This is a genomic window from Paenibacillus sp. FSL L8-0436, assembly GCF_038593025.1.
GTDB lineage: Bacteria > Bacillota > Bacilli > Paenibacillales > Paenibacillaceae > Paenibacillus_AQ.
The window spans coordinates 7,198,287-7,403,249 of sequence record NZ_CP151955.1; the positions used below are offsets into that span (position 1 = coordinate 7,198,287).

The 204,963-nt window shown below is 47.5% G+C and carries 199 protein-coding genes, 1 tRNA gene, 4 pseudogenes and 1 riboswitch (1 of these 205 cut by a window edge); of the genes and pseudogenes, 51 read left to right on the top strand and 153 right to left on the bottom strand.

Features of this window, described 5'->3' with window-relative positions; all coding sequences use genetic code 11:
• On the top strand, positions 1 to 1,221 hold the 3' portion of the coding sequence (locus NSS79_RS33250) for a copper amine oxidase N-terminal domain-containing protein (RefSeq protein WP_342437695.1). Its footprint begins 384 nt before the window's first position; 1,221 of the gene's 1,605 nt are visible here — the last part of the coding sequence; its start codon lies beyond the left edge, outside the window; the stop codon is at positions 1,219 to 1,221.
• A 95-nt stretch (positions 1,222 to 1,316) separates the two neighbouring features.
• Here the strand turns inward: NSS79_RS33250 and NSS79_RS33255 are convergent, their stop codons facing one another.
• Complete coding sequence (locus NSS79_RS33255; protein WP_342437696.1) at positions 1,317 to 2,147, bottom strand: sugar phosphate isomerase/epimerase; 831 nt, start codon at positions 2,145 to 2,147, stop codon at positions 1,317 to 1,319.
• A gap of 193 nt (positions 2,148 to 2,340) precedes the next feature.
• Here NSS79_RS33255 and NSS79_RS33260 point away from each other — a divergent pair, with 193 nt between their 5' ends.
• Together NSS79_RS33260 and NSS79_RS33265 are read left to right on the top strand one after the other, a co-directional pair.
• Positions 2,341 to 2,556, top strand: a complete 216-nt coding sequence (locus NSS79_RS33260) for a hypothetical protein (RefSeq protein ID WP_342437697.1) — start codon at positions 2,341 to 2,343, stop codon at positions 2,554 to 2,556.
• A gap of 74 nt (positions 2,557 to 2,630) precedes the next feature.
• Positions 2,631 to 3,098, top strand: coding sequence for an HAD-IA family hydrolase (locus tag NSS79_RS33265; RefSeq protein WP_342440489.1), 468 nt, complete (start codon positions 2,631 to 2,633; stop codon positions 3,096 to 3,098).
• A 60-nt stretch (positions 3,099 to 3,158) separates the two neighbouring features.
• Here the strand turns inward: NSS79_RS33265 and NSS79_RS33270 are convergent, their stop codons facing one another.
• The 3 genes from NSS79_RS33270 to NSS79_RS33280 all read right to left on the bottom strand — a co-directional run bounded on the left by NSS79_RS33270 (position 3,159) and on the right by NSS79_RS33280 (position 6,038).
• Positions 3,159 to 3,500 carry a zinc ribbon domain-containing protein YjdM gene (locus tag NSS79_RS33270; protein ID WP_038601154.1) on the bottom strand — a complete coding sequence of 114 codons (342 nt, stop codon included), beginning with the start codon at positions 3,498 to 3,500 and terminating at the stop codon, positions 3,159 to 3,161.
• 138 nt (positions 3,501 to 3,638) lie between these two features.
• On the bottom strand, positions 3,639 to 4,874 hold the full coding sequence (locus NSS79_RS33275; protein WP_342437698.1) for a glycosyltransferase family 8 protein: 1,236 nt from the start codon (positions 4,872 to 4,874) through the stop codon (positions 3,639 to 3,641).
• A 120-nt stretch (positions 4,875 to 4,994) separates the two neighbouring features.
• Complete coding sequence (locus tag NSS79_RS33280; protein ID WP_342437699.1) at positions 4,995 to 6,038, bottom strand: sugar phosphate nucleotidyltransferase; 1,044 nt, start codon at positions 6,036 to 6,038, stop codon at positions 4,995 to 4,997.
• Positions 6,039 to 6,344: 306 nt separating this feature from the next.
• On the opposite strand from NSS79_RS33280, the gene NSS79_RS33285 reads away from it, so the two are divergent.
• Entirely contained in the window at positions 6,345 to 6,884 is a 540-nt protein-coding gene (locus NSS79_RS33285) for a MerR family transcriptional regulator (RefSeq protein ID WP_342437700.1), read from the top strand.
• A 449-nt stretch (positions 6,885 to 7,333) separates the two neighbouring features.
• On the opposite strand, the gene NSS79_RS33290 is transcribed toward NSS79_RS33285, so the two are convergent.
• Positions 7,334 to 7,618, bottom strand: coding sequence for an alpha/beta-type small acid-soluble spore protein (locus NSS79_RS33290; RefSeq protein WP_342437701.1), 285 nt, complete (start codon positions 7,616 to 7,618; stop codon positions 7,334 to 7,336).
• A gap of 360 nt (positions 7,619 to 7,978) precedes the next feature.
• Positions 7,979 to 8,896 carry an HPr(Ser) kinase/phosphatase gene (gene hprK / locus NSS79_RS33295; protein WP_342437702.1) on the bottom strand — a complete coding sequence of 306 codons (918 nt, stop codon included), beginning with the start codon at positions 8,894 to 8,896 and terminating at the stop codon, positions 7,979 to 7,981.
• 212 nt (positions 8,897 to 9,108) lie between these two features.
• Between hprK and NSS79_RS33300 the strand changes: the two genes are divergently transcribed.
• Entirely contained in the window at positions 9,109 to 10,767 is a 1,659-nt protein-coding gene (locus tag NSS79_RS33300; RefSeq protein ID WP_342437703.1) for a diguanylate cyclase, read from the top strand.
• Positions 10,768 to 10,848: 81 nt separating this feature from the next.
• Here the strand turns inward: NSS79_RS33300 and NSS79_RS33305 are convergent, their stop codons facing one another.
• A complete protein-coding gene (locus tag NSS79_RS33305; RefSeq protein ID WP_342437704.1) occupies positions 10,849 to 12,351 on the bottom strand; it encodes a malate:quinone oxidoreductase in 1,503 nt (500 codons plus the stop codon).
• A gap of 308 nt (positions 12,352 to 12,659) precedes the next feature.
• Between NSS79_RS33305 and NSS79_RS33310 the strand changes: the two genes are divergently transcribed.
• Together NSS79_RS33310 and NSS79_RS33315 are read left to right on the top strand one after the other, a co-directional pair.
• Positions 12,660 to 13,037 (top strand): BlaI/MecI/CopY family transcriptional regulator, encoded by a 378-nt coding sequence (locus tag NSS79_RS33310; protein WP_038598023.1) that lies wholly within the window; start codon positions 12,660 to 12,662, stop codon positions 13,035 to 13,037.
• Positions 13,034 to 15,277 (top strand): M56 family metallopeptidase, encoded by a 2,244-nt coding sequence (locus NSS79_RS33315; RefSeq protein WP_342437705.1) that lies wholly within the window; start codon positions 13,034 to 13,036, stop codon positions 15,275 to 15,277. The genes NSS79_RS33310 and NSS79_RS33315 overlap by 4 nt, the downstream gene beginning before the upstream one ends.
• Before the next feature lie 178 nt (positions 15,278 to 15,455).
• Here the strand turns inward: NSS79_RS33315 and NSS79_RS33320 are convergent, their stop codons facing one another.
• The 10 genes from NSS79_RS33320 to helD form a co-directional block, all read right to left on the bottom strand.
• Positions 15,456 to 16,970: a hypothetical protein gene (locus tag NSS79_RS33320; protein ID WP_342437706.1), complete on the bottom strand. Its 1,515-nt coding sequence runs from the start codon at positions 16,968 to 16,970 to the stop codon at positions 15,456 to 15,458.
• A 411-nt stretch (positions 16,971 to 17,381) separates the two neighbouring features.
• The gene (locus NSS79_RS33325; RefSeq protein ID WP_342437707.1) at positions 17,382 to 18,971 is read right to left on the bottom strand and encodes an ABC transporter substrate-binding protein; all 1,590 of its coding nucleotides are present in this window, start codon (positions 18,969 to 18,971) and stop codon (positions 17,382 to 17,384) included.
• Between the two features lie 54 nt (positions 18,972 to 19,025).
• Entirely contained in the window at positions 19,026 to 19,907 is an 882-nt protein-coding gene (locus tag NSS79_RS33330; RefSeq protein WP_342437708.1) for a carbohydrate ABC transporter permease, read from the bottom strand.
• A 40-nt stretch (positions 19,908 to 19,947) separates the two neighbouring features.
• Positions 19,948 to 20,868: an ABC transporter permease subunit gene (locus NSS79_RS33335; RefSeq protein WP_038598029.1), complete on the bottom strand. Its 921-nt coding sequence runs from the start codon at positions 20,866 to 20,868 to the stop codon at positions 19,948 to 19,950.
• A 149-nt stretch (positions 20,869 to 21,017) separates the two neighbouring features.
• Positions 21,018 to 22,592, bottom strand: a complete 1,575-nt coding sequence (locus tag NSS79_RS33340; RefSeq protein ID WP_342437709.1) for a response regulator — start codon at positions 22,590 to 22,592, stop codon at positions 21,018 to 21,020.
• Between the two features lie 12 nt (positions 22,593 to 22,604).
• Positions 22,605 to 24,338, bottom strand: a complete 1,734-nt coding sequence (locus NSS79_RS33345; RefSeq protein ID WP_342437710.1) for a histidine kinase — start codon at positions 24,336 to 24,338, stop codon at positions 22,605 to 22,607.
• A 282-nt stretch (positions 24,339 to 24,620) separates the two neighbouring features.
• On the bottom strand, positions 24,621 to 25,166 hold the full coding sequence (locus NSS79_RS33350; protein ID WP_342440490.1) for a DinB family protein: 546 nt from the start codon (positions 25,164 to 25,166) through the stop codon (positions 24,621 to 24,623).
• 65 nt (positions 25,167 to 25,231) lie between these two features.
• Positions 25,232 to 26,179, bottom strand: a complete 948-nt coding sequence (locus NSS79_RS33355) for a YafY family protein (RefSeq protein WP_342437711.1) — start codon at positions 26,177 to 26,179, stop codon at positions 25,232 to 25,234.
• Positions 26,180 to 27,151: 972 nt separating this feature from the next.
• Positions 27,152 to 27,634, bottom strand: a complete 483-nt coding sequence (locus NSS79_RS33360) for a GyrI-like domain-containing protein (protein WP_342437712.1) — start codon at positions 27,632 to 27,634, stop codon at positions 27,152 to 27,154.
• A 91-nt stretch (positions 27,635 to 27,725) separates the two neighbouring features.
• On the bottom strand, positions 27,726 to 30,149 hold the full coding sequence (helD, locus tag NSS79_RS33365) for an RNA polymerase recycling motor HelD (RefSeq protein ID WP_342437713.1): 2,424 nt from the start codon (positions 30,147 to 30,149) through the stop codon (positions 27,726 to 27,728).
• A 374-nt stretch (positions 30,150 to 30,523) separates the two neighbouring features.
• Here helD and NSS79_RS33370 point away from each other — a divergent pair, with 374 nt between their 5' ends.
• The gene (locus NSS79_RS33370; protein WP_342437714.1) at positions 30,524 to 31,627 is read left to right on the top strand and encodes a glycerol dehydrogenase; all 1,104 of its coding nucleotides are present in this window, start codon (positions 30,524 to 30,526) and stop codon (positions 31,625 to 31,627) included.
• A 63-nt stretch (positions 31,628 to 31,690) separates the two neighbouring features.
• On the opposite strand, the gene NSS79_RS33375 is transcribed toward NSS79_RS33370, so the two are convergent.
• From NSS79_RS33375 to NSS79_RS33385, 3 genes are all read right to left on the bottom strand, one after another.
• Positions 31,691 to 33,289, bottom strand: a complete 1,599-nt coding sequence (locus NSS79_RS33375) for a hypothetical protein (protein WP_342437715.1) — start codon at positions 33,287 to 33,289, stop codon at positions 31,691 to 31,693.
• The gene (locus NSS79_RS33380; protein ID WP_038601180.1) at positions 33,282 to 33,995 is read right to left on the bottom strand and encodes an ABC transporter ATP-binding protein; all 714 of its coding nucleotides are present in this window, start codon (positions 33,993 to 33,995) and stop codon (positions 33,282 to 33,284) included. Before NSS79_RS33380 ends, NSS79_RS33375 begins: the two co-directional genes overlap by 8 nt.
• 168 nt (positions 33,996 to 34,163) lie before the next feature.
• Positions 34,164 to 35,450, bottom strand: coding sequence for an amidohydrolase family protein (locus NSS79_RS33385; RefSeq protein WP_342437716.1), 1,287 nt, complete (start codon positions 35,448 to 35,450; stop codon positions 34,164 to 34,166).
• A 180-nt stretch (positions 35,451 to 35,630) separates the two neighbouring features.
• Here NSS79_RS33385 and NSS79_RS33390 point away from each other — a divergent pair, with 180 nt between their 5' ends.
• On the top strand, positions 35,631 to 36,062 hold the full coding sequence (locus tag NSS79_RS33390; RefSeq protein WP_076113772.1) for a MarR family transcriptional regulator: 432 nt from the start codon (positions 35,631 to 35,633) through the stop codon (positions 36,060 to 36,062).
• Between the two features lie 31 nt (positions 36,063 to 36,093).
• On the opposite strand, the gene NSS79_RS33395 is transcribed toward NSS79_RS33390, so the two are convergent.
• The 4 genes from NSS79_RS33395 to NSS79_RS33410 form a co-directional block, all read right to left on the bottom strand.
• Entirely contained in the window at positions 36,094 to 36,321 is a 228-nt protein-coding gene (locus NSS79_RS33395) for a TetR-like C-terminal domain-containing protein (protein WP_342437717.1), read from the bottom strand.
• A gap of 227 nt (positions 36,322 to 36,548) precedes the next feature.
• Positions 36,549 to 37,220 (bottom strand): YdeI/OmpD-associated family protein, encoded by a 672-nt coding sequence (locus NSS79_RS33400; protein WP_342437718.1) that lies wholly within the window; start codon positions 37,218 to 37,220, stop codon positions 36,549 to 36,551.
• Between the two features lie 129 nt (positions 37,221 to 37,349).
• The gene (locus NSS79_RS33405; protein WP_342437719.1) at positions 37,350 to 38,753 is read right to left on the bottom strand and encodes a phytase; all 1,404 of its coding nucleotides are present in this window, start codon (positions 38,751 to 38,753) and stop codon (positions 37,350 to 37,352) included.
• A gap of 114 nt (positions 38,754 to 38,867) precedes the next feature.
• Positions 38,868 to 39,524 carry a DNA-binding protein gene (locus NSS79_RS33410; RefSeq protein WP_342437720.1) on the bottom strand — a complete coding sequence of 219 codons (657 nt, stop codon included), beginning with the start codon at positions 39,522 to 39,524 and terminating at the stop codon, positions 38,868 to 38,870.
• Between the two features lie 180 nt (positions 39,525 to 39,704).
• On the opposite strand from NSS79_RS33410, the gene NSS79_RS33415 reads away from it, so the two are divergent.
• From NSS79_RS33415 to NSS79_RS33430, 4 genes and pseudogenes are all read left to right on the top strand, one after another.
• Positions 39,705 to 40,049: a helix-turn-helix transcriptional regulator gene (locus NSS79_RS33415; RefSeq protein WP_342437721.1), complete on the top strand. Its 345-nt coding sequence runs from the start codon at positions 39,705 to 39,707 to the stop codon at positions 40,047 to 40,049.
• Positions 40,050 to 40,567: 518 nt separating this feature from the next.
• Positions 40,568 to 40,975 (top strand): annotated as a pseudogene (locus tag NSS79_RS33420) (sigma-70 family RNA polymerase sigma factor); the annotation flags it as partial.
• On the top strand, positions 40,968 to 42,125 hold the full coding sequence (locus NSS79_RS33425; RefSeq protein WP_342437722.1) for a DUF4179 domain-containing protein: 1,158 nt from the start codon (positions 40,968 to 40,970) through the stop codon (positions 42,123 to 42,125). The pseudogene NSS79_RS33420 and the gene NSS79_RS33425, both read left to right, overlap by 8 nt.
• A gap of 21 nt (positions 42,126 to 42,146) precedes the next feature.
• Positions 42,147 to 43,058 (top strand): DUF5643 domain-containing protein, encoded by a 912-nt coding sequence (locus NSS79_RS33430; protein WP_342437723.1) that lies wholly within the window; start codon positions 42,147 to 42,149, stop codon positions 43,056 to 43,058.
• 99 nt (positions 43,059 to 43,157) lie between these two features.
• On the opposite strand, the gene NSS79_RS33435 is transcribed toward NSS79_RS33430, so the two are convergent.
• From NSS79_RS33435 to pnuC, 3 genes are all read right to left on the bottom strand, one after another.
• Entirely contained in the window at positions 43,158 to 44,549 is a 1,392-nt protein-coding gene (locus tag NSS79_RS33435; RefSeq protein ID WP_342437724.1) for an amino acid permease, read from the bottom strand.
• Between the two features lie 163 nt (positions 44,550 to 44,712).
• Positions 44,713 to 44,793: riboswitch (glycine riboswitch) on the bottom strand.
• A 117-nt stretch (positions 44,794 to 44,910) separates the two neighbouring features.
• Positions 44,911 to 45,921 carry an AAA family ATPase gene (locus NSS79_RS33440; RefSeq protein ID WP_342437725.1) on the bottom strand — a complete coding sequence of 337 codons (1,011 nt, stop codon included), beginning with the start codon at positions 45,919 to 45,921 and terminating at the stop codon, positions 44,911 to 44,913.
• Positions 45,918 to 46,595, bottom strand: a complete 678-nt coding sequence (gene pnuC, locus NSS79_RS33445; RefSeq protein ID WP_256718247.1) for a nicotinamide riboside transporter PnuC — start codon at positions 46,593 to 46,595, stop codon at positions 45,918 to 45,920. The genes NSS79_RS33440 and pnuC overlap by 4 nt, the downstream gene beginning before the upstream one ends.
• Positions 46,596 to 46,863: 268 nt before the next feature.
• On the opposite strand from pnuC, the gene NSS79_RS33450 reads away from it, so the two are divergent.
• Positions 46,864 to 47,892: a tetratricopeptide repeat protein gene (locus NSS79_RS33450; RefSeq protein ID WP_076113777.1), complete on the top strand. Its 1,029-nt coding sequence runs from the start codon at positions 46,864 to 46,866 to the stop codon at positions 47,890 to 47,892.
• Positions 47,893 to 48,027: 135 nt separating this feature from the next.
• Here NSS79_RS33450 and NSS79_RS33455 read toward each other — a convergent pair whose 3' ends face one another.
• The 8 genes from NSS79_RS33455 to NSS79_RS33490 all read right to left on the bottom strand — a co-directional run bounded on the left by NSS79_RS33455 (position 48,028) and on the right by NSS79_RS33490 (position 54,721).
• Positions 48,028 to 48,924 (bottom strand): HAMP domain-containing sensor histidine kinase, encoded by an 897-nt coding sequence (locus NSS79_RS33455; protein ID WP_342437726.1) that lies wholly within the window; start codon positions 48,922 to 48,924, stop codon positions 48,028 to 48,030.
• A gap of 22 nt (positions 48,925 to 48,946) precedes the next feature.
• Positions 48,947 to 49,708: an ABC transporter permease gene (locus NSS79_RS33460; RefSeq protein WP_342437727.1), complete on the bottom strand. Its 762-nt coding sequence runs from the start codon at positions 49,706 to 49,708 to the stop codon at positions 48,947 to 48,949.
• The gene (locus NSS79_RS33465; RefSeq protein WP_342437728.1) at positions 49,701 to 50,624 is read right to left on the bottom strand and encodes an ATP-binding cassette domain-containing protein; all 924 of its coding nucleotides are present in this window, start codon (positions 50,622 to 50,624) and stop codon (positions 49,701 to 49,703) included. Before NSS79_RS33465 ends, NSS79_RS33460 begins: the two co-directional genes overlap by 8 nt.
• Positions 50,625 to 50,707: 83 nt before the next feature.
• Positions 50,708 to 51,400, bottom strand: coding sequence for a response regulator transcription factor (locus NSS79_RS33470; RefSeq protein ID WP_342437729.1), 693 nt, complete (start codon positions 51,398 to 51,400; stop codon positions 50,708 to 50,710).
• Between the two features lie 247 nt (positions 51,401 to 51,647).
• Positions 51,648 to 52,379 carry an SMI1/KNR4 family protein gene (locus NSS79_RS33475; protein ID WP_342437730.1) on the bottom strand — a complete coding sequence of 244 codons (732 nt, stop codon included), beginning with the start codon at positions 52,377 to 52,379 and terminating at the stop codon, positions 51,648 to 51,650.
• Between the two features lie 84 nt (positions 52,380 to 52,463).
• Positions 52,464 to 53,441 carry a phosphotransferase gene (locus NSS79_RS33480; protein ID WP_342437731.1) on the bottom strand — a complete coding sequence of 326 codons (978 nt, stop codon included), beginning with the start codon at positions 53,439 to 53,441 and terminating at the stop codon, positions 52,464 to 52,466.
• Positions 53,442 to 53,492: 51 nt separating this feature from the next.
• The gene (locus NSS79_RS33485; protein ID WP_342437732.1) at positions 53,493 to 54,170 is read right to left on the bottom strand and encodes a hypothetical protein; all 678 of its coding nucleotides are present in this window, start codon (positions 54,168 to 54,170) and stop codon (positions 53,493 to 53,495) included.
• 218 nt (positions 54,171 to 54,388) lie between these two features.
• Positions 54,389 to 54,721 carry a helix-turn-helix transcriptional regulator gene (locus NSS79_RS33490; RefSeq protein WP_076111852.1) on the bottom strand — a complete coding sequence of 111 codons (333 nt, stop codon included), beginning with the start codon at positions 54,719 to 54,721 and terminating at the stop codon, positions 54,389 to 54,391.
• Between the two features lie 136 nt (positions 54,722 to 54,857).
• Here NSS79_RS33490 and NSS79_RS33495 point away from each other — a divergent pair, with 136 nt between their 5' ends.
• The 5 genes from NSS79_RS33495 to NSS79_RS33515 are packed head-to-tail and all read left to right on the top strand — an operon-like array spanning position 54,858 to position 59,132.
• A complete protein-coding gene (locus tag NSS79_RS33495) occupies positions 54,858 to 55,565 on the top strand; it encodes a lantibiotic protection ABC transporter ATP-binding protein (protein WP_342437733.1) in 708 nt (235 codons plus the stop codon).
• Between the two features lies 1 nt (position 55,566).
• Positions 55,567 to 56,295: a lantibiotic immunity ABC transporter MutE/EpiE family permease subunit gene (locus NSS79_RS33500; protein WP_342437734.1), complete on the top strand. Its 729-nt coding sequence runs from the start codon at positions 55,567 to 55,569 to the stop codon at positions 56,293 to 56,295.
• Between the two features lies 1 nt (position 56,296).
• Positions 56,297 to 57,055, top strand: coding sequence for a lantibiotic immunity ABC transporter MutG family permease subunit (locus tag NSS79_RS33505; RefSeq protein WP_342437735.1), 759 nt, complete (start codon positions 56,297 to 56,299; stop codon positions 57,053 to 57,055).
• A 29-nt stretch (positions 57,056 to 57,084) separates the two neighbouring features.
• Positions 57,085 to 57,747: a response regulator transcription factor gene (locus NSS79_RS33510; RefSeq protein ID WP_038598089.1), complete on the top strand. Its 663-nt coding sequence runs from the start codon at positions 57,085 to 57,087 to the stop codon at positions 57,745 to 57,747.
• Complete coding sequence (locus NSS79_RS33515) at positions 57,735 to 59,132, top strand: HAMP domain-containing sensor histidine kinase (protein WP_342437736.1); 1,398 nt, start codon at positions 57,735 to 57,737, stop codon at positions 59,130 to 59,132. The genes NSS79_RS33510 and NSS79_RS33515 overlap by 13 nt, the downstream gene beginning before the upstream one ends.
• Positions 59,133 to 59,158: 26 nt before the next feature.
• On the opposite strand, the gene NSS79_RS33520 is transcribed toward NSS79_RS33515, so the two are convergent.
• The 6 genes from NSS79_RS33520 to NSS79_RS33545 all read right to left on the bottom strand — a co-directional run bounded on the left by NSS79_RS33520 (position 59,159) and on the right by NSS79_RS33545 (position 63,630).
• Positions 59,159 to 59,998 carry a MerR family transcriptional regulator gene (locus NSS79_RS33520; protein ID WP_342437737.1) on the bottom strand — a complete coding sequence of 280 codons (840 nt, stop codon included), beginning with the start codon at positions 59,996 to 59,998 and terminating at the stop codon, positions 59,159 to 59,161.
• Positions 59,989 to 60,276: a hypothetical protein gene (locus tag NSS79_RS33525; RefSeq protein WP_342437738.1), complete on the bottom strand. Its 288-nt coding sequence runs from the start codon at positions 60,274 to 60,276 to the stop codon at positions 59,989 to 59,991. The genes NSS79_RS33520 and NSS79_RS33525 overlap by 10 nt, the downstream gene beginning before the upstream one ends.
• Positions 60,277 to 60,430: 154 nt before the next feature.
• Positions 60,431 to 61,402, bottom strand: a complete 972-nt coding sequence (locus tag NSS79_RS33530) for a YafY family protein (protein WP_342437739.1) — start codon at positions 61,400 to 61,402, stop codon at positions 60,431 to 60,433.
• 53 nt (positions 61,403 to 61,455) lie between these two features.
• Positions 61,456 to 61,947 carry a hypothetical protein gene (locus tag NSS79_RS33535; protein WP_342437740.1) on the bottom strand — a complete coding sequence of 164 codons (492 nt, stop codon included), beginning with the start codon at positions 61,945 to 61,947 and terminating at the stop codon, positions 61,456 to 61,458.
• Between the two features lie 172 nt (positions 61,948 to 62,119).
• Positions 62,120 to 62,881: a leucine-rich repeat domain-containing protein gene (locus NSS79_RS33540; protein ID WP_342437741.1), complete on the bottom strand. Its 762-nt coding sequence runs from the start codon at positions 62,879 to 62,881 to the stop codon at positions 62,120 to 62,122.
• A gap of 200 nt (positions 62,882 to 63,081) precedes the next feature.
• Complete coding sequence (locus tag NSS79_RS33545; RefSeq protein ID WP_342437742.1) at positions 63,082 to 63,630, bottom strand: pyridoxamine 5'-phosphate oxidase family protein; 549 nt, start codon at positions 63,628 to 63,630, stop codon at positions 63,082 to 63,084.
• A 223-nt stretch (positions 63,631 to 63,853) separates the two neighbouring features.
• Between NSS79_RS33545 and NSS79_RS33550 the strand changes: the two genes are divergently transcribed.
• Complete coding sequence (locus tag NSS79_RS33550; protein ID WP_342437743.1) at positions 63,854 to 65,284, top strand: PLP-dependent aminotransferase family protein; 1,431 nt, start codon at positions 63,854 to 63,856, stop codon at positions 65,282 to 65,284.
• On the opposite strand, the gene NSS79_RS33555 is transcribed toward NSS79_RS33550, so the two are convergent.
• Positions 65,279 to 66,124: a hypothetical protein gene (locus NSS79_RS33555; RefSeq protein ID WP_342437744.1), complete on the bottom strand. Its 846-nt coding sequence runs from the start codon at positions 66,122 to 66,124 to the stop codon at positions 65,279 to 65,281. The two genes, NSS79_RS33550 and NSS79_RS33555, sit on opposite strands and share 6 nt — an antisense overlap.
• A 298-nt stretch (positions 66,125 to 66,422) precedes the next feature.
• Between NSS79_RS33555 and NSS79_RS33560 the strand changes: the two genes are divergently transcribed.
• Together NSS79_RS33560 and NSS79_RS33565 are read left to right on the top strand one after the other, a co-directional pair.
• Entirely contained in the window at positions 66,423 to 66,662 is a 240-nt protein-coding gene (locus tag NSS79_RS33560) for a hypothetical protein (RefSeq protein ID WP_038598107.1), read from the top strand.
• A gap of 64 nt (positions 66,663 to 66,726) precedes the next feature.
• Positions 66,727 to 68,148 (top strand): MDR family MFS transporter, encoded by a 1,422-nt coding sequence (locus tag NSS79_RS33565; protein WP_038598109.1) that lies wholly within the window; start codon positions 66,727 to 66,729, stop codon positions 68,146 to 68,148.
• A gap of 153 nt (positions 68,149 to 68,301) precedes the next feature.
• Here the strand turns inward: NSS79_RS33565 and NSS79_RS33570 are convergent, their stop codons facing one another.
• The gene (locus NSS79_RS33570; RefSeq protein ID WP_342437745.1) at positions 68,302 to 69,045 is read right to left on the bottom strand and encodes a glycoside hydrolase family 16 protein; all 744 of its coding nucleotides are present in this window, start codon (positions 69,043 to 69,045) and stop codon (positions 68,302 to 68,304) included.
• A 195-nt stretch (positions 69,046 to 69,240) separates the two neighbouring features.
• Between NSS79_RS33570 and NSS79_RS33575 the strand changes: the two genes are divergently transcribed.
• From NSS79_RS33575 to NSS79_RS33600, 6 genes are all read left to right on the top strand, one after another.
• Positions 69,241 to 70,116: an ABC transporter permease subunit gene (locus tag NSS79_RS33575; RefSeq protein ID WP_342437746.1), complete on the top strand. Its 876-nt coding sequence runs from the start codon at positions 69,241 to 69,243 to the stop codon at positions 70,114 to 70,116.
• 15 nt (positions 70,117 to 70,131) lie between these two features.
• Complete coding sequence (locus NSS79_RS33580) at positions 70,132 to 71,016, top strand: carbohydrate ABC transporter permease (protein WP_342437747.1); 885 nt, start codon at positions 70,132 to 70,134, stop codon at positions 71,014 to 71,016.
• Between the two features lie 50 nt (positions 71,017 to 71,066).
• Entirely contained in the window at positions 71,067 to 72,734 is a 1,668-nt protein-coding gene (locus tag NSS79_RS33585) for an extracellular solute-binding protein (protein ID WP_038598115.1), read from the top strand.
• Between the two features lie 136 nt (positions 72,735 to 72,870).
• A complete protein-coding gene (locus tag NSS79_RS33590) occupies positions 72,871 to 74,706 on the top strand; it encodes a histidine kinase (RefSeq protein ID WP_342437748.1) in 1,836 nt (611 codons plus the stop codon).
• Positions 74,707 to 74,718: 12 nt separating this feature from the next.
• Complete coding sequence (locus NSS79_RS33595) at positions 74,719 to 76,245, top strand: response regulator (protein WP_342440491.1); 1,527 nt, start codon at positions 74,719 to 74,721, stop codon at positions 76,243 to 76,245.
• A gap of 176 nt (positions 76,246 to 76,421) precedes the next feature.
• On the top strand, positions 76,422 to 79,046 hold the full coding sequence (locus NSS79_RS33600; protein ID WP_342437749.1) for a family 16 glycosylhydrolase: 2,625 nt from the start codon (positions 76,422 to 76,424) through the stop codon (positions 79,044 to 79,046).
• A gap of 723 nt (positions 79,047 to 79,769) precedes the next feature.
• Here the strand turns inward: NSS79_RS33600 and NSS79_RS33605 are convergent.
• Positions 79,770 to 80,642, bottom strand: a complete 873-nt coding sequence (locus NSS79_RS33605) for a DNA-binding protein (protein WP_342437750.1) — start codon at positions 80,640 to 80,642, stop codon at positions 79,770 to 79,772.
• Positions 80,643 to 80,938: 296 nt separating this feature from the next.
• Between NSS79_RS33605 and NSS79_RS33610 the strand changes: the two genes are divergently transcribed.
• Positions 80,939 to 81,265 carry a helix-turn-helix transcriptional regulator gene (locus tag NSS79_RS33610; protein WP_076111801.1) on the top strand — a complete coding sequence of 109 codons (327 nt, stop codon included), beginning with the start codon at positions 80,939 to 80,941 and terminating at the stop codon, positions 81,263 to 81,265.
• 363 nt (positions 81,266 to 81,628) lie between these two features.
• Here the strand turns inward: NSS79_RS33610 and NSS79_RS33615 are convergent, their stop codons facing one another.
• The 8 genes from NSS79_RS33615 to NSS79_RS33650 form a co-directional block, all read right to left on the bottom strand.
• A complete protein-coding gene (locus NSS79_RS33615; RefSeq protein WP_342437751.1) occupies positions 81,629 to 82,843 on the bottom strand; it encodes a macrolide family glycosyltransferase in 1,215 nt (404 codons plus the stop codon).
• Between the two features lie 76 nt (positions 82,844 to 82,919).
• On the bottom strand, positions 82,920 to 83,453 hold the full coding sequence (locus tag NSS79_RS33620; protein WP_342437752.1) for a YceI family protein: 534 nt from the start codon (positions 83,451 to 83,453) through the stop codon (positions 82,920 to 82,922).
• A 250-nt stretch (positions 83,454 to 83,703) separates the two neighbouring features.
• Entirely contained in the window at positions 83,704 to 84,819 is a 1,116-nt protein-coding gene (locus NSS79_RS33625) for a HAMP domain-containing sensor histidine kinase (protein ID WP_342437753.1), read from the bottom strand.
• On the bottom strand, positions 84,809 to 85,492 hold the full coding sequence (locus NSS79_RS33630; protein ID WP_039832860.1) for a response regulator transcription factor: 684 nt from the start codon (positions 85,490 to 85,492) through the stop codon (positions 84,809 to 84,811). Before NSS79_RS33630 ends, NSS79_RS33625 begins: the two co-directional genes overlap by 11 nt.
• Before the next feature lie 38 nt (positions 85,493 to 85,530).
• On the bottom strand, positions 85,531 to 86,088 hold the full coding sequence (locus NSS79_RS33635; protein WP_076111793.1) for a VanZ family protein: 558 nt from the start codon (positions 86,086 to 86,088) through the stop codon (positions 85,531 to 85,533).
• A 93-nt stretch (positions 86,089 to 86,181) separates the two neighbouring features.
• Positions 86,182 to 87,048: a hypothetical protein gene (locus NSS79_RS33640; protein ID WP_342437754.1), complete on the bottom strand. Its 867-nt coding sequence runs from the start codon at positions 87,046 to 87,048 to the stop codon at positions 86,182 to 86,184.
• A gap of 284 nt (positions 87,049 to 87,332) precedes the next feature.
• Positions 87,333 to 88,340 (bottom strand): phosphotransferase, encoded by a 1,008-nt coding sequence (locus tag NSS79_RS33645; protein WP_342437755.1) that lies wholly within the window; start codon positions 88,338 to 88,340, stop codon positions 87,333 to 87,335.
• A gap of 429 nt (positions 88,341 to 88,769) precedes the next feature.
• Entirely contained in the window at positions 88,770 to 90,509 is a 1,740-nt protein-coding gene (locus tag NSS79_RS33650) for a methyl-accepting chemotaxis protein (protein ID WP_342437756.1), read from the bottom strand.
• A 344-nt stretch (positions 90,510 to 90,853) separates the two neighbouring features.
• Between NSS79_RS33650 and NSS79_RS33655 the strand changes: the two genes are divergently transcribed.
• The gene (locus NSS79_RS33655; RefSeq protein WP_342437757.1) at positions 90,854 to 91,438 is read left to right on the top strand and encodes a TetR/AcrR family transcriptional regulator C-terminal domain-containing protein; all 585 of its coding nucleotides are present in this window, start codon (positions 90,854 to 90,856) and stop codon (positions 91,436 to 91,438) included.
• Between the two features lie 291 nt (positions 91,439 to 91,729).
• Here the strand turns inward: NSS79_RS33655 and NSS79_RS33660 are convergent, their stop codons facing one another.
• On the bottom strand, positions 91,730 to 91,876 hold the full coding sequence (locus tag NSS79_RS33660; protein WP_342437758.1) for a sigma factor: 147 nt from the start codon (positions 91,874 to 91,876) through the stop codon (positions 91,730 to 91,732).
• Position 91,877: 1 nt separating this feature from the next.
• Complete coding sequence (locus NSS79_RS33665; RefSeq protein WP_038598134.1) at positions 91,878 to 92,561, bottom strand: TetR/AcrR family transcriptional regulator C-terminal domain-containing protein; 684 nt, start codon at positions 92,559 to 92,561, stop codon at positions 91,878 to 91,880.
• 131 nt (positions 92,562 to 92,692) lie between these two features.
• Here NSS79_RS33665 and NSS79_RS33670 point away from each other — a divergent pair, with 131 nt between their 5' ends.
• Entirely contained in the window at positions 92,693 to 94,045 is a 1,353-nt protein-coding gene (locus NSS79_RS33670; protein WP_342437759.1) for an MATE family efflux transporter, read from the top strand.
• 113 nt (positions 94,046 to 94,158) lie between these two features.
• On the opposite strand, the gene NSS79_RS33675 is transcribed toward NSS79_RS33670, so the two are convergent.
• Positions 94,159 to 94,539 (bottom strand): hypothetical protein, encoded by a 381-nt coding sequence (locus NSS79_RS33675; RefSeq protein ID WP_342437760.1) that lies wholly within the window; start codon positions 94,537 to 94,539, stop codon positions 94,159 to 94,161.
• 244 nt (positions 94,540 to 94,783) lie between these two features.
• Entirely contained in the window at positions 94,784 to 95,110 is a 327-nt protein-coding gene (locus tag NSS79_RS33680; RefSeq protein ID WP_342437761.1) for a CPBP family intramembrane glutamic endopeptidase, read from the bottom strand.
• A 184-nt stretch (positions 95,111 to 95,294) separates the two neighbouring features.
• Here NSS79_RS33680 and NSS79_RS33685 point away from each other — a divergent pair.
• From NSS79_RS33685 to NSS79_RS33700, 4 genes and pseudogenes are all read left to right on the top strand, one after another.
• Positions 95,295 to 95,554: pseudogene (locus NSS79_RS33685) on the top strand (spore coat protein).
• 187 nt (positions 95,555 to 95,741) lie between these two features.
• On the top strand, positions 95,742 to 97,196 hold the full coding sequence (locus NSS79_RS33690) for a spore germination protein (protein WP_342437762.1): 1,455 nt from the start codon (positions 95,742 to 95,744) through the stop codon (positions 97,194 to 97,196).
• On the top strand, positions 97,193 to 98,308 hold the full coding sequence (locus NSS79_RS33695) for a GerAB/ArcD/ProY family transporter (protein ID WP_342437763.1): 1,116 nt from the start codon (positions 97,193 to 97,195) through the stop codon (positions 98,306 to 98,308). Before NSS79_RS33690 ends, NSS79_RS33695 begins: the two co-directional genes overlap by 4 nt.
• A 2-nt stretch (positions 98,309 to 98,310) precedes the next feature.
• The gene (locus tag NSS79_RS33700) at positions 98,311 to 99,408 is read left to right on the top strand and encodes a Ger(x)C family spore germination C-terminal domain-containing protein (protein ID WP_342437764.1); all 1,098 of its coding nucleotides are present in this window, start codon (positions 98,311 to 98,313) and stop codon (positions 99,406 to 99,408) included.
• 301 nt (positions 99,409 to 99,709) lie between these two features.
• On the opposite strand, the gene NSS79_RS33705 is transcribed toward NSS79_RS33700, so the two are convergent.
• From NSS79_RS33705 to NSS79_RS33760, 12 genes and pseudogenes are all read right to left on the bottom strand, one after another.
• Positions 99,710 to 100,120: a VOC family protein gene (locus NSS79_RS33705; protein ID WP_342440492.1), complete on the bottom strand. Its 411-nt coding sequence runs from the start codon at positions 100,118 to 100,120 to the stop codon at positions 99,710 to 99,712.
• 456 nt (positions 100,121 to 100,576) lie between these two features.
• Positions 100,577 to 100,909: a chaperone CsaA gene (gene csaA, locus NSS79_RS33710; protein WP_063211748.1), complete on the bottom strand. Its 333-nt coding sequence runs from the start codon at positions 100,907 to 100,909 to the stop codon at positions 100,577 to 100,579.
• Between the two features lie 94 nt (positions 100,910 to 101,003).
• On the bottom strand, positions 101,004 to 101,327 hold the full coding sequence (locus NSS79_RS33715) for a putative quinol monooxygenase (RefSeq protein WP_342437765.1): 324 nt from the start codon (positions 101,325 to 101,327) through the stop codon (positions 101,004 to 101,006).
• A gap of 68 nt (positions 101,328 to 101,395) precedes the next feature.
• Positions 101,396 to 102,487 carry an FAD-dependent monooxygenase gene (locus NSS79_RS33720; protein WP_342437766.1) on the bottom strand — a complete coding sequence of 364 codons (1,092 nt, stop codon included), beginning with the start codon at positions 102,485 to 102,487 and terminating at the stop codon, positions 101,396 to 101,398.
• Positions 102,488 to 102,540: 53 nt separating this feature from the next.
• Complete coding sequence (locus tag NSS79_RS33725) at positions 102,541 to 103,392, bottom strand: SDR family oxidoreductase (RefSeq protein WP_342437767.1); 852 nt, start codon at positions 103,390 to 103,392, stop codon at positions 102,541 to 102,543.
• Between the two features lie 339 nt (positions 103,393 to 103,731).
• Positions 103,732 to 104,307 (bottom strand): TetR/AcrR family transcriptional regulator, encoded by a 576-nt coding sequence (locus NSS79_RS33730; RefSeq protein WP_342437768.1) that lies wholly within the window; start codon positions 104,305 to 104,307, stop codon positions 103,732 to 103,734.
• Between the two features lie 366 nt (positions 104,308 to 104,673).
• Entirely contained in the window at positions 104,674 to 104,967 is a 294-nt protein-coding gene (locus NSS79_RS33735; RefSeq protein WP_342437769.1) for a hypothetical protein, read from the bottom strand.
• 82 nt (positions 104,968 to 105,049) lie between these two features.
• A complete protein-coding gene (locus NSS79_RS33740; protein ID WP_342437770.1) occupies positions 105,050 to 105,574 on the bottom strand; it encodes a GNAT family N-acetyltransferase in 525 nt (174 codons plus the stop codon).
• Between the two features lie 66 nt (positions 105,575 to 105,640).
• Positions 105,641 to 106,171, bottom strand: coding sequence for a hypothetical protein (locus tag NSS79_RS33745; RefSeq protein ID WP_342437771.1), 531 nt, complete (start codon positions 106,169 to 106,171; stop codon positions 105,641 to 105,643).
• 396 nt (positions 106,172 to 106,567) lie between these two features.
• Complete coding sequence (locus NSS79_RS33750; protein ID WP_342437772.1) at positions 106,568 to 107,626, bottom strand: acyltransferase family protein; 1,059 nt, start codon at positions 107,624 to 107,626, stop codon at positions 106,568 to 106,570.
• A pseudogene (locus NSS79_RS33755) lies at positions 107,623 to 108,074 on the bottom strand (M15 family metallopeptidase); the annotation flags it as partial. The pseudogene NSS79_RS33755 and the gene NSS79_RS33750, both read right to left, overlap by 4 nt.
• 401 nt (positions 108,075 to 108,475) lie before the next feature.
• Positions 108,476 to 109,489, bottom strand: coding sequence for a transposase (locus NSS79_RS33760; RefSeq protein ID WP_342437773.1), 1,014 nt, complete (start codon positions 109,487 to 109,489; stop codon positions 108,476 to 108,478).
• Between the two features lie 262 nt (positions 109,490 to 109,751).
• Here NSS79_RS33760 and NSS79_RS33765 point away from each other — a divergent pair, with 262 nt between their 5' ends.
• On the top strand, positions 109,752 to 110,063 hold the full coding sequence (locus NSS79_RS33765) for a hypothetical protein (RefSeq protein ID WP_342437774.1): 312 nt from the start codon (positions 109,752 to 109,754) through the stop codon (positions 110,061 to 110,063).
• Between the two features lie 443 nt (positions 110,064 to 110,506).
• Here the strand turns inward: NSS79_RS33765 and NSS79_RS33770 are convergent, their stop codons facing one another.
• Positions 110,507 to 111,451 (bottom strand): MBL fold metallo-hydrolase, encoded by a 945-nt coding sequence (locus NSS79_RS33770; RefSeq protein ID WP_342437775.1) that lies wholly within the window; start codon positions 111,449 to 111,451, stop codon positions 110,507 to 110,509.
• Positions 111,452 to 111,622: 171 nt separating this feature from the next.
• Here NSS79_RS33770 and NSS79_RS33775 point away from each other — a divergent pair, with 171 nt between their 5' ends.
• Positions 111,623 to 112,036 (top strand): MerR family transcriptional regulator, encoded by a 414-nt coding sequence (locus NSS79_RS33775; RefSeq protein ID WP_342437776.1) that lies wholly within the window; start codon positions 111,623 to 111,625, stop codon positions 112,034 to 112,036.
• A 269-nt stretch (positions 112,037 to 112,305) separates the two neighbouring features.
• Here NSS79_RS33775 and NSS79_RS33780 read toward each other — a convergent pair whose 3' ends face one another.
• The 3 genes and pseudogenes from NSS79_RS33780 to NSS79_RS33790 all read right to left on the bottom strand — a co-directional run bounded on the left by NSS79_RS33780 (position 112,306) and on the right by NSS79_RS33790 (position 113,863).
• Entirely contained in the window at positions 112,306 to 112,710 is a 405-nt protein-coding gene (locus NSS79_RS33780) for a VOC family protein (RefSeq protein ID WP_076283207.1), read from the bottom strand.
• Positions 112,711 to 112,783: 73 nt separating this feature from the next.
• Positions 112,784 to 113,287 (bottom strand): annotated as a pseudogene (locus NSS79_RS33785) (WYL domain-containing protein).
• Between the two features lie 201 nt (positions 113,288 to 113,488).
• On the bottom strand, positions 113,489 to 113,863 hold the full coding sequence (locus NSS79_RS33790; protein ID WP_342437777.1) for a VOC family protein: 375 nt from the start codon (positions 113,861 to 113,863) through the stop codon (positions 113,489 to 113,491).
• Between the two features lie 450 nt (positions 113,864 to 114,313).
• Here NSS79_RS33790 and NSS79_RS33795 point away from each other — a divergent pair, with 450 nt between their 5' ends.
• Positions 114,314 to 114,805, top strand: a complete 492-nt coding sequence (locus NSS79_RS33795; RefSeq protein WP_342437778.1) for a pyridoxamine 5'-phosphate oxidase family protein — start codon at positions 114,314 to 114,316, stop codon at positions 114,803 to 114,805.
• A gap of 163 nt (positions 114,806 to 114,968) precedes the next feature.
• On the opposite strand, the gene yidC is transcribed toward NSS79_RS33795, so the two are convergent.
• The gene (yidC, locus tag NSS79_RS33800; protein WP_342437779.1) at positions 114,969 to 115,814 is read right to left on the bottom strand and encodes a membrane protein insertase YidC; all 846 of its coding nucleotides are present in this window, start codon (positions 115,812 to 115,814) and stop codon (positions 114,969 to 114,971) included.
• Between the two features lie 545 nt (positions 115,815 to 116,359).
• Positions 116,360 to 117,280 carry a chlorophyllase gene (locus NSS79_RS33805; RefSeq protein ID WP_342437780.1) on the bottom strand — a complete coding sequence of 307 codons (921 nt, stop codon included), beginning with the start codon at positions 117,278 to 117,280 and terminating at the stop codon, positions 116,360 to 116,362.
• Between the two features lie 78 nt (positions 117,281 to 117,358).
• On the opposite strand from NSS79_RS33805, the gene NSS79_RS33810 reads away from it, so the two are divergent.
• Together NSS79_RS33810 and NSS79_RS33815 are read left to right on the top strand one after the other, a co-directional pair.
• Positions 117,359 to 117,859, top strand: coding sequence for a MarR family transcriptional regulator (locus NSS79_RS33810; RefSeq protein WP_342437781.1), 501 nt, complete (start codon positions 117,359 to 117,361; stop codon positions 117,857 to 117,859).
• A gap of 49 nt (positions 117,860 to 117,908) precedes the next feature.
• A complete protein-coding gene (locus tag NSS79_RS33815; RefSeq protein ID WP_342437782.1) occupies positions 117,909 to 118,520 on the top strand; it encodes a hypothetical protein in 612 nt (203 codons plus the stop codon).
• Positions 118,521 to 118,682: 162 nt separating this feature from the next.
• Here the strand turns inward: NSS79_RS33815 and NSS79_RS33820 are convergent, their stop codons facing one another.
• The 4 genes from NSS79_RS33820 to NSS79_RS33835 form a co-directional block, all read right to left on the bottom strand.
• Positions 118,683 to 119,600, bottom strand: a complete 918-nt coding sequence (locus NSS79_RS33820; RefSeq protein ID WP_342437783.1) for an NAD(P)-dependent alcohol dehydrogenase — start codon at positions 119,598 to 119,600, stop codon at positions 118,683 to 118,685.
• Positions 119,601 to 119,623: 23 nt separating this feature from the next.
• A complete protein-coding gene (locus NSS79_RS33825; protein WP_342437784.1) occupies positions 119,624 to 119,851 on the bottom strand; it encodes a helix-turn-helix transcriptional regulator in 228 nt (75 codons plus the stop codon).
• 1 nt (position 119,852) lies between these two features.
• Positions 119,853 to 120,299, bottom strand: coding sequence for a hypothetical protein (locus tag NSS79_RS33830; protein WP_342437785.1), 447 nt, complete (start codon positions 120,297 to 120,299; stop codon positions 119,853 to 119,855).
• 366 nt (positions 120,300 to 120,665) lie between these two features.
• A complete protein-coding gene (locus tag NSS79_RS33835) occupies positions 120,666 to 121,043 on the bottom strand; it encodes a helix-turn-helix domain-containing protein (protein WP_054942570.1) in 378 nt (125 codons plus the stop codon).
• A 125-nt stretch (positions 121,044 to 121,168) separates the two neighbouring features.
• On the opposite strand from NSS79_RS33835, the gene NSS79_RS33840 reads away from it, so the two are divergent.
• Positions 121,169 to 122,212, top strand: coding sequence for a zinc-binding alcohol dehydrogenase family protein (locus NSS79_RS33840; RefSeq protein ID WP_342437786.1), 1,044 nt, complete (start codon positions 121,169 to 121,171; stop codon positions 122,210 to 122,212).
• A gap of 172 nt (positions 122,213 to 122,384) precedes the next feature.
• Here NSS79_RS33840 and NSS79_RS33845 read toward each other — a convergent pair whose 3' ends face one another.
• The 5 genes from NSS79_RS33845 to NSS79_RS33865 all read right to left on the bottom strand — a co-directional run bounded on the left by NSS79_RS33845 (position 122,385) and on the right by NSS79_RS33865 (position 127,651).
• Entirely contained in the window at positions 122,385 to 123,101 is a 717-nt protein-coding gene (locus NSS79_RS33845) for an ABC transporter ATP-binding protein (RefSeq protein ID WP_342437787.1), read from the bottom strand.
• Positions 123,101 to 124,222 (bottom strand): FtsX-like permease family protein, encoded by a 1,122-nt coding sequence (locus NSS79_RS33850; protein WP_342440493.1) that lies wholly within the window; start codon positions 124,220 to 124,222, stop codon positions 123,101 to 123,103. The genes NSS79_RS33845 and NSS79_RS33850 overlap by 1 nt, the downstream gene beginning before the upstream one ends.
• 126 nt (positions 124,223 to 124,348) lie before the next feature.
• A complete protein-coding gene (locus NSS79_RS33855; protein WP_342437788.1) occupies positions 124,349 to 124,915 on the bottom strand; it encodes a TetR/AcrR family transcriptional regulator in 567 nt (188 codons plus the stop codon).
• A 369-nt stretch (positions 124,916 to 125,284) separates the two neighbouring features.
• Positions 125,285 to 125,764 carry a 23S rRNA (pseudouridine(1915)-N(3))-methyltransferase RlmH gene (gene rlmH, locus NSS79_RS33860; protein WP_076111861.1) on the bottom strand — a complete coding sequence of 160 codons (480 nt, stop codon included), beginning with the start codon at positions 125,762 to 125,764 and terminating at the stop codon, positions 125,285 to 125,287.
• Between the two features lie 93 nt (positions 125,765 to 125,857).
• Positions 125,858 to 127,651 carry a hybrid sensor histidine kinase/response regulator transcription factor gene (locus NSS79_RS33865; protein WP_342437789.1) on the bottom strand — a complete coding sequence of 598 codons (1,794 nt, stop codon included), beginning with the start codon at positions 127,649 to 127,651 and terminating at the stop codon, positions 125,858 to 125,860.
• A gap of 167 nt (positions 127,652 to 127,818) precedes the next feature.
• Between NSS79_RS33865 and NSS79_RS33870 the strand changes: the two genes are divergently transcribed.
• Genes NSS79_RS33870 through NSS79_RS33880 form a run of 3 tightly spaced genes read left to right on the top strand, consistent with a single transcriptional unit; the run spans position 127,819 to position 130,408 of the window.
• Complete coding sequence (locus NSS79_RS33870) at positions 127,819 to 128,730, top strand: ABC transporter ATP-binding protein (RefSeq protein WP_342437790.1); 912 nt, start codon at positions 127,819 to 127,821, stop codon at positions 128,728 to 128,730.
• Positions 128,727 to 129,668, top strand: a complete 942-nt coding sequence (locus tag NSS79_RS33875) for an ABC transporter permease subunit (protein WP_342437791.1) — start codon at positions 128,727 to 128,729, stop codon at positions 129,666 to 129,668. Before NSS79_RS33870 ends, NSS79_RS33875 begins: the two co-directional genes overlap by 4 nt.
• Positions 129,669 to 129,715: 47 nt before the next feature.
• Positions 129,716 to 130,408 carry a DUF4097 family beta strand repeat-containing protein gene (locus tag NSS79_RS33880; protein ID WP_342437792.1) on the top strand — a complete coding sequence of 231 codons (693 nt, stop codon included), beginning with the start codon at positions 129,716 to 129,718 and terminating at the stop codon, positions 130,406 to 130,408.
• On the opposite strand, the gene NSS79_RS33885 is transcribed toward NSS79_RS33880, so the two are convergent.
• Together NSS79_RS33885 and NSS79_RS33890 are read right to left on the bottom strand one after the other, a co-directional pair.
• Positions 130,395 to 132,167, bottom strand: a complete 1,773-nt coding sequence (locus NSS79_RS33885) for a HAMP domain-containing sensor histidine kinase (protein WP_342437793.1) — start codon at positions 132,165 to 132,167, stop codon at positions 130,395 to 130,397. The genes NSS79_RS33880 and NSS79_RS33885 overlap by 14 nt on opposite strands.
• The gene (locus NSS79_RS33890) at positions 132,164 to 132,961 is read right to left on the bottom strand and encodes a response regulator transcription factor (RefSeq protein WP_342437794.1); all 798 of its coding nucleotides are present in this window, start codon (positions 132,959 to 132,961) and stop codon (positions 132,164 to 132,166) included. Before NSS79_RS33890 ends, NSS79_RS33885 begins: the two co-directional genes overlap by 4 nt.
• 211 nt (positions 132,962 to 133,172) lie before the next feature.
• Between NSS79_RS33890 and NSS79_RS33895 the strand changes: the two genes are divergently transcribed.
• On the top strand, positions 133,173 to 134,222 hold the full coding sequence (locus tag NSS79_RS33895) for a peptidoglycan DD-metalloendopeptidase family protein (protein ID WP_342437795.1): 1,050 nt from the start codon (positions 133,173 to 133,175) through the stop codon (positions 134,220 to 134,222).
• Between the two features lie 192 nt (positions 134,223 to 134,414).
• Here NSS79_RS33895 and NSS79_RS33900 read toward each other — a convergent pair whose 3' ends face one another.
• Complete coding sequence (locus NSS79_RS33900; RefSeq protein WP_342437796.1) at positions 134,415 to 134,765, bottom strand: helix-turn-helix transcriptional regulator; 351 nt, start codon at positions 134,763 to 134,765, stop codon at positions 134,415 to 134,417.
• Positions 134,766 to 134,901: 136 nt separating this feature from the next.
• On the opposite strand from NSS79_RS33900, the gene NSS79_RS33905 reads away from it, so the two are divergent.
• Positions 134,902 to 136,296, top strand: a complete 1,395-nt coding sequence (locus NSS79_RS33905; protein ID WP_342437797.1) for an MFS transporter — start codon at positions 134,902 to 134,904, stop codon at positions 136,294 to 136,296.
• Positions 136,297 to 136,387: 91 nt separating this feature from the next.
• Here NSS79_RS33905 and NSS79_RS33910 read toward each other — a convergent pair whose 3' ends face one another.
• Both NSS79_RS33910 and NSS79_RS33915 read right to left on the bottom strand, forming a co-directional pair.
• The gene (locus NSS79_RS33910) at positions 136,388 to 136,555 is read right to left on the bottom strand and encodes a CxxH/CxxC protein (RefSeq protein WP_063829780.1); all 168 of its coding nucleotides are present in this window, start codon (positions 136,553 to 136,555) and stop codon (positions 136,388 to 136,390) included.
• Between the two features lie 44 nt (positions 136,556 to 136,599).
• A complete protein-coding gene (locus NSS79_RS33915) occupies positions 136,600 to 138,408 on the bottom strand; it encodes a M3 family oligoendopeptidase (RefSeq protein WP_342437798.1) in 1,809 nt (602 codons plus the stop codon).
• A 345-nt stretch (positions 138,409 to 138,753) separates the two neighbouring features.
• Between NSS79_RS33915 and NSS79_RS33920 the strand changes: the two genes are divergently transcribed.
• Positions 138,754 to 140,115: a DUF2252 family protein gene (locus tag NSS79_RS33920; RefSeq protein ID WP_342437799.1), complete on the top strand. Its 1,362-nt coding sequence runs from the start codon at positions 138,754 to 138,756 to the stop codon at positions 140,113 to 140,115.
• A 115-nt stretch (positions 140,116 to 140,230) separates the two neighbouring features.
• On the opposite strand, the gene cydC is transcribed toward NSS79_RS33920, so the two are convergent.
• The 7 genes from cydC to NSS79_RS33955 form a co-directional block, all read right to left on the bottom strand.
• A complete protein-coding gene (gene cydC / locus NSS79_RS33925; RefSeq protein WP_342437800.1) occupies positions 140,231 to 142,030 on the bottom strand; it encodes a thiol reductant ABC exporter subunit CydC in 1,800 nt (599 codons plus the stop codon).
• Entirely contained in the window at positions 142,027 to 143,790 is a 1,764-nt protein-coding gene (gene cydD / locus NSS79_RS33930; RefSeq protein ID WP_342437801.1) for a thiol reductant ABC exporter subunit CydD, read from the bottom strand. Before cydD ends, cydC begins: the two co-directional genes overlap by 4 nt.
• Entirely contained in the window at positions 143,790 to 144,806 is a 1,017-nt protein-coding gene (gene cydB / locus NSS79_RS33935; protein WP_038598208.1) for a cytochrome d ubiquinol oxidase subunit II, read from the bottom strand. The genes cydD and cydB overlap by 1 nt, the downstream gene beginning before the upstream one ends.
• Positions 144,793 to 146,196, bottom strand: a complete 1,404-nt coding sequence (locus tag NSS79_RS33940; protein WP_342437802.1) for a cytochrome ubiquinol oxidase subunit I — start codon at positions 146,194 to 146,196, stop codon at positions 144,793 to 144,795. The genes cydB and NSS79_RS33940 overlap by 14 nt, the downstream gene beginning before the upstream one ends.
• 224 nt (positions 146,197 to 146,420) lie before the next feature.
• The gene (locus NSS79_RS33945; RefSeq protein ID WP_038598212.1) at positions 146,421 to 146,651 is read right to left on the bottom strand and encodes a cold-shock protein; all 231 of its coding nucleotides are present in this window, start codon (positions 146,649 to 146,651) and stop codon (positions 146,421 to 146,423) included.
• Positions 146,652 to 146,853: 202 nt separating this feature from the next.
• Positions 146,854 to 147,054, bottom strand: a complete 201-nt coding sequence (locus NSS79_RS33950) for a cold-shock protein (protein ID WP_019914582.1) — start codon at positions 147,052 to 147,054, stop codon at positions 146,854 to 146,856.
• Positions 147,055 to 147,441: 387 nt separating this feature from the next.
• On the bottom strand, positions 147,442 to 148,689 hold the full coding sequence (locus tag NSS79_RS33955; protein ID WP_342437803.1) for a trypsin-like peptidase domain-containing protein: 1,248 nt from the start codon (positions 148,687 to 148,689) through the stop codon (positions 147,442 to 147,444).
• Positions 148,690 to 149,065: 376 nt separating this feature from the next.
• Between NSS79_RS33955 and NSS79_RS33960 the strand changes: the two genes are divergently transcribed.
• Complete coding sequence (locus tag NSS79_RS33960; RefSeq protein ID WP_342437804.1) at positions 149,066 to 149,272, top strand: hypothetical protein; 207 nt, start codon at positions 149,066 to 149,068, stop codon at positions 149,270 to 149,272.
• On the opposite strand, the gene NSS79_RS33965 is transcribed toward NSS79_RS33960, so the two are convergent.
• From NSS79_RS33965 to rpsF, 21 genes are all read right to left on the bottom strand, one after another.
• Complete coding sequence (locus NSS79_RS33965; RefSeq protein WP_038598218.1) at positions 149,241 to 150,047, bottom strand: MBL fold metallo-hydrolase; 807 nt, start codon at positions 150,045 to 150,047, stop codon at positions 149,241 to 149,243. The genes NSS79_RS33960 and NSS79_RS33965 overlap by 32 nt on opposite strands.
• Before the next feature lie 18 nt (positions 150,048 to 150,065).
• The gene (gene yycI, locus NSS79_RS33970) at positions 150,066 to 150,809 is read right to left on the bottom strand and encodes a two-component system regulatory protein YycI (protein WP_341380298.1); all 744 of its coding nucleotides are present in this window, start codon (positions 150,807 to 150,809) and stop codon (positions 150,066 to 150,068) included.
• Between the two features lie 143 nt (positions 150,810 to 150,952).
• Positions 150,953 to 152,230 carry a two-component system activity regulator YycH gene (gene yycH, locus NSS79_RS33975; RefSeq protein WP_342437805.1) on the bottom strand — a complete coding sequence of 426 codons (1,278 nt, stop codon included), beginning with the start codon at positions 152,228 to 152,230 and terminating at the stop codon, positions 150,953 to 150,955.
• A complete protein-coding gene (gene walK, locus NSS79_RS33980; protein WP_038598224.1) occupies positions 152,227 to 154,059 on the bottom strand; it encodes a cell wall metabolism sensor histidine kinase WalK in 1,833 nt (610 codons plus the stop codon). Before walK ends, yycH begins: the two co-directional genes overlap by 4 nt.
• Positions 154,059 to 154,790: a response regulator YycF gene (gene yycF, locus NSS79_RS33985; RefSeq protein WP_342437806.1), complete on the bottom strand. Its 732-nt coding sequence runs from the start codon at positions 154,788 to 154,790 to the stop codon at positions 154,059 to 154,061. The genes walK and yycF overlap by 1 nt, the downstream gene beginning before the upstream one ends.
• A gap of 182 nt (positions 154,791 to 154,972) precedes the next feature.
• Positions 154,973 to 156,526 (bottom strand): M23 family metallopeptidase, encoded by a 1,554-nt coding sequence (locus NSS79_RS33990; protein ID WP_342437807.1) that lies wholly within the window; start codon positions 156,524 to 156,526, stop codon positions 154,973 to 154,975.
• Between the two features lie 330 nt (positions 156,527 to 156,856).
• Complete coding sequence (locus NSS79_RS33995) at positions 156,857 to 157,501, bottom strand: hypothetical protein (protein ID WP_342437808.1); 645 nt, start codon at positions 157,499 to 157,501, stop codon at positions 156,857 to 156,859.
• Positions 157,502 to 157,677: 176 nt separating this feature from the next.
• Positions 157,678 to 158,964, bottom strand: a complete 1,287-nt coding sequence (locus tag NSS79_RS34000) for an adenylosuccinate synthase (RefSeq protein ID WP_038598232.1) — start codon at positions 158,962 to 158,964, stop codon at positions 157,678 to 157,680.
• Between the two features lie 213 nt (positions 158,965 to 159,177).
• Complete coding sequence (gene dnaB / locus NSS79_RS34005; RefSeq protein WP_038598234.1) at positions 159,178 to 160,539, bottom strand: replicative DNA helicase; 1,362 nt, start codon at positions 160,537 to 160,539, stop codon at positions 159,178 to 159,180.
• A gap of 1 nt (position 160,540) precedes the next feature.
• The gene (rplI, locus tag NSS79_RS34010) at positions 160,541 to 160,987 is read right to left on the bottom strand and encodes a 50S ribosomal protein L9 (protein WP_038598236.1); all 447 of its coding nucleotides are present in this window, start codon (positions 160,985 to 160,987) and stop codon (positions 160,541 to 160,543) included.
• Positions 160,984 to 162,990, bottom strand: a complete 2,007-nt coding sequence (locus NSS79_RS34015) for a DHH family phosphoesterase (RefSeq protein ID WP_342437809.1) — start codon at positions 162,988 to 162,990, stop codon at positions 160,984 to 160,986. Before NSS79_RS34015 ends, rplI begins: the two co-directional genes overlap by 4 nt.
• Positions 162,991 to 163,001: 11 nt before the next feature.
• Positions 163,002 to 163,919 carry a DUF2232 domain-containing protein gene (locus NSS79_RS34020; protein ID WP_038598241.1) on the bottom strand — a complete coding sequence of 306 codons (918 nt, stop codon included), beginning with the start codon at positions 163,917 to 163,919 and terminating at the stop codon, positions 163,002 to 163,004.
• A gap of 6 nt (positions 163,920 to 163,925) precedes the next feature.
• Positions 163,926 to 164,237, bottom strand: a complete 312-nt coding sequence (locus tag NSS79_RS34025) for a MazG-like family protein (RefSeq protein WP_036706324.1) — start codon at positions 164,235 to 164,237, stop codon at positions 163,926 to 163,928.
• A gap of 219 nt (positions 164,238 to 164,456) precedes the next feature.
• Positions 164,457 to 164,882 (bottom strand): CBS domain-containing protein, encoded by a 426-nt coding sequence (locus tag NSS79_RS34030; protein ID WP_342437810.1) that lies wholly within the window; start codon positions 164,880 to 164,882, stop codon positions 164,457 to 164,459.
• A 190-nt stretch (positions 164,883 to 165,072) separates the two neighbouring features.
• Positions 165,073 to 166,101, bottom strand: coding sequence for an LCP family protein (locus NSS79_RS34035; RefSeq protein ID WP_342440494.1), 1,029 nt, complete (start codon positions 166,099 to 166,101; stop codon positions 165,073 to 165,075).
• Positions 166,102 to 166,537: 436 nt separating this feature from the next.
• Positions 166,538 to 168,253, bottom strand: coding sequence for an oligopeptide ABC transporter substrate-binding protein (opp4A, locus tag NSS79_RS34040; RefSeq protein WP_342437811.1), 1,716 nt, complete (start codon positions 168,251 to 168,253; stop codon positions 166,538 to 166,540).
• A 272-nt stretch (positions 168,254 to 168,525) separates the two neighbouring features.
• A complete protein-coding gene (locus NSS79_RS34045; RefSeq protein ID WP_342437812.1) occupies positions 168,526 to 170,508 on the bottom strand; it encodes a DNA mismatch repair protein MutS in 1,983 nt (660 codons plus the stop codon).
• Between the two features lie 405 nt (positions 170,509 to 170,913).
• Positions 170,914 to 171,288 (bottom strand): VOC family protein, encoded by a 375-nt coding sequence (locus tag NSS79_RS34050; protein ID WP_340895758.1) that lies wholly within the window; start codon positions 171,286 to 171,288, stop codon positions 170,914 to 170,916.
• 233 nt (positions 171,289 to 171,521) lie between these two features.
• A complete protein-coding gene (rpsR, locus tag NSS79_RS34055) occupies positions 171,522 to 171,794 on the bottom strand; it encodes a 30S ribosomal protein S18 (protein ID WP_019914552.1) in 273 nt (90 codons plus the stop codon).
• A gap of 21 nt (positions 171,795 to 171,815) precedes the next feature.
• The gene (gene ssb / locus NSS79_RS34060; protein WP_342437813.1) at positions 171,816 to 172,322 is read right to left on the bottom strand and encodes a single-stranded DNA-binding protein; all 507 of its coding nucleotides are present in this window, start codon (positions 172,320 to 172,322) and stop codon (positions 171,816 to 171,818) included.
• Positions 172,323 to 172,369: 47 nt separating this feature from the next.
• Positions 172,370 to 172,654 carry a 30S ribosomal protein S6 gene (rpsF, locus tag NSS79_RS34065; protein WP_038598251.1) on the bottom strand — a complete coding sequence of 95 codons (285 nt, stop codon included), beginning with the start codon at positions 172,652 to 172,654 and terminating at the stop codon, positions 172,370 to 172,372.
• A 215-nt stretch (positions 172,655 to 172,869) separates the two neighbouring features.
• Between rpsF and NSS79_RS34070 the strand changes: the two genes are divergently transcribed.
• Positions 172,870 to 173,067, top strand: a complete 198-nt coding sequence (locus NSS79_RS34070; RefSeq protein ID WP_038598253.1) for a YjzC family protein — start codon at positions 172,870 to 172,872, stop codon at positions 173,065 to 173,067.
• Between the two features lie 935 nt (positions 173,068 to 174,002).
• Here NSS79_RS34070 and NSS79_RS34075 read toward each other — a convergent pair.
• The 18 genes from NSS79_RS34075 to NSS79_RS34160 form a co-directional block, all read right to left on the bottom strand.
• Positions 174,003 to 174,491, bottom strand: coding sequence for a phBC6A51 family helix-turn-helix protein (locus NSS79_RS34075; RefSeq protein ID WP_342437814.1), 489 nt, complete (start codon positions 174,489 to 174,491; stop codon positions 174,003 to 174,005).
• Positions 174,484 to 175,089 (bottom strand): hypothetical protein, encoded by a 606-nt coding sequence (locus NSS79_RS34080; protein WP_342437815.1) that lies wholly within the window; start codon positions 175,087 to 175,089, stop codon positions 174,484 to 174,486. Before NSS79_RS34080 ends, NSS79_RS34075 begins: the two co-directional genes overlap by 8 nt.
• Positions 175,076 to 175,264, bottom strand: coding sequence for a hypothetical protein (locus NSS79_RS34085; protein ID WP_342437816.1), 189 nt, complete (start codon positions 175,262 to 175,264; stop codon positions 175,076 to 175,078). Before NSS79_RS34085 ends, NSS79_RS34080 begins: the two co-directional genes overlap by 14 nt.
• Positions 175,265 to 175,333: 69 nt before the next feature.
• The gene (locus NSS79_RS34090) at positions 175,334 to 175,843 is read right to left on the bottom strand and encodes a hypothetical protein (RefSeq protein WP_342437817.1); all 510 of its coding nucleotides are present in this window, start codon (positions 175,841 to 175,843) and stop codon (positions 175,334 to 175,336) included.
• 65 nt (positions 175,844 to 175,908) lie between these two features.
• Entirely contained in the window at positions 175,909 to 176,967 is a 1,059-nt protein-coding gene (locus NSS79_RS34095) for a hypothetical protein (protein ID WP_342437818.1), read from the bottom strand.
• A gap of 328 nt (positions 176,968 to 177,295) precedes the next feature.
• Positions 177,296 to 177,559 carry a hypothetical protein gene (locus tag NSS79_RS34100; protein ID WP_342437819.1) on the bottom strand — a complete coding sequence of 88 codons (264 nt, stop codon included), beginning with the start codon at positions 177,557 to 177,559 and terminating at the stop codon, positions 177,296 to 177,298.
• Positions 177,559 to 178,401, bottom strand: a complete 843-nt coding sequence (locus tag NSS79_RS34105; protein ID WP_342437820.1) for a hypothetical protein — start codon at positions 178,399 to 178,401, stop codon at positions 177,559 to 177,561. Before NSS79_RS34105 ends, NSS79_RS34100 begins: the two co-directional genes overlap by 1 nt.
• Positions 178,402 to 178,414: 13 nt before the next feature.
• Positions 178,415 to 178,744 carry a cold shock domain-containing protein gene (locus NSS79_RS34110; protein WP_342437821.1) on the bottom strand — a complete coding sequence of 110 codons (330 nt, stop codon included), beginning with the start codon at positions 178,742 to 178,744 and terminating at the stop codon, positions 178,415 to 178,417.
• Positions 178,745 to 178,880: 136 nt separating this feature from the next.
• Positions 178,881 to 179,234 (bottom strand): hypothetical protein, encoded by a 354-nt coding sequence (locus tag NSS79_RS34115; protein ID WP_342437822.1) that lies wholly within the window; start codon positions 179,232 to 179,234, stop codon positions 178,881 to 178,883.
• 484 nt (positions 179,235 to 179,718) lie between these two features.
• Positions 179,719 to 179,943, bottom strand: coding sequence for a helix-turn-helix transcriptional regulator (locus tag NSS79_RS34120; RefSeq protein ID WP_342437823.1), 225 nt, complete (start codon positions 179,941 to 179,943; stop codon positions 179,719 to 179,721).
• A 78-nt stretch (positions 179,944 to 180,021) separates the two neighbouring features.
• Positions 180,022 to 181,050: a hypothetical protein gene (locus NSS79_RS34125; protein ID WP_342437824.1), complete on the bottom strand. Its 1,029-nt coding sequence runs from the start codon at positions 181,048 to 181,050 to the stop codon at positions 180,022 to 180,024.
• A gap of 52 nt (positions 181,051 to 181,102) precedes the next feature.
• Complete coding sequence (locus tag NSS79_RS34130) at positions 181,103 to 182,971, bottom strand: DEAD/DEAH box helicase family protein (RefSeq protein ID WP_342437825.1); 1,869 nt, start codon at positions 182,969 to 182,971, stop codon at positions 181,103 to 181,105.
• A gap of 527 nt (positions 182,972 to 183,498) precedes the next feature.
• Positions 183,499 to 183,909 carry a hypothetical protein gene (locus NSS79_RS34135; protein ID WP_342437826.1) on the bottom strand — a complete coding sequence of 137 codons (411 nt, stop codon included), beginning with the start codon at positions 183,907 to 183,909 and terminating at the stop codon, positions 183,499 to 183,501.
• A gap of 63 nt (positions 183,910 to 183,972) precedes the next feature.
• Positions 183,973 to 184,461, bottom strand: coding sequence for a hypothetical protein (locus tag NSS79_RS34140; protein WP_342437827.1), 489 nt, complete (start codon positions 184,459 to 184,461; stop codon positions 183,973 to 183,975).
• Between the two features lie 70 nt (positions 184,462 to 184,531).
• Positions 184,532 to 184,981, bottom strand: a complete 450-nt coding sequence (locus tag NSS79_RS34145) for a helix-turn-helix domain-containing protein (protein WP_342437828.1) — start codon at positions 184,979 to 184,981, stop codon at positions 184,532 to 184,534.
• A 1,269-nt stretch (positions 184,982 to 186,250) separates the two neighbouring features.
• Positions 186,251 to 186,517: a hypothetical protein gene (locus NSS79_RS34150; RefSeq protein WP_342437829.1), complete on the bottom strand. Its 267-nt coding sequence runs from the start codon at positions 186,515 to 186,517 to the stop codon at positions 186,251 to 186,253.
• Positions 186,518 to 186,643: 126 nt separating this feature from the next.
• Positions 186,644 to 186,976 (bottom strand): hypothetical protein, encoded by a 333-nt coding sequence (locus tag NSS79_RS34155; protein WP_342437830.1) that lies wholly within the window; start codon positions 186,974 to 186,976, stop codon positions 186,644 to 186,646.
• A 5-nt stretch (positions 186,977 to 186,981) separates the two neighbouring features.
• Entirely contained in the window at positions 186,982 to 187,281 is a 300-nt protein-coding gene (locus tag NSS79_RS34160) for a hypothetical protein (protein WP_342437831.1), read from the bottom strand.
• A 311-nt stretch (positions 187,282 to 187,592) separates the two neighbouring features.
• Here NSS79_RS34160 and NSS79_RS34165 point away from each other — a divergent pair, with 311 nt between their 5' ends.
• The gene (locus tag NSS79_RS34165) at positions 187,593 to 187,802 is read left to right on the top strand and encodes a helix-turn-helix transcriptional regulator (RefSeq protein WP_342437832.1); all 210 of its coding nucleotides are present in this window, start codon (positions 187,593 to 187,595) and stop codon (positions 187,800 to 187,802) included.
• 433 nt (positions 187,803 to 188,235) lie between these two features.
• Here NSS79_RS34165 and NSS79_RS34170 read toward each other — a convergent pair whose 3' ends face one another.
• The 7 genes from NSS79_RS34170 to NSS79_RS34200 form a co-directional block, all read right to left on the bottom strand.
• Positions 188,236 to 188,343: a putative holin-like toxin gene (locus tag NSS79_RS34170; RefSeq protein WP_342437833.1), complete on the bottom strand. Its 108-nt coding sequence runs from the start codon at positions 188,341 to 188,343 to the stop codon at positions 188,236 to 188,238.
• A 96-nt stretch (positions 188,344 to 188,439) separates the two neighbouring features.
• Positions 188,440 to 189,240 (bottom strand): helix-turn-helix domain-containing protein, encoded by an 801-nt coding sequence (locus tag NSS79_RS34175; RefSeq protein WP_342437834.1) that lies wholly within the window; start codon positions 189,238 to 189,240, stop codon positions 188,440 to 188,442.
• The gene (locus NSS79_RS34180; protein ID WP_342437835.1) at positions 189,240 to 190,283 is read right to left on the bottom strand and encodes a tyrosine-type recombinase/integrase; all 1,044 of its coding nucleotides are present in this window, start codon (positions 190,281 to 190,283) and stop codon (positions 189,240 to 189,242) included. Before NSS79_RS34180 ends, NSS79_RS34175 begins: the two co-directional genes overlap by 1 nt.
• Before the next feature lie 143 nt (positions 190,284 to 190,426).
• A tRNA-Ser gene (locus NSS79_RS34185) sits at positions 190,427 to 190,514 on the bottom strand.
• Positions 190,515 to 190,561: 47 nt separating this feature from the next.
• Positions 190,562 to 190,768 carry a DUF951 domain-containing protein gene (locus NSS79_RS34190; protein WP_038598254.1) on the bottom strand — a complete coding sequence of 69 codons (207 nt, stop codon included), beginning with the start codon at positions 190,766 to 190,768 and terminating at the stop codon, positions 190,562 to 190,564.
• On the bottom strand, positions 190,768 to 191,787 hold the full coding sequence (locus NSS79_RS34195) for a mechanosensitive ion channel family protein (RefSeq protein ID WP_342440495.1): 1,020 nt from the start codon (positions 191,785 to 191,787) through the stop codon (positions 190,768 to 190,770). The genes NSS79_RS34190 and NSS79_RS34195 overlap by 1 nt, the downstream gene beginning before the upstream one ends.
• A 4-nt stretch (positions 191,788 to 191,791) precedes the next feature.
• The gene (locus tag NSS79_RS34200; RefSeq protein ID WP_342437836.1) at positions 191,792 to 192,067 is read right to left on the bottom strand and encodes a DUF3343 domain-containing protein; all 276 of its coding nucleotides are present in this window, start codon (positions 192,065 to 192,067) and stop codon (positions 191,792 to 191,794) included.
• A gap of 152 nt (positions 192,068 to 192,219) precedes the next feature.
• Here NSS79_RS34200 and yyaC point away from each other — a divergent pair, with 152 nt between their 5' ends.
• Positions 192,220 to 192,828: a spore protease YyaC gene (gene yyaC, locus NSS79_RS34205; RefSeq protein ID WP_342437837.1), complete on the top strand. Its 609-nt coding sequence runs from the start codon at positions 192,220 to 192,222 to the stop codon at positions 192,826 to 192,828.
• On the opposite strand, the gene NSS79_RS34210 is transcribed toward yyaC, so the two are convergent.
• The 12 genes from NSS79_RS34210 to rpmH all read right to left on the bottom strand — a co-directional run bounded on the left by NSS79_RS34210 (position 192,800) and on the right by rpmH (position 204,289).
• Entirely contained in the window at positions 192,800 to 193,300 is a 501-nt protein-coding gene (locus tag NSS79_RS34210; RefSeq protein WP_342437838.1) for a DUF4446 family protein, read from the bottom strand. The two genes, yyaC and NSS79_RS34210, sit on opposite strands and share 29 nt — an antisense overlap.
• 20 nt (positions 193,301 to 193,320) lie before the next feature.
• Positions 193,321 to 194,484 (bottom strand): aminotransferase class V-fold PLP-dependent enzyme, encoded by a 1,164-nt coding sequence (locus tag NSS79_RS34215; RefSeq protein ID WP_342440496.1) that lies wholly within the window; start codon positions 194,482 to 194,484, stop codon positions 193,321 to 193,323.
• A 94-nt stretch (positions 194,485 to 194,578) separates the two neighbouring features.
• Complete coding sequence (locus NSS79_RS34220; protein ID WP_340895750.1) at positions 194,579 to 195,421, bottom strand: ParB/RepB/Spo0J family partition protein; 843 nt, start codon at positions 195,419 to 195,421, stop codon at positions 194,579 to 194,581.
• Complete coding sequence (locus tag NSS79_RS34225; protein ID WP_038598260.1) at positions 195,414 to 196,175, bottom strand: AAA family ATPase; 762 nt, start codon at positions 196,173 to 196,175, stop codon at positions 195,414 to 195,416. The genes NSS79_RS34220 and NSS79_RS34225 overlap by 8 nt, the downstream gene beginning before the upstream one ends.
• 212 nt (positions 196,176 to 196,387) lie before the next feature.
• On the bottom strand, positions 196,388 to 197,203 hold the full coding sequence (noc, locus tag NSS79_RS34230; protein ID WP_340899678.1) for a nucleoid occlusion protein: 816 nt from the start codon (positions 197,201 to 197,203) through the stop codon (positions 196,388 to 196,390).
• A 387-nt stretch (positions 197,204 to 197,590) separates the two neighbouring features.
• Positions 197,591 to 198,313 carry a 16S rRNA (guanine(527)-N(7))-methyltransferase RsmG gene (gene rsmG / locus NSS79_RS34235; protein WP_340895747.1) on the bottom strand — a complete coding sequence of 241 codons (723 nt, stop codon included), beginning with the start codon at positions 198,311 to 198,313 and terminating at the stop codon, positions 197,591 to 197,593.
• 3 nt (positions 198,314 to 198,316) lie between these two features.
• On the bottom strand, positions 198,317 to 200,203 hold the full coding sequence (mnmG, locus tag NSS79_RS34240) for a tRNA uridine-5-carboxymethylaminomethyl(34) synthesis enzyme MnmG (protein WP_340895745.1): 1,887 nt from the start codon (positions 200,201 to 200,203) through the stop codon (positions 198,317 to 198,319).
• Between the two features lie 94 nt (positions 200,204 to 200,297).
• Positions 200,298 to 201,674 carry a tRNA uridine-5-carboxymethylaminomethyl(34) synthesis GTPase MnmE gene (mnmE, locus tag NSS79_RS34245; protein ID WP_076114396.1) on the bottom strand — a complete coding sequence of 459 codons (1,377 nt, stop codon included), beginning with the start codon at positions 201,672 to 201,674 and terminating at the stop codon, positions 200,298 to 200,300.
• A 98-nt stretch (positions 201,675 to 201,772) separates the two neighbouring features.
• A complete protein-coding gene (jag, locus tag NSS79_RS34250) occupies positions 201,773 to 202,507 on the bottom strand; it encodes an RNA-binding cell elongation regulator Jag/EloR (RefSeq protein WP_038598268.1) in 735 nt (244 codons plus the stop codon).
• A complete protein-coding gene (locus tag NSS79_RS34255; protein ID WP_342437839.1) occupies positions 202,504 to 203,382 on the bottom strand; it encodes a YidC/Oxa1 family membrane protein insertase in 879 nt (292 codons plus the stop codon). Before NSS79_RS34255 ends, jag begins: the two co-directional genes overlap by 4 nt.
• Positions 203,383 to 203,468: 86 nt before the next feature.
• A complete protein-coding gene (gene rnpA, locus NSS79_RS34260; protein ID WP_038598273.1) occupies positions 203,469 to 203,819 on the bottom strand; it encodes a ribonuclease P protein component in 351 nt (116 codons plus the stop codon).
• 335 nt (positions 203,820 to 204,154) lie between these two features.
• Positions 204,155 to 204,289, bottom strand: a complete 135-nt coding sequence (gene rpmH, locus NSS79_RS34265) for a 50S ribosomal protein L34 (protein WP_019914530.1) — start codon at positions 204,287 to 204,289, stop codon at positions 204,155 to 204,157.
• Positions 204,290 to 204,963: the final 674 nt, after the last annotated feature.

Here is a 204,963-nt window from a genome sequence, read left to right on the forward strand (position 1 = left end):
CTGGAAGATTACCGCATGAAGCAAGCCGAGTTCTTTAACATGGCCAATCCGAAATATTTTGGCAAAACGGCGATTGCCGACGGATTGAAGCTGCACATCAATCACCTGCTGGAAGCGTTCGACAGCTATGTGAGTAAGGACTATGCCACCGCTTACTCCGACCTGCGCACCGCCTATGCCCATATGTACATGACAGCCGATACACTGGCGGGTGGCATTGAGGCACAGTTCCCAGCTAAATTCCCTGTCGGCACCGTTGACTCTCCGGGGATTGATCTGCGTGCAGGTCTTGGACAATTGCTTGGTGAGCATGCAAGCCTGGCCGTACTCGCGATGCAAAAAGGCATTGACGGAGCCCCCGATTTCGCCGCAGCAGCAGGAGCTCTGAACGGCAATACGGATGACCTGTCCGCTGCAATTGCATCGGTCTATGGCAAACCTGCCGGTGAAGCATTCCATACCGTGTGGTCTTCGCATATTGGCTATTTTGTAGATTATGTGAAGGCTACAGGCGCCAAAGATGAAGCCGGACGCCAGAAGGCAGTTGCGGAACTGGAAGACTACCGTATGAAGCAGGCGATGTTCTTTAACAGCGCGAATCCGCAATACTTCCAGACGGCTGCTATTGCAGACGGCCTGAAAATGCACATCGATCACCTGCTGAGCGCCTTCGATAGCTATGTCAGCAAGGATTTTAAGAACACCTATGCGTTCGAGCGTACAGCTTATGCCCATATGTTTGCTACTGCAAGTGAATTGACCGGAGGCATCGTGGCGCAATTCCCGGATAAATTCCACGGTAAAGCTCCCATGTCTCCAGTAACCACAATCGGGATGAAAACCGGAAGCACCACGTTAACCATTAATGGAAAAACCGCCAAAATGGATGTAGCCCCATTCGTAAAAAGGGGCAGCGTAGTAATCCCGCTTCGTTATCTCGGAGAAGCTGTCGGAGTCAAAGTCATCTGGGATAACGCCAAACAGACGGTTTGGGTCAAGGATGGCGAGAACACCGCCGTATTCTCGGTCGGTAAATCGTATATGGAGCTTAATGGACAACACAAAGAGATCGGCGTTCCGGTCTTCCTGCACGGCGGCCGGGTGCAAGTTCCACTGCGCTTCATTGCCGAACTGCTCAGCTGGAATGTGAATTGGAACAGTGCGAACGGAGCCATTACGCTGACCAAAGCCATGATGATGGAAATGGAACATTCCCATTAATCAATATAGTAGGCCAAATATTATACTCAAGCCACAACACCCTGTTGCCTTTAAAGGCTGCAGGGTGTTGTTCTGTGTCCATTCCCGTGCTTCCTTTAGACCGGCCTCTTAGCCCAGCTGGAACGAAGCCACTCCGCCGATTGTTCCATGTAGCCCAACTGGTCCACTGCATCAAAATGCTCAATAGCCAGCGTATCATCGTAACCGCCTGCCTTCAGCCGGGTCAGAATCGCTTCAATCGGGATGAAGCCGGACCCGGCGGGCGATGGGAACAGCCGGGCTCCACTCATGGCCAGCTTCGGCATGCCCCCATTCTGTTCATCCAGTGAGCGGTCTTTGCAGTGGACATGGACGATTCTGCGCTTAAGCTTCTCATAGGCCTCCAGTTCATCCTCGCCACGGTAAATGAAATTCCCTGTATCAAAAGTGATGTGCAGCTTGGGCACCTGCTCCAGGAACCAGAGCAGTTCATCCGAGCCGGAGAACGGCGCGCGAATGTCATCGAAGTCCTCCATCGTCACAAGAATGCGCTTACGTCCGGCATAATCGCAAATAATGTTCAAGGTCCCGGCCATCTTCTGCAGCGCCGTATTGCGCTCCTCGGCACTTGCTGTTTCATCCACGAATCCGGGGATAATGAGCACTTTCCCCGCTCCCAAATATTCCGCCGTATCGATAAATTCAAACCCTGGCTTGGTATTGGGGTCATTTCCAAAATCAAAAAAGCCATACATCGACGCGACCGAAATACCCGCTTTTTCCAGCCGCTTCTTCATGACCTCCTTGCCGCAGCCTAAGGCCTCTTCAAGATCCAGCTCTACCGCACTGATGCCAAACTCATGTACTCTATTCAGTACTTCCTCCAATGTCAGCCCGGTTTGCTCGCTTGCCCTCACAATATGATTGTAAAACACAGATAGGTGCACAAGAAATCTCCTTTCATGTCATTCGGCTAGAAGCTGGCACTATTATATCACTTTAAATCACCCTAAATCACATGGGCCGAGGAACAGGGTAAAGCGGTTCGCGCCCACCCAAAATATTGAATAATGATTTAAATTATGTTAATATGCGAACACAAGTTCCTATTCAATAGCTCAACCAGAGGGGAAATTCACTATGGAAAACAAAGATGATGCAGAAATGATCACAGACCGCCAGATCCTGGAATTAATGCAGGCTGTCAGGCAAAAGGACCCGGAAGCGATGCTGCAGCTTATTCAGCTCTATAAAGAAGATATAGTAAACATAAGCAAATTCATTCACATGCCCAAAGAAGATGCTGTTTCTGAAATCATCCTTGAATTTCTGGAGTTTATCCAACGGAGCGATTGATTCTGATATAATGTATTTTATTTCCTATACTAATTGGCGGCAACTTCAAAGATAAAGCCTCCGTTCTGCAAGGCATTCAAGATTATTATTCGTTATATGAGAAGGGGCATTTTGAAGAAGATTTCCAACCCGATCAGGGAATTATGGATCTGCTTCATTTATTGAAGGGACAAGGTGTGAAGCTTGCTGTAATCACGGGGAAAAGCAGACGCGCGTTTGAGATATCAACCGGAGCTTTGAACATGACGGACTTTTTTGATATCACGATTACAGGGGATGACGTGGATAGACCCAAGCCAGACCCCGAAGGTATACATAAAGCTTTGAACATACTGGGCCTTGATCCGGCAGATGCTGTATTCGTAGGTGACAGCAATGCAGACATCCTCGCAGGCAAGGCTGCCGGACTGCGCACTTACGGTGTCCGCTGGTTATCCACTTTCCAGAGCCTGGTCTACGATGTTTCGCCGGATGGTATTTTCAGCAATGTGGACGAATTCCGTGAACTTCTTGCTAAAGAGATCCGCTTTCAAGATAATTAAGGGTTGGAAAATGCACAAAAGCGGCCAGCGAATGTTATCGCTGAAGCCGCTTTTGTCTTTTTATACCTTTTTCACAAACTCCGATTTTAATTTCATGGCACCGAACCCGTCAATTTTGCAGTCAATATCATGATCTCCGTCAATCAGACGAATATTTTTTACTTTTGTGCCTATTTTCACGACCAAAGACGTCCCTTTAACTTTCAGGTCTTTAATCACTGTTATCGTGTCGCCATCGTTCAGGACATTTCCATTGGAGTCTTTAACAATCTTTTGATCCTCGCTGTCCCCGGTCTCTGCTTCCAGACTCCATTCATGGGCACATTCCGGGCATACGAGCAAGCTGCCATCCTCGTAAGTGTATTCCGAATTACATTTTGGACATTTTGGTAAATACGACATAGTATTGTTGTTCCCCATTTGCTGTTTTTCTATATAGTCCCATATTCCTTCCCTATTGGCAATCCTTAAAGAAACCACTCCTGAGCGGAGTGGTTTCTTTAGATACCGGATGACTGGACAGATCCTTGGCACAGGTCCTTATGAGGTACGCTTTAACGCACGTTTTCTTCTTATCACATGAATTCTCTTTTTTCTGGCCAAACGTTGCCTTCTCATTGCCAATTTGCGTGCTTTTCTCTTCTTTGCACGATGTCCCTTAATCAGCCTTACCCGTTTGAGAGAGCGGAATTTGAGACGGATCAATCTTTTTCTTCTCAGTCTTAATTTTAACCGCAACACTCTGCGGCGTTTCAGTCTGTGCCGCTTTACGGGAGGCTTCGCCGGAGCCGGTGGGGCCACCACAGGGACTATGGGTGGCGGTGGTGGCGGTGGCGGCGGTGGCGGTGGCGGCGGAAGCAGTATTTGTGCAGGCTGATGCACCTCTTCCACATGCTGTACCTCTTCTACATGATGGATTTCTTCTACATGATGGATTTCCTGAACGGGTGGCTCAGGGGCGATGTAGACCGGCTCCGGTTCATAAACTGGCTTTGGTGTGAATTCTTTAGACCATGGAGTCATGGAAAGGAACCTATTGTACACCGGTGATGCGGGAGACTCCGGCTCCCACCATTTGGTGTCTCCGGCGAAATGCACAATTTTATTATCTAAATCCAGTTCATCATGGGCGAACGTATTAAACCGCAGATCCATTTGCAAAAAGTTGGAGCTGTACACGGCATTCAGAACATCCTGGTCAGGCATGGTCATCGTTGGATAATAGCGCAAGAAATGAAGCATTTCTCCATACCAGTTCGGATGCTTGCGGATATTATCCAGTTGGAACAGAATGACTCCGGAGTTGAAATATACCTCCGCATTTAATCCAAGTGAAATAAAGTACTCCAGCATATTTTGGCCCTGATCCAGTACTGCGCCCAAATAGCGGTGTCCCAGATCGACACTCCACAATTCGTTAATATCCATATTGACCAAAATGTCGCAGTCCAGATAAATAACCCTGTCAACCTGAAGAATTAGCGGTAACAACAAACGGTACATACTGGCTATCGTCCAATAGTCAATTTTTTGTACACCGGACGCAACCTCTTTCAAGTCCTCAGGAACAGTAACATGATAAAAATAAATGTTGTGATAGAATGTTTCCACCAGCTGGGTAAGCTTCCACTTGTTTTCTTCGCTTAAGGTATCATCGTGCACAATGTGCACATTGATCGGTTGCTGGGTATTGGAAAAGATTGATGCAAGTACAACACCAGCATGTTCGGTATAGCTCCCATCTTTGTCATTGATCGTCAAAACCAGCTCAATCATTCTCAAGGATCACCTGCCCTTAAAAGTATACTTCTGCACATTTGTCTGATGCATTAGACTACTTTAAGTGTATGTTTATCCCTGTGTCTGGATTGGACTATTCCCCAGTACGTATCTAATTTATTTTGAATCGTCGTTTTGCGGGTCAGAATGGAGTCTTGTGACCGTTGAACGATCACCCAGAATATGACGCGCCGGCTGCTCCTGAATTTCCTGTTCGGTCAGATGAACATGTGATCCAAACACACTTCCCGCCGCATGGACATGGGACAACCGCACCTCATCCGTCAAAATACTATTGGTCAGAATGCAATCTTCGACGACACAATTCGGCCCAATATACACATGGGGTCCAATCACACTGTTCATTACGAGGGCGGTTGGATCAACAATGACGGGAGGAATCCACTGAACCTTACTGTCCGGATCAGAGCGGACTGAAAAGTTCTTTGAATCATGATCCATCTTGTAGCGATTCGCCTCAAGCCAGCGTTCATGGGTACCGATATCAAAAAATGGTGCTTCCGTCACACTGTACGCCACATGTCCGCCTTGTGAGATGATCATTTGAATGGCATCGGTCAACTCATACTCTCCGCGGGGAGAAGGTGTAAGTCTCTCAATGACCGGCCAGATTGCCGCAGTTAAGGCATAGACGCCGACAATAGCCAAGTTGGATTTCGGAGATTTCGGCTTCTCCTCCAGACTGACAATTTGCTGATCCTCAATCACGGCTACCCCAAATTGACTGGGGTCCTCGACCCGCTGAAGCAATATCGAAGCCTCAGAATGATCCGCGTCCAGTAAGCGGATCAAGGGCTCTATATCCCCCTCATATAAATTATCGCCAAGCATCAATACAAAAGGAGAATCCGCCATAAAAGACTTTGCACTTTTGACCGCATCCGCCAGACCCTTAGCTTCATCTTGCAGCAGAAAGGTTAAAGAGGCGTTCCACCGCTCCCCATCCCCGATCGTTTCCCGGATCTCCCCTTGTGTAGCGTTCACTACGATTCCAATATCGGTAATACCGGCCGCAACAAGCTTCTTAATGATGGAGACAAGAATATACTCCCCGTTAACAGGCAACAAGCATTTGGGTTTGGTATAAGTCGAAGGCCGAAGTCTCGTTCCCTTGCCGGCGCATAAGATTAATCCTTTCATAACCATCCTCCTCACTCTTAAAATCTGCAATCTTTGAAACCCGGTGAAATGGAGTCTCTTTATATTTTATGCACAAGCTGTGAAGGGGCTTGGGTATATAATAAGCAGCAATAACCTATTAATCTATCATCTGGCTTGACTGCACGAAATGGCCTTTTTTGTAGAACAGTATCCTTCATCTAACCGTAGGTTTGCTCGTAATAGCACTTTGTTTAGCGAATAGACACCTCCTTTGTCACCCTTGCAGGGAGTCGCTTAAAGACAACGAATTGGTTATAGCAAACACCCCGAAGCGGAGGAATCGAAATGGAAATGTTAAAAACAAAGGAAGCCGCAGAACTGCTGTCCGTTAGCCAGACGACAATCAAACGTTGGGCCGCCATGTTCCCTAATTTCTTTCCAAAGGACCGATTTGGGCACTACATCTTCACCGGGCAGGAAATCGGCCTGCTAAAATCTATTAAAGAGCGAATCGAGCATGGGGAGACCTTGGATAGTATTGATCTGGGGGGTAACAAACAACCTGCGCCGGCAGAGCCGCTGCAAGATATGCGCCCCCTGCACACACCGGATAAGCCTATGGAAGAGCTGTTATCCCGCATCGTTCATATTGAACACTCCCTTGACCAGAAAGCCGACGAAGTGGTCTCGGTTCAACTGCTCCGGCAGCGTGAAGAACTTGAGGACCTGCGCCAGATGATCCAGCAATTGGCTGTATCCATAGAAACGATCCAGAAACCAAACAGCAAGGCATCGTCCTCTGAAGAAATGCGTCCTATTGCCACCGCCAAGCTTCAGGCTCCACCCAGAAAGCGCGGCCTTTTGCGCACTTTATTCTCACTGTAAGGGTAAGGTACATGCAGCCTGAGTCCTGATGAATACAGCACTCGGGCTGCTGCTATATAAGTTGAACTTTAGACTTACCGAGCCGGCATAGAACGCAACTGCGGTGAATGTTTGGACTTCCGGCCGCTGTTGTCTACAGATTTCTTGATTTATACCGCTATTTGCGATTGAAATCCGTAGACTGCTTATGCTTTCGAAGCGAGCTTTCCTACGGAAAGCTTTCAGGCGGTCGCTATCGCTCCTACAGTTCCAAACTTCCCCTCCGCTGCTTCTGCCTCTAGGTAGTTCTTTTGTTCAACTGATATTAAATCGTTACCCGTAAAATTTGGGCAACGCAAAAAACCGTCCCCAGAGGGACGGAGTTAGCTATATTAAGAATGATGTCTTGATTTCAACTCTTTTCACGGCAAACCCGCAAGCCTGTATAGCTGCTGCCGCAGCTTCATGGCTTAGGGTTGGTCTTTGTTCGCAAGCTGCTCCTGGGCAAGACGGACCATTTCCCGGACCATCGCGCCGCCGATTTTTCCGCCAATATGCCCGGCTGATTCCGTAGTCAGACCGCCATTATTACCTGGCTGCAGAGGGATACCCAGCTCCTTGGCCACTTCGTATTTTACGTCGTCCGGGTGGTTGGGATCAACGGCATAACCTTCGTTCTTCATCACATCTGCTTTGAACGTCTGCATCCCCTGTGCAGCCCCGGGCACGGCATATCTTCTATTTCTTCTGGCCATCCTCATGCACTCCCTTGATGTCTTTCCCCTAACATTCCCTGAAGGCTTGAGAGTTATCCCTGTTCATCCTCAACATCCAATGAAAAGACTTCCTTGAAGCCCCTTTTGCCCTCAGAAGTAATCTTTATGGCTCGTGTGTTAGGCAGACGCTGCACATTAATATTGCTGCACGAAGTCCTATTTCTTCATCATGGGCATTGGGAGATTGTATTGTACTAGGGGTTGGACTGGAGGGGAAAGCACTTGAAAATGTAGAGCGGCTTCCTGAGTGTGTAATTAATGCGCAGACATTCCATAAAAAAGAAGACAGACTGCTAAGGGTATCCTTCGCAGTCTGTCTTTCTACCCTATTCCCTACGCTCACGGCTGCATCCCATCTTCGATCCGCTTCATGAAATCTTCAACGGCGCTGTAACCGAGCTGCTTCAGGTACCAATTGTTGGCGGCTGCCTCGATCAGACCGGCGACATCACGACCCGGCTGAAGCTGGACCTCGATATGCGGAATTTGGACACCAAGATATTCGGTGAACTGAGGAACCAGCTCCAGCTCATTATTCAGAGAATTCTCCCGCCATGGGGACAGCTCAATGTCGAGCACGATTCGCGTCTCGTCCTGAAAAGCCCTGCGCCCGTATTGGCGTACGACATTAATCAGCCCGATACTCCGCAGCGCCAGGAACTCGCGTGTTGTCTCATTATGCGTCCCGAGCAGCGTAGCCGGCCCCAGCTTCTTAAGCACCACTATATCGTCCGCCACGAACCGGTGGCCTCTTCTAATAAGCGTGTGTGCGGTTTCGCTTTTGCCGATCCCGGACTTGCCCCTGAGCAGAATGCCTATGCCCGAAACGTTGACGCATACGCCATGGATCGACAGCTCGGGCGCCAGTGTCTTCACCAGATAGCTGTCAAGCTTGGCTATGAACTCGGTTGTCGTCTCTGCTGTCCGCAGCAGGGGAATGCCCTCCTGGTCGCAGAACAGGGTCAGATAAGGGATTTCCTGCTGGCCTGTCGTCACAATGAAACACGGCGGATGATATTTGACGATATTCCCGATATGCAGCCTGCGTTCTTCTACGCTTAGCGTCAATAAATAATTAATTTCCTTGCGCCCGAGCACTTGCACCCGCTCCATGGGAAAGAAATCAAAATACCCCACAAACTCAAGCCCCGGTCTATGCGTCCGCGGACGGGTAATTAAACGGTCCATACGGCTGGAACCCGCAAGCACCTCCAAATGTAACTTTTCCGTAAGGCTTTGAACGGTGATCGACTTCATATTGTTCTCCTCCTGCGGCTAGGGCGTATCTGGATACGCCTACTATTCAATAGTGCGGTTTCGGATATATTCAACAGCCGAATGGTACTTTCCTGTATTAATCCCCTTAATATCTTGTAATCTTTCCATGCTGATTATATATTAAAATCAATATATAAGACTCTAGACCCACATAGATTCAAATTACTAATAATAGCAAGAGGGTGCACCTATTGGCTTTGGAGTCGTGGATTGATTTGATACTTTGCTTCATTTTATTTCTTTTGTTCGTATACATATTTGCTTCGGTCACAATTACAAATCTGCATAAAGTATATTTGGCATTTCATTTTTCCATGATGATATGGCCTTACTGCCAGTTTGCCATCAGATCCGCCCAGGACCCCATTTACCAATTGTTTTATGTGAAGCTTGCCTTTGTGGATGCTTCTCTGCTGACTGCCGGCTGGATCTTCTTCACCATTCTTCTCTCGGGCCAATCGCAATTTCTCAAGCGGAAAATATTAATGCTCCTGTTCATCCCGGCAATTATCTCATCGCTCGGTGTGGTTCTGAATCCCAATGGCTGGTTTGTTCTCCCGGTAAACGGCGGATATGTCGAAAGAATCTATGGTCCTATTTTTTGGATCAATATTTCGATTCTCGTTATCCATGCCATCGTATCCTTATATATCATTTATGTAGCCCTGGTCTCCGATCAGGCGCCCCGGATTAAAAACCAGGTCATGTACATGCTGAAAGGGATACTGGCAGTGACCGTATTTCTTATACTCGATATCTTCCTGAATGTTGTACTAGATGATTATTTGCCCGTCATCCCGGGGTTCACCTCTTTGGGTATTGTGATCTCAGCTATTTTCTTTGTGATTACAATCCATCAGGATAAAGTGTTTGATATTGTGACCATCGCCCACCAGGATATTATAGATACGTTGGAGTATGGGATTCTAGTGCTTGATGATCATGAAAAGGTGGTGAAAATCAATCAGGCTCTGCAACCCCTCCTGCTAATGGAAGCCGGTGACCTGTTCGACATGTCCGGCATCTTGCCCGGCAGCACCGTAGAGAACGCAAACTTCCTGCTTCGTTACCGGGAATGTCCCGATGAGGTAGCTGAGATTGAGCTCTGGCAGCCTGACGTCCAGCTATACATCCACATTCATGCCGCGCCCATTATGGTTAATGCTGTCAGGGTGGGGCGGATCATCACGTTCCAGGATATGAGCGAACTTCGCCGTCTCATTGAGGAGACTAATCATCAGAACAGCATTCTGCAGGAAAGAAACGAATCTTTAATCAAGATCCAGGAGGAGTTGTTTCAGACCAACCGCAAGCTTACGAAGATGGCGATCACCGACAGCATGACAGGATGCTATAATCGTCACTATTTGACCCAACAGCTGGAGAGTGAAGTGACCAAGAACCGGGAATATCGAACCCCTTCGACCCTTATCCTGATAGATATTGATTTCTTTAAAGCGGTCAATGATCGTTACGGTCATTTGGCCGGAGATGCAGTGATTTGCGGTACGGTAGAGATCCTGCAGCAAACGCTTCGGCAAGATGACATCTTAGCCCGTTATGGCGGAGAGGAATTCATTATTTATTTACCGGATACGGACGAGTCAAAGGCACTGCTCCTGGCCGAACAGCTCAAAGCGAACATAGAATTCAATAAGATCAGTATCGAAAATGTGGACCAGCCTGTGTCGGTCACCATTAGTATGGGTCTTCTAAGTATCAGTGATTTCACGGCCCGGCAGCCAAGGGACGCGGCTGCCTACTTAAGTGATTTGTTCAAATCGGTGGACGAAGCCTTATACGAAGCTAAAGATCAAGGCCGTAACCGGATTGTTTCCATTCGAGGATAAGGACTTATATCCGGGATAGAGCCTTTATCCTACTGTATACAAAAAGTTGAACCGTACGAAACGGTTCAACTCAAGGATAGTTTATGGGGTCGTTTGCGGTTCTTTTTCACTAAGACCAAGTGTCTGCGTTAGGGAAGCCAGAATCTCCTGGAGCAATTCCGGGTTGTCCTCCAGTGAAATGCCGTAAGATGGAATCATTTCTTTTATTTTCGTCTCCCATTGCTTGATATGCTGCGGGAAGCATTTCTCCAGTACTTCCAGCATCACGTGAACGGCAGTAGAAGCACCTGGAGAAGCGCCCAGCAGCGCAGCTACCGACCCGTCGGCGGCACTCACTACTTCGGTACCAAATTGGAGCGTTCCTTTACCACCCTCCGTATCTTTGATCACCTGCACACGTTGGCCTGCTGCCACCATACTCCAGTCTGCACTTTTGGCATTAGGAATAAACTCGCGTATTTCATCCATGCGTTGTTCATTCGATAACATTAGCTGCTGGATCAGATATTTGGTCAAGGACATTTCTTTTACGCCTGCCGCCAGCATGGTGAGGAGATTATTCGGTTTTACGGAACCGATCAAATCCAAATTCGAACCCGTCTTCAGGAACTTTGGCGAGAAGCCGGCAAACGGTCCGAACAGCAGTGCTTTTTTGTTGCCGATATAACGGGTATCCAGATGCGGGACAGACATTGGCGGAGCCCCAAGCTTGGCTTTACCGTATACTTTTGCATGGTGCTGTGCGACCACTTCCGGATTGTGGCAGACCATAAATAAACCGCTTACCGGAAATCCGCCAATATGTTTGGACTCTGGAATGCCGGTTTTTTGCAGTAAGGATAAGCTGCCGCCTCCAGCCCCGATAAAGACGAATTTGGCGGTATGGTACTCAATTTTACCGTTATCCAGATTATGCACTTTAACCTTCCACATGCCGTCGCTGGTCCGTTTAATATCCTTGATCCCATGCTTATAGTTGATTTCAACGTTTTGGCTTTTTAGATGATCAAACAATAGGCGCGTCAAAGCGCCAAAGTTGACATCTGTTCCCGAGTCGATCTTGGTTGCAGCTACCGGTTCATCCGATGTACGGCCTTCCATCATCAGCGGAATCCATTCCTTCAGCTTCGCAGGGTCATCGGAATACTCCATCCCTTGAAACAGAGGATTTTTTGATAGCGCTTTAAATCGCCTGTTCAAATAAGAGACATCCTTTTCCCCTTGCACCCAACTCATGTGCGGAAGCGGCATAATGAAGTCCTGCGGATGACGAATCAAGTTGCGTTCCACCAGATAAGACCAGAACTGTCTGGAAAGCTGGAACTGTTCATTGATTTTTACAGCTTTGCTGATATCTATGGATCCGTCGTACTTCTCGGAAGTATAGTTGAGCTCACACAGCGCCGCATGGCCCGTACCTGCATTGTTCCATTCGTTAGAGCTTTCTTCTCCCGCGCCTGTAAGCTTCTCAAACACTTTAATTTCCCATTCCGGTGCTAACTCTTTCAGCAAAGCTCCCAAAGTCGCGCTCATGACTCCGGCACCAATTAAGATAATGTCTGTTTTTTTCTGTTCGCTGCTCATAAAAAACCTTCCTTATCTCTTTTATATTTGCAAAAAAGAGCCAGACCGACTGCTTAGGGGCTGTAAGAGGCAAGGCTCCACTCAGGAATACTATTAAAAACGTTATCGGCTGTTATCAGATAATTATATACAATTTGAAGCAAATAAAAAATCAAAAGTTTACACAAACCGTATGACATTTATATGCAGTTGTTTGATATGGGAATACCGGATTATTCGCTTTCGGCTTGACTCGTTACGTTTACACTTGTAAACTATAACTATCGTTTACAGACGTAAACAAAAATCATTGAAAAAAGGTGAAGACAATGCAGGAGTCCCCACGCATTACCGAGGCCGAAAGCGAAGTGATGAAGCTCCTCTGGCAGAAGGAGCCTTTGTCCGCTAACGAGATTATTTCCAAGCTGACGCAGCAGATGCAGTGGTCGGATCAGACGATTAAAACCTTTCTGAACCGGCTGCATAAGAAAAAGGCGATTGCATTCGAGAAGTCCGGCCGGAACTATCTCTACTACCCGCTGGTTTCACACGATGAATACTTAAAAACTGAAAATCGTTCTTTCCTGGACAGGGTTTATAAAGGGGCCGTCGGTATGTTATGCGCGAAATTCCTCGAAGAAGAGAACCTCTCGGAGAAAGAAATTGAGGAGCTTCAACAACTTTTGGAGAAAAAGAAGAACTCATGAAAGCTATCGACGCCCTTTTCCTCCTCTTCCTGGCCGCGTCCCTGGCTTCAACAGTCATCCTGCTATTGTTGCTCTTGGCCCGGAAGCTGTTCCTCAAACGCCTTAGCCCTAGAATCCTGCATGCATTGTGGTTTATCGTTTTGATTAAGCTGCTGGTTCCCTTCGCTCCGCAAAGCCCTGTCAGCCTATTCAATCTAATACCGCAAGCGTTGCCTGTGGAATGGAGTCTGGATCAACAGAATACCCTACCGATGCTTTCCTCCGAATCCGACTCCAGTACGAAGGTGACAGTAACGGATAGTGGAGAAAAAACCTTGCGTCCAGACACTGTCCCGATCCGTTCGGGAGAACAAGGTTCGTCTATTACACAGCCGCCCCCTCAAGAGAACATCTCTGAGAAAGTTCGCGATGGGCTGAGCGGGTTAGCAGTAAGCACGCTTGTTTGGCTTGGAGGACTTCTTTTTTTCGGTTCATACTCTCTGTTCTTCACGCTCAAATTCAGAAGCAGGGCCGGAACCTCCCGCAAGTCAGACAACCCGGAGGTGCTCTCCGTTCTCGCGGCGTGCCTAGACAAATTAGGCATTCGCCAAACCATTCCCGTCTATGAAACGAGCAGTCTTCGCAGCCCGTGTCTTTATGGCCTAATGAAGCCGAGAATTTATTTGCCCGAAGATATCGTCGCAATTGCCGATACAAGGCAGCTCACACATATTCTGCTGCATGAGCTGACCCACTATCAACGAAAAGACTTATGGTTCAACTCCCTGTGGACGTTAGCGGTCTGGCTCCATTGGTACAATCCGCTGGTTTGGCTGGCCATGAAAAAAATGAATGCCGATCGGGAGGTCGCCTGCGACGCAGGCGTGCTCGAGGTGCTGGGTGAAAAGGAAGCTGCGTCGTACGGTATGACACTTCTTATGCTGTCGCGCTTATTTTCCAGAGCCTCTGCCCCGCGGGTCAATCTTTCGCATTTCTTTGAGCACCAGAATGAAACGAAACGGAGAGTGACGATGATCGCCAAGTTCAAAAAAGGTTCGTACAAGCTATCCGCCGCCGCTATTCTCTTGGTTCTTGCCTTGAGCATCGTCTTGCTCACCAATGGAGCACAAGATGCAAATGGCACCCAGCCGGATGTGAATACCCATGCAACAGACTCCCAGAAGCAAACTGTTTCTTCATTCAGGATCGTCAGACCGATTAACTCGTTCAAATGGTTTAACCGTCTAGACCGGGCGATCGTTTTTTCCAAATTCGACTTTAAAGTACCTGACTATCTGCCCGAAGGTTACCAGCTTGAGAATGTGACATTGAGTGAGCAATTCTCCAAAGCGAACCAAGTTGACCTCATTGATACAGTAACCATTACTTATGTATCCCATTTCGGACAAGAAGACGAGAAGCAGTTCGAGATGCTCGCCTCCAAAGGCAAGGGTAATATGCTGGAACACAATTTATTGTGGGGTGCCCCATATTCCCAAGAGGCTACAACCTCTCCTTATTACCGGCGGGACATGGTTGCGATGGGCAATATCCAAGGCACTCTATTCACGGCAACACAAGTCAACGGGCGTAAGCCGGGGAAGGGCATAAGCTTCATCTGGCAAGACAAGGATATAACATATGCGGTCAATTCCTACAGCCAGTTCACACAAGAGGAGCTATCGAAAGTCGTGCAATCCTTTGTTTCCCCGCAGCAGGTTAAGCATGTCAGCTACGATGGGGAGGGAAATTCTTTTCCTCTATACGACGAAAAAGATTTGCTCGAAGCGAAGAATATTCTCGGCTTTCACGTGAAGTTCCCGTTCGGTTTGCCCGACACCCAGCTTACGCTGGCCAACTCGGTATTGCTGAAAGCCGGAGACCAGAACACCGGGTTCTCGTTCAGCCAGACCTCGGATGCCTTGTGGAATGACTATCGGGCACCTTACGATTCCAAAATCTATGATATGAATGATGTACTTTCGCTTTATCAGAGCAAAGCTCCACTGTTCAATACGTCCAAGCTCTCGTTTATTCGGAAGCTGGAGATTAACGGCATCGAAATTTCAGCTTATGCCGATAACGCTCATGTATACTCTGGCCCTTTCTATGCTGGCAGCGGCTCAGACAAAACAAAGATAAAAACTCAAACTTATTACTTCTGGGAGCAGAACGGTCTGTACTATGCTGCCAACTTCCTGGGTATGGATAAAGACCAGGAACTAAACCTGAAGGCTTTAGTTCTCGCTCCTGTTCAATAGGTCTGAGTAGCTTCTCCTTGTTGTTATATCGGATTGGCGGAAAGCAAGAACATCAGAAAAAGACGACATTCATTCGCGGCTTGGCGAATGAATGTCGTCTTTTAGAAGGTACCACTGCTCTGGGGGAGCTTTAGAAGCCCATGAGCTTCAAAAGCCGTTAGCGATATATGATAATAAGTTACTCTATTAATTCAATATGTGATTTCAAGTCTAATTGCAACGAATTTACAGAATACCAATTCCTGAATCCAATTCCAATCGCACTTAAATCGGAAAGCATATTTGTTCTGTAAACTTCTACAATGGATGCATCTTGATCAGCAACAGAAAATACATAATCTCCATTATTCTCAAGTCTCACTTGTAATATCTCAACATTCCGAGCTACATTATAACTAAATATCGGATCAATAGATTTGGATAAAACAACTTTTTCATTGTTAAAAATACCCCAAATATATGTCTCACCAAGTTTTGTTCTAAAGATAATACCCGCTTGATACGCAGACACTTTAGGTTCTTGTGCAATAGAAATCTGTACATTATATATAAAATTTTGATTTGGCTTTATATGATACATAAATTTAGGAGAATTATTGTAATCATATTCTTTATCAGTTTGAATACAAAACTTAATAATATCTTCGTCAGACTGTATAATACCTTCTTCATTATTTTCTGCGTTCCATTTCATTTCAGGCATTTCTTTCTGTTGTATTCCCCGTAATGAATAAAGCATAATTAAAACTTCTTTTAAATAAGTTTTTAAGGAATTCTCGAGTATTATTGCTTTTTCTGAGTTCACTTGTACACTAAATGATCGGTTTTCTGTAATTAAGCTTTTTAAATAAACCGAAATAACTGTTTTCCATTCTTTAATAAGTTGCGCGGATGTCTCCTCTATTTTTTCTATTAAGGTACTATTTACTGAAAAACGCTTAAATTGTATCACTAATTCTGCGTTAAGGACTTCCTTTGATTTAACCATGCCTAATAACTGGGTGCCAATGTATTCAGTAGTTATTCCGCTGTTGTTCTCTTGGTGCTGTTCCATTGCTATAATCTCATTATTTATCGGCGCATTTAGGATCTCGTTTATACAGGTAATAAGTAATTCTGACTCTAGTGGTTCTATATGTAAGCTTTCAATTGAAAAAAAGTATTCTGTATTATAAGTTTCATGAGAGGATGTCGCCAAACTATCTAACATTTCCGTAGTGATAACAAATTCATCATACTTATAACCTTCATTTTTCTTTTGTGCACTGTCCATAATATAATAAACCCCTGTTGCGGCATTGTACCCTTTAATTAAAAATAAATGCATCCAATCAGATACATTATAATGATGACTGTAATAGAGCGTTTTCAAGTTGCCGAAGACTAGAACTGGTCTTTGGAGATTTATTTGTTCCCTAATAATCGTATGTATATCTTTGCACAGGGGGAAATAATGTACCTTTAGACCTAAAAGACTCATAACTTCTTCAGTGTTCTTACAAAACTGGTTAAAATCAATTTTTAAATTCGAACGATGATATAACTCAAAACACTTCTGAAGAATTAGATAATAGTTTGAAAAGTAACTCCTTTTCCCCTCTGCAACAATTAATAACGTTTTTTCTAGACAATTCACCTGATCAAGTAAATAATTATCTTTGTTTGGATGAATAAAAGGTAAAATTAAAGTCATACTCATAATCTCCAATCTGATTAGAATAATGAGCCACTTCTGTTAATTAAAAACACAGTTACACAGATCTTCAACGGTTTCAAAGATTATAATATCTAACCATTCAGTTCCTCCTACTCCATTTAGGAAATCGTTTGCACAACTTTACAATAGCATACCATTTATATGACCTTATGGGAATATAATACTAGTAAAAAGCTGCTGCGAATGAAGGGATTAAGTGAACGCGCTATTTTAATGATCAGGCTGCTTAGAGAGCACGGAGACCACCAGCCTTTGGTTTGATACTTTAATTCTACCGAAAAAAAAAGACATTCTTCTCAGAAAAATGAGGAGAATGTCTTTTTGAGATCTTAATGGACTTTTTCAGCTGCCTCCCTTTTGGGCGGAGGTTTTGCTCATTAGAGCAGTTTACTTGTTTGCCAAGAAAGCATCAATTTGAGCTTGCAGTTCAGCTTGGATTTTATCAATGCCAGCCGATTTCAGTTGCTTGTTCAGCTCTGCAAGGCCTTTGTCGATATCATCAATTACGCCGTACTCAAGCGGAACCGCATAGCGGAGCATCACATTGCCTATGTTGGCGATTTGCGTTTTCACTTTGCTGTTGTCGAATACAAACGTCTCAAGCGGATAATGGTAGACTTCTTTTGCTTCCCAGCCATTCACCAGATCGGAAATTTCTTGCGGGAAAGCTTCATTGTCACGGTTGAGCGGCGAGTTGAAGCTCCAGTTCGAGAAGCCGGTAAAGTTCGCATTTTTAGCGGTTGCTTTATATTTGTCGTCACCCACCGCTTCATAGTGTACACCGCTTACGCCGTACATCATCAGATCATGCAGTTCTTTATCATTTTGCATCAGATCGATTAACATCAGGGAACGTTCCGGATTCTCGGAAGTTGCATGGACCGACGTACCGTTTTGTGTAGAAATAGCTACCGATTTTTTCTTGCCTTGGTTGATGTCGGCCAGTGCTACTTCATAAGGAGAATTTTCCTGGCGCATTAAAGCCATGAGGGCTCCAAGCGTTCCGTTGTTGTGCGTAATCGATGCCGTTTTGCCTGCTTTAAAATCTGCCTGATGATCGTTTTTGCTGTTCAGAACGTTCTTCGACCATGCATTATTATCGGCAAGATCCTTATAATACACGAGCAGATCTTTGAACTCTTGCGTTTCATATACGTTAAAGATTTGCCCTTTTTCATCCGTCAATTTAAAGGCAAACGGAAGGTCGAGATCAAACATATTCCATTCATTTTGCTGCTTCAGCAAGACGCGGTCCAAATTATGAAATTTCCAGTCCCCTGTTTCCGGAGTGAAAGGCGATACGCCCTTCTCGTTTTGTGCTATTGCTTTCAAATAAGTAGCATAGGTTTCCGGGCTGTTGATTTCTGGCAGATTGTGTTTCTTACGCAAATCTTCACGATACAAAATCAGCTTTTCAACGGACTCCCCTCTGTTTTGCGGAACCATGTACAGTTTTCCGTTTACTTTCGCCTGATCCCAGCCCACATCAGACATCGCAGCCATCGTTTGCGGCATATATTTGGTAAGCAGCTCATCGGTCAATTCCAGGAAGCCGCCTTTCAGCGCCTGATCATTGTAGCCGGCCCAGTTTGCTGAATAGATGAGGTCAAAATCTTCATCCGCCGCCAGCTTCAGTGGATATTTTTGCGCCCAGTCAGACCAGTCCAGGAATTCGCCTTCGACCGTGGCATTGATTTTTTCTTTCAGCTTTTTATTAATTTCAGCAAACACGATATCATAGTCTACAGGTTTGGGACCCACAAAAATCATTTTCAGCTTTACTTCTTTGGAGGTATCAATGGCGCCTGAGGTGTCTGAGCCGCCTGTCGTATCGCTGCCTGGCTCTGCTGACTCTGATGCATTGTTAGTAGCCTGAGCAGGTGCATTGGTATTGTTCTTTCCGCCGCCGCATGCACTCAAAATCATTACGAAGGTTAAAACGAGCGCCAACATGATCAATCTATTTTTCTTCAGCATTTCAAACCTTCCCCCTTATGTTTAAATATATTGATTAACCGGGTTTCCCCGGGTTCACCCTTTCACAGCGCCAATCGTCAAGCCTTGGACGAAGTACTTCTGTACGAATGGATAAGCTAGCAGAATTGGACCGGTTGCTACAACCGTCATCGCCATCTTCAAGCTTTCGGTCGGAATCGAAGTAGTTACGACGGCTCCCGCACCCATCATAGCTTTTCGCATGCCATCCATATTTCCAAGCATTTTATATAAATAATATTGGAGCGGCATCAGGTTTTCATTGGATATAAATAGCAGCGCGTTGTACCAGTCATTCCAATAGGCAAGTGCAAGGAACAATCCGATTGTAGCAAGCGCAGGTTTAGAGAGCGGCAGGATTAGACGAGCATAGATCTTGAAGTCGCCTGCGCCGTCAATTTTGGCCGATTCTACAATTGCTTCCGGAATGCTGCCCATAAAAGACTTCATGACAATGATATAGAAGACGTTGAGCATCATTGGAATCACTAAGGCCGCCAGAGTATCCTTCATATCCAGGTAGTTGACCATAAGCAGATACCACGGGACCAGCCCGCCACTAAACAAAGTCGTAAAGAAGAAGAAGAAGGAAAACTTGTTGCGCCACTTAAAATCTTTTCTGGACAGCGCGTAAGCGGTCATCGAGGTCAGAAATAAGCCCACCAGCGTGCCAATTATCGTAACAGCTATTGTCACCAAGTAGGCCTGAATCATTTGCTCGGGATACTTAAACAAAATGCTGTAGGCTTCCGTAGAAAATGCAGTCGGTATAAATTGATAGCCTTCCGTTATGATTTTATTTTCTTCCGTAAAGGATGACGATACGACAAGCACAAAAGGAAAAATACATAAAATCGCGAGAAAAATCAGGGATACATAACCAATACCTGAAAATATTTTACGATCGAGCTGCTTCATATCGTTACCTCCATTTTGAAAAACTAAACTCCTAATGCGCTTAGAACAAGGCGCGGTCTTTGTCGTATTTACGGACAGCAAAGTTCACAGTCATGATCGTCACGAATCCAAGAACGGATTGGAAAACGCCAGCCGCAGCCGACATGCCGATGTCATTCGAAGTAATCAGCGATCTGAAAACGAAAGTGTCGATAACATCTGTCGAAGAGAACAACAAACCGTTGTTGCCGATCATGTTATAGAACATCCCGAAGTCACCGCGGAAGATATTCCCGACCGCCAGCAGCACCAGAATAATAATCGTCGGATAAAGATTGGGAATCGTCACTTTCATGATCCGCTGAAAAATATTGGCACCATCAATTTCAGCCGCTTCGTACATCTCGGTATCTATGCCCGTAATCGCGGCCAGGTACATCACCGTTCCGTATCCAAGACCTTTCCAGGCGGAAACAAGAACCAGGATATACGGCCAATAGGAAGGTGTATTGTAAATATCGACAGGCTCCAGTCCTAAGCCTCTAAGCAGAGCATTCACAGTGCCGATATCATAGTTGAGCAGGTTATAGGCAATCGCCCCGACAACGACCCATGAGATAAAGTAAGGAAGAAACAGCGCCGATTGTGTAATTTTCCGGAACCATTTGCCGCCGACCTCAAACAACATGATTGCTGCAAATATTTGCAACGAGTTGTTCACGATAATAAACGCAATGTTGTACAATGCTGTATTTCGTGTGACCCGCCAGGCATCTCCCGATTCAAAGAAAAAGCGGAAGTTGTCGAGTCCGTTCCAGGCACTCCCAAAAATACCTCCGGCGTAATCATAATGCTTGAAGGCAATAATGATGCCTGCCATCGGGATATAGGCAAACAGGAGGAAAAATGCAACCGCTGGTGCCAGCATCAATAAGAGAACCCTATAGTTTTTCAAATCGCTCCAAAATGTATGCCCTTTCATCTTTGCACCCCTCTCTTCTCTATATCTCTGATTATAATAGGGCGGGTGCGGTGACATAATTCAGCGAAACAACTAAACTTAATACTAATTCAACGATTCGACAAAAAATAAGCCCTGTCCCGTCCGGAACAAGAGCCTCACGAATAGATTCAAATTTTGTTTCTCTTCCGGTACTCGCCGGGGGACATGCCCATGTACTGCTTGAACTGCCTATTGAAATAAATAATATTTTTATATCCGGCCTGTTCTGCAATTTCATATATTTTCTTCGTCGGATCTCCGAGCAGCTCGCATACCCGCTTCATTCGCAATTCACCCAGGAAATCGCTGAATAGACTGTTGGTTTCGACTTTAAACAGATGACCCAGATAGTTGGGCGTAAAATCGAAATGAGCGGCAACTTCGTTCAGCGTTACTTTTTGCTCCAATCTTCCTTTCACATATTCCGTAATTTCATCAATTAGCTTCCGCTTTTGTCTTTGCCGCTTCAAATACAGCAGCTCCGACAGTTCAAAGAACCTTCTTCTCAGCCACGAAAGGATATCATGCACCGTTTCGAATTGAAACAGCACAAAAGGATGATGGGAATCCCAATTCAAAATTTCGTACAAATGCTCATTCATTTGCCGCAGATCGGCATGAAGCTTGGAGGTAATCCGAATAATGATGTCGTAAATGTCGTTTTTCTGAGAGATCGGGCTGTCTCCGGCAAACAGCTGCAGCAAGCAATCGTCAATGGTTGTAAGGTCGTAGTCGAGCATAGCCTTAAGCATCCGGTCAACAATAACCTCTACATCCGCAGCGATCTTTTCCTTTGGATGCCACTCGGAGGCGTCTTGGATGAGCCTGTTTTTCCCGACAATCCATTTGATGCTTAAAGCGGCCTGAGCCTGCCGGTAGGACTTATGCAGCTTGTCGAGTTCGGTTGTGTACATCCCCCGGCCGATGGTAATGGAGAAGGAAAATTCCTGATAGAACGCCCGAATCAGCTCTTCCATCAAAGCTGTGAAATGTTGTTCCTGAACTGCAGCCAATATCACAAAGTGATAGTCATAGGTGGTGATAACCATGCCTAAATTTTGATCGTGAGCGAACTTCCGGATGAAATGATTGGCGCTGCTGCTCCATACACTCCGTTTCTCTTCCGTCCATGACTGGATTTTCCATGCCATGTCGTCGATCTCAACGATGGCTACCGCGGACGCATCTTGTAAATAGGGCACAAGAAAACTCTGAATATGTGTCTCGACCTGACCCGGAGTAGCCTCGTTAAACCAGCGCAGCAGCAGCTCCTGATTGACAAGCGTCAGCGTCTCCGACAAGGAGATATGCTGCTTCCGGGCTTTCTCAATTTTGGCGCAGAGTCCGCTCAGCATATCGTTTAGCTCATCGTCATCGACGGGCTTAAGCAAATAACCGGATGCGCTCAATTGAATCGCTTCTTTGGCATAGCTGAAATCCTGATGTCCGCTAATAAAAACAATATGGACCTCGGGGTTGATCTCCTTCGCTTTCCGCGCAAATTCCACTCCTGACATAATAGGCATACGTATATCGGAGAGAATGATGTCAACAGGATACTGCTCCATCACTTTGAGAGCGGCAAACCCGCTCGCGGCCGTTCTAACGTTATGCAAAGGCAAATGCTCACTGCCCGCCACCCGACGTCTGAGCCACTCCAAATCGACCACTTCGTCATCCACCAGCAGAACGTTAATCTCCATCGCCATAACCCCCTACTCCCCCATAACTTCCCGGATTTCTGCATTATCGACCGGTAAAATAATTTGAACTGTCGTTCCCGCCCCAAAATGGCTGCCAATCTGAATGCCGAAATCATTGCCGTATCTCAGTTTGATTCGTTCTTCCACGTTTCTCAGACCATAGCTGTCAGAATGAAGCGGGTTCGACCGCATTGTTCTGAGGGTATCCGGCCGCATACCGATCCCGTTATCAATGACCTTAAGTTCAATCCGGTCGCCAAGCCGCTTTCCGGTAATACGGATCGCAATCGTCTCACCGAACCAGGCGTGCTTGAATATATTCTCGACAAACGGCTGTAAAATCAGCTTAATAATGGGAATCTGTAAAATTTCCGGATCGATATCATAATATACCTTGAAGGCATCCGCATACTTTACTCTCTGGATTTCAAGATAGGTCCTTACCTGCTCCAACTCTTTTTCCAGAGAGATATACACATGCCCTTCGTTTAAGGTGAGCCGATAAAATTTGGAAAGGCCTTGTACCATCCCCGTAACCTTCTCAACTTCCCCCAAATTGGCCAGACTGCCAATCGTCGACAGCGTGTTGTACAAGAAATGCGGACTGATTTGGGCTTGCAGCACATCCAGCTCAGCTTGTTTTTTCTGGATGCCCTGCTCGTAGACGTCGCGGATCAGTTCCTGGATGCTCGTGGCCATTTGATTAAAACTATTGGCAATGTAGACAAATTCATCGTTTCCTGAAAACCCGATTCTTTTGTAAAAATTCCCTTCCTGAAACGACTGGACCAAATATACGATCCGTTTAATTTTTTTGCCGGAGATTCGGGCAACCAGGAAGCCGATAACAGCCATAACCAAAAAGCTGATGGAACAGACGGCGCCTATCACCTTCTGCATTCTGCTCGCGTCTTTGTTTAAATAAGTGTGCGGTACCCTTGCCTCGATGGCATATCCCGGTATCGGAACATCTTCGCTAATAATCAAATAAGAATCTTGCTTCGCATGTTCATCTACAATACCCTGTTCATATATAGTCGATCCTTGCATCCTGTCAATCAAACGAAGGTCAAGCCCCTGTTCAATCGGAAAGGTATCGAAATTGCCAAAAAGCTCGTCAATTCTCGCCGTGACACGAATATAACCGATAATGGCCGGGCCATTTGATGAAACGAGCTTACGGACATACGAAATGTTGCCCAGCTCGCGATCGGTGTCTGCCTGAAGCCACTGGCTGTCTTTGCTATCCGTGACGATCGACTGAAACCACTCCGCATTTTGGATCGTCCGGTAAGGAAGAACATAATAATCGCTTCTACCGATCGGCATCGACATATCGTCACCAGTTATTTCAAGCATCGTCTCATTCACGGTATAGAGCGCAAGTCTCAGCTTGTTCCCGTACAATTGCAGAGGGGCCTTCATATAAGGAACAATGTCGTCTCTCATCTTAAGCATGTTATCCAAAGGCTCCCCCCTAAACTGAAGGGCATTCTGAAAGTTCGAATTGAGAAACAGCGAATTACTCATTCGTTTGATTTCATCCGTCTGGTATTCAATGTTGTTCCTTGTCTGCTTCAAAGCGGTCCTGATATTCGTTTCCGCCATCTCTGTCCTGGATTGAATGAGCATCGTATATGCGATATAGCCAACCAGCACATCTGTCAGCAATACAAGAATGAGATACGGAATCATCATCTTGTAGGTGAACGGAATATACTTTTTCCTGAACCAGAACCTCTCCATGGGCATGCTCCCTTGTAACAGTGTCAATGGTATACCTTTGTTTTTATCCATTCTACAATGAAGTGAAAACGGTTACTAGAGAATGCATTTGGAAATTCGACTTTTAATGACAAAAAGAGCTGCATTTAAGACCCCCCCGAACCATAAAAGCTCGCAGCAGCTGTAATCAGCACCCTCTCCATGGTGTGTGTTTCTACCATGGCCGGAATGATGATAAAACAGGCTGTGCGAGCTTCAACTCCATACCTTTCTACCTATTCAGAAGAGGCAACGTTGGCTTGTTCATTCATGAACATCAACCAAACCTTGTTTTAAGCGGTCCAGCTGCAGAAGATGATGACGGTAATGCATTTCAACTAGCAGAAACCATTCCTCTGCGCACAGTCCACCGAATCGCGGATGGGGCACTGTATTTTGTTTGGACGCTTCCTCAAGGGTAGGTTCAATCTCCTTCATTCTCTGGATGACCGCGTGCAGCCCTTGAATTAGCTGCTCTTTGCTTTCCGGCTGCTGCGGCGTATATTGGGGGGAAGGCGGAACCTGAACACGAATGGGCGGGAAACTTCCTTCAGCGAATATAGCCGCACCTGCTTCGGTTTTTCCTGCTTGAGATACCAGGGAATCTTCGCTTGGCACCAGGCATTGATCTACATTGCGAAGCTGCATATACAGCGCCGAGTTAATGAGATGTTGAACCATCTGTCCAATAGACCAATCGTTGTCGCTTGGCTTTTGCTTCAGCTGCTCCATACTGAATAGATCCAGTTCATGAATATAATGTGCCACAGTTTCCTCAAAACGTTGTAAGACTTCCTTGGTTGTAACCATCATGTATTAGCTCCTTTAATCATCTTTTGTTCTAAGTATACAAAAACGTTACTGACACCCTTATGTCAGTAACGTTTCAACATCTTCTCCAGTTCGTCTCTTACCCGATATCGGAAGGATTCCGGCTCCAGTACAACCACTCCGGCTCCCCAGCCGAGCACGGATTGCAGCAATTCCTCCGCCTGCCTAACACGAAAGGTTACCAGCAAACCTTCCGGTTGATCCTCTATCGTATCTATATAGAAGTTGTTCGACTCCCTTACCTTATCGGCAATGTCAGGCTGGACCCGGATGCGCACACGGATGTTGCGGTCATCTGGAGGCCGGTATGCCTCCAAATTAAAATCTGCTGGAAGCTTGAATCCAGCTTCCAGTTCAATAAGCTCCGTCATCCGGGACAACCGGAAATGACGGATGTCTTGACGCAATTCACACCATGCGATGAGTACCCATGCCCCATGAAGGAGCACAAGCCCATAAGGAGAAACCGTACGAACGCTTTGACGGTTTCCATCAGCTTCGGCAATTTTTTTGGAATAGTGAAAGCTTATTTTCCTTTCCTCCAGGATCGCCTGACGAATCGCTTCCAGGTATGCCTTCTCTTGTATTCGTGATACATCTTCAGCGGACGTACGCAACCGAATGCTCTTACGTATCCGGGCAGCCTCACTGCGGACCGGTTCCGGGAGGATGGCTTCAATCTTTCCTCTGGAAGTACGAGACTTACGGCCATAGTGGACATCAAACCACTGCTCGATAAAATCCGTCCCGATGAGTAACGTCACAGCTTCTTCCACCGTAAAGCTGACTGGCGGCAGGAAATACCCCTCCATTAAGGAGTATCCCTGTCCTGGCGCCCCTATCACAGATACACCAGCTTCACTCAAAGCCTGAATATCCCTATAAATCGTTCTCACGCTTGTTTCAAAGGTAGCGGCCAAATCCTCGGCCCGCAGCACCTTATTACGCTGCAGCTCAAGCACTATAGCTAACAAACGATCCGTTTTGTTCATGCGGCTGCACCCTCCCCTAAGATTTCTCCATTTGGGCGAGGAGTAACTACGGTGAATATTTGGACTTCCGGCCGCTGTTGTCCCCAGATTTCTTGATTTGACCCGCTGTATGCGGTGGAAATCCGGTAACAAAGGCGGACGCTATCGTTCCTACAGTTCCAAAATCCCCCTCCGCTACTTTTGCCCTTTTGTGTAGTTATTAAATTCATTCTATATAGCCTACCCTCCGGGCTTTGATCGCGAACATTTTCATATAACGCTTAATGCAGACATATTGGAATTTCTATACACCCATCATAATAGGGAGATGTGATTGTTCTTCAATATAGGCGATCGCTTTGGTTACCGATGCAATGTAATTCATTCAACCCTCCCGAAAGATACTACAATTGTATATCAGTTCGTCACTAAAGCATATTCACTTTGAATCATGAACTTTATAATCTAAAATTGTTATAACAGTTGAATATGATAATAGGTCTAATGAAAGGGGATTCTGTGGCAGATGTCATTAATAAATACGATCAGATATTACAAGGTCTCAAAGACAGATGATGCCGACGCGTTATTTATCCGTTTAAGAAGTCATAGCCATTATCTTGCAATGATCCAACGCTATAGTCCAGGTGAACACATTGGTGTAAAAGACCAGGGTGGTTCTTGAATCCGCAGTCCTACGCCCGTAATCTTCAGCTTTTGGATTTTTCTGATACTCCATATGGAGCCGAACCATGGCTACTTCAGTCCTGTCATTTTTATCGCTTTGGCCAAAATAACCATCGCTTTCCCATTTTGGCGAGGAAGTAACTACGGTGAATATTTGGACTTCAAGGCCGCTGTTTCGCTCCTACAGTTCCAAATCTCCCCTCCGTTACTTTTGCCCTTTTGTGTAGTTATTAAATTCATTCTATATAAGTATACAAAAACGCTACTGACAGCCTTATGTCAGTAGCGTTTTAACATGCTATCCAGCTATTTAATGGCTATATAAATCTGCACTTCTGTGTTTGCTGGATCCGAATTCCTGGAATCATAAAGCTCAAAATCGCCCGTATAGGTTCTGACTTCCGGCGATTGCTTGAAATAGGTCCATATCTCCCGCCACGCCTCAGGCACCACTTCATACATAGGTCCCTTCTTTGCCGTGAATACGATGTACTTACTTTTGGGTATTTCCACAATCGCATGATTATTATCATCCTGGACGAATTCATTATCTGTTTCATGTCCAATTACAACGGTATAGGCTCCGTTCACGTCGCTTTCATAATCCGTATACAACGAGTATAGGAATTGAGGATTTCTGACCCCCGCGGCAGAAACAAGATTGCTCTGAAAGTAGGTGTCCCAAAGTTGTGGCAATCGTCCGTCCGGTCCCGTTTCTTCAGCGTTTGTTGTACGTACAGTCACTCCAGTAATGATCAGCTTGGGCTTGTGGGTCGTATAAGTGTTCATGGTTGAATCCTCTCCTTTCTCCAAAGTATACATGGAGAAACTCGACATCTGACTGTCATGTTTATGAAGAGAGATCCTTGGTTAGTATTCATCACTGAATTTGCTCTACCTCATACAAGGACTTATCCGATGCCGGAAGGAATGGGGTCCACTCTCCCGTTGTGTAGAGCAAAAGCCGGTGCATAGCACGCGTGCATGCGGTATAGAATAACTTGCGCTCGCTCTCCAGATGATACGTCTGCGAAGATGCATCATAGATTAGAACGGCATCGAATTCAACGCCTTTCGCGAGATATACGGGAAGGATCAAGGTTCCCTTCTCAAAGTTGGGTGTGTTCTTCGTCACAAGCTTCAGCCCCTGGTACCCCTGAGACGTCAAAAGATCATACGCAGCTTTGCTTTCCGCTGCCGTCTTGGTGATGATCCCGATGGAGACCAGGCCTTCCGCCTGAAGCGCCGCAAGATGCTCAGCTATTCTTACTGCCCGCTGCCCGTCGCTGCCCAGCATAGATAAGAGCGGTTTCCTGCCACCGCGTTCAAAGGCTACGATCTCCTTGGCGTTAGGCAATAAAGACTTCGTGAATTCCACAATCTCACGGGTTGAGCGGTAACTGCGAACCAGATGGAATAAGCTCGTTTCAGATTCGCCATACAATCCGGTGAGCGGTGAATCTTCACCATACAGTTCCGTGGCCTGAGCAAAGATAGCCTGACTGAAATCGCCAAGCACCGTCATGCGGGCACGGGGAAACATTTTTTTGAGGAACTCATACTGAAACATCGAATAATCCTGACCCTCATCGACGAATACATGCCGGATCTCCGTATTCACCCGAACGCCCTCGATGAGCTCTTTCAGGTACAGGTACGGTGTCGCATCTTCATAAAAGAGTTCGGAGCGGCTAAGCTTCTCCTTGGTTTGCTGACAGATTTCCGGCCAGAGCAGGGAAACTCCGGCTTCACTCGTCATCTTCGCCAAAGCATTTTCTTCTTCAAAGAACTGGATGTACAGCCCAATCATGTCTATGAACAACATCCGCTTCACACTTCGCTTCAGCGGTTTAAATTGCTCCTTCACGACCATCCGGCGCAGCAGTGCTTCCTCCCGCTCAGCATAATCGAAATCGCCCTCGTCCAGCCTGCGCTTGCCGCGCTGCATTTCACGGGCTTCTTCATATTGTTCGGCAAAGTCAAACACACCTCTGTCTTTATGCAGTTCATTAAATACTTCGACGTACTGATCCTTGTCGAGATAATCCAGCTCATCCTGCACCCATTGCGCCTCACGTTCCTTGTCTTCCAGCAGAGACAGTTCACGCCGCAGCCACTCCTGCAGCAAAGTGATGCGGTTGGACAAGCGAATGGAAGGATCATAGCTGTAAAATTTGGATTCCATTTGCTTGGCTGTGATCAAATCGCGATCCCGGAAGCGTATGCTTATGAATCGCATGCCCTTCCCCTCCAACCCCTGCGCATAACTCTGGAGAGATTGAAGAAAGTCCACAGATGCCTTGTACTGGATGCCTTTCAGCCGGGCCTCATACCCTTGGCCAGATTGTTCTTCCAGCACATATTCGATCTGGTCGAAGGGATCTTCTAAACGAAACGTCCTGCCAAGCCAGTAATCAAGATATTCATGGAAGGTCGTCTGCTGCATGTTCTCTTCACCGAGTTCAGGAAGTACGGTAGATACATAACTGTTAAACATCGGATTAGGCGAGAACAGCACAATTTGGTCAGCCCTCAGCCGTTCGCGGTGTTTATACAGCAGGTACGCCACCCGCTGCAGTGCCGCCGAGGTCTTCCCGCTGCCAGCCGCTCCCTGCACGATGAGCATCCGGCTGTTGTCATCGCGGATAATGGCATTCTGTTCCTTCTGGATCGTCGCGACGATGCTCTTCATCTGATTGTCCGCACCCTTGCCAAGCACCTGCTGCAGCAATTCGTCCCCAATCGTTAAGCTCGTGTCGAACACATTCTGCAGCTGATCTCCGCGAATCTGATACTGCCGCTTCAGCTGCATCGTTCCAGCGATAGCTCCACCCGGCGTATCATATCCGGCCGCGCCCGGTGAATAATCGTAATACATACTAGCGATCGGAGTACGCCAGTCGTACACCAGAAAACTCATGCCATCTGAGTCAATGAAGGATGACACACCGATGTAGACTTGCTCTGCAGTGTTCAAGCCATCCTCATGAAAATCGATGCGTCCGAAGTAGGGAGAGGATAGCAGCCGTTTCATGTTTTTCCATTGCTGCGCGCGCAACCGCTGGCTTCGCTCCCGTTCGGACAATAAAGCTTCTTGCTGCCTGATACTGTAGAAGGTCTCTTCAAAATCTTCGCTAGTGCTTGTGTTTACAGTCACTTCTTCCCAAAATAGCTTGCGGATGTCCACCACTTGGTCATGCAGCCCGGCCACCTCCGGCTCCAGTTCGGTGATCCTCGCTTGCAGCTTTTCCATAACCTGCTTTAGCCGTTCCTGTTCTTGCTTCCAATCCTCTGCACTTATCATCTTCCTGCATACACTCCTTCATTCGAATTTGTAAAATGAAAGTTTGACAACCCGTATTACTGTGTGGTAAGATTAAGTTGTAAATAAGATAGGATTATTAGGCGATTCGAAAAATAATGTTTAGTAATTCTCCAATCATATCATAGTACTTCTGTGTGCACAACATCCATTTATACATAATTAGCCCCGGCAGATTTGCCGGGGTTTTTAATTGCCAGGGTCCTTGAAATTCCCGCAACTTAACCTAACAGGATTCTTATGGAGGCTCCTCAATCTGAGGGGCTGTTTTCTTTTTCAGGGAACAAACCCAATCATTGAATGCATAATCAGCTTACCTGCAGTAGATAATTTCTAAAACAAGGAGAGTGGTTAAATTGAAACAACCGGTAAAATCAGTCACGTCCCCCAAGAAATTTATAGTAGGTCACCACTTATTAAACGAACTATCTACGTATACCACTACTTATGGTGACCATGCTTATGTAATTTGTGATGAATTCATCCTGGATCGTGCAGCGAAAGAAGCGGGGCAATCCTTTAAAGAAGCTGGACAGCAGAGTGAGTTCGTGAAATTTAATCTGCAAATTACTCAGGAGGAAATCGATAGGCATTGTGAAGCGGTTAAAAAATCAGGCGCTAATGTGATCGTGGGTATTGGCGGCGGGAAAACCTTAGATACCGCTAAAGCCACCGCATATTATGTACATTTGCCAGTGATTATCTTCCCAACCATCGCTTCAACCGATGCGCCCTGCACCGCACTTTCTGTCATCTACAAAACTGACGGCTCGTTTGACCGCTATCTGTTTCTGCCAACCAATCCGGATGTGGTCTTGGCAGATACAAATATTTTAGCAAGTGCTCCAACCCGTTTTTTTGTCGCTGGAATTGGAGATGCGCTCGCCACCTATTTCGAAGCACGCGCCTGCTATCAGAAAAATGGTGATAATCTGGTCAATTTGAAACCCTCGCTTGCCGGATTAGGTATCGCCAAGATGTGCTATGACACTGTTCTGGAATATGGCCTTCAAGCGAAGATAGCCGTTGATCATAAAGTTTCCACTCCTGCCGTTGAAAAAACAATTGAAGCCACCATCTATTTAAGTGGTGTAGGGGCTGAATCCGGCGGTTTAGCCGCTGCTCATGCCATTCATAACGGAATGACCGCTGTCCCATCGCTGCATCATGCACAACATGGCGAAAAAGTAGTATTTGGTTTATTAACACAGCTTGTTTTAGAAAGTGCACCCAAAGAAGAAGTGGAAACGGTCATTAACTTCATCAAAGAAGTGGGCTTACCCTTAACATTAAAAGATCTCGGTCTGGATCAGTTTAGAGAGGAAGAATGGCGGAAAGTGGCGGAAGATGCATGTGCCGAAGGAGACACGATGGGCAATATGCCACATCCCGTAACTCCTGATGACGTATACCAGGCCATCATTGCGGCAAATGCATTGGCAGAATATTACCATAATTAAAATCTAGAGACCTATTGAAACGCTAAGCAGCCAGTTGCCGGGATGGAACCGACAGCTGGCCGATTAAAGCCGCTGAAATAACTGCTCCCCTTTTGTCTGCATATATCTATACATTGCCAGGCATGCCGCTATCATAATCATGCCAACCCCTAACAAGAGGAGATTTGCATTTACCTGCGTCAGAAGAAGGGATAGTCCCAAGGGAACTAATAAACTGATGAACCCTATGAGCATAGATACAAGAACTGCTGCACTCTGTTTGATTACCGTAACTTCGCTTTTCCACTCCAGGTTAGGTAATTTCAGGTTAACAATAATGCCCATCAGCGCGGAATAACAAGCATAGATCAAAGGGATAACAAGCAATAATAAGCTTTCCATCCATCCCGTGCGCAACGATATCATAAGCATTATACTACTAATACTCAGGACGGGTAATGTGATGGTCAGATTCACGGCAACTTTGCTAAGCCATATCGCTTGTTTCGATACGGGTGAGCTTTTTAGTATCCATAAATTGTTGCCTTCAAGCGAAATGGAACTTGACGTTGTGCAGCTTAAAACTACAAATAAGGATAGAAGGATGGGAGCCAGCGTACTCAGATAATGGGATAATTGTGGAATTTCAATCATTTCCCCCAGCTTCTCCGAACTGACAAACAATAAGGCAACCGACATCACCAGTAATAGAATCATGCCTATACTTGTGTTCAGCACATAAACAGAAGAGCCAAAATATCGGCGCAACTCCTTCTTATACAGTGCACGAAATGGAGAGGAGGCTTCTAACGGCTTCATGGTATATTTGCTGCCTGCATGACTGGTCATTAGACCTGTATGAATCGCTTTATATCTTGTACTTAACACAGTGGCAAATAGTATAAATGAAAGTACGGATAACGCAATAAATAATAACAATGAGCCTACCTGATACGAGCAGACCGCATCTACATACATTTCTGCAAGAGGATACAGCTTAAATATCATATCGGCCAGCTCAGTCCCCATATCAGCAAGTGCCTGCTCGTTTCCATTCAGCGTAAATGAACCGACCATAAGTGCAATCACAATGGCAAAAGTTAATACAAGACTGATCATCCGGCTCGCTTTAAACCGTGAAGAGATCCAGCTAATGCATGAACCAATAATCGTTGCCGCAATAATCGGCAGTAATGGGATAAATAAAAGGGTCATTAGAAAAAACAGATAAAATAACGTCCCCGGATTCACTTTTATAGCATATACCACACCTGCTGGCAGCATGACCATCAAAGAAAAGAACAAATTCAGCACATAGAGCTGAAGAACACGGCTTGCCACAACATGACTCGTCTTGATCGGCAGCGACATCACCAAATCGTAGTCCTTATAGCCGAATAATACACCGCTTGCCTTATAGACCGTGGTGAAGAACCCTACAATAGAAGTAACAGCCATCATAATCGCCAGTAATAGATCCATTCGCCCCATTTGTTCAAAAGTCACTGCCAACATGAAGCTGTATCCAAATGAAACTACTGCTATCATAAGCACTCCCACAAGAATGCCAAAGGCGAGTAAAAACGATTTGCGTCTTTCTTTAACATCTTTTGTATGTAAAGCTTTATTCAACCCAAATGAAGAAAACAACTGCAGCTTCGTTAATCTCCAGATATTAATCATTGTCGATCAGCTCCATGAATAATGCTTCCAGGCTATTTTCGCCCTTTACTTCTTCTGTCTTGCCATGGGCTATTAATTGGCCCCCCTTTATGATCGCTATCTTATTGCAGAGCTTCTCTGCCACATCCAGCACATGCGTGGAGAAGAAGATGGCACTGCCGTTGCTGCACAGCTCTACCATAATTGTCTTTAGCATGTGAGCGGCTTTTGGATCAAGGCCAACAAAGGGTTCGTCTAACACCAACAACTTTGGTTTATGAATAAGTGCAGAGATAATCGCAAGCTTCTGCTTCATCCCATGGGAATACGATGAGATCATATCACCCAAATGGACCGTAATTTGAAAAGCATCGCTGTATTTTTTAATAAGCTGCTCACGATCCGCTTTGGATACACTAAAGAGATCACCGATAAAATTCAAGTACTGGATGCCGGTAAGATGATCATACAGATCCGGGTTATCCGGAATATACGCAATCCTCGCCTTGCACGCTACCGGATCTTTTTTAATGGAGATACCGTCAATTTCAATATCCCCTTCTTCAAAATCAAGCACGCCCACTACTGCCCGAATGGTTGTTGTTTTACCTGCTCCGTTATGTCCGATAAAGCCGTAGATATCGCCTTGCTCCACCACCAAATTCAAGTCATTTACTGCCTTTTTACCACCCTTATAGCTCTTGGTAAAATGTTTGATTGTAAGCATGCCCTTCACCCTTTCAATGCGTTTTTTTCCCATACGCTCTTCCCGTAGAATAACTATAGTACGAATAGCACCGCCCGAACGTTCATTTGTCTGCAGGGATATTAAAAAAAGCCCATCCCCCTTAGGATGGACTTCCTCATTATTAATAAATCAAGCGCCAGCGTGGTTTCACACTTCTTCTACTTTCTGAATGCCGCGCAGCCATATTTCACAGATGGATAACGTATCGGAAATAGTCGTGGTTGGGTCGCCGTCGACCAAAACCAAGTCTGCCCTTGCCCCCTGAATGATACGCCCGCGGTCGTTCAGGCCGAACCGGCGGGCTGTTTTTGAAGTAGCGGACTGAAGAGCTTCTACGGGCGTGAATCCCGCTTCCACCAATAGTTGCATTTCATGGTGTACACTGGCGCCATGGGCAAGCCCGCCAAGCGATGGAACCGGCACGGAGACATCCGTACCCACCAGGATGTCTACACCTGCATGATGAAGGTCCATCACATTCCGGTAGTTGTCTTCCATGCTGCCTTGCGGGTAGGTATGGAAGCTGGCATTCAGCGTATCCAACCATTCCGGACTAAGCCTGGAACTCACACGGTGATCCTTGGCCAATTCTGCTGCGGAGTTACCAATAATGGAGGAGTTCAAGACCAGACACGGTGTAACGAAAGCACCGGCCTCTGCGATCATTCTCACCAGATCCGAAGTATTGTCCGGGCGGTCGATGAATAAATGGGCCAAACCATCGACCCCGACTTCGATGGCTTGCCGGGAGGAGTCCGCAGTCAACACATGGGCAATCGCAATCTTGCCGTACCGGTGCGCTTCCCCTACGGCTGCACTTAGAATATCTTGGCTTAAGACAGGCAATCCGGGGGCGGCCAGTACCGTCCCTTCCTCAATCATAATCTTAATATAATCGGCTCCCTCCCTGACTTGTTGGCCCACAAATACCAGCGCCTCATCCCTGTTCGATACCGCAGCCGTTTCTCCGTGATCGTGATCATGGGCATGAGCAACCAGCATAGCGTTGCGATCTTCCTCGCTCATTTTCTCCAATTCCTTCAGTACAAAATCCGGGATTTCCCCATCCCCAGGCATAAGTTCATCGGGATGCCCTCCAGGAGGTGTGACCCCCATTCCGGCAGAGCGCACGTCGGCAATATCCTCAATCCCCTGGAGCTGTGCCTCGCGGCCGTTTTTCGTAAACCCGCCCATCATTTCCAGTTCAGTCGTCACACCGAATTTCAGTGCGTCGCGCAGGCCCTCTACGGAAGTGTGAACGTGGGCATCGATCAGACCCGGCAATAAAGTCCCTCCTTTCGCATCAATGGTGATTGCATGTGCCGGTATTTCCCCGCCTACCGATAGGATCTGTTCGCCTTCAATCAGGACCGTCGTGGCTCTGATCACGTTCTCGCCGTCAAATATGCGCGCATTGGTGATTGCTGTAATCATTGTGATACCTCCTATAATGGGATAGTGTTTGTTATTGATTGAAATATAACAGTTAGACTTCTAATTGTCAATCTTAAAATTAAATGAAGTCTAACAATTTCAATTTGACAATTTAGGGACCGAAAATTAAGATGTTCTTATAATTAGAATTCAAACTATAGCAAGGGAGTCCGGCACAGGATGACGAAGCAAGCTTTGCTTACCCCCTACTCCGATTTAATCCGGGAGATTGGATTGAAAATCAGAGGTATGGCCAATGTCAGATTATCGGAACTGGGACTGAATGCGCAGCAAGGGCAGATGATGGGCTATATTTTTGAGCATCAGGACAAAGGTGTGATCCAGAAGGATTTGGCCGAGCGTTTCAACCGTAAGGGAGCCACCATCACCAGCATGCTTCAGGGGTTGGAGAAAAAAGGTTATATCAAGCGGGTGATTCCGGAAGATAATGAACGGCAGAAAAAAATATATTTATTGCAAAAAGGGGCCGACCTCGTCGAGGAATTCCACGATATATTCATGGAAGTAGAACGATGTGTTACCCAGGGCCTTACCGAAGAAGAAAGCGCCGCCTTCTTGAAGTTATTAATCAAAGTGAAAGAGACTTTATAGCAAGACACAGCCACTCCAGTGAGTGGTTTTTTTATTGAGATGAAACCCTCTTAATCCACCACATAATAATGCCCAGTAATGATGCTGTAACAATATCAACTGAAACTACCTCCTTCGTAGAATCTATTCCTCTTGCGTTTCTTCGTGTTTCTATCGTATTTTTCAGCAGGTTGGACAAGTGATTTTTGAAGCCTTTGTGCTCAACCAATACAGCAAAGATCTTCCGGTATTCATAAAAATAGTTTAAAAATGTAACCAACTGCTCCTGTTCGTTATGATGATTTTATCCAGTGCCGCACTTGTTATTACATTATTTATGCCCGTGAAAACCAAGCTCATGATTGAGAAAAAAGCAAACGTAGTCAGCAAGGAAGAACCCTTGTTGTAACATGCATAAGCTGGCAATATCAGTATATGAAGAATCAAAGCCACTCCTTATGCGGAGTGGCTTTGATTCTGTTATGTCCGCAAGGATGTCAGCTCTATTTACGGCTTTTCTCTCCGGTAAATATCGATGCTTTTATACCCTTCACCCAGAATTTTCTTCATTTCTGCCCGCCGTTTCTCTCTAGTCTCCTCTTGTACAGCGCTGTATACATAACGGGCCCAATCCTTTCGGTAGCCGGGCGTAAGGGATTGGTAAAAAGCCAGCGTCTCCGCACTATCCGTCAGATCTTGCTCCACAGCAGGGATCATAGAGGTGTAATCGTCCACACGTTGACTTGGCTTTGAAGATGCATTTTTGTTCTTCCGCGCCTCCTCTTTGAATCCGATAACGGTAAACACATCATTTAAGCCCACCATACGTGCAAACTTCAGGTTGCTCGTTCCAATATAACCGTCCTCATCGGCTCCTACCCCTTCAAAAAGACTGTCTCTGTGAATGTAGGCCGGATAAACCTTATTCCCTTTTTTGGGATAAGCGGCGAACAAATAGCCACCTTTATTTAAATAGTTGTGATCAATCACTTTCTGGACTAGATCCTGTAGCGATTCCATATTGAGCACATAAGCAAAAATCAGATCATAACTGCCGGGTGTTAGTTCAGTGTCATGCTCCGCTAGCCCCGCTAAACTGTCGTCACCCTCTGGTCTGTACAATACAGCAACCTTTTTGAATTTGTGCATATTTAGCTTCTCTACAATTGTTTTAGCCATGTACGGACCCCCGTTAAATGTTGTCTTTATCATAAAGCAGCCCCCAAGACCCTGAAATGTGGGGTTGGAGGCTGCCAGTGAGAACATACTCTTTACTTTAACACTTGAACGTTAGCTCTTAAAACAATATCACTTTGCGCTGCGGTCCACAAGGTTACGAGGATCCACTTTGTTGTCCATCAATAACGGTGTCTTTGCACCTTTTGCAATTTGATCCCAGGCTACTACTTTAAAGTTTTGGTTAAGCTCTTTGCCATCGTTGATGTTGGAATCATCCTGGGCAATAAAAATACCATAAGGGAACTGTTCACCCAGCCCGAACCCGAGTACATCAATTCCATCGGTTACCGAGGTGCCATCGGTCAATGAGCCATCGGCGATATTGAAGCTAGTAAGGTAGGCGTTATTGCCTTCACGGTCATAAATCGCGTAACTGTCGCTGCCTTGGCTGGAGGCAATTAAGTAACCCTTGCCATCGGCACCATAATAGAGAGTCAGCCCTTCAATATCATCCTGCAGCCGGCGTCCATCCGCAATATCGACAGTGGACAAAGGTTTGGTCCCGCTATCAGGCTCCGCATTATATTTGTATATCGCGTAATCCTCTTCTGCTATATACAGCATGCCATACTCATCATCGGCTACCATTCCTTCTGATTGCGTAGCCAGCTTAAACTCGCGGACGAGCTTGCCTGAAACCTTGCCTTTTCCATTCTCTATCAGCTCATATTGTTCAAATTCGCCTTCTTTACCCAGCACCAGTGCGTAATATTTGCCCGATTTCAAACTGTGGTAAAGACTGAATCCATATACCTCTTCCATCTTCGCTTTAATGGGCTCTGCTACGATGTCAGTCAACTTCCCGGTAGCCCCATCCATGGCAAAAATATCGATCGTGTTCGTAGAACGGTTGGTCGCGCCAACAATATCTACTTTTTTACCGCCAAGCTGAAAATCATAACGAATATCGATATTGTTCATTTTTCCTACTTTATAATTTTGAAGCTCTTTGCCGTTCAAATCATAGACAAGGACGCCTCCGCCTTTGTTCGTGGCAATGATTTTGGAATTCGCCGGGTTCGCAGAATCGAGCCAGATGGCCGGGTCATCGGCTGCATCCTCGCCATCTTCAACGGCTGCCGTCTCCACCTGGGCGGTTACAGAATAAGGGGTGATGATATCGGCGGAATTGATGAACTTTGCATTTTCAGCCAGAATCGCTTGAAGCAGCTTAGAAGGAATGTACATCTTGCCATCGGCTAATTTGACCTCCGCCGGAAGCTCGCCGGCTTTACCCGCCAGACGATATTCCTTCTCGCCTGCCGTGAACGTGCCCGCGAATCCGTTCTTCAGCTTGACCAGTGCCGACTTATCGTCGCTATCCCAAGTGATAGTTGCTCCAATCCTATCCATGTGCTTACGCAGAGGTTCATAACCTTTTAGGTCTGAGGCAGATGCTGCGTTAGTTGTTGCGGCAGGAAGTAGAGCGCCTGCAAGGAGCAGCGTAGATAATACAGTTTCCCATGTTTTCATTGATGTTCAATGTTCCCCTCTATTTTTAGTAATTGCTTAACTATAGAAGATGAGTGTAAAAGAAGTATTAACGGACAACTAGGCCTTTGTAAAATTAACAATGTAAATTCAAGTTTATGGGATGGGAGTGTATTGAGCCTTCCTCTTATTATATAAATCCACGAGATCACAACATTTCCTGTACTTCGACCGTACCTCTCCATCCTGTTCAGACTCGATTCCTGTTATTTCATCAGTTAAGAGGCGCAGTTGCTCATCCACATTTAATTCATAACACAGCGCAGCTTGCATAATAACAGCCAGTCCATCCAATGTTCCCTTCGGATACGTCTGAAGAAAGCGCACATAGTCACTGAGGAGTTCTGTCTTTCCTGATAAAATCTCTACGGCGTATAAATTCACCTTTGCCAAGAACCGAAATTCACGAGCAATCTCTTGGCCGTCCCTCCCCAAATCCTCTAACCAGCCAAGTTCTGCGTATCTGTAGATACTATCCTTGGCGTGCTCGTAATCCCCCAGCATTTGATATGCATCTCCCTGCATCTGTTGACTGAACCCAAAATAATAAACAAGCGGATGTTTCATCTCAATTATAGGTATATTCAATCCCATTGCTTTGCAGTACTGCCGCTCTTCATAAATACGTTGGGCATAGTTAAGCAGGATATCTGCGGTATAAATCAGCTTGTTCCATTGTTCAAACAAATATGCGGCCTCCAGGATTTCGACAAGAATATCCGGGTTGAAGGCTTTGAGGATGGAGTGGTGCATAGGTGAAACCTCCTTATAAAGAGTATTGTTCAGAAAAAAGTTTCTTTATCTATTCAGTTAGAAGTAGTAGAATAAACAAAATATACTCCTTATACGTAGTTTATTCAATATATTTTACCGCCTATACATCCCTGCTATTTATACCAAGACTCTCCTAACCTTTAGGAGAGGTGATTAGTAATGATAAAATTACGCAACATGGTTGGAGACCGAATCAGGGATATTCGAAAAGCAAAAGGTTTAACCCAGCAGCAATTAGCAGAGTTGTCCACCCTAGATGATGCCTACATAGGATCAGTAGAGCGAGGAGAACGGAATTTTTCTATAGATTCACTTGAGAAAATTGTAACCGCCTTAAAAGTTAAGCCAAGCGAACTTTTGCAAAGTTATGATAAACAAAACGAGATCGAAGCAGCACAACGCGAAGCAATTGATGAGTATGCAATAGTTGTGAGCGAGCTTAATGTAGAGGAGATTGAGAGAATAAGAAGGATTGTCAAAGAGGTTAGAGGTGCGTTCAAATAAAAAGTCATAACAATACCATTTTATACGCAAGAAATCATTCCGGAGCATGTCAAGATTCCCAGTAAAGTAAACTTGAATCATGAGGAATAGTGAATAAAGAGCATGGCAAAACCCTTCCAATTTGAGGTAAGTTGGAAGGGTTGGCTCTACTATGGGGGAATCGCTAAATCATTTATTTTCATACTATCATTAAATTTCAGTCATATACTATGATTAGATGCGGCCCCTTTTTTAAGGGGTCTTTTTCATTTATAAGAATAACTGCCAGAGTTGCTTCTTGGAAGGTGATATTGAAGAATTTTAATTTTTTTTGCCTAAAAGATAACTTTTTGTATGTCTCATCCATCTAATTATACAGAGGGCCCTCGAGGAGGAAGAATCATTTGCTGGAAAACGAACTGGATATCAAAAAGGCACAGAAAGGCGACCATGAGGCATTTACCCGTCTTTTCAGGCAACTGGAATCACAGCTGTACAGAGTAGCTAAAACCATTCTGATTTAAGATGAAGATTGCGCGGACGCTCTTCAGGAAACGACACTGAAGGTGTACAAAGGGTTGGCCAACCTTAAGCAGCCCAAATTTTTTAAAACCTGGGTTATACGCATCCTGATTAATGAATGCAATCAGTTGCTCCGTATGCGGGAACGAACTGTGGTTATGGCGGAGATTCCCGAAGAAACGAATGTTTCCTATTTGCCTTTTGAAGCCTCAGGGAATGTGGACCTGCAAAGCTCCATTAACCGGCTGGACGAGCCCCTGCGGCTTGCTATCGTGCTTTTCTACTATGAGGATTTATCCATTAAGCAGATTGCGGATGTACTTAGCATCACCGAAGGGGCGGTCAGGGCACGGCTTCACCGCGCACGGCGATTGTTATCCAAACAGATACATCCTGTACGGGGGGAAGGTCTTGCTAATGAATAATAAAAACTTAGAAAAGCAGCTCAGGGAGCTAAGACAAGCTAATACACAGGAGCTTCCTCCTTTACTGCGATCACGGCAGGATTCGACTTATGCATCTCTCTCCACAATTGTTCAGGATTCTGCGGACAAGAAAAAGAAAAGCAAGGTATATCCAAAAATTGCGGCTATTACTGCGGCAATATTGCTCAGTGTTATGCTAACGGCAATCTATCCGCCAGCACTGGCCAATGCGCTAAAGCAGCTTCCATGGGTAGGCGGCATTTTTGAACAGGCCGGTGATCTGGGGTTGCAGGCCGCGCAGCGTTTGGGTCTGATTTCCCGCCCGAACAGCAGTGATACTCATGAAGGAATCACCTTATCTGCCGAAGAGGCCGTATTTGACGGCAGCCGTTTAGCATTCTCCGTGAAGCGTGAGGGAGAAGGGCTGGGCAGTACGCTGACCGAAGTGACGATGGGGACAGACGGGAAGCCTTTTCTGGAGAAAGGCACAATAGATTATGCAGACGTATTGATCGACGGAGTCTCACTGGAGGACTTTGCAGATAGGCAATGGGCGACTATTCCGTTTCTAACCTGGATGGGAGGCAAGGAGAGCAATACAGCTATTTTTAGGCTGGTGGATTCTTCGAATTTGGGTGTCTCCACCAAAGCTTTTCCTGATCAATTTGTACTGACCCTAACAGTTCGCTTACAAGGTATTAATGAACCGTTTATTCTCCAGATTCCTGCACGTAAGGTTACAGAGAATACTATTACCACACCCAATATACACGCACAAGCAGAAGGCTTCAGTTTGTCGCTGCAAAAGCTGGAATACAGCCCATTAACGACCCGTCTGTCGCTTATGCTCGAACAAGAGACAGATGTAGATAATCCAGATTTGCATTTAATAAGCTTTGAAGTAAAGGATGAACAAGGACTAGTGTTAGAAAATATATCAAAAGAAGCCCTCTATTCTTCCAATGGGTCACTTCATGTGGATTTGCTTACAGAGCCGTTCGACAAGCATCCTAATAAGCTCACAATCCGTGCCTATCTTAATGAGTTCAAGGACCCGGAAAGAAAGAGCGGGCTATTCAAAACAGACCGTTTCGGAAACACGGTGAAGCATTATATCGACGGTCTGGAAATAAGCGTGTTAATTCAATAAAAAACTTAGGAGATGGATATTATGAGAAAAAAGACAATGAAATTATCTGTAATTTTAAGCGCTGCAGTATGCCTTGGAGGGCTGGGAATGCCGGCTGCAACCCATGCATCTGTTGTTCAACCGGCTGCTGAAGCTTCCCTGAATACACCAAAAGCCTCGGATTCACACGATAAGCTTACTGTAAAAGGAAGTGCACAATTTGACGGCAATTATATTAAGATCAATCTGAGCTGTGAGGGAACCTTATATTCAGGAAATTTCGCAGGAATAACCTTAGATGCTAAAGGCAAACCCTATCTTGCAGAAGGGACAATAGTGGGTATAGATGCAAAGATAGCTCAACCTGGAGGCATTGAGTTGAAGTCACCGCGCTGGAGCAAGGACGGTGATAGCAACAAGGCGGTTGTTGTACTGCCAATCGGATGGTTAAATGAAGAACAAAAGGCAGGTCTAGCCGCTGGCTCTGAAATCAGCGTGAATGTGGAGCTCCAAGGTATACAAGAGCCGTACGTACTGAAGTTTTCTCTTAAGCAAGAAGGAGTGGTGCGTAACATTCAGCCGCCTGCTCCAAAGGCAGACAGCCAATTTGAAATTGAAACCACCCGAGTCGCTGTAGGAGAGGCTTCTGTGCGCATTGCACTGGCGGTAAAAGGAGTACCCAACATTCAAGCCTATGATATAGGATATGATATTTATGATAATCTCGGAAATGAGTTAAACTCGATCGCGAGGGACACTGTTGCAATTACCCGGGATACTACTTCTGAAGATTTATTGTTCGGAAAGATTAACCCAGCCGCAGAATATCTGATTATCCGGCCTTATAAAGCAGTTTTTGAAAAGGGCAACACCGGGGCATATAAATTGGATTCTAAAGGAAAGGTAGTTAAAATTTACAACGAGCAACTGGAAATGAAAATTCCTCTGAAATAGCGTTGTCGCAGCAAGCCTACCCATATTGATTTGGAACAGGGGATTGCCTATCCGGCCGAAAGGCCTGAGGCAATCCCCTTTTTCATAAAAAAGTGAGCGTTAGGCATCCATGGGATGTGATTCTGTACTAATTATTTTGCTGCTTCTTTCCCGCTTTCTCCGATTCACCGAATACAAAACAAATAATAGAATAAACCATAACGGCGTCAACAATAAGGCCGGACGTGTTTCTTCAGCAAACAGCATAATAATGAGTATGATTGCAAACAGCGCTAGGACTACATAATTAATAAATGGGGTGAACGGTGCTTTGAATTTTGACTTCGCCTGCAATTCCGGCTTTGTTCTCTTATACCGCAAATGGCAGATCAGAACGATACCCCAAACCCAGATGAAACAAATGGCACTGATGGTCGTCACGATTCCAAAAGCAGTCTCCGGAATCAGCTTACTCAAAAGAGCTCCCACGGATAACACAAGCGTGGAGATGAAAAGCGCATTGCTTGGGACATGATTTTTATTCAGCTTTGCAAAATTGGCTGGAGCCTGGTCATTCCTGCTCAAATTATATAGAATCCGGCTTGTTGAGAACATTCCGCTGTTACAGGCAGACGCGGCTGAAGTTAATACGACAAAGTTAATAATTCCAGCAGCAATCGGTATCCCCACCAAACTAAATGTTTTAACAAAAGGACTTTCTGCCGGATTCAGTTCCGTCCATGCGTTGATGCATAACAAGGCGATAATGGCACCCACGTAGAAAAATAGAATTCTTAAAGGAATTTTATTAATAGCCGATGGGATGGTTTTTTCCGGATTGGATGTTTCGGCTGCCGATACCCCCACCAATTCTACACCGACAAAGGCAAACACAACCATTTGAAAGGAAAGTAGGAACCCTGAAACCCCGTTCGGGAATATCCCCCCATGTGCCCAAATATTACGGACAGTAACCGTTCCGTTCGCTGTTTTGAATCCAATCACCAGCAGGATTGCCCCGATAACAATTAACGCGAGAATAGTCACTACCTTGATTAAAGCAAACCAGAATTCCAATTCGCCAAAACTTTTTACAGTTAATAAATTGAGTCCTAATAAAATGATTAAACAAATGACGGCAGGGATCCATTGCGGGATATCAAACCAATATTGTACATATACGCCAACAGCTATAATATCCGCCATAGCCGTCATGATCCAACAAAACCAATAGGTCCATCCGGTTACAAATGCTGCGCGCGGTCCAAGATAATCTTCGGCGATGTCTGTAAAAGATTGATAACCCGCTTTCGACAACAGAAGTTCTCCTAAGGCCCTCATAACAAAAAACACGGCAATACCGACGATTAAATAAGCAAAGATGATGGATGGTCCTGCGAGTTGTATAGCTTTACCTGATCCTAAAAATAATCCGGTCCCGATGGTCCCCCCAATTGCAATGAGCTGAACATGCCGGTTCTCTAAATCTCTCTTTAGTTCTTGTGGTGCCATGTGAAACTCCCCCTCTACATCTAATAATTCTTTGTGAAATGATGAACAAGTAAAAATGACAATAAAAAAAGAGACTGGATGCGCTCCAATCTCACGGTCATAAGAATATTAAATAAAATACATTCATTATTCTGACGCTTATCAGAATAACAAATGAATTATCCAGTACTCTTCTGTCCTTTTGCCTGAGATTGTGAACCCTTCGGCGCCGGGGAATCCCCACGGTCTCTCCAGAAGCTGCTCCTGCTATAGTGTGATCCATAGCATTCATAGCTTAGAAATTATTTGATTATAGGATCATAACTTCTTTTAAATATTTTTCAATACTAATCATAGTCAAAAGTTTTGTCAATAACATTAGTTACCACCGTGCTTCGCCAAAATAATTATGATAGGGCTTGAACGTTGCCAGCACTTCGTCTACCTTGCCCATTCGCTCCTCCAGGCTTCCCCGAAGCGTGATGTAGGGAATCCGCCGCTCCTTCAAATCTGCAATAATTTGCTTATGGAAAATATGCCGCTTCTGGTTCCCGCTGCGGTCCCATGTATCCTCGTAAGGAATATCGTCGTCACACAGGAAAAAAAGGTCGTACCGCTGTGCATTTTCCAGGGCGATCCGGGTTAAGCGTTCAGGAGCCCGGCCGTGGTAATCCAAGGCAAACATATAAGTGGTGATCGCATTGGTATCGACAAAAAGATATTTATCCGCTTGCAGTAAAGCCCATTCTTCCCGCTCTATATGGCCGACAGCAATTTCATCGAACGCCTCCAAGCCAATTCGGCGGTCCACCTGATGCTCCGTCCAATAATCGCGCCCGTATTCGCTAGCATAGGTTGTACGATACTGCCGGGCCAACGCTTCGGTGATCGTGGATTTGCCGGTAGACATCGCTCCCACAAAAACCACTTTTGTTATTAAATCCCGATATACGCTATCGCTCACATATTCCCGGTACTTGTAAGGAACCGAACGGACCATGGTAGCTGAAATCGGTACCTGCCCGCGGGCTTCATCCACCCGCCGGTCTACTGCGCCCAAAGCGATGCTCATATGCTCTCCGTAAAACTCGCTGGAGTAGAAATGCGTCACTTGCTCGCCTTTCAATAACTCCAGAATATATTGCTCCTCCCTTATCTCATGCTCCCTGTCGTTCGAATACCCGTCCGGACCGTCCCAGGCTTCAATCACCCGCACCGCCGGGTAGAGCTTGCGAATCCAGTTGGCCCGGATATGCAGCGGGATCGGGGTCACCGTCGTCTCATAGATCACTACAATCAGTTCATCGACCTCTTGCAGCGCCGTCTCGAACATGAACTGATGCCCTTTATGCAGCGGGGCAAACTTCCCGAGCGTCAAGCCAAGTCTCTTCATGCTGATACCTCCCTAGCGCCCTTGTTCCAATTGTAGTAGCCGTATACAGCGTTAACCAGATACGCGCTCCACATGACGATCATCAGCAGGCCTTCACCGCTCCCCTCGAGCATTCGAATCACCCACAGCAGCACCGTGAACATATTGAGGACAATATAGACCAGCCATTGTTCCTTGAATCTTCGAACCATTAATAGAGTGGCGACAACGGATAACACCGTCGTAGTGGCATCAATATAAGACGAATTCTGCCCCGGTATGAATGATAGACCCAGGCCCAGCAGCAGGCTGCCTAATACGCAGACCGCCCCCACTAGAAGCAGACGCTTGAGCTCCAGCTGACGCATGGACAGCTTGCCGTTAGTCCGGTTATTTTTCCACATGTAGAAGCCGACCACATTCATAGGAACAAAGAACAGCAGATTTAGCATAACCTCTCCAAACAAACCGTTGACGTAAGCCAAGTATGCATAACCAACGGTATTGTACATCCCAAACACATAACTCATCAGATTTCCCTTCGCCGCGAGCACCACGCACAGCACCCCGGTGATAAAGACCGTAAATCCGAATAAAGAATCCTTAGAAAGCACCGTAAACCCAACAGCAATTGAGGTAAACAAAACCAGCCAGGTCAATTCAAACAGGTTCCAGCCGCCCCATGATTTATTCACTTGCATCCCCTCTGCTTTCATCCGATTTGTGCACCATAAAGTTAGTTCACTCTTAATTTCAACTTGATAATAACATATTGTTAATATCATTGAAAGCAAAAATGTACACTTGATGAATCGAATGATCCAAAGAGAGGCTTCGTGCCTTGTAGCCGCTAATGTAACTGATAAGTTAATTCGTTTAACCACGCGGTCATTGAGGAGATTTTAAACCACAAGTTATAATTCAAGGGACTAGTCGAACTGATAAAAATTGGAGGGTATTCAAATGAATATTGAGATCGGAAAAAAAATCAAAACCCTACGTTTACAAAAAGGAATGACTCAGGAAGAACTTGCAACAAAACTGAATATGTCATCCCAAGCCATATCCAAGTGGGAAAACAACGTAACCATGCCAGATATTCAAATTCTCCCTGAGTTATCTGTGATTTTAGGGGTTACAATTGATGAGCTATTTGCATTAACTGATGACACACATCTAGAGCGTATTGAAAATATGATTAGTACCGAACATTTTATTTCCAAAGATGATTTTAATTATGCTGAACAATTTCTCAAAGAAAGGCTAACTAATGACGAAAAAAAGGCCCCATGTCTCACATTGCTGGCTCAGTTACACATTCATCGTTCAGAGGAGCACCGTGAATTAGCTTCCCATTATGCCAAGGAGGCCCTGTTATTAGATCCACATAAAAAAAGTAATCATAATGCTTTACGGGATGCGGAGAATGGAGTCATTTTTGACTGGAACTATTCAAATCACCATAAACTTATAGAGTATTATAAAAATTTCGTGCCAAATCATCCAGATTACTGGCAGGGTTATGTATGGCTTATGAACCACTTACTTGCAGATGGCAGATGCGCTGAAGCTAAAGAAACTCTAGAAGGATTGAACAAAATCCATCCAGGTTATTTATATCAATTATATGGAGGACTGATCTGCAAGGAAGAAGGCAACCTTTCTCAGGCATTAGTTCTTTGGGAGCAGATGACGGATCTGTATCCTGATGAATGGCGTACGTGGTCCTTTAGGGGAGACTGCATGGCGAAACTGTGCAAATACGACGAAGCTATCGAATATTACACCAAAGGATACGAACTACAACCCAATCCCAAATATATAGATGCATTGATAGCAATTTCACATATATATGAGATTCAAGGAGATTATGATAAAGCTATTGAGAAGCTTCAAGAAATCATCGAACAATTGGAAAGTAATTGGGAAATCACAGAGGGTAAGGCAGTTGATTTTTATGCAAGAGAAATAGAATATTTCAAGAAACTGTAAGTAAAGTGGCATAAACTACTAGCCCATCAATTACACCGCTTCCCCTGCTATATTATGGGGTGGATTTCAATTCCGTTCACGAAAAGCCAATCAATGGAGCTGGCTCCATTGATTGGCTAATTCGGTGTCCCGTGATCACAGCTTCCAGCGGCAGGTCATCTTTAAGTTGCCCCCGTGCAGCTCCGCGGTCAGCGTGCCGTTCATCTTGTCCATTAGACTTTTGGCGATAGAAAGACCAAGTCCCGATCCTTGGCCGGATCGGGTGCGGTCGACCGTGTAGAAACGGTCAAATAGCAGCCTCACATCAATATCGGATAATTCCTTCGCATCGTTAATGATCGTAAACTCGGCAATTTCAGGCTGTTGCTGGAAGCGGATTTTCACATGACCGCTCGCATGCTTGATAGTATTGGTAAGCAAATTCTCAACGACCCTCCGCACGGCTGATTCGTCGGCATATACGGCTACCTCTTCCTCCGGCATCCGAATGTCCGGCGTAATATCCCGTTCGTTAAACCGGTCGTAGAAACCGACCAGAATGTCTGACAGGAGGACAGTCATTCCGATCCGCTCGGTCTTAAGCTGATAATCGGAAGATTCGATTAGGGATAACTCGAAGAAGTCGTTCAATAGTGCTTGCAGCCGTCTCGTGCGATTTTTAACAATGGTGAGGTATTCGTGCTTCTCCTCAGGCGTAACAGGCTCTGCTTCCAGCAGTTGAATATAGCCAAATATGGAGGTGAGCGGAGTACGGATATCATGGGAAATGTTCGCAATCGCCTGCCGCAGCTCATTCTCGGTTCGTCTTCTGCGGGCCTCCGCGTCGACTACGAGATCGGACTGGCGATTAATTTGACCTGCAAGTCTTTCGAGCCTCTGGTCGAATAGAGTCACGTCTATTTTTTTGCCGGTTGTCCGTTCATTATAGCGGCGCAGCTGCTCCGTCATCCGCCCCAGCTCCCGCCTCATCAGCAGCAGATGGGCAAGCAGGAGAGCCGCCACCGTAACCGTTATGAGCGTTATGATAAGCAAGACTTTCCCGCCCCTCTCATTATTATTTAATTTCTTTTCTGCGGAACACGAGAATACCGAGTAGCGCGGATACGACAATCGTCAGCACTGGCACGAGCAGGAGCGCTGGCAGGTCGCCGCTGTCAATACTGGGCTTGCCGATATCGTTCATCAGCTTGAAGATAGAATAATCATACACTGTAGTAAAGAAAGGGATGTACTCACCCAAGCCCCCCAAAATCGTATCAATCATTAGGAAGAAAATCATCGAGAAGCCGATCGTCTTGCCACTTTCGGTGAACACGGCAGTGAACAGCGCCCCGATCGCCGCATAGCCTGCAGTGTACAGCAGTGTCAGTCCTAGGGCCCGCGGTATGAAGGACGCGTCAAACCCCTGCGGCAAATGGCCGAAACCTGAAAGCAGAGAAACTTCGGTCGTGCTTACGATCGGGAATACCAAAGAGATAGCCATGGCTCCGACCGAGAATCCGATCAGTTTGGCGGTGAACAGCCGCCCTCTATCGTTACCCGACGATGCGATCGTCTTCATGACACCCGTCGCATATTCATTGGCGATGAAGAATCCGGCCAGCGCTGCAACGCCAAATTTGATCAGATAGGCATTGCTTGCAATAAACTGAATCAGAAATTCGGCTCCTGTGAACTGCGGCTCTCCACTCGACTTATGGTCAAAATAGTAGAGCAGTGGATAGGCCAATGAAAGAATGGCGGTTATTAGCAGCAGCACGCGGAACGACCTGTCCTTACGCAGCTTGAACAGTTCGGATCTAACCAGATTATACATGCCCGGCACCCCCGATCCGCTTCATGAAAAAGCTCTCCAGGTCTTCGCCCATCGGCATAAACTGCTCAATTTCCAGACCTGCGGAGAATAGCGTCGAAGATACTTTACCTGGCTGTTCGATATTGCCAAACAGCTTAATCGCGCCATCGGGCATCACTTCGAAATCATTGGTGCGGAGCTCGTTCTGAATAACCGTTGCCGCCTTGTCCGGATCATCCACTTTAATAAACACGTACTGCTGACATTTATCATTCAATTCCTGAGCAGTGAGCTGCTCTAGCAACTTACCGTTATGAATGATGCCGTAATGGCTTGCCAGCAAATGCAGTTCGCTCAGAATGTGGCTGGAGATCAGAATCGTTATCCCTCGTTCGTGGTTAAGCTGCTTGAGCAGCTCGCGCATTTCGATGACGCTCATCGGATCGAGCCCATTGGTCGGCTCGTCGAGAATTAGAAATTCCGGATCGCTTAGCATGGCGATTGCCAGACCCAGCCGCTGCTTCATGCCCAGCGAGAAATTCTTCACTTTCTTCCTGCCTGTTCCCTGCAGTCTGACCAATTCCAGCATCCTTGGGACGCAGTCTTTGCCGGGGATGCCCCGGAGGAGCCGGTTCACCTCCAGATTCTCGGCGGCGGTCATGTGGGGGAACAACGAAGGGCTCTCGATAATCAGACCCATCCGCTTACGGGCCTGGGTCAACGCCCGCTCGTCGCCCGCGCCAAACAGCGCGATACTTCCGTCGGACGGAAAAGCTAGTCCGGTAACGATGCGCATCAACGTCGATTTTCCGGCTCCGTTCTGCCCAATAAAGCCATATATGGAGCCTTTGCGGATAGATAAATTCACTTTATCCAGCGCTACGCTGCCTTTAAACTTCTTAGACAATTGATTCGTCTGCAATACATATTCGCTCATTGTAGTCTTGGCCTCCCTTATGTGATAGACCAAGTATAGAAACGAAAACTTAAGAGGAGCTAAAGCCAATCCTTAAGAATGTCTTAAGGCTTTAGCCGATAGCCCATGCCCCATACCGTCTCGATAAATTCGCTGCCGGGCGCAGCCTTCGCAAGCTTGCTCCGCAAATTGCTCATATGGACGTTGACCGTATTGTCGTCTCCGTAATATGGCTCATCCCATACGCTTTCGTATAGATTTGCTTTCGTGAATACCTTTTTCGGTGCCGATAGAAGCAATGTGAGAATCTCATACTCCCGGGCGGTCAGCGCAACCTCTATCCCCTCTGCCGTCACCGTTTTGGAATCGTGATCGAGCACAAGTCCCTTATGCTGCAGCACGCTCAGCACAGCCGGCGGAGCCATCTGCGCAAACCGGCGCAGATGGGAATCAATTCGCGCCGAGACTTCCTCGATATCGAAAGGTTTCGTAATGAAATCATCCGCACCCCCGCGTAGCGCTGACACTTTGGTCTGCTGCTCACCCTTGGCCGAAATGATAATGACTGGCACGCCTCCCCGCAAGCGGATCCATTTAAGCAGCTCCTCGCCCGTCATTCCCGGCAGCATCAAATCCAGCAGTACCATGCTCCATTCCCGTTGCTCCAGATAGAGCAGCGCCTCCGTTCCGGAAAAGGCAGGCTGTGGCACATAACCGCTTTTTCGAATAATGCTGCACAGCAGCCGGCTGATGTCATTATCGTCCTCGGCCACGAGAATATTTATTGAATTATCCATCTTTTCTCCTTGTATTATCCTTAATCAGCTGTCATTTAGAAGTTCTATAGCCTATATGATAGACGATTTTTACCTCTATTTCCAGAATAGCCTTCCTGATGCGGCCTTTTCGGTGTTCGCTGGAATCCGGTGGTTTTTATGCTTTTCAAATGTTCCACGTGGAAATTCGACTCCGCTGTGATGAACATGAAAAAGAACAACCGAGCCGGTTTTTTCGACCACAATACAATCTGCCCGCCTCACAAATCTATTGCTTCAAAAATTCATCCACACTGATTTGCTGTAATTCATAATCCGCACCGATGGCTTTTAATTGGTCCTCTATGTTAGCCACAACCCGATCAATGCCCTTGTACACGAGTAGAGGTACCGCCTCCAGATAAGTTTTTGCCAGCGCATAATCGCAGGAGAATACCTTTTTGATAAACACCAATGTTTTTATTTTGTCGGCGCCCGGGCCTGTAATGAACACTTTGTAGTAATCCAACTGCTCGTCTTCGCCCATCTCCACTTCCTCCCCGATACCCCGAGGAAGCAAGACGCTGTAAAGAAACTCGGTAAGATTATCATAAGCAACGGAGAAATCCCAAGAACCCTCTCCATGCCCTGCAGTATAAATCACGGTATCTCCTCTGGAGAGATCCAGGCAATACGGGTCGCCTTCATCCGACGCAATAACGAGATAGTCGCACGGCCAATCAGTAATGACCTCTTCCGTAACGGGATTATAATTGTAGCCCGATTGGCCTTCAACCAAGTCCTTGGCACCGTAAATAAATAGATTGATATATTCATCCGTGCTCCAGGAGACTGATTCGGGAACATAGTGATTTAGGAAGTAGATGTACTCATCGGGCAGATTCCATTCCCCGGAGACGGTGCGTATTGCCTGCTCTTCCGCTTCGGTTAGCAGCTGCATCGGATACTTCGCGTAAAAATCGGGGTTTTGCTGCCTTGTCTTCTCTAAAGCTGATTGCATTTTCTCCAAAACGTTGTCTATTCCTTGATAAACGTTCTGCATTAAGATCACCACTTTAATTAAGATTGGATTGCTTCGAATGAATCAAAAACTGTAGAAAACCGCTTCACCGTTTAGGAAGGGTTTGCAATAATTCTCAATCAAATCCGGCATTTGTTTACGTATCCACATATGCTTATCTTGGTTACTTACCAGAAAAGCGTAGTAGGCAAATATCACCAAAAACATGAAACCCTCTAGCTGTTCAGTGTCTATTTTTCTGGAAATGATAGTAGTGTAGCCGGCTAGTAGAGCGTTTCGCAATTCTCCTTCAGTCAAAAGGGCACCCATAGCGATATCCATCACGTAATATCCAGAACCCGACAAGCCAAAGTCGATGAACGAAATCCCCTTTGGTGTGAGGATTAAGTTACTATAGTTGATGTCTGCATGGATGAATCCCCATGTCTCCATCGTTTTGCTCAATACTTTAATACGATCATTGATCAATGAAAATGTATTTTCAAGAATATAAAAATCCTTGGTAGCGATAATACCCATTTCTTTACCGGATCGCAATTTGGCCAGCATGGTATTTGTCCACTCTATTTCATATTCGGGCCTAATAAAACTTGGACCCTGTTGATAGCGCATTGAAAACTGATGCAAATGGGCAATACGCGTCCCAAAGGTACGAACTGTTTCCTCACTATTCAAATCTTGCTTGGACATGATTTCCCCAAAAATCCATTTTAAGACGGAACAATGCACTTCTTCGTGTTCAATGACAACGGTTGTTACCAGTTCACCGTTTACATTCGGAACAGGGGTTTGAACAGGTAATTCGGAATGAGAAGACCAAGCTAACAGATAATCCAACTCCGATTGAACAGCCTCACGCGTATTATGTACACCCTGCATGTTTTTTGTAATGGGTTTATGCATCCGCAACAAGTAAGTGTCTCCAGAATACTTTTCTGTGACCTTGTATGTGATGTTCTCGTTATGACGGATCAATTCCACGAAAGGGTCAATAAAAGAATACTTCAGTAAGACTTCCTTAAAACACTTCGTATAATCCATAGAATATCCTCCTAGTTTAGTGAACAACCCCACTGCTTAATTTGACGATACCTACTCTTCTTGGAAAATCTCTTTAATTCCCTCTAGTTCCCGGGGCTTAATTCCGTTTTCACTAAGTACAACCACGGAATCGGCCCTTTTCCAGACAAGAATTTCTCCATTCGTATCCCAACTAATAATATCCTCAGGGAAATCTTCCACCTTTTTTAGCCCCAGCAGTTTGACTAATTCACCATACTTGTTCTCATCCACAATCTCATAGTAGTCCCTATATGCGTCTAACTCATATTTAAAAACGGTCTGCCATTTCCCTTTGTTGACCTGATTCAGCATGGCTGAACTCTCTATATGGGTCTCAAAATTGTTGCATTTCAATTCGTATCCCTCATAATATCGACCTTGCTCATCGATTGAAAATATCTCTTGATACAACGTATCTGCACAATTAAAGTGGCGTATGACGATATCATCCTCCGGTTCCATTACGATTAATCCGCTCTCATGTTTAAAATCGCCCCGGCAAGGCCTCTTATGAAGAATTCCATATACGATAGGCTCCAAGTAAGCATAGAGTGTAAATCCGCCGAATCTTGTTTGGAAATCTATTAACGGATCTGTAGGCATGATTCTTGCCGCTTGAAAGGCATTGATTATCTCCTTCTCATCCTTAACAGAGTCTTTCCATTCGGAGTGTGCAAGATAATCACAAGCTCTTTTTGATAAAACCATATCGTCTCCCTTTCCTCATTCGTAATTTAACAGCTGGAAGGTGAAAAAGGCGAGGCAGCTTGCTCCCACGCTTCTAGCTTCAATATATATACAACTATACCGTATCTCGCCACTTAAAGAAGGGGCCAAGTAAAATCAAGAAACGCAAAAAAGAGGCCGTTATCCCCTATGCCGGGTATACGCCTCTGAATGGTTGGGTCGACGGCCATACTTTTGTTTCATAATAATTCTTTTAGTACATTTTTAGCCAGCCGTATTTTCTCATCATTGGCATCACGAAGTAAAGCTACAATGTCTTGAATATCGCTCTCTGCTGATGTAACGATGAAATCTTCATCCAGATATGCAAACAACTGTATTAAATTCACTTCAAGGGATTCCGCAATCTTATTTAAATTCAGTAAAGATACGTTTTTCTCCCCACGTTCAATCTGCCCTATGTATGAAAAATGAAATCCGCCTTTCTCACCAAGAGCTTCCTGAGACAAGCCCCGCTCTTTCCGAAGAGCACGAATACGGGTTCCTACGAGCTTTAAGATTTCCTTATCCATTACGGTATTCACCTCTCCATGTCAATCCTGCCCTATTTATAGATTACCTCTTAATTCTTCGGGTGTATCCCCCATTATCCTTACAGAATCCTTAGAATCTCCCCTTACACTGTGGAAGTGGAAAGGATGATATAATATGCGGGACATTATTTTAGAAACCCAGAATCTTTGCAAAAGCTTCAAACATCAACCAGCCGTCAACAAAGTAACGTTAGCGGTACCCCGTAACTCGATCTACGGGCTCTTGGGGCCGAATGGTGCAGGCAAATCGACAACGCTCAAAATGATCGCAGGCATGCTGCGCCCCGATTCCGGGAGTATTCGTATTCATGGGCATGAATGGACACGGAAGGATTTAAGCGAAATTGGCGTATTAATTGAGGCGCCACCGCTCTATGAGAATCTGACTGCCAGAGAGAATCTTAAGGTGCGTACGATTGCCCTCGGACTGCCGCAGTCCCGAATCGAGGAGACCCTCGCCGTTGTGGATTTAACCGATACCGGAAAGAAACGTGCCGGACAGTTCTCCATGGGCATGAAGCAGCGGCTGGGAATCGCGATTGCACTCTTGAACCAGCCGAAGCTGCTGATTCTGGACGAACCGACCAACGGGCTGGACCCCATCGGGATTCAGGAGTTGCGGGAGCTGATCCGTTCTTTTCCGGGGCAAGGAATCACCGTCATTCTGTCGAGTCACATTCTCTCCGAGGTCGAACAGGTAGTGGATCAGATCGGAATTATCGCCGGGGGTGTTCTCGGGTATCAGGGAGCCGTTCCCCACGGGCAAGAGCTCGAAGCCTTGTTCATGCAGGTCGCCGCAGCCAACCGAAGGGCTGGTGAATAACATGCTTTGTCATATTAGGGCTGAACGTTTAAAATGGCGGGGCACTTTTATCCCTAAGCTTGTCTGGCTGGCACCTGTGTTCACGATGCTCCTTTGCGCCATTTTAATGGGCGGACGCTTATTTCAAAGCGGGGCTTACAACTGGTGGTACACGATGCTCTTGCCCGGAGCGCTGACCCTTACCTGTTCACTGGCTCTACATAAGGACGCCAAGATGAAATACCGTGGACTACTGGCTCTGCCTGTTGATCTGAAGACCCTCTGGACCGGGAAAATAATTGCCTGCGCAGAATGGCTATTAGTCACTATCCTCCTGTTCCTGGTTGGCATTACTTTCGGCGGAATACTGTTCGGCCAGACCATTCCGCTGCTGAACAGCATGGCTGGCAGCTTCCTGATCTTCGTCACGTTTCTGTGGCAGATTCCATTGTGTCTGTTCCTGGCTGCACGACTCGGATTATTCGCCGCTGTTCTGCTTAATATGTTCGGTAATGTCATGGGTGTCGTTGCCTTCGATACCGGTGGACTGTGGGATTTTATGCCTTATACTATTACTGCCAGGCTCATGTGCCCGGTTCTGTCGATCCTGCCGAACGGTCTCCCCGTACCGGTGGACAGTCCGCTGAGAAGCACGGAATTGATTCTTCCGGATGCCCTGATCTCCCTGGCCTGGTTCGGATTGCTCTCCCTCCTTACTGCGCTATGGTTCCGTAAGCAGGAGGCGAAGTAACATGGCTTCACTACTGGGATTGCTGAGGGCGGATCTGCTCAAAAGCCGCCATACGCCGTTTCTGCTAATTCATCTGCTGGTTCCTCTTATCGGAGCTGGCGTATTCTTAGCGTACTATTCGTACTCCCCATGGAGTGCAACCGACAAAGCACTGGCGTTTATGCAGTCTGTAGGATGCGCATTTCCTACCCTGATCGGGCTGGTCTGCTCCATGTCGGTGGAACAGGAAGCGGCTGCAGGACAGTTTCAAAGCATGCTTGCTATACCCGCAAACAAAATCACGACCTATATAAGCAAGCTGCTTCTCCTGCTGTTGCTTGGCTTTGGAGCCGTCCTGTTTGCTTACAGCCTTTTTGGCCTGGGGTTCGGCGGGATTCTGCAGCAGGACAGACTGGGAATGCCCTTTTACATCACCGGGGCAGTTATTCTGTTTGGCAGCAATATGTTTCTCTACCTTCTTCATCTCACAGCCAGCCTGCGCTTCGGAAGAGGGTCTTCCATCGGGGTAGGGATTGTGGGGAGTCTGGTCGCCGCCTTAATGCTCACCGGGCTGGGTGATGCCATCTGGCCGTATATTCCCTTCGCATGGGGCGTCCGCTTCATCTCGCTGTGGACAATCCACGCTTCCGGTACGACAATATCCCCCGCTGTATCTGGGCTGAGCGCCGGAATTACGGTCTGGCTGCTGGGAACAATATTGGCTGCTCTTCTGTGCGCTGCATGGTTCCAGCGGTGGGAAGGACGCTCAACTGATAATTAGACATACAACTTACAATCGGGGGAACCAATATGGCAAAAATACTCGTGGTAGACGATGAACCCGCCATCCTGTCGCTGATCCGCAACGCGCTTATTACTGACAATCATCTGGTGACAACGATCTCCGATTCTACACAGGTGTGCCGGAATGACCTTGGCGCGTATGATCTTATTTTGCTGGATGTGATGATGCCGGGTGTGGACGGCTTTACACTTTGCCGGGAGATACGTGCGGCGGTGGATTGCCCGATCCTTTTTTTAACGGCCAAAACACTGGAAAGCGATCTGATGTACGGCCTCGGACTGGGGGCAGATGATTATATTGTGAAGCCTTTTGGCATAGGCGCGCTGCGGGCACGGATTGGCGCCCACCTCAGGCGGGAAAGCAGAGAGCGGCGGAATGTCCTCTATCTGGAGAATGTACACTTCAACCTCTCCGGTAAAGAACTGTTGGTCCAAGAGGACAAAGTGCCTCTGACCAAAAGCGAATATGAAATTTGCGAATTTCTGGCCCGCAGCCGCGGACAGGTCTTCTCCAAAGAACATATTTATGAAGCGGTCTTCGGGTTTGACGGAGAAAGCGACCGCAGCGCCATTACGGAGCATATCAAGAACATCCGCGCCAAGCTGAGCAAATACGGGATCGACGCGATTGAGACTATCTGGGGGATTGGATATAAGTGGAATCTGTGAAACGAATCAAAACAGTGCGCCTTCGCACCTTTTTCCTGCAATACCTCTTGTTCTTAAGCACAGGGACGATTCTGCTGCTGGTGCTTGTACTTGGCTTGTTCACACTGGCGTTTTCCTCCAATATTATACTGCCTGCTAACTATGCCGAGAAGGAGATTGCTGCGTTCAAGGAGCGTCTTGCCTCAAGCAGAACAGTAACGCCCGATAGCGTTCCGGGAATGGTAGATTATACGGTCGTCACCCAGGAAGGAGAACTTCTCGCCGGTAATCTGAGCCGGAGTGAAGCAGCACATGCCTGGGAGATTATACAGCAAGGCAATACTCAGGACTCTCATTTCTATACAACCGCCCAGCACGGACAGGAGATCTGGATATTCCGGTATAGCTTAACACCGCAGTATGCATCTTCCTTGCTGCGCACCTATCTGCCGAATCCTCAGTTGCTGGGAGTGCTGCTCTTCATCTTGGGCATTTTGCTCCAAGCGGCCTTGCTTGCCGCCCGGTTCGGCAGAAAACTCACGGAGAAAATGGCAGGATTACAGGAAGCGACAGAGAACATCCAGCGCGAGAATCTTGAGTTTACCGTCAAGCCCAGCGGTATCCGCGAAATCGACGATGTGCTGGTCTCACTGGACCGGATGAAAGAAGCCCTGCACACTTCACTTAAGCGGCAGTGGGAGCTGGAGCGTTCCCGCAGAGAGCAGATTTCCGCGCTGGCCCACGATATCAAAACCCCGCTTACCGTCATTCGGGGAAATGCGGAGCTGCTGCAGGAGACGACACAGAATGCTGCCCAGCTGGAATATAACGGATACATTCTTCGCAGCGCCGAGGATATTGAAGCCTTCGTACAAGAGGTTATTGATCTGTCCAGCATGCAGGCCAGCTTTGTTCGTCAGAAGTCGCTGGTAAGTACAGCGGAGATTCTTGGAGAATTAGAGCTGCAGATGAAGGCTCTGTCCTCCGGCAAGGACCTGCATACGCTTGTACAGAAGGATACTCTTCCTGTATTTCTCTTTATAGATAAGGAGCTGTTTCAGCGGGGCATCATCAATGTCATCGCCAATGCGGTCGAGCATACGCCTCCGCAGGGGAGCGTTGCTTTGCTGGTCCGGGGGGATGACGCTGCTGTTCATTTCACGGTCACAGATACGGGGAACGGCTTCTCGCCAACCGATTTGAAAGAAGGCGCCACCCAGTTCTACAGAGGAGACCAGAGCCGAAGCTCCGGCAATCATCACGGGATGGGACTGTACATTGCCGAGTCCGCCGCCCAGCAGCATGGAGGGAGCTTAACTATCGCAAATATGTCCTCCGGCGGAGGGAAGGTGACTATGAGCATTCCTGTTTCTGCGGGAGGCCGGGATGGTTATGGGCAGGAGTAACGAGCTGCTCTTGTGGTGTCCCTAGATTATTTCAGTTTTACAGGTTCGAATAAATTCAGATAATATTTGCTTCCACAACCATCTGGATTATCATTACGAATGTGTTCTTCCAAGCATAGTCTTGAACGGTCAGATTTGTACTTATTATGCTTTGACAAGTGACGCATTAACGTTTTCCATGAATCACCTATATCATCACTGCTTTCAAGCATGGCGTATAGGCCCCCGGGTAACATCATTTCTTTTAAATGTTTTGGAACATCAGTACCATCTGGGATGGTAGCACACATACCATATCCATATGGGGTACCCGGATGACTTGGCATTGGCTTCACATTACCACCAAATAAACGTGCTGTGCCCAGTAAGCTGGCCGACTTAATCCAATCCAGCACCGGTGCCATTGCCTCATCTTCTGGAGAAGCACCTATAGCAATATTGTAGGCCACCCTCATAGGAGGAAGAGTAATTATTTTGATTATGTTGGTTTCTTTCAAATTGCTCATTAACAAATCCTCCGTCTCAGTAAGGATCTCATCCAGACTAGACAAACAGTCTGCGTTTTGCTTTTGAAGGAGTTTCAAGATCCGGTCTAATTGCTGTTCAAAAAGTAATACTTCTGCTCTCTGCAACTTTAGAGTGGAGATTTTATTTGCAATAACCGCGCTAAGCTGTGAAGGGGACTTGTTTGCGATAACAGATTTTATATCCTTTATCGGAATATCCATTTTGCGAAGTACTGCAGTAATTCGTATACATAAGAGTGCATTTTCATCATAAATTCTCCAGCCAGAGGAGGTATCCCTTGAACTCTTAAAGAGTCCTTCTGATTCCCAGTGGCGCAAGGTGCGACTCGTCAGTCCCATCTGCTCCGACAATTTATTGATTGCAACAGATCATGCTGCAGGATGCCGGAGAAATGCGTATCGAGACGACCGCACTTCGGATGCTCGATCGTCATCGCCTTGTCCGGGTCTGGCGTACGCCGCAGCAAATCGTGAAACTGTTCGGCGACGCCAGCGAACAGCCGCCGCATCTCGTCCACGGTTTTGCCCTGCGCTTCCTCCACCCAGACCGGGATTTTCGAGAAAATCTCCTCGTTCGGAGCTTCCGCCAGTACGGACATATAGAGCTTTTCGTACAAATACATTCGCCCAAACATGATATTCGTATAATTGCTGCGGATGTTGAAGCATGTATGAATCCACCTTTCCTTTATTCATCGTCGTTTGGCCGCCAATGCCGCAGCCTTATCTCTATCGTATGCCGGGTTCGCTGACAAGCGTTGTCAGCGAAGTTCAATCGGGATCGTCTTCGTAATGTTTTGCGATTCCGTAGGCCATTTCCTTAATCCGACGCTTCAGCTCCAGCGGCTCCCGTATACAGATGGCCGGACCAAACGTCAGCAGATACATCGGAAGGTACTTGTTCATCGTCTGAACGTCGAGCAGAAACCGCGCCTCGCAATCGGTCCTTTCCGTCAAATAGTGGCGCAGATGCCAGTGGCGGCAAACCGCGTTCAGGGTGTCGGGCTCTCCCTCGATACGGATGACCGTCAGCGGTCCGTCCGCCTCCCGTTCCCGCTTAGACTGGTCGTGGAAATAGGCGGACGCGGAGAAATGCTCCGGCTTTTCGAACCGCGCTTCAGTTGCCTCCAACCGCGCGATACGATCTACGCGGAACGTCCGCATTGCCAGCGAACGATGGCAAAACGCGACAACGTACCATTCGTTCCGGTCGTAAGCTAGCCCATATGGATCGACGTTACGTTCGTCGGCCTGTCCCGCGTTCTCCTTACGATAGGCGATGCAGACCGTTCGCCCATCCTTCGCCGCCTGCTCCAGGTCCCGCAACAACAAAACGCCGGAAGGCGGACGCACCGGAGAAATCACATCCAAGCCACTCGTCTGGCGGGACAGATCGTCGCGCTGCTCTTCGTGCAGCCCATTCTTCACTTTCTCCAATGCGCTTTCCAGCTCTTCGGTATACGGATAGCCGGCACCTTGCGCAAATTTGAACGCGTCCACAAGTGCCTTCAACTCCACGGAATTGAAGAATAATGGCGTCTCCCTGAAGCTTTCCAGAATGTGAATGCCGCCGTCGTGGCCCGATTCCGCAACGACTGGCACACCGCTGGCGCATAATGCGTCGATATACCGGTACACGGTGCGGATGCTGATCTCCAGACTGTCCGCGATCTGTGCGGCGGTGAGTTTCCTGCCGGAGCGTAGCATCCAAAGCATGGATAGCATATTATCCCATTTTGCCAACGGGAGCACCTTCTTTCCTCGCGAAAATGTGTTCGGAAGTGACTCTTTACTACCTACGGATAGATAACTTCCGTCTGTTCATCAAAATATCCAGCTTCGGATAAGACGATCTCACTCAGATCATATTTTACAAATATCCGTAAGGACCTAGCAATATGATCCCCAAGATTCTCACCAAAGTAAATACTGTAATAATCCCTTTGATCTACCTCATTACTTTTACTATCTGGTCTTTTTTCGACTACAACAAAATAAATAGGATCGCTCAATTGTTCTTCGTCTTCATTTGTATCAGGCCAATCCTGTAGTTTTACTGTAGTTTCGTTTAAACCGCTGTATTTAAGAACAAAGGAAAGGATCTCATCATCTGAATAATTGTTCACACTGGTGGAACTGGAACCCTTAGGAAGCTTTGTGGGTGAAGCTGTACTCGTGGAAGTAGCTACTGATGGGGTGGTTATTGGTTGCTTGGACGAATTACTGTTATTGCATCCGACAATGAAAAGAAAAGTGAGAATGAAAAAAAACCGGATAACCTTCATCAATCTGGGAGTCCCTCCAATAAAAATAAATAGGTTTAAAACGGTAATCGTTTGGGCTGTGGTATGAACAACAGATACTTAGGGGGTGTGCCAATAGCCCTCAAATGGCTTGGTACACCCCCTCTCTATTTTTAAATTCGGGCTTAGGCAAATCCGGTTCAGATCGACGTATTGCTTACTCCGGCTGAGTATCCCCGTTATCTTCCAAATTTACTATGACACCATTGTTCTCCAGCTCTTGGATAACCTGCTCCGCTTGCTCATTCAGCGGGTTGTTTGCCAAAGATACTTCTTGTAATTGGGGCAACGTTTCGAGCACTTCAATATTCTGGATGAGGTTATCGTCTAGATAGAGATGTTCCAATGTTGGATGATTTCGTAATGGCGTCAAATCTTGAATTTTATTTCCGCTCAGTAAGAGCCATTCTAACTTCAATTTCTTAATGGGACTTAGGTCTTCCACCTGATTGTTGCTGGCAAGAAGATCGGTCAGCTTATTTAGATTTTTTAACGGCACTAGACTTTTTATCATGTTACCGTCAACAACCAGCTTCTCTAGAGAACTTAACCCGGAAATCGGTGAAAGATCAGTAATCTGATTCTCCTCAATTGCTAAGAACGTTAACTTTTTCAACTTGCTTAGCGGTTTAATATTCTTTATCTTTTGGCCGGGCAGAAATAAGCTCTCCATGTTAACCGCATATTCAAGACCTTGTAAACTGGTGATTTTAGCCTTAGATTCGCTAGGATACAAAGATTCCAGCTTCTTCAAATCAACTGCCTTCAGCTCTTTCTTAGCCGGCAGCTCTAATTCCGCGCGAACGGCTTTCGCCAAAGCCGGGTCTGTAATGACGGATGCAGCCCGAATGGATGTAGCCGGTAAGAATACGAGAACCAAACAAATCACGATGATATTTTTCATTAGCTTAGTAGGCATATACATTCTCCTTTTCAAGCACATTGAATAAGTGCCATTCCTTACCTTTATCGGATTTCACTGCAAAGATGTTCAGCTTAACCTGTTGAATTCAATCAAAATAATTAAAATTTATACCGAAAAAATGCCCTAAAACTATATCACATAGTCATAGGGCAGTCGCGCTAAATTTTGAAGAAATATGAAAGCATATCTTGTCATTAAATCTCTCGTCCGGCAATCGTGTCCGTTCTATACATTTTTTCTGCTTCAATAGGACTTTCTTTTGCTGTCATATGGTGCGGAATTACCCGGTAAACTTGAACCGGTCCGCCGAATACAGCCGACCTATACTTGTCCACATGCTGCTTGGACAAGGGGCGGTTATAATAGCCGGGTACGTATTTATTGATCAATCCCTGAAGTACATGAGTGGCTTCGTCCAAATCTGTGATCGGCTCTGCTTGTCCAAATATCATTACGCTCATATAAGCCGTATCCGTTTTAGCAGGTACCGGATCCGTAATGGTCCCGTATTCCTCACATACTGTAAAACACACCTCTGGATTTTCGCTCATGACCTGATTGCGTCTTCCATCGCCAGCCCCGTGAATATAGAGCTTCCCCTCAGACCATACATAATTTAGCGGTACAACATAGGGGAGGTTCCCATCAACCAACCCAAGATATCCAATTCTCGCTTGCTGCAGGAAGCTTTCAATTTTCTCCTGATCCTTGCATTCCCTGGTCTTGTAACGAACTGGATCCATTTCGGAATCTCTCCTTTCACTCATGAGATATTCATCCCACTCCAATAGTTTGAACTCCGATACTCTTCTAGAGTGCGGCAACGACTCAGATTGCAAATACCAGCGTTATTACGGTAGTATATCAGTGAATGGAGTGCCTTTTAAGATCCAAACATTAAGGTTATGAGCAATCCATAACTACTTAATATTTTATGATTGGAGCTACTATTTGGAGGTATACACGATGATGAAAGTAATCCGTAATGATAAGAGACCGATCTGGCAGCAATTGCTTGATCAAGCCATTCATAATATTACAAGTGGAATCTGGGCTCCAGGAGAATTGCTGATTCCTTCCCGCGAACTCGCTCACCAGATAGGCGTCTCTCGCTCTACTATACAGATCGTCTATGAGGAATTGCTAAGCCGAGGTTATACGGTTACATCCCGGCGAGGAGGAACGCGGGTTAGTAAATGGAATCAAATCACTGAGTCAACGAAGGAAATCATAGCAAATGGCCCTCTGCCTCCCTCACTTCCCTTGTTGAACTCAGCGGTCGATCAATTACAGGACTGGTTCAGAGGAAAAGAACATGGAGAAGCGGATATTGATTTTAGTCCCCACGAACCTTATTTGGATGGACATTTTCAAAAGAACTGGCGGCAATCGTTTCTCCACGCATCCGCTGCAATGGACTTATCAAGCTGGGCTTACGGCAACCCCTACGGTCTCACACCATTACGTGAGCAAATCCAGCGTTATTTATCACTTGAACGAGGTATCCATATCCAAACAAATCAGATTCTGTTGACCTCAGGAGCTCAGCATAGCATTGACTTAATCGCACAAGCGCTTTTATCTGATGGGGACACTGTCTCTGTAGAAGATCCCGGTTTTCCAGCTTCCTGGATGGCGATGAACTATCGGCGTATGAATGTGGTGCCCGTCCCCGTTGATGCGCATGGTCTTGTGGTTGACCGTATTCATCCACAATCCAAACTGATCTTTGCGACTCCTTCGCACCAGTGCGCAGTCGGGGTCGTTATGTCGGAGCCGCGCAGGCAACAACTGCTGCATAAGGCCGCGCAAGAACAATTTTGGATCATTGAGGACGATTATGACAGTGAATTTCGATATCGTGGGGACCCGCTTCCCACACTCTTTAGTCAGGCATCTAATAATACCTTGTACCTCATGAGTTTTTCTAAAATGATTGCTCCAGGCATTCGTATTTCGGCTATCGTTGGATCTGCCGAGGCAATTGCTCAACTAGCCAGGGTACAGGAGCTGACTTACCGACATCTTCCGATTATGGATCAGCTCACACTAACCCACTTCATCAAGAATGGGCATTTTATGCGCCATATGAGAAGAGTCAGAAATGTGTACCGGCGAAGACACGAAGCTATGACAAAGGCTATTATGGCTAGCGGGTTAGGGGAACGCTTCACACTAAGTGGAGTAGAAACGGGATTGCATATGTTACTTGAAGCTGAAGAATCATACGACGAAGAAACCGTGACAAAGTTAGCCCTTCAACAGGGAATACGTGTATACCCTCTTGGACCTTATTGTTTGGAAAGCAAAAGGAAGGGATGGGTGTTGGGGTTTGCAAAAGTAGATGAAGCATCGATTGAGCAGGGGATTCATCGTCTTGCGGAGCTGATCTTATAGGGTCATGTTCACAAGAAGCCCTTTATCATACAGAAATCTAACCATGTAGAACCCATCCTTGGTAAGCAGGCTGGTAACAAGTTCATGCTCTAATACATTATTGTTCATTATTTGCGTCTCAACTATAGAGCTGCAATCCGTCTGATGCAGTACTTGAGCAGCCACTATGGTCTTTTGGGAGACATAATCCGCTGTATGCTTTTCTACAGAGGCAGCCTCCATCTCATCAAAATAATTAATCGTGAACGTACACGAAGGCTGGTACCGATGGTATTCGCCCAGCGGATAATATCCGATAAATTGACTGTTACTGTAAACATGGAATGTTGCAGGTACATAGCTATCAAGCTGAAAATACGGGATGAACCGGGCAATGCTTGGGTCGATCTCTTCACCAGGAGGAATGACCGCATCCACGCCCATAAGGAGTTCACCCTGCTTATCTACATAAATCGTGCTATAAGAGCTGTACCTCGTAATCCAAATTGAACCGTTCTCCTTCACAGCCTCAACGTAATAACTGTTAATTTGATTTCTTTTTTCCTCACGTTCATCGGCGGGATTGACACAGGTATGCATGTGCTTCCGGGTGTAAGTAAAGACTGCTTTATTGGCGTCTACCGACAGTAATTCAAATTTGAGGATTTCAGATTTTATATTATAGATTTGAAATGTCAGCATCAGTTGAAAGTGATTTAAGAAGGACATCCCCCTCTTATCCGGATGAAATCTTTTGATCAAACCTTGTTCATCCTTATCCATATAAGCCTGCTCCAAGCCTTCAACTGTGGCCTGCAGCTCCTCTTGAGTGATACCTTTATTTTTCTTAAAAAGGAACATGTTCTACTCTCTCCTCATCATCAGTCTACTATTGTCTCCCGTAAGCTGATTGCTAAAGGAGCGGCCGCACATACTCTTTCGTTTGATTTATCTTGCAGAGTTAACTGGCACGTTATAATACTCCCCTAATCTCATCCCGTCAAGAGATAATGTGTGAATTAGCGGCGTAGCGGGGTATCCCCCTCATGCTTTCGAAATATGAATGAATTTCCGGGTAGGAAGAGCGATATCGCTTTTTCCAATTCATCCGGTTTCACGTAAAATTTACTTCAGGTTGATGGGGAAAAGGAGGCTCTGCATGCACAAAGTGATCAAAATCAAATTTACGCTCTTTTACGGCGAAGCACCTGAAGCAGATTGTTACGGGTACATGGAGTTGAATCGGGATGGCAATATGATCGCGCTCTATAACAGGTATGGCGAGGAAATAGACATGTATGGCGGACATGAATTTATCAGGGTGCGGACGCTTGGCAAATTCGATAACGAAGACCGCGATAATTTTTACTCCTTGTTAGAAAGTGATGGTGTGGGGTAATCTGCACGGCAAGCTGGCGGTTTGGTATCAAGGCACTACGAAATAACTATTCGGGAGGTAGAAAATGGACAACCGGATTCAAGAGGCAAGTGGAATGAAGAGAGGGCCGATGTTAACCGCACTACTCATCGGTGCATTTGTTGCCTTTCTTAACGAAAATTTGCTTGCTAATGCGCTTCCTGGATTGATGCGGGAATTCAATGTTGCTGCCGCGACCATACAGTGGTTATCGACAGGTTATATGCTCGTTATCGGTGTACTCGTGCCGGTGACCGCATTACTGCAGCAATGGTTCACAACTCGCCAGATGTTTATGTCTGCGATGGCATTATTTTTGGCCGGTACCTGCTTGTGTGCAGTATCCCCGGGATTCGGAATCTTGCTGACGGGCAGGGTTATTCAGGCTTGCGGTACAGGATTATTGATCCCGTTGATGATGAATACGATTCTCGCCCTCTATCCTCCAGAACGCCGGGGTGCCGCCATGGGTCTCATGGGGCTGGTCATCATGCTTGCCCCTGTCATCGGGCCGACTTTGTCTGGTTTGATTATCGATACCTTACACTGGCGCTGGCTGTTCTACATGGTGATTCCTGTCGCACTGTTTTCGATGATTTATGCATTCATCTACTTAAAGAATGTGACAGAACTGACCAAGCCAAGGGTCGATCTTGTGTCCATTGTGATGTCAACCGCCGGTTTCGGCTGCGTCACCTACGGCTTCAGCCAAACAAGTGTCTCTCTTGGGCCTAAAGGTTACGGATTGATTGCAATAGGCAGCCTTTTCTTGCTCTTGCTAGTATGGCGACAGCTCAAGATCAAAGAGCCGTTGATCGATCTTTCAGTATTCCGGCATCATACTTTTTCTCTCGTTGCGGTATTGATTGTTATTCTGATGATGGTTCTATTCTCCACAACAACATTGCTGCCGTTCTATATGCAGGATGTGATGAAGTTGACAGCATTCGCGACAGGCTTACTTCTTATGCCAGGTAGCATTTTGAACGGGATCCTGATGCCGGTGTCGGGGAAATTATTCGATAAATTCGGGCCGAGACGCGTAATTGTGCCCGGTCTGCTCCTGATCGCCATATCGTTGTGGCTGTTTGCCGGCATCGACAGTGATACAACACAAGGTTCTGTGCTGTTCAATCATGTCCTCTTATTCGTAGGCATGTCATTCGTCGTCATGCCGGCTCAGACGGCAGGATTGAATCAACTTCCACGTCACCTGGTCCCTCATGGCACAGCCATATACAATACGCTTCAACAGATTGCAGGTGGAATTGGCATTGCATTGTTCGTCGGCATCATGTCGTCTGGAGCCACTCGTTATCTTCACCATTCGCTCGATCCCACTGCAATGCATGAGAAGACACAAAGCATGGTTTCCGGTCTACAAACGGTTTTTTGGATTGAATTTATTCTTGCAATACTTATTTTGGTGCTCGGTTGGTTTATCAAAAAGACACCTGAGCATAATTGATTCATTGCTATATAGATTGAACTTATAATTCTTCTATTTTGGGATTATTGGCCGTGACTACAGAGAATGTTTGGACTTCCAACCGCTGTTAGGTTTCGATTTCTTTTCCCTAAATGTATATTCTCAAGTTCAATCTAAATAGTCAATTTCATCCTACGCATAAAGCCAAACCCCCGCCACCGTCATCAACCCGGGCAGCACTGCCTCGTCCACCTCCACGTTGTCGTACCATCCGCCCACGGCCAGGTTAAGCAGCAGATAGAAGGGCTGGTCGAACGGCATGATGCCCGGCTCCAGCTGGCGCTGCGCGAAGCAATACCCGTCTACCAGCCAGCGAATAGAACCCGCATCCCATTCCAGCGTATAATCGCGGAACTCATTGATGGTTCCGTCTTCAAGCTCGTGGGTGAATTCCTCAACCACTTTGCTGTCAAGGTCCTTTCCGTAGTGCAGCGTGCCGGCGATCTGCCGGGGCAGGCGGCCCTTGGCCTCCAGAATGTCGAGCTCTCCAGAGGCTGGCCAAGGCCCGTATGCCAGATCCTGCGGCAGCAGCCAGATGGCAGGCCATAGACCCTGCCCTACCGGCAGCTTGGCTCGTATGACAAGCTTACCGTAGCAGAAAGAGAAGTGATTCCTTGTATCCAAACGGGCCGATGTATACGCAAAGCTCCGTCCCTCCTGCTCAACCCTTTCAAGGCACGCGCGCAGATTTAAACCATACTCATCGAAATAGAGATTGTTCGGGTGATCCGTATAGAACTGCTGCTCGCCGTTCCCCCAACCGGCGTAGATGGGATTATCGTTATTATCAAGCAGATCGTTGCCTATACGGATGTTCCAGAGACTCAAATCACCTCCGCCGTTCACAAAATCCTGCTCCCATATCAGCTTACTCATCCATGACACTCTCCTTTCCATTTAACCACAGCATAATGCATTTCAGTGCCCGGCCCGAATGAATCCAAAAAAATGGGATAGGGTCAAAAATCATGCCCTTTTTTTCCCGGGTCTTTTTTCTTACGATGAAAAGGAAGGGGGGACACGAGACATGTTTCAATTTCAAACGAAACAAATGAAAGCGTTTTTTAGACAGTGGCAGATGCAAAGCATGGTCATTCCGGGAATCATCTGGATGTTGATCTTTTGTTATTTCTGATGCTGTGGCTCATTATCGGCTTTATGGACTATAGTATCGCGAAGCCTATGCTGGAGTCGCCGTTTGTCGGACTGAAGCACTTTCAGGACTTTGTGACGGACGACCGGTTCTGGCGTTCGATCCGCAATACGCTGGGGATGAGCAGCATCAAGCTTGTGCTGGGGTTTCCGATTCCGATTTTGTTTGCTCTGCTGCTGGGCGAAATCCGCAGCCTGCGCTTCAAGCGCACTGTGCAGACCATTTCGTACCTGCCGCACTTTATCGCCTGGACGATCTTCGGCGGCATCGCGCTCAACTGGCTGGGCGAAGGTGGTGTGGTCAACCATCTGATGATGACACTCGGACTGCAGAACCGCGAAATTCTCTTTAACAGCGACCCGAAATATTTCTGGTGGATTACCTTTTTTACCGATACGCTGAAGGAAACAGGCTGGAGCGCCATCATCTACATCGCGGCTATATCCGGCATCGACCCTGGTCTGTACGAGGCCGCGGAGCTTGACGGAGCGGGACGTTGGCAGCGCATGTGGCACATTACCGTGCAGAGCATCCGTCCGACCATCGCTATTCTGTTCATCCTCGCCGTCAGCGGTATTCTCGGCAGTAACTTTGAGCAGATCTTTATGTTAAAAAACAATATGAACATGAAGATGGCCGAGAGTCTCGATCTCTATATCTATAACATGGGACTTGTGTCGGGGCGCCATTCTTTCTCAACAGCCGTTTTATTTGCCCGTTCCATCGTGGCGCTGGGGCTGCTGTTTATGGCGAATCAGACATCCAAAAAATTAACTGGCGACGGCATTTTCTAGAAAGGGGGCCAACCGGTGAAAAGACGCTCAGGACTAAGGGGCATCGGAGTATTTGAAGTCTGCAACGCCCTCCTGATGCTAGGGGTATGCTTTCTGACGCTGTACCCGATGTGGTTCGTGCTTATTAACTCGCTTAACGCGCCGGAGCAGGCGTTGCTGGGCACCGTCAACTGGTTCCCGGAGCAGTTCTCGCTGGCCAGCTACAGCGTCGTATTTAACGACAAGACAATGATGAACGGGTTCGTAATTACGACCCTGCGCACCATAATCGGGTCGGCTGCACATGTCTTTTTTACCGCCATAATAGCTTACGGCATGAGCAAGACGACGCTGATCGGCCGCAAGTTGTATATGAAAATCGCCCTGATTACCATGCTCTTTTCAGGCGGACTCATTCCAACGTTTATCCTGATGACGAAGCTGGGCCTGTACGACAACTTCTGGGTATTCGTTATTCCCGGCATGTACAGCTTTTTCAATATGGTCATCTTCATGAGCTTTTTCCGCACCATCCCGGACAGTCTCGAGGAATCGGCCAAGGTAGACGGGGCATCAGATTACGGCGTGCTGTTCCGGATTGTACTGCCTAACAGCATGGCTGTAATCGCTACCATCTCGCTGTTCTCGGCAGTCTATCACTGGAACGATTATTATCAGGGCGTTATCTATATCCGCTCGCAGGAGATTCTGCCTTTGCAGACCATTTTGTACAAAATCATTGCCGAAAACTCCATGTCCTTCATGCAGCAGCAGGCGATGGCCCAGTTCGGGGCAAGGCTGCCCGGCAACTCCATAAAGTTCGCCTCCATGATGGTGGCTACCCTGCCGATTCTGGTGTTCTATCCCTTCATTCAGCGTTATCTGGTCAAAGGGGTGATGATCGGCGCTATTAAGGGGTGAACCGATTCCCTAATCAGTAACTTACAAAAAACCGAAAGGATGATCTTCTTATGAAGCGTAAACCCGTTAAAAGAAGTCTGACTATCATGCTGACCTTGATGCTGTCGCTGGCTCTGGCCGCATGCAGCGGCAATTCCGGCAATAATGAAAGTGCCCCGACCGCGCAGCCGGCAGACTCCACACAAGCGCCGCAGAACGAAGCAACGCTGAATCCCGATGAGCCCGCATGGAAACTGGATACGAGTCCAATCGATTTAACCTGGTTCGTCGGTGCCAACTGGTACGCCCACTCCTGGGGCGAAAGCTTGACCTCCAAGTACATTACAGAGAAAACAGGCGTCAATGTTAAGCTCGAAGTCCCTTCCGGCGAAGCGAACGAGCATATCACCTTAATGATGACCTCCGGCCAGCTGCCGGACCTTATCTCCATGGGATCATGGGAAACCGCTGTCAAAAAACTGTGGGAAGGCGACCATGTCTATGCCTTAAACGAACTGGCAGACCAGTACGATCCTTACTTCTACAAGGTGGCGGGCGACGGGACCCTGAAATGGTACCGGCAGGAAAACGGCAACACCTATGGCATTCCGAACGACTCCTACAGCCCGAACCTGATGCATGAAACGGGTATGACGGCGGCCAACCAGACGTTCCTTGTCCGGAAGGATCTGTATGAAGAAATGGGCAGTCCGGACCTCAGCACCCCGGAGGGCTTTCTGAACGCGCTGCAACTGTTCAAGGATAAATATTCGAAATATAAGGGCCAGCCGATGAGCCCCTTCTTCGCCCAAGGCAATGTGCCATACGGCATGACTGAATATCTGCATAATCTGTTGGCCATACCGCACGAGAAGGACGGAAAAGTATACGACCGCGTAACCGATCCTGAATATATTGCCTGGCTGAAAACATTCCGCACCGCTTACGAGCGCGGGCTGATCAACGTAGACTTCCTGGTGGATTCCGATACGCAGGTGGAGGAGAAAACGAATAACGCGCGCTATTTCATGATGATCCGCGAATGGTCCGGCATGACGGCCGTAAATCCGATGCTGGCTGCCGGCACCAATCCCGATTCGTATTATATCGCTGTGGATGGACCGCAGAACAGCAGCGGCGACAGCGCCAAGCTGTTCCCCGGCAATATGGACGGCTGGATGGTGACAATGATCAGCAAGTCGACCAAAAATCCGGAACGGGCCATCCGCTTCCTGACCTATCTCTCCAGCGAAGAAGGGCAGCACGATCTGTTCCTCGGCAAAGAAGGCGAAACGTGGGAGACGGTGGACGGCAAGCCTCAGCTCAAGGCTGATATGCTGAACCTGATTGAGAGCGATATTGAGACGCTGGAGAAGCAGTATGGCGTGCTCGATACGTACTGGATGATGCGTAACCCGGTTATCGTTAACCAGTGGAGACCGGAGAAAGCACCTGTGATCAAGCAGATGGAGGACTTCGCCAACGCTCAGGCCGATATTGACAGCGGCATTTACAAGGGGCTGGACCCGCTGGGCGATTCCGAGGTTGCAGTAGCTTGGTCACGGATTTCACAGAACTGGGAGGAAGTGCTGCCGGAGCTGATTACAGCCAAGGATGAGGCTGCGTTTGACAAAATCTTCGCAAGCTTCCTTGAGCGCCGTGACAGTTACGGCTTCCAGCAGGTAATGGAGTTCCGCCAGACCGAGCTGGATGTGCGGAAAGCGAAAATGGCCGATTAACAGCACTGCCGGCTGCCAGAGGGGCAGCCGGTCTTGTCTGCTTACGCAGGGGTTTCAGCAAGTTCGCCCATTCTCCTGTTTACCCGCCTGAAGGTTTGTAATCCATGGTATATTACAAATGTAGGGAGGTATGGGAATGAAGGCTGTATGGATGAAAATAAGGAAGCTTTACCGCAATTCCCGTATATCACAAAAATTATTTCTGGCTTTCAGCCTGATGATTGCCATTCCTGCCATTGTGGTATCCTTCCTGTTTATCCGGGCGCAGGAAACCCAGCTCTACAAGGACGCCATGGCCACCGGCAGCAGCCACGTCTCGCGCCTGGAGGAACAGCTGCGCAGCCGCATGGATATGCTTGAGAACGCTTCCTCAACAGCTCTGACACAGAAAGCATTTGTGGACTTCATTCATTCCGATATGCGGGCCGACGGTCTACGGCTCGTCAAGTTCAGGCAGAATCAATACGAGCAAATGCATAATATTATTCAAAGCTACGACATGGTTAGCGAGCTAAGCTTCTATGTCGATAACCCGAACCTGTACGAGATCTGGCCGGAAATCTATCATTACGACCGGTTCTGGCCGCAGGACTACTGGATGTCACTGCGTGGAGAGAACGGAGCCGCTTACCGCTTGTTCTCCCTTCAGGACGGGGAGCATACGTTATCCTACTACAGATTGGTGCGCCTTCAGGGACAACAGTACAAGCGGCCTACCATCATGGAAATACGGACCCGGCACAGCGTCTTTTTCAGCAATCTTTTGGAGGAGGAGACAGGCGGTAATTTCTTCTCTGTTGTCATGGATGGGACCATTCCTTCACGCCATGTTTATAATACCTCGCATGCTTTTGCCCTGGACGCAGGCGGGCAGCTGGATGAGATCCTTACCCGCGTTCACGGGCAGCTCGACGTACTGCAGCATAACAATCCCGTCGAGGTCCGGGCCGGTGATCAGACCTATTATGCGCTATACCGTTACATCGCGCCGCTGGATGCCTATGTCATCGATATCGCTTCCCGTCATGATCTGATGAAGGGACCTCGAAGCTGGTACCTGCTCGTCGTGGCCATTACATCCTGCGTGCTGCTGATGCTGCTGCTGTTAGTTTCATATATGACCCGGCGCATTTTCCGCCGTCTGGAGATGGTACTGGCTTCCATGCGCAAGGTGCGCAGAGGCCAGCTTGATGCCAAGATCCATACAGGTCTTGGCGACAATGAACCCGGTGATGAAATCGACTATGTCGCCGTCAGCTACAACAACATGCTTGATGAAATCCAGCGCCTGATGACCCAGGTCGTCGATAAGCAGCTGATCGCCAAAAACGCACAGCTCCATTCGCTCCATTCGCAGATTAATTCCCACTTCCTCTACAACGCACTGGAGTCGATCCGGATGCATGCGGAAGTAGAACGGCAGCCAGCTATCGCCGGTGCGTTGGTGTCACTCGGTTCGCTGCTGCGTTACAGCATGCAGTGGCGGGGCGATACCGTCAGTCTCGGGGATGAGCTGGCCAATATTCAGAGCTATATCCGCTTCATTAACTTTATGGAAGGCAGCAGCTTCGAGCTGCGGGCGGACCTCCCGCCTGAGGTGCTGCGCTACCCTATTCCGAAAATGTGCATGCAGCCCATTGTGGAAAACGCCGTACATCATGCGGCGCCCCAGGGGGGCAGCGTGATCATCGAAATTAACGTAACCGTGGAGAACAACCTCATGCTTCTGATTGAAATCCGCGACAACGGAGCCGGCTCTCAGACGCTCAGCAATCTGCAAGAGGCGCTGGAGGATGAGTCGGATAACCCGATTGTCGCCAGCCAAAACGGCCTAGGATTAGAGAATGTGCACAAACGGCTGCAGCTGCACTACGGCAAGGGCAGCGGCCTTTCAATTGATAGCATACCGGGCGTCTATACATGCGTCACGATACGGTTACCTTGGGAACAAGTCAATCTGGGGGGATGGTAAAAGTTGATCAATATGCTGATTGTGGACGATCAGAAGCATATCCGCGACGGCCTGCAGGCTATGGTGCGCCAATTCCCTCTCCAGCCGGACAGCATTTACTGCGCGGGGAATGGCATAGAGGCGCTGCAGCTGCTTCGCCAGAACAGCATCCAGCTCGTCATTACCGATATCCGCATGCCCGATATGGACGGACTGACGCTGATGGCGCACGCACGGGAAGAGCACATCACAGCTGATTACCTGATCATTAGCGGATACGGCGATTTTGCTTATGCCCAGAAGGCGATCGAACTGGGGGCGAAGGGCTATTTGCTCAAGCCGGTGAACCGTGAGGATCTGCAAGCCTCGGTTGAGCATGTGTGGCAGGAAATCCGGACCCGGCAGGCGCTTTCGCGCAACATGGAGCAGCTATCCCGGCTCGCCCGGGAGACGGACCGCAAGGAACTCAGCCTATACATGCAGGGCTCGGCAAACGATGAGGTGTGGGTGGGCGAGACGGAGCAGCAAAATGCGGAGCTATGGCGCAGCTACCGGCTCTGCCTGCTGCGCGAGGAGCGGCGGATTAACCAGCGGGGTGCCAGCAGCGCCCACAGCATGGAATCCATCGCCTACCGCGTGTATGGCAGTGAGGGCTGCATCTGCCTTCAGCACCGGCCGCACCTGATATTAGCCGTTGATGCCTCTGTTCCGACCGACAAGCTGCCCGCCGCTCTCAAGACCGCACAGATTGGCGCTACAGCCGTCATGACCGGGCCGCAGCAAGGGTTAAAGGCGCTTCCCTGCGCCTACACCGAGGTCCAGGAGTTATACCGGCACAGCTATTTATTCCCCGAGCTACGCTGCATGCTGCCGGAGAACATCGCGGGGCTTATGCAGCAGTGGCAGCTTCCCCATGAGGAGCTGTACGCTTTGTTCCGTTTCATTGGAGCTGACAACGACAGCAAAATCGCCGAGGGCATCTCGATGCTTTTTCACAAAGATGTGCTGCAGCGTTATCACATTCAATATACCGATCGGTTATGCCGGGCTGTGGTGCAGATGCTGGAGGAGTACGAGTGGGTGATACGGCCTTACATGGGGGAGGATGCGCTCGATATTGAATCGCTGCGTAACCTGTATGACTATCCGGGTATCCGTGATTATATTCAGGCGCTGCAGCATCAGATGCTGCGTCTCAACCATTTCTATTACGAGTTTAAGTGCAGCTACCGTAACTCGCAGGACCTGAACGAAGCGATCCGCTTCATCCACGAAAATTACCACAAGCCGCTTGATCTCGCCATGGTTTCCAACCATGTATCGCTGAACTACGCTTATTTCTCCAACCTGTTCAAAAAGAATGTCGGTAAAGGGTTCTCTGAATACTTGCGTGATGTACGGCTGGATAAAGCCCGGCGGCTGCTGGCCGAGACGGAATACAAAATCGTCGAGATCACGCCGCTGGTCGGGTATGAAAGCTACAAAAGCTTCACCCGGGCCTTCCGCGAAGTCATGGGCATGCAGCCCACGGAATACAGACAGATGATCCGGCGGAAATAAGTGTGCCGATCCCCCTTTATGGGGGATTTTTTGGGTTCATCCTGCCTAAAGCCAAAATAATGGGCCTTCATATAAAATCCTGTACCTTTAACCGAATTATTCCATTGGTTAAAATATAGATGTAATAATCTGTAAGCGTTTTCTATTGTGCCAAACGATTCTAAAGGAGGGCAAGTATGAAACGAATGTTCAAGGCTGAGATTAGGTTTACACGCAAAGTATGGAGCCTGTTCCTCGCGCTGGTGATGCTGTCGGGCATCGGCTTGTTACCAGCTTCCAGGGTTCAGGCGGCGGGCAACACTGTAACGTCCATGGCTTATTTCTCGGCAGCAGACGGGCCGGTCATCTCCAAACCCGGAGTGGGGCAAGCCAGCTTCGGGTTTGTTATGCCGGTCTTCAATGGAGGCGCCGCCAGCTGGAGTGACGTTTCCGGCGATGTGGGCGTTAAGGTGAAGAAAAGTGGCAATTGGGTAGACATCGACAGCGCAGGCGGTTATGTCTATAACCAGAACTGGGGACACTGGAGCGACGGCGGCGCGAATGGCTACTGGTTCACGCTAACGGCCACCACAGAAATTCAGCTATACTCCAAGGCCAATAGCGGAGTTACACTGGATTACACGCTTGTGTTCCAGAACGTTAACACCGCAACCATCACGTCGATGACGCCGACGCAAGGGCCGGCGCTTACGGCGGACTTCACCGGCAGCGCAGGTTTTACGTATCCCATCTTCAACAACAATCCGGGCCTCATCTATGATGCAGTAGCTCACGATCTGAAGCTGTCCGTCAAGCCTGTTAGCAGCAGCCAGTGGATTAACATCGACAACAATGCGGCCAGCGGCTGGATCTATGACAGCAATTTCGGCCAATTTACTGAAGGGGGCGGCGGTTACTGGTTTAAGGTAACAGAATCGATCAACGTCAAGCTGGAGTCGAAGACCTCTTCCGCCAGCCTCATCTACACCATTACCTTCAATCAGCCTGTCCGCAATTCATTCCTCCTCTCCGCTTACGACGGTACCACCTACACGGCGGACAAGAGCGGCGCCATCGGCTTCCCGTTACCTAAGATTGACGGAGGCGCACCGATTGGCAGCGAACTAGGCAACTTCGTGTATCAGATTAAAATAGGCGGGCAATGGGTCGATCTCAGCAACTCCGGCCAGAGCAGATTCATCTACTCGGGCAATGGATACAATAACATGTCCGCCGCCAACCAGTGGGGATACTGGGCAGACTACGTCTACGGCCTCTGGTTCCAGCCGATTCAGGAGAACATGGAAATCCGTATCGGCTACCCGTTAAACGGGCAGTCCGGCGGAAACGTCGGCAGCAACTATGTGTATTACAACTTTATTGGCAACCCCAATGCACCGCGTCCCGATGAAACCGACCAGGGAGACATTGCCATCGGGACGCCAAGTGATCCGGCGATCGCCGGCATGAACCTCATCTGGCAGGATGAATTCAGCGGCACCGCACTCGATACAAGCAAATGGAATTATGAAACAGGCTATTACATCAGCGATGATGCTAACAGCTGGGGCTGGGGCAATGCAGAAATGCAGCACTACACGAACAGCACACAGAACGTATTCGTGACTGGCGGACAGCTGAACATCCGGGCCTTGAACGATCACCGTTCGTTCCCGCAGGACCCGAACCGGTACGCGGAGTATTCCTCCGGCAAAATCAACACCAAGGCTCATATGTCACTTGAATACGGCCGGGTGGACATCCGCGCCAAGCTGCCTACCGGCGACGGCATCTGGCCGGCGCTCTGGATGCTGCCGGAGAATTCCGTATATGGAGCCTGGGCTGCATCCGGTGAAATCGACATCATGGAAGCCAAAGGGCGGCTGCCCGGCACCACCAGCGGCGCTATCCATTTCGGCGGCCAATGGCCGGTGAACCGCTATATCGCCGGTGAGTATCACTTCCCGCAAGGGCAGACGTTCGCGAACGATTACCACGTCTATTCTATGGTGTGGGAAGATGACAACATCAAATGGTATGTAGACGGCAAATTCTTCTTCAAAGTAAGCCGTGAGCAATGGTATTCTGTCGCCGCGCCGAACAATCCCGACGCACCGTTCGATCAGCCGTTCTACCTCATCATGAACCTGGCAGTCGGCGGCCATTTCGACGGTGGCCGCATACCGGACCCATCCAGTATCCCGGCTACAATGCAGGTGGATTATGTACGGGTGTACAAAGAAGGCACAGGCGGCGAAAATCCCGGCAACGTTCCAGTTAGCGGAGTCACCGTCACACCGTCCTCTTCCCAAGTAGAGGTAGGCAAGAGCGTCCAGTTAACTGCGGGCGTAGCGCCTTCGAACGCTACCAACAAAGCGGTCAACTGGTCAGTCTCCAATCCCGGCATCGCCTCCGTCAACGCAACCGGCAGCGTAGCCGGCCTCGCGCCGGGCGTTGTCACCGTAACAGCCACAACCGCTGACGGCAGCAAAACGGCCGCCAGCAATATCACTGTCGTCACGCCGTCACCCGGCACCGTCGTCATCGGTGACAGCGTGCGCGGCCTGAAGAAGACCGCCAACAACCTGCAATTCTACGTTAACGGCGCGACCTTCGCAGACCTGCACTACAAGATCAATGGCGGCGGCCAGATCAACGTTGCCATGACCTCTACAGGGAACGGCAACTTCACCTACCCGCTCCTCAACCTGCAGCAAGGGGATACAGTGGAATACTCCTTCACCTACAACCCGGGGCAAGGAGCGCTCGACACGCCTTGGCAGACGTATGTGCATGGAGTGACACAGGGAGTTCCGGAGTAGGGATTTAGGCGGGATGAGCTGATTAAGCGGAATGCAAACAACCAAGCGATGCCCTGGGGCAATGCTTGGTTGTTTTTACCTACTCATATATCTTTGAAGCGTATAAAGTATCAGCAAATGTCTTCCAAGTTGGTTGTGATGGAATATTACTATAATCAGAAAGCCATGCCTCTACTTTGTGTTTATTTGTGATATGGTTTACCGCAACACTGTAACGGCGCACTTCCTTCAGCGGTTAACCTCGACCCGCCGATCTGCAGCCGATAATATGTGTACAGGGCTAGAACTTTTACATAATGGGTACAATATCACTAGAAGAGAGCATGAAGAGATGGCAACGGTATTTACTATAGCCATTCTATCTTTTGTACCGTGGCTTCATGCGGTAATCCTGCGGATCAGTACAAGCAAAAAAATTTAACAAATATGTTTTTGTTTCGGCATTACTTATGTACCTATCTTGTGACCATATCCAAGCACAGACTTTTCAGCATAAGACAATTTTCAATTTGTCATTTATCATCTATTCTTTAGTATCAATTCCGATCCATATTGGCTTTTAGCATCACAGACTAAATCGAGAAATAACGCTACACATTGACAAGATACAAAAAATGAAAGGCCACCTGCATATTGCAAGTGGCCTTTCATTACCCGTTAACACCATGATTGAATGGAGTGATTTTTGCATTTGAAGGTGAAGTGGAAACCGGAATTAAAATACTAAGAAATGTCATCAGCATAAATGTAGCTACTAATGCTTTTTTCATGATGCACCTCCTGTAAAATATTTTTGTACTTACTCAGCTGCTCCGTTGTAGCGAGTGAACGAACGTTTTCAAACATGGCTATAATTGTAAAAAATTCCCTGTATAAGTCCATTGTAACTGCTATTTGCATATAATCAAGCATATAATTTATTGCGATATCGTTCCGCCGCTGGTTCAAACTATAGGCGGCAAGTTGATTCAGTAATTTTACGTAATACACCCGATTTCCAAGGTCTTCAAGCTCGGAAAAAGCATCTAGTTGTTCAGGAATAGAGCTATAGTAATAATCGTCTATATTCCATTCATTCAAGTTTGCAGCCTCAAAAATTGTAATCAGTCCGGGCAGTGTTTCTTCATCATTATCTTGTATAAAATCAATATATTCTTTCAATAATCCCCTCTTGCCAGACAACAAATCAACGGCATACCCGTTGGCCTTCGAAAATCCTTTAAAACGCTCGATTTCCTCTATGTCCTCATTTGTAGCATTCTCATACCATCCCAAATCCGCATATTTGGCTATGTATTCTCTAGCCCGATCAAAAAGACCTTGCTTCTGATAAACTATAGACTTCGCTAAATACCCGTAGCCAAAATAAAATATCAAAGGGCGCTTGATCATTTGGTTCAAAGGACTAACAATTTCGCCCCATTTTTTCTTATTTTCATACAAATGTTCAGCCAAGGATAAAATTTGATTAGCAATACGATCCGCTTCGTCCCAATTGTTCTGTCTATAGCTCAGTCGGAATAAGTCGAACCCTTTATCCAGGGCATGTATATGCTCTGAAAGCAGATAAACATCATTGTCTATATCGTTCCCCACTACCAACGCCTCCGTAAAATATATTTTTCACTAAAAAGGAGCCTCTTAGGTGTAGTTATAGAAATATTATCTAAATTATTACAAATATAACCAATGTGTTCCCCATCAGTCAAATCCCAATAGCATTGAGATTAATCATTAAACTAAATATCAACAGAACACTGTCCTTTTGAAGATATTTACAGTATACCTCACGATACATACACGGACAACATTTTATTATTTTGAATCTTTTAATGGCTACACTACATTCCGTCTATTGTCTACACTTCTTAGTAAGGGAGTAGATAACTTATATGAATCAAACTATTGCTGAACAAATTGGTGCTATTGTAAGGAAGTTACGAACTGAAAAGAGTTTAACCCAGCAGGAAATAGCAGATGAAATAGGCTCATCCTTCTCCTTTGTGGGCAGAGTTGAGCGCGGTGAAAGTAACATAACAATAGAAACTATCATAAAGATTTCGACCGCCCTGAATATAGAATTCTTTGAACTAATGAATTTAGGAAGCAAACAAGAAAGCGAAGATATTATGGCAATTCATGCTTTGCTGTTAAAAAGAAGTGCTAAGGAACAAAAGAAAGCACTCAATATTTTAAAAGAGGTATTTGACGAAGTATAGAACTGTACAAAAGTCTAACTTGGTAGTAGGGTATCTCTATAATATGTGTACAAAACGTGGGATGCCGGCTCAAACCGGAAGCAATTAATGTGTACAAAAACCAAGAATGGCCACGCAGATTATTTGTGGCCATTCTTAGTTCGTGTACAATTCTATTTTTTCGCACTCGTGATAATGTATTTATTCGCCTCATCAATACTCCATATTTGCCTTTTCTCATCATATAAAGCTTACAAGGATAGTGAGTAGACGTATTCCTTCTCTCTATGATAATCAGTTTTAAGTCATGTTGATCCTGATTCTCCGCATCCTTTACATTTATACCAACCGCTCCAGCAAAAGTGGCAACATTATTGACGGTGTTCACATCGAATACTCTTGGTAACATTGACTTTTAAAGTCTAATATCTCGTCAACGGCTTGATGATACCCGCCTGCTTTTCGAAAGGATTCCCTAAGTTTTGCGGCAGCTTTCTTAAAAGATGAGAGGCCTATCACATGATCTACAGCCTCACGGAGTTGATTTGCGGTCAAGCTCTGCATTTGTAATTGAATGCCTGCTCCGATATTGGCGACTTGCCTGGCAATGACCGGCTGATCCGCGCTTTGTGGGATTACAATTAGCGGAACCCCATAATAGAGACTTTCAAGGGTACTGTTCATTCCGCCATGGGTAATGAATAATTTCGCGTATTGCAGGACATCGGTTTGTGGAACGTAATTTTTCACGATGAAGTTTTTAGGAATTTCCCCTAAATCTGAAATTTGAACTTTATTCCCAATTGCCATGACAATAGGATGATCTGTGTTCTTAAATGCCTCAAAACAAAGCCTATAAAAATCAATGGCTTGGTTAAAGACCGTACCCAGTGAAATGTAAATGAGGTTGTTCTCCTTGATTGCAGGAAAGTCGAAGTTTTCTTGAGTAAATCTCGAAGAGATGGATGGACCTACAAATTTATAAGTTTGGTCGAATGCTTCTCCATCCGGTTGAAACTCCCTTGTTGTATAAACGATTGTAAGCGGCGCAGGATTACAAAACACTTCGTACGGAGATTGGATGTCCACATCGTATTTTTCTTTCATCCTTGCCGTCAGGCTTTGAAATTTATCGTTTATAGGTTTAGCTATTTCTGTAGATACTTCTGTGAAAAACGGTTCCAGCATTTTATCGAATGAATCTTTTGTCTGCGCAAAAGAAGTGCAAGAGTTGACTGCAGGAAGCTTAAGAATTTGAGCAAGCAAATGTCCGCAGCCAAACATGGAATCATGGATGATGTAATCGAAATGCTCTCCTTCGATCTGTTCAAGAACGCTTGGTATGACGATATCTGCCGTAAGTAAAAGACCGTTGATTCTCTCGGGTAAATAGTCTCTTCCGCCTAAGATAAAGGCTTTTATAAATTTTTGATCGTCAAATGTTCGTACCGAAGCCCCCGTCTTCTCCATACGTTCCCGAAAAGCTTCTATACAAAAGTACACCACCTCTTCTCCACGCAGAATAAGCTCTTGCACAACTCCAATCGTTGGATTGATATGTCCCTCTGATCCGCCATTAATAAATAAGACACGCGCCATATACACCACTCCTTAGGTATACTGTTCTCTAACTCCTTCTATTTGATTCTGAGCGTAATGATCTATATTCATATCGCTAATCTATTCTAATTGCCTCGATATAAAGCTCGATCTTCACTTCATTTCCGACGATTATACCACCCGTTTCCAGCGGCGAGTTAAATGACAAACCAAATTCGTTGCGTTCGATACTGGCTATTGAATGAAAACCTGCACGCTCCCGGCCACGAGGGTCTTTATTTAACCCTTCAAAAACGGTATGAAAAGTGATGGGCTTTGTGACTCCATGCAGAGTTAAATTGCCCGTAAGTTCATATTGCCGTTCGCCAGCTAGGACGCAGCGGGTGCTTTGAAACGTAATGGCTGGATACTTAGCTGCATGAAAGAAGTCGTCGCTCCTCAGGTGTTCGTCCCGTTGACGTTGGCGAGTTGTGAGACTATTTGCGTCTATCGAAGCCTGTATCCCCATGGTTGTTAAATCGTTGGGGTCAAAGCTTAAGGCCGCTTGGAAATGCTCGAATACTCCTTTTATTTTGTTAATCATTAAATGCGTCACCGAAAACTCGACGGAGCTGTGGTCCGGATCTACTTCCCACTTGACATTGCTCATGAATAAATTCCACCTTTATGATAAGATTCTGAGAAAGGTCTCCCTATCTCTAAAATACTACGAAATTCGCATACTCCTAATATACAAAAACGCTACTGACAACGTGATGTCAGTAGCGTTTTAGCATTTTTTCAGCTTCCTCGTAAATCCGATTTCGGGTTCCCTCCCCAGCGGGCTGACGGTTCACTTTTACCATCTAGTATTGCAATCCAACCATTACGCTTCATCTTATACGTAAAGTGCTATTATTTTATGGTTTTTTCAATAATGTAACGACAAAGGAGGTTTTCCCCATCGAACTTTTTGCCTCAATTTCCCCGCCATGTAATTTAACGATACTTTTAGCAATAGCAAGTCCTAGGCCTGATCCACCCGTGTATTCAGAACGTGACTTTTCTACTCTATAAAATCTCTCAAAAATATAGGGGAGATCCACACTTGGTATTGCTTTTCCATAATTTTTCACTTCAACTTCAACGGTTTGCCTCGAGTCACTTACTATAAGATCAATGTATTTTCCTTCTTTTCCATATCTCATAGCGTTTTGAATAAGGTTTTCAAACACCCTGGCAATTTTATTGCCATCTCCTACTATGACAGGACTATCAGTCGTTATGAATGTCCTCATCTGCATGCCCGCTTCTTGCATCTGAATCCTGTGTTGTACAACTAATTGATTAATCATTTCTTCAATATTAATAAATTGATCGCTTATAAGGGTTTCTTTGTTTTGAACATAGGTATATTCAAACAAATCATTTATTAAATGATGTAAGCGTTCGACCTTTGCATACACAATCTGTATATAACCTCGAAGCTCCACTTCGTCCCTATATTCATCTTCATTTATAAGATTCAAGTATCCGATGATAGAGGTTAGAGGTGATCTAAGGTCATGGGCAACATTCGTCACCAAATCATTTTTAATCTGTTCTGATCTTCGCTCTTCCTCAATGGCCTTCTGGGCTTGAATTACGACATTATTAATGTGGGCAGCAAGTTCATCTAAACCAGCTTCCGCTCTCTCTTCTATTTTATAATCAAAGTAACCGTTAGCAATAAGCTCAACTTCACGTATCATACGATTAAATTCAGTTGAAATATAGCGCTTCTTTTCCATTCGATAGAACAAGAACAGATAGAAACAGAGAATCAAGACAAACAAAAGTACAAGTATACTCTTTCCCATTAGAGAAAAAAGGATACTCGCTATGAAATCTAACGCACTATACTGCTGCTCATAATAATAAATCGAAGGAAGTAGCATAGCTACCGTTATCGTTGATGCTATTAGCGATAGCAGAGCATAGAGAATTGCTTTCCAAACTGGGATTGTTTTTATAATGAAAAACGTATTATTTTTCAATTTTATAACCAACTCCCCAAACCGTTTGAATAATCGTCTCTCCTGTTGCAGCAGCAATTTTGTCTCTTAGGTTACTAATATGAACCATAACGGTCTTATTAGATCCTGATCCTATTTCATTCCATACCTTTTCAAAAATCTCTTCTGAGCCGAACACTCTTCCGCGATTTTTGGCTAACAAATATAAAATATCAAATTCAATAGCTGTCAACCTTATTTCTTGTCCCTGAGCATGAACAGCATGGCTTTGTTTATCAATTTTCAAGGAGTGAATATAGATGCTATCTGGATCTTTAACCGTTGGTTGATAATTAGCTCTGCGTAGTAATGCCTTTACTCTCGCTGTTAATTCCAATGGATTAAAAGGCTTAATCATATAATCATCAGCACCTGTCATCAAACCAACAATTTTATCCATGTCTTCTGCTTTTGCACTTAACATCAAGACTGGAATTTCATGCTCTTTTCGAATTTCTCTACAAACATCCAGTCCATTCATTTTGGGCATCATAATATCTAATATCACGAGGTCAATAGAGTGACGCTCCATGAATTGAAGTGCTTCAAGTCCATCCTGCACTGTATAAATTTGATAGCTTTCATTGCGCAAATACACCCCAATTAACTCGGCAATCTCTTTATCATCGTCTACAATAAGTATTTCGGTAGTCATATATTCCCCCCTTCAAAACCATGTCCAACGTCCCCCTATCATAATCTTATCTTATTAAATAAATTATTCCCATTGCTTCTCTTTAATAGTCCGTTTATTACTATATATCCCAAAATCGCTCCAACAGTATTGGCAATAAGATCATTAATATCTGTGCTCCTGCCGTTGCCAAAAATAATTCTAATCATCATCTGAAATACCTCAATGAATAAACTTAAAAAGAATCCGTGATAAGCTACGTTTTTTAAGGAGTCAAACTTTCTATTGAGCAGTGGCAGATACACACCAAAAGGCATCAACATTATGATATTTAATACAAAGGTTTTTACGTCGATCGTTAATATTGGAATGAAATTAATCGTTTTGTACCAAGGAGTTAGATTAGCATATTTGCCAATATTCACATCGATGGGGAAGAACACTAACTGGATGACACACAGTAAGTAAATACTAAACGTTATTACTATAAAATATTGGCCTACATTTAGTTTTCTTTCTTTCCACGGAGCACCTACAATCAGATACAGAAGAACTAATAAGAATAAGGGTACCAGAAAATATGTTGATTGAATCGTAAACACAATGGATTGTTCCACGTTATTTCCTCCTAATTTAGGTGACTGTCTTTCATTAATTTTGACAAGAAAAAATGGGACTGATTGAAACAGCCCCATTTTATCAATCCATCATTATTTAGTAACCGGAATGATATGACCATCGATCGATATACTTGTGATCTTCGCTGTATTTAAGAAGACTTTTTTTCCCTCTTGGTCTAAATTATAGTTCCATTTAAACCCTTGATCTAATGTGCTTGCCGAGCCTAAATGAAGTTCAGTATCCTTGCCATCTGACGTCGATATGCTAACTTTGGGGTTATATTTCGGTAATTGATCCGTTTGCCCATCTAAACGATTACCTTCAATGCCAATCCCAATCGTAGAAATATTAATGGTTTGAATGGACAGCTTTTCTTGTTGCTGTGAAAGGGTCTGATCAATTCCGATATTGTACGATGTACTGCTCTCTTGTGCTGTAAATGTATTTTGGAATGGACCTTTAGCAATAACAGCTCCTGTATTATTCACTACTGCATCCGCCTTAATCGTAACTTTCTTTCCTTTCAAAGGACTTGGTGTGTCGACATCAAACATGGCGATGATCTTTTTACCATCCTCTGTCACTCGTTGCTCCACCATGTAACTAGCATCCTTTGCCCAATTTAGTTCAGGCGTAGCAATGGCCGCATCTTGAGGGAAAACCGTGCCGTCTTCGTTCTCAAAAGAAACGATGATCATCGCACTATTTTCTCCAATAATGCTTTCTTCTACCGTTGTTTTAATCCCTGCCGTTACTTTAGACTGATTAATCAAAGTCGCAGATTCCCTAGAAATTTCGGTATTTCCATTGAAAAAATCTTTGAAAACAGCCTTATCTGTTGAAGCTAACGCTGAGGTTCCCATCGCCATTAATGATATTGCTGCTATCGCTGTACCCACTACCCACTTTTTCCTTGCATTCTTCGTTGTCTTATTACCATCCTGATTGTTGTTCATTGTACATCCCTCCAATATTTTTTTGGTTGTGTTCTTGGTGAATGTACTTAGTATAAACAGCAGTTTCTAAGTTCCTTTAAAGAACGTTTAAAGATTTAGTAAATTTTCAGGGGAGATCACACAGAAAAGCGTCGGCAGAGCGGACAAGAACTACGCTGGACGATTCGAACGACGAAGTATAATGTTTTTCTTTTGGGACAAGGCGACCTGTTGATCAGTCCCCTTTCTTCGAAAATCGCTTTATTCAACTACCGTATCCGTGCATTAGGTTAGCGTACATCCAGTTAGATGTCCCCAAGAAGAGCGTCGAGTTGCTCCCACCGCTCCGCAGTGTGGATCATTTCTTCGGCAAAACGTACAGGGACCACGCTGGACGATTCGAACGACGGCTGGATCCACCAAAGCGACTCGATACACCAGACGTATTTGATTGCCCTCAAAAGCGAGCCCGGCGGTAGCCGCCGCACACTGCGGTAGCCTTCAGTGAAAGCGACCACTGCATCCTTGCGGAATCCGCGCTCGCTGAGCGTGCCGGAAAGGACAGCCCGCCCGAGGTCCGGCGCCGGAAACGAGTAGCGTGCCCGGTCGAAATCAACGATGGCTGCCAGAACATCTCCTTCGAAAAGCAAATTGTCTGCCCACAGATCGAGATGGGCCCAGCCGGCAGTCAGAGGCTTAAAGTCATCATATCCAAGGGAATCAACAATCGTCTTCTGTAATTGCAATGCGTTCCGGACACGCTCAGACGAGTCACGGGCCGCCTCCCAACTTACCTCCCAGGTGCGCTCCAGCTCCCCGCGAGACAACCGCCAAACCGGTTCCTCCGGCGGCACTGCTGCTCCGAGCCCTGATGCCATCGCGGAATCCCAGACGGTATGCATATCCGCGGCAGCACGTCCGAGTGCGTGCATCCTATGCTCACCGATCATACCAGCAGGCACCATAGCGCCCGGACAGCACGTCATGACGGTCATGTACCTTCCGCACGGCAGGATGTGCATGCAGCGCCCATCCAAAGTCAGCGGCTCAGGACACGGTCCTCCCGACTGGTAAAAAAGAAGTTGCAGTTGCAGCGCATTTTCAATCTTGCCGCGAAACTCCGGATCATGCATCTTAAACCGCTCAGGGTGATAGCTTTTGGCGAACAGCCACCCCTTGTTCGTCTCGACAATCCACTTCTCGTTCAATAGCCCACGCCTAACACGCTCGGCGGACAGTAGCTCAGCCGAAAAATGCTTTTTCAGCCAGTCCGCGATTTCGTTGACTAATTGGTCCTCAGTCGTCAACAGCATTTGAATCCAACCTTTCTAAACAGCGAAACTGCGCAGAGAGCGTAGTAGAGTTTTGAAACTATTAATGAAACAATGTTAAAAAGAGGAAGTTCTCCCCTTTCCGGGGGGATACGCCTCTGAATGGTCAGGTCACGGCCATGCTTTGGCCTTGCTATATGCTTCATAATTAAGAATATTATGGGGGTTGGGAATAGTCAAACTAAATAAGGCAGAACAAAAGTATTGAGCCTTCCTTCTATTATATAAACCCCTGAGATAACAAAATCTTCTGTACATCGACGACTTTGATTAGCAATAAAAGTGCAGAAAAAATAGCAGCAATCACCCGGCTAACCCGAGAAGTGATTGCTGCTAACGCAATGAGTGGTATATTATTAATTTTTGTCCAAATCGTAGTCAGATAGCTCCTTTTCTTATTCTCAGTACTAATTATTCTTGTACAATTCGAAACCTGCTGATCATTTCGCTCACTTGTTGGCTTGATTGTTTCAATTGTTCAGCTGCACTATGCAGATGGGAATACGCTTGACTCTGATCGTTAGAAGCCGAACTGATCTCTTCTGTGGCAGACGCTGCATCTCGAGCTACATCGGATATCTTGATAATGGATGAGACCACCTGTTCCCTGTTAACATTCATCTGCCCTATATCCCCATCCATCTCTTGAATCGAGCAGATGATTTCCTTTAGCATATCCGTAATCGATTCAAATACCGTTCCCGACTCCTGAACAATAAGAGATTGTTCGGAGATAACCACCTCTGTCTGATTCATGACCTGCAACGTTTGAGAAACTTCTTCCTTGAGGCGTGCAATAGTTGTGTTAATTCTCTCTGTTGAGTCATAAGTCATGGTCGACAGCTTGCGAATCTCTGTAGCGACGACTGCAAATCCTTTTCCGGAATCGCCGGCACGCGCCGCTTCTATGCTCGCATTTAATGCGAGGAGCTTCGTTTGCTCAGATACTTCATTAATCGTTTGTACGATTGTGGAAATCGTAAGCATCTGTCCTGCCAGGCCTTCAATATGTTGTACGACCAGTTGGTTTGCTTCTGTCGTTTGGAGATTGTGATCCTGCAATTTCTTTACTTTATCCATGCCGCCTCTTAAGACGATTTCCGCCTCCGAAGACAAGCTGGTCATTTTTTTGTTCCTTACATTTACCTTTTCAATCGTGTCCGATAGCGCCATCGCTTCACGGCTCGTTGTCTCTGCCAAAGACGCCTGCTCGGAAGCACCAATTGCAATTTCATTAATGCCCAATGTCATTTCCTCGCCGGTAGCCGTTGTTTGTTCCGCAATAGAGGTAAGTTCATGAGCGGAAGTATTTACATCGCCAATCGATTGGCTTACTATCGAAATGAGTTCTTTCATATGAGATGCCATTATATTAAAATCAGCGGTTAATTCCCCAAGCTCATCCTGGGAGAAGGTACGTATATCGACGGCCAGATTGCCCTCCGCCATCTCTCGGACACGTCCGCGCAAATAACGGATCGGATGATGGATGGATCGGATGATCAAATAACCAAGCAACGATGAAGCGATCAAGCCTGCAAATGTTAAGAGGATACTGATCAACCGCAGGAAGCTGTATTGTTTTTGTGTGCTGTCCAACATGATTTGATTATCATCGTAGTACAGATCGCCTATGTGATCCAACGTGTCTTCCATCTGGTCAAACTTTTCGTTGCCCTCCTGATAAGAAAGAAGATTCGCCCTTTCACGGACAGTTGAATCCTTTGACGATAATCCGTCAATCACTTTCTTGGAGACCGATTCATACGCTACAACCGCTGCTTCGTAGTCTTGAATCAACTTTTCCTCATTATCAAAAATAGTTCCGATTGACTTATACTTATTAAGTTTCTTCTTTGCCGACTCCTTTTGTTTTCCGTAATCCTCCAGTTGCAACAAAAATTGTTCCGACCCTGGTTCATAACTGTACAGCGATCGTTCTGCCAACAGCATCTGATATAGGTCGACATCCGCTGTACGAATGATATCGATGACTTCCGCCCTGACACTGAGACTCTCCTCAAGCGAGGATTGTACCCGCTTCAAATTGTAAATCCCAGCGCCTCCGATCACAAGGCTGGTGATTACAGTAACGACGACCGTTAGAATTACTTTGTTCCTGATCGTCATCATGAACTTCTTCCCTCTCATTATGCCTCACTCCCATCTAGTCTCTCTCGAGGTAACATGAAGTACTATTTATCATCGTTTGCAGAAATTGTCAAATTGTTAGAAACCAAGAAGCACGCACATGGTAGGTTTGTTGCTTTTGGATCTCCTTGAACGAGTAAGTTTACCAAATAAAGTGATGATTAAAATAACAGTAACGGGAGCGGCCCATGCTAATTTTTCTATAAATAATTTCAATAAACTTTATCCTTCTCATTTTTCAATACGTTGATTTTCAGCATGTGATTATCTTATAATCTGGGAATAGCATAAGCAATAAACAGAAGTAGGGAAGTTGTTGTATTTAAAGAAGAAGGTGATTTTTAATGAGTATATATAAAGAGAAGAAACAAAAAACAAAATATCTTATTCAAAAATCATTTCTCCAAGTTTTAGAAAAAAAGAAATTTGAATCGACTACGATAGGGGACATTACGAAAATAGCACAAATCAATCGCGGGACATTTTATTTGCATTATTTAGATAAATTCGATTTACTGGATCAAATGGAAGAGCAGTTATTCTCAGGTATAGGAAATCGTATTGATGAATTACAATCTCGCTATTTGCCTACTCGTACGTTCGATATAGAACAAAAACAATTAGCTGATTCATTGTTCAGTTTTATCGAAATCAATGAGCCAATTTTAAAGATATTTTTAAGCGATCATGGTAGAGCGGGTTTTCACATTCGATTTAATGATGCCTTGTCAGAAAAGGTACGTTTTAATTTAGAACAGCATGAAAGCTTCTATGCAAATTTAAAGGTCCCAATGGAATACTTTTTATCCTTTATAACCTCTGCTTTTTTAGGATTAATTGAACAATGGATTCGAAATGGTTTAGATAAAACCCCTAAAGAAATGACAGAGTTGTATATTGAGATTATTTTCTTTATTCAAAGGAAATAACGAGGATCCCCTCTCTTCAACGATTCGGGTACAGACTTTACGGATCTTCTGCTCAAGCTGATCCACCTCAGGCACAGGGCTGCACAGCTTAGCGAGCAAAGGCGAGAATCTGCCTACGGTTACTTTGCGAAGATCCTCCGCTTTATCTTCTTATAGAGGCCCAGATCATCTGTTATTTTCTGAAATCGCTTCGCTCCCTTTCGATAAGAGCCACTGCTCCATAACGGTAAACGCCTGCCCCGCATCCTGTTCATAGAAGACTGCAACCTCTTGCTGGTAGGCATAATTCAATCAATACTGGTCCCAGTTCTGCCAAGCACGGAGCATGGTATCCTGTACCGCGTCTTCCGCTTCAAAAATGGACCCCATCATCCGATAACAATAACCGATTAGTTCAGAACGCAACTCCTTCAGCATGTCAAACTTTCCAGATGACATTCTACTTCTCCTGCTCCTTTATCACTTGCTCAATCCCGAGCAGAATCAGCTTCAGGCCGAACTCAAACGCCCCGTCGGTCCCCATTAGCTCGAATAGCCCGTTCGTAAACATCCTGCGGAACAGTCCCGCATCCGTCTCGCTCATGGAATCCAGAAGCCGAATCATCTCCTCACCCGGAGCTGCTCCCGGGTCCTCCTTAAGGATAGCGGAGACATTGCGCTCATGCTGATAATCGTCTAGGACGAAGTAGTAGACATAGTTCACAAGCGTAGTAATCACTTGCATTTTCTGCGCTTGCGTAAGCGGCGTCGACTCCACGCAGAGCAGCATACGGTTGGTGAACCGGATGATGTCCGGTTCGTGGGGCAGCGTCATCATCATGAGCTGCGTAGAGCAGGGATATCGGCTGAGCACGCTCCGTACTGTTACCGCAAGCCCTGTCAATTGCTCCTTCCAATCCCCCTCGGAGTGGAACTCCTCCAGAATCACCTTCGATACCTGATTGGCCAGGCGCTGGTAAAGATCCTGTTTGCTCTTGAAGTACCAGTACAGGGAGGGAGCCTGAATCCCCAGCCTGTCGGCCAATCGTCTCATGCTGAATTTCTCGATATCCTCCTCTCCAAGAAGCTCCCACGAGGCTTCCAGAATCCTGTCCTCCGAAATTTGAGGCTGCTGCTTTTTCATCGTTATCCACCCTTTATCTAACAGTGTAAGTTTATGCTTTACAGGTTTATAGGTTCATGATATCATCTAACACTGTAAGGTTCAATCTAACACCGTTAGATTGAATAAAATAAAGAAAGTGGTGATCCAATATGGATGAAGAAAACCTTTATTACTTTGAAAAAGCACCGGTCGCAAAGGCCGTAGCTCACTTCGCTATACCGATGATGTTAGGCACATCAATGAATGTCATATACTCCATCTTGAATGCCTATTTCCTTGGTACACTCCATAATACTGCTATGTTAACCGCACTCGCGCTAACCTTGCCGTTATTCGCAGTCATTATGGCGCTGGGCAACTTGATTGGCATGGGCAGCGGCACCTACATCTCCCGTATGCTAGGAGAGAAAAAGTATGATGACGTAAAGCATGTGTCTTCATTCGCTTTTTACAGCAGCTTAGTTCTCGGTCTTCTCGTGATGGCCGCAGGTCTCCCGTTGATCGATCCCATCGTTCATGGCCTGGGGGCCACGCCTGACTCCTTCGGATTCACGAAGGACTATGTCACGGTTATGCTTATCGGTTCACCGTTCGTCGTGTTATTTTTCACACTGGAGAATATCGTGCGCTCGGAGGGTGCAGCTATCACGTCGATGATCGGTATGATTCTAAGTGTTGTTGTAAATATCATTCTCGATGCGCTCGTCATCTTCGTGTTCCATTGGGACGTGATCGGCGTTGCGTCAGCTACGGTCATTTCTAACTTGGTTGCGAGTGTATACTACGCCTTCCATATGGGATATAAAAGTCAATTTTTAACTGTCTCCGTAAAATGGTTCAAGGCTACCAAAGACATTCTGGGCAATGTATTCAAAATCGGGGTTCCCGTCTTTATTATGAGCATCTTTTTGGGGGCAATGTCGCTTATCTTCAACCATTTTCTTGTCGAATACGGGGACTCGGCCGTAGCGGCTTACGGAATTTCAACACGTTTGTTGCAATTTCCTGAGTTTATTCTGATGGGCTTATGCGAGGGGGTTGTGCCGCTCATTGCCTTCTCTTTTACAGCGGATAAATTGCGCATGAAGAATACCATTGGATTTACGATCAAAGTGATTGTGGGGTTAGCAGCCGTATTCGGTATCATCGTCTATTTAGTTTCCGACCATTTAATTGGTCTATTTACAAATGACCCGCAATTAATTGAAATGGGCAGCTACATTCTGCATGTGACGTTCTTATCCTTGTTCATTACAGGAATGACCACTTTGTTTACTGGGGTCTTCCAGGCAACAGCACAAGGAACAGCCGCATTTATTATGTCAATTATTCAAGGAGTTACGCTGATTCCTGTGCTGTATATCGCCAATCAAATGAACGGCTTCCACGGGGTGGTCTGGTCGATTGTCATTGCGGATGCCGCCGCATTCCTTGTCGGTGCCGTCATGCTGTTTGTTCTGCGGAACAAATTGCAGCCGGAATTGGATAGTTTGGTACAGTAGAGGTTATATAACAACCAGATCAGTTAACCTTGGAGTTCTGCCGCCTCTTTAAAAAAAGAAGGTGCGAGAAGCCGGTTCATCACCGGACGCTTTTCGCACCTTCGCTTTTTTGTCTAAATCAACGCGTTGAAATGGCCCTCTGAGTTCACCGTCGCCGTCCGGGGATCAGTCAGACCGACGCCCTTGAGGCCTCCCTTTCCTTCAGTCCGCCAGAGCGGGAGATGGTCTTGAAGCGGAGGAGCCAGTACAAAATCGACCGGGGTGCTACTCCCACTTTTCTGCACCAGTTGGGCCTCCATCAATCGAATTTGCCGCTGCAGCTGCTCCCGGCGATAAGGCGTCTGCATCTCTCCGCCCTGCGCTGCATTCACCTTGTCCAGTTCCATCAGCAACCGGTTCCGCTGCTTCTCCAGGGAACTGACATCGCTTTGTGTGCCACCGTAAGCTGCAATGGCCTGTACCGGGCTGATGCCTGATACTGTCTGTGTCGCCATGATCTTTCCCTCCGTTTCCTTGGCTCCTACTCCAAATTCAGCCAAATTTGAAAGTTCTAATCATGTCTATTACCCGGCCACCCCCGCCATGACAACATCCCAAACGTATATCGGATAAAAATCGTCGCATAGTCTCAGCCGGCCGCTTGTTTCGACCATACCAAAGACCCACCCAGGACCTGTAAAAGTCCCTTGCAAGTTCTTGAATACCTCCGCTCCCTTTTCAACGGGATTACGGTACGGTTCACAATAACATCACTAAAGCTATTACATCTGTAAAGTTAGCCAAGCAATGTACGAATATTCCCAATTTCAAAGAATCTTTTTTGTATACCAAATAAAATAATGGTGAAAATGCCACAATTCTTGAAACTATAAGCCAAGGAGACCAGAAATGATAAACTGCAAATAATACGAGATTGACCAGTACACTATACTTGCCCATCCATTTCATACGTGCCAGTAGAAATCCTCGAAAATAGAGTTCCTCCGTTATGGGTAGTACAAGTGTAATAAAGAAAAGGCTTACTATTATTGCAATTATGATAAAATTTTTACTGAATAGGCTCATGTCCTGGACATAATTGTACCCACTTGGAAGCCAATGAAATACTGTATTTAATATGTAATTTGAAAATGGAAGCCATTAATTTATTGTTATGTACCGCAGCCCTCGGACAACAAGCGTGGAACATTCAGCAGCTTCAGGAGCTCGGTGGAGTGCTGTCTAAAGTGAACCTATAGGAGATAAAAACATGAACACAATAATAGAACACTTGACAGGGCTTCATACGCTAACCGATGACGTGATCGCAATGGATTTTTTGATGAACGCCAAGAGCGGAGTCAGAAACTACGCCATGGCCGTGACCGAATGTGCCACCCCCGAAATCAAGCAAACCATCCCTACCATATTCCAGAGCAAATTCAGCTCGATCTGAAAAATATTCAGACCGCAGAAGCAAAAGCATCCCGTCAAGTACACCATCGTCATCTGACCTCAAAAGGGCCTTAAAAGCGTTCCTTCGCAGACGTTTCAGGGTCAGGTGCGCTATCCACAAAGCTGGAGGCTGCAAAAGTTGGCACCGGCAGACGAATTATGCACCCAGGACGGTTTGAAATACAAATTGCCGGTTGTATAATTTTTCGATTACAGAGCAAGATAATACCAGATGATTACTTTAATGATGGAGGAGAAGACTATGGTTAAAAAAGACCCTCAAATGAAAAATCATCAAATGTCCACATGGCTTGATGATTTAAAACAGACATTAAACCATATGGATGATGCCGAAATTGTTGAGCACAGAATGGGTACCAGTGCCTCAGTCTATCTTGTATACATAAAAACGTTAATCGATCAAGAGCGTTTAAACGAGACGATTATTCAGCCACTTGATCGTTCTGCCGGCAATTCGCTTTCTTCATGCATAACCAATGCCAAAGTTTCGGATGTTATATCGATCGAAGATGCTGAGCAAAAAATAATGCAAGGATTTGTTCTTCTAAACGATTCAGTCAACGATCAGTGGTTAGGCGTCCAACTGGAAAACCCTCTTGGTCGGGCAGTTGAACCTTCCCAAACGGAAACTGTTATATATGGAGCGAAAGACAGCTTCAGTGAACAAATAGACAAAAACATTACAATGTTGCGCAGACGTTTGCCTATAACGACATTAAAAACGGAAAGCTTTACTATCGGTTCACTGAGTAAAACAAAAGTTGTGTTACTGTACATAGACGGATTAATTAATCCAGAATTTGTTTCCCTTGCAAGAAAGAAAATTAAAAGTGTGGATTTCGATCAATTTTTAGACTCCTCTCAGCTTGCAGCTTTTATTGAAGATCATAACCATACGGTCTTTCCGCAGTTTCTACAAACGGATCGGCCGGATGCCTGTGCCTTCGCCTTAGGTGAGGGAAAGCTGACGTTATTGGTTGCAAATTCACCGTTTGCCTTAATTGCTCCCATTACTTTTTTCCATCTAATCCAATCGCCGGAAGACTACTTCCTTCGTTGGCCGGTAGCCAGTTTTTTACGTTTAATCCGGTACGGAAGTTTTGTTGTTTCTTTGACGATGATTCCTTTTTATGTTGCGTTAACGACATTTCATTACCAAATGGTTCCGCTGCCGATTCTTTTCGTATTATTGGAATCGAGAAGCAAATTGCCCTTTACTCCGTTTGCAGAAGGATTATTCATGATCGTAACGCTGGAAATCATCAAAGAAGCAAGTTTGCGAATGCCGACCAAAACCAGTCAAACGTTAGGGGTTATCGGTGGTATCGTCATTGGACAAGCGGCTGTAGAAGCAGGCTTTGCAAGTAAAGTATTGATAGTTTTGATGGGTATATCCGCTATTGCTTTCTTTTTAGTTCCCAATTATCAAGTGACAAAATCCATGGTGCTGATACAAATTCTTCTTCTTATCCTTGCATCGTTTCTTGGGTTGCCGGGAATCGTGATCGGGCTAATCGGGATTCTTGCACATCTCCATGCATTAACGTCATTAGGTCAACCTTATTTAGCGCCGATTGCTCCTTTTTATGGAAAGGATTGGAACGACCTCTTTATCCGCGGCCCTTTAATTTGGATGAAAACGCGTCCGAAATATCTAAAACCACTACGGAAATGGCGACAGGAGATGAAGAAGTGAAGAGTTTATCCTTATATAATCGAACTTCCACCCTTGGCGGCATCTATTTCCTTTTCTTAGTGAATCGCATGCAAATGCATTATTTTATTTTAATCATGCCGGTTTATTTGGTTCATTCGTACATGGTTTGGGGAATTGTCGTGATGGGGCTGCTGTCCCAACTTAATTTGATGATGATGTCCAAATGGTTTACTTCCAGTTATGCAGCGAAAGGCTATCAAGGATTTTTACAGCTTTTCGGGAAACGGGCGGTTCAAGTTTTCGCAATACTTGGTTTTTTGATAATATTGTTAAAAATTTCAATCATCACACTGGGATACGTTGAAATGCTCCATAGTTTTATTTATCCATCAATGAATAAAAATTGGCTGATCCTAATAATTCTTTTGATCAGCTTATTTGTGGCTTCACATGGAATGGAGAACACATTGCGTTTTGTCATCATCGCCTTTCTTTGCGGGGCTTGGATCGTAATCGTGTTTATTCCTTTTTTCTTTCCGTCGATTGCAAATTACCGCGATTTGTATCCTCTCATACCCACCGAATGGTCAGGACAATCATGGCAGGGTTTGTTGTTTATTTGGTCGGCATTTTCCGGTCCAGTATATTTGGTCTTTATGGTTCCATGGTTAAGCTCCAATAAAAAAATATCGAAATATCTGGTCATTGGAAACATGCTGACGATCCTGGAATATTCATTATTGTTCATTGCTACGGTATTATTTTACGGTTCGAACTTCTTAAGCAAGATCAATTTTCCGATAGGATATATGGGTAGCTACATTCAAACGAGCGGTTTAGAACGAATCGATTACATCCTTATCTCTTTCCATATGTTTAATTATGTGTTTGACATTTCAATTCTTCTGTTGTGTTTTTATGGAGCCGGAAGAGTCTTTATGAGAAAAATGAACAAACGCACGACTCGGATCGGATTATTGTCGAGTTGGTTCGTCATTTTGATAAGCATCATCATAATGGATCAATCGTTATGGCAAACGGTTCCGGGTCAAAAGATGTTACTGAACATTCAAATCTGGCTCGGCGCATTCATTTATTTACTTGTTCCTGCGATCCTTTTCACTGCAGTTAAACGAAAGGAGAGTATGTAGGCATGGTACCATACAAGCACTATAGTTTATTAGCGAGTGTATGTCTTATGTGGATGGCCGGCTGTTCTTCTCCATATGTCGAGAACAATTTGATCGAAGAGATCGCTCCGGTAGTTTTCTGGTCGGTTGACGAGGGGACGGAAGGAAAGTTGAAAATCAGCACTTTAGTACCGCCGCTCATCCAAGAAAAAAAACGTCTTCTCTCCAAGGAAGTGGATCTGTTAAAGCAGGGAGGCAGGGAGTTTAATTTAATTTATTATCGGGAATTAAAGCAGGGGCAGCTGCGAATGTTATTAATCAATGAGGAACTGGCAAAAAAAGGAGGAATTGAAAAGCTGATCAATACGATATTGGTTGATCCCGATATTTCAGCGCGTGTCTATTTGTTGATTGTCAGAGGCGATTTTGATGAATACATAAAAAATCAATTGACGAAGCAAGAAAACCAAGATTATTTTCTTTATCGGATGTTAAAGCATTACGAGAAGCATAACCAAGGTGAAATGAGCATCGTCGATATTCATCAATTTATGAAGAAGGTATATTCCCCTCTTAAGGATCCGATCCTGCCGGTTTTTCATTCGGATAAGAACAATTTCGATTACGTAGGAACAGCCTTCTTCCAAAACGATAAAGAAGTAATGGTCATTCAAGACGTGGACGATAATATTTTTCAACTTCTGGATAACGATCATTTCCTAAAAGTCTTGGCCATTCCAAAGTTATCTATCAGTTTAGGACGTATTCGATCCAATGTTCGCATGAAACTATCGAAGGACTATTCATCCTTGTCTATACATGTGGGATTGAAAGGAAGAATTGAGGAATACCAGGGAGAAATGAATATTCAAAGTGAAGAACAATCGGAACATTTAATTCATGAAATTGAGGTCTACCTTGAGGAACAAACGTCAGATTTATTAAAAAGAATGCAACGGTGGAAAGTGGATCCCTTAGAGGTCGGAACCCATTCGCTTAAGCCGTTTTCTAAACAAATAACGGAAGAGCAATGGTTGAAATATTGGGGAAATATGAAAATTAATGTTGACTACGACATCAAAGTACATCCTTTAATTAATGGAGCGGTTGATGTGAGGTAGCGTCAAGAAGTTGGTGTAAGCATATCGATATCCATAACTAATAGGGCGATGATTTTATTTTCTTGACCTGCTTTGAGCAGTGACGACTCAATCAGTTCATGAAATTTCCTTCGATTGTAAATCCGCGTGAGATAATCATGATATGCCATATGTTCCAACTCTTCAAGGTACCTTTTTCTCTCGCTGATATCTCTGGAGACTATTAAAATGCTGCTATCTCTCTCACCTGTAATATCATTGACAGGTGATAAAGAAGCCTCGAGCCAGATCCAATTTGGTTCAATCGTGCTTGAGATCTTCTCTATTCACGACAAATCATCAGCTTGTTTCCGTCTGGATCTTTCACGACGAACCAATGATCGTGTTCAATTTCTGTAACGAGTTCCACACCGATCTTCTTCATATAGTCAAGTGAGCTTCTTAGATCTTCTGTCATTAACATAAAGGCAGGTGTTTCGATAGAAGGAGCTCCTCCCGGTTGGTCGCCTCCCCACTTTGGCATCGTATCAAGAATAATCCCGGTTCCTTCCATTGGCAAAGAACATAAGTGACCGTTCATGATATTGCAGTCATCTTCATTCAGTCCTAAAACCTGACAATACCAACTGCGTGACTTCTCAATATTCCTAACGGGGACAAAAATGCTTCCGACTTTGTTTTTGATCGGGCTGGCCTCCGAATTTCTTTCTTTGGCTTGCTGTTGTTCGTTCATCATTCTACCTCCATGAATCATTTTTAGAGTTTTCGGAATCACTACGGGTCTGTAACCTTCCGGTAAATTTTTGCTTGCAGATACTTCACCCATGATCAATCCCCCTGCTTCAGATTTCGTAAAACGACAGGCACACAGCATTTTACGCTCACCAATTCCTCAAGAGATCCAGCCCCCCAATCTTCTACGCTTTCATCAAGAATGTAGTGAGTAAACCAAGACCGTTCAGCATACGTTATCATCATGGGCGAAAGCTCATTTGAAATCGCAACATCTTTTGCTAAATCCTCCAGCGGATGCACTAAATGGTGAGAACAGAAAACGTCTGGGCACCTTGTTGGGCTACAATCGTAACCGCTACAAAAACAGCATTCTTCTGGAATGCAGTCAGCACCGCCTGTTGCTCTAATCGTCAAGCACTGATTTTAAGGTTGAGCCGCTTTTAGAGTCTTATTTTTACGCAATAGGAGTACCATTAGGTATTTCAGTATCCGGCTTTAATAGAATAACATCTCCTTTTTCCGGGACTCCTCCCAAAACTAATACTTCCGATTTGAATCCCGCAATGCGCCGAGGAGGGAAATTGACGATTCCTATAATTTGCTTCCCTACAATTTCCTCAACCTTGTAACGCTTAGTTATTTGTGCACTTGAGGATTTCATCCCGATCTCCGGTCCAAAATCAATCTTAAGCTTTATCGCAGGGATCTTTGCTTCTTCAAAAAACTCCGCTTCCTTAATTGTTCCGACACGAATATCTAGTGCTGCAAAATCATCGATCGTTGCCAACGTTTTGCCTCCTCCACTAAAGTCTTTAACCGCTCACGAAAATATCTCTCACGCTTTCCGGCAGAACTTAATGAGTTCCGCTCGGTGTTGCGTTTTACTGCGCTGGGCGGAACGGCTGCAGGAGTCGAATCCCTTCCTCAATGGATCCCTCCATCAGTTCTAAGAGCTGGGGCACCAGTTTCTGCATCCGGGGGGCGCTCAGGTGCCGATCGAGGGCATCCCGGTTTTCCCAGCGCTCGTAGATGATGAATGTGCCAGGCTGGCCTTCTACCTCGTGAGCCTCGTAGTCAATGTTGCCCAGGTCGTTGCGCGACGGGGTGACAGCAGCAGTCATGAATGCCTTCATCTCGGCTTCTCTCCCTGCCTTAGCTCTCGCCTCCCAGAGTACAGTAACGTAACGGTTCTTTGTATCGTTCATGCTAATTCCTCCTAATTTATAAATACTTCGTTGAAATTCCAGTGTATCAATGGCTTAGTTAAATACTGTTATAATCGTCCAAAAGAACGATTAAAGCCTTGGCCCCCAAGAACATCTTGACGAACCACATCTAAACGACGTGTTTGGTATTCACCCAAAGCTTTTGTTATCGAATTCGGATACTGTTTAATGGAGTCCATAATGGCAACCGTATCATCAAGTGAGTCATTAAAGCCTGCGCCAGTCATTGGTGACATGGTATGAGCTGCATCGCCGATCATGGCTATTCTTCCTTTTGACAATATATTAGGGATGTATTCGTTAACAGGTGCCCCGATTAAACTGCGGTCCTTAATCGCGATTTGCAAAATTGCATCATCTTCTTTATTCCAATTTGCTTGGCTGGTTTGTGATAGTTCTTCTAGTAGCGAATCCGGAATAGCTTCACCGTATAAGGAATGCTGGGCAATCCCGCCCTTTAATACACCTAATTCAGACAGCAAATGATTATGCGAATTATCAAACCAGCAAAAACCAATCCATCGCTGGCCAGGATTGGTTCCCCCTTTTATACCTGGCATCACCGCAGTTGTCAATGTACCGGCAGCACTATTGTTGAAATAAGCACTCGAAAGTTGCCGTTTTTTCCAGTCTTTCTTTGGCAGCAGTTCTTCGTCCACCTTCCCTACCCAAACCAGATAGCCAGCATAATCTGCAAATGGTCTGTCAGGGTTTAAATAGCGGCGGACAATACTGCGATATCCATCTGCGCCAATCAAAAAGTCACCTTTAAACGTCTGCTCCTCTTCACTGGTAGCCCAAGCAGATGATTCATTTTGCCCAACACTAACAATTCGTGTATTGTGCTGAAGGGTAATACCAGGTTCTTTAGCAACCGCATTGCGCAAACGTTCTTGAATGGCTGACCAGGCTTCAACATTGTTGTTACCATTGGATGCCAAGTGTCTTAATTCTCGTTCAATTTCACTATTACTATAAGGCTTTGTTTGTAAACGAATAAAAGCACCATTTCTTAATGATGAATCTGCACGTTCAAGAATGGTAACTGTGTAACCAGAACGAGATAACGCAAGCCCCATCATTAGACCACCTAACGATCCACCTACAATAATGGCATGTTCAAACTTGTTTTGTGGCATATTTCATTCCCCCATTTTAGCTTTCTGTCCAAGAGGTTTCGTGAAACTGCCCGTTACTGCAGTTTCATCTGGCTGCGGAGCATCCGGTCGAGGAGTTTGTCTGGGAGAATACGGACCAGTCGGGTCAGCAGTGCTGAATCACGACCGGCCGTATAGCGGGTGCGTGGCTTTCTTTCGTGGATTGCGCGTGAAATCACTGCTGCCACTTTCTCAGGGCGTATACCGTCCTTTGCCCACGTTTCAGCCTGAGCCTTCACGGCGTCAAAAAGACGATCATGGCGTCGGTGCTGGTCCGGCGTCATCAACTTGGCCAGCCGCTCCGCTGTCGTAATCCCTTGCTCCGACAGGCCAGTGCTGACACCACCCGGAGTGATCATGATCACCTTGAGGCCAAACGAGGCCATCTCCCTCCGGAGGCTGTCATTGATTGCTTCCATGGCAAACTTTGCTGCCGAATATATCCCGAAACCAGGCATGGAGACCTTGCCGCCAACGGAGCCGATATTAACTACGCGTCCTCCGCTGTTCAGCAAGGCCGGTGTGAGCGCCTGAATAACCGCGACCTGTCCGATCACGCTGACTTCGATCTGGCGGCGAAATTCATCGAGCGGAACCATCTCAAGAGGTGCATTAACGGCGATGCCGGCATTGTTGACCACTGCCCGCAAAGGGCGACCAAGCGGATCTTTCTCCACCCGTTCGGCCAGCGCCTTTAGTGTGTCGATATTGGTAACATCGACGATCACCGGCTCGATATTTTTGCGTTTGATTTTGTCGGCGTCTTCCTGACGACGAACCCCCGCCAAAACGTGAAATCCTTCAGCGGCCAGCTGCTCCGCGGTAGCCCTACCGATGCCGCTGGACGTACCTGTGACGATGACCAGTTCTTGAGTTTTGAATGACATAGTAACCCTCCTAGGTTTGACAAGATATGGATCACGGTATAGCACTGCTATATGAATACTATAGCACCGCTATACAAAATTGTCTATAGCGGTGCTATATTTTTTTTCGAAGTGTTGTCCTGCGGCCCGAACATCGTTTTGGCGGGCGTTGCGTGATGCACTCAGCGTGCCACATTTCACCTGTCACACAACACAAATCCAAGAGAACTAATGCTCGCATCCTCCAAACATAAAAAGATCGCCATCCTCCTGGAGGTCCAGGTTGGATAGGCGATCTTTCTTATACGTCTTCTAAATCAGGGCTTTGCCTGAAGTCTCCAGGCTCTGTCATCGAATCCCTCATTTTGAATCGGCGTCCGGCCTTTGGATCAAAATGATCTGCATTACGCTTTCCCGAATGAGATCAACGACGTCGGGTTGGGGTAGGGGTGCCTTACGAATCTGGGCCGTCACATACAGCCAAGAGGCCGTATTGGCGGAAGCCCATACCAGATCTGCCGCAGCCTGGGCTGACACAGCCAGTTTGCCTTGGGCGGCGACTCCCTGAATATTTTGCACTAGTGCTTGGTACGAATGATCTGCCGCCTCGATATGGGCGCCCTCGAGCAACCGCCCCATCATCGCCGCATAAATCCGAGGACGGGCTGCCGCGAAGCGGACATAGTCATCCCATCCTTGACGAAGAGCCATCTCTGGAATGGTGGACTCCACTGCGGCAATCTTGCTTTCAAATAACTGTTTGAACGCTTCCACTATAGCTGCACTCAGGAGTCCATCGGCATTGCCGAAATGGTGGTAGAGTGTGGGAGCCGTAACCTGCGCGATCGAAGTTACGGCTCGCGTCGAAAATTGGGCTCCGCCCTCCTCTTCGAGTACCTTAAGAGCAGCTGCCAATATTTTGTCATATGTGTTCATATGTCCATTATAGCAGTGCTATATGCGTATGTCCATGACGAAGGTTGTACGCCTGTGACCATTATCCCTGTAGCCAAAAAAGGTACTGAGCATTTTTCTTTCAGATTAACTTCCTCATTGTACAGAAGAGATGAAGCTACTGTCGTGGATATTTTAGGTTGGGCAGAGCCAAACCTATTAGTGAAATCGCAATAAAATTGTTCGCCCTACTTATGATACGGTTCAGCTTAACGGGTCTATCGGCGAAAAATCCGCCGCGGCACATGACCGCCAACCTTTTACCCGATCTAATAGCTAAATCAAGCCTTCATACACATGCACCGAAGGTCGTCGAAATACTCGGCGGCCTAGTTGTCTATAGTTCAACTATTGTGCTACAAAATGCCGCCCCACGGAGTAATATTCATCCCTATTCACGGCGTCGTCCAGCCACTTCATCAGCTTCACCCCGTCCTGTTCTGCATTGTAGAAATGATTTAATGGGGAGAGTGTATGTGGTGTCCTGCCCGTCTTCTCGTTAAGACCGTAATCAGTGATGTAATAATAGTAACCTGGCAATATTTCAGTTAGCTCTCCAGCTCGAGCATCCTTTGGCGTAAACGCTGCATCGACCACATATTTCAGACCTAAATGTGCAGCTACCGCATAAGCCACTCCCATTAATAAACAACCAAATAAAAATTGGCAGCTAAGCAGTTTATATGGAATCTAATAACGAATTATTGTATATAGATAATGCATTTCAATCTCCGCCTTTTGAACTGAGCTTCAGATACTGAAGTAGCTGTCCGAAATCCGAGGAATAGACATTTTCAATTCCATGGTAGCCTTCTCTTTGCCCAATAACGCGGGAAAACTTCGCGTACAGTCGATTTAGATAAGTGTTGTCGATCTGAGCGCAAAATTGTAGATAGTTAACGCCACAATTCTCTGCGATGATTTGTTGTACCAAATAGCGGAACCCCTGAATAAATACGCGACTGCTGCGATAGGAGGGGTGGACAATGACAGAATTAACAAAAACGATTTCACCTTTGGGATCAAGTTCATTCTCAGTATTGAGATAGCGATAATGCCCCCAACCTATCATTGCCCCCATCTTGTCCGTTATTAATATAATGCGGGAGTTGGGGATGGATTCCAACACATGTACAAGTGCATCCGCAAGTGAGAATTGGCGGTTAAAATCTTTTCGGTTTCGGATAAAATATAAAGTAAACTGCGCATAATCTTCATCATTTTGGCAATTCCGGTAATGGGCAAGCATAAACCGCCCCACCTCCTACTCGTTCATGTGAGCTTAGCTATCTCGAGGATCACAACAGAGCAAGCACTACGAAGTAAAATAGGCTTCATTTCTGAACTTCATTACGTATGCTTGCCATTCCTTGAAATCGGCATGATATTCATCAATCCAACCTTGCGCTGTATCCCATGTCGCTGTTTTCTCTGCAAGCTTGGCTAGAAGTCTTTGCAGCCGGAGATGGACCGGGACCCAAAAACGGAGCTCAACAATAGGCTCAGGTAGTTGTGATATATATTGCACCAGAAATTGCAAACTCTCTAGGAACAGCCGGCTTCGGCGATACGTTTCTACAAAGAAAACAATCTGGATTTGTGCCACATGCGTATCCTTGTATTGGTTCTCCGCAGTCCCGCAAATGTAACCAATCGCCCCGACAACTTCATCCTCATCGTTGAAACACAAGATAGCTTCTTTTTGCATTAGAACAGAGCTTGCCAGAAAACTCAGCGAGATTGAAAAAGGATAAGGCAGATTTAGTTCATTGTAATGTTCCAATAGAAATATCATGTATTTATCCTGATAGCTCTCTGAACTGCAGACTTGAAAGTAATAGCTCATCTGATTAATTCCAACTCCTTGCATTATGTAGATCTGTTCTTTTTCTTACTTATAGGATGAATGTTGTCCCACAAGAAAAAGCTGCCCGAAAGTCCAAAGACTTAGGTGCAGCTCTTCCCATACCGAATGCTTATTTCGCAGGCGCTGTTCTCGCTTGCTCGCTGCTCACAAGTAGGTTCACTACAATTTGTAGCGGTCCCCTGCGACCTTTGTCATTAAATCCGCTTCTTGGTGGAAACATATATGTCACTCCTTTCCTCTTCATTTTCAGATACTCATTGCTTACTTCGACATTTTATTACGTTCCAGTCCACAAATACATACCTAAAAAGGGGTATCTTTCACTTTTTGATTGATTCACATTCAGTTGATTGAATTGATATAAAATTGAAATAACTACCCTCCACGGTAAGCTGGCGCGCCGCTGATCACTTTTTTCAGCTTTCTTACAACTTTCATCACGATTACAGAGACAACAAATGACAGCAACGTTACCAGCAAGAAATGAATCAGGCTATTTCCAACGATCAACGGCGTAAGCACTGTTAATTTCCCCACGACTCGGATGATGACGATGCACATCGGATGTAGGACATAGACATACATGCCCAGAGTCCTCAGATACGCCTTGCTTCCGATTCTAAAGCTAAGCAAGAGTTGAAACAGAAAATACACACACGGAATCGACAACAGATACATACTATCATTCCGGGACAGATGAAATGCATGTACAAGCAAGCCTTCCGTAACCATCATGCAGAAGAAAAAGACTAATCCATCCGTGTACGACATCTTCTTTCCCTGATCATGTTTGCCATATGTAGCAATCAGGCCTCCCAACATAACAAACACAGGGGCAAAAAAAACACCATTCCTCGTGGAATCGAACAAGGAAAACATAGCTTGATAGATGCTTTCAATAGACGGATTCATCTGTGCAAATGCATAATAGCTGTCACCCAATAACCCGATTCCATACAGGAGCAACGATATCAAGAAAGCTCCTATAGCAGAAAGTCTCGTATAGAGAAAGTAACAAATACAGACTCCTAGCATGAGGCCAGGAAAATACCACAGATGATACAGCGTTCCGTTAAAAAAGATGTCTTTAACCATCGTCACAACTGAAAAATGATTTGTAAAATATCCAGCATACACATTTATTGGGATATATAAAATGATAGAAATCACGTATAACTTTCCTAACTTCTTTAAAAACTTCTTCAGCATATCAAAATTCTTACTTTTATCCGCGCCGATCTTTTGCAAGAAGAAATATCCCGTGCACATAAAGAAAAACGGAACCGTCATCCTGGAAACGATTCGTGTGAGGGCGAAGTCAGCAAACGCATCATAGGACAGAAGTGGCGACGTATGGTTGGTGATCACGAGAATTGCGGCAATCATTCTGAAACCGTCCAGACCGCCGTACTTCTTATCAATAGGCGCGCTCATCGGTTAGTTTTCGCCTCCCTCGCCAGAAAAGGGGAGAGGGTTACAATAACTCCCCCCATATTGTTACCTGAAATCTGATAGTTTTTATCGATTGGCACATCAATTGTTGTCTCTGCGGAAATCGGGTAATAGTAGATTTCACAGGTTTCACCATCGATAGGAACAGCGACCTGTTTTTGCTCTCTCAGGTAAGCCAGATATTCTTCCAGTGAAAGGTTGTTCTTCTTGATAATCGCACTATGCGGCAGCCCTACGTAACGATAATGCCAGGGTTCATATATGGTGCCAGTAATTTCTGTCTTGTCCTTTGGATAGCGCAAAATAAATCCGTATTCCCAATAATTTCCTCCAACCATTCCCCCTCGGTTGCATGTTCCATTTTCATTTTGGTAGACCCGATATCGAGAGCCAGGCCAAGATTGTGTTCGCTGTAGCCCGCAGGCATGGCAACTCCCACGGCCTCGACCCAAACAACAAATTCTCCATTTCGCCAGATGTAGCGATTCCAACTGCGCAGCCCCGTCATTCGGCGGTGACGCGTTTTGGTCCGGCGGAAAAATCGTTCATGGTCATTATTTGTCCTTGGTAGGTACGGCGTATCGTAACACGCAAACAATCCTTGCCAAAATCCGGTGCTATATCGCTCAAAATTCTCGACCATTTCGGTGTCTTCTTCTCGGGTATAGGACCGTCTCAATTCGGTGCGGAGCCACTGCATTTGCACACGAACACATTCTGCGGTTTGCGGTGCGGGCGCACTCAAAATATGGGCAGCATCTTGAAGAGGCTTCAGCCAATGCTTTACTTTGTGGTATGAGGAGCGGAAGCTATCCCATGTTTCAAACAACTTCAGGAGTTTCTCACTGTAGGCGAACCCCCTTTTTTAGCGCTTCGTTGAAGCGAACCTTGAATCGCTAAGGCTTCTTCGTATACCCGAATCCCCGGAAGATCGAGCGGTGGATTCCCATCTTCGAGCAAAACGGCGCGCACCGCAGCCAGGTAGTCTTTGGCAATGGCAGCCTCTTCGGAATCATCGGACTGGATCTTCTTCTCTAACGAGCGAATGCCTCGCAAATTCTTCTTAATTCCCGTCTTCAGCTTGCGGTCCAGATCCATGACGGGCTTGGCAATATCCTTGAGGTAGTGGTACTGACAGTATTGGTAAGGCACTTCCGGCCATAGGCTAGACATCGCCAGACGAATCGAGTGCTGACCGTCACTCAGCAGGCCAATAATCGGAAACCCAAGCTTCTCCACAGGCTCTAATAAACGTTTCAGCTCTTCCGCGCTTCCGCTTTTCAAGTTTTGCGCAGCGAGAATGCTGCCGCTGAATCCTTCGCGTACGACGTATAACGTCTCATTTCCCTTCTCAGGTTGAACGCCGTCCATGGAAAGCAGTAACCCGCCGTGTGCTTGAACCACTCCCGCCAAGACTTCGCGGAGATGGTCGGTGACCGATGCGCGAAGCAGCGTCAGATATCGCTCGTACAGTCGTTCACAATTCCGCTCGGAAGTAACGACTCCCCGTCGATTGAGCTCCTCGTGCAGTTCGGAAAGTGTGTAATGCTGCTTGAACCGAAGCTCTCCGACGAGGGCAAGAACATCGAATCCGTAAGAAGTATGTTTCATCACGAGCGCATCGGCCTCGGCGGATCGAAAATAGGATCCCGGATACGGACACTCCAAATTCGGGCAGGCATATGCCATATTCCAGATATCGAAGATTCCGTTCAGGGTATTGACGTATTTATGCCAAGCGGTATGGTGCCGCTTCAATTTCGTTCCGCAGTGCGGACATTGCCGCAGTTCGCTATGGAAATACATTCTTTTTTTCGGAGTAATCCGGTTTTTAGTTGAAGGCATGAATACCTCCTCCTTCCTTACCCTTTATTACCCCTTAGGAGAATATTTCCACGCCGTTAGTCAAACGGGCAGACCTAGAAAAAAAACTCTTTTTCATATATAGCTTCCTCCTTTGCAACTCACAAGCTCAAGATACAGAAAACTATTTAAATAAAGAGTAGGAAAAATATAATATTTTTCTAAAGTCAAATAAGTCGGCACCAAGCCCCCGTCAAACAACAGCGCGAAGAATACCAGAAACGCCCACAAATTACGAAACGGTATGTCCTTACGCATTGGATACGCCAGCATCGACATCATCGCAAGACTCGCGACGGTACCGAAGACCGATAGGCTGGAATACAATGGCGATTTTCAGGAGGATACGTTAACAGGTGAAGGAACGATCTCCGCAACGGATCGTTCCAAATACATCGGTGGCGTGAAGATGGGATCCTGCGAAGGGTACGCGCTTGTATACGATAAAGGCAGGGATTTGTTATATGAAGGAATGTACATGTTCCTTGAAATGGACAAACCGGAATTGTCCATAGAATTTAACCCAAGAAATCACTTTATTTCCAGAGGATGTTGAGATTCATTGTCTGATGGCTTTAGCCTACAGCCAAAAAGGCGATCTTACGAAAGGCGAGGAGCATGTGGAGGAAGCGAAAGAGTTAGGATTTCTAGAAATAGATCAACTGAGGGAAGCGATGAAAGCTATTAAGACGGCTCCTCTAAAGGAGGAGGTTCAGCAGTAGATGTTCGAATAGCCATTGGAGTTCAAGGAGCCATTCCTTTGTTCTAAGTTCTATTCTATCTCGAACACTGGAGCTTTGGCTCCACCACTCCCACAAGCCTCTACCCCCTCCCAACACCCCAATTTTTCGCCGTCACTTATGATACGGTTCACCGTATCATCTATTGAGCGAAATCGAAAGGCACACGATGGGTGCTTTCTTCGCGTAACTTTATAAGGAATACTTCATACTTATCCTCTTTTCTATATTTATTTTGCAAACAGTGTTGCTTGTTGTCTCATCTGTTGTTTTGAACAAGCATACTGTTAAAGAGCCAGCGAAAGTTCCATCTGAAATACTGGGGCAGATGCCAATCCTCATAGCCTTTTAATACCCCTTGTCCCAGCCAGTAAGACTCTGATTTCCCGCTTTTTACAGCTCCAGAAACATAAGTGATCGTTTTCTCCAAAAAGCGTATGACATCCGTGATTCGATCTGAATTAGATACATCTCCGTGTCCCGGAACGACAGTATCGACCTTGAGGTCTTTTTGAATGCGTTTAAGGATGCGTATCCAAGCGTATGGATTACCGTATGGTATGACCGGAATGGTCTTAGTCGATATTAAATCACCAGCGATCAAAGTTTGCTCTTCTGGAACGTACACAACAGCATCACTTAAAGAATGACCGCCTCCGTAAGATAAAACTTCGATTGTTCGTTTTGTTCCTTGAATAACGAGTTTATCGTCAAAAGTTATCGTGGGTATCACCCTGCAAAGGGAAGGGATGGCATCATAAAGGGCTCGCTGTACGGAAAGATCATAGTCGATTTCAGTTAGCATGTGGGGATCTCTTTGTTTTGAACGTACATGATTTAGGCTAGTTATTAACTTTTGAATGTTTTGCTGCATGAGATCAATATTCACTTCACCCATATCAGAAAGCAAATCTCTTGTCCAAACGGTAGATATAAATTCGCTTTTCATAAATTCCTGATTGCCGTTGACATGATCTCCATGAAAATGTGTATTCACTACATATTTAACCGGTTTGTTTGTTAATTGTTCAGCAGTATGACGTAACAAAGCACCAGAATGCGGCAGGTTGGTTGTATCCACTACAACGGTTAAATCCCCAAGATCAATAATTGCTGCATTCCCCAGAGAACCGCTGCCTGGAACCGAAATAGCACCCCAGATACCTTCCGATGCTTGTTGAATCGTGAAATATTCGTTGTTCATTGTTACACCCCTTTATCAATTAGTAAAGTTAACTTACAAGTTAGAGTCAACTGGAAGTCAAGAGATTTTTCAGGGTGAAGTTAGGGGCAATTGTAAACATTGGCTTTGAGTTAACTGAAAGCTGTATAATATTTTTCAATATCAGCATTAAAAAGGAGGGGCAGAAATCGGATGCTTACGATAAGTCAAGTGTCAGAAAAAACGGGATTAACTCCTTATACGATTCGTTATTATGAAAAAATCGGGGTACTACATGAACCCAAGCGTAGTAATGGAGGGGCACGTGTCTACAAAGAAAGCGAGGTTTCCTACATTCAATGTCTAAATAAACTAAAAAAATTGGGCTTATCGCTTGAGGAGATTACGGAATTTACTCGTGAGGGCTGTGTAATGGATAAAATTCAACAAGGGGAGAATCCTTCTAATTATAATCCTACCTTAAAAAAACGGATTGAAATCCTTGAGAAGCATCTGATGGGACTGAAATCCAGGCGGCAAGAAATTGATTACATGACTTCTCTCGCCGAAGAGAAACTTGCCCTATACCAAGAACTTACGAAAGAAGTCATAGTAAATACTAGATAATAGCGTCGTGATCCTACGTGAACACTGTAGGGTGCCTGATGTAGAAAATCAGACACCCTGTGCCAGTTAATTGAAAGCAAGCCTTTCCGCGGCGAGCTTGCCGTTCCCGCAGTGCAAAACCCTGCGGCAGCGGAGCAAGTCTGTCCCCGATGTGTTCTATGCCGTGAGAGGTACGCAAAATCAGTTATATTTTGACTACTATCAGGACCACATTGACAAACCTATTAATTAGCTACGACCTCGACATGACCCTCATGAAGATCAGTTAATCAATGCCTGCCACTAAACCGTTTAATCGCTTCCTCGGTCACCGGCTCGAAGAGGTTTACAAGGTTGCCGTCGGGATCACGGAACAGCATAGAACGGTTCCCCCACGGCATCGTGGTCGGTTCTTTTACCCAATCATAGACAATTGGCTTCAAGCGTGCATATTCGGCTTCGACATCGTCGACGCGGAACTCGATGATGACAGTGTGATTGCTCGCTGCCACTACGGAACCAGCGCCGAATAGCTGCGCCGTTTGGGAGTGGCCGATTGCCAGGGTACATGCTGGCATAACGAGTTCGGCAAAAACAGGCGCGGGGTGCACCGCCGAAACACCCAGAACTTTTTCATAGAACTCGACGAGACGATTCACATCGTCGGTAATGATGCGTACAGAAGCAAAATTCACAAAATACCATCCTTCCTATACTCCTTTATGTTTACATACCCGATAATAAAACGACGCTACTGACAGCGTTATGTCAGTAGCGTTCTGAAATTTTTTGGGCTTCCTCACGAATCTTATTCCGGAATGATTCAGGCTCCAATACGATTACACCCGCTTCCCAGCCGAGCACCCATTGCAGCAATTCATCCAGTTGGCGTACGCGTAAAACCACATCTAATCCAGCTTGATGCTCTTTCATTTCTTCAATGTAATGATAGTTGGATTCCTTCACCTTATCTGCGAGGTCATGATTAAATCGAAGATGAACTCGCAAGTGGCGTTCATCCGGAGGGGTATACTCTCTTAAGTCAAAATGCACAGGAAGTGAAGCTGATCGGCGGCAGAAAATATCCCTCCATTAAGGAATACCCTGTACCTGTAGTGCCTATAAACGGTACGCCTCCTCGCTGATCGCCTGAATATCCCGATAAATGGTCCGTACACTGGTTTCAAACAGGGCCGCCAAATCTTCGGCACGTACCACTTGCCTGCCTTGCAACTCCAGCACGATGGCTAATAAACGGTCTGTTTTATTCATTGCTGCCCCCTCGAAACGGTATGCTGTGCAACAGAATCTTGCCCCTACTTATGATAAGGTTCACCATAACATCTATAGAACGAAATCGAAGGGCACCTGCTCGAGTACCTTATACTATTGCTAAGTGTACTATTTTAAGACTCTATCAGTTGAATCATACCTCAGCAGCGAGAGCTTGATTGAATCGATATCCACGAATGCCTACCGTTTCGGCGGAGTAACCAAGGTCACGATATTTCCGTCCGGGTCCCTGAAATGCACGCTGCGCGCACCCCATGGGTAGGTATATGGCTGCGTCATGAAGGCGACGCCCATCTGTTGCAGCCGGGCGTATTGGGCGTCCACATCCTCCACGCGGAAGGAGATGGTGGTGTGCCCATGCCCCATGGTGTCATCATACGAAAATGCCATATCGGCGATGGAGGCCGCCTTATCGTACAGTACAAATGGCAGTCCCTCGCACTGCATCTCGGTGTGGATATCATCGCCCTCTGCAGGGCAACCCAGCACCTTTGTGTAAAATTCCCGCAGACGGCGCACATCCTCGGTAATCAAGCCGAATCCCATGCAAACCATAAAGTCCTTCCCCTTTCATACATCACAAGATCCCCATATGCTCTAATATACCATAGCCGGGTGCTTGTGCTTATTGTATACAGAATGAGCCGTCCAAGATTGAACGGCTAAAGTGTTGCCACTCCAAATGAGTTGAGTGCTGTGACCTACGTACCTACTGTCACTTTTAGCATTGCTGCTTCTAATTTCAACTCAACTTTTTGCTGTACCTGCTGCGCGATACGCATCACCATAACATCTATAGAACGAAATCGAAGGGCACCTGCTCGAGTACCTTATACTATTGCTAAGTATAGTATTTTTAAGGCTCTATCAGTTGAACCATACCTAAGTCGAGTGGAGGATTAAGATAGCGATTTAACATTTTATCGTATTATTCTTCACATGCACTAAAATTTTACAATGATAAGCTAACAGTATATGCCTTATGACACTTTAGGAGGTAATATAATGAGCAAGTACGACGAAGCCATGAAGCTGCTGGAAGAACAAGTGGGTAACAAAGACGGCCTAATCTCTCTGTCTACCATCGCGCTGGAACCGGGGGCCAATGGCAAAAGCCGTCCCGCCGCCCGCATTGTGGACGCCTATTATGAGGACGGCGCGTTCTACACCGTCACTTACGCGACCTCAGGCAAGATGCAGCAGATCGCCCAAAACCCCGAAGTCGCCGTTTGTATCATCGTCGAAAACTTTACGGCCGATGGTATCGGTGAAAACCTGGGCTGGGTATGTGACGAGAAAAACGCGGAGATGATGACAAAGCTGCGCACAATATTCGCCGAGTGGTATAACGAAGCCAATAACGACGAAGACCCTAACACATGCCTGCTGCGCATTCGCCTGACAAAGGGCCTGTGGAATGACGCCCATAAAGGGATCAGAAATGAGATTGATTTTGTCAATAAGACGGCAACAGGTTTGTCCCGCTGCTGTTGCTAACGATGATTTTGTTCCGATACCCTTTAAAAAGTAGGATTTCATTATACTGAAAGTTTATCTTTGATTTCGGGAACGTGCAGGATTTCATTCCGATGCAGCCGCCAACATAAAAGGCAGAGCATCTAAGGTCGCGCCTCAGATGCTCTGTTTTTAGTCTGTTTTATTACTGGTAATCTTTTACACCTGTGGGTAAGTTTTTACTCACTACATTTGGCTTCGTGTACATTTTATTGAGTATGATCGTTTGTACGATAATGAATATACCGCCCACCGCCCAATATAATGGTAACGCGGCAGGCATCTGAAAAGAGAATATACCCATCAGGATCGGTGACAACAATCCGATGAAAGCCATCTGGTTATTTTGATTTTGCTGAACCTGCGCTGAAATGGATTGAGACACGCGGAACTGAACGTAATACACCGCAGCGGCAATAAGCGGCAAAATCATATCTGTTTTCCCCAAGCTAAACCACAAAAAATCGTGAGTTGCAATCTCTGGGGTACGACGAATGGCGTAGTAAAATGCGAGGGTGATCGGCCATTGGAGAAGCATCGGTAAACACCCCATGTTTAAGGGATTAAATTGATGCTTCTGGTAGAGCTGCATCATCTCGACTTGCTCTTGTTTTTTTGCATCCCTACTAACGTCGTTTTTATACTTCTCCTTAAGTACAGTTAACTCCGGCTGGAGGACGGCGATCTTTTCTTTCATGTCCATTTGTTTCTTGGTTTGATTCATCATGAGCGGCATGATCGCAAGTCTGATGATAAAAGTCATCAGCACGATCGATAATCCGTAGTTTCCGTGAAATGTATCCGCGAAGAATTTGATCAGGATCGAAAATGGATAAATAAGAAAGTGGTTAAATATCCCTGATGAATCGGAATTAATCGAGTTTGATTGGGATGCTGTCGAACACCCGCTGAGCACAATGATCGGAATAACTCCTATCAGCATGACGAGAATGGGCTTGGCCCATTTTTGAAGCAATACAATCTTTTTCATCGTTGTCCTCCCTAATTGAAAGTATGGAATATCAATGTGGGGAAGGACCATTGGCCTCTTCATCAGGTGCTTCTCTTCGTCTGGCGGTACGTACTCTCCACCGCTGAATGCTGCTCGGTTGCGACAGTCTGACAGCCACAAACCAAGTTAAACCGGCTGGAGCAACTGGATGACCATAGTGTATCTCTTGTAAAGAAAAATAGGCGAATGGATGTAATACTAAGGAATAGATGAGAGCAATCGAGAATGCCAATTGAACCAAGTCATAAAAATGCTCCAGTCAAGTTCACCTCCGCATGAGTCGTATTGGGAAAATTTGAATAATCGTTTTACATTAGAAAAACTGTGTGGTTTCACTATTCGTCACATAGAGCCAAACCACTTCTTTGAGGTTTTTTTCTTCCCCAGCCCCGGGGAGAATTCCTTATCCTCCTAAGTTTCGCCCTACTTATGATAAGGCTCACCGCGCTGTCTGTAACGGCAAGTTTTAGGACCATCCTTTTGCAGGATGGTCCCTTCTTTGAGATCGCTTTGATCAATTATTCTTACTTGGATTCGATGCGACCTAACGGATTAGCGCCCTCCTCCAGAGCTTTCCGGGCTGCCAGCCAGCTGGAATCATCGAGATTGAGCGCATTGCGAAGGTAAGACCACGTGAGCTGCCGGAGCAAAGCAACTCGTTCGGGGTTCTCGTCCGTCGTTTCCGCAACGTTGTACCCGGAAATTCCACCAAGAGAGTGTTCTGCCCCAAAGAGGGTGAGCAGGCTCTTGCTGCCCGGACTCAAGAAATAGGGGTCGGTGAACCAGTCCGGCCCCCGAGTAGACAGCAGGGATTGGTCATGATCCCCCGCTACCACCAGGGACGGCGTCCTCATGTCAGAGAAGCTCGGGTTCATAAATGGGAAGTGCTCTGCCGCGAACGGAGTCAAGTCAGCCCCGCCCAGTCCGGTCGTGGCAAGCAATACGCCCGCCTTAATACGCGAGTCGGACATATCCTCTCCCGGTTCCCCGTAGGCATCGAGGACGCGCGCACCGAGCAGCATGCTCACCGTTTGACCTCCCCACGAGTGTCCGGCTGCGGCGATACGGCTTCGGTCAAGACGTCCGCTGAGGCCTGGAACGGAAACTTCAATAAGATCAAGTTGGTCAAGGATGAGCTTCAGGTCCTCGACGCGGAAACGCCAGATCAGTGGTGTGCGGGGATCGTCAGGAGGAAGATTCAGCGTCCTCGAGTCGAGATGGGTAGGTTGAATGACCACGAAGCCGTGAGCACCCCAGTAGTCGACTAACGGACCGTAGCCATCCAACGACCAACCAAAGCCATGCGAGAAAATAATAATAGGCAATTGACTCCCCATCGCTGGCGCTGATACCCGCACTTGCAAATCCTCACCGCGGCCCGGGGCTGACAGCACTACCGGCTTTAACGAGATGACTGGAGTAAACGTACTTACGTTCATTTTCATAATAGATGTTCCTTTCTTGGTCTTCTCAATATCAGTATGGTTGACATGTCAACCTTTAGCAACTTTAGCATATTGAAGTTGACACGTCAACCATACTATTATATTCCCATGGATAAGAGCGAACTGAACGAAGAAGAAATTCAATTATGGTATTTGTGGAAAGGCTCCTTTCACAGCATCTTCGGTCGTGTAATTAAAGAGATGTCCGAGCACTCCGGACTATCCGAGGGCGATTATGGGGTATTGGATCGGTTAAACCTTCTGGGGGACGGCAGCCTTCGCCAACAGGAGCTGGCCGAATCCATGGACTGGGATAAGAGCCGATTGTCACATCATCTGACGAGGATGGAAAAGCGCGGACTTGTGTTGAGGAAATCATTGGACAAAGATCGTGGCGTACAAGTCATCATCACTTCCGCTGGAAAATCAGCATTGGATGATGCCCGTCCCATAGTCGCAAAGGCGATACGCAAGCATTTCTTAGATCAATTAACCGATCAAGACATTAAGTCGATTACGAAGCTAGCGGAAAGAACAAAAAAAGGGTCTACAGCGTCAAGTAATGCCCCAGCGCCATAACCACGTTTTTTGAAGCAGATATGTTGCCTTCCGAAACGGAGGCCGTCGAGTGTGCAGTTCCAACTCAGTAAAGGCGGACGACGTAGAGCAATACGTCTTTGACCGGTTGGCCGAGGTGGTCCAAAGGCCAAAAATTGTGGAGGACGTTGTGCGGAAACTGAACAAAGACCGGACCGTAAACGTGGTTCCTTTGCAAAAGGAACAGGAAGCAATCGACAAGGAGCTTGCCGCCATTGACGCGCAGCGCAAAAAATACTTCAAGCTGTACGAAAGGGACGGTGTAGACGAAAGCCTGTTGATCGAGCGGTTAAGCGAGTTCAAGAAACAGAACGAACGCCTCCTTGAGCGTAAAACCAACGTAGATCAGCGGCTCATGGAATGTACCTCCGACCCGATTCCTGTGAAGCTAGTGCAGCAGTTGCTAGGCCAATTCCACTCGCTGCTGCACTCTTCTCCCCCGGAGACGCAAAAGACCCTCTTCCAGAGCGTCATCAGGCAGATTCACTTCGGCGTCCCGAAAGACATACGAAGCATCGAACTGGAATTCAACCCTCAGGTGCAACAGCATTTTTTTGAACTGGCCCCTTCTGTCAAAACGGCGGAAGGGGCTTTTGCTGTGAATCGGCAAAAGTCCCCTTCCAGGTACATCGTCATTCTATAGTACAAATTAGTACAAATAAACTCGCAGACGCCTGTTTACGCATCGTTCCGACCAGAGTATGGCTTACCCTGCTCCTATCGTCGGCATGCTGTAAATACAGACTTCTGCGAGTTTCTCCCAAAAAACTTGCCCCTACTTATGATACGGTTCACCACGCTGCCACTAACGGCAAGTTTCACTTACAGTAATGACGACATTCCCCTTTTTATGTTTTTGTTCAACATAACGATGGGCATCAGGAATTTGTTCCAGCGAATAGCGTCTATCGATAACTGGCTTAATGTTACTCGCTTCAAGTTGCTCTTGTAGGAAGATAAGATCTTCAACGCGAGGCTTTTGTGACATATGCACACTCACATATTTCCCGTTCGTACGTAATGCTTTTTTGAATGTGGATTTTTTGATTTTAGATATCGTTTTCCCAACGGCATCAAAGATTAAATCATAGCTTTCTTCAAGCGCCATGAAATCCTGTTTCGTATAATCTATGACCCGATCGGCTCCTATAGATCTTACCATCTCAAGATTAGAAGTACTGCATACCCCTGTTACATCTGCCCCGTAATACTTGGCAAGCTGTACCGCATAAGTCCCCACGCTTCCAGAGGCTCCATAAATAAGGACCTTCATTCCGCTCGCGATATTCCCCTTCCTTAGAAAGTTCAACGCGGTTATCCCCCCGACGGGAACAGCGGCAGCCTCCTCATAGCTCACATTGACCGGTTTCATGACCACCAACCCATCTTCAGGCAGACATTTGTACTCGGCATATGCACCGAAGCCAAAACCACAAGACGCAAATATTTGATCACCAATCTTAAATCGTGTTACATCTTTGCCTGCGGCTTCAACTTCCCCAGCTAACTCAAACCCCAATACCGTTACCTTTTTGGGCCTTAAGAGACCATTGTACAATCTTGCAAGGAATGGGTCGGCCTTTCGCATACGCCAGTCCCCCGCTGTTACCGTTGCCGCATATATTCTGACAAGGACTTCATTATCCTTCGGTGTAGGTTTCTCTAGCTCCTTCAGATGAAGCACATCAGGCGATCCGTATTTGGCATATACAATTGCTCTCATCCTTTACCCCCTATCTATTCCCCTCATGGCTCCTCTGAGTTTTCCCCGTAAAAGAATACCTCTTCGAGCGGCAAGTTAAAGGCGTGAGCAATACGAAAGGCTAACTCCAGTGAAGGAGAGTAATTTCCTTTTTCAAGAGCTACGATCGTTTGTCTGGTTACACCTACCTTGTCGGCCAGCTGCTGCTGGGTCATTTCATTAAGATTGAATCGTAATTTTCTGATGTAATTGCCAACAAGAACTTTGCCCATCTTAGAATCCTCTCCTGTAGTAATACAGTCTCGATATTGAACCGGTTACGTCTGAAAGAAATCCAGCGACGATTAGGACGATGAACATCACCTTCAAAGGCTGGCCTATAACCAATGAGCCCATAGCCAGAAGAAAGCCACTGACAAACATAGCAAATGAATTTCGAAAGGCCAACAAGTCGATGCGCTTATCCAGTTCGTCCGCGAATGTAGGTTCCTTTTCACCCGTCGTCATACGGAAGATGATGTTAAAAACAATGCTGATCACGATATGTGCCGCGATGGAAACCAAGGTCAATACAAGAATGAAGGATCCCCAGTAATGGAAGGTTACTTTTGAATCCAACACTTCATTGGGATACTGTGGGTACCTGTACAGCAAATACACTGTAAAAATGAGTATGGTGCTGATTAGCGATACGATGCTCTTCTTTTCTTGATAAGTCATGTACGACACCGCCTTTAGTAAAGTATACTAAACACAATGTATACCAAACTATACATAAAGTCAACTTTGTTATACAAAAATAAATGAAAAGAGACTAGGGAATCAAAGGAAACGATAAATGAGTTACCTCAAATACTCACCCCTTGATCATCTCAGCTTGTGTGAGCGTTTCCTTGCCATGCCAACCTTCTCCACACCTATTATGCAGTTTCCACTAAAACTCGCCCCTAATTATGATACGGTTCACCGCGCTAATAGAAGAGGCGAGTTTTAAGGCCACCCTATGGGGATGGCCTTTGAATTATAAAACATGCATTGTATATTTAGTGGCCTTGTACCCACCGCCTGGATTTACCTAACTTGCCTTTAACTCTCCGCCCCTTGTATCGTTCGATTTTCATTAATCCGCACTTTATAAGACTCCCCCCATGCTTTCATAGACACAATGACCGGTTCCAAAGTCCTTCCGAAATCAGTAAGGGAGTATTCTACTTTTGGCGGAACCTCTTTGTATATTTCTCGATGAATAATGCCATCCCGTTCAAGCTCTCTTAACTGCAGTGTGAGCATAAACTGTGTAATTCCCGGATTGAGGCGCCTAAATTCATTGAATCTTTTCGTTCCTTCCATGAGCTGATAGAGAATGATCCCCTTCCATTTTCCACCAATAATATCCAGTGTTGTTTCAACCGGACATGCTTGCATATCGGGATTCACTCCATATTTGTTTCTTCGGTCTCCCATCAGCTTATCCCCCCAACGGTTTGATTTTTAATACTATATCATAAAAATATGCGTACTTACTTAAAGCAATCGAATTGATTTACAATGCAATTGTACAACATTTCCTATTTGAGAGGATGGATATCATGAATACTCACCAAAAGATAAAAGCAGTCGGCGCATACCGATACCTCCCAATATCCAATCCGGAAAGCCTTATTGATCTGCATTTGGATAAACCGGAACCTACAGGCCGCGATTTGCTGGTAAATGTAAAAGCAATCTCTGTCAACCCTGCAGACGTAGGCATTCGCGAAAATCATAACTACGAAGCCGAATCACCGAAGATTCTTGGTTGGGATGCTGCCGGAATCGTAGAACAAGTCGGTCCTAACTGTCAATTGTTTAAACCTGGGGATAAGATCTATTATGCGGGAAGTGTGTCTCGACCAGGCAGTAATAGTGAATTTCACTTGGTTGATGAACGAATTGCAGGAAATATGCCCAGAAGTTTGGATTTCGCAGCCGCAGCCGCATTACCGCTTACCTCGATAACTGCATGGGAGGGCCTATTTGATCGTTTAGGAATTAGCATAAACGCACATGTAAACAAAAGTATACTTATTATCGGTGCAGCTGGAGGAGTGGGATCGATTGCCATTCAGCTTGCCAAATTAGCAGGTTTGACTGTCATCGCTACTGCTTCGCGCCCAGAGTCAACTCAGTGGGTCGAACGTCTAGGCGCGGATTTTATAATAAACCACAATAACCCTTTTCTACCTCAGCTCAAGGAATTCGGTATAGATACCGTAGATTATATCTTCTGCTTGAATGAAACTGTACAACATCTATCGAATATGGCGGACGCCATTACCCCCCAAGGTAAAATTTGCTGTATCGTTCCTACAGACAAGGCTACCTGGGCAGGAAACTTGAAAATGGACTTGCTGTTTTCTAAAAGTGTAACGTTTGTATGGGAGTTCATGTTTACACGGTCCTTGTTTCACACCAGAGATATGATTAAACAACACGAATTGCTGAATCGCCTGGCGGACTTAATCGATGATGGTAAATTAAAAACTACACTAAATGAACGACTAGAACCCATTAATGCAGCAAACCTACGTTTGGCTCATGAGAAGTTGGAAACTGGACGATCCATTGGAAAAATTGTATTAGAAAACTTCTAATACACGAAGAAGGCTCGTTTGGTCCCAAAAAGCGGTAATGGCATAGACAAGAAAAAGGCCCCTTGCCAATAGGGGGCCTTTTTCTTGTACAAAGGTATGATACAGGCGAGACAAAATATTCCAAGACTTTCAAAAAACTTGCCCCTACTTGTGATACGGTTCTCCGTAACATCTAAAGAACGAAACTTGGGTACACCCCTGATCTTGACGATTCAGCCAACGACAATTTCCCATCTTCCATCCGGTATACCTTGTCGCAATATTCAAGCATACGCTCATCATGGGTAACTATAATCGCCGCTTTCCGGCGTGACTTCACCTCTTGCGCAATTAGACTGACCACTTCATGGGCGCGCTTGGTATCCAAACTTGCTGTCGGCTCATCCGCCAAGATGATGTTGGGATTATTAATTAAAGCACGAGCAATCGCTGTCCGTTGCTTCTCACCACCTGATAGCTCTTCCGGAAGGCTTTTTAACTTCGAGCCCAGACCCAACTCTTCCAGCAACTTAGTGGCGAATTCCTTATCCTCCCTGTTAACCTTTCCCGACATCCTTTTTACTATTAGCAATTGATCAAGAACATTTAAATAGGGAACCAAATTCGATGATTGCATAATAAATCCGATTTCTTGTAGTCTTATATTCGCTAGTTCTTTGCCAGTAAGTGTAGAAATATTATGTTCATTCAGCTTAACCTCTCCTTCTGAAGCCTTAAGTAGCGCTCCAGCAATAGACAAAAACGTACTTTTACCTGAACCCGACGGTCCAACTACAGCAACAAACTCGCCCGGTTCCACTGATATTGACACATGATCGAGTGCCGCGATCCGATTGCTTCCTTCGGCATAATACTTTGTGACTTCACTCAATTGCAAGCCCTTAGTCATTATTCAACCCTCCCGAGCGCTTTGAGCGGATCAATCTTTGTAATCTTGCGAACAGATACCATCGAACTTAACATAGCGATAATTAGCAAAATAACAGAATACGTGACGACAAGACTAGTTTCCAGCTTGAATGGCATACCCTTCGGCATAATGGTAGCAGTTCCATAAGTCAGTAAGATTCCAACTACAATACTAGTCAGCGAAAGAACAAACACTTGCGATACAATGGCTTTGCCCAAGAACCTGTTACTAGCACCTATAGCTTTCATAATGCCGAACTGGTTGGTCTTCTGCATCGTAATTACATAAAAGAACACCCCAAGCACGAATGCGGAGATAGCGAGCAGAAATGCAAGCATCATTAAAATAGTACCGTTCTCTTCTTTGTACCCTGGCATTCCTTGAACGGCTGCCGCTCGGTTAACCGTATCCGTATTTGATAGCTTACTATTAATTAAATCTGGATCGATATCCTTGCCTTGTAACATTATCGCATTAACGGGCCCTGCAACTCCTTTATCCGAACCCGGAGCCGCAAAGGTAATCTTCCGCCATTCAACCATTGGAGTAAATACTGATGCAACGTGGTTATAGGTCTGATTCTCGACAAATCCGATAATCGTCAATGATTCCGTCGTGGCATCTAATTGAAAAGTGTCACCAATGTTATATCCCTCATCCTTCATGGACGAATTTACTACGACACCAGTAGGGTTCTCAGAAGATAGGCCTTCCCCTTCTACGATAGCCGGTTCCAAGAAGCTTCCTGGGTTAATTCCTATAATCGCGATATCCAACTTATCTTCATTCTTGGTGCTTTGTTCCTTCAACGCCGTTGCCATCGTACTTCCCATAGGTGCGGCAGCACTCACATTTGGTAGTAGCTCCACCTCCGTCATTAATTGATCAGACAGCAGCGACTTACTCATTGAGGACTGGGACCCTTCTTCAAAAATGACATAATCAGCCTTCATAGTCTTGAATGTTGACGCAGCTAGCGTAGATAATCCATTCCCCAAACCTGACAAGATAAATACCAACCAAGCAATTAGTACAAAAATAATGATGATCATTAAAAATCTCATTTTACTATGCATCAATTCTTTCATAGCTAAAAACATTTTCTTTTCCAACTCCTTATCTCTACATTTTTTGACACTTGTGTCAAATTAGAAATACTATCACACTCGTCACATTAATTAAACAATATAAATGACACTTGTGTCAAATTAAATCCAAGACTGAGGCTAGCTCTTGGCTCCTCCGATCCACATTTGAAACAACAGCTTTCCCCAATCAGGTACAGGGATATTCAACATATTAGGCGTATCAATTAAGTTAAAAAAAACACCAATAAGTACAGGAAGTGGGATATCCTGTCTCAGGCTTTTTTCCTGTTGTGCGCGTTCAAACAAGCGTGACAATTGTATTTTAAGAGTCTTATGTGCTTCCTCAATAAACTCAAGATCCCTCGCTGCTGCAGTAGAATTAGCCGTATTTATTTTACTGGCATCTCCCAATAGTTGATGGAGCTTATATTCTTCTACGTAAATGAGAAGTAACTGCTCGAGAGCGTCCATAGGATCAGTCTCATCAATTGCTGATGCATTGTCTAGTACTGTTGCTATTACACGCTTCATACAAGCAGCCACGATCTCTTCTTTATTAGAATAATACTGATAAATAGTGCTTCGGGCTCCTGACAGATGCTGTGAGAGCAACTTGAGATGAAAACCGTCGTACCCATACTCAAGCACTAATTTTTTTGTCGTATCAAGTAGCTCTGTCTCAGTAAAAGATTGTTTTCTTCCCATTGAATCTCTTCCTTTTTATCATTTAAGATCTGTGTTAAAAGTAAATAACATGATTGGTAGGATCCGTAATATTCTAAAGTCTCGCTAAAGATAAGAATACACCAAATTCACTACAGGTGCATACGGCTATTAGTTAATCGTAATCTTTGGGATTACTTCGCCCCTGGCCCATGCCGGAATATCGTTGTCAACGGCGAAGCCAGTTGGAGCCGTGTCTGTGCTTTCTGTGCCGAATACCGATCACCGCAGACCGTTCCGCACGAGTGATGTTTACGTTAGAGCGGGAAGTGTCATCCGAGGAACCCTTTATAATGTTAACTCCTATCGCTTGAGCGACTGCATTCTGCGACCGGCTTCCACCCTTCGCCGCTACTTATGATACGGTTCCCCCCGGTTTATCTTCACCGCCCGATACACCTGCTCCACCAGCACCAGCCGCATGAGCTGGTGGGGCAGCGTCATGCGGCCGAAGCTCATGCGCTGCTGGGCGCGGCGCAGGACCTCATCGGAGAGCCCGTGGCTGCCTCCGATGACGAAGGCGACATGGCTCGTCCCGTAGGTGCCGAGCCGGTCGATCTCTGCGGCAAGCTCCTCGGAGCTCCAGAGCTTGCCGTCGATCGCGAGCGCAATAACATGCGCCTCGCTCTTGATGTGCGCGAGGATGCGTTCGCCCTCGCGTGCCTTAACCTGGACAACCTCTGCGGCGCTCAGGTTGTCGGGCGCTTTCTCATCGGCTACTTCGATGAGCTGGAGCTTGAGGTACGGCGTCAGCCGCTTGGCATACTCCGCGATGCCGTCGATCAGGTATTTCTCCTTCAATTTGCCCACGCCGATAATTTGAATTAGCATAATATCCTCCATATGCCGGCCTCCGGGCCGACTGCTGTATTCTTCGTTGTATGATTAGCAAGGCATCCGCCAGCTATCAGGCTTATCTTAAATCTATGCCCGGGGCTGCACCAGCTGCTCTTTCCTGCTCTTCTCTACGGCCTCGTCGCGGTCGCCCACCTGAAGCTTCAAATAAATCGCCGAAATATAGTTTCGGACGGTTCCCTCTGACAGATGCAGCTTTTGGGCAATCTGCTTATTGCGCAGCCCTTCCGTTAATTCTTGCAGAACCTCCAGCTCCCGCTCGGTCAGGTCATACGGATTCAGTGAAGTGTCCAACTGCTGATCCTGGAACAGCTGCTGGGCCACCTCCTGCGAGATCATCGTCCCGCCTCCGTAGACCAGGCGGATCGTCGCCGCCAATTCCTTCGGATGGAGTGCCTTTAGCAGATAGCCCTCAGCGCCAAGCCGCAGCGCTTCCGCCGCATAGGTAATCTCCTCGAAGGTTGTAATGATAATGACCCGGATCTCCGGCCACTTCTCCTTAAGCTGCCGGGTAGCCTCCAGACCGTCCATTTCCGGCATGTGAATATCCATCAGGACAATATCCGGCTGCTCGGCGGCGCATTGCTCCAGTGCCTGCTTGCCACTCGCGGCAGTACGGATCCGGAAATCCTTCTCCTCTCCAAGCAGCAGCCTCAGACTCTCGCGGACCAGCGGCTGATCGTCAGCCAGCAGGATATCAATCCGCCGCTCCCCTTCCTGCGTCTGATTCGGTATCATACAGGTTACCAAGGTGCCGTCATTTTCCTGGGAATCAATATATAGCTTGCCCTGCAATGCCGCGAGACGCTCCTTCATACCGGTGAGGCCGAAGCCGTAGCGCAGCTGAGCAGTTCCCTTGCCGTTATCCTGAATCTGCAGCATGAGCTGGGCCGGATCATATTGCAGGACCACCCGGATGGCGCTCGCCTGCCCATGCCTGCTGGCATTGGTCAGTGCCTCCTGCAGCGAACGGCATAACGTATGTTTGGCCTGCTTAATCACTGCATAAGGCTCGCCCATCGTGCGGAACGACAATGCGACCCCCGTATTGGATTCGAACTGCCCGGAAATCTGCATTAAAGCCCGGTCCAAGGTCACCGGCTCCTCCAGCGGGTCCATCTGATGGACCTGCCGCCTCACATCCTCCAGCCCCTTGCGGGCTAGCTCCAGAACACTCTGAAGCTTATGCTCTCCTTCCTGCGTGGCTACATGCGGCCTCAGCGTTTCCAGACCCAGAATCATCGAAGTATAGCTGTGTCCAATCGTATCATGCACTTCCCCGGCCATCCGGTAACGCTCCTCCAGCAGGGTCATGCGTTCAATCTGAGAGGAATACTGCTCCAGAATGGTATATTGCTCGTTGACTAGCGTCAGCTTTTGCCGGATCGTGTTGATCGACTTCGCTCCCATCTGCAATCCATATCCGGCTGCGTAGACAAACAACCCGTCCGACAGGCTCTTCCAGATCAGCGGGTGCGACAGTCCTTCCCCTATCGCGGGTCCGGCGCTTAAGCTGTACAGCAATAAGGTGATTGGAAGCGTATATAAGTGCGCCTTGCCCCGGGTATGGAAGGCAAGCATCATTACAGCAGGCAGGAATAATCGCGTTAAGCCAAAATAGTACGCCAGCGCGAACGCGATCCCGCCTGCGAATATAAATTCCAGAAGAATATACCGCGTCTTGAAATCCCGTCCAACCCATGCAGGAAATAAGCCGCCCAGCAATACCGCTGGCAGCACCAGCCAGAGCGGGAAATCCGGCTTATCCAGATACATCAATATAACGACCGCTATGCTCCATAACAGGCGTAAGAGCAGAACGGTTAGATCTTGCCACGCCCGCCGGGCTTTATTTTTTTGCATCAATCAGCATCTCCAATTCAGCTTGATCTGTTGTCACATCCAGCATATGACACGCAGTAACTGTTCAATATGACAGTCCGCTTGGTAGGTTATGGGCAGCGGGATTCAGCTAAGCGATATGCAGAATTATATCCTACTACAATCATTTGGAAAAGGGAGGGGTAGCTTTGCCGCTGCTTCAAATACGGGATCTGACCAAGGTCATTGGCCGCAAAACTCTTGTAGACCATGTATCACTGGAAATGGAAAAAGGAGAAATCATGGGCCTGCTGGGCCCCAACGGAGCTGGAAAAACAACGACAATCCGCATGATCGTGGGACTCGTCTCTAAATCGGAAGGACAGGTCATTATTGACGGAATCGACACCCGGCAGCAATTCTCCGCAGCTATGGGCAAGGTTGGCGTTATCGTGGAACAGCCCGATCTGTACAAATATTTATCCGGATATGACAATCTGATCCTCTTCTCAAGAATGAGTCCGGGCGTCACCGAGGACCGGCTGAAGGAGATTATCCAGCTTGTAGGACTGGAGCTGAGCATTTCTGCAAAAGTCAGTACCTACTCGCTGGGGATGCGGCAGCGTCTCGGCCTGGCTGTAGCGCTGATGCATAAGCCCTCTCTGCTGCTGTTGGATGAACCGACCAATGGCCTTGATCCGGCGGGCATCCACGAGCTGCGGGAGCATCTGAAGAATCTGGCCCGCCAGGAGAATGTCGGCATTCTGATCTCCAGCCATCTGATGTCCGAAATGGAGATGATGTGCGACCGCGTTGCCGTGCTCCAGCAAGGCAAGCTGATCGGAGTGCATCGTTTGTCGGAGCTGGTTCAGGAGGATGACGCGCTCGTCCAGTTCGAGGTGGACCGGCCGGAGTTGGCGGTGCAAGTACTGCAAGCGTTCCTGTCAGGCGCGGAAATTACTGCCGGCCACAACCAGCTTCGTGTACGCCTACCCAAGAACCGCATTCCCGAAATCAGCCAGAAGCTGCTGGATTCAGGCATCAACGTATACGGGGTGAACACGGTGAAGCGGACGCTTGAAGACAAATACCTTGAGATTACAGGAGGACAAGGACATTGAAGCTGATCAACTATATCCGAAATGAGAATATGAAGATTTACAAAAGAAAACGTACCTGGGTGCTCATTGCTCTCGTTGCGGTCTTCGTCATCCTTCAGATCATCAATGTGCGTGCTGGAGATGGGGGAACCGCAGCGGCAGACTGGAGGTCGCAGCTTGAGCAGGAGAATCATCGGCTGGCAGAGGAAGCTGCCGAACCGGATGCGCTGCAGATTGAAATACGGCAGGCGGAGAAAAACATTTTGCTGAACGAGTACTCCCTGCAGCATAATTTGCCGCCTGAGACGAATGCCTGGAGCTTTGCGGGGGATCTTTCAGGAAACATTATATTTGCCGTCTCGCTGATCTCAATCATTATTGCCGGAGAGATTGCAGCTGCCGAATTTGTGTCCGGCACGATCAAGCTGCTGCTGACCCGCTCGGCCAGCCGGACAGAGGTGTATACCGCCAAATATATTGCCGCGATCCTGTTCGGACTGGGGTTGACGCTGCTCGGCCTTCTGCTCTCCCTGCTGTTCGGGGGAATCATGTTCGGCTGGGGCGGTCTTGGAGACAGCTATATGTATGTGCGGGATCACACCGTGCACCAAACGCCCATGCTGCTTTCAATCCTTGGCAGTTACTTGTTCCATCTGCCGTTTCTGCTCATTTCAGTTACATTGGCTTTTATGATATCTGCGGGTTTTCGCAGTCCTATCTTTGCTATCGTCATTCCCTTGTTCGTCTCCGTGGCCGGATTTGTTATTTCCATCGCCATGAACGGCTGGCCGTGGACCCGTTTCTTTATTTTCTCCCATTCCGATCTTAGCGGTTATTTCTTGGGTGATCCGGCGGTGAAAGGCATGACGCTCGGCTTCTCTCTGGCTTTTATAGGACTTCATCTGGCAGTCATGCATCTTCTTTCGCACACCCTGTTCGTCAAACGTGATGTCTCATAACGGTACACAATACTCTTCCATATTAAATTTAGAAAAGGGGAATTCCAATGCGCTGGACATGGAGATTATTAATCGTAGGTTGCCTGCTGCTAGTAACCGCTTGTAGCAAGGGCGCAGAAACATCGTCAACTCAGAAGCTTGAACTGGAGGCTGACAAGCTGACGAAGCTGGTTATAGATAACCGCAACGGAGAAATTGAAATAAATGGTGCAGACACGGATACGATTGAAGTCACCGCCGTGGTCACCGCCAAAGGCATAAGTATGGATAAATTGAAGCTGAAGCTGCGGGCAGAAGAGGCTACTGCTTATTTAGATGCTTCCTTTGGCGGCCAGATGCTGGCTATGGGTTCCGGGGCCGTGGATCTGGAGATTACACTTCCGCGTGAACTCGCTGTGGAGCTGGACTCGCATAGAGATGGCAAACTTAAGGTTGCTGATCTCTCGGCTCCGCTGGAGGTGGACAACGTGAACGGAGATCTGGAGGTTATCGACACCAAAGGTCCGGTAACACTCTCCAACCGGGACGGCGATATCACCGTGCGCAATATTGGTACCGATGTTGATATCGATAATATCAATGGGCATGTTGTGGTAACCCAAGTAGAAGGTTCTGCCGAGGTTGCTGTCGGAGACGGGTCCCTAGATATGGATCACATTACGGGCGATGCCGTGATTTCCCAGACCGGGAATGGTGAAATTAAGCTTGGAACCATTGGCGGAAACGTTAGCCGGAAATAGTAGCCACCAGACCCTCCCAGATAAGCCGGATTTCCGTTCCTTTGCCGGGGACGGAACTCACGGTGATCTGTCCACCCATCGCCTCAACCAAGCCCTTGGAGATCGCCATGCCCAGACCGGAACCGTTCGTTGTGGAAGCTGTGTCTCCCCCGCGGTAATACCGCTCGAATAAATTCGCCGCCGTCTGCTCATCCATCCCCTGGCCATTGTCGCGGAAAATAATAACCAATCCGCCGGTATCCATCGCACTCAGTGTTACGGTAAGCTGCGTGTCCGAAGAATTATGCAGCAGCGCATTGGCCGTTAAATTGCCGACGACCCTCTCCATCCAAGGCCGATAGATCCTGGCGGTAATTTCTGTGTCAGGGGATTGATAAATGATCCGCCCCTCTCCATACTCCGGGTTGGCCGCGGCCTGTTCCAGCGCATTGCCAAGCCAGGCTCTCATCTCCACGGCCTCGGTCTGCGGGACATGAATACCCGATCTCAGCCGGTAGGTAATGGCCAAATCGCTGATCAGCGTATCCATATGCGCCGACTTCTCCAGCATGATTGCAGAGAACTTGCGGACTTCTTCAGAGGACCAGTCATAAGTATCCTCGGCGAGCAAATGGGCATAGCCTTTAATGGAGGAGAGCGGGGTTTTCAAATCATGGGTAATGCCGGTAATCCATTCTTCCCGCAGGGTCTCTGTCCGCTGCCGCCGGTCCTCGTCACGCCGCAGAATCTCAGTCAGCTGGTCCAAGGACAGCATGACATCGGCAAAGATAGAATAACGCCGCTTCCACTTGCCTGACTTCAGCCGGCTGCGCGGACGGCCTTTGCGGTCCACCGGTTCGTCATAAGAGCCCTGCCCGAGGGAATCGAGCCAGGCCAGCATATGGAACATCGGAGCGCCGAAGCGGCGCGCGTTCAAGAAGGACAGCAGCGCAAAGATCAGCAGCGTCGCCCCCAGCATCCCGGCAATTCCAGTCAGTACAATACGCATTTCTGCGGAGATCAGGGGGGCCTTGGCCGATGACTTCGCCGCATCATTGGGCAAGCTTACCACCCAGGTCTGGCCGGTATCTTCATTATAGTCAAACGCCATACGGTATCCGTATCTTCCCTCATACTTCGAGCGCAAGGCAAGCTCTTGTACAGTATATTTGGCTGGAGCAGAGTCCGGCCGGTTAAACGCCGCCACCTCACTGCCCTCCGGATTAAGCAGCTGCACATAACCGCCAAGCGCCTGGATCCGGCTTTCTGTCTTCGCTGAAAGCAGCAGCTTCCCCTCCGCATAGGAGGAAGGTTCTTCGCTGACCGCTTGCAATAGCGGCTTAAGCACCTCAGGCACCCCATAGAGAAGCGTGTACATTCTGCCGTGTTTCTCCTGAATCCAGAGGTAGACGTCATACGGAAAACCCAGCTGCTGCTGCCAATAGGCGGCCAGCTCTCCCGGATTATACTGCGCGGGAACATCAGAAGGTGTGTTATAGGACTTCTCTACTTTTCCGTTCTCATCCAGGCTTTGCAGCCAGCCTTTATTTTGCTTGACCTGCTCCAGCAGCTTCGGGTCGAAGATAATACCGTCCGCTCCGAACTCGGAGGACTCAACCAGCCTTTCCAAACCCACAGAAACAAAATTATCGGTAAGATTAATCTCCGAAAGCCGCAGCAGCACCCACATAACGGTGATTGCCGCAATAAGCAGCACAACCAATCCGGCAATGGCCGAATGCAGCACGAACCGGAGGGTCAGACGCCTTTTCATCTTCATGCCTGTCCCTTTTCCTTCACGCTGCGCTGTACCAGCTTATACCCCAGTCCTCTAACGTTGACCAGGTACACCGGATTGGCAGGCTCCATTTCAATCCGTTCGCGGATCCGGTGAATATGTACCATAACTGTATTGTCGTCGCTAAGCGCGGCCTCGCCCCATACCCGCTCGTACAGCTCGCTTTTGGTGAACAGCCGGTTCGGATGCTTGCAGAAAAATAACAGCAATTGAAACACCAGCGCCGGACAGGTAACCACTTCGCCCTCCACTCTCAGCTCGCCCGCCGTCTCATCCACCTGGAATCTTCCGAAATCATAGCTAATGTTCTGCTGAAGCGGCTGCCGCTCCTGCCTGACATTTCCCTGGGGAGGCTGTCCGTGTTGCCCCTCTTTATCTTGAACAGGCTCCGGCCCGCCCGCGTCACCCAGATAACGGCGAAGCTGCGAACGGATCCGGGCCACCAGCTCCAGCGGATTGAATGGTTTCGTGATATAATCATCGCCGCCGACCGCAAAGCCGGTAAGCTTGTCAAAATCGGAAATACGCGCAGACAAAAACAGCACCGGCGCATTCGTCGTCTGCCGCAGGAAAGGGCAAATATCAATCCCGCTGCGCCCCGGCAGCATCACATCCAGCACAATCAGGTCATACACCTTGCTTTGGCAAGCCAGAATAGCAGCTTCACCCGTACCCGCCGAATCTATATCCGTGAATCCTTCTTTATAAAGTACCGTCTTAATCAGCTCAACAATGGACGCCTCGTCATCGACGAGCAAAATGGCAGCATGGTTCATGCCAATTCCCCTTTCGATCTAGTAATCGCAACTATCATAACATGATTGGCACCGCCTGACTGGCCGCACAACCTTAACAATAGCTTAATTCGTCTGCCAAAACTGTTGTTCAAAGTTAAGCAACCGTTAATGCAGTGTTATACTGGCGGAAATACTGACTAGCTACAATAAAGAGACGATAAGACAACAGCACTGCCGGGAGGAACAACATATGCGAAGCATCAGCAAAATAATGGCCGGTACGACGGTCTTGGCCATCTTATTATCAGCCTGTGGAGGAGAGAATTCGATGAATAACAGTCCGGAGGCATCAGCATCTGCCAGTCCAACAGAGGATGTGACGCAAGTTACACCTTCCGCAACCCCTGAAACCAGCAAAAGCGGACAACAGCCCGTACAGCCGGAGAATTTAGCCGGGGCTCTGTTAAGCGGCAATTACAGCGGAATTTATGAGCGGTTCAGCCCTGAATTCAAGCAGCAAATCAGTGAAGATGAGGTCAAAGAGATGGGTTCGGCGTTTATTCAAGGGGTCACTGCCTTTGAGCCTTCCACCGTAATGCGGCTGAATGGCGCCGAACACCGGATATGGACAAGCGATGAGGGCGACAAGGGGATTATTGCTATTTTTGATGAAGCGGGCGTCATTCACGGCCTAAACATCACGGAGCTGACCACCTATCCCGAGACAGATAAGGCATTGACCCGGACTGCCATGACGCTGCCGTTCCAAGGGGATTGGTTTGTATTCTGGGGCGGCAACAACGTGCTGAACAATTATCATTATGAGTACGAAAGCCAGCGCTACGCCTATGATTTCGTGCAGGAAGTGAATGGACTTTCATACGAAGGAGATCCGCTGCGCAATGGGAGCTACCATGCTTTTGGGAAGAATGTCACCGCCCCTGCTGACGGAATCGTCACCGAAGTCATAAACGATATCCCCGATAATACCCCTGTGGGCGTGATGAATGAAAAAGAACCCCCAGGCAATCTGGTCGTGATTGACCACGGCGGGGAATACAGCTTTTTGGCCCATCTGAAGCAAGGTTCGGTCACCGTAAAAAAGGGCGATTCAGTCAAAACGGGCGATATCATCGGGAAGCTTGGCAATTCCGGCAACTCCAGCGAGCCGCATCTGCATTACCAGGTATCGGACGGAGCCGACCTGTTCGGCTCCCGGTCCCTCCATATCCAGTGGAAGGACAATCTAAATCCGCTGAAGGGCCAGACTGTAACCGGCAAGGCCGCTGCAAACCGCTAACAGCTCAGGAAAAGAAGAAGGAACGTGATAGGATACGCCTGAGGCAAGTACCTTAATCTGCATAGTATAAACTGGACCCTGCTGATGGCAGGGTTCTTTTTCCTTCTATAGAAACAGCAAAAGGACGTGCTATGACGTGCTATGACGTCCTCTTTTTCATTTGTTGTGCAAAAGAATCCGAAAGCCTGCCGTCTAGTGCTCTTCCGTCTTCTCCATAAACAACAGCTTTGACTCACCAGCCGATTCATAGGCCTCCAATATGGAATCCAGCAGGCCGGGGAACCGCTCTTCCAGGTCATCGGAGCGCAGCGACAGCAGGCGCTGTGTTCCCTGGGCACGGGTGTGGACGACTCCCGCCTCACGCAGCGTGCGGGCATGATGGGACATGGTCGATTTAGCGATAGGGACATTGAAGCTGTTGCAGGCCTGTTCACCATGCTTGCGGATTTCCGAAACAACAAATAATCGAAGAGGATCGCTGAGCGCATACAATACCGAAGCAAGCTGAATGTCTTTACGGTCCGGATGATACAGTATCTTCATAGATAAATATCCCCTTTGTGGTGCAGATGGGTGCAAAATATTATAAAATCCCTAATTGCATTTTACCTTACTGCATGCTATATTTCAATTGTTCGTAAGTAATCGAACTATCAAACAATAAAGGAGTGGCCCTCACATGAGCTCAAGCTCTACATATCCACCTGCAGTGGACAGCTCAGCCCCTTCGGTGGAAGCCACTCTTCCACGGGAAGGGCTGCTGACTGTTCTGTTCAGTGTCGCCATTGTACTCGTTATAATGAATACCGCTATGTTCAACCTGGCATTGCCCGATGTGACTGAAACATTCGGCATCACGGCTGCATCTGCTTCCTGGATCGTAACCGGGTATTCGATCATGTTCTCCATTGCCTCCATCACATTCAGCCGGCTCTCCGACTTCCTGCCGATTCGCAGGCTGCTAACTATAGGTCTGCTGACGCTTGGCCTGGCGGCGATTGCCGGCTTCTTCAGTTCAAATTTCGTATTTCTGCTGATTGTACGTATTGCGCAGGCCTCCGGTGCAGGCGCGGTGATGTCCTTGTCACTCGTGCTGTTCACCCGCTATGTCCCGCTGGCCCGCCGCGGCAAAGCAATGGCGACCATCATGTCTGCGGTTTCGCTTGGCCTGGGTCTCGGTCCGGTAGCCGGCGGAAGTATCGTCGAATATCTCGGCTGGCACTGGCTGTTCGCCGTTACGGCCGCCATCCTGCTTCTGGTGCCGCTGTTTCTGGTGCTGTTGCCCAGAGAAGTGCCCCGCCGCGGTTCATTCGACGCGCTCGGCAGACTGTTTCTCGGTATCGGAACGACCGGCCTTCTGCTGTTTCTGACCGGCGGATACTGGATTGCGCTGATCGCCGGAGTGGCCTCCCTTGCCCTGTTCATCCGCCGCATTGGCAGTACTCCCGATCCGTTCGTGATGCCTGCACTGTTCCGTGACCGCTCCTATCTGGTCCTGTCGCTAGTCGGAATCGCTTCTTATTTATGCAGCTTTGCCACCTTGTTTCTGCTGCCGCAGATTCTGACCCACCGCTTCGGCTTCAGTGCAAGCCACGCCGGGCTGGTTATCTTTCCGGGTTCACTGCTGGCGATTATCGTCTCCCGGGGGGTAGGACGGATTATTGACCGATATGGCAATGGGGGCATTCTGCGATATGCACCGCTCCTTGTGCTAACCGCCACCGTCCTGTTTGCTTTGCTCGCCGCCCACTCCTGGATTGCGGTCATGTTGACCTATATGATTATGAGCCTATCTTTTACGGCGTTGTCCAGCAGTGTATCCAATGAAATCTCGCGGATTCTCCCTTCTGCCCAGATCGGCTCCGGTATGGGATTGTTTCAGCTGCTTCAATTCTTCAGCGGGGCATTCAGCGTAGCTCTGGCAGCCAGCGCCCTGGAGTGGCAGCGCGGATTATCGCTTTCGTCGGCTTACTCCAACATCTACTGGGGACTTTCACTGGCCGCAGGAATTGCTATTCTTTCAGCCTTTATGTACCGCCGTAGCAGCCGGACCGGGGAACTGGCGGATGCTTAATCCCCTATATTTCCACAAAAAAGCACCGGGCCGCTTGTAACTACAGCAGCCCGGTGCTTTCTACTCTTGCCTGATTACTTATTGAAGGTCCCTAGACCACCAAATACTCCGCATTTTTCTCGCATTCCGCACATTTCGCCGGCGGGTCCCAGTCCGAGAACTCGGTTTCCTTCAGATCCACAATATCCGGTGCATCCTCGTACTCGTCCACAAACTTGTCGATGGCCAGCTCCACATGTTCCTTACACACTACGTACATTCAATCAAGCATCCCTTTCTGTGCCGCTGCGGCGTATACTCCTTCTATTGTTCTACCACACTTCCCGGCAAAAAGGAACTACCTGTCCCAAACTGCAGAATATCCTCTGCAATGAGAGCCAGCGCATCCCGCCAGAACTCCAGTGAATGCACATCAATGTCCATCAGTTCTGCGGCATCCGCGATGGTAGTTCTGCTGCTGGCTGCCAGGAAGGATTGATACTGGTTCACAAAATCCCCGCCCCGCTTCTTATACTGTGCATATAGTCCTTTGGAGAACAGCAGCCCGAACGAATAAGGGAAATTCAGAAACTCGTTGCCTGTCATATAATATCCGGCTTTGCTGATCCACTGGTATGGATGAATCGATTCCGGAGCGACACTGTCACCATAAGCGGCAGTCATTGCCTCCAGCATCAGACTGTTAAGCTCCTCAACAGTTAACGCGCCTGATTTCCTTCTATTATACAGCCGGCTTTCAAACAGGTAGCGGGCGTAGAAATCAACGATAAAATATCCGGCGTCGGAAAGGCTCCGTTCCAGGATAGGCAGCATTTCTTCCTCCGGAGCAGACTGAAGCAGCGCCTGATGGATCAGACTCTCGCAAAAAATCGATGCCGTCTCGGCAATTGGTATCGGATAATCGGTATTGACCATCGTCTCCCCGGCGAGGCAGCTGCTGTGGTACGCATGTCCAATCTCATGCGCCAGCACGCTGACATCCATATAACTTCCGGTAAAACTCGTCATAATCCGGCTCTCTCCGATCGGAAAGATATCGACGCACAGGCCGTAATTCCCCTTCCCCGCTCTTGGCTCAGCATCAATCCAGCGCCGGGTGAACACTTTGCGGGCAAACTCCCCCAGTTCTGCACTGAACGTGCTGAATCCGGCTACAATAAGCTCCTGCGCTTGCGCATAGGTAATTCTGGAAGAAGACTCCCCGCCAACCGGAGCAAAGATATCATAGAACGGCAGCGGCCCCGTATGTCCCAGGAGCTTTGCTTTTTGGAGATAGTATTGCCCGAAGACCGGCAGGCTTTCCTCTATAGCCTGAAGCATGACTTCGAGTGTCTCTTGATCCATGCGCGAAGCTGCCAGCACCTTATGCAGCGGCGAAGCATACCCTCTCAGCTCATAGACTGCTGCCGCTTCTCCGCACACGGCATTGAGGCAGGCCGCACTCTGTTCCGCCACGCTCCGGCAAGCGCCGGCCTCAGCTTCATACGCTGCTTTTCTAACCCGTGGATCATTGTCATAGACCAGATTTCGCAGTTCCGATAGAGACAGACTACGAATCGCACCTTCCATTTCCACATCCGCGCGCAATGTAGACAAGGTTCTCATATACAGTCTTTCCCAAGCCTTGGCACCGGTATTCTGCATCCGGGCAATGACCGTCTCAGCCTCTTCACTGAGCAAATACTGTGACTGCCGCTGAAGCTGGCGCAGATAAAAGGCATGTCCGGCAAGATAATCGCTAGATTGTATGATGTTCTCCAGATCCTCCGCGCTCACTTGGGCCAGCCATTTGCTGAAGCTTACCAACGCTTCGCCGGCACCGGCTGCGGTATCCTCCAGTTCATCCATGCTATTCACTGCTTCTGCATTGCCGCTGTCACTGCTGAAGACCAGCTCCGCATAACTGAACAGGCAGAGATATACTCTTTTGAACGCGTTGTAACGCTCCAGGAACTCTTCCGTTTGTTTGGCCGCATTATCGTTATCCTTTAAATGAAGAGCCTCCCATGCCTTGAGGCCGCTGGCAAGGGTCTCCGCAAGTTTAAGGTCCTCTTGAAATTGATCTGACTGGAATGAGGGGTACAGGCTCTCCAGGTCCCATGTTAAGTCCATTTGCATTTATCTCCTTATCATAAACGCAGCTGAAGCTATACGTATCCCGGCAACCAGCCATAAATACATATAGCGGGCTGCGTATAGTTGAATGAAATTTCTGAACTCTCTATCCTGCGGTTGCAACTCACATGCTTCCACCTCTTCCGATGTTTTACAAGAAATTCATTCAAGTATATCACGCTTCTTCATGGTGAAATATGCGGTAAATAACTGGACATAACACACTAACAGCGGTTCACGAAAAGGGAGATGGCCGCTCTTCACTAAGATCATCAGGAAATATCAGGGTTAATGCGTTATGATAAGTTTAATTCTATTTATTCCCGCAAAGGAGTACCTATCATGATCAATGAATCCATAACTGAGGGTGTCATTCGTACCCGTACGAAACTCCGTAAAGATCTGCTAATCTCCATTTTTGATGAATTCGACGGCACCATTATGGGCCTGACTCCCGCGAAGCGGGCAGAAAAGTACCTGAAGATGTCGCTTAGCCCTTTTTCATTCTACCGGGGCAGCTCTTATCTGTTCTATTTTGACGCCACAAGACAATACTTTCCCTACCACACTTCGGCGGAGCGCCCGACCTGGATTCAAGGGGACCTGCATTTCGAGAATTTCGGGGCTTTCCGCAGCGAAGATGGCTCTATCGTATATGACGTCAATGATTTCGATGAGGGTTATGTCGGCTCCTATCTGTACGATATATTGCGTATGGCAGGCAGTATTGCGCTTGTCGGGCGGCAGCTGGGGTACGGGGAGGCAGAGCAGCTTAACGTGATCGAGAGTTTTGTGCAGGCCTATTCCAGAGGGATCCGCCGGTTCAGCCAAGGCAAGGACAACCCCGGCAACTTCGTAATGAATGAGAACGGGGCCAAAGGGCCGGTGAAGAAGCTGCTCCGCAAGCTGGAGAAACGCCGCCAGGGTCATTTTCTGGAAAAGGTCACGTCCCAAATGCAGAGCGGCAGAGTATTTCTGGAGAACTCCGAACTGGCTGTCCCTGAGGTAGCGGAGCAAACGTTGCTGGAGAAGGCCTGGAGCTTCTATATGCAGACCATTGTTGCCCGCAGCTGGAACGACGATCATTACCGGATGAAGGACATTGCTGTCAAACATGGCTCGGGCACTGCATCCATCGGGCTGGACCGTTACTATATATTGATCGAAGGCGGAAGCAGTCAAGAAGATACCGACGATACCATTTTGGAAGTAAAAGAGGTTCGTGTGCCAGTCCCGGCTTATTTCATGCCTTATTCGGAATCTTTCTGGAGCACCTTCGGACATCAAGGGAAACGTGTGGCGGCCACACAGCAGGCGATGCATCACAAAGCTGATCCCTATCTGGGCTTTCTGACGATGGATGGCCGGGATTTTTATGTCCGCGAACGCTCCCCGTATAAAAAAAGCCTGAAGCTCAAAGACATCGCAACTGTAGACGATATGCTCCAGGTTGTTGAAGTCATGGGCAGCCTAACGGCCAAAATGCATGCCAGAGCCGACGCAGATGTGGACCAAGGAATCCTCTCCTACCACAGCGAGAAGGAAATTGCCAAAGCGATGGGCCCGGACCCTGATGCTTTTGCCCGCTATATTTCCCAATGGGCTTACGGTTATGCCACCCAGGTGGAGAAAGACTTCGTGATGTTTACAGAATGGGTGAAGGAGCGGTTCGGAGAGGAAGCGGAAGTGCGTCAGGCGGAGTAGCTGCACCGGCTGTAGGTAATCGTGAACCGCCAATAGCGCGAAGCATATAAATTCTTATGTTTTTAAAAAAGGCTCTTTCCCCCAATCGGGTGGAAAGAGCCTTTTCGTAACATCTCTATTCTCCTGGTGCCGTGTTCACGAACCCGCTTGGCCGGTCCAGCTCATACAGCTTGCGGTAGCGCGGTTCCTTGTCCATCAGCTCGGCATGGGTGCCGCGCATTTCCACGAACCCGTTCTCCATAAAGATTACTTCATCCATCTGCTCTGCACCGACAAGATGGTGGGTGACCCAGATCAGCGTCTTGCCCTCCATGGCCTCGAACATAGTAGCCAGCAGATCCCGCTCTGTACGCGGGTCAAGCCCGACGGTTGGCTCGTCGAGCACAACTACCGGTGTATTCTGCAGCAGAATCCGCGCCAGGGCAATCCGCTGGCGTTCACCGCCGGAGAAGCGCTGGCCCGCCTCGCGCACCGCTGTGTTATAGCCTTCCGGCAGCGATGAGATCAGTGTATCCAGCTTGGCCAGCTTGGCGGCCTGCTTAATGTCCTCATCAGACGCATCAGGATTACCAAGCCGGATATTATTGGCTACGGTAGTGTCGAACAAGTGCGGGCTCTGGTTCAGCACGGCAATAAGCTGCGGAATTCTCTCGCCATAAGCGGAAGCTTCAATGCCCTTAATCGTGGCCGAACCGACGGAAGGCGTAATGACGCCTTGAATCACCTTCAGCAGTGTCGATTTCCCTGCCCCGCTGCGCCCGATAACAGCAACCTTCCGGCCTTGCGGAATATCGAGCGTCAGATTGCGGATCGACCAGTCATCTCCCGCAGCATAGCGGTAACCGGCATTCTCCAGCCGGATAGGCGCCTGCCCGGTTTCCTTGATCGCCTTGACCGCAGCATCCACATGGCGGGCAGTGTCAGCCTTCCCCGAATCCGGTGCTGCCCCCGCCATATTTCCTTCCGCGGCTTCCACGCCGGACAGGCGCTCCAGCGAATTGCGGTATTGCGGGATCTTCTCCACCGCTTCCGAGACCGGCAGGAAAGCATCTGCTACCGGAAACACCACCAGTACAAACGCTGCAATCAGCGTTCCGGCAATGGCCCCGTCCGCGAATTGGCCGGCGGCCCAGTACAGCATCGACAGCACGCCGATGCCGACAACCGCCTGCCCGATGAACATGCGCAGGCGCGCCCAGCGACGCAGCGCTCCGTCGGTGTGGGCGACCGCCCGCTCATCGGCCTCGTAGGTTTCCACGAATTGGCCCTGCCGCCCGCTGATTACCCAGTCGCCCATTCCCAGCACAGCATCCGTCAGCTTCTGGTAGAGGCGGTTGCGCTCCTGCTTCACCTGGCGCTGACGTTTTTGCGTCAGCAGCAGGGATATCAGCGGTAGCACAACTACCAGCACCAGCATATAGAGCCCCATCAGCAGAGCAAAAGCCAGATCAAACGTGCCGATGGAAATGACCGCCGCCGCGTAGATCAGGAGGGCAATAATGCTTGGGAATACAGTGCGCAGATACACATTCTGCAAATATTCAATATCGTCGGCCAGCATGCCGAGAATATCCCCGGTACGGAACCGCGAAGATAGAAACAGCGCCTGCGGCTCCAGGATATTGTACAGCCGGATCCGCATCTTCGAGAGAATCCGCAGGATCGTATCATGCGAGACCAGGCGTTCCGCATAGTGGATGACCGCCCGGCTCGTCCCGAACGTGCGCACGCCGACAATCGGCACATAGATCATCAGTATATTTTCTGGCGGTATGGACGCCTTTGAGATCAGAAATCCCGAGGTGTACATCAGGGACGAAGCTGAAAAAATCGTCAACGCACCCAGTACGATAATCAGCAGAAACCGCCAGAAATAAGGGGAGACATAGGGAGCAAACCATCCTTCACGTTTCAATGGATTCCCTCCAATTGACTTTGAATAAGCTCATAATAAGCACCTCGCCGGGCAACTAGCTCCGGATGGGTACCAACCTCGGCCACCTGTCCCTGCTGCATCACGACAATCAGATCCATATCGATCATCCAGTGCAGGCGGTGGGTGGCGAGAAACACAAGTTTCCCTGCAAATAGCGGCAGCATTGTTTGCTTCAGCTCGTATTCCGTCTCTATGTCGAGATGGGCGGTCGGCTCGTCGAGCAGCATGACCGGACGGCTGCTCAGCAGTGCGCGGGCCAGCGCGACGCGCTGTTCCTGGCCGCCGCTGAGCGAACGGCCGCCGCCGCCGATCATTTCATCCAGTCCGCTTGGCAGCGACTCCACCAGCTTGGATAATCCAGCGGCGGCCATCACCGAAGCAACAGCTTCCGTCGAAGCTTCCGGATAATAGAAACGTACATTATCCGCCAGCGTACCGCTGAAAATATACGGCCGCTGCGGAATATATGAGGTATGCTTGCGCCACTCCTCATCGGTAAGCGCACTGACACGGTTCCCGTTAATGCTTATGCTCCCTGAGGTAGGATGCAGAAAGCCGCCCAGGATATCGACCAGTGTGGATTTACCCGCGCCGCTCTCTCCGATAATTCCAATCTTCGCAGAACCCTTGAAATCCAGGTTAACGCCCTCCAGCGAGGCAATCCCGTTTGCTTCATATTTAACGCCAACCTGCTCCAGCTTCAGCACACTATCCTGCCGCCAAGTAAATACAGCGGCAGAAGACGGCGCGGCTGTAGGAGCTTCCGTTCCTTCAGCCTCCAATACCTCCGCTGTTACCGTATCCCGGTCGATAATGTCCTTCATCGCTTCACCGGCTTCCTTGCCATCCAGCGTAGCATGGAAATCCGCTCCGACCAGCCGGACCGGCAGGAAATATTCCGGCGCCAGGATCAGAATGGTTAACCCGGTAACCAGGGTCATCTGCTCATTGACCAGCCGCAGCCCCAGGCTTACCGCTACTGAGGCCACAGATAACATCGTGAAGAAGTCCATCGCGAAGGAAGACAGAAATGCTACACGCAGCGTACGCATTGTAGCCGAACGGTAGCGGTCACTGACCTCGGCAATACTGTCACTATGACTGCGGCTGCGCCCGAGAAACTTCAGCGTCTCCAGCCCGCGCAGCGAATCAACAAAATGATTGGACAGCGTCCGGTAGGACTTCAGCTGGCGGTCCATTTGCTTGCGGGCGGTCATTCCGATCAGAATCATAAAGACGATAATAATCGGCATCGTCAGGGTGAGAATAACACCGCTCGACGTATCCAGAGTATAGATGTACACCAGGAGCAAGACCGGTGTTACCGCCATCCCTACCATCCGCGGAATAATAAGCTCTATATAGGTGCGGAACTTCGTTACCCCTTCAAGCACAAGCGTAACCAGATTTCCCGTTCCCCGGTCGCCGGCCAGCCTCGGTCCCAGCTGGAACAGCTTGTCCATCATTTGTCTCCGCATGCTGCTGCCGGTGTTCTCCGCGAAGCGGTAAGAGACGCGGCTCATCAGCATGGCGCAGGCATGGCGTACAAGAAACGCAAGAAGGAACAAGAGCATTGTCGCCCCTTGTTCCTTCAGCGGTTCTCCCGCAAACAGCGCAGAGACTACTTCTGCCAGCGACTTAGCCAGCAGAAGTATGGACAGGCTTTGCACCAGGGTAAGGAAGCCTACGATCAGAAAGACCGGCTTAACTCCTTTGTACCCAAGCAAATTTTTATCCATTAGTATTCAAGATGCTCCTTCTCGTGAACCCGTTTGTGGAAGATGAAATAACTCCAGATCTGATAACCGAGCACGAACGGCAGCAGCGTCAGCGCTACAATCGACATCACCTTCAGTGAATACTGGCCCGATGCCGCATTGGTGATGGTCAGATTAAACGCCTCATCAATAGAGCTGATCATAACCCGCGGGAACAGGCCCACAAATATCGACATCACCGACAAAGCCATAACCGCTCCGGTCATCCCGAACGCCCAGCTGTCCTTCTTCTTGGTCATGAAATAGCCGGACAGAACGAAGGCGGCAATGCCTAGAATCACTAATACCAACAGCAGTGCACCACGTTGTTCAAACACATCTGTCATATAGTAAGTCATAATTACAAAAGCAACCAGCAGCGCAGCCAGCGGGAACAACAGCTTCTGCGCCAGCTTGCGCGCACGAACCTGCAGATCGCCAACCGTACGGAGCGTAGTGAACATCAAACCATGCACCAGACAAAGCAGCACTACAGTAATCCCTGCGACTACGGTATACACATTCACGATGTCGAAGAATCCGGCATACATCTGCATGTCACCGTCAATCGGCAACCCTTTAATGAAGCTCGCGAACACTACTGCCAGCAGGAACGGCGGAAGGAAGCTGCCGAAGAAGATGCAGGCGTCCCAGGTTCTTTTCCAGGCCAATGAATCACGTTTGCCTCTGAATTCAAAGGCGACACCGCGGGCAATCAGCGCCAGCAGGGCAAAGACAAACGGAATATAGAATCCGCTGAACAACGTTGCGTACCAGTTGGGGAACGCAGCGAACATCGCGCCCGCCCCCGTCAGCAGCCATACCTCATTCGCATCCCAGAACGGCCCGATCGAGTTGATTAGCACCCGGCGTTCCGTATCATTCTTGGCCAGGAACTGCGTTTCCATTCCTACGCCGAAGTCGAAGCCTTCCAGGAAGAAAAACCCGATAAATAATACCGCAATCAGCACAAACCACAATTCATTAAGAGAAAGCATGCGATCCCTCCTTATTATATGGATCATGCGACTGACCGTGATCGTTATCCATGGCATAAGGGCCTTTTTTGATAACTTTGATGAACAATCCGATCAGCACCGCTCCCAGTATAGCGTAGATCGCCGTAAAGGAGATCACCGAGAACAGCACCTGTCCAGCCGATATATTAGGAGACACACTGTCTTCTGTCGTCATTAATCCGAATACCGTCCAAGGCTGACGTCCGATCTCTGTCATGATCCAGCCTGCAGTATTGGCAATTGGCGGAAGCAGCAGCCCCCAGAACATGAACCGCATAAACCAGGTGTTCGGACGTTCCATCTTTTTGCGCCACATCAGATACATCGCATACATGCCGAGCACAATCATCAGCGTGCCTGCGACCACCATGATCCGGAAGCTCCAGAACGTCGTACGCACAGGCGGGATATAATCCCCCGGGCCGTACTTTTGTTCATATTCCGCCTGCAGCGTGTTCATCCCTTTAACTTCACCGGAGAACTTACTGTAGGACAGGAAACTCAGCATATAAGGAATCTTGATTTCCCCGGAGTTTGATTTATTGTCAGGATCGATAAAAGCACTGGCTGTCCAAGCCGCAGGGTCACCACTGTCCTCCCAAAGGGCTTCCGTAGCTGCCATCTTCATCGGCTGTGTCTCTACCAGATACTGCGCTTGGGCATGACCTGCAACGGCTACCCCCATGGAGGAGACAATGCCGACAATCGCGGCAATTTCGAACGATTTTCTAAAGAAAGGCACATCCTGCTTCTTGAGCATTTTATAGGCACTGATACCCGTTACCAAAAATGCCCCTGTAGCGTAAGCCGCGAGCACCGTATGCGGGAATTCCACCAGCAATTGCCCGTTTGTAATCAAAGCCAGGAAATCATTCATTTCGGCCCGGCCATTATTCATCGCAAAACCAACAGGGTGCTGCATAAAAGAATTGGCTGCGAGAATCCAGAATGCCGATAACATCGTCCCCAGTGCTACCATCCAGATGGACAGTAAATGAATCTTCTTGGAAACTTTGTCCCAGCCGAAAATCCATAAGCCGATAAATGTAGACTCCAGGAAAAACGCCAGCAGCGCTTCAATCGCAAGTGGAGCCCCAAATACATCCCCGACAAAGCGGGAATAATCGGACCAGTTCATTCCGAACTGGAATTCCTGCAATATCCCTGTTACTACCCCTACTGCGAAGTTAATGAGAAATAGCTTTCCCCAAAACTGCGCCATTCTTTTGTACTCATCGTTGCCTTTTCGGACATACATCGTCTCCATGATCGCGATCAAGAGTGCAAGTCCAATAGATACCGGTACAAAGAAGTAATGAAAGATCGTCGTCGACGCAAATTGTATACGCGACAGCATAACTGTATCCATGTTTCTTCCCCTTTCTTCTCTCCATTCGTTATGTCTATTCTGTCAAAAATTTAAAGCTTAAAGTGTGATAATTATCACATTATACACCCGGATTGGGGCTAAAAAACAATAAATTTGTGACAAATATCACAATATTACGTTCAGAAAGCAAAAAAAATAAGACGGTTTTACCGTCTTGTATTTGTTCGTCGTTCTATAGAAAGCTTGACTCATAAAGGCATTGGTTAGGTAATCGAAATACCCTTCTTCAGCGATTTGAGATCGCCATTAGAATTAAGCAATTGCGGCAGCATCTTCATGCTGCGAACCATTGGGGCATGACAGAGACGGCAAGAAGGCGCATGTTCAAATGCGAAATTATCCCTCATCCATCCGTTGCATCCATCATTGGTACAGGCCCAAATTGCGGTATTTTCTTCCGGTACTTCCTCTAAAGGCTTCTTCCGGTAGTTCATTGCCGTTCCTCCCTTCCTTTATGTTACAAGTTGAGAAACAAGTAAAAAAGCATCCAATTATATTCTTTCTAAGATGCTTACAAATCATTCATTTGCAGTTGCTCTACTTCAAGATCATGTTGTGGTTTCATGATGATATAGCAGTTGATCTTATAAAAAAAGACCGTCCCAACTTGCAAAAGCGGGGACGGTGCTTCTATTATTACAGTTTTACAACGTTTTCGGCTTGTGGTCCGCGGTTGCCTTGAACAACGTTGAATTCAACACGTTGGCCTTCGTCCAAAGTTTTGAAGCCGTCGCCAGTAATTGCGCTAAAGTGAACGAATACGTCGCTTCCGCCTTCAACTTCGATGAAACCGAATCCTTTTTCTGCGTTGAACCATTTAACTGTACCTGTTTGCATGTGTGTTACCTCCACAAATTTAAATTAATATGTTCTTTTTATCTTCAAACAAAGAAAAAATTCACACATTGAAAAAGGTTGTATTTGCATTGACAGCCCTTTTCAATACGAGAATTAGGTATCAAATGTATGATTAATCTCATGTTACCACACCAGAGTTACAAAGGCAAGCCAACATCCGAATATATCCGTATTTCCCCTTATAAGGTGTTGTTCCCAATGTAAGGGCTACCAGTCTTTATAAAAAGGGGGGTTTGCATCCATATTAAGTAATATACCCAGATGATGTGACTTCGAAACGGATGCCGTCCTTAATTTTATAATAAGGACGGCTGGGCCGTCTCGCTTAATTGACTGCCACATTATTATATACGGCTAATGCCGCTTTTATTCCTTTTGTTTTTCAAGAAGTTTCACCGTCACCTGTTTTACCTCTCCGTTGCGGTAATAAGTAATCTTCAGATCATCTCCGATTTTGGTGTGATCATACAGATACTTGCGCAGCGAAAGGGTCGATGTGATCGGTTCATTGTCAAACTTGGTAATCACATCATTGAACTGCAGTCCTGCATCCTTGGCCGGCCCTACCGCATCCAGCACAACTACTCCGTCTTTAACGGTGGTTGGCAGATTAAGCTCCTTGCGCTGGTCTTCTGCGAGCGGCACATAAGGGTTATTCAAATCTACAGAATACACTCCGAGATAAGAGCGGGCAATCTTCCCGTTAGCCTCAAGCTCACCCGCCGTTTCCATAACATGATTGGCCGGGATGGCAAAACCAAGTCCCTCCACGCCTGTATCGGAAATCTTCATTGTATTAATACCAATCACCTTGCCGTCCAGATCGACCAGCGCGCCTCCGCTGTTGCCCTCGTTAATTGCAGCATCGGTCTGAATGACTTCTTGTTCCCAGTCATAGACACCGTCCTGGTTCAGTGATACGGGAATGGTCCGTTCTGTGTAGCTGACAATCCCCGAGGTCAAGCTATCGCCGAGTCCCAGCGGATTGCCGATAGCAATGACTGTCTCCCCAAACCGCAGCTTGGAGGAATCACCAATCTGGGCGACTGTGGTAATGCCTTTGGCATCAATGGAGAGCACTGCGATATCACTTACTTTATCCGTACCCACAAGTGTTGCCTTGCGTGTCTCACCATCCACCGTAACCACTTCCAGCTTGCCGAAGCCCTCAATCACATGATTATTGGTAATAATAAAGGCCTTGTTATCGTCCTTCTTATAGATCACTCCCGAGCCAAGTGCCGACTCGTCGAGAATGTTGAGTTCCTTGTTATCTTCTTTATGATTAATTATGCTCACAACGGCCGGCCGGACAAGCGCCGCAGCCTGAACAATCCGTTCATACGGGTCACCGCTGCTTGCAGTCACCTTCTCGATCACTTTCGGCTGCTCCGCCTTCTCCTGTGTCAACTGGCCTGTAGCCAGACTGAACAGAAGCACTGCAACCACCGCACTGATCACTGAGCTAATGACAGACACCTGCCAAGTTGCCAGGCTCCGCCGTGATTTGCGGGCAGACCAATTCCGGCTCGTTAAGACCTTAGGGGGTTCTTGCCCTCTGCCTTCGCGCCGCGGTACCTTGGTTGAATAAAAATCATCATCAAACAGTCCCACCGTTACATCCTCTCCCCTCTATTGCCACTGCATCCATAACCTGAACGCCAAGCAACCACGCCCGAGCTTTCCGCTTTATCTCTTAGACTCCTGAAAGCTCTAAAAGGTTTCACTTCATTCATTCACCACAAATGTGTGTGTTATAAGCGCAAGGGGTCTCCTATTCTTGCAACATATTAAAAAAGGATAAGCTTCAATCCGGAATATTTTTCAACTTAAAAGACTACAATAATAGAAGTACTATTTAAACTCAGGCTTAATTCTGCTCTTTATGATTGTATCACAGGCAGGGCTGGCACCCACGTTTTTTCTGACGTAAAAACCCTACAAATTTTTTACAGATCAGCTTTCATTTAGCTCAGAAGGAGGAATAGATATGGAATCTTTTTCAACAAGTATGGATCTGGTGCAATTTATCGGCAAACTCGGTGACCTGAAGGATGAATACTATCATCTGATCCTGGTTCAAAGTGCCATGATCGAGCTGCTGATTGATAAAGGGCTTTTCTCACGCCAAGAGTTGGAACGTAAAATTACGGAAGTAGACCAGCTTATGACTGGCTCACCTTATCCCATGGCGTAGGCTGGTCATAATAGGTATCGCACAATCTGAACTCACTGTCTCTGAAAAAGCAGCCCCGGTCTTCCATTGCCCCGCGCACCGACATTTTGGCCAAATCCATCATATTGTGATCCCGGCTTAAGTGAGCCAGATAGGTCCGTTTGGTCCGTCCGGTAAGAATCTCGCTTAGTGCCGCTCCCGCCGCCTCATTGGAGAGATGGCCTAAATCGCCAAGAATCCGCCGTTTCGTATTCCACGGATAACGCCCCATTCTCAGCATCTCTATATCGTGGTTGGCCTCCAGTACCAGCACATCCGAATCGGCAATCGCCGTCCGCACTTTATCACTGACATACCCAAGATCCGTAGCAACACAAAGCTTCTCCTTGCCGTCATAAAAATTGTACCCTACCGGTTCAGCCGCATCATGGGAGATTGCAAATGACTCTACCCGCAGACTGCCGAAATCCCTGTGCTGTCCGGTCTCCATAATAATCCGGTTATGCTCGGCAATAGTGCCGATCCCCTTCTCAATCGCCCCCCAGGTATTGGAGTTGGCGTAGATCGGAAGATCGTATTTGCGGGCCATGGCTCCAAGTCCCTTGATATGGTCCGAGTGCTCATGCGTAACCAGTATTCCGTCTATCTCCTTGCCTGTCATCTCACGCATCGCGAGCAGCTCGTCGATCCGTTTGGCGCTGAGGCCCGCGTCGATCATAAGCGCCGTTTCCCCGTTTCGCACCACTGTTACGTTGCCGGTAGAACCGCTGGACAGTACCGTAAATGAAATCCCCATATCTCTCTCCTGCTCCTTCTACTCTGTTGTCTTCGGACTGATGATGTCCGCACTGATGGCATCGACGTAATAGGCGTTGCCGTTCTCCAGCATAAAGCGCCACATTGGTGAAGCCACCTGGCTTTCAGAGTTGAACAATTCCCCATAATAGCCAAGCTCAATCTCTTTAACTACCGAATCCGCCGGAAAATATTTCTCAATCAGGCTGCTGAGTGCCTGTGAGGCCGGAAGCACCTTCTGGATATCTTCGTCACTGTTTGTAGCTCCGATTTCAATCTTCGGCCAACGGTAAGCCACAATTTTTTGATCGCTGTTGATCAGCTCAAGCCGCACTCTGAACAAAGACCATTTATGGTCGACCAGTGGATGAAGTACAAATTTGCCGACCTCGCTCTCCTGAGAATCAAAGCGATAATTGGCGATGTCTGTGATCTGGTCTGCCAGTGAACTGCTCAGTTCGGCAAATGATGAATAAATCAGCTTGCTGTCTATCGGCACCTTCAGTTCAACCGGTTCCTCATTCTGCTCTTCCCCGGAGTAGCGGTAAGTGATATCGGGCAGCTGCGGAGTGGCAGCCGGAATGGGACACAACACACGAATCCCCTTCTGTTCCATCACCGCCTGCGTTTCTGCGGACAGGGAAGTGAAATCCAGATTGGCACTGGCCTGATCGCGCAAGTCCATCCAGAGCTGATAACAAAGCAGCAGATTCAATACCAGAAAGGCGTAAATCAGCACATTTTTGGCTCTTCCCCAGTCCATACCGCTCCTCCTTAAAGTTTTGTGAGCATTAACTTCGTTGATTCCGCTTCGAACAAAACTAGCTTCGGAAGCATTCGCTTCGTTTGTGAGCATTCACTTCATTGATTCTGCTTCGTCGTGTGAATTCCCGTGCGTCTATTACTCTAGTTCAGTGTAAGGAAAGTACCGTCACGGAGCGTTACCCGCCATACCGGCAGGAGCTTCAGCTTCTCCCCGTTTAATGAAGCAACATAGGCCGGGGTCAAATCCTTCACAGGCGAAGCTTCGCTGAATTGGGCCAGCTTAGCCCGCAGCTCATCGCCACCGGGAAGCTCCACGACCTGTTTAACGGCTTTTCCCTCTTCCGTATACATCAGCGATCGCTCATAGGAGGATACTGTGCCCTGCTGCAGCTCAAGGTTAATGACGCCATACTGCAGCTTCGGCTTGCTCATAATCGGATAAGAACCGTAGTACTGCTGGAAGGAAACGGTCCGCTCCTGGTTGCCTTCCTCCGTTGATGCCAGACGGTATGTACCGTTCCATCCGCCATGCTGATTGACAAAATCCACCGCTTCCAGGGCATCCTTCGCAGGTGTACTTTCACCCGCAGGAAGTGCAGCCGGATCGCTATAGCTCATCCAGTTCTGTTCCTGATCAACCTGCAGGCTGCGTTTGCTGTCTGTATAAATCTTTGAGCCATCCTTCTCTGGAATATATCTGGTACTCCCGGCATCAAAGAATAGATTGTTCTGCATTTGTTCAATGGTGTACATGCCGGAGGGGATTTCCACCTCAACCAGCGATATTTTTTCTTCCGGCACATAATAATCGCCATTCACTGCGGTATATGGCGTCCAATTCATACCGAAATCCACATGCTGCTGCACGTCCTGAACGGTCAAATCGGCCTTAGCCGCTTCATATACGATATCGCCTCTGGTGCTGAAAAAGACGGCATGTGCCTTGGAATCATTTTTAATATTGTAAATCCAGATCCGGTCAATGCTTTCTCCCTGGAACAGCGAATCGGGAGCAAGCTGCATTACCCGCTGCAGCAAGGTTACCGGAATGCCGGCACCGAAGGACAGCTCAATGCCCGAATTCTCACTGCGGATCTTGTCCCAATCGAAATCCTGCACCGAGCGCCGCTGAAAGCTCTCAAACCCGCGTCCTTTCAGCCGGTTCATGATCAGGTCATAGAAGGTGGAGCCGGGATAAAACAGCGTATGCTTGTCCTCCCCCATATGAATGATCATTTTATCAGGGTAGAGCAGATTCTCTACTTTTTCTTCGGGCCCCATATTATCTGTCTTCACATACAAGTTCTCTGACATCACCGCTGAGTCGCTCCCCGGCAGCCGGTAGATCAGATAATAGCTCTCTACAAGACTTCCGCAAACGAGCAGGGCAAGTATCCATGACTTGATTGTTTCCTTCACAATACACTCCCCCTTTGCTCTTTCAGAGGCAGTGTGAAGGTTACCAGCGAGCCTTCATTAAGCTCTGACTGCAGGGAAATTGACCCGCCATGCGCTTTGACAATTTCCCGGGCAATGGACAGCCCGAGTCCAGTGCCGCCCATATTGCGCGAGCGGGCTTTATCAACCCGGTAAAAACGTTCAAAAATCCGTTCGATATCCTTCTTGGGAATCCCAATCCCGGAATCACGTACAGAAACGGCCAGCATTCCATCTTCGGTTTTGAGTGCCTCCAATTGAATGGTTCCGCCTTCCGGCGTATATTTCAGCGCATTGGAGACCAAATTGCCCAGCACCTGATCAATTTGATCACGGTCCAGCCAGGCCGTGGCGACTTCCTTGCGCACTCTTGTGCTGATATGAATTCGTTTCTGGCGAATCTGGAAGGAGAAGCGGTCCGCCACATCCTCCAGCATCTCGGAGATATCCGTCTGCTGAATGCGCAGGCTCGATTCCCTCGAATCCAGCCGCGAGAGATGCAGCAGATCCGTAACAAGCCGGATCATCCGTTCTGTCTCATTGCGGATGACTCCGACAAACCGCGCAGCAAGCTGCGGATCATCGAGCGCCCCATCATCAAGCGCTTCAACATAGCTCTTGATCGTCGTCAGTGGAGTCCGCAGCTCATGCGAGACATTCGCCACGAACTCCCGCCGCGATTCTTCCAGATTCTCCTGCTCGGTAACATCCTGCAGCACCGCAATGGTTCCGGCAATCCCTCCGCCTTCACGGCGGTGAATCGGGGTGAAGGTCACCCGGACGATATTGGGATCGCCTCCGCCCATTGGCGAGAGATGAAGCATCGCTGATTGGGCGTTGCCTTGCGCCAGCGACCCCGACTGCTCATGATCGAGACCGAGCAGCTCATCGAGCGGTGCCCCTTCCGGAAGCGGGCCTTCTGCTCCCAGCATATCTGCTGCCCGGGTATTCATCAGAATCACCACGCCGCTTTCATCAGTAGCAACCACGCCGTCACTCATATTGGTCAGGATGGAAGCAAGCTTCTCCTTCTCCTCTTCATTCTGCGACAGCGCTTCGCGGAGCCTTCCTGTCATATAGTTGAACGCCTGACTGAGCTGCCCAATTTCATCATTGCCGAACACAGGCATCTTACGGTTGAACCGGCCCTCAGCAACCGCTGTGGCATGCCGGGTCATCTCCTTGATAGGATGGGTGATCGTATGGGCGAGAATGACACACAGAACGGCCGTCAGGGCGAGCGCCAGCAGCAGACCGGAGAGGAACACGCTGTTAATCCGGCTCATCGTGGCGTATAAATCTTTCATATCGGCAGCAATATAAATCGCGCCTACCACTTTGTCGCCGGAGAGAACCGGCTTGGCGACCACCTTCTTGCGCACATTATCATCGGCGATGATATATTCCTCATTATCGCTGATGCCTTGCAGGGCGCGGCTGACCACGGTTTGTGTGTTCCGCTGCCCGACATAATCATTTTGCGAAGGGACAGATGTCGTAATAATTTTACCGCTCGCATCCAGTACCTGAATTTCAGCTCCGCTGATATACAGATTATTGACCATTCCGCGCAGACTCTCGACCGCAGTCTCTTCACCGGCTGTTCCGGCTTCGCTGCCCAGTTTATCTGCCGTAAGGATCGACAACATTTCTGCCCGCGCCTTTAAATCTTTGGTGAAGTTATCAGTCAGTGAATTCTTCATCGAGCTGACAAAATATACACCAATCAGCTGCATCGCGATCAGAATCAGCAGCACGTAAATAATGATAAGCTTGGCCTGAATCGTCCGGAAAAAGGACCGCCCTTTCATCACAGCCCCCCGCTTTTGGGGCTATGCATCAAATAACCGAGTCCGCGCCGGGTGAAGATATATTCCGGCTTGCTGGGATTCTCCTCAATTTTTTCTCTCAGCCGGCGGATCGTGACATCCACGGTCCGCACATCCCCGAAGTATTCGAAGCCCCATACCGCCTGCAGCAGATGCTCCCGGGTCATTACTTTGCCGGCGTGGCGAATCATATAATAGAGCAGCTCATACTCACGATGTGTTAAATCGAGCGGCTCTCCGTCTTTATAAACCATGTACATGTCGGTATCAACGAACAGGCCGAAATGATTGACGCCCTGTTTGCCCTCCGCTCTTTCACTAAGCATATCGGACGGCGATGGCTTATGCTGGCGCCTCATTTGAGCTTTGACTCTGGCCAGCAGCTCGCGCGTGCTGAAAGGCTTGGTCACATAATCATCCGCACCCAATTCCAGACCCAGCACTTTGTCGATCTCACCGTCTTTGGCTGTCAGCATAATGATCGGGATGTCCAAATGCGCTGAGCGCACTTCGCGGCAGACATCCATGCCATCCTTACCGGGAAGCATCAGATCAAGCAGCATCAGATCGGGCCGTCTGGACAGAGCTAGCTCCACAGCACTGTTGCCGTCAAAGGCACAGATTACCTCATAGCCCTCTTTTTCGAGATTAAACTTTAATATATCAGCAATAGGCTGTTCATCGTCTACTACCAGAATCGTTCCCATCTGCATATGCTCAGCTTCACCTTTCTAAGCGTACTAATCACTCATTCTCTTATTTTAACATACCTGCACTGGCGTCACATCCTACGAAGTGGGGATAGAAATGTACTTTCATCCAGTTCATCAATATATTTTTAGCTTTAAAAGATAAAGCCGCCCGAAAAATCGGACGGCTGATTATAACCTATGGATTATTTCAGATATCTCAGCGGATTGACCGCTGTGCCGTTCTTGCGGATCTCAAAATGCAGATGGGTACCGGTTGAACGCCCCGTGTTGCCCATAACACCAATGCTGGCTCCCTGCTCCAGCCGCTGGCCGACAGAAACTGAGATGCTTCTCAGATGGCCGTAGTAGGTCACATATCCATTTTTGTGATCCACAATGACCACATTGCCGTAGCCGCTCTGTACACCTGCAAAAGTAACCGTCCCGGCATCCGCAGCTGTGATGGTCCGGTTGCCGGATACGAGATCGACTCCTTTATGGCTTCGTCCCCAGCGCTGGCCAAAGCTGCTGGAGAGGCTTGCCCCGCTGACCGGCCAGGCGAACATGCCTGTTCCTTCGCCGACCACCTTCGTGCCGCGATAGACCACCTCAGGCAAGGAAGCCTTCAGAACCGCCTGGCCCATCCATTCTTCCTTCACTACGAGGCCGTTTTCCTTGGTCACCCGGTACTGCATCTGTTTCACGCCGGTCTGTCCTGCCCGGACAACCTTGCTCTTGCCTGCTGCCAGCTCATCGCTCTTGCGGACAATCACTTCCGGTTCAGTGACAAGCTGCTCCGATACCTGCTCCACGGTCACTACAGTAAGCTCTGGCTGTGGTACGGTCAATTGCAGCTCGTCTCCAATTTGCAGGGTCAGCTCTTTCACCGACGGATTGTTGCGGAAAATATCAGCCTGCGTAATCTCAAAACGTTTGGCAATCCCAGAAACGGTATCGCCTTCCTGAACCGCATAAACAAGCGGCTCCTCTTTCCCTTCGGTGAGCACCTCAACCGCTTCCTCGACGCTCAGTACCTGGGTGGGGTCCGCCTTAACAGGAACCACGGCAACGTCCTCCTGAATGGCAACCGATTCTACCTTGTCTGCATTTGCCGGTGCAGCCGCCTTCGCGGAACGCGTAGCTGCTGTCCTCTTGAGCTGGGCGCCCGTTGAAACCGCGGCAGCCGGAACGTAGTGTTCTTTCACGCCCTGCAGGACGGCATTCGCTGTCTCCTGATCTTTGACAATCCCCACAGCTTTGCCATCCACCGTCAGCTGCACACCCACTGCATAAGCTTTAAGCATGCCATCCAGCTTGTCCAGCGTAGCCGCACTGTCTATCTCCGGTTTATACGCTTTTTCCGCCTCTGTCGTAATGCCGCTTGTTTGCAGCACCATCACTGAATCGGGATACTTGAGCTGATATTCCTGCTGCTTCTCTTCGAACAGCCGGTCCAGCTCCGTTTCCTCACTGATCTTTCCGATTTCCTCACCCTTAACCAGCACCTTATAATAGGTTACCGTGTTCGCGGTCACATATTTCTTCTCTGCCCCGATTAAAAAGGTCGCCAGAAGCACCAGACCGGCAGAAGCTGCTATCCAGGACCGCCGGAATCTCCGAGGTTTGGTTTCTTGATAAAAGACGTTAGTTTCGCTAGAGGCAGAACTGCCCTTTTGACTTTCTGCGCTGAATTCTGCGGATGTCTCTGCTTTGTCCCGCAGTTTCCCCATCCCGCGCATGAACTTAAATCCTTTCATGAAACTCTCCCTTTCAGTCCGCTTAGAAGCGGCCAACCTTGTTATTCGACCCCTTTTATATATGCTGCTGCATCTATTTACTATGTGCGTTAGTGTACCTGCATTTCGTTTCCGTCCCAAAATATAAGCATAAAGTATGAGGTAAAATTCGTACTTTTCTTATATTTAAAAAGGTTACAAAAAATTAACCCCTTATAGTCCTTTTTTACTGTACCATAGACGGCAGAAAAATTTCAACTTTACCCCAAAGACAAAACCCGTGATAATCGCGGGTTTCTTCCATGATTTTGACATTTTAACATCAATAACGTGTCCAAAAAATGACAATTTTTAGTTTGTGGTACCCTCAGTTGAATTGGGTGTAAGCATTTTCATTAATGTGTCATATTCATCAGGATTTACATACTTGGCAATGACTTGCTGCAGTTCCTTCACTTCATTCTCCGTCAACCCATCCTCCATCGCCGTTGAGATTTTCTGCATCTCCTCCTGCGGAAGTTTGGTCATCAGGATATTGAAAATATTGGATTTCTCATCCACGGGCAAACTGTCCTTGAGCTCACCCATCGCTTCCGGTGTCATCACCAGCTGCTGGTCCAGTGCACTGTCACTTTGTTCTTCCTCTCCGGAAGCCTCTCCCATTACAGCCAAAGCATCCTCAGGCACCTTTTCCTCCACGGACTTCTCCGTTTTTTGTTCTGGTGTGTCCACCGTTTCACTTTTACTGTCTTTCTTTGCACCGGGAGCATCTTTAACATCCTCAGCTACATTTTTGGCGTTATCTGTGGCTCCCATTCCCGTGAGGCTCTTGATAAAACCGCCGATTCCCGGTGACGGCCCCTCCAGCTTTATATCAAAACTGGCTAACACCGACTGTATATACGTATTGACGACGAATGCCGTGGTCAGAACCGAAAGTGCGCTGGCCAGTACGACAATCAGGCAGACTCCAAGTGCACGTCTTACTATCTTCATCTTCATCACTCCCTTGCGCCCTGTTCATATTCAATCTCCGGAGGATCAGTGCGTTATTGCTTTCATCCTCCCAGTATTGACTAGAACCGGCTCCGGGAAACCAAAATATTACATAATTGTTGAAGCGCAAAAAAAAAAAGAGACCCATATAGGGCCCCTTTACTCACAGGAATTACTTAGATATAGATAGGCAGAACCTGATTGGTCTGCTCACGGTTGCGTCCTACGGAGAAGATGGCAATCGGAATACCTGTAAGCTCCGATACCCGCTCCACATATCTGCGTGTATTAGCCGGCAGATCCTCCAGTGTCTTCGCTCCGGTGATGTCTTCGCTCCAGCCTGGAAGCTCCTCATAGACGGCTTCGCATTCAGCCAGCATTTTGAGGCTGGCCGGATAGTGAGTAATCACCTCGCCGCGGAATTTATAGCCGGTGCAAATCTTCACCGTCTCAAGGCCGCTAAGCACATCCAGCGAGTTGAGCGACAGACCGGTAATTCCGCTGACCCGGCGGGCATGACGGACAACGACACTGTCGAACCAGCCCACACGGCGTGCACGTCCGGTTACAGTACCATATTCATGGCCTGTTTCACGGATGTAATCACCCGTAGCATCGTTCAGCTCAGTAGGGAACGGACCATCGCCAACACGGGTAGTGTAGGCCTTGGCAACCCCGATAACTTGCTTGATCTTCGAAGGGCCCACGCCAGAGCCGATACACACACCGCCAGCCGAAGGGTTTGACGATGTAACAAACGGATAAGTCCCTTGATCGATATCCAGCATTACACCTTGGGCACCTTCAAACAGTACTCTGGAATCAGCATCTATAGCATCATTCAGAACCACTGAAGTATCCGTCACATAACCGCGAAGCACTTCTGCATACTCCAGATATTTGACCAGAATTTCTTCCACGTTCAAGGCTTCCGCTCCATATACCTGGGTAATGACCTGATTCTTTTCCTCCATTAATTGGCGCAGTCTCAGCTCAAATTCCTCGGCATCCATCAGATCGGCGATCCGGATTCCGTTGCGTGCCGCTTTATCCATATACGCCGGGCCAATTCCCTTGCGTGTAGTACCGATTTTGTTCGGGCCTTTACGGTCTTCTTCCAAGGCATCAAGCAGCATATGATATGGCATAATGACATGGGCACGATCACTGATCACCAGATTTTTGGTGTCAAATCCGTTCTCATGAATATAATTAATTTCTTGGATCAGGGCTTCCGGATTAATAACCATTCCGTTACCGATTACACAAGTCTTTTCTTTATAAAATACACCTGATGGAATCAAGCTCAGCTTGAATTTCTTTCCGTCAATCAGAATCGTGTGACCGGCATTGTTACCCCCCTGATACCGGGCGACCACATCTGCGCTCTCTGCCAGAAAATCCGTGATCTTCCCTTTGCCTTCGTCTCCCCATTGTGTTCCCACGACGACTACCGTTGACATATTCATTCCTCCGTAGGTGCAAGCTAGCACCATTATTTTTCATAATATGGGCTCTGTACAGCGTTCTTATGTACGCAGCCCTCCGGACGCCAAAGCAGTTTTAACCCGCTAAAGCACAATAACCAGTGTAACAGCGGTACTTTTTAAAGTCAAATAAAAACGAACGATCGCACAAGGAAATGTGCAATCGTTCGGGAATTGTGAATAAATGATCTACCCTGCAAAAGGTTCAGAGTGTGCCCGCTCGTAGTTGACGAACTTGTTGAAATTTTTCAGGAACACAAGCTCTACAGTGCCGACAGGGCCGTTACGCTGTTTGGCAATAATAATTTCAATGATATTTTTCTTTTCGGTATCCTGGTTATAGTAGTCATCACGATACAGGAAGGCTACGATATCAGCATCCTGCTCGATGGAACCGGATTCCCGAAGGTCACTCATCATCGGACGCTTGTCCTGCCGCTGCTCCACACCCCGGCTGAGCTGGGAAAGGGCAATGACCGGAACATCAAGCTCACGGGCAATCTGCTTCAGGGTACGGGAAATCTCGGAGACCTCCTGCTGACGGTTCTCCCCGCCCTTGCCGCGGCCCTGAATCAGCTGCAAGTAGTCGATGACGATCATGCCGAGGCCTTTTTCCTTCTTGAGCCTGCGGCATTTCGCCCGGATATCTGTAACCGTGATCCCGGGAGTATCATCAATATAGATTTCTGCTTCCGATAAGGACTGAATCCCCATCGTAAGCTTCGACCAATCATCATCACTTTTGAAATCACCGGTACGCATAATGTTGGCATCGAGGTTGGCTTCCGCGCAGATCATACGCTGTACCAGCTGCGGCGCCGACATTTCCAGACTGAAGATGGCTACGGTCTCTTTGGCACGGACCGCTACATTCTGGGCAATATTCAGTGCGAATGCCGTCTTCCCTACCGATGGACGGGCCGCTACAATAATCAGGTCATTGCGCTGGAAGCCGTTGGTCATATGATCAAGGTCGGCAAAGCCGGTGGGGATCCCGGAGGTGCCCCCCTTATTCTGATGAAGCAGCTCCACGCGGTCGAAGACCTGCATGAGCACATCGCGGATGGCGATGAAGCCGCTGCCGCTCCGGCGGTTGGAGATCTCCAGAATCCGCCGCTCGGCATCGCTCAGCATATCAGCGACATCCTCACCGCCGGTGTACCCTTCACTGACGATCTGCGTCGCTGTACGGATCAGCCGCCGCAGCATCGCCTTCTCCTCAATGATCTGCGCATAATATTCCACGTTGGCCGCAGTCGGCACTGCATGCGCCAGCTTAGCCAAATAGCTGACACCGCCGATATCCTCAAGCTGTCCCTTGTCCTGCAGTCTGGACGTCAGCGTAACCAGATCAATCGGCTGGCTCTCTTCTCCGAGCTGCACCATCGCCTCAAAAATCATTTGATGCGGTTTATCGTAGAAGTCTTCGGTATTCACCCGCTCCATCGCGGTAACCAGCGCTTCATCCTGCAGCAGAACAGCACCGATTACAGCCTGCTCTGCCTCCAGGTTCTGCGGGGGAATCCGATCGAAAAAGAGATCTCCACCCATCTTACTCCTCCGTTACCTGAACCGTAAGGTTAGCCTTTACTTCAGTATGCAGCTTCACACTTACCTGAAACGTACCTACATGGCGAATGGGATCACTCAGCTCAATTTTACGCTTGTCGATTACGATCCCTTGTGTTTCCACCAAAGTTTCGGCAATCTGCTTGCTTGTAATAGCGCCGAAGAGACGGCCGCCTTCACCCGATTTTGCTTTCAGGGTCAGCGTCAGCTCGTCCAGCTTCTTACCCAGCTGCTGCGCTTCCTCTTTCTCCTGGTCCTTGCGGCGCTGCTCGGCGGCTGCCTGATTCTCCAGAGTTTTCACATTGCCGTCTGTGGCCGGGCGTACCAAGCCGCGCGGCAGCAGGAAGTTCGCTGCATAGCCTTCCGATACCTCTTTCACTTGCCCCTTCTTGCCTTGACCTTTAACATCCTTTATAAAAATGACCTTCATTCGAATAGCCCCTCTTTCGCTTCAATTTCAGCCAGAACTTCCATTAGTCTGGCTTCTGCTTGCTTGCATGTTCCCTCGAGCTGCACCGCTGCGTTGGACAAATGCCCTCCGCCGCCGAGCTTCTCCATGACCACCTGCACATTCATTCGTCCGAGTGACCGGGCACTGATGCCGATGAGGCCGTCAGGCCGCTCACTGATCACGAATGAAGCCACCACATTCGTCATTCCAAGCAGCGTATCCGCTGTCTGGGCAATTAAGAGCTGTGGAATTTTCATTCCCGGTGAGGTTACAACGAGTGCAATATGATCATACACCATCCGGGCATGTTTGATAATTTCCGCTTTGGAAATGTACTCCTGCAAATCCTCTTTCAGCATACGCTGGATAAGGATCGTGTCCGCACCGATCCGCCGCAGAAACCCTGCCGCTTCAAAGGTTCGCGAGCCGGTATGCAACGCGAAATGCTTCGTGTCGACCGTAATTCCCGCGAGCAGCATGGTAGCCTCCAGCGGACTGAGCTTAATCTTGTCATGAATGTACTGCAGCAGCTCTGTTACCAGCTCGCAGGTGGAGGAGGCATAGGGCTCCAGATAGACCAGCACCGCATCATTAATGAACTCCTCACCCCGGCGATGATGGTCAACAACAACAATGCGGCTGGCGTACTGCACGAGACGCGGCTCCATCGTCATGGAGGCCTTGTGAGTATCCACGACAATCAGCAGCGTATGTTCAGTCATCATCTGGAGTGCCTGCTCTGTAGTAACAAAGGTTTTGTACAGCTCATCATCGCGGCGGATCTGCTCCATCATCCTAGTGATGGACGGATTAGGCGTCTCCATCACGATGTTAGCTTCCACATTGTACATCTGTGCCGCCTTAAGCAGCCCAATAGCGGCCCCTACGGCATCGATATCGGGGACCCGGTGACCCATAATCAGCACTCTGTCGCTCTCCTGCATCAGGTCACGCAGCGCATGCGCAATGACCCGCGCCCGGACTCTCGTGCGCTTCTCCGCCGCATTGCTCTTGCCTCCATAGAAGGAGAGCCTCTGGCCCGCCTTAACAGCTGCCTGATCCCCGCCGCGGCCCAGCGCCATGTCCAGACTGGATTGCGCCAGCGCTCCGAGCTCACTGGCGGACTCTGAACCATAGGCAAGGCCTATGCTCAGCGTCATCGGCACCTTGAGGTCGGCCGTCATTTCGCGCACTTCGTCGAGTACAACGAACCGGCTCTCTTCCAGCGCCTGCAGGCTGCGGTGATTCAGCAGCATCAGGTAGCGCTCTGAGGACAACCGCCGCAGGTATACTTCAAACTGCTTGCTCCACTCCGTAATCTCACTGGCTACCTTGGCGATCAGCGAAGTGCGCTGCTGATCATCCATGCCTTGGGCTGCTTCATCCAGATTGTCCATCATCACAATACCGATGGCCAGCTTCTCTTCTTCATACCTTTCCCGCAGAACCACAAGCTCGGTAATGTCATACAAATAGAGCAGACGCTCGCTGGGTATAGCCACAGCCTGATAATACCGGTCATCCACTGAAATTTCCTGTCTGATGTCCTTGAGCACGCCCTCTTTGGCCGGGTCCCGCTTGACCGGCACATTTCCCGTCAGAGAGGACATCACCTCAGGCAGCAGCTCCTGCAGCGCTTCGCCTACCAGGGACTTCCGGGAAAAGATATCCCCGGCGTTGCGGTTGTTCCACTCCACCGTGCGGTCTTCGCTATACAGGATAATGCCGAGCGGAAGCATGCTGACCGCTTCACCTTCCACCCGCTTGATGCGGAAAGAAAGCCCGTTGATATATTCCACCAGGTTGCGCCGGAATGAGATCTCCGCTTGCAGCATGGAGAAACACAAAGTGCCGGCCAGAAACAGGCTGGCAATCCCCAGGGCCCAGTTATAGATACTGACGACTATAATAAGGACCAGCAGCAGCAGGAACGCCCATACGGTATGATAGCCGTGCCAGCGTCTTTGCAGAAATTTAGGCATGAGCTCTCACCCTATCGTTTCGATTTCTTCACTAGCTCTCGCAGTGGGAACGCCATATCGATAATACCGATAATCCATAATCCCGGCAGCCAAATAACCGGCAGTGCCAGCAGTATCGCCACAATCTTGCTCCATTTTCGCTCATAGACCACGAAGAACAGGAATCCGATCGTCTGGATTTTAAATACAATTTGCAGCAATGGCAGCAGATTGGCCGAGATCATCAGCATAAAGCTGTTGTCTGAATTGCCAAACAGCAGGTTAATTACGACTCCCAGCAGATAGTACCAGATAAATGATCTTGAAAGTCTCCATTCACGCGCAGGCTTCAGCTTGGGAACCGCATATTCCATGCTGTTAAGGATGGGGCGGACAATGGAGTGGGTGATTACAGCCATCATAAATGAGCTCAGAATCAGCGTCATAGGAATAACCTGTATGGTCATATGACTGATTGTATTTACATCCTCAGATGTAAGATTGAACTCGGTCATCAGCGGATTGCCCGTGCCCAGATCAGAGAGCGGGGACGTAACCATCTGCATCATATCATTGACATAACTGGAGAGATCAAAATTGAACAGCGCCGTACCGATCACCAGCAGCAGCAGAAACTCGCCTAAAATCGTAACGGTTCCCGCAAGGATGGTGGACAGCGCCGAAGCGCGTTTCTTGTACCATCGTCCCATAACTATTGCCGGGATTAAGAAATAGAGCGCTAACACTACGTAAACAGGCGTAATCAGGCCTACAATCAGCAGTACTGGCAGTAGATGTACAATAAACTGTTTAGTACTCAGAGTAGTGAATAGCACTACAGCCGGAATAATCAAGAAAAGGGTAGTGATAATGAGCAGCGGGGTTGATAAGGATAGCAGCAGCAGCAAGTAGACGATGCTCCATGCCACAGATGTCCAGCGAAATTTCAACAGTATTCACCTCTTACGCATATGTTCTTCTAACGCAGATATATCCTGGTACCATTCTTCAAGCTGATGCCCTTCCTGCCTGTGCTTTCTAAGCTTTTCGATTAATAAATCATCCAGCTCTCGATAGGGAATACCCAGTCTGCGCCCCAGAATATATGAGCTCATAATCAGGCTGGCCAGACTGTCGCCCACACGGGCCGTGCTGCCTTCCCACAATGCCTTGAACAGCCTTGAGACTTGATCAATTACTTCGGTTTTTAACCACTCAATTACCTTGGCGCGTTTGGCCACATCCAAATCCTTCGGCACATTGGGCATGTCTCTTAACCTCCGGCAAAAAGCATTATTCTCCATTATAGCATAAATATTTCCCAGCCACACGGGACGTCACCCCCCCGGAAAGAGCCCTGTTTGTCTTCAGACAATAGGCCCCGTTAACACTGCTTCTACGGGCTACCCCTCTTCAAAAAAGGCCCGCATTCCGTTTGTTGCCGGAAATACAGGCCTTACTGCAATTGCATCTGATGCATCAATAAATTATAACGATTCCTGCGATTGCCGCGAAACAACCTTCTCACAATATTCAATAATTTGACTCCGGCGGACAATACCGATAAATCGGTTCATATCGTCGACCACCGGCACAAAGTTCTGCACCTTGGCCAGATTAATCAAATCCTCCATATCGGCGTTGATCGATACCGGCAGATTGTTCATCCGCAGCGGCACATCTTTAAGCAAATATTTTGAAGCATTTTCAAACGTAACCGCCCCGCCCGAGTCCTTCATGTACCAGAGCAAATCGCCTTCTGTTACGGTTCCGGCATATTCCCCGTTCCGGTTCAGGATCGGTACAGCAGTATAGCGGTGAAATTCCATCCGTTCCAGAGTCTGCCGCAGTGTTGAATCCAGTGTCACGCACGCGACCTCCTGCTTCGGAAGTAAAAAAAACGCAATATTCATCTCTTGATCCTCCTCAAAGAGTTCCGAAGGAATTAACACTTACCTTCCCCTTGTTACAGGGCCATTGTAGTTATACGCCTAAGCGAGCAATAAGTTCCATCTCATTATACCATGAAGACAGTAAGCAGCAGCCACTAACCTTGCACATGGCTGCTGCTTTTTTAAGGATATGATATTCGTCCTGACCGTTCTATTGTGCTTGAGCTGTAGCCTTAGGCTCCAGCGCGTTTTTCGCTTTGCCCGGCTCAATCAGCTGATCAACCGGTGTGCTGGCACTCATCCAATTGTCGATCAAGGCCTTCGCTTCCTTCAAGTCTTCTTCATCTATGATATCGTAATACAATCCGTTGATACGCTCCCCTTCACCCATCACGGTAAAGCTGGAAATATCCATGTCTTTGCCGCTCATGAATTTCTTGGCCAGGCTAATAATGGTGGACGGCTCGATATCGGTCTTGAAATTTTCACCCATAATGTCCAGCAGCTCAGGGATCTTGCCGATTTGGCTGATTGATAACATTTTATTCGCAACCACATCAATAAAGACCTGCTGCCGTTTGGTCCGGTTAAAATCACTGTCCTCCCGGTAACGGGTGTAATTGAGCGCCTCTTCACCATCGTAGTTCGATTTGCCGCCCTCGATCGTAAATTTCTCATGATCCTTGCCTTTGTTTACGATATCCTTCTTAATCGGCAGCGGTACGCCTCCAATGGCATTCACCGCATCCTTGAGGCCTTGGAAATTAATTGTGGCATAATATTGAATATCGTGCCCCAGCAGTGCCTCCAGCGTATCCTTAGCCATTTGCTGGCCGCCAAATGCGTAAGCATGTGTGATTTTGTCTTTCTTGTTGTCATTATGCCCGATGATTTCGGTGTACGTATCCCGCGGTATGGAAATGAGCAGCATCTTGTAATCCTCTGGACGAATGACCGCATAGATCATCGTATCGGAACGCGCCGTTTCATTGTCACGCTGGTCTGTACCCAGAAGCATGAGAGAGAACGGGTCGCTTTTATAAACAACCGACTCCGGTTTGACTTTGTTGTCGTTCAAAGGCTGATAAGATTCTTCCGCCAATGTTTTTTCGACCCGGTCTGACAGGAAAAGATCAAAAGCCACGACGGCCAGCTGTTTTTGAAACAGAAAACCCCCGGCGAGGATGACTACAAGTGCTATAAGGGCAATATACCTTTTTTTTATTTTTTTCTTCTTCATCATTGGATTCCTTCTTTATGGTGGAATATACACAGGATTGCTTGAAGATCTATTTACAATGCTTGCCTGCTGCTTACCAGACAGTCATGACTGGGTTTCTTTTGTTGAACATGCTCTCTGCCCTTATTCAGTCTTAGTGTTCCCCCTTTCAGGAATTAGGGTCATTCTAATTGTTGAATAAACCTGGAAAACAACTTTGACACAGAAACAATATTTCTATTGTAATCACTTGACGCATAAAAAGAAACAACAAATACCGACATCATCTGTGCTGCAGCAACTTGTAATCCATAAAGTATATGACGAGCAAAACTCTATTTTGTTATACAACTTGACAAATAAATATTTAAAAACCTGCTGACCAGCTTAGGCTTTGACACAAAAAGACCGCAACCCCCGTGATCTCTCGGGATGCGGTTTTTGCGGTCTCAAATGTCTAATCGATATCCTTAATCCACCACTTCTGCGGCTCCACAATATTGCTTATAGCATTCACTCTTACGCCCTGCAAACGATGATTAACAGCAGTAATATTGGCCCGTTCGGCAAAAAAGATCATCGGAACCTCTTCGTTAATCAGCTTCTGCCACTCATAATACACCTGCTTGCGATGCTCCTTATCATACGATTTGGTGCCCACACCCTCACGGATCAGTTCTTCGCTGCGTGTTGAATGCCAGCGCGAATAATTCCACAGATCTGATGAGCGCCACAAGCCTGACGGATCCGGGTCACTGGCTAGTCCCCATACCCCGTTAAACAGCTCGACCGAAGGATCATCGTTCTCTACCGCTTCGTAGAACGTATTCAGCTCTTTCAGACTTCCGCCGTTTAGCTGTACATCTAGGCCGACCTCCCGCCAATTCTGCAGAATCGCCTGCGTGCGCGGCGCTGAGGTCTTGCTGCCGTTCATGGCATCATAGTGAATGATGAATTTAGCTCCCTTGGGGTCCTCGCGCAAGCCGTCGCCATCCACATCCACATATCCCGCTTCATCAAGCAATGACCTGGCAAGTTCAGGGTGATAGGGATAGGTAATAATTTCTGAATCGGCAATTTTGGCCCAGCTTGTACTGGGGACCGGAGTTTCAATCAGCGTTCCCAGTCCATTGGAGAATTTATTGATAATACCTTGACGGTCCAGTGCGTAGTACATAGCTTTGCGCAAGCGCTTGTCTGCAAACTTGGGGTTATCCATGACATTTTGTTGTGTTACATCATCCCAATGTCCAAATTTGAAGCCTATGTATTCGTAGGACAGCTCCGGTGACTGCAGAACCTCAATATTATCCAAGTCCTTTATGGCTGCAAAGTTATCCCGCGGAACCGTTCCAATATCGATCATGCCTTCCTCGAACTGGGGAGAAAGGCTCTCAGGATCCACTACCTTATATACAACAGCGTCAAGCAACGCCTTTCCCCGGTGATAATGGTCAAACCGCTTCATTTCCACAAGCTGCCCCGGCTGAATTTGCGTTATCTCAAAGGGGCCAATGCCAATTGGGTTTTTCCGCACCTGATCACTTTCCGGCATATCTTTAACAGCCACTCCGCTATAATATTTCTTGTTCATCGGATAAGGCCACAAATTGTCAATTGTATTTACTCGTGCGGCATTTACCGTAATTCTCAGCCGATATGGATCAATGACTTTGATTCCGGAGATTTCCTTCGCTTTTCCGCTATGATAATCTTCTACTCCCTTAATCATTTCCACGCTGTAATACCTTGAACCTGTGTAGTCAGGGCTGGCAATTGTCTCAAGTGCAAATTTCCAGTCTTCCACCGTCAGCTCATCGCCGTTATGCCAGCGGACACCAGGTTTAATGCTGAATGTGAACACGGTATGATCTTCGGATTCCTGCCAGGAAGCAATATTCGGTACGGTCGTCAGGTCATCCTCGACGGTAAACATAGCCTCCGTAATGAAATCAAGAACATTGGAATCATCATCTCCTTCAAAAAAAGCGGGTTCAAACAATCCCTGGAAGGGTGAGGTGTAGCCATAGGTAATGGTACCTCCTGCCTTCACTTCATCAGCCGTTTTGCTGAAGGATATTGTATTTGAATTATTGCTTAAGCCTAAACCGCTGCATGCTGAAAGTAGAAAAGCCATGAGCATCAGCATTCCGCCAAGTTTACGTTTATGCATGTATTCCTTCCTTTCTTCTGTTCCTCTAACCCTATATGGAAGCGTTTTCTAATGTTTATTTTACTGAATTTATTATTAAAATTTAGTTGTCATTCCAATTTAAGCTATATATATCATATAATTCGTAAAATTTTTAAAACACGGTTTTGATAAACCACATTATAGAGGATATACAATATTCACCTTAAAGAAAAGACCCTATTTGTAACCTTTGTGCGGCGGACACAAAAAGGCCTGCCTTTTCGGGGCAGACCTCCGTTCAGAATTTATGCCTATTGTTCCTCATCCCTATGGATGATCGTCACGCCTTCAACATGTCTTTTTCGCATCAGCTTGCGCTTTTTACGGGTATCCTTGCTCTCGAAAATAATATCAAAATCATAATCGTCAGGGTACAGCTCCGCTTTGGAGAGGTAGGGCTTCAAGCGTTTATGATTTATTTGCATTTTTTGCTTTTGAATCATGATCCCGACCATTCCCAAGTCATTTCGCTTCTCATACACAATCCCCGTTCTCCCAAGGGAGCTGACATACACCGCATCGCCTACCTCAAAACTTACGGCCTGCTTCTTGCTGTCTGCTTCCTCCGCAGAGTCATTCTGCTCTCCGCCTTCTTGAGTCCGCTCTTTGTCCTCATCATTCGATTCAACGGACAGTCTCGATCCTTCAGTCTTATGCCCTGTGTGCCCGGCATTAGGCCTGCTCCAGTTGACTCTCCCGCCCTGTTGTTCCCGCTGCTGGGCTACAAGCTGCTGCGAGCGCTGAATGACATTGCCCGGGATACCCAGCTTCTCGGCGATTTGCAGCGCGTAGCTTTCACCCGCCTCGCCAATGGTCAGCTTGTAGAGCGGCCGGAGTGTCTCTTTATCGAACTCCATCCGCGCATTCTGGAATCCCGGGGTTGAAGCAGCAAACACTTTTAGCTCATTAAAATGAGTAGTGACAATGATATTCGCCCCTTTGCGGTTCAGTTCCTCAAGAATGGCTATGGAGAGAGCAAAACCTTCACCGGGATCTGTCCCTGCCGCCAGCTCATCAATCAGCAGCAGTACCCCTTTGCCGGCATCCTGCAGCATTCCCTCAATACTCTTCATCTGGGCAGAAAAAGTGCTCAGCGACTGCGTCAGGCTCTGTCCGTCTCCAATAACACTGATTACATCGCTGAATACAGCAAAGTCACAGTCCTCCTCTACAGGAACCAGCATTCCGGAATGTACCATTAAGGTAAGTAGGCCCAGCGTTTTGAGCACAACTGTTTTCCCGCCAGTATTGGGGCCTGTTACAATCAAAGACTTAAAGCCCTTGCCAAACTCCAGGCTGACCGGCACCATATCCTTCAGCTTCGGATGCCTGCCGCCATTCATCCTCAAGTAACCACGGTCATTCAAAGCCACTCTCCTCGCCCCAAGTGTGCGGGCATACTTAGCTTTGGCAAAGATGAAATCATAGGTGCCCGTCACATCAATGTTGACCCGCAAGGCTTCCTGCTCCTGTTCTACCATGCCGCTGAGCATGCTTAGAATGATTCCCTCTTCCCGTGCCTCGTCAGCAGCCAGCAGCTCCAGCTCTCCCTGCAGGGCGGCTATATCATAAGGCTCGACGAAGACGGTCTGTCCGCTGGTCGATTGATCCAGCACTGAGCCTTTCACCTGTTTGTGATATTCGCGTTTTACAGGAATAACATAACGCCCGCCGCGCATGCTGACCAGATTCTCCTGGAGGATAGACTGGTGCTTGGACATAATGCTCTCCAGCTTCCTGTTCAGCCGCTCTTTAGCCACTGCCAGACGCTTGCGCACTCTCTCCAGCCCTTTACTCGCCTGGTCTTCTATCACCCCAAACCGGATACAGCGTTCAATTTCCTCTCTGACATGCCTCAATTCCTGCAGAGAAGCTCCATAGGCGGCGATCCGCGGCGCACTTTGCTCCTTGGAGGCCATATACTTGCGCAGCTGACTGCAGCTGTTCAGAAAGGTGCATACCGACATAAGATCCTGCTCGTTATACATATATCCGGTACCCAGCAGTGACATGATCGACTCGATTCCCTCCAGAGAAGGCAACGGAACACTTGCCCCTCTTCCCAGCAGCTCATAGGCTTCATCCGTTTCATCCATTGCCCGGTGGATTGCCGGCAGGTAAGTCATCGGTGCCAGCTCATTTACATATCTTCTTCCTTCATAGGATACTGCATGCCGTGCCAAATCCTGTTTGATCTCTTCGTATTCAAGGGTATTCAAACTTTGCAGATTCAATGTTTCTCCTCCTCTATTGTCGACCTGAATGTATCAGGCGTGATTGTTCCTAACGCAAAAAAGGGCAAAGACTACCACTACGGCAGTCCTTGCCCTCATTTATAGGGTGTTGTCTCTGAAAACAGAAAAAACCGTGCTGCAAGAGCACGGTTAATTACAAAGAGAACAACAGCCGTAAAGAGGCCATCGTGACGCTTCGTGTGTTCTTAACTAAATCATTCACCTTCAACAACCAGAGCATGTCGCGGGACAGACTCAAACAGAGCACACGTATCGCCTAATCCGATACCTGGCGCAGCTAATTGTTCAGGTAATATGAAATTGCTTAGTTAAGAACGCTCACCAACATCAAAATTTCCCCTTTAGTTTAGGATAACTGTAATTTACTACATTCTGTGACATCCGTCAATTGGCAACAAAACAGTTCAATACCCAACTAATTCTATTCTTACTATCTGCAACTTGTCCATGAAGAGCGCCGAAGAAAGTCTTTTGCAGCTCAACCAGGACTTGACCGCCATCAGCAATCAGTTTGTCATAAATGCCGCGCAGCTGTTCCTCGCTGTCCAGCCCCATAATAATGCTGACATTTTCCGTCTTGGCGCCTTTCCCGTAATCATCGGAGAAATGGATCAGACTCTGGCCCAGATGCAGCTCTGCATGCAGCCATTTGCCTTTATGCTCATTCAAAATCTTAATTTCCCCGCCAAACACGCTCTGATAATATTCTACCGATTCCTGTACATTCTCAATGACTACATAGGGGCTTGCACTGACCATCATCATGCCTCCAAGAATTAAATTTTACGGCTGTTTAGCTTCCGTCATTTCTTACTCATTATATACAATTAAGTATTTATGACCAAGCGGGCGTACTTTGACTACAGCCGTCCTGCTATCATTTGGTTTTATCCGTCTTCTTCTATTTAGCTGAGGCCGGTTAATGCGGGAGGGTGTCGTTTAGGAGCAAACAAAAAAGCAGCCGGTTGCCCGGCTGCTTTGTATAAAGCGTCCTATTCCGTTGTGTAAGGCAGCAGCGCGATTTGACGCGAGCGTTTTACAGCAATGGTCAGAGCGCGTTGGTATTTTGCACTTGTACCTGTTACACGACGCGGCAAAATCTTTCCGCGTTCGCTGATGAACTTCTTAAGAAGCTCAGTGTCTTTATAATCAATGTGAGTAATTTTGTTCACAGTGAAGTAGCACACTTTTTTGCGCTTGTTGCGTCCACCACGACGTGCCGGTCTTTTGTCGTTGTCTCCGCCTTCTCTTTGTTTGAAAGCCATGTTCAGTTCAGTCCTTCCTTATTAAAATGGCAAATCATCGTCCGATATATCGATCGGTTTTCCATCGCCCGAAAAAGGATCTTGATTATTGTTGTTGTTACGCGGGGAATTATTGCTATTTCCGCGTCCACTGTTACCGCCGCCACCGCCATAGGCTGGTTCTTCAGGAGTACCTGCACCACTTGGTGTATTTCCGCCTTCACGGTTCTGCGAAGATTCCAGGAAACGGACATTATCGGCAATGACTTCGGTTACGTATACACGTTTACCTTCGTTATTCTCGTAATTCCGTACTTGGATGCGTCCTTCCACGGCTGCCAGTCGTCCTTTGCGCAAGTAATTGGCACAGGTCTCAGCCAGCTGTCTCCAGGTTACTACCGGGATGAAGTCCGCCTCGCGTTCACCGTTCTGGCCCGTAAAGTTGCGGTCTACAGCAAGTGTAAACTGCGTTACGGCAACACCAGCGGGAGTATAACGAAGTTCCGGGTCACGGGTCAACCGACCGATCAGAATGATACGGTTCAACAATTCAATCCCCTCCTTTAACGCGATCAATTACAAAGCTTGTCAATATCTTAGGCAACGTCGTTCGTAATGAGATAACGAATTACTTCGTCGGAAATCTTCATGAGACGTTCCAATTCGGTAACTACTGCAGGTTCTGCATTGAAGTTAACCAAAACATAAACGCCATCACGGAATTTCTTGATCTCATACGCAAGACGGCGTTTACCTTGCACATCGTGCTTTGTAATTTCTCCGCCGTTGGAGATGATGCCTTGGAATTTTTCGACTGCTGCTTGAACGGCTTCTTGTTCAATGTCAGGACGAATAATGTACATGACTTCATATTTGCGCATAATTTTCACCTCCTTATGGTCTGCGGCCCCTGATCACGTCAGGAGCAAGGAACGAGCACAAACATAGACTCGCACCATATTAATATACCAAATAGTTCTGACGAGTGCAAGCAATATTAATCAATGCCATTTCCAGGTACTTTTTAGCTACATGAACAACCCCACGAGTGCGCACAATATAACTGTATTCACCACTCTAGAGAAGGAGGGATATCATGGGCGAACAGACGGAATATGAAAAAGGCGACAAAGCACCTAACCCCGGTGTCTACATGGAAGTAGGCGAAGCACGCAGCTTCCACACACAGATCAGTAATCCGAAACGGATTGAAATGGAAAAGGGTGATACCTTCCCCGAAACCACCAACAAAAACCGCAAATGGAAAAAGGTCGAAAAAGCGCGGGTCCATTAATTTTTGAGCACCATGTATAAAAGAGTCGATCCTGTCCCATAATAAACTCAGGCAGTACAAAAGAGAGGTGTGGTTCCGTTGGACGTCGTAGACGAACACAATCACTGGGATTCTGATTCAGCAACTATTGTAACCCGGGAAGAGTAAGGGCTGGTCTCCTAAAAAAAGCACAGTCTCAGCACAACCCAATCACTTTAGCGGCTTTACACAGAGAAATTCCGAACATCATTGATGTACTGCCTCTGGAGAGGGACCCGAAAGGGTTCCTCTTTTTGTGGTGATTAAGTACAAATAAAAAAACCTCCGCCGATCAGCGAAGGTTGGATTAACGATTATAAAGTGCTGTAGTGGCGGAGAGGGTGGGATTCGAACCCACGCACGCTGTGACACGCCTAACTGATTTCGAGTCACGTATTTGCCCGCTAATGTACGGAAAAGCCCGCAGCATCAACGTTTAGTTTACGATCACATACCGGACTGATTCCGATACTTCTACGTTTATTCGATTATCTACCTATATAATAGCATAACGGATACGCGTAGACAAACGTAGAATATGACCCCCGGATTAAATTTTTATTGTCGGACTGTATATGCAGCAGAATTCGAGTCCTGGCTTGGGTGCCTTGGGGTTTTGACGCGTCACCGTACTAAAGTATGTATTTTTATTCATCCGCTGACCTAGCTGATTTATAATCACGTAGCTATCCGTAGACAAAAGAAAAAGCCCGCAAACCCTTATGTATCAAGGATTCACGGGCTCATACGCAGGCCGACCGTAGCTTATGCGCGTTATACATACGTCAATCAAGCGTTTATACATTCGATTATGCACCGTTTATGCAGCGCCGACCCCCGAGTTTTAGGGCGGGCAGGCACCGTGAGCCCCGTGCAGGTAAAACGCGCTTTTAGTCCGGAATAGTCGGCGTACGTCTCTACGCTACTACGTCCTCGTCGCCGCTACTATTACCGTTAACTAGCGCATCAAGCTCGCTGATATCCGCGCGGATCTCTTCGTCTGTCTTACGTCTGTCCTCTACGGTCTGACGCGTATCCTCAACGACGGTCCGATCGGTGAGCAATCCGTATCTGCGGAAGTATAGGTCGAGCGCCTTAACGGAAGGGACTCCGTTCGCTCCGCCTCGGATCGCTTTCATCAGCGCGGTGTTAACCTCCGATCTCATTGCGCTAAGCTGCATATCCGTAAGGTAGTTAACGTAAGCACCGAATACCTCCTGCGCCTTCCATTCGAAGAACGTACTCCGCGCGATGCCGATCTCGTCCGCCATCTCCTGCGCGTTCTTCTTCTTACCATCATCCGTCAGCAACTCCGCCCATTCATTCGTTACGATAAGCTGCGCTGCCTTCCGTTGTTGTGGCGTTAGCTGCGCTTCAAGCACCTTGCGTTGTCTAGCGTTATTCATAAATCATCGTCTCCTCTTCTGTTGGTATTAGCGTTAGTGCTTCGTCATATGCCGCCCGGAACGCCTCGTCACCCGCAATCAATCGTTTACGCTCCGCTTCTGCAGCCCGGCGTTCATCCGAATAGCCTCCGTACTTATCGTACATACCCCACTCGTTGCCTGAACGTTCGCTCATTAACGCGCTTATGTCGAAATGAAGACGCCGCATAGCGCTGTTCACGTCGAAGTCAACCGTGCGCCCTTCGTCGATAGCCTCGTTAATACGTTCAAGCTCGCAGAATATCGAATGAACTCCGGTTGAGTATAGTGGCGCAAATATGCCGTATGAGTAGTTGAGCATGCGTCCATAATCCCGATACTGTTCGAGCTTGTTGACGTCAACCCGTGTAAGCTGTCCCTGCGCCAGAATAGCCGCAAGCTTAACCGCGATCGCTTTAAACGGAGCGAGGCGGTGTACAATCGCGGCAGATAGCGGCGGCTCTACGATTATGGGACGCGGCAACGGATCGGCCGGCAGCCCTTGTTCGATGCGGACCGCGCGGAGTGTCTCCGTTAGGCGGTCGAGGTCAGACTGTAACTCTGCGTTAGTTAATGCCAATATCTTCGCCTCCTTCCGCTGCAGCCAGCGCTAACCCGATCTTCTCGTCCAGTGCGTGAAGTATCTCAAGCTCGCGGCCAGGATTAACCGCTAATACAGCCGTAATCATCTCCGTAAGGTCTGCGGCTGCCGTCGTTACATCCACCGTAAATTCGAGTAAGCAGCGTTTTTTCATTAATAAGCGTCCCCTTTCGTAATAGAAAAGACCGCCCCATTATTGGAGCGGCCGTTATTTATTCGTATGTTATTCGCCGAGCTGCGCCTGTAATTTCGCAAGATCCGTTTGTGCTTCTGCTCGTCTTGCTTTTAGATCCTCTATAAACTCCTTCGCGGATACCTGCTGTTCTGGAGTCTCCATCAAGTAGAAATTAGCCTCTTCCTTTGCGATCGCATCGTCCAATAGCTTAACTCTACCTTCTAACGATGTGACTCTTTCCTTGATCTTAGCAGCGTCTGCAGTTACTACCGGTTCAGCGACCGTCGTATCTGTCTCCGCTATTGCGTTCGCTTTACTTTCCATCGTTATAGTTTTCCCCTTTACGGTCAACTCCGTACCCGTCGCCTCTGATAACGCGCGGACTGGGATGTAGGTGCTGCCGTTTATGATAACCGCGTCTGCGATCTTCTTGCCGTTTTGTTCTACCGAGAATAGTCCCGTTACCTTTGCGCCGATAAGCGACGAACTGGCCGCATATCCGATCGAGCTACCCAACAATAGCGCAGCCGCTGCTATTCCTATAATTTTCTTTTTCATGCACGAACCTCCCAAAAATAGTAATTGTCATTAGTATATCTGAGAGATTCGCAATTGAATAGTATTTACGCGCCCTCAAGCGCCGCCACACGCCCGGCTAAAAGTAACAACGACGTCCCCAAGTTATCCAGCCTCAGATTGGCGTAGTCCATTTCCGAACCAACTACGATACGATTCTCGGAAGTAGACGAGCCGATATAAGCCCCACCCGAGCCAGGCTGCAGCATGATTCGATCGCCCTTTAGGAACAGGTCAAGGCTGGTATCAATCCGTATGTCGTTACCTGCCCGGATTTTCAACTCTTTAGTCCCACCCGCGAAGGAGATAAAAGCCTCATAGATATTTGGGTCCACGAACTCAATACGCCTATCTGTAGTGCTGCCAGCCAGACCCATAAACAGGTTATTACCGATACGCGCGTCGCGGGTGACGTCAATATCGGTGTCACTGGAGATACTCCCGCCGATAATCTGACTCGCGCGGATAACCGACGCAATGACCTCGCTATCCTTGACCTCGCCCGTTAACTTGATCGAGCGTGCGATAACGTCACCCTGCATGTTAACCCGAAATGGTGCGCTGTTAAAGTCCGCGTTACCCGCTGCGATTCCGTGTGTGTTGATCTGGACGACATCATTTCCTTCGCCAATTAACGTAGACACGAAGGAACCGAGCTGGCCGACGACTGTCTCAGCGACGATCATATCGGAACGCAATCGGAGCAGTTCAGCGCGCACGATATCCTCCGTCAGCCATTTCATGCCGGGCTTTTCGTTGATCTTAGTATGCATGAACGGAGTTATTACGCCCTTATCCATTTGATAGACCGTAAGCTCTCCGCCGACCGCCTCGTATGCGATCTCGTCAAAAGCGTGCTGAAACGTCTGTACAACATTCATCGTTTCGCGGAATTTCGCCATTGCTGCCGTGGACGACTCATGTACGCGGATGCCTCCGGACCATATGGCGAAGTCCATCGGTGTATTAAGGACGCGCTCAGTAAGCTTGAAATCATTATGCGGCTCAATACCATATACAACCGTCCGGCCCTGCTCATACCTGCATATGAGGAGAGTAAGGTAAATCTCGCTTTGATCGGCAGGCGGCTCGCCGTGTTGCTCCACGTACGCACGGTACTGACGCGTGGCGACTTCGTGCAAACCGTTTAAGTCTCGCTTAGGCGCTGCCTGAAACTCCTGCATAACGTCCTCGGCCAGCGCAGATCGTCCGGAGCAGAAGATAACGGAATCATCCACCACCCAAAGTTTTTGACCATTATTATTCCAGCGGTGTGTAACCCCGTCAATTCGAGCTGATACCGCACTGTCTGAACCGATCCATAGTCGATCATATGTTTGTAAAACAACAACACTGCTCAATACTATTCCCCCTTAGAATTAAAAAGAGCCAGCGATTACTCGCCAGCCCTTCCGTTTGTGTTACAGATATTTGTTAAGGTCCCGCCGGCCCGCCGATGCTGCGCGGCTTCACCGGTTCAACCGGCGCAAACACGAAATCGCTCTCCGTTCGCAACGCCTCGATTGCGTCGTCTACGCCCCAAACGCGCCCCGCATCGTCAATAGCTACGCCAGACAAATCCGCCAGCTTAAACGCAGCGTCCAACGCTTCCGGCCGTACACCGGCGTTCCGTGACGCAACAAGGAAGTGCGCCCGGATCAGTCGTTTATTGGCGATCTCAAGAAGTTCCTCGCTCATTACGCTTCCTCCTTATATATCCACGTCAAATCGTCCGTTGTCTGGACAATGCGTTCGCCTTCGGTGTCAACAAACGGAGCCGGCGTATGTTCCGGATGTGCCGCGAAGAAAGCGTCCGTATCATTGATGTAGCGGGAGTATTCCATACCGAACGCTTCTTCGGCGGCGTCAATAATGGTGTATGATCGGTGAACCTTTCCGTCCTCTTCAAGCATTTGCGCAGTTTCGAGAACATCGCGCGCGCCTTTGAGGTCGTCACTTTCGAACGGTTTCAGCAGGCCGTCGTACAGACCGCCAAGCTCCGTCCGCGCATTCGTATTTACGGTCGCTGCGCCGGTTCCCTTTACGAAACTACCGTCGCCAGGGATCGCGAGAACCTTCGTAGTCAGCTCCGCAAAGTCTTCGCGGACACGGTTTGCGATATACGGATCGTCAATTTTGCCGGTAAACTCGCGCAGCTTATCGTAGGCGGCCCGTTGGGACGTCGCGAACATAAGCTCCGTTTTCAGCGTCCGGAAGGCGTCTTCAAAACGGCCGAGTTTCGTTGCGTCCGGCTTGCGCGGCGGCGTGTAAATGACCTTTTCAGCCTCGCGGACTGCTTTCTTAAGGTTAGCGGCGTATTCCTGGCGCATGGTGTGCGACTTCTGCAGGAACTCGATAGCGTGCTTTTGTTTGGCGGCAGCCTTTGCTTCTTGCTGTCCTTCTGTCGTTAGCCGCCGATCCATTTCGATCTTGGACAGTTCCGCAGAAAGAGCACGCTTTGCACTTAGCATGATGCCCGCAGAAGATTGCTCAATTTCCCGTACTCTTTCAAGACTTCCCTTTGCCTTTGTGTAACTCATGTTCATTTCCCCTTTAGATTAGTGTGATGTTCTTTGCTACGGTACGGCCGGCGCGGTCAGTTGAGAGGTCGAAATGTACCGTCTCGTCGAGAACCAAATAGTCAAGGCCAGGCCCGAGCGCCGAACGATGGAAGAAGTAATCGTCACGGCCGGCGCGAATGAAGCCGAATCCCCTCGTGAGGTCATACATCTTAACGTATCCGGTCATGCGGCCGCTCGGTTGGTGTGGCTTGCGTCGTGGCGCGGTTGATACGGAAGACTTACCGAGACTTGTTCCGATCTCCAACTCGTCTCCGGTTCCAATGCCGCCGGTCCATATGTTAGCTTTTGGGTATAATGTCATTTAACTTGCCCCTTTGTTTTTATTGGTGTTGCTTTCCGCCATAGCAGCGGAGCCCAGCGGCGTATCCAGCGATCAGACACGGACTCGCCATAGACTATTTCCCGTTGTTGGCCGGTGTCTTCGTTGAGCATACGGACTATGCGCTGATAGTACTCGATTGGCTGAATTGAAAGGACGCGGATTCTCTCTCCCATGGCGGCCGGCCTCCTCCGAATATTTCAAGCGCTTGTATTACCGCGTGCCTTACCTGTGCCTTCGTGATCCCATACAATTTCGTAGGTGACTCCGCTTTGCATACCATGATCGCGAGCCGTTCGATAAGCCGGCACGCCTTCATGACGTCCATTTTTCGGTATGTATCGACGTTAACCTCGCGGCCTACGAAATAGATGATCTCGTCTAACAGTTCCGCCGTTGCTAAACTATCGACAACGTACTCGCTGAATTTGAGCGGGCGCTTTGCTCCGTACTCTATCGCGTATTCCTCCACCGCTGTTAGCCTCCCTCGCGTAAAATAGCGCATATTCGGTATGCTATTGCCTTCGTATGCTTGATTAAAGGCGCACAAATAAGCCCGGCGATACATTGTTCGTCCAGGTTATAAACACGCTAAAAACACGCAGATTCTACGATAAGCGGACGCCGAATAGGTGCCGAGCTGAGCGCTTGCGGGCGGAAGGAATGCGGTACTGTTTGGCGAGGAGCTTCCCGTCCTGCCTGTACGTTGCCATTACGATAAAGTCCGGATATGATCGGCGGATCTTCGCCATGACTTCCGGGTCTTCTGTGTACGCGGCCAGATTATCGGAGTCGAGCCGCCATATTGCGTTGTCCATTACGTAGCGTCCTTCGTCGGCCTAGCAGTTTGCCGTGGATTTGTTTCCTGCGTGGTGCTTCCGGGCGTTTACTGTCCGCCTGTACGACGTTGTTTAACGCTTAAAAGCGCTAAAGTCTTTAATCAAAATAAAAGCGCCCTAGAGCGCCAACTTACCGGATTCCTTCGCGCGCTGAATTGCCGTGAGCACGTCGTCACCAGTGCCGAAGACCTGCGCGATCTTTATACGCAAGTCTCTCGACACCGCACGGCGTCCGCACTCCACATCGGACACAAGCGCCTGACTAACGCCCAATGTATCAGCAAACGCAGCCTGCGTCATGCCGGCCATTATCCGAATACCACGGACACCCATTCCGTCCATATCACAAACCCCCTTTGTCTATTAGAAATAACGCAAGCTTAGTAAATAGAATAGTTGGGATTGTGTACCTCTCCCTTCTTAGGCGGAGATGTGGACAGTGTACGAGGATTTGCAGTCTACGAAACTCTCCGTCAACTCTCGGTCGCTCAGGTTGTAAGACACAACCGGGCCCCACCATATGTGCGACGTCTTACCCTTCCAGGAGTTCCGATCGCTCTGCCAACCGTACCGCCCGTCGAGATATCCGTTATCCTCCGTTCCCTTTTTGTCTACGAGCTGAACCGTATTCTTTTTACCGTGTGACTCTTTGCGCTTCTTGGCCGCATCTATCCCGCTAAGCTTTTCATAACCTCCATATGCGCGCTCCGAGCGGTTCTCTATTTCGTACATTTCCTGCGGATTGTAGAACGGATAAGGCAGAGCCATCCGGCTGCGCTCGCCTATCAATTCCTCCGACCCGTACCGCCCCCGCCGCGCAGACAGCTTCTTCGCGAACGTGCGGCAGCTATCCCCGCAATCTCGTTTATTCCTGCCCGGGCTGCGGTCTTCGAACGGATACTCACACGTTCTGCAGACTTTAATCCGGACGCCGTCGGATACCGCTTCCGCGTCAGCCAGGCAGTAAATGTTAATTCCGTACTCTTTCATAAACGTGCGAGCGCCCTCTCCTGGCGGTATGATAACGTCAACGTCGCGCGGCTTGTCGTATGGATCGCGTAGAATCGTTAGGCCGAGCGCATGCTCCTCCGCCAGTACATAGTCGGCCATTCGTTCAAGGCGCTGGTTTTCCCGGCTTGTTGGGAAGCGGCCGTCTCCTCCGACATGCTGCGCGTGGTGATATCCGAGGATAGACGCAGCCATCCGCCCCGCCGAACGAATCCGGAGTTTTAGCGGATGGTCTGCGTATCTGCGGAAATCTGCGCGCTTCTGATTTGGGAAGGCGTCGCTGGCGGAACCGGACGGTTCTTGTACGGCGGAAAAAGGATCGCAAGGCGGACGCGTAACAGCAGCGAGTGGCGGGACGGAAACTACATGGGAAAGCCGGGCTAGAAGTGCAGGGTAATCCTCAAGTGGACGAGCTTTAAGTTTAAGAGCGAGCTCTTGCATTGGGTTTCCTCCCTCAAGATATTAAATATTTAATGGCAGGCGCGTAGCCGCATCACGCGGCCTTCTCCTCAAGTAACTGTCTCTTTATATAGAAAGTCCTTTCTCGGCATACGCCACACCCGCGCATAGCCTCTAAAACTCGTCTGTCCTCTTGTAAGCGCGCAAACTGCCTCTGCGAAACTCCGATCGCCGTATAGACGTCCTTTGACTTAACACGGGTGCCGTTTTCCATACTTTGAAAGTAGTCGATCAGACTATCCGCGTGTGTTCGGCGGCCCGATAACTTACGCTGCGGCACAAACTCTCTGCGCCAAGCTCCCGGAAAGCATCCGACTATTTTGCCGATTATCGTTTCGTCGCGGTGAAACAGGTACACGCTGACCGGGTAGTTTCGTGAGCGCGGGCGTATTCGGTGGACGTCCTGAACGCGTTCAGTTACGAGTTCGCCGACCTTGAACGACTCTACGCGCTCGTCTTTATAATGAACGCCGGCCAAATCGGTAAATGAGTCGTGTGGCAGTAACGCATCATTAATCGCGCTGGCAACCTGTGGGTAATATGCCTCTCCCTTAAGCAGCCAGCCGAGAAATACTGCTGCGTCACAATCTTTGTAATCGTTGGTAGCCCGCCCGCTGTCGAAGTGCTTCGTTAATACTCGACCCGTCTGTATTTCATCGATTAAGTAACTCTCAAGCTGCGGAAGGTGTTCTTTGTAGAACACGACCATAGTTTTACGGTGCTTTGAGGCAACCTCCTTTACCATTAAAGCCGCCTCTTCGAAAGACTGAGGATGCGCCTCGAAGAACGATTTCGACAGGTTCTCACCGGTGCATACGTGGAAGGAGACATTAACGTAGAGATGTGGAGTAGGCGATTGAATAACGACGAAATTCCCCTCCGCGTAGTGAGGGTCAGTCGCTACCGTGGCGTCTAGTATAAACGGCCGGAAAGCGGTCCACTCATAGTAAACGCGATGAGATGCCGTTACCACGGGCGTTGTATCACGGCGTAAATACACGTTTCCCCCGTGCCGGATCGTTCCCTCAAACGTCGCTAAAGCCTCGAAATCTGAACCCTCGTAATGGTCGGCCCACATTCTGCGCAAGGAATCGGACATAAGGTAGTCGAAGTCAACGGGAGCCATCCGTCCCGAACCGTCGCACTTTTCCAGTTCATTCCGAAGCTGTTGCGCGTAGCTAAGGAACTCGCGGTAGTCACTGTCAATATCCCGGCGTGCTGATGTGCCCGCTCGCTGCTTAGCTTGATATGTGATCGCGCGTACATCATCAATTAGGCGATTCACGTCCTCAACCGATACGGAATGTGTTCGGACCAATACCGGGCGCTCGTCGATAACGAGAAGACGACGTGGGCGGCGCTGCTCATCGCAATCATAAAATGAGGAGAACCGACCGAGCACGCGCATTGTTGACTGCCGGGCAAACATTTCTGCCGTCATGACGACGATGGGGAAGTATGCCTGCTGCTTAAACTGTCTGCGGTGGGATTCGTACGAAGTGATGGCCGGGTCATACCCGCGAATAGCGAACGCACGGCGATACCGTATCCCGACACGCCCCGCTGCTGTGTCATTCCGGTTGATTGCGTTAACCAGCGCTTCGACTTCGTCCTTTTTCTGCTTGACGATGATTGCGCCGAAATGTGGATCGGTCGCGGCCATATGGCGAAGATAGACTTCGAGCAGCGTAGATTTGCCAAATCCACATTCAGCCGCAAATACTACCGGATGACTCATATCGTCCGGAGCGTTCCAGGCGTCAACCATTCCGGCAGCGAACGCCAAGTCTCCGGCGCTCACCTCAAGGCCGCGAGCTAATAACAACGCCTTGAATCCGTCTGTCACTTCGTTTCTTTGCGAGGTTAATGTATATGTACTACTGGTGATTAAATCCGCACTCATCCGCGTTCCTCCTTTGGTTTTGGGTTGCCTACATGAGCGCACTTCTTGAATATGCCCCATGATTCATCTCGCGTACACAAGCCTCCTTTGAGAGAATCTTATGCGCGTGAAAAGGATAGTCGGATACGCCGGGTTTTGGCGGAGCCGGGACAAGGGGCGTTATTCCCCGTAGGCCAGCACTTAAAGGTCAAGGGCTGACGCGACCACAAACCGGTCACGTCCGACTCACTACCGTTCGCCGAACACTGTTAAAATCCGGACATAACTCTATAAGAACATCTTAAAGAGAAGTGTCCGTTTTTTCGCGTATATCCCTTATTAGCTCGCAAAATGATAGAGGTGCTACCTACCCAAACGCTCCACACTCGTTCGCTGCGCGGTACCTGCTATAACACTGATTGAGCGTTGTAACTCCGGCGAGAATCCTCCGGAACATTTCCGTTCAATGGTCGCGAGCTTTGTGCGAAGTCGCCCCACCTCCTTCCGCAGCATAAGGTTTTCATCGCTCAGTGACTGCGGGTCGCTTCTCATGCTGCGCTCTCTCCCTTCACTGGAGTTAGCGGCCCGCCCATCGGATAACGCGCGAGATACTGCTCCATATCGAAGGGCTCGTAAATTTCCTCGCCGTGTTCTTTATAGAGTCGTTGTAAGTGCGCGATAACCTCTTCGATTTCCTCGATAAGTTCGTCGGCGGTAATAGTGCCGGCCAAGAAATCACAGTAGGAAAAGATTAAGCCGTCGCGGCAGTACATCATTGTTTCGCCCGGAATCCCATAATTACTTAAGAGCGCGTGGACTTGATCGGTATCGAGAACGTTAAAGTCGCCGCTGTCCGCAAACACTGCGCGCAGTTTCGCTGAGAAGTCGCTTACCTCCTTCAACGTTTCCAGCAGAATCTTAATTACCGGGATTTCGCATTCCTCGATCTTCTTTAACATGTAACTTCCTCCTCGTATTGTGGTTTAAGCTGCCGTATTTCAGAGCTGCACATACTCCCTTAATTAGAATTCTTTGCCTATAATACTTAGTATCTCGTCTAGTTCTGTTTTGACCTCATAGTGCATCATAGTAGCTCGATCTGTGGGCTGATCAGCAGAGGTTAATCTGCTTACACTCATAGCGTCGACAATCTGGAGGAACGACTCAAGGTCAGGCTCACTTTGATAAAGGCTAAAAATTTCACGTACAATTTGATAGGTCTGGAATGGAGACAGCAACTCCCCACAGTGCAGGAACCACTCACCCGCGCAGTCCTCGCCGTAGTGTAGTACACTAACCCACGTCTGAACCTTGCCCTTTCCTGCGTAGATAACCTCTTCACGTACAACCATGTTATTACGAAGCATGTCCTCGTTATAAAATGCCAGACCACGGTCGTCCGCTACTTCAATAGTGTTAACTTTCAATTTTGCATAAAGAAGCGCTACCCCCGAAAGCGTCCTTTTCCCCTCAGATGCTTGTGTACAATTGATAACCTGTAACTTTGTCATTGTCGATCGTCTCCCTTATTAGTTGATATTTTAGCGGCCCCATTACGAAGCCGCGCGGACTGATACCGGATTAATAGGTCACGAAGTACGATGCGCCCTCCTTCTCGCAGAATGCTATCGCAAGCTCAGCGTCAAAAGCGGGGTCTCCTGTACTAATCTCGCCTACGGTCTTGTACTCGCGCTTCTTAAGAACAACCCCGGACCCGTCTCCGTTATCGTCGATGAGATACTCTGCGCTGTTCCAAGCATCTGCTTCCGACGTCGCTGCCTTTTCCGCTTGAAGCCGCCGAACCCCTAGAAAGAGGAAGTAAGCTGACCCGAGCAACCGCGCAGATTGAATCGGAAGCCCACGTTCGTACCGCCCAACCGTTGACGGGCTTACTCCGATTCCGCTCGCAACTTCCGCGATAGTAAATCCGAACAGTATGCGATACTCCCGAGCGATTGCGCCATCTTCCGCCCATTCTCCGGCGCTCATCTTTGCTACGTATTGCTCGCGTGTCATAAGTCCGTTTGTCATTGTTAATCGTCTCCCTTATCGTTTGGATTTTGGTCTATAGTTAAGCGGTCTTAACGCTTATACTCTATTATTGGTAGTCAACCTGCGCTCCCGCACACATTCCGCCGTCATTTATATTGACACCGCTGGGAGATGTTCTGCGCACCTTCCTTCTACATACACTTCAATGCGTCCCGATACCATTTCGCACAGTGGCCATAAAAATAAAGCCACCGCCCGATTTCGTTTGGCACACTTTTACGGAAATATATTATCGTCGGCTCCGCGCCTTACACATATAGAGACGTAGTGAATACGGTCGTGACACACTTACGTCCTCAATACGTATGGTGCCGCTGACTCCCGTTTCGCACAGCGCCTATATAAATAAAGTCGACGCTCGATCGCTTCCCGCACACTTCCGCGAAAATAAAATATCCGCCTACTCATATACTTACAGCCTGCGGAGCCTCCCGCACCATTTACGATATTATCTACAGCGTATGTTCGGTCCGTACACTCTCCGGATAATAAATATGACGTATGCCGATCGCAGAACGTACACTAGCGCTGTAATATTTCCGCTTATTGTATTATTCGTAGTCTGCGAGGCTTCCCGCACCATTCGCGAAAAATAAAATGCCTATACTAGAGAAAGGGACATAAAACACCGAAGTTGGGACATGCGCATACTATAATATAGGTGGTCTCCAGTCACCCCCGCACCTAGTCCAGAAATTTTCGCATGAAAAAGACGCCACCATTTACCGGCCGCGCCTTTCGTAAGTAAAAATAACCCAAAAGGTAGCTACAGTAAACTAAAATAATTTTGTTAATTTTTGAAACCGTACGAACAAACGTGCGTACTACTATTCATAAGGAACGGACGACCCCACCGCCCGATAAGCGAAGTCGTCCGTAAGTGATCCGTAAGAAGTTGGCGCTTCCTACGTTGTTACCCGAATTGTTAGCGCAATCCGGTGAAGCGTTCCGCGTGGCGATCCTCCGTCTGTAACCGGTAGGCGCGGGTGACAATTCGAGTTGTCAAAGTTGCGCTTGTGCGCAAATATCGGCTATCACCGCTGCAACGATGGCGGTCGGTTAAACAGTCTTCCCCACATACGGCGTTGACGCGCCTCTAAGTTTCATCGAAGATGGTCCGGTAATACAAACACGAATACTAATCGTGTTCACTACCCAAGCCGAACACCTACGGGATTAATCTTAATCTCAGCCCATTTATCGTTAACCTCGCGAATGTACAATCTGCGGCGGTCCTTGCGGGCAAGTCTACGCGCATACTTCATGTGCGGCGACCTCCGTTTCTACGCGGACGATGAAGCCGAGCTCATGCGCCTGGTTAGCGGTAATTTCAATGACATTTGCGACGGATCTACGATCAATGGAAGGTAATGCGCGGAAGAATGCACCAGGAAGGACACATATCTGTTGGCGGCGGTATTTGCTGTTTGCGGGGAAGGCGTAGTCGATTTTAGTGACGATAAAGTTTCCGGTTCTGCAATCGCGTGCGTATCCAATTTCAAACGTTTGTGCCATGAATGACCTCCGCGTTTTAAGCCCGTCGGCTATTATATGATTGCAATGCGGATTTCCGCGAAAAGGACGTCGGGAGTCGCGACACCCTTGTTTCGACCGGTATCCCTCCGGCACTCGTCAGGCGGATCATATCGTTAGCCCCAATTCCAGCAGCGGTGCGGCGACCAAATCACGCACGATAAAGTTCAGCGCTGTCATTCCGCCCCACCGTTCAATCAACGCCGGGATAACGTCTGCAGCCGTGCCGGTTACGTTCTCCGCGAGAATAATGCCGGCGTCTTCGTTGCTGCCTACGTAGTATTCCGGGTCGACTTCACTCCGGCGGACTTCATGCGCCCACAACTGGCCGTCTGATACGAAGATCGCGCGGTCGGAACCGATAAGATACGCCGGCAGCGTTTCGGACAGCGGCTCCTCGTCGTCAGCGTCGTACGTGTAGATTAGCGTTATCAGCTTCACGGTCATTACGCGCCCTCCTTGCTGCGCCGGACCAACGCGGACAGAAGCTCGACGGCCGACATTTCCGTTATGCGGTCGAAGAATTCAACGTTATCGACCGGAAGATCGAAGCCGACGGCTCCGGGACCGCCCGTCGTCAGGTATTCGCCGTTGCTGGCGCGTCTCACACGTTCGAGGACGACGGTTGCGTATTCTACGTCAATGTAGAAGGCGTAATTTGCGTCAACGAGAACGCCGGGGTATTCGGAGCGATAGAACCCTTCGAGTGGGTCGTTAAGTACGTTGACTACGGTGATTCGGCTCATAATATCAGCTCCTTTACGAAGATGGCGGTCAACGTAACGCCTAATTTGAGGCAGGACCATAAAGCGGATTTAAGGGCCTGGCGGCGGTTACGAGTTGCGGTACGGGAACATGCGCGAGAGGGATACGAGGGAACTTCTATAGTAGTGGCTGCGATTGAAATTAAGTTAGGCATATTTGAAACCTCCTGTTAATTTATACGTATAATCGTATAACCTATTGACCCCATAATATACGTATATTCGTATAATGTCAACGGTTGATTTACGATTTGTTTTTCTTTGGGTATAATGGGTTCAAGGATGGTGAGAACGTGAGGAAAGTACGCGTAAAAGTGGACGAGATTATTAGAGCCAGAGGAATTACACAGACCGAACTTGCAGCCAAGGCAGGTTTACGTCAGGCTTCTATTAGTGAGTTGTCAAACAATATGAGAAATAGTATTAACAGGGAGCACCTAGCTAAAATCGCCGACGCTTTGGAAATAGATGATATTACGGAACTACTCGTTATTGATAAGTAAAATACATAGATGAAAAGGACCGCGCCGAATAACGGTAGCGGTCTTTTTTTACGTGGAATTACCGTTGAATTAGGTGTTTTGATGCGTACCCTTACGTTTACCCTTGGACAGCTCTATCGCGGCTATATCACGGGCGTACGCAGGCATAGCGGTCGATATATGTAGGGTAAAACGTAGGAGTCTGCGCACATACACCAGCCCTAACGAATACACTCCGGAAGGTTGTGCGCAGCCAATCCCACGGTAAATCAACGGTAATATAACGACGAAAAAATAGCCCGATCCGCAATGGACCGAGCTCTTCTTGTTGTGTTTACCAACTAAACGCTGTAAAATATAATTGACGAAAAAGAAAACGTGTTTCGCGAGACACACGGCTTCTAATAAAATGATTTGATACAGGGAAGTAGCGACTACTCTTGGCGGGGTGACGCTACTTTTTTGTTTGTTTAATCGCGTACAATGAGATAACGACTGCTAACAGTGCAACGGTATAGCTTCCGAAATTAAACATCAGCGACAAGGATTCATAGGTACTCATGCCCTCCTCCTTTCTGTCGCCGCATGTCTCGCTTAAACTATTATAGCACATGTGGATAAAGTTGGAGAACCTCACACAACCGCCATTGTGGATAGCTCAACCACCCGCAATACTCCGCTTGTACCGCAGCGCCTTCCACTCCGCCAGCGCCTCCGTATAAACATCGTGAAATAGACCGACCGGTGAGTATACGCTGTCCCTCGGCAGTCCTGTCCGTAAATCGACCGCTTTATCGAAATACCGATCGGCAGCTAACGCAATGACCTCCGGCTCTAGGCGGTCGCCAAACCTCCGCGTCAGCATAGCGTAAATATCCTCGAAGTAGTGATCGTAGAGGCTGGCGGTATCGTTGAGCGGTAGTTTAGTCAGCGCGGCGGTCAATGCGTGGAGAACCGCTTCGTCTTCATCGGGTATATGCGCGCTCTTATTTATCTTTCTCTTTAAGTCATTATTATTTAAATCATTAATAACTTGGGTAGGTTCTTCCGCATCCGATTCGCCCATATCCGGATTTTCCGTAAGTGGAAAAGTCGCGTTCGGTTCCACATCGGGATTTTCCGTAAGTGGTTCGTTATACTCTACGATAGGTCGTTCGTATACGATCGTTTCATAACCGGTAATGCGGCCGTTCTCCCGCGTCTGCTTACGGTCGATATACCCGGCAGCCTCTAATTCACGCAATGCCGAATAGACCGCGTCTTTGCCGTCTTTTGACCGCTTAACGAGATCGGAGATATAGACGCGCCAGTTTGACGGCTTCGATAATAGATAACCGAGTAACCCCTTCGATTTCCACGTTAAGCGCTCGTCCGATAAGAAATACGGATCGAGTATCGTGTAGGAGCTATCGCGCTTAGATACGCGGACAATGCCAGACTTACGCTGTTCTGTCGTCATTAATTCGCGCCACCCTTACGATTCATTAGGCGCGATAATGGCGAGTGTTTCCGGTGTTCCTCCGCTATACTGCTCTCGCTGATCTGCACGTATTTCCGCGTTGTAGCTATGTCCGCGTGTCCCATGATCTTCTGCAGGTGGAATATCGACATACCGTTCTCAGCCGCCATAGTTGCGAAATTATGACGCAGCACATGCGGGGAAACAGACCGGCCGAGCTTCGCCTTCTCCGCGTACTTATCGAACGCCTTCTGTATCGTCTTCTCGCTGAGTTGTTCACCATAATTTGTTGTAAACACGTGAGACGTATTAAAGTGCTGCTCGGACTCCGCTATCAATTGCTTAAGCAGCCGCAGCGTTTCCGTAGACAGAGGCATTATTCTCGATTTGCGGTTCTTGTTTTTCGAAGCCGGCAGCGCGATATGCTTCTTAACGAAACTAACCTCCGCCTTCTCCAACGCGCATATCTCATTCAGGCGGCAGCCGGCGTCTAAGATTAACGTCATGATAACGTAATCCCTCCATTGCGCCCACTGACGCTGATCCGGCGCTCTCATAAACCGTTTAAGCTCGTCGTCAGTCAGCGGCATTACCGTATCTTCGTCCTGGCGCAATAGAGAGACCTTTTTAGCGGGATTAACGCTAATGGCCTCCTCTTCGTATAGCGTATTGAAGAACGTTCTTAGAACGCGAATACGGACGTTTACAGAGGCCGGAGATATGCCGCGCCGATCTCGATCAAACTCCGATTTAAACGGATGGCCTCCGTAATATTTCTTCTCATCCGAACACCACAGTATGTAATTGCGCAGGTGGTCCGTCGTAACCTCGTCTACCGCGATATCTCCGACATTCTCCGTTAGCCATTCCGTAAAGTAGCGCATGTTCTGAATGTACCCGTCGATGGTTTTATCCTTTAGATTTTTAGCGCGCTTAACCTTCACTACGAAATCAATCGCGTCTTCCATTGAGTAACCCGGCAATGCTACGTCTGCAATCGGCGTCCGCTCCGTTAATGTCGGCTTGCCCGAGCGTTTATCCATACAAAAAAGCCCCCTACGTCATATTAACGTAGAGAGCATCGTGTAATCAGTAAGGTATCTCGGAATCATCTAGCGTCGTTATCGTGTAGTTTCCGCACACATATCGTACTGAAACCATTGATACTAGCGTGTTTTTGGGAAAACGGAGAGGGTGGGATTCGAACCCACGCACGCTGTGACACGCCTAACTGATTTCGAGTCAGCCCCCTTGGGCCTCTTGGGTACCTCTCCGCAGCAAGATTTATTGTATCATGATGCAGCTTGCTTTGCAAGCTTAATTATTCAAGTCCGCTTTCCGCTGCACGCAGAACCTTTTTCATGTTCTTCTCGAACTTTGCACGGGGAATCAGGACACTATGCTGGCAGCCGATGCACTTAATGCGGATGTCCATACCCATGCGGATAATCTCCATTTCATTAGTGCCGCAAGGATGCGGCTTCTTCATCTGCACAACATCACCCAACTGGAAAACCTTACGTTCCATCACTCTTCCCCCTCTTCGCCTTCTCTTTCCTGAGCCGCAGCGACTTGCCTTCTCGGGTTATTCCCCTCGGTTTCCCGGCCTCTGCGTGCCGTTTCAAGCGCCTCGGCTTCCGCTGCCCGAGCCTCGCGCTCCGCCAGTTCACGCGCTTCCTGCTCGGCCTTAGCCGCCTCCAGACTAGTCTGCTTCTCCAGCGCCTGTTTGATATCGCTCTGGATCTGCCGTTCTGCCGATTCTCTGGCGTTAGGGAGACAGTTCGCCGCTACACGAATCACATATTCTGAAGTGCTCATGGACTGAATCCCCAGTATATTCGGGTACGCGAGTACATTTGAATTACGTTCCTCGATTCCCACAAGCGCTTCACCAATCAATGAAAGAGTGCCTTCAAGCCCCCGCTCTATTTTCACCGGAACATCCACCACCGCTAAAGCGTTGGCAAGGGAATAGTTGGTCACATTGATAATGGTACCATTCGGGATGATATGAACCTCACCGGTAGTGCTCAGCAGTCTTGTCGTTCTGAGACCGATCATCTCTACAGTCCCTTTATAAGTACCGGTCTGGATTACATCACCTACCGCGAACTGATCCTCAAAAATGATGAAGAATCCGGTAATTACATCTTTGACCAAACTCTGGGCTCCAAAACCAACAGCAAGCCCCACTACCCCGGCTCCTGCCAGCAGCGGGCCCAAATTAAAATTAAATTCAGCGAGAATTATCATGATCATTACAAAATTACAGATAAACGTAACCACATTCTTCAGCAGTCCCCCAACGGTTGAGAACCGGCGGCTGTTCACCAGTATTCTGCCACGGGTTTCCCGTTCCATTGAACGGTCAATGATCTTGGATACCACTTTTATAATGACCCGGGTCAGAATGAAGATGATAAGAATCCGCAAGCCAGAAAACAGTACATTGGCCCACATTTCCGTGTTGGTGAAAAACTCCCACACCTTATCACTAAGAGTATATGCAGCTTTCAATGGATCTGTAGGTTTCTCTGCATTCAACATCCACTTATTCATCTACTCCCTCCCCTTCGGTGATAAGTGTATAACCTATTCCTTTATTGTCCTTGCCATAGATCCCGCGGATTTCAACGTCCTGCTCCGCTATAATCTTCCGGACTTCCCCGATTGCTCCCCGAAAGAACTGAATAGACATTGCACAGCCTGCTGTAATTTCTTTGGGAGTCGGGAAGATATCAATTTCGATTTCCGCATATTCCAGCAGCATTTCGGCGCGCAGCGCCTGCTGCGTAGAATCAAAAGCAATCAGCAGCTCTTCCTCCATCTCCACGCCTCCCTCTGGGTTAAACGTCCTATCTCTTTCCCCTGTAGTATAAAAAATCTCTTTCATCCATATACTAGGATCATCAGCAACCTTTCAACTGAAAGACAAAGCTGCTGATATTTTCGTAGAGTCCCCTCAGAAAGGAAGATTATATGAATTCTTCTTCTAAAGCTGCACCACTGCAAGAACCATCCTGTTTAAAAATATCACATGCCGATCCCAATATCTATTCTGCCATTACTCACCGTCTGCTTTTTCACTTTTCCAGCACCCGTCCCGATACACCGATTGTAATCGTCTGTATAGGCACGGACCGTTCAACCGGAGATTCACTTGGACCGCTGGTCGGAACAGCACTGGCGCGGTTCCACAGCCCTCTGTTCCACCTGTATGGAACACTGGACGAGCCTGTGCATGCCGTTAATCTGGAAGAAACACTTACCCTCATCCGAGAGAAGTATAATAACCCTTTTATTATTGGTATAGATGCCTGCCTAGGCCATTCTACGAGTGTCGGCTGTATTCAGGTCGTGGATGGACCTTTAAAACCCGGAGCCGGCGTTAACAAGCAACTCCCCCCTGTCGGCGATATCCATCTGACTGGCATCGTTAATGTAGGCGGCTTTATGGAGTACTTCGTATTACAAAACACAAGATTGAGCCTTGTAATGCGGTTATCTGATATTATTGCTGTCAGCCTCTACTCTGCCTTGAAACAGTGGAATCTTCATGCTAAATCTGCTGCAACGCGAGAGCAATAACTTCCTTCTCTTCCGGAGACAAAGGATATTGGGATTCTCCCGCTTCAAGCGGTTTGGAATAGATATAGGAGTTTTCACGATTATGAAGACTGGTGAGCACAATTCCACTGCGATTGTCATCCACTATTGCCAGCGAAAAGCTCAGGTCATTCCCGCGTTCACCGAAGGCATTATATCGCTTCATGGCCATAATTGACTTCATGCCGCGCATTTTAGCCTGAGCAGCTTCAATCAAAGCCTTGTGCTCCTTCTGCTCCTCTTCCAGCATATCGCCTTGATTCTTAAGATCAATCAACAAGCTTTCCAAATCTTCCACACCACTACCGCTCATCATCGTTTCATATCTGCGCCGCATCTTTCCAAGCTTGCTGCCCTGAAGAATCAACACTATAGCCATTATTATAACCACAACGGTGAACGCAATAACAAACCCGGATAATTGCTCATTTATTAACTGATTCAATTCTGACATATATGGACCATCCTTCGTATTTATCTGCTGCGGCCAATGCCATATAGTTCCTCCATGGCGACCAGCATTCTGTTTATATCATGTTCTGTGGAGCTGACTCCTACACTTGCCCGTACAGCACCGCTCTCCAGTGTCTCCGCTGCTTTATGGGCCAACGGAGTACAGTGCATACCGGCACGCACAGCAATGTTATACTCCCGGTCCAGCCGATGTGCAATCTCTGCCGACTCCTGCCCTTCTATTGTAAACGAAACAATTCCGCTGCGCGAAACACCGATTTCAGGCCCAAGCAACCTCATACCAGGAATGCCGGACAAGCCTTCCATTAGTTTCTGTGTCAGCAACCATTCCTGCCGGTGAATATTCGCCGGGCCTAAAGACTTAATCTTTTTCAACCCTGCAAGCAGCCCGGCTATCCCCACCGCGTTTTGTGTCCCCGCTTCATACCGGTCAGGCCGAACAGTAGGCTGCTCACTGATTTCAGACTGACTACCTGTCCCTCCATGCATCAATGGCTCTAAATCAAGGTTTGGAGCAATATATAGTCCTCCTGTCCCCTGCGGTCCAAGCAGCCCTTTATGACCAGGAAATGCAAGCAAATCAATATTCATTTGGGCTACATCTATTTCCACCGTCCCGGCACTTTGCGCAGCATCCACCAGGAATACCGCCCCGTGAGACTTTGCGATGTCGCCAATTTCTCCGATCGGTAGAATACTGCCCAGCAGATTGGAACTATGATTGCAGATCACCATTTTAGTATTGCGTCTTAATGATTTTTGAAGTTCCAGCAAATCGACCTGGCCTTTAGAATCGACGCGCAAATAATCTACTTCCACTTCTAAAGTCCGGCGTAAATATTCCAGCGGCCTACGAACGGAATTATGTTCCGTCATCGTTGAGATGACATGATCCCCCCGTTGCAGTGTACCCTTAATGGCCATATTTAGCCCCATTGTTGTATTGTGGGTAAAGGCAATATCCTGTGCGTTGGAGATAGAAAAAAGTTCAGCAAGCATGCTTCGCGCTCTCACCAGTACCCTGCCTGTCCCAATAGCCAGCGAGTGATTACCACGGCCGGCATTCGCGCCGGAGTGTTGCAGGGCATCCAGCATCGCGGCAGCCACCTCAGGGGGCTTAGGCCATGAAGTTGCCGCATGATCTAAATAAACCAATTCTCCCATCTCTCCACCCTCACTTTTTCTCATTTAAAAAACACACCCCTCCATATCCGCTAAAGGATATCTCAGGATATGTTTTCGGGCACAGATATCCAAATCAGTTTCCCAATAGTTCCAGTAATCTTTCCAGGTCTTGGGCACTGTAATAATTGATTTCAATTTTCCCTTTTTCTTTACCTTGTTTAATCTTCACTGTTGTTTTGAATCGCTCGCGCAACCCTTCCTCAACATTATCAATGTATGGATCACGTTTAACAACTTTCGCTTTTATGCCATTGGCAGGTTTACGGTCCAGGTTCTTTACGACCTCTTCTAACTGTCTGACATTCCACTGCTGTTCCACACATTGATCCGCTAACTGTTTCACCGTCTCCGGATCTTTCAAGGCGACGATTGCCCGAGCATGTCCCATGGAAATTGTTCCACGTGAAACATATTCCTTCACTTCTTCCGGTAAAGTCAGCAGCCGTAAAAAATTAGCGATATGCGATCTTGATTTACCTACCTTCAGTGAAAGCTCCTCTTGGGTAAGCGAAAATTGATCCATTAGCCCTTGATAAGCAACTGCGATTTCCATCGCATTTAAATTTTCCCGCTGCAGATTTTCAATCAGGGCAATTTCCATAACTTGCTGATCGCTAAGACTTCGCACAACAGCAGGAATGGTTGCTTTTCCACAATATTGTGAAGCTCGAAATCTGCGTTCACCAGCGATGATTTCATAACCTTTTAGCACAGCGCGAACAATAATCGGTTGGATTACACCATGTTGTCTTATGGATTCAGCCAACTCCTGTATGGCTTCCTCATTAAAGTCCTTACGGGGCTGATAAGGGTTAGCGCGCAATTGCCCTAAAGGTATCTCCACAACCTTATCGTCTTCATTAATAGACAAGGATGGAATTAACGCATCGAGACCTTTCCCTAAACGCTTACTCATAAGAGATCACTTCCTTTGCCAACTCTAAGTACACTTCCGCTCCTTTGGAACGGGTATCATAAGTAATAATGGATTGCCCATGGGAAGGCGCTTCACTCAATCGTACATTACGTGGAATGATCGTTTTGTAAACCTTTTCCTGGAAGTACTTTTTCACTTCTTCAATGACTTGGATCCCCAGATTAGTCCGGGCATCAAGCATGGTTAACAATACCCCTTCAATCTTTAAATGCGGGTTGAGGTTCTTTTGCACGAGCCGTACAGTGTTAAGCAGCTGGCTTAATCCTTCAAGGGCATAATATTCACACTGGATAGGAATAATCACTGAATCCGCAGCCGTCAGCGAATTAATGGTAAGGATGCCCAATGATGGAGGACAATCAATGATAATATAATCATAATTGCTCTTCACTGCATTAAGCGCCTTCTTCAGCTTCAGTTCTCTGGAAATTGTAGATACCAATTCAATCTCCGCACCCGCCAATTGAATCGTTGCCGGGATAATATGAAGCCCCTCAATTTGTGTTTCCAATATCGTTTCCTGAGGATTCACTTCATTAATAAGGATATCATAAATGCAATTTGCTACATCCGCTTTGTTGACGCCAACGCCGCTTGTAGTGTTGCCTTGCGGATCAATATCGACAAGAAGCACTCTTTTCCCTAAAGTAGCCATACCGGCACCAAGGTTCACAGAGGTTGTCGTTTTACCGACTCCACCTTTTTGATTTGCTATGGCAATAATCTTGGACACTTATTTCACCTCGAATTGTTAGGAAGAATCATCTTGTAGGTCGTGAGTTGTTTTACGGCGTAATCGTAAATTGAATACGGCATCACTTTTTGCGAGAAATATAGACAAATAGACAAATATCATTTCATTTCTGTCTTATGTGATATACTCCGGTCCAAGTCACAGAAAAGGCGGCCAATCACCTCAGGGCCGCCTTCAGCTTTTAAAACGAATTATCTTTTTGGGATTTGAATCACGATCTCGTAATGGTCACCGCGGTCATTTTCCGAGGTTTTAATCTCCATTCCAGAACCTGATACCATATCTATGGATTGACGAATTGTATTTAGAGCGAGCCGGACATCCTTTGTATAGGAAACCCGTTTGGATTTTTTGGTTTGATTCACAGCTTTATAAAATGCGATCCTTGCCTCTGTCTGCTTAACATTTAAGCCCTTAGAAATAATCTCCGCAAGCACCTTCAACTGCATTTCCACACTGTCTAGAGATAATAAGGAACGGGCATGCCGTTCTGTAATTTGGCGCTCCATAAGTGCAGTTTTAACCTGTTCAGGTAATTGCAGCAAGCGGATTTTATTCGCGATTGTTGACTGGCTTTTACCGAGACGCTGGGCCAAGCTTTCTTGAGTCAATTGGTGAAGATCAATCAATTTCTGATAAGCGACAGCTTCTTCAATTGAGGTCAAACCTTCACGCTGCAAATTCTCGATCAAGGCAATAGATGCTGCCTGTGAGTCATTGAACTCACGAACAATAGCCGGAATTGTCTCCAGACCAAGCTTCTTCACAGCCCGCCAGCGACGTTCACCTGCGATAATCTCATACTGGGAATCGCGCATCCGCACGACAATAGGCTGGATCACACCGTGAGTTTTGATAGTCTGACAGAGCTCGTCTATCTTGTCGTCATCAAAAATAGTCCGTGGCTGATAAGGACTGCTGATGACCTCATGAACCGGGATTTGTTTGATCTCTTCTCCGCTGCTCCGCTCGGTAAATCCAAAAAGCTTGGTGAATTGTTCTTTCATTCCGTTCATTACCACCTAATTTCGTTATAGTACGATCGCCTTGACCCTGCCTAGCGAAAAGCTTATCGTATCGTACAGCAAAAAGAAAGCTTCTATTGATTTCATTCCAAAAGATATTGCAGTTCTTTCGGTGGCGGTTCCCGGCGCAAAAATCTCTTTCCAGATGAAAATTCTGCAAAATCGGGAGTGCAACCCTTCCTAAAAGTCTTACTATATTATTCTATCACTTTTTCGCTCATAATCCTATTCTCCATATGGACCTATTTTTCCTGCAATGTATGCCACGAATAAAGCTATGAAGAAACATAAAAAAAGATCAAGCCCTAAGGAATAAGGACTTGATCTTTACAACATTTATTCTCTTACACGATGTTTCACGTGAAACAATCAGATCAAAGGAGACTTGGCCGGTATTCCCGCTTTACGCGGATATTTTGCTGGTGTGGCTCCTGTCTTGCGAATAATAACGATATGTCTGGCAGATTCCTCTACGGGTAAACTGAAGGATTCAACCTTTTGCAATTCAGCGCGAAGCTCCTTGAAACTAAACTTCGCCTCCTTTAGTTCCTCAGCAGGATCACTGCCCTTCATTGCTGCAAACACACCCTCTTTTTTCGTAAAAGGAAGACAGAATTCATTCAACAGGGATAAACGGGCAACCGCCCGGGCCGTAACTATATCATAGGCATCGCGATGAACAAATTGTCGGGAGACATCCTCTGCCCGGCCATGAATCAATTGAACATTTTGTAATTCCAGTGTATCGCATACATGTTGGAGAAAGGAAATTCGTTTGCTTAGTGAATCAACAATTGTCAGCTTCAAATGCGGGAAACAAATCTTAAGCGGAATCCCTGGGAAGCCGGCTCCTGATCCGATATCAGCCAAGCTTTTCGCATCATCCATCTTTAAATAGAAAGCAAGTGAAAGGGAATCATAAAAGTGTTTGGTATATACTTGATCCCGTTCAGTAATTCCGGTGAGATTCATTTTTTCATTCCAGGAAACCAGTTCCTGATAATAAAGCTCAAATTGCTTAAGCTGCTCCGGGTTCAGCTTGATTCCCTGTTCCTGAAGTAGAGCCGTAAACTGTGCTACAGTATTATCCATAGATTATCCTTTCGCTGCCGTCACACGATTGAAATGCTCCAAATGTACAAGAAGAATCGAAATATCTGCTGGTGTTACCCCAGCTATCCGCGAAGCCTGCCCGATTGAGATTGGAGCAATCTTAGTCAGCTTCTGCCGCGCTTCCATTGCCAATCCATGAATTTCATTATAGTTGATACTCTCAGGAATCTTCTTCTTCTCCATCTTTTGCAGTTTTTCCACATGCTGCAGCTGTTTCTCGATATATCCGGCATATTTAATCTGTATTTCAACCTGCTCCTTCATCTCTTCGTCCAGTGCTTCAGGAGAAGGAGAAACCTGGTCCACGAAACTATACGTAAGCTCAGGGCGGCGCATCAGGGTAAGCATGTTGCTTCCATCTACGATTGGGGCAGACTCATAACCCGCAAGCGCATCATTGACCTCCACTGGTTTCACCTTAGTTTCCTGGAGCCGGACGATTTCACGTTCAACACGCTCTTTTTTATCCAGAAAAGCCGCATACCGCTGCTCTGGGATCAGACCAATATCATGTCCGATAGGCGTCAGACGCAGGTCAGCATTATCATGGCGAAGCAGCAGACGGTATTCCGCACGCGAGGTAAGCAGACGATATGGTTCATTAGTTCCTTTGGTCACCAGATCATCAATCAGTACGCCAATATAACCTTGTGACCGATCAAGTACAACCGGTTCTTTATCCTGAACTTTCCGCGCTGCATTAATACCTGCCATAACCCCCTGCCCTGCTGCCTCTTCATAGCCGGAGGTTCCATTGATTTGACCGGCAGTGAACAGCCCAGGCAAACGTTTGGTTTCCAGTGAAGGCCATAACTGTGTAGGAACCATGGCATCATATTCAATCGCATAACCATTACGCATCATTTCGACCTTTTCCATCCCTGGAATCGAACGGAGAACCGCCAGCTGAACATCTTCAGGAAGACTGGTGGAAAGTCCTTGTACATAGTATTCCGATGTGTTTTTCCCTTCCGGTTCAAGGAATATCTGGTGTTTGGATTTATCGCTGAAACGGACAACTTTATCTTCTATAGAAGGGCAATAACGGGGTCCTGTTCCTTCAATAATTCCAGTAAACATCGGCGCCCGGTGAAGATTGTCATTAATGATCTGATGAGTCACTTCAGAGGTATAGGTGAGCCAGCAAGGAAGCTGCTCATTCTGCGACGACTTCGTTTCAAATGAGAAGAACTTGGGTTTGTCGTCACCCGGCTGAATTTCCGTTTTGGAAAAATCAATCGTATCCTTATGCACACGTGGCGGTGTCCCCGTCTTAAAGCGCACCAGATCAAAACCAAGCTCACGCAAATTTTCGGACAACCGTACTGAAGGCTGCTGATTATTCGGCCCGCTCTCATATGTCAGCTCACCCATTATCACTTTGCCCCGCAAATAAGTTCCAGTCGTCAGAATAACCGTCTTGCTGCGGTACGCCGTACCTGTCTTCGTAATTACACCCACACAGCGGCCGTCTTCAACGATAAGCTCCTCCACCATGCCCTGGCGCAACGTTAGGTTAGGGGTTTTCTCCATCGTTTCCTTCATCGCATGCTGATACAGGAATTTATCCGCTTGCGCGCGCAAGGCATGGACTGCGGGTCCTTTACCTGTATTAAGCATACGCAATTGAATGTATGTCTTATCAATGTTGCGGCCCATTTCGCCGCCGAGGGCATCAATTTCGCGCACTACATGGCCCTTGGCTGGTCCGCCAATGGACGGATTGCAGGGCATGAACGCCACCATATCCAGGTTTATCGTAATCATCAACGTATTGCAGCCCATGCGTGCAGCCGCCAGAGCAGCCTCGCAACCGGCATGTCCGGCGCCTATGACAACAACGTCATAGCTGCCTCCTTCATAACTCATGTCTTGTTCCTCCCCAAAGGCTGCGTTTCAATCGCAGTAATATGATGAACATGATCTGCAATAACTCAGTAATGAATCATTCGCAAGAAGCATGTTATTTGCCTAAACAGAATTGCGAGAAAATTTGATCCAGCAGAGAATCAGCAGCAGTATCCCCGATAATTTCTCCAAGCTGCTCCCAAGCCAACCTTACATCGATCTGGATCATATCAATTGGAATATGCATCTCCGCAGCCTCGTACGCATCCTGAAGCGACCTATGCGCTTTTTTGAGCAGTGCGATATGGCGTACATTACTTACATAGGTCAAATCGCCCGATTCCAGCTTGCCGCCAAAAAAGAGCTCCGAAATAGCTTCTTCCAGTTTATCCAGGCCTTCCTCTTCCAGTACCGACATTGGGACAATGCTGGCCTCGCTAAAATATTCGTGCAGCTTGGCTTTATCCAGGCGTGCTGGTAAGTCCATTTTATTCATGATGACCAAGGCTTGTCTACCGTGGATTTGTTCCATAAGTTCCAGCTCATCTTCATGCAGCTCTTCATTTGCATTCAGCACCAGCAGAATCAGGTCAGCATCACTAAAAGCTGCTTTGGAACGCTCTACCCCGATTTTTTCCACCACATCCATGGTTTCACGAATACCTGCTGTATCCAGCAGCTTCAACGGTATATTATTAATCGTTACAAATTCCTCTATAACATCACGCGTTGTTCCTGGAATATCCGTTACAATCGCTTTGTTATCGCGGGCCAGTGCGTTCAGCAGGGATGATTTACCGACATTGGGACGGCCCACAATAGCTGTCGTAATGCCTTCGCGCAAAATTTTACCTTCATTAGCAGTCTTGAGCAGCTTATTAATGCCGTCCATTACTTCACTGCTCTTGTCTTTGATAAACTCGGCGGTTAAGGATTCCACATCATGTTCGGGATAATCAATATTCACTTCAATATGCGCCAGCGTCTCGATAAGGGTATGGCGCAGGGAGTGGATACGCTGGGACAAAGAACCGCTAACCTGCTTCAGCGCAACGGAAAAAGCCCGGTCCGACTTGGAACGGATCAAATCAATCACCGCTTCTGCCTGGGAAAGATCAATTCGTCCGCCCAAAAAAGCACGCTTGGTGAATTCACCCGGCTCAGCCAATCGGATATCCTGCTGCAACAGCAGATCCATCACTCTTCTGACCGAAATCACCCCGCCATGGGCACTGATCTCCACTACATCCTCTGTTGTAAAAGAACGCGGTCCCTTCATCACAGTTACCAGCACTTCTTCCATTCGTTCTCCGTCAGCCGGACTTATAATATGGCCGTAATGAACGGTATGTGATTCCGCTTCGGTCAGCGGAACCCGGCTGCGGAATAAGGGTGCGACCTGGGAGATGGCCTGTGGGCCGCTCACCCGGATGATCGCAATTCCCCCTTCGCCTAATGCCGTCGATACGGCAGCGATGGTGTCACTAAGCATGCTGTTATTCACCTCGATATAATCTATACTTTCTTCTATTTTAAAAAAAGCAATGACCCCTTACATTGGTCAAGGAGTCATTGCGGCAATATTAGTCTCTACTTCAATGTTATAACGACACGGCGATTCGGTTCTTCACCCTTACTAAGGGTGTTGACCTGCCGGTGATCCTGCAGCCTGGCATGTATAATCTTCCGTTCCTGCGGTGACATCGGCTCCAGCACGACCTCTTTACGGGTTCGAACTACCCGTCCCGCAAGCCGGTCAGCCAGTTCTTCCAATGTCTTTTTGCGGCGTTCACGGAAATTCTCCGCATCCAGCACCAGCCGGATGAAACTATCAGAATAACGGTTGGCCACAATATTAGCCAAATACTGCAAAGCATCGAGAGTTTGTCCTCTTCTGCCGATCAGCAGCCCCAGATCCGGACCGGAAATTTGCAGAATGGTCGATTCCTTTGTATGAACGATTTCCACTTCTACCTCAAGCCCCATACTCTTGGCGACATCCACGATGAAATGAACGGCTTCTTGGTATGCTTCCTCCACCGGTTGTCCGGAATCTTGGCGTGGTACGCCGCCGACAGCCTCCTGTTTGCTCTCTCTAGATGACTGCTGAGGCATTGACGGAGCACTCGCCGCTGATGCCGGTGCGGCCTCGGCAATTAAGGTTAATTCAACCTTGGCATCCTTCGCACCGATCAATCCAAGGAATCCTCTTGACGGCTGTTCAAGTACGTTGACCGTGACCCGGTCCTTTTGAACTCCAAGCTGGTTAAGTCCCCGTTCTACAGCTTCTTCAATGGTTTTCCCTGTTGCGACGATTTTGCTCATTTTGACTTTTTGGCCCCCTTCGATCCTTTGCTTTTCGTAGCGGAAGCAGGATTCTTGCTCTTCACAAGGTTAACTTCACTGCTGCTGCCGGCACCTGCAACAGCCAATTTGGTCTTATCGTTGTTGCGGTATAAGAAGTAGTTCTGAATAATGGTGTAAAGGTTACTGTAGAACCAGTACAGTGGAAGTGCTGAAGGGAAATTGTAGGACATGATGAAAATCAGAACCGGATATACCATCATCATGAACTGCATAGGGCCCTGCTGTTGAACAGGATTCATCTTGGTCATCATTCTGGTCTGCAGGAATGTAGTAGCGGCAGCCAGCAACGGCAGGATGAACAGATGATCGGGTTTGCCGAGCTGGAGCCACAAGAACGAATGCTCCCGCAGAGCAGGGTTGTAATAGATCGAGTTGTATAGAGCGATAAAAATCGGCATTTGCACAATCAGCGGCAGACAGCCGGAAATCGGATTCACCTTATTCTCCTGGAACAGGCGCATCGTTTCTTGCTGTACTTTTTCAGGCTGATCTTTATATTTTTTCTGGATCTTTTGGAGTTCCGGTTGAATGGCCTGCATCGCGCGCGAGCTCCTTACCTGCTTCATGGTAAGCGGCAAAATTAACGTGCGGACGATCAAAACCATTACAAGTACGGCTAGTCCATACTGTCCATCAAACCATTTTGCGAAAGTATCGAGCGCTATGGCGAAATAATAAACGACATTACTTTGCCAAAAGCTTCCGTTCTTCAAATCCTCCGTAGTGTGCGTAACCGCTGATGATGGAGCGCACCCTGACAGAACAGCAATCATCAGTACCATTAGGCCGAGGAGAAGAAATTGTTTTCCTCGTCTAGTCTTCAATAGAGACACTTCAAAACCCCTCTCATAAACATTCCATTGCACCGTAAATCATACCATAATTATGAATACAAATAAACAAGCCGCTTAAGCCGCCATTACTTGCGTGAAGCCTTGAGCAGCTTGGCTTTGCGCAGCACATGAAGCGCACTTTTCTCCAGCTCGGCGTAATCCATGGAAAGTGCTCCTTTACGAACGATGAAGACCATGTCCAGCCCGCCGGCAATTTCCGGTTCATGATGGCGGATAATTTCCTTCACCAGTCGTCTCATCCGGTTACGGACGACGGCGTTTCCGACCTTTTTGCTAACCGACACACCCAACCGGAACCGCTCCACCTCTTTTCTGCTGAACCAATACACTACAAATTGATGATTCGCAAATGACTTCCCATGGCGATATACGCGACTGAAGTCGGCACGGTTTCGTAATCGTAATCTTTTGTGCACGGGAATCTCCTATTCAAAGACCGGACACGATGAGCTCCGGAATTTTTCTTCTAATTAGTATAGTCATCCGGCTGCCGCCATAAACGGTTAAGTCCGGACATATGGCTTAATCCTTCATTTACATCCGCATACATTAAAAAGCCCCGCAAAGTATAGCCAACATCCTCTGCAGAGCTTAACAAATATTCATGCACTCGTGAAAAACGGAACCTCCTCCATTATAAAGGGCGATATCCGTTTCTCAGGCTATATAAGGAAGCGAATCAGATGATCCACCTGTCCAGCCCCCTTATATTTAAAAAAGGACCACCGCAGTGGTCCTTAAGTGGCCTAACTTACGCACTCAAAACTTTTCTGCCTTTCAAGCGGCGGGCTGCCAGCACTTTGCGGCCGTTTTTCGTGCTCATTCTTTTGCGGAAACCATGCACCTTCTTGCGTTTGCTCACATTCGGTTTGAACGTCGGTCTCATGTATTGCACCTCCCTTACAGGAACTTAATTACTGTCATATTAGCAGAAACGGACTAAGCCGCTCTTTTGAGTAGGGACAGTATCTACAAGTATTGTCATTATAATTTGAAGACATATCCTCACAGAAAACACCTTTATATATTTAAACACATAATGTGCGAAAAAGTCAACCTTGTCTCTCCAACCTTACTCCCCTCATTTAAATCCGCTTATCCACAATCCACCGATCCAAAAATTTAATCCACAGCGTTTTACAGTTATCCACCTGTGTGCAAAAAATGAAGTCGACTAATCACACATGCGCACAACCTGTGTATAAAAAAATCGAAGTCATGACGGAAACTGTCGAACGGTAAACAAATTATCAACAATATGTAGTGTTGTTCTTAAAAATTATACACAAGTGCTTGAATTTGTGGATAAAATGGCGCCGCTCATTGAAAAATAAGGGGGCATTTGCTATGATGGTATTACTTTTGAATGTGAATAGATTTGTTTGTTCTATATATTATCAACAAGCTGTGGATAAAGTTGTGAACAATTCAAATTTATCCATATTTTTTTGTCTCTTGATATTGCATATTGGGGATAAGATTCAGCACTAACCCATTTTCTTCGACATTTCCACTTCATGGCTGATGCCACATTTGGAAGATTTAAAGGAGTGACAGTCT

What these genes read in the sequence shown, in the direction of transcription:
- NSS79_RS33260 (WP_342437697.1), top strand. Translation starts at nt 2,341, where the DNA reads ATGGAAAACAAAGATGATGCAGAAATGATCACAGACCGCCAGATCCTG.
- NSS79_RS33270 (WP_038601154.1), bottom strand. Translation starts at nt 3,500, where the DNA reads ATGTCGTATTTACCAAAATGTCCAAAATGTAATTCGGAATACACTTAC.
- NSS79_RS33275 (WP_342437698.1), bottom strand. Translation starts at nt 4,874, where the DNA reads ATGATTGAGCTGGTTTTGACGATCAATGACAAAGATGGGAGCTATACC.
- NSS79_RS33280 (WP_342437699.1), bottom strand. Translation starts at nt 6,038, where the DNA reads ATGAAAGGATTAATCTTATGCGCCGGCAAGGGAACGAGACTTCGGCCT.
- NSS79_RS33285 (WP_342437700.1), top strand. Translation starts at nt 6,345, where the DNA reads ATGGAAATGTTAAAAACAAAGGAAGCCGCAGAACTGCTGTCCGTTAGC.
- NSS79_RS33290 (WP_342437701.1), bottom strand. Translation starts at nt 7,618, where the DNA reads ATGGCCAGAAGAAATAGAAGATATGCCGTGCCCGGGGCTGCACAGGGG.
- hprK (WP_342437702.1), bottom strand. Translation starts at nt 8,896, where the DNA reads ATGAAGTCGATCACCGTTCAAAGCCTTACGGAAAAGTTACATTTGGAG.
- NSS79_RS33305 (WP_342437704.1), bottom strand. Translation starts at nt 12,351, where the DNA reads ATGAGCAGCGAACAGAAAAAAACAGACATTATCTTAATTGGTGCCGGA.
- NSS79_RS33310 (WP_038598023.1), top strand. Translation starts at nt 12,660, where the DNA reads ATGCAGGAGTCCCCACGCATTACCGAGGCCGAAAGCGAAGTGATGAAG.
- NSS79_RS33315 (WP_342437705.1), top strand. Translation starts at nt 13,034, where the DNA reads ATGAAAGCTATCGACGCCCTTTTCCTCCTCTTCCTGGCCGCGTCCCTG.
- NSS79_RS33320 (WP_342437706.1), bottom strand. Translation starts at nt 16,970, where the DNA reads ATGACTTTAATTTTACCTTTTATTCATCCAAACAAAGATAATTATTTA.
- NSS79_RS33325 (WP_342437707.1), bottom strand. Translation starts at nt 18,971, where the DNA reads ATGCTGAAGAAAAATAGATTGATCATGTTGGCGCTCGTTTTAACCTTC.
- NSS79_RS33330 (WP_342437708.1), bottom strand. Translation starts at nt 19,907, where the DNA reads ATGAAGCAGCTCGATCGTAAAATATTTTCAGGTATTGGTTATGTATCC.
- NSS79_RS33335 (WP_038598029.1), bottom strand. Translation starts at nt 20,868, where the DNA reads ATGAAAGGGCATACATTTTGGAGCGATTTGAAAAACTATAGGGTTCTC.
- NSS79_RS33340 (WP_342437709.1), bottom strand. Translation starts at nt 22,592, where the DNA reads ATGGAGATTAACGTTCTGCTGGTGGATGACGAAGTGGTCGATTTGGAG.
- NSS79_RS33345 (WP_342437710.1), bottom strand. Translation starts at nt 24,338, where the DNA reads ATGGAGAGGTTCTGGTTCAGGAAAAAGTATATTCCGTTCACCTACAAG.
- NSS79_RS33350 (WP_342440490.1), bottom strand. Translation starts at nt 25,166, where the DNA reads ATGGTTACAACCAAGGAAGTCTTACAACGTTTTGAGGAAACTGTGGCA.
- NSS79_RS33355 (WP_342437711.1), bottom strand. Translation starts at nt 26,179, where the DNA reads ATGAACAAAACGGATCGTTTGTTAGCTATAGTGCTTGAGCTGCAGCGT.
- NSS79_RS33360 (WP_342437712.1), bottom strand. Translation starts at nt 27,634, where the DNA reads ATGAACACTTATACGACCCACAAGCCCAAGCTGATCATTACTGGAGTG.
- helD (WP_342437713.1), bottom strand. Translation starts at nt 30,149, where the DNA reads ATGATAAGTGCAGAGGATTGGAAGCAAGAACAGGAACGGCTAAAGCAG.
- NSS79_RS33375 (WP_342437715.1), bottom strand. Translation starts at nt 33,289, where the DNA reads ATGATTAATATCTGGAGATTAACGAAGCTGCAGTTGTTTTCTTCATTT.
- NSS79_RS33380 (WP_038601180.1), bottom strand. Translation starts at nt 33,995, where the DNA reads ATGCTTACAATCAAACATTTTACCAAGAGCTATAAGGGTGGTAAAAAG.
- NSS79_RS33385 (WP_342437716.1), bottom strand. Translation starts at nt 35,450, where the DNA reads ATGATTACAGCAATCACCAATGCGCGCATATTTGACGGCGAGAACGTG.
- NSS79_RS33390 (WP_076113772.1), top strand. Translation starts at nt 35,631, where the DNA reads ATGACGAAGCAAGCTTTGCTTACCCCCTACTCCGATTTAATCCGGGAG.
- NSS79_RS33400 (WP_342437718.1), bottom strand. Translation starts at nt 37,220, where the DNA reads ATGGCTAAAACAATTGTAGAGAAGCTAAATATGCACAAATTCAAAAAG.
- NSS79_RS33405 (WP_342437719.1), bottom strand. Translation starts at nt 38,753, where the DNA reads ATGAAAACATGGGAAACTGTATTATCTACGCTGCTCCTTGCAGGCGCT.
- NSS79_RS33410 (WP_342437720.1), bottom strand. Translation starts at nt 39,524, where the DNA reads ATGCACCACTCCATCCTCAAAGCCTTCAACCCGGATATTCTTGTCGAA.
- NSS79_RS33415 (WP_342437721.1), top strand. Translation starts at nt 39,705, where the DNA reads ATGATAAAATTACGCAACATGGTTGGAGACCGAATCAGGGATATTCGA.
- NSS79_RS33425 (WP_342437722.1), top strand. Translation starts at nt 40,968, where the DNA reads ATGAATAATAAAAACTTAGAAAAGCAGCTCAGGGAGCTAAGACAAGCT.
- NSS79_RS33430 (WP_342437723.1), top strand. Translation starts at nt 42,147, where the DNA reads ATGAGAAAAAAGACAATGAAATTATCTGTAATTTTAAGCGCTGCAGTA.
- NSS79_RS33435 (WP_342437724.1), bottom strand. Translation starts at nt 44,549, where the DNA reads ATGGCACCACAAGAACTAAAGAGAGATTTAGAGAACCGGCATGTTCAG.
- NSS79_RS33440 (WP_342437725.1), bottom strand. Translation starts at nt 45,921, where the DNA reads ATGAAGAGACTTGGCTTGACGCTCGGGAAGTTTGCCCCGCTGCATAAA.
- NSS79_RS33450 (WP_076113777.1), top strand. Translation starts at nt 46,864, where the DNA reads ATGAATATTGAGATCGGAAAAAAAATCAAAACCCTACGTTTACAAAAA.
- NSS79_RS33460 (WP_342437727.1), bottom strand. Translation starts at nt 49,708, where the DNA reads ATGTATAATCTGGTTAGATCCGAACTGTTCAAGCTGCGTAAGGACAGG.
- NSS79_RS33465 (WP_342437728.1), bottom strand. Translation starts at nt 50,624, where the DNA reads ATGAGCGAATATGTATTGCAGACGAATCAATTGTCTAAGAAGTTTAAA.
- NSS79_RS33470 (WP_342437729.1), bottom strand. Translation starts at nt 51,400, where the DNA reads ATGGATAATTCAATAAATATTCTCGTGGCCGAGGACGATAATGACATC.
- NSS79_RS33475 (WP_342437730.1), bottom strand. Translation starts at nt 52,379, where the DNA reads ATGCAATCAGCTTTAGAGAAGACAAGGCAGCAAAACCCCGATTTTTAC.
- NSS79_RS33480 (WP_342437731.1), bottom strand. Translation starts at nt 53,441, where the DNA reads ATGGATTATACGAAGTGTTTTAAGGAAGTCTTACTGAAGTATTCTTTT.
- NSS79_RS33485 (WP_342437732.1), bottom strand. Translation starts at nt 54,170, where the DNA reads ATGGTTTTATCAAAAAGAGCTTGTGATTATCTTGCACACTCCGAATGG.
- NSS79_RS33490 (WP_076111852.1), bottom strand. Translation starts at nt 54,721, where the DNA reads ATGGATAAGGAAATCTTAAAGCTCGTAGGAACCCGTATTCGTGCTCTT.
- NSS79_RS33495 (WP_342437733.1), top strand. Translation starts at nt 54,858, where the DNA reads ATGCGGGACATTATTTTAGAAACCCAGAATCTTTGCAAAAGCTTCAAA.
- NSS79_RS33500 (WP_342437734.1), top strand. Translation starts at nt 55,567, where the DNA reads ATGCTTTGTCATATTAGGGCTGAACGTTTAAAATGGCGGGGCACTTTT.
- NSS79_RS33505 (WP_342437735.1), top strand. Translation starts at nt 56,297, where the DNA reads ATGGCTTCACTACTGGGATTGCTGAGGGCGGATCTGCTCAAAAGCCGC.
- NSS79_RS33510 (WP_038598089.1), top strand. Translation starts at nt 57,085, where the DNA reads ATGGCAAAAATACTCGTGGTAGACGATGAACCCGCCATCCTGTCGCTG.
- NSS79_RS33520 (WP_342437737.1), bottom strand. Translation starts at nt 59,998, where the DNA reads ATGGGACTGACGAGTCGCACCTTGCGCCACTGGGAATCAGAAGGACTC.
- NSS79_RS33540 (WP_342437741.1), bottom strand. Translation starts at nt 62,881, where the DNA reads ATGCCTACTAAGCTAATGAAAAATATCATCGTGATTTGTTTGGTTCTC.
- NSS79_RS33545 (WP_342437742.1), bottom strand. Translation starts at nt 63,630, where the DNA reads ATGGATCCAGTTCGTTACAAGACCAGGGAATGCAAGGATCAGGAGAAA.
- NSS79_RS33550 (WP_342437743.1), top strand. Translation starts at nt 63,854, where the DNA reads ATGATGAAAGTAATCCGTAATGATAAGAGACCGATCTGGCAGCAATTG.
- NSS79_RS33555 (WP_342437744.1), bottom strand. Translation starts at nt 66,124, where the DNA reads ATGTTCCTTTTTAAGAAAAATAAAGGTATCACTCAAGAGGAGCTGCAG.
- NSS79_RS33560 (WP_038598107.1), top strand. Translation starts at nt 66,423, where the DNA reads ATGCACAAAGTGATCAAAATCAAATTTACGCTCTTTTACGGCGAAGCA.
- NSS79_RS33565 (WP_038598109.1), top strand. Translation starts at nt 66,727, where the DNA reads ATGGACAACCGGATTCAAGAGGCAAGTGGAATGAAGAGAGGGCCGATG.
- NSS79_RS33570 (WP_342437745.1), bottom strand. Translation starts at nt 69,045, where the DNA reads ATGAGTAAGCTGATATGGGAGCAGGATTTTGTGAACGGCGGAGGTGAT.
- NSS79_RS33585 (WP_038598115.1), top strand. Translation starts at nt 71,067, where the DNA reads ATGAAGCGTAAACCCGTTAAAAGAAGTCTGACTATCATGCTGACCTTG.
- NSS79_RS33590 (WP_342437748.1), top strand. Translation starts at nt 72,871, where the DNA reads ATGAAGGCTGTATGGATGAAAATAAGGAAGCTTTACCGCAATTCCCGT.
- NSS79_RS33595 (WP_342440491.1), top strand. Translation starts at nt 74,719, where the DNA reads ATGCTGATTGTGGACGATCAGAAGCATATCCGCGACGGCCTGCAGGCT.
- NSS79_RS33600 (WP_342437749.1), top strand. Translation starts at nt 76,422, where the DNA reads ATGAAACGAATGTTCAAGGCTGAGATTAGGTTTACACGCAAAGTATGG.
- NSS79_RS33610 (WP_076111801.1), top strand. Translation starts at nt 80,939, where the DNA reads ATGAATCAAACTATTGCTGAACAAATTGGTGCTATTGTAAGGAAGTTA.
- NSS79_RS33615 (WP_342437751.1), bottom strand. Translation starts at nt 82,843, where the DNA reads ATGGCGCGTGTCTTATTTATTAATGGCGGATCAGAGGGACATATCAAT.
- NSS79_RS33620 (WP_342437752.1), bottom strand. Translation starts at nt 83,453, where the DNA reads ATGAGCAATGTCAAGTGGGAAGTAGATCCGGACCACAGCTCCGTCGAG.
- NSS79_RS33630 (WP_039832860.1), bottom strand. Translation starts at nt 85,492, where the DNA reads ATGACTACCGAAATACTTATTGTAGACGATGATAAAGAGATTGCCGAG.
- NSS79_RS33640 (WP_342437754.1), bottom strand. Translation starts at nt 87,048, where the DNA reads ATGAACAACAATCAGGATGGTAATAAGACAACGAAGAATGCAAGGAAA.
- NSS79_RS33645 (WP_342437755.1), bottom strand. Translation starts at nt 88,340, where the DNA reads ATGCTGTTGACGACTGAGGACCAATTAGTCAACGAAATCGCGGACTGG.
- NSS79_RS33650 (WP_342437756.1), bottom strand. Translation starts at nt 90,509, where the DNA reads ATGAGAGGGAAGAAGTTCATGATGACGATCAGGAACAAAGTAATTCTA.
- NSS79_RS33655 (WP_342437757.1), top strand. Translation starts at nt 90,854, where the DNA reads ATGAGTATATATAAAGAGAAGAAACAAAAAACAAAATATCTTATTCAA.
- NSS79_RS33660 (WP_342437758.1), bottom strand. Translation starts at nt 91,876, where the DNA reads ATGTCATCTGGAAAGTTTGACATGCTGAAGGAGTTGCGTTCTGAACTA.
- NSS79_RS33665 (WP_038598134.1), bottom strand. Translation starts at nt 92,561, where the DNA reads ATGAAAAAGCAGCAGCCTCAAATTTCGGAGGACAGGATTCTGGAAGCC.
- NSS79_RS33670 (WP_342437759.1), top strand. Translation starts at nt 92,693, where the DNA reads ATGGATGAAGAAAACCTTTATTACTTTGAAAAAGCACCGGTCGCAAAG.
- NSS79_RS33675 (WP_342437760.1), bottom strand. Translation starts at nt 94,539, where the DNA reads ATGGCGACACAGACAGTATCAGGCATCAGCCCGGTACAGGCCATTGCA.
- NSS79_RS33680 (WP_342437761.1), bottom strand. Translation starts at nt 95,110, where the DNA reads ATGAGCCTATTCAGTAAAAATTTTATCATAATTGCAATAATAGTAAGC.
- NSS79_RS33690 (WP_342437762.1), top strand. Translation starts at nt 95,742, where the DNA reads ATGGTTAAAAAAGACCCTCAAATGAAAAATCATCAAATGTCCACATGG.
- NSS79_RS33700 (WP_342437764.1), top strand. Translation starts at nt 98,311, where the DNA reads ATGGTACCATACAAGCACTATAGTTTATTAGCGAGTGTATGTCTTATG.
- NSS79_RS33705 (WP_342440492.1), bottom strand. Translation starts at nt 100,120, where the DNA reads ATGAACGAACAACAGCAAGCCAAAGAAAGAAATTCGGAGGCCAGCCCG.
- NSS79_RS33715 (WP_342437765.1), bottom strand. Translation starts at nt 101,327, where the DNA reads ATGAACGATACAAAGAACCGTTACGTTACTGTACTCTGGGAGGCGAGA.
- NSS79_RS33720 (WP_342437766.1), bottom strand. Translation starts at nt 102,487, where the DNA reads ATGCCACAAAACAAGTTTGAACATGCCATTATTGTAGGTGGATCGTTA.
- NSS79_RS33725 (WP_342437767.1), bottom strand. Translation starts at nt 103,392, where the DNA reads ATGTCATTCAAAACTCAAGAACTGGTCATCGTCACAGGTACGTCCAGC.
- NSS79_RS33730 (WP_342437768.1), bottom strand. Translation starts at nt 104,307, where the DNA reads ATGAACACATATGACAAAATATTGGCAGCTGCTCTTAAGGTACTCGAA.
- NSS79_RS33735 (WP_342437769.1), bottom strand. Translation starts at nt 104,967, where the DNA reads ATGGGAGTGGCTTATGCGGTAGCTGCACATTTAGGTCTGAAATATGTG.
- NSS79_RS33740 (WP_342437770.1), bottom strand. Translation starts at nt 105,574, where the DNA reads ATGCTTGCCCATTACCGGAATTGCCAAAATGATGAAGATTATGCGCAG.
- NSS79_RS33745 (WP_342437771.1), bottom strand. Translation starts at nt 106,171, where the DNA reads ATGAGCTATTACTTTCAAGTCTGCAGTTCAGAGAGCTATCAGGATAAA.
- NSS79_RS33750 (WP_342437772.1), bottom strand. Translation starts at nt 107,626, where the DNA reads ATGAGCGCGCCTATTGATAAGAAGTACGGCGGTCTGGACGGTTTCAGA.
- NSS79_RS33760 (WP_342437773.1), bottom strand. Translation starts at nt 109,489, where the DNA reads ATGCCTTCAACTAAAAACCGGATTACTCCGAAAAAAAGAATGTATTTC.
- NSS79_RS33765 (WP_342437774.1), top strand. Translation starts at nt 109,752, where the DNA reads ATGTCCTTACGCATTGGATACGCCAGCATCGACATCATCGCAAGACTC.
- NSS79_RS33770 (WP_342437775.1), bottom strand. Translation starts at nt 111,451, where the DNA reads ATGAACAACGAATATTTCACGATTCAACAAGCATCGGAAGGTATCTGG.
- NSS79_RS33775 (WP_342437776.1), top strand. Translation starts at nt 111,623, where the DNA reads ATGCTTACGATAAGTCAAGTGTCAGAAAAAACGGGATTAACTCCTTAT.
- NSS79_RS33790 (WP_342437777.1), bottom strand. Translation starts at nt 113,863, where the DNA reads ATGGTTTGCATGGGATTCGGCTTGATTACCGAGGATGTGCGCCGTCTG.
- NSS79_RS33795 (WP_342437778.1), top strand. Translation starts at nt 114,314, where the DNA reads ATGAGCAAGTACGACGAAGCCATGAAGCTGCTGGAAGAACAAGTGGGT.
- yidC (WP_342437779.1), bottom strand. Translation starts at nt 115,814, where the DNA reads ATGAAAAAGATTGTATTGCTTCAAAAATGGGCCAAGCCCATTCTCGTC.
- NSS79_RS33805 (WP_342437780.1), bottom strand. Translation starts at nt 117,280, where the DNA reads ATGAAAATGAACGTAAGTACGTTTACTCCAGTCATCTCGTTAAAGCCG.
- NSS79_RS33820 (WP_342437783.1), bottom strand. Translation starts at nt 119,600, where the DNA reads ATGAGAGCAATTGTATATGCCAAATACGGATCGCCTGATGTGCTTCAT.
- NSS79_RS33825 (WP_342437784.1), bottom strand. Translation starts at nt 119,851, where the DNA reads ATGGGCAAAGTTCTTGTTGGCAATTACATCAGAAAATTACGATTCAAT.
- NSS79_RS33830 (WP_342437785.1), bottom strand. Translation starts at nt 120,299, where the DNA reads ATGACTTATCAAGAAAAGAAGAGCATCGTATCGCTAATCAGCACCATA.
- NSS79_RS33835 (WP_054942570.1), bottom strand. Translation starts at nt 121,043, where the DNA reads ATGGGAGACCGAAGAAACAAATATGGAGTGAATCCCGATATGCAAGCA.
- NSS79_RS33840 (WP_342437786.1), top strand. Translation starts at nt 121,169, where the DNA reads ATGAATACTCACCAAAAGATAAAAGCAGTCGGCGCATACCGATACCTC.
- NSS79_RS33845 (WP_342437787.1), bottom strand. Translation starts at nt 123,101, where the DNA reads ATGACTAAGGGCTTGCAATTGAGTGAAGTCACAAAGTATTATGCCGAA.
- NSS79_RS33850 (WP_342440493.1), bottom strand. Translation starts at nt 124,222, where the DNA reads ATGTTTTTAGCTATGAAAGAATTGATGCATAGTAAAATGAGATTTTTA.
- NSS79_RS33855 (WP_342437788.1), bottom strand. Translation starts at nt 124,915, where the DNA reads ATGGGAAGAAAACAATCTTTTACTGAGACAGAGCTACTTGATACGACA.
- rlmH (WP_076111861.1), bottom strand. Translation starts at nt 125,764, where the DNA reads ATGCTAATTCAAATTATCGGCGTGGGCAAATTGAAGGAGAAATACCTG.
- NSS79_RS33865 (WP_342437789.1), bottom strand. Translation starts at nt 127,651, where the DNA reads ATGCAAAAAAATAAAGCCCGGCGGGCGTGGCAAGATCTAACCGTTCTG.
- NSS79_RS33880 (WP_342437792.1), top strand. Translation starts at nt 129,716, where the DNA reads ATGCGCTGGACATGGAGATTATTAATCGTAGGTTGCCTGCTGCTAGTA.
- NSS79_RS33885 (WP_342437793.1), bottom strand. Translation starts at nt 132,167, where the DNA reads ATGAAGATGAAAAGGCGTCTGACCCTCCGGTTCGTGCTGCATTCGGCC.
- NSS79_RS33890 (WP_342437794.1), bottom strand. Translation starts at nt 132,961, where the DNA reads ATGAACCATGCTGCCATTTTGCTCGTCGATGACGAGGCGTCCATTGTT.
- NSS79_RS33895 (WP_342437795.1), top strand. Translation starts at nt 133,173, where the DNA reads ATGCGAAGCATCAGCAAAATAATGGCCGGTACGACGGTCTTGGCCATC.
- NSS79_RS33900 (WP_342437796.1), bottom strand. Translation starts at nt 134,765, where the DNA reads ATGAAGATACTGTATCATCCGGACCGTAAAGACATTCAGCTTGCTTCG.
- NSS79_RS33905 (WP_342437797.1), top strand. Translation starts at nt 134,902, where the DNA reads ATGAGCTCAAGCTCTACATATCCACCTGCAGTGGACAGCTCAGCCCCT.
- NSS79_RS33910 (WP_063829780.1), bottom strand. Translation starts at nt 136,555, where the DNA reads ATGTACGTAGTGTGTAAGGAACATGTGGAGCTGGCCATCGACAAGTTT.
- NSS79_RS33915 (WP_342437798.1), bottom strand. Translation starts at nt 138,408, where the DNA reads ATGGACTTAACATGGGACCTGGAGAGCCTGTACCCCTCATTCCAGTCA.
- NSS79_RS33920 (WP_342437799.1), top strand. Translation starts at nt 138,754, where the DNA reads ATGATCAATGAATCCATAACTGAGGGTGTCATTCGTACCCGTACGAAA.
- cydD (WP_342437801.1), bottom strand. Translation starts at nt 143,790, where the DNA reads ATGGATAAAAATTTGCTTGGGTACAAAGGAGTTAAGCCGGTCTTTCTG.
- cydB (WP_038598208.1), bottom strand. Translation starts at nt 144,806, where the DNA reads ATGCTTTCTCTTAATGAATTGTGGTTTGTGCTGATTGCGGTATTATTT.
- NSS79_RS33940 (WP_342437802.1), bottom strand. Translation starts at nt 146,196, where the DNA reads ATGGATACAGTTATGCTGTCGCGTATACAATTTGCGTCGACGACGATC.
- NSS79_RS33945 (WP_038598212.1), bottom strand. Translation starts at nt 146,651, where the DNA reads ATGAACTACCGGAAGAAGCCTTTAGAGGAAGTACCGGAAGAAAATACC.
- NSS79_RS33950 (WP_019914582.1), bottom strand. Translation starts at nt 147,054, where the DNA reads ATGCAAACAGGTACAGTTAAATGGTTCAACGCAGAAAAAGGATTCGGT.
- NSS79_RS33960 (WP_342437804.1), top strand. Translation starts at nt 149,066, where the DNA reads ATGGAATCTTTTTCAACAAGTATGGATCTGGTGCAATTTATCGGCAAA.
- NSS79_RS33965 (WP_038598218.1), bottom strand. Translation starts at nt 150,047, where the DNA reads ATGGGGATTTCATTTACGGTACTGTCCAGCGGTTCTACCGGCAACGTA.
- yycI (WP_341380298.1), bottom strand. Translation starts at nt 150,809, where the DNA reads ATGGACTGGGGAAGAGCCAAAAATGTGCTGATTTACGCCTTTCTGGTA.
- walK (WP_038598224.1), bottom strand. Translation starts at nt 154,059, where the DNA reads ATGAAAGGGCGGTCCTTTTTCCGGACGATTCAGGCCAAGCTTATCATT.
- yycF (WP_342437806.1), bottom strand. Translation starts at nt 154,790, where the DNA reads ATGCAGATGGGAACGATTCTGGTAGTAGACGATGAACAGCCTATTGCT.
- NSS79_RS33990 (WP_342437807.1), bottom strand. Translation starts at nt 156,526, where the DNA reads ATGAAAGGATTTAAGTTCATGCGCGGGATGGGGAAACTGCGGGACAAA.
- NSS79_RS33995 (WP_342437808.1), bottom strand. Translation starts at nt 157,501, where the DNA reads ATGAAGATAGTAAGACGTGCACTTGGAGTCTGCCTGATTGTCGTACTG.
- NSS79_RS34000 (WP_038598232.1), bottom strand. Translation starts at nt 158,964, where the DNA reads ATGTCAACGGTAGTCGTCGTGGGAACACAATGGGGAGACGAAGGCAAA.
- dnaB (WP_038598234.1), bottom strand. Translation starts at nt 160,539, where the DNA reads ATGGGTGGAGATCTCTTTTTCGATCGGATTCCCCCGCAGAACCTGGAG.
- rplI (WP_038598236.1), bottom strand. Translation starts at nt 160,987, where the DNA reads ATGAAGGTCATTTTTATAAAGGATGTTAAAGGTCAAGGCAAGAAGGGG.
- NSS79_RS34015 (WP_342437809.1), bottom strand. Translation starts at nt 162,990, where the DNA reads ATGCCTAAATTTCTGCAAAGACGCTGGCACGGCTATCATACCGTATGG.
- NSS79_RS34025 (WP_036706324.1), bottom strand. Translation starts at nt 164,237, where the DNA reads ATGCCCAATGTGCCGAAGGATTTGGATGTGGCCAAACGCGCCAAGGTA.
- NSS79_RS34030 (WP_342437810.1), bottom strand. Translation starts at nt 164,882, where the DNA reads ATGAATATTGCGTTTTTTTTACTTCCGAAGCAGGAGGTCGCGTGCGTG.
- NSS79_RS34035 (WP_342440494.1), bottom strand. Translation starts at nt 166,101, where the DNA reads ATGAAGAAGAAAAAAATAAAAAAAAGGTATATTGCCCTTATAGCACTT.
- opp4A (WP_342437811.1), bottom strand. Translation starts at nt 168,253, where the DNA reads ATGCATAAACGTAAACTTGGCGGAATGCTGATGCTCATGGCTTTTCTA.
- NSS79_RS34050 (WP_340895758.1), bottom strand. Translation starts at nt 171,288, where the DNA reads ATGGTCAGTGCAAGCCCCTATGTAGTCATTGAGAATGTACAGGAATCG.
- rpsR (WP_019914552.1), bottom strand. Translation starts at nt 171,794, where the DNA reads ATGGCTTTCAAACAAAGAGAAGGCGGAGACAACGACAAAAGACCGGCA.
- rpsF (WP_038598251.1), bottom strand. Translation starts at nt 172,654, where the DNA reads ATGCGCAAATATGAAGTCATGTACATTATTCGTCCTGACATTGAACAA.
- NSS79_RS34070 (WP_038598253.1), top strand. Translation starts at nt 172,870, where the DNA reads ATGGGCGAACAGACGGAATATGAAAAAGGCGACAAAGCACCTAACCCC.
- NSS79_RS34075 (WP_342437814.1), bottom strand. Translation starts at nt 174,491, where the DNA reads ATGAATAACGCTAGACAACGCAAGGTGCTTGAAGCGCAGCTAACGCCA.
- NSS79_RS34085 (WP_342437816.1), bottom strand. Translation starts at nt 175,264, where the DNA reads ATGAAAAAACGCTGCTTACTCGAATTTACGGTGGATGTAACGACGGCA.
- NSS79_RS34090 (WP_342437817.1), bottom strand. Translation starts at nt 175,843, where the DNA reads ATGAAAAAGAAAATTATAGGAATAGCAGCGGCTGCGCTATTGTTGGGT.
- NSS79_RS34100 (WP_342437819.1), bottom strand. Translation starts at nt 177,559, where the DNA reads ATGAGCGAGGAACTTCTTGAGATCGCCAATAAACGACTGATCCGGGCG.
- NSS79_RS34105 (WP_342437820.1), bottom strand. Translation starts at nt 178,401, where the DNA reads ATGAGTTACACAAAGGCAAAGGGAAGTCTTGAAAGAGTACGGGAAATT.
- NSS79_RS34110 (WP_342437821.1), bottom strand. Translation starts at nt 178,744, where the DNA reads ATGACATTATACCCAAAAGCTAACATATGGACCGGCGGCATTGGAACC.
- NSS79_RS34120 (WP_342437823.1), bottom strand. Translation starts at nt 179,943, where the DNA reads ATGGACGGAATGGGTGTCCGTGGTATTCGGATAATGGCCGGCATGACG.
- NSS79_RS34125 (WP_342437824.1), bottom strand. Translation starts at nt 181,050, where the DNA reads ATGCAAGAGCTCGCTCTTAAACTTAAAGCTCGTCCACTTGAGGATTAC.
- NSS79_RS34130 (WP_342437825.1), bottom strand. Translation starts at nt 182,971, where the DNA reads ATGAGTGCGGATTTAATCACCAGTAGTACATATACATTAACCTCGCAA.
- NSS79_RS34135 (WP_342437826.1), bottom strand. Translation starts at nt 183,909, where the DNA reads ATGTTAAAGAAGATCGAGGAATGCGAAATCCCGGTAATTAAGATTCTG.
- NSS79_RS34140 (WP_342437827.1), bottom strand. Translation starts at nt 184,461, where the DNA reads ATGACAAAGTTACAGGTTATCAATTGTACACAAGCATCTGAGGGGAAA.
- NSS79_RS34145 (WP_342437828.1), bottom strand. Translation starts at nt 184,981, where the DNA reads ATGACAAACGGACTTATGACACGCGAGCAATACGTAGCAAAGATGAGC.
- NSS79_RS34150 (WP_342437829.1), bottom strand. Translation starts at nt 186,517, where the DNA reads ATGGCACAAACGTTTGAAATTGGATACGCACGCGATTGCAGAACCGGA.
- NSS79_RS34160 (WP_342437831.1), bottom strand. Translation starts at nt 187,281, where the DNA reads ATGAGCCGAATCACCGTAGTCAACGTACTTAACGACCCACTCGAAGGG.
- NSS79_RS34170 (WP_342437833.1), bottom strand. Translation starts at nt 188,343, where the DNA reads ATGAGTACCTATGAATCCTTGTCGCTGATGTTTAATTTCGGAAGCTAT.
- NSS79_RS34175 (WP_342437834.1), bottom strand. Translation starts at nt 189,240, where the DNA reads ATGACGACAGAACAGCGTAAGTCTGGCATTGTCCGCGTATCTAAGCGC.
- NSS79_RS34180 (WP_342437835.1), bottom strand. Translation starts at nt 190,283, where the DNA reads ATGGATAAACGCTCGGGCAAGCCGACATTAACGGAGCGGACGCCGATT.
- NSS79_RS34190 (WP_038598254.1), bottom strand. Translation starts at nt 190,768, where the DNA reads ATGGAACGTAAGGTTTTCCAGTTGGGTGATGTTGTGCAGATGAAGAAG.
- NSS79_RS34195 (WP_342440495.1), bottom strand. Translation starts at nt 191,787, where the DNA reads ATGTTGAATGCAGAGAAACCTACAGATCCATTGAAAGCTGCATATACT.
- NSS79_RS34200 (WP_342437836.1), bottom strand. Translation starts at nt 192,067, where the DNA reads ATGGAGGAAGAGCTGCTGATTGCTTTTGATTCTACGCAGCAGGCGCTG.
- yyaC (WP_342437837.1), top strand. Translation starts at nt 192,220, where the DNA reads ATGAATTCTTCTTCTAAAGCTGCACCACTGCAAGAACCATCCTGTTTA.
- NSS79_RS34210 (WP_342437838.1), bottom strand. Translation starts at nt 193,300, where the DNA reads ATGTCAGAATTGAATCAGTTAATAAATGAGCAATTATCCGGGTTTGTT.
- NSS79_RS34215 (WP_342440496.1), bottom strand. Translation starts at nt 194,484, where the DNA reads ATGGGAGAATTGGTTTATTTAGATCATGCGGCAACTTCATGGCCTAAG.
- NSS79_RS34220 (WP_340895750.1), bottom strand. Translation starts at nt 195,421, where the DNA reads ATGAGTAAGCGTTTAGGGAAAGGTCTCGATGCGTTAATTCCATCCTTG.
- noc (WP_340899678.1), bottom strand. Translation starts at nt 197,203, where the DNA reads ATGAAAGAACAATTCACCAAGCTTTTTGGATTTACCGAGCGGAGCAGC.
- rsmG (WP_340895747.1), bottom strand. Translation starts at nt 198,313, where the DNA reads ATGGATAATACTGTAGCACAGTTTACGGCTCTACTTCAGGAACAGGGA.
- mnmG (WP_340895745.1), bottom strand. Translation starts at nt 200,203, where the DNA reads ATGAGTTATGAAGGAGGCAGCTATGACGTTGTTGTCATAGGCGCCGGA.
- mnmE (WP_076114396.1), bottom strand. Translation starts at nt 201,674, where the DNA reads ATGCTTAGTGACACCATCGCTGCCGTATCGACGGCATTAGGCGAAGGG.
- jag (WP_038598268.1), bottom strand. Translation starts at nt 202,507, where the DNA reads ATGAGCAAAATCGTCGCAACAGGGAAAACCATTGAAGAAGCTGTAGAA.
- rpmH (WP_019914530.1), bottom strand. Translation starts at nt 204,289, where the DNA reads ATGAGACCGACGTTCAAACCGAATGTGAGCAAACGCAAGAAGGTGCAT.